Origin of the sequence: Dyadobacter chenwenxiniae, assembly GCF_022869785.1 — a bacterium.
Classification (GTDB): domain Bacteria; phylum Bacteroidota; class Bacteroidia; order Cytophagales; family Spirosomataceae; genus Dyadobacter; species Dyadobacter chenwenxiniae.
This window is the reverse complement of sequence record NZ_CP094997.1, coordinates 1,499,461-1,730,146: the sequence shown is the minus strand read 5'-3', so window position 1 is coordinate 1,730,146 and position 230,686 is coordinate 1,499,461. Positions and strand designations below refer to the sequence as shown.

Annotated in this window: 212 protein-coding genes, 2 tRNA genes and 1 pseudogene (2 of these 215 running past the window's edge); 119 read left to right on the top strand and 96 right to left on the bottom strand. The window is 45.5% G+C overall.

The window, feature by feature from the left end:
* The 7 genes from MUK70_RS07175 to MUK70_RS07145 form a co-directional block, all read left to right on the top strand.
* Positions 1 to 550 carry the 3' portion of a PSD1 and planctomycete cytochrome C domain-containing protein gene (locus MUK70_RS07175; RefSeq protein ID WP_234656205.1) on the top strand. Its footprint begins 1,754 nt before the window's first position, so 550 of the gene's 2,304 nt are visible here — the last part of the coding sequence; its start codon lies off the left edge, out of view; the stop codon is at positions 548 to 550.
* 174 nt (positions 551 to 724) lie between these two features.
* Complete coding sequence (locus MUK70_RS07170) at positions 725 to 2,152, top strand: DUF1501 domain-containing protein (RefSeq protein ID WP_234604889.1); 1,428 nt, start codon at positions 725 to 727, stop codon at positions 2,150 to 2,152.
* A gap of 344 nt (positions 2,153 to 2,496) precedes the next feature.
* Positions 2,497 to 5,700: a SusC/RagA family TonB-linked outer membrane protein gene (locus tag MUK70_RS07165; RefSeq protein ID WP_234656105.1), complete on the top strand. Its 3,204-nt coding sequence runs from the start codon at positions 2,497 to 2,499 to the stop codon at positions 5,698 to 5,700.
* A 37-nt stretch (positions 5,701 to 5,737) separates the two neighbouring features.
* A complete protein-coding gene (locus MUK70_RS07160; RefSeq protein ID WP_234656106.1) occupies positions 5,738 to 7,246 on the top strand; it encodes a RagB/SusD family nutrient uptake outer membrane protein in 1,509 nt (502 codons plus the stop codon).
* Between the two features lie 364 nt (positions 7,247 to 7,610).
* Positions 7,611 to 10,307, top strand: a complete 2,697-nt coding sequence (locus MUK70_RS07155) for a c-type cytochrome (protein ID WP_234656107.1) — start codon at positions 7,611 to 7,613, stop codon at positions 10,305 to 10,307.
* Between the two features lie 107 nt (positions 10,308 to 10,414).
* Positions 10,415 to 11,308: a hydroxypyruvate isomerase family protein gene (locus MUK70_RS07150; protein WP_234656108.1), complete on the top strand. Its 894-nt coding sequence runs from the start codon at positions 10,415 to 10,417 to the stop codon at positions 11,306 to 11,308.
* A 25-nt stretch (positions 11,309 to 11,333) separates the two neighbouring features.
* A complete protein-coding gene (locus MUK70_RS07145; protein ID WP_234656109.1) occupies positions 11,334 to 12,200 on the top strand; it encodes a hydroxypyruvate isomerase family protein in 867 nt (288 codons plus the stop codon).
* A gap of 32 nt (positions 12,201 to 12,232) precedes the next feature.
* Here MUK70_RS07145 and MUK70_RS07140 read toward each other — a convergent pair whose 3' ends face one another.
* Positions 12,233 to 13,162 (bottom strand): DKNYY domain-containing protein, encoded by a 930-nt coding sequence (locus tag MUK70_RS07140; RefSeq protein ID WP_234656110.1) that lies wholly within the window; start codon positions 13,160 to 13,162, stop codon positions 12,233 to 12,235.
* A gap of 28 nt (positions 13,163 to 13,190) precedes the next feature.
* Here MUK70_RS07140 and MUK70_RS07135 point away from each other — a divergent pair, with 28 nt between their 5' ends.
* Complete coding sequence (locus MUK70_RS07135; RefSeq protein WP_234656111.1) at positions 13,191 to 13,400, top strand: hypothetical protein; 210 nt, start codon at positions 13,191 to 13,193, stop codon at positions 13,398 to 13,400.
* A 155-nt stretch (positions 13,401 to 13,555) separates the two neighbouring features.
* Here MUK70_RS07135 and MUK70_RS07130 read toward each other — a convergent pair whose 3' ends face one another.
* A complete protein-coding gene (locus MUK70_RS07130; RefSeq protein ID WP_234656112.1) occupies positions 13,556 to 15,016 on the bottom strand; it encodes a tetratricopeptide repeat protein in 1,461 nt (486 codons plus the stop codon).
* Between the two features lie 72 nt (positions 15,017 to 15,088).
* Entirely contained in the window at positions 15,089 to 17,725 is a 2,637-nt protein-coding gene (gene gyrA / locus MUK70_RS07125) for a DNA gyrase subunit A (RefSeq protein WP_234656113.1), read from the bottom strand.
* A gap of 279 nt (positions 17,726 to 18,004) precedes the next feature.
* Here gyrA and MUK70_RS07120 point away from each other — a divergent pair, with 279 nt between their 5' ends.
* The 4 genes from MUK70_RS07120 (at position 18,005) to MUK70_RS07105 (ending at position 22,430) form a co-directional block, all read left to right on the top strand.
* On the top strand, positions 18,005 to 19,309 hold the full coding sequence (locus MUK70_RS07120) for a gluconate:H+ symporter (RefSeq protein ID WP_234656114.1): 1,305 nt from the start codon (positions 18,005 to 18,007) through the stop codon (positions 19,307 to 19,309).
* Between the two features lie 338 nt (positions 19,310 to 19,647).
* Positions 19,648 to 20,121, top strand: coding sequence for a RidA family protein (locus MUK70_RS07115; protein WP_234604879.1), 474 nt, complete (start codon positions 19,648 to 19,650; stop codon positions 20,119 to 20,121).
* A gap of 104 nt (positions 20,122 to 20,225) precedes the next feature.
* Positions 20,226 to 21,335, top strand: coding sequence for a D-TA family PLP-dependent enzyme (locus tag MUK70_RS07110; protein WP_234656115.1), 1,110 nt, complete (start codon positions 20,226 to 20,228; stop codon positions 21,333 to 21,335).
* Between the two features lie 24 nt (positions 21,336 to 21,359).
* On the top strand, positions 21,360 to 22,430 hold the full coding sequence (locus tag MUK70_RS07105) for a dipeptidase (RefSeq protein ID WP_234656116.1): 1,071 nt from the start codon (positions 21,360 to 21,362) through the stop codon (positions 22,428 to 22,430).
* Between the two features lie 488 nt (positions 22,431 to 22,918).
* Here the strand turns inward: MUK70_RS07105 and MUK70_RS07100 are convergent, their stop codons facing one another.
* The 4 genes from MUK70_RS07100 to MUK70_RS07085 form a co-directional block, all read right to left on the bottom strand.
* Positions 22,919 to 23,482: a DinB family protein gene (locus tag MUK70_RS07100; protein ID WP_244784740.1), complete on the bottom strand. Its 564-nt coding sequence runs from the start codon at positions 23,480 to 23,482 to the stop codon at positions 22,919 to 22,921.
* Positions 23,483 to 23,551: 69 nt separating this feature from the next.
* Complete coding sequence (locus MUK70_RS07095; RefSeq protein WP_234656118.1) at positions 23,552 to 24,136, bottom strand: Crp/Fnr family transcriptional regulator; 585 nt, start codon at positions 24,134 to 24,136, stop codon at positions 23,552 to 23,554.
* Between the two features lie 6 nt (positions 24,137 to 24,142).
* On the bottom strand, positions 24,143 to 26,380 hold the full coding sequence (locus MUK70_RS07090; RefSeq protein WP_234656119.1) for a bifunctional alpha,alpha-trehalose-phosphate synthase (UDP-forming)/trehalose-phosphatase: 2,238 nt from the start codon (positions 26,378 to 26,380) through the stop codon (positions 24,143 to 24,145).
* Complete coding sequence (locus MUK70_RS07085) at positions 26,368 to 26,571, bottom strand: hypothetical protein (RefSeq protein WP_234656120.1); 204 nt, start codon at positions 26,569 to 26,571, stop codon at positions 26,368 to 26,370. Before MUK70_RS07085 ends, MUK70_RS07090 begins: the two co-directional genes overlap by 13 nt.
* A gap of 161 nt (positions 26,572 to 26,732) precedes the next feature.
* Here MUK70_RS07085 and MUK70_RS07080 point away from each other — a divergent pair, with 161 nt between their 5' ends.
* Positions 26,733 to 28,445 (top strand): tetratricopeptide repeat protein, encoded by a 1,713-nt coding sequence (locus tag MUK70_RS07080; protein ID WP_234656121.1) that lies wholly within the window; start codon positions 26,733 to 26,735, stop codon positions 28,443 to 28,445.
* 392 nt (positions 28,446 to 28,837) lie between these two features.
* Here MUK70_RS07080 and MUK70_RS07075 read toward each other — a convergent pair whose 3' ends face one another.
* The 4 genes from MUK70_RS07075 to MUK70_RS07060 are packed head-to-tail and all read right to left on the bottom strand — an operon-like array spanning position 28,838 to position 35,015.
* Positions 28,838 to 31,921: an efflux RND transporter permease subunit gene (locus MUK70_RS07075; protein WP_234656122.1), complete on the bottom strand. Its 3,084-nt coding sequence runs from the start codon at positions 31,919 to 31,921 to the stop codon at positions 28,838 to 28,840.
* An 18-nt stretch (positions 31,922 to 31,939) separates the two neighbouring features.
* Positions 31,940 to 32,977 carry an efflux RND transporter periplasmic adaptor subunit gene (locus tag MUK70_RS07070; protein ID WP_234656123.1) on the bottom strand — a complete coding sequence of 346 codons (1,038 nt, stop codon included), beginning with the start codon at positions 32,975 to 32,977 and terminating at the stop codon, positions 31,940 to 31,942.
* A 7-nt stretch (positions 32,978 to 32,984) separates the two neighbouring features.
* Complete coding sequence (locus MUK70_RS07065) at positions 32,985 to 34,388, bottom strand: TolC family protein (protein ID WP_234656124.1); 1,404 nt, start codon at positions 34,386 to 34,388, stop codon at positions 32,985 to 32,987.
* Positions 34,389 to 34,400: 12 nt separating this feature from the next.
* Positions 34,401 to 35,015 carry a TetR/AcrR family transcriptional regulator gene (locus MUK70_RS07060; RefSeq protein ID WP_234604866.1) on the bottom strand — a complete coding sequence of 205 codons (615 nt, stop codon included), beginning with the start codon at positions 35,013 to 35,015 and terminating at the stop codon, positions 34,401 to 34,403.
* 161 nt (positions 35,016 to 35,176) lie between these two features.
* Between MUK70_RS07060 and MUK70_RS07055 the strand changes: the two genes are divergently transcribed.
* From MUK70_RS07055 to MUK70_RS07035, 5 genes are all read left to right on the top strand, one after another.
* A complete protein-coding gene (locus MUK70_RS07055; protein ID WP_234656125.1) occupies positions 35,177 to 35,692 on the top strand; it encodes a DinB family protein in 516 nt (171 codons plus the stop codon).
* A 128-nt stretch (positions 35,693 to 35,820) separates the two neighbouring features.
* Positions 35,821 to 36,411, top strand: coding sequence for a hypothetical protein (locus MUK70_RS07050; protein WP_234656126.1), 591 nt, complete (start codon positions 35,821 to 35,823; stop codon positions 36,409 to 36,411).
* Between the two features lie 153 nt (positions 36,412 to 36,564).
* Positions 36,565 to 37,905: an MFS transporter gene (locus tag MUK70_RS07045; RefSeq protein ID WP_234656127.1), complete on the top strand. Its 1,341-nt coding sequence runs from the start codon at positions 36,565 to 36,567 to the stop codon at positions 37,903 to 37,905.
* Positions 37,906 to 37,927: 22 nt separating this feature from the next.
* The gene (locus tag MUK70_RS07040) at positions 37,928 to 38,305 is read left to right on the top strand and encodes a VOC family protein (RefSeq protein WP_234656128.1); all 378 of its coding nucleotides are present in this window, start codon (positions 37,928 to 37,930) and stop codon (positions 38,303 to 38,305) included.
* Between the two features lie 87 nt (positions 38,306 to 38,392).
* Positions 38,393 to 38,887 carry a DinB family protein gene (locus tag MUK70_RS07035; RefSeq protein ID WP_234656129.1) on the top strand — a complete coding sequence of 165 codons (495 nt, stop codon included), beginning with the start codon at positions 38,393 to 38,395 and terminating at the stop codon, positions 38,885 to 38,887.
* A gap of 4 nt (positions 38,888 to 38,891) precedes the next feature.
* On the opposite strand, the gene MUK70_RS30960 is transcribed toward MUK70_RS07035, so the two are convergent.
* The gene (locus tag MUK70_RS30960; RefSeq protein ID WP_310590038.1) at positions 38,892 to 39,086 is read right to left on the bottom strand and encodes a helix-turn-helix domain-containing protein; all 195 of its coding nucleotides are present in this window, start codon (positions 39,084 to 39,086) and stop codon (positions 38,892 to 38,894) included.
* Complete coding sequence (locus MUK70_RS07030; protein WP_310590037.1) at positions 39,058 to 39,876, bottom strand: GlxA family transcriptional regulator; 819 nt, start codon at positions 39,874 to 39,876, stop codon at positions 39,058 to 39,060. Before MUK70_RS07030 ends, MUK70_RS30960 begins: the two co-directional genes overlap by 29 nt.
* Positions 39,877 to 39,989: 113 nt before the next feature.
* Here MUK70_RS07030 and MUK70_RS07025 point away from each other — a divergent pair, with 113 nt between their 5' ends.
* The 7 genes from MUK70_RS07025 (at position 39,990) to MUK70_RS06995 (ending at position 45,785) form a co-directional block, all read left to right on the top strand.
* On the top strand, positions 39,990 to 40,232 hold the full coding sequence (locus MUK70_RS07025; protein ID WP_234656131.1) for a hypothetical protein: 243 nt from the start codon (positions 39,990 to 39,992) through the stop codon (positions 40,230 to 40,232).
* Positions 40,233 to 40,363: 131 nt separating this feature from the next.
* On the top strand, positions 40,364 to 40,897 hold the full coding sequence (locus MUK70_RS07020) for an SRPBCC family protein (protein ID WP_234604857.1): 534 nt from the start codon (positions 40,364 to 40,366) through the stop codon (positions 40,895 to 40,897).
* A gap of 41 nt (positions 40,898 to 40,938) precedes the next feature.
* Positions 40,939 to 41,904: a DinB family protein gene (locus tag MUK70_RS07015; RefSeq protein WP_234656132.1), complete on the top strand. Its 966-nt coding sequence runs from the start codon at positions 40,939 to 40,941 to the stop codon at positions 41,902 to 41,904.
* A 55-nt stretch (positions 41,905 to 41,959) separates the two neighbouring features.
* On the top strand, positions 41,960 to 42,445 hold the full coding sequence (locus tag MUK70_RS07010) for a TlpA family protein disulfide reductase (protein ID WP_234604848.1): 486 nt from the start codon (positions 41,960 to 41,962) through the stop codon (positions 42,443 to 42,445).
* Between the two features lie 159 nt (positions 42,446 to 42,604).
* Positions 42,605 to 43,825, top strand: a complete 1,221-nt coding sequence (locus MUK70_RS07005; RefSeq protein ID WP_234656133.1) for an alpha/beta hydrolase — start codon at positions 42,605 to 42,607, stop codon at positions 43,823 to 43,825.
* A 24-nt stretch (positions 43,826 to 43,849) separates the two neighbouring features.
* The gene (locus MUK70_RS07000; RefSeq protein ID WP_234656134.1) at positions 43,850 to 45,562 is read left to right on the top strand and encodes a GMC oxidoreductase; all 1,713 of its coding nucleotides are present in this window, start codon (positions 43,850 to 43,852) and stop codon (positions 45,560 to 45,562) included.
* 34 nt (positions 45,563 to 45,596) lie between these two features.
* Complete coding sequence (locus MUK70_RS06995) at positions 45,597 to 45,785, top strand: hypothetical protein (protein WP_233846847.1); 189 nt, start codon at positions 45,597 to 45,599, stop codon at positions 45,783 to 45,785.
* A 30-nt stretch (positions 45,786 to 45,815) separates the two neighbouring features.
* Here the strand turns inward: MUK70_RS06995 and MUK70_RS06990 are convergent, their stop codons facing one another.
* Both MUK70_RS06990 and MUK70_RS06985 read right to left on the bottom strand, forming a co-directional pair.
* The gene (locus MUK70_RS06990; RefSeq protein ID WP_234604841.1) at positions 45,816 to 46,016 is read right to left on the bottom strand and encodes a KTSC domain-containing protein; all 201 of its coding nucleotides are present in this window, start codon (positions 46,014 to 46,016) and stop codon (positions 45,816 to 45,818) included.
* A gap of 12 nt (positions 46,017 to 46,028) precedes the next feature.
* Complete coding sequence (locus MUK70_RS06985; RefSeq protein ID WP_234656135.1) at positions 46,029 to 46,712, bottom strand: lipid-binding SYLF domain-containing protein; 684 nt, start codon at positions 46,710 to 46,712, stop codon at positions 46,029 to 46,031.
* 218 nt (positions 46,713 to 46,930) lie between these two features.
* On the opposite strand from MUK70_RS06985, the gene MUK70_RS06980 reads away from it, so the two are divergent.
* The 3 genes from MUK70_RS06980 (at position 46,931) to MUK70_RS06970 (ending at position 50,459) form a co-directional block, all read left to right on the top strand.
* The gene (locus MUK70_RS06980) at positions 46,931 to 47,410 is read left to right on the top strand and encodes a Dps family protein (RefSeq protein WP_234604839.1); all 480 of its coding nucleotides are present in this window, start codon (positions 46,931 to 46,933) and stop codon (positions 47,408 to 47,410) included.
* Positions 47,411 to 47,505: 95 nt separating this feature from the next.
* Positions 47,506 to 48,825: a cytochrome P450 gene (locus tag MUK70_RS06975; RefSeq protein WP_234656136.1), complete on the top strand. Its 1,320-nt coding sequence runs from the start codon at positions 47,506 to 47,508 to the stop codon at positions 48,823 to 48,825.
* Positions 48,826 to 48,845: 20 nt separating this feature from the next.
* The gene (locus tag MUK70_RS06970) at positions 48,846 to 50,459 is read left to right on the top strand and encodes a Na+/H+ antiporter (protein WP_234656137.1); all 1,614 of its coding nucleotides are present in this window, start codon (positions 48,846 to 48,848) and stop codon (positions 50,457 to 50,459) included.
* Between the two features lie 4 nt (positions 50,460 to 50,463).
* Here the strand turns inward: MUK70_RS06970 and MUK70_RS06965 are convergent, their stop codons facing one another.
* The 4 genes from MUK70_RS06965 to MUK70_RS06950 form a co-directional block, all read right to left on the bottom strand.
* Positions 50,464 to 51,414 (bottom strand): bifunctional metallophosphatase/5'-nucleotidase, encoded by a 951-nt coding sequence (locus MUK70_RS06965; RefSeq protein WP_234656138.1) that lies wholly within the window; start codon positions 51,412 to 51,414, stop codon positions 50,464 to 50,466.
* Positions 51,386 to 52,147 (bottom strand): 5'-nucleotidase C-terminal domain-containing protein, encoded by a 762-nt coding sequence (locus MUK70_RS06960; protein WP_234656139.1) that lies wholly within the window; start codon positions 52,145 to 52,147, stop codon positions 51,386 to 51,388. Before MUK70_RS06960 ends, MUK70_RS06965 begins: the two co-directional genes overlap by 29 nt.
* 74 nt (positions 52,148 to 52,221) lie before the next feature.
* Positions 52,222 to 53,811, bottom strand: a complete 1,590-nt coding sequence (locus MUK70_RS06955) for a RagB/SusD family nutrient uptake outer membrane protein (protein WP_234656140.1) — start codon at positions 53,809 to 53,811, stop codon at positions 52,222 to 52,224.
* A gap of 22 nt (positions 53,812 to 53,833) precedes the next feature.
* On the bottom strand, positions 53,834 to 57,433 hold the full coding sequence (locus tag MUK70_RS06950; RefSeq protein WP_234656141.1) for a SusC/RagA family TonB-linked outer membrane protein: 3,600 nt from the start codon (positions 57,431 to 57,433) through the stop codon (positions 53,834 to 53,836).
* Positions 57,434 to 57,755: 322 nt separating this feature from the next.
* Between MUK70_RS06950 and MUK70_RS06945 the strand changes: the two genes are divergently transcribed.
* Complete coding sequence (locus MUK70_RS06945) at positions 57,756 to 58,151, top strand: hypothetical protein (RefSeq protein ID WP_234604831.1); 396 nt, start codon at positions 57,756 to 57,758, stop codon at positions 58,149 to 58,151.
* 73 nt (positions 58,152 to 58,224) lie between these two features.
* Here the strand turns inward: MUK70_RS06945 and MUK70_RS06940 are convergent, their stop codons facing one another.
* Positions 58,225 to 60,267 (bottom strand): M43 family zinc metalloprotease, encoded by a 2,043-nt coding sequence (locus MUK70_RS06940; protein ID WP_234656142.1) that lies wholly within the window; start codon positions 60,265 to 60,267, stop codon positions 58,225 to 58,227.
* Between the two features lie 259 nt (positions 60,268 to 60,526).
* Between MUK70_RS06940 and dinB the strand changes: the two genes are divergently transcribed.
* Positions 60,527 to 61,633, top strand: a complete 1,107-nt coding sequence (gene dinB, locus MUK70_RS06935) for a DNA polymerase IV (RefSeq protein ID WP_234656143.1) — start codon at positions 60,527 to 60,529, stop codon at positions 61,631 to 61,633.
* Between the two features lie 14 nt (positions 61,634 to 61,647).
* Here dinB and MUK70_RS06930 read toward each other — a convergent pair whose 3' ends face one another.
* On the bottom strand, positions 61,648 to 62,832 hold the full coding sequence (locus MUK70_RS06930; RefSeq protein WP_310590036.1) for a putative sensor domain DACNV-containing protein: 1,185 nt from the start codon (positions 62,830 to 62,832) through the stop codon (positions 61,648 to 61,650).
* 734 nt (positions 62,833 to 63,566) lie between these two features.
* On the opposite strand from MUK70_RS06930, the gene MUK70_RS06925 reads away from it, so the two are divergent.
* The 4 genes from MUK70_RS06925 (at position 63,567) to MUK70_RS06910 (ending at position 68,313) form a co-directional block, all read left to right on the top strand.
* Positions 63,567 to 64,550: a glycosyltransferase family 2 protein gene (locus MUK70_RS06925; protein WP_234604825.1), complete on the top strand. Its 984-nt coding sequence runs from the start codon at positions 63,567 to 63,569 to the stop codon at positions 64,548 to 64,550.
* A gap of 112 nt (positions 64,551 to 64,662) precedes the next feature.
* The gene (locus MUK70_RS06920) at positions 64,663 to 66,483 is read left to right on the top strand and encodes an ABC transporter ATP-binding protein (RefSeq protein ID WP_234604823.1); all 1,821 of its coding nucleotides are present in this window, start codon (positions 64,663 to 64,665) and stop codon (positions 66,481 to 66,483) included.
* A 16-nt stretch (positions 66,484 to 66,499) separates the two neighbouring features.
* Positions 66,500 to 67,444 carry a hypothetical protein gene (locus MUK70_RS06915; protein WP_234656144.1) on the top strand — a complete coding sequence of 315 codons (945 nt, stop codon included), beginning with the start codon at positions 66,500 to 66,502 and terminating at the stop codon, positions 67,442 to 67,444.
* Between the two features lie 44 nt (positions 67,445 to 67,488).
* Positions 67,489 to 68,313 (top strand): DUF5672 family protein, encoded by an 825-nt coding sequence (locus tag MUK70_RS06910; protein ID WP_234656145.1) that lies wholly within the window; start codon positions 67,489 to 67,491, stop codon positions 68,311 to 68,313.
* Positions 68,314 to 68,326: 13 nt separating this feature from the next.
* On the opposite strand, the gene MUK70_RS06905 is transcribed toward MUK70_RS06910, so the two are convergent.
* Positions 68,327 to 69,220 carry a glycosyltransferase gene (locus MUK70_RS06905; protein WP_234656146.1) on the bottom strand — a complete coding sequence of 298 codons (894 nt, stop codon included), beginning with the start codon at positions 69,218 to 69,220 and terminating at the stop codon, positions 68,327 to 68,329.
* Positions 69,221 to 69,349: 129 nt separating this feature from the next.
* Here MUK70_RS06905 and MUK70_RS06900 point away from each other — a divergent pair, with 129 nt between their 5' ends.
* The 3 genes from MUK70_RS06900 to MUK70_RS06890 all read left to right on the top strand — a co-directional run bounded on the left by MUK70_RS06900 (position 69,350) and on the right by MUK70_RS06890 (position 74,595).
* Positions 69,350 to 71,305 (top strand): sialate O-acetylesterase, encoded by a 1,956-nt coding sequence (locus MUK70_RS06900; protein ID WP_234656147.1) that lies wholly within the window; start codon positions 69,350 to 69,352, stop codon positions 71,303 to 71,305.
* A 23-nt stretch (positions 71,306 to 71,328) separates the two neighbouring features.
* Positions 71,329 to 73,464: an outer membrane protein assembly factor BamB family protein gene (locus tag MUK70_RS06895; RefSeq protein WP_234656148.1), complete on the top strand. Its 2,136-nt coding sequence runs from the start codon at positions 71,329 to 71,331 to the stop codon at positions 73,462 to 73,464.
* 129 nt (positions 73,465 to 73,593) lie between these two features.
* The gene (locus MUK70_RS06890; protein ID WP_234656149.1) at positions 73,594 to 74,595 is read left to right on the top strand and encodes a bestrophin family protein; all 1,002 of its coding nucleotides are present in this window, start codon (positions 73,594 to 73,596) and stop codon (positions 74,593 to 74,595) included.
* Positions 74,596 to 74,620: 25 nt separating this feature from the next.
* Here the strand turns inward: MUK70_RS06890 and MUK70_RS06885 are convergent, their stop codons facing one another.
* From MUK70_RS06885 to rluF, 4 genes are all read right to left on the bottom strand, one after another.
* Complete coding sequence (locus tag MUK70_RS06885) at positions 74,621 to 75,697, bottom strand: AI-2E family transporter (protein ID WP_234656150.1); 1,077 nt, start codon at positions 75,695 to 75,697, stop codon at positions 74,621 to 74,623.
* Between the two features lie 82 nt (positions 75,698 to 75,779).
* Positions 75,780 to 76,493 carry a hypothetical protein gene (locus tag MUK70_RS06880; protein ID WP_234656151.1) on the bottom strand — a complete coding sequence of 238 codons (714 nt, stop codon included), beginning with the start codon at positions 76,491 to 76,493 and terminating at the stop codon, positions 75,780 to 75,782.
* A 27-nt stretch (positions 76,494 to 76,520) separates the two neighbouring features.
* Complete coding sequence (locus MUK70_RS06875) at positions 76,521 to 77,771, bottom strand: serine hydrolase (RefSeq protein ID WP_234656152.1); 1,251 nt, start codon at positions 77,769 to 77,771, stop codon at positions 76,521 to 76,523.
* 20 nt (positions 77,772 to 77,791) lie between these two features.
* A complete protein-coding gene (gene rluF / locus MUK70_RS06870) occupies positions 77,792 to 78,532 on the bottom strand; it encodes a 23S rRNA pseudouridine(2604) synthase RluF (protein WP_234656153.1) in 741 nt (246 codons plus the stop codon).
* A 168-nt stretch (positions 78,533 to 78,700) separates the two neighbouring features.
* Here rluF and MUK70_RS06865 point away from each other — a divergent pair, with 168 nt between their 5' ends.
* Complete coding sequence (locus tag MUK70_RS06865; RefSeq protein WP_234656154.1) at positions 78,701 to 79,999, top strand: acetylxylan esterase; 1,299 nt, start codon at positions 78,701 to 78,703, stop codon at positions 79,997 to 79,999.
* Between the two features lie 17 nt (positions 80,000 to 80,016).
* Positions 80,017 to 81,321, top strand: a complete 1,305-nt coding sequence (locus MUK70_RS06860) for a Gfo/Idh/MocA family protein (protein WP_234656155.1) — start codon at positions 80,017 to 80,019, stop codon at positions 81,319 to 81,321.
* Between the two features lie 42 nt (positions 81,322 to 81,363).
* Here MUK70_RS06860 and MUK70_RS06855 read toward each other — a convergent pair whose 3' ends face one another.
* Both MUK70_RS06855 and MUK70_RS06850 read right to left on the bottom strand, forming a co-directional pair.
* A complete protein-coding gene (locus MUK70_RS06855; RefSeq protein ID WP_026632110.1) occupies positions 81,364 to 81,720 on the bottom strand; it encodes a hypothetical protein in 357 nt (118 codons plus the stop codon).
* A 168-nt stretch (positions 81,721 to 81,888) separates the two neighbouring features.
* On the bottom strand, positions 81,889 to 82,215 hold the full coding sequence (locus MUK70_RS06850; RefSeq protein WP_234656156.1) for a tetratricopeptide repeat protein: 327 nt from the start codon (positions 82,213 to 82,215) through the stop codon (positions 81,889 to 81,891).
* Positions 82,216 to 82,310: 95 nt separating this feature from the next.
* On the opposite strand from MUK70_RS06850, the gene MUK70_RS06845 reads away from it, so the two are divergent.
* The 15 genes from MUK70_RS06845 to MUK70_RS06780 all read left to right on the top strand — a co-directional run bounded on the left by MUK70_RS06845 (position 82,311) and on the right by MUK70_RS06780 (position 96,778).
* Positions 82,311 to 83,048, top strand: coding sequence for an electron transfer flavoprotein subunit beta/FixA family protein (locus MUK70_RS06845; protein WP_234656157.1), 738 nt, complete (start codon positions 82,311 to 82,313; stop codon positions 83,046 to 83,048).
* A 38-nt stretch (positions 83,049 to 83,086) separates the two neighbouring features.
* Entirely contained in the window at positions 83,087 to 84,058 is a 972-nt protein-coding gene (locus MUK70_RS06840; RefSeq protein WP_234604792.1) for an electron transfer flavoprotein subunit alpha/FixB family protein, read from the top strand.
* Positions 84,059 to 84,299: 241 nt separating this feature from the next.
* On the top strand, positions 84,300 to 84,896 hold the full coding sequence (locus MUK70_RS06835; protein WP_234656158.1) for a bifunctional nuclease domain-containing protein: 597 nt from the start codon (positions 84,300 to 84,302) through the stop codon (positions 84,894 to 84,896).
* A 132-nt stretch (positions 84,897 to 85,028) separates the two neighbouring features.
* On the top strand, positions 85,029 to 85,907 hold the full coding sequence (locus MUK70_RS06830; RefSeq protein WP_234656159.1) for a cell division protein FtsX: 879 nt from the start codon (positions 85,029 to 85,031) through the stop codon (positions 85,905 to 85,907).
* Positions 85,908 to 85,956: 49 nt separating this feature from the next.
* On the top strand, positions 85,957 to 86,175 hold the full coding sequence (locus MUK70_RS06825; protein ID WP_229208388.1) for a DUF3098 domain-containing protein: 219 nt from the start codon (positions 85,957 to 85,959) through the stop codon (positions 86,173 to 86,175).
* A complete protein-coding gene (locus MUK70_RS06820) occupies positions 86,172 to 86,951 on the top strand; it encodes an undecaprenyl-diphosphate phosphatase (protein WP_234604777.1) in 780 nt (259 codons plus the stop codon). Before MUK70_RS06825 ends, MUK70_RS06820 begins: the two co-directional genes overlap by 4 nt.
* 28 nt (positions 86,952 to 86,979) lie before the next feature.
* Positions 86,980 to 87,681 (top strand): tRNA pseudouridine(55) synthase TruB, encoded by a 702-nt coding sequence (truB, locus tag MUK70_RS06815; protein WP_234656160.1) that lies wholly within the window; start codon positions 86,980 to 86,982, stop codon positions 87,679 to 87,681.
* A complete protein-coding gene (locus MUK70_RS06810; protein WP_234656161.1) occupies positions 87,678 to 88,604 on the top strand; it encodes a bifunctional riboflavin kinase/FAD synthetase in 927 nt (308 codons plus the stop codon). The genes truB and MUK70_RS06810 overlap by 4 nt, the downstream gene beginning before the upstream one ends.
* A 106-nt stretch (positions 88,605 to 88,710) precedes the next feature.
* A complete protein-coding gene (locus tag MUK70_RS06805) occupies positions 88,711 to 90,093 on the top strand; it encodes a mercuric reductase (RefSeq protein ID WP_234656162.1) in 1,383 nt (460 codons plus the stop codon).
* A gap of 2 nt (positions 90,094 to 90,095) precedes the next feature.
* Positions 90,096 to 91,076: an ABC transporter ATP-binding protein gene (locus MUK70_RS06800; RefSeq protein ID WP_234656163.1), complete on the top strand. Its 981-nt coding sequence runs from the start codon at positions 90,096 to 90,098 to the stop codon at positions 91,074 to 91,076.
* Complete coding sequence (locus MUK70_RS06795) at positions 91,076 to 92,653, top strand: ABC transporter permease/substrate-binding protein (RefSeq protein WP_234656164.1); 1,578 nt, start codon at positions 91,076 to 91,078, stop codon at positions 92,651 to 92,653. Before MUK70_RS06800 ends, MUK70_RS06795 begins: the two co-directional genes overlap by 1 nt.
* Entirely contained in the window at positions 92,625 to 93,383 is a 759-nt protein-coding gene (locus MUK70_RS31110) for a DinB family protein (protein WP_374760174.1), read from the top strand. Before MUK70_RS06795 ends, MUK70_RS31110 begins: the two co-directional genes overlap by 29 nt.
* Positions 93,266 to 93,811, top strand: coding sequence for an SUMF1/EgtB/PvdO family nonheme iron enzyme (locus MUK70_RS31105; protein WP_510185831.1), 546 nt, complete (start codon positions 93,266 to 93,268; stop codon positions 93,809 to 93,811). Before MUK70_RS31110 ends, MUK70_RS31105 begins: the two co-directional genes overlap by 118 nt.
* 16 nt (positions 93,812 to 93,827) lie before the next feature.
* Positions 93,828 to 94,772 (top strand): L-histidine N(alpha)-methyltransferase, encoded by a 945-nt coding sequence (locus MUK70_RS06785; protein ID WP_234656166.1) that lies wholly within the window; start codon positions 93,828 to 93,830, stop codon positions 94,770 to 94,772.
* 65 nt (positions 94,773 to 94,837) lie between these two features.
* Positions 94,838 to 96,778 (top strand): CocE/NonD family hydrolase, encoded by a 1,941-nt coding sequence (locus MUK70_RS06780; RefSeq protein WP_234656167.1) that lies wholly within the window; start codon positions 94,838 to 94,840, stop codon positions 96,776 to 96,778.
* A 19-nt stretch (positions 96,779 to 96,797) separates the two neighbouring features.
* On the opposite strand, the gene MUK70_RS06775 is transcribed toward MUK70_RS06780, so the two are convergent.
* The 8 genes from MUK70_RS06775 to MUK70_RS06740 all read right to left on the bottom strand — a co-directional run bounded on the left by MUK70_RS06775 (position 96,798) and on the right by MUK70_RS06740 (position 104,409).
* Positions 96,798 to 98,135 carry a sigma-54-dependent transcriptional regulator gene (locus tag MUK70_RS06775; RefSeq protein ID WP_234656168.1) on the bottom strand — a complete coding sequence of 446 codons (1,338 nt, stop codon included), beginning with the start codon at positions 98,133 to 98,135 and terminating at the stop codon, positions 96,798 to 96,800.
* A 3-nt stretch (positions 98,136 to 98,138) separates the two neighbouring features.
* Positions 98,139 to 98,564 carry a response regulator gene (locus tag MUK70_RS06770; protein WP_234656169.1) on the bottom strand — a complete coding sequence of 142 codons (426 nt, stop codon included), beginning with the start codon at positions 98,562 to 98,564 and terminating at the stop codon, positions 98,139 to 98,141.
* A 146-nt stretch (positions 98,565 to 98,710) separates the two neighbouring features.
* Positions 98,711 to 99,475, bottom strand: a complete 765-nt coding sequence (locus MUK70_RS06765) for an SDR family NAD(P)-dependent oxidoreductase (RefSeq protein WP_234656170.1) — start codon at positions 99,473 to 99,475, stop codon at positions 98,711 to 98,713.
* A gap of 93 nt (positions 99,476 to 99,568) precedes the next feature.
* Positions 99,569 to 100,474, bottom strand: a complete 906-nt coding sequence (locus MUK70_RS06760) for a helix-turn-helix domain-containing protein (protein ID WP_234656171.1) — start codon at positions 100,472 to 100,474, stop codon at positions 99,569 to 99,571.
* Between the two features lie 39 nt (positions 100,475 to 100,513).
* Entirely contained in the window at positions 100,514 to 100,783 is a 270-nt protein-coding gene (locus MUK70_RS06755) for a UBP-type zinc finger domain-containing protein (protein WP_234604756.1), read from the bottom strand.
* Positions 100,783 to 102,444, bottom strand: coding sequence for a response regulator (locus MUK70_RS06750; RefSeq protein ID WP_234604755.1), 1,662 nt, complete (start codon positions 102,442 to 102,444; stop codon positions 100,783 to 100,785). Before MUK70_RS06750 ends, MUK70_RS06755 begins: the two co-directional genes overlap by 1 nt.
* A 35-nt stretch (positions 102,445 to 102,479) precedes the next feature.
* A complete protein-coding gene (locus MUK70_RS06745) occupies positions 102,480 to 103,880 on the bottom strand; it encodes an ATP-binding protein (protein WP_234656172.1) in 1,401 nt (466 codons plus the stop codon).
* Between the two features lie 169 nt (positions 103,881 to 104,049).
* Positions 104,050 to 104,409, bottom strand: a complete 360-nt coding sequence (locus MUK70_RS06740) for a hypothetical protein (RefSeq protein ID WP_234656173.1) — start codon at positions 104,407 to 104,409, stop codon at positions 104,050 to 104,052.
* 109 nt (positions 104,410 to 104,518) lie between these two features.
* Here MUK70_RS06740 and MUK70_RS30810 point away from each other — a divergent pair, with 109 nt between their 5' ends.
* From MUK70_RS30810 to MUK70_RS06720, 5 genes and pseudogenes are all read left to right on the top strand, one after another.
* Positions 104,519 to 105,109, top strand: a complete 591-nt coding sequence (locus MUK70_RS30810) for a DUF72 domain-containing protein (RefSeq protein WP_256464069.1) — start codon at positions 104,519 to 104,521, stop codon at positions 105,107 to 105,109.
* Positions 105,021 to 105,272 carry a DUF72 domain-containing protein gene (locus MUK70_RS30805; protein ID WP_256464068.1) on the top strand — a complete coding sequence of 84 codons (252 nt, stop codon included), beginning with the start codon at positions 105,021 to 105,023 and terminating at the stop codon, positions 105,270 to 105,272. Before MUK70_RS30810 ends, MUK70_RS30805 begins: the two co-directional genes overlap by 89 nt.
* A 48-nt stretch (positions 105,273 to 105,320) precedes the next feature.
* Positions 105,321 to 105,779: pseudogene (locus tag MUK70_RS06730) on the top strand (DNA polymerase ligase N-terminal domain-containing protein); the annotation flags it as partial.
* Between the two features lie 288 nt (positions 105,780 to 106,067).
* Positions 106,068 to 108,038 carry a DNA ligase D gene (ligD, locus tag MUK70_RS06725; RefSeq protein WP_244784859.1) on the top strand — a complete coding sequence of 657 codons (1,971 nt, stop codon included), beginning with the start codon at positions 106,068 to 106,070 and terminating at the stop codon, positions 108,036 to 108,038.
* Between the two features lie 154 nt (positions 108,039 to 108,192).
* Positions 108,193 to 109,701, top strand: coding sequence for a PAS domain-containing protein (locus tag MUK70_RS06720; protein WP_234656176.1), 1,509 nt, complete (start codon positions 108,193 to 108,195; stop codon positions 109,699 to 109,701).
* 6 nt (positions 109,702 to 109,707) lie between these two features.
* Here the strand turns inward: MUK70_RS06720 and MUK70_RS06715 are convergent, their stop codons facing one another.
* A complete protein-coding gene (locus tag MUK70_RS06715) occupies positions 109,708 to 110,304 on the bottom strand; it encodes a hypothetical protein (protein WP_234656177.1) in 597 nt (198 codons plus the stop codon).
* A 5-nt stretch (positions 110,305 to 110,309) separates the two neighbouring features.
* Positions 110,310 to 111,116 carry a metallophosphoesterase family protein gene (locus MUK70_RS06710; protein WP_234656178.1) on the bottom strand — a complete coding sequence of 269 codons (807 nt, stop codon included), beginning with the start codon at positions 111,114 to 111,116 and terminating at the stop codon, positions 110,310 to 110,312.
* Positions 111,117 to 111,260: 144 nt separating this feature from the next.
* Between MUK70_RS06710 and MUK70_RS06705 the strand changes: the two genes are divergently transcribed.
* The 7 genes from MUK70_RS06705 (at position 111,261) to MUK70_RS06675 (ending at position 116,227) form a co-directional block, all read left to right on the top strand.
* On the top strand, positions 111,261 to 111,725 hold the full coding sequence (locus MUK70_RS06705) for a hypothetical protein (RefSeq protein WP_234604745.1): 465 nt from the start codon (positions 111,261 to 111,263) through the stop codon (positions 111,723 to 111,725).
* Positions 111,726 to 111,838: 113 nt separating this feature from the next.
* Positions 111,839 to 112,444, top strand: coding sequence for a hypothetical protein (locus tag MUK70_RS06700; protein ID WP_234656179.1), 606 nt, complete (start codon positions 111,839 to 111,841; stop codon positions 112,442 to 112,444).
* A 239-nt stretch (positions 112,445 to 112,683) separates the two neighbouring features.
* On the top strand, positions 112,684 to 113,154 hold the full coding sequence (locus tag MUK70_RS06695) for a response regulator transcription factor (protein ID WP_244784738.1): 471 nt from the start codon (positions 112,684 to 112,686) through the stop codon (positions 113,152 to 113,154).
* A 119-nt stretch (positions 113,155 to 113,273) separates the two neighbouring features.
* Entirely contained in the window at positions 113,274 to 113,810 is a 537-nt protein-coding gene (locus tag MUK70_RS06690) for a DUF4199 domain-containing protein (RefSeq protein WP_234656180.1), read from the top strand.
* Positions 113,811 to 113,850: 40 nt separating this feature from the next.
* On the top strand, positions 113,851 to 114,237 hold the full coding sequence (locus MUK70_RS06685; protein ID WP_234656181.1) for a VOC family protein: 387 nt from the start codon (positions 113,851 to 113,853) through the stop codon (positions 114,235 to 114,237).
* A 310-nt stretch (positions 114,238 to 114,547) separates the two neighbouring features.
* On the top strand, positions 114,548 to 115,348 hold the full coding sequence (locus MUK70_RS06680; protein WP_234656182.1) for a helix-turn-helix domain-containing protein: 801 nt from the start codon (positions 114,548 to 114,550) through the stop codon (positions 115,346 to 115,348).
* Between the two features lie 57 nt (positions 115,349 to 115,405).
* The gene (locus MUK70_RS06675) at positions 115,406 to 116,227 is read left to right on the top strand and encodes an NAD(P)H-binding protein (RefSeq protein WP_234656183.1); all 822 of its coding nucleotides are present in this window, start codon (positions 115,406 to 115,408) and stop codon (positions 116,225 to 116,227) included.
* A 205-nt stretch (positions 116,228 to 116,432) separates the two neighbouring features.
* On the opposite strand, the gene MUK70_RS06670 is transcribed toward MUK70_RS06675, so the two are convergent.
* Complete coding sequence (locus MUK70_RS06670) at positions 116,433 to 117,020, bottom strand: hypothetical protein (RefSeq protein ID WP_244784736.1); 588 nt, start codon at positions 117,018 to 117,020, stop codon at positions 116,433 to 116,435.
* Between the two features lie 263 nt (positions 117,021 to 117,283).
* On the bottom strand, positions 117,284 to 118,072 hold the full coding sequence (locus MUK70_RS06665) for an alpha/beta fold hydrolase (RefSeq protein ID WP_234656185.1): 789 nt from the start codon (positions 118,070 to 118,072) through the stop codon (positions 117,284 to 117,286).
* 185 nt (positions 118,073 to 118,257) lie between these two features.
* Here MUK70_RS06665 and MUK70_RS06660 point away from each other — a divergent pair, with 185 nt between their 5' ends.
* The 3 genes from MUK70_RS06660 (at position 118,258) to MUK70_RS06650 (ending at position 120,178) form a co-directional block, all read left to right on the top strand.
* Positions 118,258 to 118,608, top strand: a complete 351-nt coding sequence (locus MUK70_RS06660) for a TfoX/Sxy family protein (RefSeq protein WP_234604727.1) — start codon at positions 118,258 to 118,260, stop codon at positions 118,606 to 118,608.
* Between the two features lie 55 nt (positions 118,609 to 118,663).
* Positions 118,664 to 119,293: a hypothetical protein gene (locus MUK70_RS06655; RefSeq protein ID WP_234656186.1), complete on the top strand. Its 630-nt coding sequence runs from the start codon at positions 118,664 to 118,666 to the stop codon at positions 119,291 to 119,293.
* Between the two features lie 135 nt (positions 119,294 to 119,428).
* Positions 119,429 to 120,178, top strand: a complete 750-nt coding sequence (locus MUK70_RS06650; protein WP_244784734.1) for a GIN domain-containing protein — start codon at positions 119,429 to 119,431, stop codon at positions 120,176 to 120,178.
* A gap of 13 nt (positions 120,179 to 120,191) precedes the next feature.
* Here MUK70_RS06650 and MUK70_RS06645 read toward each other — a convergent pair whose 3' ends face one another.
* Complete coding sequence (locus MUK70_RS06645) at positions 120,192 to 121,154, bottom strand: TraB/GumN family protein (RefSeq protein WP_234656188.1); 963 nt, start codon at positions 121,152 to 121,154, stop codon at positions 120,192 to 120,194.
* Between the two features lie 17 nt (positions 121,155 to 121,171).
* Entirely contained in the window at positions 121,172 to 125,353 is a 4,182-nt protein-coding gene (locus tag MUK70_RS06640; RefSeq protein ID WP_234656189.1) for a hybrid sensor histidine kinase/response regulator, read from the bottom strand.
* A 286-nt stretch (positions 125,354 to 125,639) separates the two neighbouring features.
* Between MUK70_RS06640 and MUK70_RS06635 the strand changes: the two genes are divergently transcribed.
* The 3 genes from MUK70_RS06635 (at position 125,640) to MUK70_RS06625 (ending at position 128,272) form a co-directional block, all read left to right on the top strand.
* Positions 125,640 to 126,587 carry a helix-turn-helix domain-containing protein gene (locus MUK70_RS06635; RefSeq protein WP_234656190.1) on the top strand — a complete coding sequence of 316 codons (948 nt, stop codon included), beginning with the start codon at positions 125,640 to 125,642 and terminating at the stop codon, positions 126,585 to 126,587.
* Positions 126,553 to 127,545, top strand: coding sequence for an alpha/beta hydrolase (locus MUK70_RS06630; RefSeq protein WP_234656191.1), 993 nt, complete (start codon positions 126,553 to 126,555; stop codon positions 127,543 to 127,545). The genes MUK70_RS06635 and MUK70_RS06630 overlap by 35 nt, the downstream gene beginning before the upstream one ends.
* 154 nt (positions 127,546 to 127,699) lie before the next feature.
* Positions 127,700 to 128,272, top strand: a complete 573-nt coding sequence (locus MUK70_RS06625) for a cysteine hydrolase family protein (RefSeq protein ID WP_234656192.1) — start codon at positions 127,700 to 127,702, stop codon at positions 128,270 to 128,272.
* A 251-nt stretch (positions 128,273 to 128,523) separates the two neighbouring features.
* Here the strand turns inward: MUK70_RS06625 and MUK70_RS06620 are convergent.
* Positions 128,524 to 128,596 (bottom strand) — tRNA-Thr (locus MUK70_RS06620).
* Positions 128,597 to 128,709: 113 nt separating this feature from the next.
* Positions 128,710 to 130,614: a DUF349 domain-containing protein gene (locus MUK70_RS06615; protein ID WP_234604717.1), complete on the bottom strand. Its 1,905-nt coding sequence runs from the start codon at positions 130,612 to 130,614 to the stop codon at positions 128,710 to 128,712.
* Positions 130,615 to 130,720: 106 nt separating this feature from the next.
* On the opposite strand from MUK70_RS06615, the gene pdxH reads away from it, so the two are divergent.
* Positions 130,721 to 131,362, top strand: coding sequence for a pyridoxamine 5'-phosphate oxidase (pdxH, locus tag MUK70_RS06610; protein WP_234656193.1), 642 nt, complete (start codon positions 130,721 to 130,723; stop codon positions 131,360 to 131,362).
* 15 nt (positions 131,363 to 131,377) lie between these two features.
* Here the strand turns inward: pdxH and MUK70_RS06605 are convergent, their stop codons facing one another.
* The 7 genes from MUK70_RS06605 to MUK70_RS06575 form a co-directional block, all read right to left on the bottom strand.
* Complete coding sequence (locus tag MUK70_RS06605) at positions 131,378 to 131,956, bottom strand: ASCH domain-containing protein (RefSeq protein ID WP_234656194.1); 579 nt, start codon at positions 131,954 to 131,956, stop codon at positions 131,378 to 131,380.
* 75 nt (positions 131,957 to 132,031) lie between these two features.
* Entirely contained in the window at positions 132,032 to 133,315 is a 1,284-nt protein-coding gene (locus MUK70_RS06600; RefSeq protein ID WP_234604713.1) for a citrate synthase, read from the bottom strand.
* Positions 133,316 to 133,625: 310 nt separating this feature from the next.
* Positions 133,626 to 134,084 carry a hypothetical protein gene (locus MUK70_RS06595; protein ID WP_234656195.1) on the bottom strand — a complete coding sequence of 153 codons (459 nt, stop codon included), beginning with the start codon at positions 134,082 to 134,084 and terminating at the stop codon, positions 133,626 to 133,628.
* Positions 134,085 to 134,115: 31 nt separating this feature from the next.
* A complete protein-coding gene (miaA, locus tag MUK70_RS06590; RefSeq protein WP_234656196.1) occupies positions 134,116 to 135,069 on the bottom strand; it encodes a tRNA (adenosine(37)-N6)-dimethylallyltransferase MiaA in 954 nt (317 codons plus the stop codon).
* Positions 135,069 to 135,959 carry a PDDEXK family nuclease gene (locus MUK70_RS06585; protein ID WP_234656197.1) on the bottom strand — a complete coding sequence of 297 codons (891 nt, stop codon included), beginning with the start codon at positions 135,957 to 135,959 and terminating at the stop codon, positions 135,069 to 135,071. The genes miaA and MUK70_RS06585 overlap by 1 nt, the downstream gene beginning before the upstream one ends.
* An 87-nt stretch (positions 135,960 to 136,046) precedes the next feature.
* Positions 136,047 to 136,652, bottom strand: coding sequence for a hypothetical protein (locus MUK70_RS06580; protein WP_234656198.1), 606 nt, complete (start codon positions 136,650 to 136,652; stop codon positions 136,047 to 136,049).
* Positions 136,653 to 136,864: 212 nt separating this feature from the next.
* The gene (locus MUK70_RS06575; RefSeq protein ID WP_234604700.1) at positions 136,865 to 137,704 is read right to left on the bottom strand and encodes a methylated-DNA--[protein]-cysteine S-methyltransferase; all 840 of its coding nucleotides are present in this window, start codon (positions 137,702 to 137,704) and stop codon (positions 136,865 to 136,867) included.
* Between the two features lie 171 nt (positions 137,705 to 137,875).
* On the opposite strand from MUK70_RS06575, the gene MUK70_RS06570 reads away from it, so the two are divergent.
* The gene (locus MUK70_RS06570) at positions 137,876 to 138,178 is read left to right on the top strand and encodes a hypothetical protein (RefSeq protein ID WP_234656199.1); all 303 of its coding nucleotides are present in this window, start codon (positions 137,876 to 137,878) and stop codon (positions 138,176 to 138,178) included.
* Positions 138,179 to 138,421: 243 nt separating this feature from the next.
* Here MUK70_RS06570 and MUK70_RS06565 read toward each other — a convergent pair whose 3' ends face one another.
* Positions 138,422 to 139,402, bottom strand: coding sequence for a Gfo/Idh/MocA family protein (locus MUK70_RS06565; RefSeq protein ID WP_234656200.1), 981 nt, complete (start codon positions 139,400 to 139,402; stop codon positions 138,422 to 138,424).
* A gap of 94 nt (positions 139,403 to 139,496) precedes the next feature.
* On the opposite strand from MUK70_RS06565, the gene MUK70_RS06560 reads away from it, so the two are divergent.
* The 5 genes from MUK70_RS06560 (at position 139,497) to MUK70_RS06540 (ending at position 143,488) form a co-directional block, all read left to right on the top strand.
* Entirely contained in the window at positions 139,497 to 139,718 is a 222-nt protein-coding gene (locus MUK70_RS06560; protein ID WP_234604694.1) for a VF530 family protein, read from the top strand.
* 57 nt (positions 139,719 to 139,775) lie between these two features.
* Positions 139,776 to 140,669 carry a DnaJ C-terminal domain-containing protein gene (locus MUK70_RS06555; protein ID WP_234656201.1) on the top strand — a complete coding sequence of 298 codons (894 nt, stop codon included), beginning with the start codon at positions 139,776 to 139,778 and terminating at the stop codon, positions 140,667 to 140,669.
* Between the two features lie 151 nt (positions 140,670 to 140,820).
* A complete protein-coding gene (locus MUK70_RS06550) occupies positions 140,821 to 142,056 on the top strand; it encodes a DEAD/DEAH box helicase (protein WP_234656202.1) in 1,236 nt (411 codons plus the stop codon).
* A gap of 74 nt (positions 142,057 to 142,130) precedes the next feature.
* A complete protein-coding gene (locus MUK70_RS06545; RefSeq protein WP_234658927.1) occupies positions 142,131 to 142,649 on the top strand; it encodes a helix-turn-helix domain-containing protein in 519 nt (172 codons plus the stop codon).
* Positions 142,646 to 143,488 carry an IS3 family transposase gene (locus MUK70_RS06540; RefSeq protein ID WP_244784531.1) on the top strand — a complete coding sequence of 281 codons (843 nt, stop codon included), beginning with the start codon at positions 142,646 to 142,648 and terminating at the stop codon, positions 143,486 to 143,488. Before MUK70_RS06545 ends, MUK70_RS06540 begins: the two co-directional genes overlap by 4 nt.
* Positions 143,489 to 143,560: 72 nt before the next feature.
* On the opposite strand, the gene MUK70_RS06535 is transcribed toward MUK70_RS06540, so the two are convergent.
* Positions 143,561 to 144,019 carry a CHRD domain-containing protein gene (locus tag MUK70_RS06535; RefSeq protein WP_234604688.1) on the bottom strand — a complete coding sequence of 153 codons (459 nt, stop codon included), beginning with the start codon at positions 144,017 to 144,019 and terminating at the stop codon, positions 143,561 to 143,563.
* Between the two features lie 77 nt (positions 144,020 to 144,096).
* Positions 144,097 to 144,732 (bottom strand): SH3 domain-containing protein, encoded by a 636-nt coding sequence (locus MUK70_RS06530; protein ID WP_234658062.1) that lies wholly within the window; start codon positions 144,730 to 144,732, stop codon positions 144,097 to 144,099.
* A 180-nt stretch (positions 144,733 to 144,912) separates the two neighbouring features.
* Here MUK70_RS06530 and MUK70_RS06525 point away from each other — a divergent pair.
* The 3 genes from MUK70_RS06525 (at position 144,913) to MUK70_RS06515 (ending at position 146,506) form a co-directional block, all read left to right on the top strand.
* Positions 144,913 to 144,985, top strand: a tRNA-Lys gene (locus tag MUK70_RS06525).
* 226 nt (positions 144,986 to 145,211) lie between these two features.
* Entirely contained in the window at positions 145,212 to 145,409 is a 198-nt protein-coding gene (locus MUK70_RS06520) for an Arm DNA-binding domain-containing protein (protein WP_234658063.1), read from the top strand.
* A complete protein-coding gene (locus MUK70_RS06515) occupies positions 145,406 to 146,506 on the top strand; it encodes a site-specific integrase (protein ID WP_234658064.1) in 1,101 nt (366 codons plus the stop codon). Before MUK70_RS06520 ends, MUK70_RS06515 begins: the two co-directional genes overlap by 4 nt.
* Positions 146,507 to 146,743: 237 nt before the next feature.
* Here MUK70_RS06515 and MUK70_RS06510 read toward each other — a convergent pair whose 3' ends face one another.
* The 3 genes from MUK70_RS06510 to MUK70_RS06500 all read right to left on the bottom strand — a co-directional run bounded on the left by MUK70_RS06510 (position 146,744) and on the right by MUK70_RS06500 (position 149,732).
* Entirely contained in the window at positions 146,744 to 148,234 is a 1,491-nt protein-coding gene (locus MUK70_RS06510) for a hypothetical protein (RefSeq protein WP_234658065.1), read from the bottom strand.
* A gap of 184 nt (positions 148,235 to 148,418) precedes the next feature.
* A complete protein-coding gene (locus MUK70_RS06505; RefSeq protein WP_234658066.1) occupies positions 148,419 to 148,901 on the bottom strand; it encodes a hypothetical protein in 483 nt (160 codons plus the stop codon).
* Between the two features lie 504 nt (positions 148,902 to 149,405).
* Complete coding sequence (locus tag MUK70_RS06500) at positions 149,406 to 149,732, bottom strand: helix-turn-helix domain-containing protein (RefSeq protein ID WP_234658067.1); 327 nt, start codon at positions 149,730 to 149,732, stop codon at positions 149,406 to 149,408.
* Positions 149,733 to 149,917: 185 nt separating this feature from the next.
* Here MUK70_RS06500 and MUK70_RS06495 point away from each other — a divergent pair, with 185 nt between their 5' ends.
* A complete protein-coding gene (locus tag MUK70_RS06495) occupies positions 149,918 to 150,193 on the top strand; it encodes a hypothetical protein (RefSeq protein ID WP_234658068.1) in 276 nt (91 codons plus the stop codon).
* On the opposite strand, the gene MUK70_RS06490 is transcribed toward MUK70_RS06495, so the two are convergent.
* Both MUK70_RS06490 and MUK70_RS06485 read right to left on the bottom strand, forming a co-directional pair.
* Positions 150,188 to 150,937 carry a hypothetical protein gene (locus MUK70_RS06490; protein WP_234658069.1) on the bottom strand — a complete coding sequence of 250 codons (750 nt, stop codon included), beginning with the start codon at positions 150,935 to 150,937 and terminating at the stop codon, positions 150,188 to 150,190. The genes MUK70_RS06495 and MUK70_RS06490 overlap by 6 nt on opposite strands.
* Before the next feature lie 207 nt (positions 150,938 to 151,144).
* On the bottom strand, positions 151,145 to 152,059 hold the full coding sequence (locus MUK70_RS06485) for a hypothetical protein (RefSeq protein ID WP_234658070.1): 915 nt from the start codon (positions 152,057 to 152,059) through the stop codon (positions 151,145 to 151,147).
* Positions 152,060 to 152,199: 140 nt separating this feature from the next.
* Here MUK70_RS06485 and MUK70_RS06480 point away from each other — a divergent pair, with 140 nt between their 5' ends.
* The 4 genes from MUK70_RS06480 (at position 152,200) to MUK70_RS06465 (ending at position 156,698) form a co-directional block, all read left to right on the top strand.
* A complete protein-coding gene (locus tag MUK70_RS06480) occupies positions 152,200 to 152,628 on the top strand; it encodes a helix-turn-helix domain-containing protein (RefSeq protein WP_234658071.1) in 429 nt (142 codons plus the stop codon).
* Positions 152,629 to 153,245: 617 nt separating this feature from the next.
* Positions 153,246 to 154,217: a GTP pyrophosphokinase gene (locus tag MUK70_RS06475; protein WP_234658073.1), complete on the top strand. Its 972-nt coding sequence runs from the start codon at positions 153,246 to 153,248 to the stop codon at positions 154,215 to 154,217.
* Positions 154,218 to 154,457: 240 nt separating this feature from the next.
* Complete coding sequence (locus MUK70_RS06470) at positions 154,458 to 155,213, top strand: FRG domain-containing protein (protein WP_234658075.1); 756 nt, start codon at positions 154,458 to 154,460, stop codon at positions 155,211 to 155,213.
* 1,176 nt (positions 155,214 to 156,389) lie between these two features.
* Positions 156,390 to 156,698, top strand: coding sequence for a hypothetical protein (locus MUK70_RS06465; protein ID WP_234658076.1), 309 nt, complete (start codon positions 156,390 to 156,392; stop codon positions 156,696 to 156,698).
* Between the two features lie 4 nt (positions 156,699 to 156,702).
* Here the strand turns inward: MUK70_RS06465 and MUK70_RS06460 are convergent, their stop codons facing one another.
* Together MUK70_RS06460 and MUK70_RS06455 are read right to left on the bottom strand one after the other, a co-directional pair.
* Complete coding sequence (locus MUK70_RS06460; RefSeq protein WP_244784732.1) at positions 156,703 to 156,876, bottom strand: hypothetical protein; 174 nt, start codon at positions 156,874 to 156,876, stop codon at positions 156,703 to 156,705.
* Between the two features lie 318 nt (positions 156,877 to 157,194).
* On the bottom strand, positions 157,195 to 157,431 hold the full coding sequence (locus MUK70_RS06455) for a hypothetical protein (protein WP_234658078.1): 237 nt from the start codon (positions 157,429 to 157,431) through the stop codon (positions 157,195 to 157,197).
* Positions 157,432 to 158,065: 634 nt separating this feature from the next.
* On the opposite strand from MUK70_RS06455, the gene MUK70_RS06450 reads away from it, so the two are divergent.
* The 10 genes from MUK70_RS06450 to MUK70_RS31100 all read left to right on the top strand — a co-directional run bounded on the left by MUK70_RS06450 (position 158,066) and on the right by MUK70_RS31100 (position 171,259).
* Positions 158,066 to 159,292: an ImmA/IrrE family metallo-endopeptidase gene (locus tag MUK70_RS06450; protein WP_234658079.1), complete on the top strand. Its 1,227-nt coding sequence runs from the start codon at positions 158,066 to 158,068 to the stop codon at positions 159,290 to 159,292.
* 5 nt (positions 159,293 to 159,297) lie between these two features.
* Complete coding sequence (locus MUK70_RS06445; protein ID WP_234658080.1) at positions 159,298 to 159,909, top strand: P63C domain-containing protein; 612 nt, start codon at positions 159,298 to 159,300, stop codon at positions 159,907 to 159,909.
* A gap of 535 nt (positions 159,910 to 160,444) precedes the next feature.
* Positions 160,445 to 161,575 (top strand): hypothetical protein, encoded by a 1,131-nt coding sequence (locus tag MUK70_RS06440; RefSeq protein ID WP_234658081.1) that lies wholly within the window; start codon positions 160,445 to 160,447, stop codon positions 161,573 to 161,575.
* A 555-nt stretch (positions 161,576 to 162,130) separates the two neighbouring features.
* The gene (locus tag MUK70_RS06435) at positions 162,131 to 162,394 is read left to right on the top strand and encodes a hypothetical protein (RefSeq protein ID WP_234658082.1); all 264 of its coding nucleotides are present in this window, start codon (positions 162,131 to 162,133) and stop codon (positions 162,392 to 162,394) included.
* Between the two features lie 946 nt (positions 162,395 to 163,340).
* Positions 163,341 to 163,784: a hypothetical protein gene (locus tag MUK70_RS06430; protein ID WP_234658083.1), complete on the top strand. Its 444-nt coding sequence runs from the start codon at positions 163,341 to 163,343 to the stop codon at positions 163,782 to 163,784.
* Positions 163,785 to 163,801: 17 nt separating this feature from the next.
* Entirely contained in the window at positions 163,802 to 165,259 is a 1,458-nt protein-coding gene (locus MUK70_RS06425) for a hypothetical protein (protein ID WP_234658084.1), read from the top strand.
* A gap of 479 nt (positions 165,260 to 165,738) precedes the next feature.
* The gene (locus tag MUK70_RS06420; RefSeq protein WP_234658086.1) at positions 165,739 to 167,928 is read left to right on the top strand and encodes an ATP-dependent nuclease; all 2,190 of its coding nucleotides are present in this window, start codon (positions 165,739 to 165,741) and stop codon (positions 167,926 to 167,928) included.
* A gap of 2 nt (positions 167,929 to 167,930) precedes the next feature.
* Positions 167,931 to 169,835 carry a UvrD-helicase domain-containing protein gene (locus MUK70_RS06415; protein ID WP_234658087.1) on the top strand — a complete coding sequence of 635 codons (1,905 nt, stop codon included), beginning with the start codon at positions 167,931 to 167,933 and terminating at the stop codon, positions 169,833 to 169,835.
* 84 nt (positions 169,836 to 169,919) lie between these two features.
* Positions 169,920 to 170,543, top strand: a complete 624-nt coding sequence (locus tag MUK70_RS06410; RefSeq protein WP_234658088.1) for a hypothetical protein — start codon at positions 169,920 to 169,922, stop codon at positions 170,541 to 170,543.
* A gap of 581 nt (positions 170,544 to 171,124) precedes the next feature.
* Positions 171,125 to 171,259: a hypothetical protein gene (locus tag MUK70_RS31100; protein ID WP_374760172.1), complete on the top strand. Its 135-nt coding sequence runs from the start codon at positions 171,125 to 171,127 to the stop codon at positions 171,257 to 171,259.
* 214 nt (positions 171,260 to 171,473) lie between these two features.
* On the opposite strand, the gene MUK70_RS06405 is transcribed toward MUK70_RS31100, so the two are convergent.
* Genes MUK70_RS06405 through MUK70_RS06395 form a run of 3 tightly spaced genes read right to left on the bottom strand, consistent with a single transcriptional unit; the run spans position 171,474 to position 173,846 of the window.
* A complete protein-coding gene (locus MUK70_RS06405; protein WP_234658089.1) occupies positions 171,474 to 172,709 on the bottom strand; it encodes a hypothetical protein in 1,236 nt (411 codons plus the stop codon).
* A gap of 1 nt (position 172,710) precedes the next feature.
* A complete protein-coding gene (locus tag MUK70_RS06400; protein WP_234658090.1) occupies positions 172,711 to 173,316 on the bottom strand; it encodes an RNA polymerase sigma factor in 606 nt (201 codons plus the stop codon).
* Between the two features lie 32 nt (positions 173,317 to 173,348).
* Positions 173,349 to 173,846, bottom strand: a complete 498-nt coding sequence (locus tag MUK70_RS06395; RefSeq protein WP_234658091.1) for a hypothetical protein — start codon at positions 173,844 to 173,846, stop codon at positions 173,349 to 173,351.
* Between the two features lie 228 nt (positions 173,847 to 174,074).
* Between MUK70_RS06395 and MUK70_RS30800 the strand changes: the two genes are divergently transcribed.
* The 6 genes from MUK70_RS30800 (at position 174,075) to ahr (ending at position 180,836) form a co-directional block, all read left to right on the top strand.
* The gene (locus MUK70_RS30800) at positions 174,075 to 174,209 is read left to right on the top strand and encodes a hypothetical protein (protein ID WP_255713481.1); all 135 of its coding nucleotides are present in this window, start codon (positions 174,075 to 174,077) and stop codon (positions 174,207 to 174,209) included.
* Positions 174,210 to 174,258: 49 nt separating this feature from the next.
* Positions 174,259 to 174,720 carry a GNAT family N-acetyltransferase gene (locus tag MUK70_RS06390; protein ID WP_234658092.1) on the top strand — a complete coding sequence of 154 codons (462 nt, stop codon included), beginning with the start codon at positions 174,259 to 174,261 and terminating at the stop codon, positions 174,718 to 174,720.
* Between the two features lie 192 nt (positions 174,721 to 174,912).
* On the top strand, positions 174,913 to 176,238 hold the full coding sequence (locus MUK70_RS06385; RefSeq protein WP_234658093.1) for a rhamnogalacturonidase: 1,326 nt from the start codon (positions 174,913 to 174,915) through the stop codon (positions 176,236 to 176,238).
* 172 nt (positions 176,239 to 176,410) lie between these two features.
* Positions 176,411 to 178,807, top strand: a complete 2,397-nt coding sequence (locus MUK70_RS06380; protein ID WP_234658095.1) for an ABC transporter permease — start codon at positions 176,411 to 176,413, stop codon at positions 178,805 to 178,807.
* A gap of 31 nt (positions 178,808 to 178,838) precedes the next feature.
* Positions 178,839 to 179,726: a helix-turn-helix domain-containing protein gene (locus tag MUK70_RS06375; RefSeq protein WP_234658096.1), complete on the top strand. Its 888-nt coding sequence runs from the start codon at positions 178,839 to 178,841 to the stop codon at positions 179,724 to 179,726.
* A gap of 102 nt (positions 179,727 to 179,828) precedes the next feature.
* Positions 179,829 to 180,836 carry an NADPH-dependent aldehyde reductase Ahr gene (gene ahr / locus MUK70_RS06370; RefSeq protein WP_234658098.1) on the top strand — a complete coding sequence of 336 codons (1,008 nt, stop codon included), beginning with the start codon at positions 179,829 to 179,831 and terminating at the stop codon, positions 180,834 to 180,836.
* A 58-nt stretch (positions 180,837 to 180,894) separates the two neighbouring features.
* On the opposite strand, the gene MUK70_RS06365 is transcribed toward ahr, so the two are convergent.
* The 5 genes from MUK70_RS06365 to MUK70_RS06345 form a co-directional block, all read right to left on the bottom strand.
* Positions 180,895 to 181,455, bottom strand: coding sequence for a carboxymuconolactone decarboxylase family protein (locus MUK70_RS06365; protein WP_234658099.1), 561 nt, complete (start codon positions 181,453 to 181,455; stop codon positions 180,895 to 180,897).
* A gap of 27 nt (positions 181,456 to 181,482) precedes the next feature.
* Entirely contained in the window at positions 181,483 to 182,544 is a 1,062-nt protein-coding gene (locus MUK70_RS06360) for a cobalamin-independent methionine synthase II family protein (protein WP_234658100.1), read from the bottom strand.
* Between the two features lie 81 nt (positions 182,545 to 182,625).
* The gene (locus MUK70_RS06355; protein ID WP_234658101.1) at positions 182,626 to 183,177 is read right to left on the bottom strand and encodes a hypothetical protein; all 552 of its coding nucleotides are present in this window, start codon (positions 183,175 to 183,177) and stop codon (positions 182,626 to 182,628) included.
* 124 nt (positions 183,178 to 183,301) lie between these two features.
* A complete protein-coding gene (locus tag MUK70_RS06350) occupies positions 183,302 to 184,585 on the bottom strand; it encodes a Gfo/Idh/MocA family protein (protein WP_234658102.1) in 1,284 nt (427 codons plus the stop codon).
* An 87-nt stretch (positions 184,586 to 184,672) separates the two neighbouring features.
* Positions 184,673 to 187,108 carry a TonB-dependent receptor gene (locus MUK70_RS06345; protein ID WP_234658103.1) on the bottom strand — a complete coding sequence of 812 codons (2,436 nt, stop codon included), beginning with the start codon at positions 187,106 to 187,108 and terminating at the stop codon, positions 184,673 to 184,675.
* A gap of 183 nt (positions 187,109 to 187,291) precedes the next feature.
* On the opposite strand from MUK70_RS06345, the gene MUK70_RS06340 reads away from it, so the two are divergent.
* Positions 187,292 to 188,863, top strand: a complete 1,572-nt coding sequence (locus MUK70_RS06340; RefSeq protein WP_234658104.1) for a M81 family metallopeptidase — start codon at positions 187,292 to 187,294, stop codon at positions 188,861 to 188,863.
* A 77-nt stretch (positions 188,864 to 188,940) separates the two neighbouring features.
* Here MUK70_RS06340 and MUK70_RS06335 read toward each other — a convergent pair whose 3' ends face one another.
* From MUK70_RS06335 to MUK70_RS06310, 6 genes are all read right to left on the bottom strand, one after another.
* Complete coding sequence (locus tag MUK70_RS06335) at positions 188,941 to 189,399, bottom strand: glycine zipper family protein (protein WP_234658105.1); 459 nt, start codon at positions 189,397 to 189,399, stop codon at positions 188,941 to 188,943.
* 84 nt (positions 189,400 to 189,483) lie between these two features.
* The gene (locus MUK70_RS06330) at positions 189,484 to 190,239 is read right to left on the bottom strand and encodes an alpha/beta hydrolase (protein ID WP_234658106.1); all 756 of its coding nucleotides are present in this window, start codon (positions 190,237 to 190,239) and stop codon (positions 189,484 to 189,486) included.
* Positions 190,236 to 190,784 (bottom strand): dihydrofolate reductase family protein, encoded by a 549-nt coding sequence (locus MUK70_RS06325; RefSeq protein WP_234658107.1) that lies wholly within the window; start codon positions 190,782 to 190,784, stop codon positions 190,236 to 190,238. Before MUK70_RS06325 ends, MUK70_RS06330 begins: the two co-directional genes overlap by 4 nt.
* 71 nt (positions 190,785 to 190,855) lie before the next feature.
* A complete protein-coding gene (locus MUK70_RS06320; protein WP_234658108.1) occupies positions 190,856 to 191,281 on the bottom strand; it encodes a VOC family protein in 426 nt (141 codons plus the stop codon).
* A gap of 114 nt (positions 191,282 to 191,395) precedes the next feature.
* Positions 191,396 to 192,091 carry an aspartate/glutamate racemase family protein gene (locus MUK70_RS06315; RefSeq protein ID WP_234658109.1) on the bottom strand — a complete coding sequence of 232 codons (696 nt, stop codon included), beginning with the start codon at positions 192,089 to 192,091 and terminating at the stop codon, positions 191,396 to 191,398.
* Positions 192,092 to 192,299: 208 nt separating this feature from the next.
* Positions 192,300 to 194,531, bottom strand: a complete 2,232-nt coding sequence (locus tag MUK70_RS06310; RefSeq protein WP_244784730.1) for a M28 family metallopeptidase — start codon at positions 194,529 to 194,531, stop codon at positions 192,300 to 192,302.
* Positions 194,532 to 194,679: 148 nt separating this feature from the next.
* On the opposite strand from MUK70_RS06310, the gene MUK70_RS06305 reads away from it, so the two are divergent.
* Together MUK70_RS06305 and MUK70_RS06300 are read left to right on the top strand one after the other, a co-directional pair.
* A complete protein-coding gene (locus tag MUK70_RS06305) occupies positions 194,680 to 195,255 on the top strand; it encodes a helix-turn-helix domain-containing protein (RefSeq protein WP_234658113.1) in 576 nt (191 codons plus the stop codon).
* 86 nt (positions 195,256 to 195,341) lie between these two features.
* Positions 195,342 to 196,418 (top strand): spore photoproduct lyase family protein, encoded by a 1,077-nt coding sequence (locus MUK70_RS06300; protein WP_234658115.1) that lies wholly within the window; start codon positions 195,342 to 195,344, stop codon positions 196,416 to 196,418.
* 9 nt (positions 196,419 to 196,427) lie between these two features.
* Here the strand turns inward: MUK70_RS06300 and MUK70_RS06295 are convergent, their stop codons facing one another.
* The gene (locus MUK70_RS06295; protein WP_234658117.1) at positions 196,428 to 197,036 is read right to left on the bottom strand and encodes a dihydrofolate reductase family protein; all 609 of its coding nucleotides are present in this window, start codon (positions 197,034 to 197,036) and stop codon (positions 196,428 to 196,430) included.
* Positions 197,037 to 197,155: 119 nt separating this feature from the next.
* Positions 197,156 to 197,404, bottom strand: coding sequence for a SymE family type I addiction module toxin (locus tag MUK70_RS06290; RefSeq protein ID WP_234658119.1), 249 nt, complete (start codon positions 197,402 to 197,404; stop codon positions 197,156 to 197,158).
* A gap of 99 nt (positions 197,405 to 197,503) precedes the next feature.
* On the opposite strand from MUK70_RS06290, the gene MUK70_RS06285 reads away from it, so the two are divergent.
* The 6 genes from MUK70_RS06285 (at position 197,504) to MUK70_RS06260 (ending at position 202,829) form a co-directional block, all read left to right on the top strand.
* Positions 197,504 to 197,767, top strand: a complete 264-nt coding sequence (locus MUK70_RS06285) for a helix-turn-helix transcriptional regulator (RefSeq protein WP_234658121.1) — start codon at positions 197,504 to 197,506, stop codon at positions 197,765 to 197,767.
* 68 nt (positions 197,768 to 197,835) lie between these two features.
* Entirely contained in the window at positions 197,836 to 198,303 is a 468-nt protein-coding gene (locus tag MUK70_RS06280; RefSeq protein WP_234658122.1) for a hypothetical protein, read from the top strand.
* A gap of 12 nt (positions 198,304 to 198,315) precedes the next feature.
* Positions 198,316 to 198,822 carry a HEPN domain-containing protein gene (locus MUK70_RS06275; RefSeq protein WP_234658123.1) on the top strand — a complete coding sequence of 169 codons (507 nt, stop codon included), beginning with the start codon at positions 198,316 to 198,318 and terminating at the stop codon, positions 198,820 to 198,822.
* A 132-nt stretch (positions 198,823 to 198,954) separates the two neighbouring features.
* On the top strand, positions 198,955 to 201,600 hold the full coding sequence (locus tag MUK70_RS06270; protein ID WP_234658124.1) for an Eco57I restriction-modification methylase domain-containing protein: 2,646 nt from the start codon (positions 198,955 to 198,957) through the stop codon (positions 201,598 to 201,600).
* Positions 201,601 to 201,606: 6 nt separating this feature from the next.
* Entirely contained in the window at positions 201,607 to 202,182 is a 576-nt protein-coding gene (locus MUK70_RS06265) for a hypothetical protein (protein ID WP_234658125.1), read from the top strand.
* A 275-nt stretch (positions 202,183 to 202,457) separates the two neighbouring features.
* Entirely contained in the window at positions 202,458 to 202,829 is a 372-nt protein-coding gene (locus MUK70_RS06260) for a hypothetical protein (protein WP_234604627.1), read from the top strand.
* Positions 202,830 to 202,873: 44 nt separating this feature from the next.
* On the opposite strand, the gene MUK70_RS06255 is transcribed toward MUK70_RS06260, so the two are convergent.
* From MUK70_RS06255 to MUK70_RS06220, 8 genes are all read right to left on the bottom strand, one after another.
* Positions 202,874 to 203,134: a type II toxin-antitoxin system RelE family toxin gene (locus MUK70_RS06255; RefSeq protein WP_234658126.1), complete on the bottom strand. Its 261-nt coding sequence runs from the start codon at positions 203,132 to 203,134 to the stop codon at positions 202,874 to 202,876.
* A complete protein-coding gene (locus MUK70_RS06250; protein ID WP_234604625.1) occupies positions 203,131 to 203,346 on the bottom strand; it encodes a hypothetical protein in 216 nt (71 codons plus the stop codon). Before MUK70_RS06250 ends, MUK70_RS06255 begins: the two co-directional genes overlap by 4 nt.
* Positions 203,347 to 203,406: 60 nt before the next feature.
* Entirely contained in the window at positions 203,407 to 203,769 is a 363-nt protein-coding gene (locus MUK70_RS06245; protein ID WP_234658127.1) for a DUF1304 domain-containing protein, read from the bottom strand.
* A 73-nt stretch (positions 203,770 to 203,842) separates the two neighbouring features.
* Positions 203,843 to 204,073 carry a hypothetical protein gene (locus MUK70_RS06240; protein ID WP_234658128.1) on the bottom strand — a complete coding sequence of 77 codons (231 nt, stop codon included), beginning with the start codon at positions 204,071 to 204,073 and terminating at the stop codon, positions 203,843 to 203,845.
* A 160-nt stretch (positions 204,074 to 204,233) separates the two neighbouring features.
* Positions 204,234 to 204,980 (bottom strand): ThuA domain-containing protein, encoded by a 747-nt coding sequence (locus MUK70_RS06235; RefSeq protein ID WP_234604622.1) that lies wholly within the window; start codon positions 204,978 to 204,980, stop codon positions 204,234 to 204,236.
* 75 nt (positions 204,981 to 205,055) lie between these two features.
* Positions 205,056 to 206,372 (bottom strand): BNR-4 repeat-containing protein, encoded by a 1,317-nt coding sequence (locus MUK70_RS06230; protein ID WP_234658129.1) that lies wholly within the window; start codon positions 206,370 to 206,372, stop codon positions 205,056 to 205,058.
* Positions 206,373 to 206,385: 13 nt separating this feature from the next.
* Positions 206,386 to 207,168, bottom strand: coding sequence for a class I SAM-dependent methyltransferase (locus tag MUK70_RS06225; protein ID WP_234658130.1), 783 nt, complete (start codon positions 207,166 to 207,168; stop codon positions 206,386 to 206,388).
* 43 nt (positions 207,169 to 207,211) lie between these two features.
* Positions 207,212 to 207,577 (bottom strand): winged helix-turn-helix transcriptional regulator, encoded by a 366-nt coding sequence (locus MUK70_RS06220; protein ID WP_234604618.1) that lies wholly within the window; start codon positions 207,575 to 207,577, stop codon positions 207,212 to 207,214.
* 79 nt (positions 207,578 to 207,656) lie between these two features.
* Between MUK70_RS06220 and MUK70_RS06215 the strand changes: the two genes are divergently transcribed.
* The 3 genes from MUK70_RS06215 to MUK70_RS06205 all read left to right on the top strand — a co-directional run bounded on the left by MUK70_RS06215 (position 207,657) and on the right by MUK70_RS06205 (position 210,205).
* A complete protein-coding gene (locus tag MUK70_RS06215) occupies positions 207,657 to 208,547 on the top strand; it encodes an NAD(P)H-binding protein (RefSeq protein WP_234658132.1) in 891 nt (296 codons plus the stop codon).
* Positions 208,548 to 208,640: 93 nt separating this feature from the next.
* Positions 208,641 to 209,699: a helix-turn-helix domain-containing protein gene (locus MUK70_RS06210; RefSeq protein ID WP_234658134.1), complete on the top strand. Its 1,059-nt coding sequence runs from the start codon at positions 208,641 to 208,643 to the stop codon at positions 209,697 to 209,699.
* Positions 209,696 to 210,205, top strand: coding sequence for a PIN domain-containing protein (locus MUK70_RS06205; protein ID WP_234658135.1), 510 nt, complete (start codon positions 209,696 to 209,698; stop codon positions 210,203 to 210,205). The genes MUK70_RS06210 and MUK70_RS06205 overlap by 4 nt, the downstream gene beginning before the upstream one ends.
* Before the next feature lie 63 nt (positions 210,206 to 210,268).
* Here MUK70_RS06205 and MUK70_RS06200 read toward each other — a convergent pair whose 3' ends face one another.
* The 4 genes from MUK70_RS06200 to MUK70_RS06185 all read right to left on the bottom strand — a co-directional run bounded on the left by MUK70_RS06200 (position 210,269) and on the right by MUK70_RS06185 (position 217,157).
* Positions 210,269 to 213,727, bottom strand: coding sequence for a PVC-type heme-binding CxxCH protein (locus MUK70_RS06200; RefSeq protein WP_234658136.1), 3,459 nt, complete (start codon positions 213,725 to 213,727; stop codon positions 210,269 to 210,271).
* Between the two features lie 127 nt (positions 213,728 to 213,854).
* Positions 213,855 to 215,093 (bottom strand): GDSL-type esterase/lipase family protein, encoded by a 1,239-nt coding sequence (locus MUK70_RS06195; protein ID WP_234658137.1) that lies wholly within the window; start codon positions 215,091 to 215,093, stop codon positions 213,855 to 213,857.
* Between the two features lie 142 nt (positions 215,094 to 215,235).
* Positions 215,236 to 216,147, bottom strand: a complete 912-nt coding sequence (locus MUK70_RS06190) for a helix-turn-helix domain-containing protein (RefSeq protein WP_234658138.1) — start codon at positions 216,145 to 216,147, stop codon at positions 215,236 to 215,238.
* 2 nt (positions 216,148 to 216,149) lie between these two features.
* Positions 216,150 to 217,157 (bottom strand): aldo/keto reductase, encoded by a 1,008-nt coding sequence (locus tag MUK70_RS06185; protein ID WP_234658139.1) that lies wholly within the window; start codon positions 217,155 to 217,157, stop codon positions 216,150 to 216,152.
* A 158-nt stretch (positions 217,158 to 217,315) separates the two neighbouring features.
* On the opposite strand from MUK70_RS06185, the gene MUK70_RS06180 reads away from it, so the two are divergent.
* Positions 217,316 to 220,096, top strand: coding sequence for a vWA domain-containing protein (locus MUK70_RS06180; protein WP_234658140.1), 2,781 nt, complete (start codon positions 217,316 to 217,318; stop codon positions 220,094 to 220,096).
* Between the two features lie 59 nt (positions 220,097 to 220,155).
* On the opposite strand, the gene MUK70_RS06175 is transcribed toward MUK70_RS06180, so the two are convergent.
* Positions 220,156 to 221,568, bottom strand: a complete 1,413-nt coding sequence (locus MUK70_RS06175) for an aminotransferase-like domain-containing protein (RefSeq protein WP_234658141.1) — start codon at positions 221,566 to 221,568, stop codon at positions 220,156 to 220,158.
* Between the two features lie 107 nt (positions 221,569 to 221,675).
* On the opposite strand from MUK70_RS06175, the gene MUK70_RS06170 reads away from it, so the two are divergent.
* Positions 221,676 to 222,566 (top strand): DMT family transporter, encoded by an 891-nt coding sequence (locus tag MUK70_RS06170; RefSeq protein ID WP_234658142.1) that lies wholly within the window; start codon positions 221,676 to 221,678, stop codon positions 222,564 to 222,566.
* A 28-nt stretch (positions 222,567 to 222,594) separates the two neighbouring features.
* On the opposite strand, the gene MUK70_RS06165 is transcribed toward MUK70_RS06170, so the two are convergent.
* The 5 genes from MUK70_RS06165 to MUK70_RS06145 form a co-directional block, all read right to left on the bottom strand.
* Positions 222,595 to 223,263 (bottom strand): DNA alkylation repair protein, encoded by a 669-nt coding sequence (locus MUK70_RS06165; RefSeq protein ID WP_234658144.1) that lies wholly within the window; start codon positions 223,261 to 223,263, stop codon positions 222,595 to 222,597.
* A gap of 17 nt (positions 223,264 to 223,280) precedes the next feature.
* On the bottom strand, positions 223,281 to 223,847 hold the full coding sequence (locus MUK70_RS06160) for a DUF4256 domain-containing protein (protein ID WP_234658145.1): 567 nt from the start codon (positions 223,845 to 223,847) through the stop codon (positions 223,281 to 223,283).
* 104 nt (positions 223,848 to 223,951) lie between these two features.
* Entirely contained in the window at positions 223,952 to 224,332 is a 381-nt protein-coding gene (locus tag MUK70_RS06155) for a DoxX family protein (protein ID WP_234658317.1), read from the bottom strand.
* A gap of 7 nt (positions 224,333 to 224,339) precedes the next feature.
* Entirely contained in the window at positions 224,340 to 224,822 is a 483-nt protein-coding gene (locus MUK70_RS06150) for an SRPBCC domain-containing protein (protein ID WP_234658146.1), read from the bottom strand.
* Positions 224,822 to 225,145, bottom strand: a complete 324-nt coding sequence (locus MUK70_RS06145) for an ArsR/SmtB family transcription factor (RefSeq protein ID WP_234658147.1) — start codon at positions 225,143 to 225,145, stop codon at positions 224,822 to 224,824. Before MUK70_RS06145 ends, MUK70_RS06150 begins: the two co-directional genes overlap by 1 nt.
* 118 nt (positions 225,146 to 225,263) lie before the next feature.
* Between MUK70_RS06145 and MUK70_RS06140 the strand changes: the two genes are divergently transcribed.
* Entirely contained in the window at positions 225,264 to 227,330 is a 2,067-nt protein-coding gene (locus tag MUK70_RS06140; RefSeq protein ID WP_234658148.1) for a sensor histidine kinase, read from the top strand.
* A gap of 58 nt (positions 227,331 to 227,388) precedes the next feature.
* On the opposite strand, the gene katG is transcribed toward MUK70_RS06140, so the two are convergent.
* The gene (gene katG, locus MUK70_RS06135) at positions 227,389 to 229,662 is read right to left on the bottom strand and encodes a catalase/peroxidase HPI (RefSeq protein ID WP_275975552.1); all 2,274 of its coding nucleotides are present in this window, start codon (positions 229,660 to 229,662) and stop codon (positions 227,389 to 227,391) included.
* A gap of 545 nt (positions 229,663 to 230,207) precedes the next feature.
* Here katG and MUK70_RS06130 point away from each other — a divergent pair.
* Positions 230,208 to 230,686, top strand: the start of a protein-coding gene (locus MUK70_RS06130) for a LamG domain-containing protein (protein WP_234658149.1). Its footprint extends 829 nt past the window's final position; 479 of the gene's 1,308 nt are visible here — the first part of the coding sequence; it begins with the start codon at positions 230,208 to 230,210; the stop codon falls past the right edge of the window.

The following is a 230,686-nucleotide window of genomic DNA, read 5'->3' as shown; positions in this document are numbered from 1 at the left end:
TCAGCTGCCTTCCTCATCGGTGAAAGAAGCCAGCGACATCATGGCCAACGATTATAAGTTCACCGGCATGGTAAGAAGAAGGCTCACTGCCGAGCAATTCTCGGACGCGATCAGCACTGCCTTCAACCCGATGTATGCCGACTCTGCGGTGGTATACAAATTGCTTCCCGACGACATTAAAACGCGCCTGCCATTTCCGCGTGCAGCTTTTGTAAAAAATGATCCTTTCCTGACATCATTGGGCCGGCCAAACCGGGAGACGGTAAGCACATCGCGCACTTCACAAGCTAACCTTTTGCAAGCGCTAGAACTTACGAACGGCAGCAAATTCACCAATACATTAAAGCAGGGTTCAAAAGTTTGGAAGGCCAGATATGCGACTTCCGATTCGCTCGTAACTGCGCTTTATCAAAAAGCTTTGGGCAGGACGCCGCTTGAAAAAGAGCTTGCCGCAGCGAAACGAATTCTCGGTCCGAAGCCCAACGAAGAGAGCATTCAGGATCTGGTCTGGGCAATTGCGCTCGTTCCGGAATTTCAATTAATATATTAAGGCTTATATGATAAATATGAATGCAAAATATATAGCATTATGTATTTATAAAAAGTAAGTTATTATAAAACTTTTTATCCATTAAATACATAGTCTTAATATAAAAAGTATTGAATGGGTAAAAAGTAAATTTCACAACATGTTATTATTGAACTAATTAAAAAATATAGAAAGATGAATATTCAATGGAATAGGAGGGAGTTTCTGCAAAGAGCCAGCGCCGCAACAATGGCTGCACTGGCAGCCGGAGCACCCGTATCAAACATTCTTTCATCTTGTAAAGGAAAATCCGGATCCAATTCATCGGCTGACACCGTCATTTTGCTGTGGATGGCGGGTGGCATGGCGCACACCGAAACATTTGATCCGAAGCTTTACACGCCGTTCGAAAAGGACATGGAAGGCAACCGGGTGCTCAGCACTTTCAAGTCTGTGCCGACCGTTCTGGACGGGATCCATTTCTCGGACGGCTTGCAATCCATAGGAAAAGTGATGGACAAAGGCACATTGATCCGCTCGTATGTTGCGGCGGATATGGGACACATTCTGCATTCGAGACATCAGTATCACTGGCATACTTGCTATGAACCGCCGCAGACCGTAGCAGCGCCTCATATGGGCTCATGGATAGCAAAAGAACTGGGGCCTAAAAATCCGGTTATACCGGCATTCGTCGACATTGGCCAGCGATTCACGGTAGGCGAAGCAGAAGAATTAAAGGCTTTTCATACGGCAGGGTTCCTGGGAAATGAGTTCGGTCCGTTCTTTATTCCTGACCCGAGCCAGGGCCTGGACAGTGTGCGGCCGCCGGTGGGTATGGACGCCAAACGGTTTGAGCGCAGGAACCAGCTTTACAATGAGCTGATCAATAACAGCCCGGTGGGCGAATTTGGCAGTGATTACCAGCGCGAATCTTTGAAAAGGTCGATGGAGCAGGCATATGCATTGCTGAATTCGCCCGAATCCAAAGCATTTGACCTCAGTACTGAGCCGAAAGAAAGCTATAACATTTACAATACAGGCAAATTCGGCCTCGGTTGCCTGCTGGCCCGCCGGCTCACCGAGCAAGGTGCAAGGTTTATCAGCGTAACCACTGAATATGAACCATTTAAAGGTTGGGATACGCATGAAAATGGCCATACGCGGCTGGAAGAAATGAAAAGACAGATCGATGGACCCATAGCACAGTTGATCAAAGATCTGGACAAGCAAGGCTTGCTGGACCGTACGATGGTCGTGCTTGCGAGCGAGTTCAGTCGCGATATGATGGTGGAAGGAAAACCGGACGCCAAAGTGCTGGAACAAGTACAGCAACCGGACATTCTTTCAGATTTGAAATTCTACGGAATGCACCGCCATTTCACCGACGGAGGCTCGATGTTAATGTTCGGCGGGGGAATCAAAAAAGGGTTTGTCTATGGAAAGACAGCGGATGAACGTCCCTGCAAAACGATTGAAAATCCGATCAAGATTGACGGCGTACACCAGACCATTTACCACGCCCTCGGCATCCCGGAAGACACCCAGTACGAAGTCGAAAAACGCCCGTTCTACACAACACCGGACGGGAAAGGAAAAGCAGTGATGGATTTGTTGTCATAATAGTTAAACGTAAGCAAAAACGCCAGGCAGAATCTGCCTGGCGTTTTTTTATGGGTTATATCCAAAAAAGTCATGCTAATTAAATATTTATTAAAACCAGACAGAGCAGGATAGTCCGTTGTGTCAATCAACCTAGTATTGCAACAATATTACTATAAGGATTAATTTTTGTCCTAAACGAATACAAAAATTGGTTTCTGTCCATCCTCAATTTCGATTCCTAAACCCTTAAAAACGTTCTCAACTAACCCTGATTCCTATGAAAACATGAACCATCTGAAAGAAGCCATCACGACGAAAAAGTAGCAGCCCTGCTAATCACTAAACCGCTAAAACATCATCTTATGAATCAATCTCGACAATCATCCTATTGTGCACGGTTGAATTCCCTCATCAAGCTTTCTCTGAGCCAGGTGCTCATTGGCACGGCTTGCGGGATCTCGGCCATTGCAACTCCGATTTTTACGCCTGACCCCGTTTTCAAAAACAAGACCATTACCGTTGATAAAACCATAAAAGGAAAGGTTATTGACGAAGCCGGCGAAAAAGTGCCAGGCGTAAGCATTGTTCTCAAAGGGTCTACAACCGGTACCGTTACCGACGCTGAAGGAACCTATACAATTAATGTCCCCGACGCTGGCGGAACATTGATTTTCTCTTCGGTAGGCTTTCTGTCTCAGGAAGTTCCCATCGGAAGCAGCGCAAATATCGATGTCAAGCTTGCCACAGACTCCAAAGCACTTACCGAAGTGGTGGTTGTGGGCTATGGTAGCCAGTTGAAAAGAGAGATTACAGGCGCTGTGCAAACAGTAAGTGCAGCAGACATTAAGGATGTTCCTGTTTCACAGATCACCCAAAAACTGCAGGGACGTCTTGCGGGTGTGCAGATCAACCAGACAACGGGTAAACCAGGACAGGGAATGTCCGTTCGTGTTCGTGGCCAGGTGTCGGTTTCTGCCGGTAGCGATCCTTTGTATGTCATCGACGGTTTCCCGATCACAGGCAATATCGCTGCTTTGAACCCGGATGAGATTGAAGACATTTCCGTATTGAAAGATGCCGCGTCGACTTCCCTCTACGGTTCGCGTGCAGCCAACGGTGTTGTACTTATCACAACGAAACGTGGCAAACCGGGTGAAACCAATGTTGGGTTTACCGCATACTACGGGATTCAGAATGTTCCTGAAAAAGGCCGCGTGAAAATGTTGAATGCTCAGGAATTTGCCCAGTTTAAAAAAGAACTGTACGAGGATGAAAACAAACCAGTGCCCGTACAATTTCAAAATCCATCGGAGTATGCGGATAAAGACAATGACTGGTATGACGCCGTTTTGCGGTCCGCACCGATTCAAAGTTATAACCTGACAATCTCTTCCAATAAGGATAAGCTGAGAACATCCCTTGTGGCAGGTATTTTTAACCAAAAAGGAGTTGTAATCAATAATGACTATAAGCGTTATTCTTTGCGGATGAACTCGGAGTATGATCTGTCTGATAAAATTCAGATCGGCTTCAACATCGCTCCGCAGTACATTTATGACAACACGCCAAGAACAGATGGTGACCGCGGAACAGGCATCCTATTCAATGCATTGCACACCTGGCCTGTCATGCCGATTAGGGATGCCAATGGTGAGCTGACAAAATCTAACAAGTTTCCCGAGGGCACCGGTAATATTTTTGAATATCCAAACTGGGTCAGGGCGGCACAAGAATTAATAAACGAAAACAAAAACACCAAGCTGCTTGGCAACACATATCTGGTTTTCAGCCCGATCAAAGGATTGAAACTGAGAACAACATTGAACATAGAATATGAAAACAATAAGTTTTTCTTCTTCAATCCCTCGACGGCAACCAGTAGTATAAACGTCGCTATTCCTACCACAGCAGTCTCTACCCGTCAAAGTCTGGAAAATGTAGGCTGGTTGAATGAGAATACCGCGGTTTACAACCGCAGCTTTGGTGACCATAATTTCGAATTACTGGCAGGTTTCACCCAACAGCGCTATCGTCAGGATTTCACCAGCATAACGGCTGATACTTATACCGATGACAGACTCCCAACCGTACAGGGGGCAATCAACATCAACCGCGCCGGAACACAAACGGGTGCGAACGAATGGGCATTGACTTCTTATCTTTCCCGCCTTTCTTACAACTACAAGGGAAAATATCTTTTCACTGCGGCTGTACGCGCTGATGGTTCGTCCCGTTTTGGGTCTGACAACCTTTGGGGAACATTCCCGTCCGCTTCTGCTGGCTGGGTAATTTCCGACGAAGAATTTCTTAAAAATGTAAGACAGGTTTCCTTCGCGAAAATACGTGGTAGCTTCGGTGTAATCGGTAATAACAACATCGGTAACTACACGCAGTATGCCCTGGTAAACAACACTACCAATGCCGTCTTCGGTAGTACGGTAGCGACTGGTGCTGTTGTATCATCTTTGGCCAACAGAAATTTAGGCTGGGAAACCACGAAACAATTTGACATGGGACTTGACTTGGGATTGTTCAACGACAGGATCCAGTTTATTTACGACTACTATACCAAACGGACCACCAATTTGCTTTATGCTGTGCAGGTTCCGCAGGAATCGGGTTTTCCGTTCTACAATGACAACATTGGAGAGATTAAATTATGGGGTCATGAATTCTCTTTGACAACCAGGAACCTCGACGGAAAACTGAAATGGACAACCAACGCAAACATTTCTTTCAACAGAAATAAAGTGATGGAACTTGCACCGGGAATTGATCGCGTGTACGGAACATTCCACATTTCGCAGGTAGGCCAGCCTTTTGGGCAGTTCTATGGAATGGTAAAAGAAGGTTTTTACACAAGCGCCGAAGATCTGGCTAACTCACCTGTAATCCCCGGACGTTCGGCTATTGGAACAATCAAATTAAAAGACGTGAATGGTGACGGCAAAATTACATATGGTGGCGACGCGGATGACCGCACCATTATCGGTAACCCCTTCCCAAAATTCACTTACGGGATTGTGAATGACCTGAAATACGGCAACTGGGATTTCTCTATCGCAGGATCGGGCTCCTATGGAAACGACCTCTGGGTGCGCCACCTTTACAGTACTGCTAACCTCGACGGTGTGTTCAATATGGTTGCAGGTGTAAAAGACCGTTTCCGTGTGAAAAACACAACTGTTGATGGAATTGGTGTTGCAACGACGGTAATTAGCCAAGGCAATGGAATGTACGGGGCGACAAATAATGGCGGTAACTTCACGGGTGTTGAGCGTGACTGGAACAGCTCACATTTCGTAGCCGATGCTTCTTATTTTACAATCAAGAACATCACCATTGGTTATAACATTGGCAAAGTGAACAAATTCTTCAAGTCCGCCCGTGTTTATGGTTCTATCCAGCAGGTGTATGTATTTACCAAATACTGGGGTGGACCAAACCCTGAAACCAGTGCACAAGGTGATGGAAACGGTAATGGTGGTAACCTGAGCCAGGGTGTGGATTTCTCGAACTATCCTGTGCCGCGTACCTGGACTTTGGGTGTAAATTTCAACTTCTAAGCCAGCCAACATTCAACTCATTATTAATTATCAGAAGATGAAAAAAAGATATATAGCGACCTGGCTCCTCACATTTGCATTAGCAGGATGCCGCGAAGAATTTTTAACGGTTATCCCCGAGACTGCATTGAGTTACGGAATTTTCTTTAAAACGGAATCAGATTTTCAGCAGGCTGTGAATGCGGCTTACGTTCCCTTCCGTCAGATGTTCAACGAACGCGCCTGGGTTTTGGAAGAAATGCACTCGGATAACACGTATTACGCAAGAAACACGCTGTATGGTGCGGTGGATCCAACAGAGAACGTTGCAGATTTCGCCGTTCCTACGGCGGGTGGCGTAACTGCAAATGATAACGTTTTGGTTCAATATCGCCTTAATTACCAAATCATTGCGAGAGCCAACCAGATTCTGGCATTGATTGATGGCGTAGACTTTGCAGAAGCATCTAAGAACAACCTGAAAGGACAGGCATTGTTCCTGAGAGCTTTCGCTTACTTTGATCTGGTTCGTTTGTTTGGTAAAGTGCCGCTTCACCTTGTTCCGGTAGTTGGACGTGAAGACGCTGCATCTCCACTGGCCGCCACAGAGGAAATCTACGCCCAGATTGAAAAGGATGCGAAAGAAGCAGGCGCACTGCTTCCTAACAAAGCAAAACAGGAAGCTGGCCGTGCTACATCAGGCGCTGCAAAAACCGTTCTGGCCAACCTTTATATTACCCAAAAGAAATGGGCGTTGGCAGAACCAATCCTGAAAGACGTCATTACAAACGACGGTTACAGCCTGATGCCTGAATACGCAAATGCGTTCTCGACAACGACCGCTAACAAAAACAATGCGGAATCTGTGTTTGAGATCCAGTATATGGAAGGTTCGGCAGGATACAACGGAAATCAGATTTACCGTTTCATTCCGTCCCCGATTTCTGCGACTGAAATTGCTCCGATTACCGGAACCTCCAATCCCCAGGCCACTTCTCAGGAGAGTAACAACATTCCAACGCCTGATTTGATTGCCGCTTATGAAGCGGGTGACAAGCGTAAGGATGCTTCTATCGGTTATGTCACATTGAGTGGAAGTCTTGCAGAGAATAAGGTTTATCCTTATATCAAAAAATATGCAAAAACGCACTCGTTGCACAACAACACGGGTCAAAACTGGCCGGTATACCGTTACGCCGAAGTGTTGCTTTTCATGGCAGAAACACTTAACGAGCAAGGAAAGCCAGCAGAAGCAGCCATTTATCTGAACCAGGTTCGCACACGTGCAGGTCTCGCAGCCACCAAGGCTACGTCTCAGGCAACCATGCGCGAAGCAATTTTCAAGGAAAGACGCGTTGAGCTTGCATTCGAAAACAAACGCTGGTTTGACTTAACAAGAACGGGACGTGTGAAGGAAATCATCGGCGCTTACGGAGCAAAAGTCAAAGCAAATCCACAAGCTTACTATTTCCCAAAAGGAGCCGTTCCTCCACCAAACGCCTTCACCGTCCTAGACGACTACTATGGCCTCCCAGCCGTAGAAGCAGCCTTGACGCCGCATTTCTAGGATAGCGTTTTTCACGAATGATTGAATGAGTGAATGAGTGAATGTTGAATACGATTCAATAATTCGATCATTCGCTCATTTTTTTATTCAGTCGTTCGCCCATTCACTCAATCAATCAATCAATCAATCAATCAATCATTCACTCATTCAATCATTCAGCGCAACGGCGCCCGCTCATTCAATCATTCAATCATTTAACATTAAACTTCTCCGACACAACAGGATAGTCCAAAGGGCGTTTCCTCTTAATATTGTATGTACCAGATTATTTGAAGTTTTAATTTGCTTTATTTAAGAATGTTACCATTCCAGTTTCACCCTGAACGAATGCTTTTTTCATATTTACTTAACTCTTAGCTGTAAAATGTACACTAAAAAACAATGGTCTAAACTTCCCATGACACTCGCCGTGCTGCTTGCAGTGGGCGTTTTCTGTGGAGTTATGCTCAGTAACCGAACCGCTAAACACCGGCCGCCCGGCTCAAAAGTTGACAAGATCAAGCTGCCGGAAGGTTTCAAGGCAGAACACTTATATAGCCCTTCCGAGGAGAAAAATGGTTCATGGGTTTCTATGACATTCGATGACAAAGGCAGGATGATCACCTCCGATCAGTATGGTGGTTTATTCCGCCTGGTTCTTCCTCCGATCGGTTCCACAGAAAAACCAACTGTTGAAACATTGAAAGTAGAAGGCGATACTGCAAAAGTGGCTATGGGTTATGCGCATGGCTTGCTATATGCATTCAACAGCCTGTATGTAATGATCAACAACCGCGAAAGCGCTAAATTTCCGAAAGGAAGTGGATTTTACAGGTTGCAGGACACGGACGGCAATGATCAGTATGACAAAGTCACATTGATCAAGCCTTTGAAAGGTGAAGGAGAGCATGGTCCGCACAGCATTGTTCTTTCTCCCGACAAAAAATCACTTTACGTTGTAGCCGGTAACTTCACCGATCTTCCGAAAATGGACAGCTATCGCCTGATGCCAAACTGGAAAAACGACAACCTTTTTCCATTCATCAAAGATCCCCGCGGCCACGCTGCCGACAGACATGCGCCAGGCGGCTGGATCGCTAAAACTGATCCGGACGGAAAATCCTGGGAGCTTGTAAGTGCAGGTTATCGTAACTCATACGACATTGCATTTAACGAAGCGGGTGATCTTTTCATTTATGACTCTGATATGGAATGGGATTTTGGTACGCCCTGGTATCGTCCAACCCGAGTTTGCCATGCGACTAGCGGTGGCGATTACGGATGGAGGACCGGATCGGCCAACACATCTCCCGCGTTCGCAGACTTCCTTTCACCAATCATGAACATTGGCCAGGGATCACCTACGAACCTGATTTACCTGAGCGACGCCAGATTCCCAGCGAAATACAAGAATACATTGCTGGCATTTGACTGGAGTTTTGGTATCGTACATGGATTACACCTGAAACCAAATGGTTCTACATACTCCGCGGACCACGAAGAATTTCTTTCGGGCGCACCACTGCCATTAACGGACGGAGCAATCGGTCCTGATGGCGCCCTATATTTTTTAACAGGCGGCCGTCGCCTGGAATCTGATCTCTATCGTGTGTATTATGGTGATTATAAGAACATTCCGGCAGGTGCGAATACGGTGAAACCCGTTTTGACAACCGAGCACAAACAACGGACTGATCTCGAAAAATTCCACGCAGTGAAGGATCCGAAAGCCGTGGAAACAGCCTGGCCATACCTTAAAAGCCCTGACCGTTTCTTACGCTTTGCCGCTCGCTTAGCAATTGAGCACCAACCTGTTGCAGAATGGGAAAGCAAGGTTTACGCTGAAAAAGATCCGCAAACATTGATTTACGCATCCATTGCATTGGCACGTGAGGGCGACTCAACGAAAGTAGGAGGGCCTATTCTGAAAGGCTTGACAAACATCGATTATGCCAAGCTAAATGATCTTCAAAAGCAAGCACTTTTGCGTGCTGTGGAAGTAACGCTTTACCGAACAGGAGAGCCGGATGCTGCAACTAAACAAGCAGTTATTGCTTATCTTAATCCAAAATATCCGTCACCAAATGCCTTGCAAAACCGTTTCCTAAGCAAAATTCTGATCACGCTCGAAGCACCGAAAGCCGTTGAAAAGACGCTTGGTCTGATTGCCAAGAACGAGAAATTTGATGATAAGGACAACGAAATGGTAACTGCTTCTGCGGACCTAATTTTAAGAAACCCGCAGTATGGTCTTGACCTGGCAGGACTTTTGGAAAAAATGCCGCCTCAGCAACAGTCATTCTACGCCATCATGCTGAGCAGCGCCAAAACAGGCTGGACGCCTGCGCTGAGCGAGCAATATTTCAAATGGTTCCACAAAGCATTCAGCTACCAGGGTGGCCGCAGCTACATTGGATTTATCGACAAAGCACGTCAGCGGGCATTGAAAAATGTACCCAAAGATAAGGTTGAATACTATAACAAACTTTCTGGTGCTGAGCTACTTACGGGCAGTGGAAATGACCTCGTAAAAATGTATTCGCCAAAAGGCCCGGGACGTAGCTGGAAACTGGAAGAAGCAGTTGCATTGGTTCAGGACAGCCTTGCTAACCGTGATTTTGACAAAGGAAAAATGATTTTCTCTGCGGTGCTTTGCAACCGTTGCCACGTGATTCAAGGCGAAGGAAATGATGTTGGCCCGGATCTGACGCAATTGGGAACACGTTTCTCTGCAAAAGATATGCTTGAATCCATCATCGATCCAAACAAAGCAATCTCTGACCAGTTTGGCTCTGTGGCTTACACAATGAAAAACGGAGAGTCTATTGTAGGCCGTCAAATCAATGAAGATGCCAATTTTTATTACATTGCGCAGAATCCGTTTGATTCGAAAACCATCCGGAAGTTGAGCAAAAAAGAAGTTGCTTCCACCAAAATGTCAACCGTTTCTGTGATGCTTCCAGGCTTGATCAACAGCTTAAATCCAAATGAATTGAGAGATCTTGTTGCTTATTTAATGTCCGGTGGCAACAAGAATAACCCAATTTATAGCGAGTCTTCGGCTCCGAAAGGCGGGAAATAGATCGGTAATTTTTTGAGTAGATTATCTTTTATTAAGCTTAATATAGTGGTGCAGGGAATCCCTGCACCACTCATTTTTTATCGGTTTCCACAATTTTCAGCATACAAATGAAGCGTATCGAAAGACGTTCTGTCCTTAAAAATATGGCCGCTAGCGTGGGACTAATGACCTTGCCGGTTACATTAGCGGAAGCATTCGCCGCTTCCGAAAAGGCACTAGGCCCGAAATTGAATGGCAAAATCAGTCACTCTGTTTGTAAATGGTGTTATGGGAAAATCCCACTGGAAACCTTTGCACAGGATTGTAAAAAAATCGGGTTAACATCCATTGAACTTCTAGGGCCCGCTGAGTGGCCGGTTATAAAAAAATACGGTCTGACATGCGCCTTGCCGTGGGGCGAAGGTTTAACAAGGAATATCGAGAAAGGCTTCAATGATCCCGCCAACCACGACGAACTGGTGAAAGGTTTTGAAGATGTTATTCCAAAAGTGCAGGCTGCCGGTTATGACAAGATTATTTGTTTCTCGGGAAACAGGCGCGGAATGTCAGACACGGACGGGATGCGCAACTGTGCGGTAGGACTCAAAAGGCTTATCCCCATTGCGGAAAAGCACAATGTGACGTTGGTGATGGAATTGCTGAACAGCAAAGTAAATCACAGAGACTATATGTGTGACCGGACAGAGTGGGGGGCAGCCCTTTGCGAAATGGTCGGCTCTGAAAAGTTCAAGTTGCTTTATGACATTTACCACATGCAGATCCAGGAAGGCGACGTAATTGCGACGATCAAAAAATACCACAAGTACATTGCCCATTATCACACAGGCGGTGTCCCCGGAAGAAACGAAATTGACGAAACGCAGGAATTATATTATCCATCGATTATGAAAGCCATTGTCGAAACCGGTTACAAAGGCTTTGTGGGACAGGAGTTTATTCCAAGCCGAAAAGATGACATGGCTTCTCTTAAACAAGGCGTTACCATTTGTGACATTGCCTGATATACATTTCAAAAATACTATCCATATGTCCACAAGACGATCTGTATTAAAAAGTTTAGCGGCGGGCACCGGAGTGTTTTCGCTATCGGAAGTTTTTGCTGCCAATGAAAAAGCATTGGGTGCGAAGTTGAATGGAAAAATCAACCATTCGGTTTGCAAATGGTGTTATGGAAAAATTCCTTTGGACACTTTTGCACAGGAGTGCAAGCAGATGGGAATTACATCCATCGAACTCCTCGGTCCCGAAGACTGGCCGACACTAAAAAAATATGGACTGACTTGTGCCTTGCCGAATGGCGCCGGAATGGGAATTGAAAAGGGCTTCAATGATCTCGCGTTACATGACGAGCTTGTGAAAAGCTACGAGGACCTGTTCCCCAAATTAAAGGAAGCCGGTTACACAACCGTCATTTGCTTTTCGGGAAACAGGCGCGGGATGTCAGACATCGACGGCATGCGCAACTGCGCTATCGGACTAAGAAGATTGATGCCTTCCGCCGAAAAGTATGGAATTACAATGATCATGGAACTTCTCAACAGTAAAGTCAACCACAAGGATTACATGTGCGATCACACATCCTGGGGCGCTGGTTTGTGTGAAATGGTTGGTTCAGAGCACTTTAAGTTGCTTTATGACATTTACCACATGTCGATCATGGAAGGTGACGTGATTGCAACGATCAAAAAATATCATAAATACATCGGACATTATCACACTGGGGGAGTCCCCGGCCGAAATGAGATTGATGAAGGGCAGGAATTATATTATCCGGCCATCATGAAAGCGATTGTAGAAACAGGCTTCAAAGGTTTCGTCGCCCAGGAATTCATTCCAAAAAGAGAACCTCTGGCCTCGCTGAAACAGTGCGTTCAGATTTGTGACATCGCATAACTTAAACTCAACTTACCGACAGCGGGATTTATTTACTCAAATACAATCTCGCTGTCATTACAATATTTAAGTCGCTTGCCAACGGGAAATTTAGCCGGATCTGCGTTGGGAATGATTTTGTAGTGATGATAAACCCGCTCGTCGTCACAGCTGCAATGATGTTCTTCGCTGATTATTTTAAAAGCTCCGGCATTTACACCCGGCAATTTTTCACCACGCCAGAATACGTTCAAGGCATCCTTAGTGTAAAACTCTGACATTACCTGAAACGTCTTCGCATCGGCGTCTTTCACAATTTCCAGCTTCGTTGCTTCAATCAGAAAGACTTGTGACTGGTCAACGGAATAGCCATGTTCGAGTGGTTTGAATGTTGCAACGTCAGCAGAATCAATCCGGATCTCGCCAGCCATGATGCCCCTGGAATCACTATGATAGGAACGACCGCCAACCGTGCCGATATACTTTAAACTTTCCGGATCATCGGAAACGATCCGGTCGCCGCTGTAAACATGCTTACTGTCTTTTTGCAATCCGCCTTTTGCATCAACATAATGTTCGGCGTCGTCCGAAACAACCGAATACCACGAATAAACATTACGAGCATCTTTTCCCCAACCGAAGCCAAGCACTTCAAAGGTTTGCCCATCTGCATCGTTGATACGCCGACCATTGAAATAAACATTTTTTCCGTCACTTGCATAAGACGAAGCGAATTCGACATTTGGATATTTTTCACTTAGCGGAGCGAAAGTTGCTGCATTAGCGCTTGTCAGTTCAATCAGCTCGGCATTGCTGAACCCTCCATACCAATAAGCTTTACCATTTTTGACGTAGTAACCACTGGGAGTCAGTATCCCGGGTTTGAATTTGGATTTACCATCTGAGCAGGAAAAGAGATTCGACAAAAATCCAAGTAAGCCCATAAGCAGAAAGATTCTTTTGAAATGATGAGTAAAAGTCATATTGATATCAGGGTTTGATATATCAAATATGAAAACTTTACAAGCAAATGCGCTTTCACAACTCTTAAGTGGCAATAATGTTTACCCAAAGGCCGACGCCGCGCGGTTTGAACTCCAAAATGAAAATGTCCAATCCATTTCAAGAGCGCCTAAAATCGTCCATTTTTCACTCAATATCAACCTGATAGCATCCAACAATACCAAACTGATAGCGCTTAGAATTGCATATGCAAATTAACCAGCATCTTATACCGAAATACTTAATTCTAAGTGATACTAGCAGAGTCGAAATCACTATATGATTGTTGTATAATTTATATTATGTTAAATAGACTCTATTATAATAAAACAGGCGCCTATTAGCGCCTGTTTTACTATACATAATTGAATTTCCTACTCTTCAACACAAGCAACTCCTTTTCCAGCGAATTGTTCAAGGACTCCGTTAACAGTAGTTAAGTTTTCCTTAGCTTCCGCTTCGTCTTTTGCCTGAATTGCTTTTTCAAAGTATGGCTTTGCCTTTTTGAACTTTCCACAAACGCGACCTTCAACTTCTTTACCACGTTGCTGATATTCTGTCATGTTCATGTTATCCACTTCGCCTTTTAATTGTACGGCTTCGTTGAAATAGTAAACACCCAGGTTATACAGTGCATCGTAATTTGTCCCATCGATTTCCAAAGCTTTTTTGTAATTAGCAATTGCTTTGTCGCTCGCAGCTTTTTGCTTCGCTTTCAACTCGTTCAGTTTTTGCTCTGAACCAGATGATGCACTGCTTGCGGCTGCTTCTGTCGCGGCTTTCACTTCGCCTTCCATCGTTGCGATGGTCGCCAATGTTTCTTTCTTTTTTGTATTTACATCAGCAAGCTGGCGTTTCAGATCTGCATTTTTTGGTTGCTTTTTGATCAACGCACCGATGCGCTTCACTTCACCATCAAACACTTCGATCTTTCCTTTTTCCGCTTCCAGGTTTTTGGTAAGGCTGGCAGCAGACTTGCTTCCAGATCCCATTTTAGCACTCATTTGCTTAACACTATCCGCTGCGGTTCTTTGCATGTTGTCATATAAAATGGCAAGGTTAACCACATTTTGAATATTCTTCGGGTCAGCCTGGGCCAATGCTTCCAGCTCACTGATTGCTTTCGATTCGTTACCAGACGCTAAAAGAATATTAACAACTTCTGCTTTAAGGTCTTTGTTGTTAGGTGCCTGAGCCAAACCCTTATTCAAAGCCTCAATTGCCTTATCGAAATTCTTCTCTTCACGGTATAACTGAGCCAAGCCGTAAAACACACTTGGATCTTTACCACCATTAGCTGCATATTTCTCAAATTGCTCTTTTGCAACATCCTTTTTATCAAGCTGTTGTGCAGCAATTCCGCCGTAAAGAGAGGCAAGTGTATCTTTCTTGTTGATCTCTTGCGCTGCTGTGAACATTTCAAGTGCGCCGGCCAGGTTCTTTGCCTGATATTTCTCAGCTCCTTGCTTTACAAATGCATTAAAAAGTTGCGAACCTTCTCCTCCTGCCAGTACGTTTTCGGCTTCTTTGGCAGATTTACCTGGTTCCCCTTTCTTGGTTTTGTCTAGCTCCACAACCTTCTTGTAAGCTTCCAAAGACGTTTTGGCGGCGCTGGAATCTACTTCCGAACCTTGCAAAGCAATGTTTTCATACAATTTTGCTCTTTCCATCCAGAATGAAGCCTTTGCGCTACTCTTTGGATCACTTACGTCTTTATCGCTTTTCTCTTTATCCTTACGAAACTGATCTACCACAAGCTTATTCGCAGCATCGTCCTGCGCGAACGCAGAGATACTGAAAAAGCTAAGTGCAGAAACTAAAAACAGTTTTTTCATAAATATTTGACTTTGGTTGTGATTGATTGTTCGAATTTAAATATAAATCAATTAATATAATTTTTACAAAAATCATGCCTCTGGCTCGTCAGAAGGATCATTTTCATCATCCTCTTCGTCGTCATCTTCAATCACATCGTCTTCGTCGTCCAGCTCTTCTGCCTGTTCATCCGCCGAAACAATGATCATATCCGAGGTTCCTTCTACCACAGCAGATGGGATTATGTTGCCGTTCTCATCCAGCTCCTCCGCTTTTTCGTCCGGATCTTTCAAAATCCGCGTCACCGAAGTGATCTCATCAGAATTGTTCAGACGTATCAGCTTAACACCTTGCGTGTTACGGCCAGCTAAACGGATATCCAGCACGCTCATCCGGATCGCAATTCCATTTCTGGTAATGATCATCAGATCGTCCTGCTCCGTCACTTCGCGGATTGCAACCAATTTACCCACTTTGTCCGTAGCGTTCATGGTTGAAACTCCTTTTCCGCCACGCTTGGTAATGCGGTAACTATCTATTGCAGAACGCTTTCCAAAACCGTTTTCTGAAACGACAAGCAACTGGGCATCTTCACGGTTGATACAAACCATTCCGATTACTTTATTATCCGCATCATTCAGATTGATACCACGAACACCAGCAGCAGTTCTTCCCATCGGACGAACTCCTTTTTCGTTAAAGCGAACAGCACGCCCTGCGCTTGACGCAATAACGATGTCGTTGTCTCCATTGGTAAGCGCAACATTCAACAACCTGTCGCCTTCATTAATAGAGATCGCAATAATTCCGTTTGTTCTTGGACGGGAGTATGCTTCCAGCAAAGTTTTCTTGATGGTGCCCTGCTGGGTACACATAATGAGGTAATTGTTGTTGATATAATCCGCATCCGCCAATGTACGAACGTTGATCACTGAACGAATCGAATCTCCATTCTCCAGACTGATCAGGTTTTGGATCGGACGGCCTTTGGACTGCTTGCTTCCTTCGGGAACCTCGTAAACCTTCATCCAGAATAACTTACCGTATTCTGTGAAAATCAACAGGTAATTCAGCATGGTCGCTGAGAAAAGGTGCTCGGTAAAGTCGGTATCCTTGGTTTTTACTCCGCGGGAACCAACTCCTCCCCTTGTCTGCGTGCGATATTCTGCCAGCGGCGTTCTTTTGATATAGCCTTCATTAGAAATGGTGATAAGCATTTCGTCATCCGGGATCATATCTTCATCGCTGAACTCTTCCGCGGAAAACTCGATCTTCGTACGACGCTCGTCTCCGTAGCGGTCTTTGATCTCCCCCAATTCCGTCCTGATAATGTCAAACTTGCGTGATTCGTTTGCAAGAATATCTTTCAAGTCGGTGATCAAGACCATGATCTCTTCGTATTCCTTTACGATTTTGTCTCTTTCAAGACCCGTCAACCGTTGTAAACGAAGTTCAAGAATTGCTTTGGCCTGAATTTCGCTCAGCTCAAACGATTCCATCAGACCTGTTTTCGCTATTTCCGGATCACGTGCATTACGGATCAAGGTGATTACCGCGTCCAGATTATCGAGCGCGATCAGCAAACCCTGTAAGATGTGCGCTCTTTTTTCAGCTTCTCTCAGTTCATATTCGGTACGACGTGTGATAACAACTATCCGGTGATCAACATAATGTTTGATCAGATCTTTCAGATTTAGTGTTACCGGCCGTCCTTTTACGAGCGCCACATTGTTCACCCCGAAGCTCGATTGCAGCGGCGTATATTTGAACAAGTGATTTAATACAATATTAGGAACTGCATCTTTTTTAAGATCAAAAACGATACGCATCCCGTCACGGTCGGATTCATCACGGATATCCGAAATTCCGTCCAGTTTCTTGTCGTTAATAAGGCCAGCGATGCGTTCAATCATCGCCGCTTTATTGGTCATGTAGGGAATCTCAGTAATAATGATTTGCTCCCTACCTGTTTTTGAAACTTCAAATTGCGCTTTGGAGCGCATAATAATGCTCCCGCGGCCGGTTTCAAAAGCTGACTTTACGCCCTGGTAACCATATATAATCCCTCCTGTTGGAAAATCCGGCGCCTTTACATGCTCCATTAATTCCGGAATGGTAATTTCGTTATTGTCAATGTAGGCCAGAACGCCGTCGATCACTTCCGACAAATTGTGGGGCGCCATATTGGTGGCCATCCCCACCGCAATACCGGAGGAACCATTTACCAATAAATTCGGAAATTTCGCGGGAAGAACAGACGGTTCGGAAAGTGAATCATCGAAGTTCGGTTGAAAATCAACCGTATCTTTTCCAAGGTCACTTAATAATTCATCAGCAAGTCTTTTCAGCCTTGCCTCTGTATAACGCATTGCCGCCGGGTTGTCTCCATCCACCGAACCAAAGTTTCCCTGGCCGTCGACCAAAGGGTAACGCAAGGACCAGGGCTGGGCCATACGCACCATTGTATTATAAACAGATGAATCACCGTGCGGGTGATATTTACCTAAAACCTCCCCTACTATACGAGCCGATTTCTTGTGTGAGCGATTGTAATTAACACCCAAATCCGACATCCCGTACAACACACGCCTGTGAACCGGTTTCAAACCATCGCGAACGTCGGGTAAAGCGCGGGAAATAATGACTGACATCGAGTAATCGATGTATGCTCCACGCATTTCATCCTCAATATTAATGGGGATAATGTTTTCACCAGAAGATTCTGCCATAAAGAATTAGAAAAGAATCAAAAATTTAAACGGGCAACTGAAAAGTGCAACCACCCAATGAATTAATACAATAATATAAGTTCTAAAAAGTCAAATTTCGCTATTTTAAAGCATTCTAACAAACTATCTTTTGTGCTATTTCAGCATTCATTTCGTATATCGGTGATCCTTCGGAATTTAAGCAAGGAATGTGCTTTCAAAAGTTAATTCGCTTCTATCATTAAATTTTAGTTTCTTCCAGCTTATTACCTAAATGCTTACACTTTTCTTGATTCCATCATGCCCTTATTACTGACTTTTATTGCCATACTCACCCTGATTGCACTCATTGCGTGGCTTAAAATTGACACTTTCATTTCGTTTTTACTCGTTTCGATCGGATTGGGCCTCGCTAGCGGTCTCGATGTTGAAACTGTAAGCAAGGCCATTCAGAAAGGCGTTGGCGGAACATTGGGCGATCTCGTTTTGATCGTAGGTTTCGGCGCGATGCTCGGAAAGATGGTTGCAGACAGCGGCGCGGCGCAGCGGATCACCGATGCGCTTATAGGACTTTTCGGGAAAAAATACATTCAATGGGGAATGGCGCTGGCTGGTTTTGTGATCGGAATCCCCCTTTTTTACAATGCCGGTTTTGTGATCGTCATTCCTTTGATTTTCATGATTAGCGCCACTGCGCGTCTCCCATTATTATATGTAGGGGTTCCGATGCTGTCCGCCTTGTCGGTGGCACATGGATATCTGCCGCCTCACCCCTCGCCTGCCGCTATCGCCAGCCAGTTAAATGCAGATCTGGGAAGAACATTATTATATGGGATCATTGTTTCCATTCCCGCAATCGCCGTGGCCGGACCGCTTTTTGGCAGCACGCTCAAACGTTTTCAGCCCAAACCCGACGAAGATCTTTTCAATGTTAAACCACGTCCTACTGCTGAATTACCGGGGCTGGGAATCAGCGTTGTTACCGCATTATTGCCTGTCTTTTTATTGACATCCATGTCTGGTATAAAACGCATTTACCCTGACAATAAGATCATTGGCTTGCTGGCTGAGCCTTATTTCGGCATGCTGATCTCCGTTTTATTTGCTGCCTATGTTTTGGGAATCCGTCGCGGGATGAATATGAAAAGTGTGAGCAAATCTATGGAGGAAGCATTCAAAGGCGTTTCCGTGATTTTGCTGATCATTGCCGGAGCCGGTGTTTTCAAAGAGATCATGACCGCCAGCGGCGTGAGTACATTCATTGCCGAAAGTTTGAAAGGCGTTGACATTTCACCGCTATTATTAAGCTGGGGTATTGCTGCAATAATCCGTGTTTGTGTAGGTTCGGCAACGGTTGCAGGACTCACGACCGTAGGGATTCTCTCACCGCTTCTGGTCACTTCAAACGTCTCTCCCGAACTGCTCGTATTGTCCATAGGTTCAGGCAGTTTAATGTTCTCGCACTTAAACGACGGAGGCTTCTGGCTCTTCAAAGAATACTTCAATCTAAGCATCAAAGACACGCTCTTGACCTGGTCGGTTATGGAAACAATTGTGTCTGTAATGGGATTACTGGGCGTTTTAGTGCTAAATTTGTTCGTGTAGAAACAATTTTGAATGAGTGAATGACTGAATGAGCGGGCGCCGTTGCGCTGAATGAGCGAATGACTGAATGGTTTCATTTTGAATGAATGGGTGAATGTTAGAAGACAAATGAAACTACATTGCCTCATTATCGACAGACTTCCCCTTCAATCCTGAAAGATCAATCAATTCATTCACAATCAACATCATTCAGCGCAACGGCGCCCGCTCATTCAGCGCAACGGCGCCCGCTCATTCAATCATTCAATCATTCAATCATTCAATCATTCAATCATTCAATCATTCAGTCATTCAAAATTGGCACTCATTCACTCATTCACTCATTCACTCATTAAAAAATGAACACCCCCGAATCAAACTTCGCTGCTCTTGGTCTTAATCTTCCTCCCGCTCCAAAACCGCTTGGCGTTTACAAGCCGCTTTTGATCGTTGATAAACGCTGGGTTTATGTGTCGGGACACGGCACGGTGCAGGACGATGGAACGCTTATAAAAGGACGCATCGGAAAAGATATGGATGCGGATGCAGGCAAACTGGCAGCACGCCAAGTTGGATTAACGATCCTGTCTACATTGAAAGCAAACCTGGGAAGCCTCAACCGCATTAAGCGCGTCATAAAAGTGTTAGGCATGGTCAATTGCACGCCTGATTTTGAAAAACACCCCTTCATTATCAACGGGTGCAGCGAGCTTTTCGCCAAAATCTGGGGTGAGGAAAACGGAATCGGTGTAAGGAGCGCCGTAGGAATGGGAAGCCTGCCTGATAACATTCCTGTTGAAATTGAGGTAATGTTTGAGCTGGAAGAGAAGTAAAATAATGATTTAATGAGTGAATAATAATTCGGTCATTCAATCATTCAATCATTCAAAATTAAACATTCACTCATTCACTCATTCACTCATTCAACATCCCCCAAATGTGGTTTCAGCTAAAAAATCCCGAGCGCGTCATCTCTCCTTCCCTACTCTTTTACAAGGATCGCATAGAGAATAATATCCACGGAATGGTCAGCATTGCGGGTGATGCCGACAGACTGATTCCGCATGTGAAGACGCATAAGTGCAGCGAAATTGTAGAATTACAACTAGCGCAAGGCATCAGTAAATTCAAGTGTGCTACGATTGCAGAAGCAGAAATGTTGGCTGATGCCGGTGCAAAATGGATCTTGCTGGCTTACCAAATGGTCGGCCCTAACATTGACCGGCTTCTTGCGCTGCGCAACAAATTCCCGGACGCCACATTCTCCTCGCTGATCGACAACGAGAAATCCGCCGACGATCTGAACGAGCTGGGTATTGCCAATAATGTCATTTTCAATGTATTTATCGACGTAAACAATGGCATGAACCGCTCCGGGCATATCACGGATGTTTCGTTGCTATCCCTGTATCGTTACATTACAGGACTTTCCAACATAGCGTTTGCGGGTGTGCATGTCTATGACGGACATTTGCGCGAACCCGAATTCTCAGATAGGAAACTCGCTGTGGATGAAGCATTTGACAAAGTACTACCGCTTTTTGATCTGATCAAAAATCATACTGGAAACAGTCCGATGATTATAGCGGGCGGCTCGCCGTCGTTCACCGTTCACGCCCTGCGGCCTGAAGTGTTTCTAAGCCCCGGCACAAATGTGCTTTGGGATTGGGGCTATGGCGACCGTTTTGACGGTCAGCCTTTCCAACATGCAGCGTTAGTTCTCACGCGTGTCGTTTCCAAACCAACAGCCGGCATTGTTACGATCGATCTGGGGCATAAGGCTATTGCGCCCGAAAGTCCGATTGAAAATCGTTTCAAACTACTGAATCTGCCTAGCTATACATTGATTGGTCAAAGCGAGGAACACGGCGTTTTGCAGGTTACGCAGGACGTTTGGGACGCTACGCAGATTGGTGATGTGCTTTATGCGCTGCCTTTTCATGTTTGCCCCACTGTTGCGTTGCACGAATTTGCCTCTGTTATTGAAGACGGCGAAGTAACTGACGAGTGGAAAATCGTAGCCCGCAAACGACGCATTACAATTTAATCTTACATTCCTAAACAACAGATAATGTTACTTTTTGATGCCCATCTCGACCTTTCCATGAATGCCGTGGAATGGAACCGGGACCTTACCCAGGATTTGAATGCCATCAGACAGCGCGAAGCCAATCTAACCGACAAGCCAGATCGCGGCAAAGGCGTAGTGAGTTTTCCGGAAATGCGCAAGGGCAACATTGGCATATGCGTGGCTACACAGATCGCCCGTTTCGTGAAACCCGACAGCAAAATTCCGGGTTGGCATTCCCAGGCACAGGCATGGGCGCAAACCCAGGCACAAATTGCCTGGTATAAGGTCATGGAAGAAGCCGGGGAAATGGTGCAGATTGTGAACCTTCCTGGTTTACACTCACATTTGGAACTTTGGAAAAATGCCGTATCCACGGAAAACCTTCCTATCGGATACATTCTAAGCCTGGAAGGAGCGGATTCTTTTATTAGTCTGAAAAACCTTGAAATTGCCTACCAGTACGGCTTGCGTGCAATTGGCCCGGCACATTACGGGCCCGGCGTTTATGCTTACGGCACAGACTCCGACCAGCAATTATCTCAGCAAGGCAAAGATTTGTTGCGGGAGATGGAGAAACTGAATATGATCCTGGACGCGACGCACTTGTGCGACACGGCGTTCTGGGAAGCGCTGGACATTTTCAAAGGACCTGTTTGGGCTAGTCACAACCTGGTTAGGAAAATCACACCGCATAACCGGCAGTTTTCAGATGAAATGATCAAGGAACTGCTGGAAAGGAAGGCGGTAATAGGCATGGCATTCGATGCCTGGATGATGGTTCCCGGCTGGGTTCGCGGTAAGTCGACGCCAGAAAGCATGGGGCTGAAAATCGAACACATTGCCGAACATATAGATCATATCTGCCAGTTGGCGGGAAATGCACTGCACGTTGGCATCGGCTCCGATCTTGATGGTGCTTACGGCAAAGAACAGTCGCCTATGGACCTCGAATCCATTGCAGACCTGCAATCCATCACCGGAATCTTGTCCGCTCGTGGTTATTCGGAAACCGATATCGAACAAATTATGTGGCGTAACTGGGTTGATTTTCTGGACCGTAGCTGGAAATAGACGGCTTAGGAAAAATCTAATAAAATCTTAATATTCCAATAATATTTTTACCAAAAAAGCTTCGCACCTTGCATCATGGTTGCGAAGCTTTTTTGTTTTCCAATTTAAGATAAATTAACTTTTTTCTATTTGGAATTATTATAAATAAGCTTGATCTTTGACAAAGTAGCTGATAAATTTTCCGGCTGATACCAAACTCTATTCATGGCTGTCCTCCATAATTTTAAACCAACATGCATAACACATATAAAATTTCTTTTCGAACCAAGATTAAAAACAACAAATCCTTTCAGCGATTGCACGATTGCCTAAAACAGCTCAATGTTAAACACTGGGCATATGATTTCCAGGACTTGTTGTTGACGCTTACTTCTGAGTTATCTGACTTTTCCAAGATTCAGGCTGTGTTACGCTCAGCCGGTTACGTATGCCACTTTGTAAAGCTTGAAAACCTGAGCGAGCCAAAGGGCCTGTCGTTAAGTTAGGTGCTAGCTTGTTTTTTCGCTAACCAGATTCCGTTTAGCCTGCTGCATATGTCGTTCGTTATGTGCGATTAGGAACTGAAAAACATCTCCAAGCCGTAATCTGATCAGCTTGGAGATGGATATCGGGATTTTGATTTTGTTAAGATCCTTTTTACGCGCCGCCCTCAAATAACTCATTAAGAGCTCCTGCTGACGGAGGAATTCACCAACCACTTTCGCGGCATCCAGGTCCGATGCCGGAATGTGCCCTTTCATTGCCTTGTATTTCCTTTTACCCGGTTCCGGATCCATCATTTTTGTAAAATACGCGCCGAACCAGGAGCTGGTAAACTCGGAAACGTTCACGTCGTCTGATCCCGACAAAGATTTCCCGATATGAGGTAAATAAAAGTCGCCGTAACTATTCAAGTGGTCGAGACATTGCGCTATGCTCCACCCACCTGTGGCGGATGGGTTGTTGAGATCGGCATTGCTGCGGTTTTGGAATAGGGCGATCGTCTCCGAAATGTGCTCCTCTACCCTATCTTCTAATGTTTTGAGCAATGCTGCTTTGTTTACAGGTTTCATTTTGCTTGTGTTTTAACATTGCAAAATTGCGTACTGCGCAGCGATAATTTTTTGGTAAAAACCAACATTTCAAATTTTGATCTTATTAACCAGTTTGCTGAAATTGGTCGCGTCAATGCCAAGATAATTAGCGAGATACTTGTGTGGAACAAGCTGCAATATATGCGGACTGCGTCGGAGCAGATTGCGGAACTTATCTTCGGAGGAGAAGCATTGCACTTCCACCAGCCTTTCGAGAATGCCGGAAAGTGTCTGGGTAACACCGAGCCGGACCATATCCGCAATTCCGGGACGTTCGGCCATCAATGTCTGCAGTTCCTGAACGGGCGCCCGTAAAAATTCAGAAGGAGTAAGCGTTTCATAATAATATCGGGAAACCTGCCCCAAAAGCAGAGAATCCACGACGCCGCCAAATGAGGGCGGATACATAAACGCCAGCGTCGCCTCCCGGTTCTGATCGTCGAGATAATAAACGCGCTGAATGCCTTTTGTAACAAAATACAAATAATGCTCGGTTTCTCCCGCCGCTGTTATTACTTCCTTCCGGCCAGCCGAATACGGCTTCCAAATGCACGAAAAAACATTCCGGTCGTCCATATTCAGCGGCCTGACCGACTCGATTAGTTTTTGCAGCAGCCGCAGCTCGTCTTGCATGATCTTTTATTCCCCTATGGATGAAACCATAAAATTAAGAAAATGGAAAACTTCTTCCTGACTTCTGATGTGGTTTCTGGCGGCGGAAAGGTCATCCCCAATCTTTATTGTGTAAGCGGTTTCGGGCAATGCTTCAAACATATCCTCATCCGTTGTGTCGTCACCGATAGCGAGTACGAAATCGTAACTTCCATTTTCGACGAATGTCCGGGCTGCGGTTCCTTTGTTAAAAGCGGTTTTTTTAACTTCGACAACTTTATTACCATCGATAACCTGCAAATTAAGCTCGGGCTGAATATAATTTTTCAATTGCCAAAGCAATTCCTGTGCGCGTCTTTGCGCATACTCTTTATCATCGGCAGTCCGATAGTGCCAGGCAAGCGAAGTTTCTTTTTCTTCGACAAAAGCGCCGGGGCACCTTTTGGCATAAATATCCATAATGGGACGGATGCTTTCTTTCCAGTTTTCTTCATAACTCTCGTTCAGCACCCACTCATCGCTTCCCTTGGTGCGGGTTAGCGCCCCATGTTCGGCAATGATATGAACAGGGAGGTCACTGAAAAGGTTATCCAGAAAGTGGCGGTCTCGTCCACTAATGATAATGACGGTGTCCCTTTTGGCGATTTCAAGAATCAGTTTCTTGACATCTTCGGAGACAATGGCCTTGGCAGGATCCGGCACAATCGGTGCCAGCGTTCCGTCGTAATCAAAAAACAGGATGCGATTGTTTGCAGCTGCATAGGCATGACGGATCGCGTCAATGCCTTTATTGGTAAGGAACACCTGTCGAAGGCGTTCATGTTCTTGTTCCAGCATGGTCATTTGTGTAAAGAAATCTTCTGTCCATGCGAAAACGTCATAGTCTTTAATCCGCTCCCGCATGGCATCCATTCGTTTTGTCTGCTCGTCTTCAGGCATTTCGAAAGCATGCTTAATCGCATCCGCAATGTCCTGAACGTCTAATGGGTTGATGATCAGTGCTTCGGCCAATTCGGCAGCCGCCCCGGCCATTTCACTCAATATCAAAACTCCTTTCCGGTCTTTCCGGCTGGCTACGTATTCCTTACAAACCAGGTTCATCCCGTCCCGCACCGGCGTGATTAATGCGACATCGCTGGCGGTGTACATGCCAACCAGCTCATGGTAAGGCATGGAGCGATACTGATAGATGATCGGTTGCCAGTAAATGTTACCATAATCCGCGTTAATGCGGCCTACGGTTTGGTCAATCTCGGATTTCATCTGCTGATACTGCTCAATAGTGTCCCGCGAAGGAACCACAACCATGACAAACGAGACCTTTTCATGCCATTCCGGATATCTTTCCAGGAACCGCTGAAAGCCGCGCAAACGGTGAATAATGCCTTTGGAATAATCCAGCCGGTCCACTGAAAAAATGATTTTCTGGTTCAGCGACTGCCGCGCTTCATTGCGCGCTTCAGCCACCATGGGATCATCGTAAGCATCGTTGAATTTATCAAAATCAACACTGATCGGAAATGAATCCACTTTCACAATCCTGTTGCTCATGTTGATGTAATGCAGCTTGTTGCCGTAGCCGGAAACGAGCCGCGTGGCCTTGAGAAAATACTCAACGTAATCATTGGTATGAAATCCCACAACGTCCGCGCCGAGAATCCCGTCAACAATAGCTTTGCGCCATGTCACCGGCAGCAGGCGAAACAGCTCAAACGACGGAAACGGAATGTGAAAGAAGAAACCAATCTTGTTATCTGGGTATTTTTGCCGGATCATGTCAGGCAGCAGCATCAACTGGTAATCCTGCACCCAGATCACATCTCCTGGTTGAATGATCTCGTCGATTTTGTCAAAGAAAAGCTTGTTAGCGACCTGATAAGCATCGAAATACTCGTCGTTAAACCGAGCCAGAGAAGGAAAATAATGGCATAACGGCCAGATTAGGTTATTACAGAAGCCCTCGTAATAATTCTCATTGATATCTTCCGGAATAAAAACCGGATGCGCCTGAAAGTCTTCATTAGCAAGCGATTGACCTTCAAGTTCTTCGCGCGTGTTCTCTGAAAAACCAATCCACTGGATCTTTTCATCCGCATTAAAACCCGATCCGTTCTTGTCCTTTACCAGTGAAAGGACGGCCGAAACCAAGCCTCCTGAATTTTGGAATAATTGTGCCTGATCGTTTTCACGAACGATTTTGAATGGCAATCGATAGGCTACAATAACTAATCTTCCAGCGCTCTTTTGTTGTTTTAAATTTTCCATACTACCCCAATAAAAGTAAAAAACCTATGCCACGCATCATTTACTGCACATTGAAAATCAAAATTTGATGTCGTCAGGATTTGTATTAGCTTAGTGCCTGCAACCTCTTTCATCATTTTATCGGAACCGATTTTTCGTGGCAACGGCTGTTTACGGTTCAGTTGCAAGCAATTAGTTTTGCTGTTTTCCATGAATTAAAGTGATGGCTGAACACAAATACAGGTGTGAAAACCTTAGATTAGTCATGGACTACAATTGTGTAATCGCGGATTAATACTGTGCCACTCTTTTGTTGTGGGTTGCGGGCGGTCAGCAATGGCCGCCATTTTTTAACCTAACCTTCCTATTTTAGATGAAACGCATTTTTAGGAGATGTTTCATTGCCCTGTGTTTCATTATCTCAGCGTTTTCGGCTGAGGCCCAGTTCGATAATATTGTAAACAAGACTCCCGCGGAGCGCTACACGGCTTTACGCAAGTTTATTGACCTGTCCATCAGTAACGGCAACCGTGCAGATGGATATAAGTCGCTGGAAACGCTCAAACAGGTGGCTATCAAGCACAACGACCAGGATTTGGTCCTGGAAACGGAGCTGATGCTCATCATGCTTAACCGGGAAGCGCATAAGGATGACCATAAGCAACATATTATGGATCTCCATGCACTCATTACCAAGTCTCAGAAAGCCGGAAACAAGCAGATCCATATCCGGGCAAGGCGTTTTCTTGCGCATCTTTATTGGTACGACACGCAGAACTACGAGCGTGCCTTTGAAGAATATCTCACAATCCACCCGATGTTAAAAAAGATCTCGGAAAAGGATTTTCCCGAAAAGGCCTATTTCCTTACCCAAATCGGTGAAGCTTATTATTTTTTCGCTGATTATCGAAATGCGATCAACTTCTCGAGGGAAGCATTGACTGTGGAAGTTATAAAGGAACAACGCGGCGTACACAATCTGGCCATGAACACTATTGGCCTGAGTTATATGAAAACGGGCTTGCTTGACTCGGCCGATAGTTATTTCAAGAAGATATTACAACACGTCGGCATTGACGACTACAATGTTTGGAAAGGCATTGCGCAAGGGGCCCTGGGCCAAACGGCTTATCTGCGCGGAAAATACGACCAGGCCATTCCGCTCTTACAAGCTAATGTCAATCAGGCTCTGATCATTTCTGATTATGACCAGGCAGCGCGGTCACTCACCTTACTTTCGGATATTTATTTTCGGCAGGGCAAGATCTCTGAGGCGGAAAAAGCCATGTTACAGGCACGCGGTTGTATTGCGCATTCAGGAATGAAAAAGCCGCTTGAACAGCTCTTCCAGGTTTACGGAAAGGTTTACGCAGCAAAGGGCAACTTTGCACTAACCAATGTTTATCTGGATTCCGCAACGCACATGCGCAATCTGTTTGAAAAGGATTTCAACTCGATGCAAATGCTTCGGGCGAGTGAAAAGGCTCAATTACAAGCACATAGGGCCGATATGGAACATATTGCGGCTGAAAAACAAATCAAAACACTGGAACGCAACATCCTGCTGACGCTCGTGCTCCTGCTGCTCATGGTTGCGTTGTATTTTTATAAAACCTACTATTATAAAACGCGGGAAAAGCAGCGCATCGTGAATGACCAGCTGAAAAAAGCCGAACAGGAGCTTACTTTTGCGACCATTCAGCTCGAAGAATTTACCAAAAGCATTTCTGAGAAAAACCTGCTGGTAGAAAAACTGAGCGCAAGATACGGCATGAATGAGAGCGAGGAAACGGTTCTTGAATTGCAAAAGATCACCATTCTTACCGACGAACAGTGGGAATATTTCAGGAGCCTTTTTGAACAAATACATACGGGATATCTGTCCAGACTGAAGACCAAATTGCCCGGTCTGACGCCTGCCGAAGTCCGGTTTATGGCGCTCGCAAAACTCAATCTGACTTATAAAGAAATGGCTAGTACGCTCGGAATTTCGGTCCAAAGCGTGCGCGTGATCCGGCACAGAATCCGGAAAAAGCTCAACCTCCCGGAAGAAGCCGATTTGAAAGATGTGGTGTCTACAATCTGATGGAATATCTTCAAAATGCAGCTTGGACGTAACTATCAAATTATCAGCGCGTTTCAAATTGGAATGTTTTTGGAATGCCCCTATTCCATGACTGCGACGAGATATTTCTACATTTGAATTGTTAGACATCTTCTCTGTGAAATCCATGCGACTGGTTAAGTACAAGTATTTCTTTTTGCAATCTTTCCTACTTATTCTCTTATTGATCCTTTCTGTTTGCAGGTGGCACAGCGGACAAGTAGGAAACGCACAGAAAAAAACTCGGATGCACCAGGTGATGTCTCAACAGCTTAGCGCACGCTAAGCCCTCCTCTTCTTATTTAAAAGGCGTCGGCAATAGAACCGCGTTACTCTTGCCGACGCCTTTTTATTCCGCTCTCAAACCGGCAATATTAAAACTGGGGTTCTAAAACCGACTCTTCCCTCGCAACCTGTTCAACGGATGGCGGCAAGAGCTTGTACATAACAGGCGTTACAAGCCGCGAGAGCAATGTGGAGCTGATCAATCCGCCGATCAGGACCAACGCCAGCGGCGAGTAAAGCGCGCTGTATTCAATCACAAGCGGCAATAAGCCACCAATTGCGGTCATGGAAGTGAGTAATATGGGTACAAAACGAATCTCACCGGCTTCAATAATGGCCTCCTCGATTCCCATTCCCTGCGCACGCAGCTGATTGGTAAAATCCACGACCAGCAGCGAGTTTTTCACTTCTATCCCCACCAGAGCGATGAAACCAATGGTTGCCGTAAAAGAAAGCGTCTCGCCCGTCAGGAAAAGCATCGCCAGGCCGCCCACAATGCCAAGCGGGATCACCGAAAGCACGATCAGGATACTTTTGAATGTTTTAAATTCCAGGATCAGAACGCCCAGAAAGCCAAATATGGTCACCAAAATGATTAGTCCCAATCCGCCGAAGCTTTCTTCCTGGCTTTCCTTTTCGCCTGCAACCGTAAATGTCTGGCCTTTTTCAAACCTGAACTGGCTCAACTTGGCAGTGATATCCTCATTCATGCGCTGCACGTTATAACCGGGCTTCACAAAGGACGAAACCGTAACATAACGATCCTTGTCATAATGCCGGATCTGGTTCGGCGAACTTTCGAATTCGATGGTTGCTACGTTTTTCAATGGAATGTTGGCACCGGAGGCAGACGTCACATATAATTTATCAAAAACACTGTAATCCTGGATCGCCGCATTTCGCGAAACCGAGACATTGACACTGTAATTATCCGCCTTACCCACATCTTCCCGATAAGTGGCTACATTCAGCCCCGCAGCCCCTAATCTCACCGTGCGGTCAATGTCGGCTGACGAAATGCCAAGCGTTCCGGCTTTTTGCTTGTTAATATTCACTTTAAGATCGGTCGGCTGCACTTGCAAGGGATTATTGACATAAATCGTCCCTTCTGTTTTGCCAAGCATATCAGCCACCCGAAAAGCTGTTTTACGCAAGTCGTCCAGATTTTCGCCGTAAATGCGGTAAGCGAGCGGCGCCTCGATCAATGGTCCTTGTTCAAAATCCTTCACCTTGATCTCTGCACCCGGATAGCGTTCCAGCTTCTTCCTCAACCGCTCTATAACCGCCACCTTTTCTTCTGTTTCAAGCCCTTCCACCTGCACGAAGATCTCTGCAAAATTCTCACTTTCGTTTCGCTGGATCACGTTATAATAAACCCTCGGGTTGCCCTTTCCCACATTCGTTGCAAAAGAAGTTATGAGCGGTTCCTGTTTCAAAATCCCCTCCACGTAGCGTGTGACCTGGTTGGTCTTTTTCAGATTTGTGCCCTGCGGCGTTTCAATGTCGATCAGGAACATGGGCTTTTCGGATTTGGGGAACAGGCTGTTGCCGATCAAGGGAACGAGCGCCAGCGAGCCTGCGAAGATCAACCCAGCCAGTACCAATGTTGCGGCTGGCCACCGTAATGCTTTATCTAAAAGGCTTCCATAGGTGTTGTGAATGCCTTTTTTCATGCCGCGCAGCAAAAAGTTTCCTTCCGCGCTGGCATGTTTTTTCAAAATAATGCTGGACAAGAACGGAACGATCGTGAGCGACACAAGCATGGAAGCAAAAACCGTGGTAATGACGGAAAGCGGCAGGCTCCTGATAAAATCTCCGGCTCCCTCGGGCAGGAAAACGAGCGGCAGGAACGCAAAAATCAATAGAATGGTGCATCCCACAACGGCCATTCCAATCTGCGAAGACGCCCTGACCGCAGCCTCCACCCGGCCATACCCAAGCCTCAGATAGCGTTCAATGTTCTCCACGACCACAATGCTGTCGTCCACCAAGATCCCTAGCGCTACAATCATTCCGACAATGCTCAGCTGATTAATGTTATAACCCAGCAGATTCATCATTGTAAGTCCAATGCTCAGCGAAAGCGGAATTGAGATCATGACAACCACAGAAGCGCGTGAGCCGAGCGGCAGCAATGTGAGCAAAACAAGCAGAATAGCAATGCCAAAATCTCGCGCGAAATGCGATAAACGATGGTCAACGCTTTTGGCCTGATCAAAGACCTTAACGAGCTCAATGTTGGCAGGCAATTCCTTTTCAAATCCGGCAACAACAGGCAAAACCTTGTCCTGCACGGCAATGATGTTCTCGCCTTCCTTTTGACTCACATTCACAAAACTGCACCGGAAGCCATTCAGACGTGTAATGTGTGTTTCGTCTTCATAGCCGAGCTTCACATCGGCAACGTCTTTCAGATAAACGACCTTTCCACCGGAGGCAGACACTACTGTGTTGGCAACTTCATCTATTGTGCGGTAATTGCCGCTGGTCTTAATGTTCAGCTTTTTGGTCGCCATACTGATGCTGCCGCCGGGAATGTTCACATTCTCGCTCTGCAATGCACTGATGATCTGGTTTTGCGTGAGCTTTTGCTGCGCGATTTTTTCCAGATTCAGGCTTACATTCACCTGGCGTTCGGGAAAGCCGGCGTACTCGACCTTCTTCAGGGATTTGATCTTTTCGAGCCGTTCCTTAAAATCCTTGGAATACTTTTTCAGCTGGGCATAAGAAGCATTTTCGCTGATCAATGCATACTGATAGATACTTACATCTGACGGAATCTGTTTATTGATCCGAATGTCGTTGATGTCGTCCGGCAGGCTGTTTCTCAGGCTATTGATCTCACGGACAAGCTCCTGATACTTATCGTCCGGGTCGGAGCTGTATTTGTATTGCACTTGCATCACGGCCAGTCCGTCGCGGATATCGGTGATGACGTGCTTCATATCGTCCAGCTCGTTGATCTTCTTTTCCATCGGGTCCACGACCAGCTGTTCCATATCCTTGGGACTGGCACCGGGATAGACGATCACGACCGTAAACTGAGGCGGATGAATGTCCGGGTCTTCGCTGCGCGGCATTGTAAAGAGCGAATAAACGCCCAGTGCCAGCACAGCCATGAAAATCACCAGCGTAAACTGATAATTCTTGACGGCAAATTCAGGTAATTTCATAACGTAGTGATTGGAATGTTACTGAACAATTTTAATCGCTGAACCATCTGCCAGATATGCCGAGCCTTCACGGATAATCTTCGCCCCGGCGTCAATTCCTGAAAGAATAAATGCCTTTTCTCCTTCCAGAAAAGCAATTTTGACCTGCTTTTTCAGAGCCTTCCCACCGGACGCGACAAACACAAATGCACTATCGCTCTCACCTTCGATCAAAGCGTCCACCGGAACCGAGATCATTTCCGTTTTTTGTTTTGGATAGATGCTAACCTTGGCAAAAAGGCCATTAGCAAGCTTGGCTGGCTGCTTATTAAGCCGTATTTCTGCCTGATATAAGCCGGAACCGGCATCGCTGCCCTGTGAAAGGCTTGCTATGCTTCCTGAAAATGTCTGCGGATAAGCGTCAAAAACGATGTCCGCTTTTTCGCCTCCCTTCAACTTCGTCCAATCTTTATCGGTTAACCCGCATTTGATCACCCAATCCTTGTTGCTTGTGCTGCTGATGAACAGGACTGGCGCGCCGCCCTCCACCAACTCGCCTGCATTCTTCAATTTTTGAATCACTACACCATCCGTAGTCGCAAATATTTTAGCTTGTGAGAGGTTAAAACGCACGATTTCCAGTTGTTTCTCAGCCACATTCAATGCGGTAAGGCTGTTTTCCAGCTGCTCTTTTGTATTTACACTGTCGCGATACAGATTTTGGGTACGTTGTGCATCACGTTTTGTTTTCAGGAAATTCTCCTCCGCCTGGGCCATTTGTGCCGCAAATTCCGTCGCATTTAATGTTGCCAAAAGTTGCCCTTTGCGCACCCTATCCCCTTCTTTTACCAAAACTTCCCTGATAATTCCCCCAACTTTGAAGGAAAGATTTGCTTCGTTTTCGGATCCCAGCAAACCGGAGGTTTCCACAGGCTGTGACTGCGTTAACGCTGCTGAACTGATGATTTTGACGGGAATGGTCGAGTCAGTTTGCTCGGCTTTACGCTCTTCTTTGCAGGCAGTCATCGTCGCAGCGAGCATAAGCAGTATAATGCTTGTTTTTAATGTGTTTTTCATGGCATGTTTAGTTTGAAACTGGATAACTGGCCTGCGCACGCTCCAATTCAGCCGAGCGCGTTTGCATAATCATATAAGAAATACTTTGCTGCAACTGATCGCTTACCAGCCGGTTTTGCGCGTCAAGCAGCTCAATGTGAAGCAATTGCCCTTCGCGGTAAAGCTTCTGCTGGTCCTGATAATATTGTTGTGAAAGTGCGGTCTGGCTTTTGGACGCCTGGAACATTCTGATAGCAGCATTCAATTTGTTTGAGGCCGTTTGCGATTGCAACGCCAGTTGCTGCTCAACCTGGCTGATCTGCTCGCCGGTCACTTTACTGTCCATGAATGCCTGACTGGTTCTGTATTGTACGCGGTTACCAGCAAAAACACGCCAATCCAATGTTAATCCAAAGAGGTAATAACGCGTGTCATTGTTGAAACGAAGAAAGTCACCTTGGGAACCCAGGTCTATAAACGTTGCGAGCTTGGGTAACGACGACGCCTTAGCCAGCCGACCGGAAAGTGTGTTGACTTTGGCCAATGATTCCAGTTTCAACAATTCTTCTCTTCTGGCAAATGTATTGCCCGCTGTTGTCGGCTCAATTTGGATGGTCTCGCCCGTTTCTATTTTTGTGTCCAGGGGACTGTTTAATAGAAAATTGAAATAGGCAGCTGCGCTTTTTGATTGATATTTTGCTTCCTCCACTCTTGCTTCGAGGCCAATCAATTCGTTCTCTGATCTGCTTACCACTGTGCGGATCGCCTTGTCGTTACTCACCAGCACACGGTTGAAGCGCAGATTTTCCCGGGCCAGGCTCACGGCGCTTTCCAGGATCCGGATGGCCTCTTCCGATTGCAGATAAGCATAGTAAGCCACCTTGATTTCTTTAACCAATTCACGCTTATATACATCGTAATCAGCTTCTTGTAAGTTTATCTGCTCTTTCCTGATCTTCGTACTAATCCCTATTTCCGGATTATAAAGCGGCAGCGAAGTCCTGAATTTGGCATCGTAATAATTGTTGGGATTAAATGTCTGGTTCACGTTCTCCACCTGCGGAAAAGCCGTTGAATTGGTGAGCTGGTTTAACGACGAATAAACCGGGTTCAGCAAATCCCCGATCGGAATGCTGATCTTTCTCCCTCCTCTGGAATCCAAATAAGATGTATTGAGATTCACCTCGGGCAAGAAATAGCTTTTGGCCTCTTTCAATGCGTAAAAGCTCTTTTGGAGCAAAAAATCCTGCTGGCGTAATCCCTGATTGCTCTTTAATCCCTGGCTGATGTATGCATCCAGAATGCGGTCCTGCGCAAAAAGCGGTTTTGAAAAACTGATCAGGACAACCACAAGAAGCAGATTCCGTCGCAGGCGATCGGGCCAATTACGTGATCGTAAATGACGTTTATTTAGTAAACAGTGTTCATTCATGGCTAAATTTTTTTAAACTCTCAGATTTTCCAAAAAAAAGTTGACGGAACTCTCCATCATTGTCAGCATTACATCGTCAGGCATTTCCATTACGGATAATCTTTCACGCACATATAAAGAAACCAGTCCGTGGCCAAATGACCATACGGAAATCGCAAGGACGTATTTGTCCACCGGCTTGATCAGGTTCGCCTCGAGGCAGGCAGCGATCGTATCCAGCACGTATTCAAAGGCACATTCACCGGCATCCCATTTCTCCACGGATTTGATTTGTGAGAGCGGCGCCCGCATAATGAACATCAGGTCATAGTAGTCGGGGTTGTCCATCGCAAATTTCACATAGGTTTTACAAACGGCGATCAATCTGTCGAATGGATTTTCAATCGAATCGTGCTTGCGAAACTGCTTATCGAGAATAGCGAAGGCATTTTCGTGGATGACATAAAAAATTTCATCCTTGTCTTTAAAATAGAGATAAATGGTTGCCGGGCTGTATTCAATATCTTCCGCAATAGTCCGGATCGACGTTTTGTCATAACCCTGCTTTAAAAACAGCTGTGTGGCCGAATCAATGATCAGATTGCGCATGTCCTGCCTCTCCCGCTCTTTTCGCTCTTTGATCGCCATGTTTAAGTGTTTTCGTCGTAAATATAATAAACAGTGTTTAGTAAAAACATTTTATGCAGAAAAAATATTTTTCAGACTCGAAAACCTGCTGACATACGGCTGTCATACGCCCCTGTTTCCTTTGTATTGTTCAAACAAAAAATCACTAAAAACCTTTGACAATGGAAACTAACAACATCGCAAACGAAGCAACTTTTTCTCCATCCCTGTTAAATGCTGACGCATTGCTCGTGCACTGGCAGGGACATCGCCGATTGACACGCAAGACCATTGAAGCTTTTCCCGAAGAACATTTTTACACCTTTTCGATTGGTGGCATGCGCACTTTTGCGCAGTTGTCTATGGAAATTATCGGGCTTACTGCGCCTGGCATTCGCGGCATTGCGTTTGGCGACTGGACTTTTGGTGAGCCTGCACTCGATTATTCTACTCCTGCGCCGCCGACGAAGCCGGAAGTGCTAAACCTCTGGGACCTGGTTACTGAGTACATTGAAACATTGTGGCCGCAAATCTCCGCCGACCGCTTTCAGGAAACCGAAGCTGCCTTCGGCATGTATCCAAACACGATCCTGAATACAATTTTATACCTTATTGATAATGAAATACATCACCGTGCACAAGGATATGTGTACCTGCGCGCGCTGGGTGTAGAGCCACCAGCATTTTGGGAGCGTTAAAATATTAGTCTGTTAGCCATGAAATCGAACAGTGCTGCATTCACGTGATGCAGCGCTGTTTTTGTTGGAACGGTTTTGGTAAGGGTCTGAATAAGGCTACATTTATCATTCAATTTATCCAACACTATATGAAGATTCTGACCGTATCCATCATTGCCGCACTCATTTTCACAGAGGCAGTCTTTGTTCAATCACACGCACAGAAAATCGGTTCCCGGCCTGCACCTACGGGCAAAATTCCAAGCTCAGGAACTGGGCAGTCTGCCCGGCCGTACGGTGAATATCAGCCTAAACCCACAGGACAAATTCAGGGCGCCACCCAGGCAGCTGACCCGGGGGCAGTGAGCGATCCGGTTCCAGTTGTGCAGCAAGGACAAGTGCCTAAAGTAAATACATCACAGGATCCGATAACAATGCCCGAAAGATACTTACCTGCGGCAACTCAGCCCGTAGAACAAGTAACTGAAGTGGAACAGACTACAACACAGACACCGCAGCAGACAGGCGCAGCAACACAAACGCAGACGACCACACAGACGCAAAGCGGCACAACCGCAACTCCGACAACACCGGTTACGCAGCCTGCAGCCTCCACAACAACAACTACTACTAACAGAACGACGACAGTCCCTGCAACCAGGCAAAATGTTCCTCAGACACAACCGGTGCAACAGACGCAGCCTGTGCGGCAAACAGCACCTGTGCAAACCGTTCCCTGAGAGGCTAGCTACCACACTTTGCATGCAAAGTATGGCACAATTGCACCCGTAAGTTGTCCTGTAACACCACCTTGCGTGATGGTTTGATGTAGTAATTTTGTATTGTCGGAGATGAATCTGCTTCATATTTGACACATCAACTTACTATTAGCCATGAAAACGTTTTATTCCATTTTAGCTAATTCCCTTGCCGCGACCCTGACGAACACATTCGTTTGGTTCGCGGTAACTTTTTGGGTATATCTCGAAACCAAATCCGTCATAGCCACCTCGGTTATGGCTGGGATATACTTTGCAACTGTTGCTTTGTCCGGCTTCTTTCTCGGCTCTATTGTAGACCGTTACAAGAAAAAGACATCCATGATGCTTTCCGGGATTATCACGCTTGTCCTGTATCTGGCCGCGCTCATCACCTACATCATCACACCCGAAGCCGATTTCAAGAACCCGGCTAACATTGCTTTGTGGATACTCATCGTCTTTTGCCTTATGGGCGCACTGGTGGGAAATATCAGGGCAATCGCCATTTCAACGGTGGTTACGATTTTGATTGAAGAAGACAAGCGGGACAAGGCAAACGGGCTGGTAGGAACCGTCAACGGTGTTTCGTTCCTTGTCGCTTCTATTTTCAGCGGACTTGTGATCGGTTTCCTGGGTATGACCTGGATGCTGGCTCTGGCCGTGGGGTTGACGGTTGTGGTGTTGCTGCATTTGATCACGATCGATATTCCGGAAAAGGAAGTTGTACAAACCGGCACGCATATGGAGAACATTGACATCAAAGGGACTATTGCGGTGGTTGGGCTTGTGCCGGGTCTTTTTGGCCTTATTTTTTTCAACACATTCAATAATTTCCTGGGCGGCGTATTCATGTCGTTGATGGACGCTTATGGACTTTCACTTGTTACTGTGCAGGTGTGGGGCATTTTGTGGGGCGTATTGAGCCTTGGGTTTATTGTTGGCGGATTGGTTGTTGCCAAAAAAGGACTTGGAAAGCAACCATTGAAAACGCTTTTCGTGTCCAACATCATTATGTGGACGATCTGTATTTTCTTCACCATCCAGGCATCCATAGTGCTTCTGGGAGTCGGTATGTTCATTTACCTCTGCCTCATTCCCGTCGTTGAAGCAACTGAACAGACGATCCTGCAAAAGGTTATTCCCCACGAAAGACAAGGCCGCGTGTTTGGCTTTGCCCAAAGCATTGAGCAAGCTGCATCGCCCATTACGGCATTTATGATAGGTCCGATTGCCAAATTCATTTTTATTCCATTTATGACAACAGGCGCTGGCGTGGAACTGATCGGCCCATGGTTCGGAACGGGAACAGCACGCGGACTGGCGCTTTTATTTACATTCACAGGAATCATTGGTCTCATAGTAACATTGATCGCTATGCAGTCAAAAGCATATCAAAAGCTCTCCCGGATCTACAAAAAACCGGACCCTGCTTTTACAGAAGCCGACGCCATTGCTGCGGAAGGGGATATTTAATCATCAACAAAAACCAACCATTATGTTCAAAGAAACGAAAGCATTCAGTGGATTTTCGGTGGATAATCTGCAAAAAGCCAGAGAATTTTACGGAGACATCCTTAAAATAGATATCTCTGAAATGAAGGAAATGGGTTTGCTGCAACTGCACATCGCAGGAAGCAACGACCTCATCATTTATGAAAAGCCAAATCATACACCTGCTACATTCACGGTACTCAACTTCCCCGTTCCCGACATTGACCAGGCCGTAAAGGACCTTAAAGCATTGGGCGTTGCATTCGAAAGTTATGATTTCCCTGAATTGAAAACCGATGGAAACAACATTTCGCGTGGAAATCCGTCCGTTGCGTGGTTTACCGACCCGGCCGGGAACATTCTTTCCGTGATTCAGGAGTAACTTATTCAAATATCAGGTCCTTTTCATGCCGGCTGCAAGAGCCGGTGTGAGATGTAATGCATTCTAAATCAAACTTCAACCATCATCATGGCAACAGCAAGCGAAAGCAAAATATACGAACTGATCGAACTGTATGATATGCAAACCACATTCTTCAAAAGCGCACTGGATGGCATCTCGGACGGAGATCGCCACAACCGCCTTAATTCCAAAGCCAACCACATTGCATGGCTGGCTGGAAGCGCCGTTGAGCAGCGGTTCGAAATGGCCAGACAATTCGGTCACGACGAAAAACAACACGGTCATGATCTTTTCTCAGACAACAAAGGCATTCAGGAAGGGGCGACTTATCCTACGCTGGAAACTTACCGCCAGGACTGGGACCGCATTTCGCCCGTATTGCGCGACGCCCTTGTGAACGCAACGGACGCGCAGCTTGCCGTGAAGATTCAAATGGGTCCGGATGTTGCGTACACCGTAAAGGAAATGATCGCGTTCAGCTCTTATCGCGAGGCGAATATCATCGGACAAATCGCATTATGGCGCAGATTGCTGGGGTATGATGGAATGAAATATATGTAAAGGATTATGCGCTGATCTGGCTTTTGTTATACTTATTTCTGTATTCATTGGGCGACAGACCGGTAATTTTCTTGAACGTGCTGCGAAATGCTTTGGTATCCGTGTATCCGACCTCGTACATAAGTTCTGTCACATTTTTCCGGCTTACCTCGAAACTCTTCTTAGCAGCCTCAATTTTCACCCGCTGAATGTATTCCACAACAGAATTGGAAGTGGCCTTCTTGAATCTGCGTTCGAAACTCCGGGCGCCCGATCGCAAACATTTCCGAAAGCTGATCCACCGTAATCTTATCCTGAAAACTTCTTTCTATGAATTCCTGCGCCTTTCTTACTTCCTCATCTTCGTGCTCCTTCTGGCCCGTGAACATAATAAAAGGCGATTGTGTGTTGCGGTCGATTTCAATCATGAAAAATTTCGTCGTGTAAATGGCCATCTGGCGGTCAATGTATTTTTCGACCAGATAAACCAGCAGATTCCAGAAAGTATTCGCACCGCCACTGGTATACACGCCGTTTTCGTCTGTAATGATGCGATTGTCCATTAAATTCACTTCCGGGAACATGTTCTTAAAATCAGGAGCTGACATCCAGTGCGTTGTACAGCTTTTGCCGTTCAACATGCCGGTGGCCGCCAGGAGAAATGCACCTACGCACAAGCTCGCGACTTCCGCGCCTTTCTCGTGCTGTTCGATGATCCAGGGGAAAAAGCTTTTATTCATTTCAATAACGCTGTCCCGGTCACCATTAACGGCCGGAATGATAACCAGGTCCGTCTTTTTCAGATCCTGGATCGTCACATCCGGCACAACCGTAAAAACTCCGCTATATTTCTGAGGATCAGCGGTCATACCCACCAGCTGCACATCAAAAGCAGGAGCCCTGCCCATTGCCGCCAGGAAGTCATTGACAAACAAAAAAAATTTGAAAGGCCCCTCGATAGTCCCAAGCGCCGCATCGCCTCTTGGAACAAGAACTGATATATGCTTCATAGTTCAAAAATAAGTAAATAGACCATCGCATTCAAGATGTATTCATCCTCGTGTCAGTAGTCTAGCCATTAAAGCAACTTATGGTATTATCTTAATCATCAAACCCATTTTCAATGCCAACTATCATTTACGACGACAAGCAGAAAAAGGCCATCAACCTCGATAACGTTGACACGATCAAGCTGGACCGCAGCGGCGCCGGGTTTCATATTGTATTTCAAAAACAGATCACAGTCAAAGACAGCTATATGTCCACGACCCTCGACAGATGGGTTTACAGCAGCGAAGATGAGCGTGACAAAGTGTTCCGCACAATTATAGATAGTTACGGATATCGGGTAGGTGGCTGGATGTAATACAACCCCGCCACCCGCTTTTCTGTCGCATTCTACCCCCAAAGTTGACATATTCGCCCCCCAGGCGTCTCCCAAAAGACTTGTAGGTTTGTAACATCCAATTGCATTTTGGCAACCTAACCTATCATCTGATGAAAATCGTCCTTACAATTCTTGCAGTTATTGCCTGTATCATTGTCGTTTTGCTGATCGTGGCGGTTTTCGTCAAAAAAGAATATGAGGTAAAACGTGAAATCACGATTAACAGACCCAGAGCAACAGTCTTTGACTACATCAAATTCTTAAAAAATCAGGACCATTACAGCAAGTGGGTGATGGCTGATCCAACCATGAAGAAAACCTTCTCAGGAATCGACGGAACAGTCGGCTTTAAATACGCGTGGGACAGCAAGGATAAAAATGTAGGACAGGGTGAGCAGGAGATTACCGACATGAAAGAAGGTGAGAAGTTAAACATTGAAGTACGTTTTATCCGTCCTTTTGAAGGAGTCGGGATCGCTGAAATGACGACTACCACTGCTGGAAATGACCAGACGCGTATGACCTGGGGAATGAGGGGCGTCAGTAAATATCCAATGAACATTACCAACCTTTTCATTGACGGAATATTGGGTAAGGATCTGGAAGCCAGTCTGTCCAACCTCAAACGCAATCTTGAAAAATAATATTAACAGTTCATCAATCAACATAATAAACGACAGAAACCATGGAAACGAAGCTGATTAAGAAATCAATCGCTATTCTGGCGCCGAAAGAGAACGTTTGGGAAACCATTATTTCAAATGACAAAAACAAAATCTGGTTCAATGCATTCAGCGAAGGAACGCAGGCGGAAACGGATTGGCAAATTGGCAGCAAAGCCGTTTTTACAGATGATTCTAAAAATGGCATTATAGGCAAAATTGCGGTTAAAAAACCGGCAGAAGAACTGATTATTGAATATACGGGTGTTCTAAACAACGGCGTAGAAAGCTACGACAACGAAGAAGCGCAAAGCGTAAAAGGTTTTGAAGAAATATACCGGCTTCACGAAGAAAACGGCGCAACGCAGCTGGATGTACAGTGCGATATGGGAATTGAATATTATGAAATGATGTCTGATGCCTGGGATCATGCACTTTTGATCATGAAGGAACTGGCCGAAACGTCCATCAGCCCGAGTGCCCTGATAGACCAGCTTGATAGTACAACCCAGAACTTCCTGGAAGCAATCAACGCATTTGATGAAGAGGAAATCAACGAAGTTCCATTCGAAGGAAGCTGGACAGCCGGGCAGGTGGTTGAGCATATTCTCAAATCAGAGAGTGGGCTGCCGGATATGCTCCTGGGCGATTCTTCCGGCACCAAAAGGCCCGTAGATGCCAACATTGCTGAAATCGAGCAGATCTTCCTGGACTTTTCAACCAAATTAAAAGCGCCCCATTTCAATATCCCGTCCAACGGACCACATAACAAAGCGGAACTTATCGCTGCGTTTACAAAAGAGCGGGAAGAAAACAGGAAGGTGGCGGCAGGGCATGACCTGACCTTAACGGCCACCGCGTTTGCATTCCCCGGCATGGGCGAACTGACGCGCTGGGAATGGCTTAACTTCGTAGTTTGCCACTCTAAGCGACACATTAACCAATTGAAAAATATTCGTAAAAAACTAAGCGAAAAGGTAGCTGGATAAAACTTCAAAGATTAATAACTTGCGCACTCTAAATTTTCAAAAGAGTGTTATCAATATGTTCCGAAAAATAATCCCTGCCCTGCTTTTCGTTTTTGCAAGCAGTTTTGCCTTTTCTCAGTCTACGTTGCTGGACAAGAAAATTGCGCCATTTCAGATAAAGCTCGTCAACGGACAGCAGTACACTTCGTCGCAACTGGCAGCCGGGCCAGTGGTTTTAATTTACTTCTCGCCCGATTGCGAGCATTGTCAGAATTTCACAAAAGACATGCTCAAAAATTACAGTGTGATCGCTAACAAGCAGGTTGTGATGGTAACTTTCCAGTCGATGGAAATGCTGAAACCCTTTGCTAGTCTGTATAAATTGAGCACCTATCCCAACATTAAAGTAGGGACAGAGGGTTACTCCTACACAGTTCAGCGCTATTACGGGATCAAATCTTTCCCTTACATTGCGATCTACAACAAAGCGGGAAAGCTGGTGAACACATTTGAAGGCGAGCAACCCCATCAGACAATTTTCAATGCATTAAAAAAAATCTGACAGTTGCGCTTTTTCCGTTTAACTTAACATTAAACACTGAACCGGCTCCCGGAAACGGGGACCGGTTATTTTTTTAATCACTATCACAGTGGGTAATCTTGCTAAAACGCCGTCTTTATTCAGGAAAGCAGCATGTGCTTCGGACGAAATAAATTCAGTATGAAAAAGGATTACCAAATCACCTGGCACAATGCATGTTGCCTGGTAACACTCATGTTCCTTATGCCCTTTGTGGGCGCATATGCGCAGCAAGCCAATGTGAACCTCGACTGGAATCCACAAAAGAATACAGAAAAACTGAACCCTTACGGCGGCAATGTAATTTCCCCCGAAGTGGCAGACGACCATACCATTACATTTCGCGTAAAAGCACCGGATGCGCACAAAGTGGAGCTGACGGGCGGGCCCATTCTGCTTGCTTTGAATACAAAAGATCCCATTCCGTTCGTGAAGGGTGCCGACAGCACCTGGATGCTGAAAGTTGGGCCCGTAAAGCCCAATATTTACGTTTACCGACTGCTGATCGACGGCGTTCCGGTTGCCGATCCCAACAATACATTTACAGGCACATCCAATCAGCCTGGTTACAGCAATGTAATCGTCCATGATAGCGGCCCTGCTTATTATGATGCCAAAAATGTTCCTCATGGCAGCATTACACGCCACATTTACCATTCCGATGTCCTGAAAGGCGAGCGGGAAATGTATGTATACACGCCCCCGGGCTACGATCCAAGGAAAAAATACCCTGTCCTTTATTTAATGGGCGGCAGCGGCGAACTTGCGTCCGGCTGGATGTTCGACGGCCGTGCCAATTTCATTGCGGACAATTTGCTTTCGGAGGGAAAAATTATGCCTATGATCATTGCTATGCCTAATAATCAGGTAATTCACCGCAGCGATCCGAAACATCTCGAAAAAACATATGTGCTTTTTGAAGAAGAATTAAGAAAGCATATCGTTCCCTATGTTGACAAAGCTTACAGCACCATTGCCGACCGGAAATCGCGGGCTATTTCGGGCTTATCCATGGGTGGCCGTCACACGGAGGCAGTGGGTTTCAATGCTTTGGATTTGTTCAGTTCGTTTGGTATTCTGAGTGCGGGCGATCTGGACCCTGAAAAATTGAACCCTACGTTTTTCAATGACCCGAAAGTGAAAGAAAAGGTGGACTATTTGCTGGTGGGCTTGGGCAGCGGTGAGCTCGATTTCGTTGGAAAACGCTCGGAAGCAACGCATAAGGCGTTGGAGAAACAGGGAATCAAACACGATTACTACATTGGCGGCGACGGTGCGCATGATTGGGGAACATGGCGGATGTTGCTACACGACAAGCTGCTGCCCAATCTTTGGCAAAAAACACCTTCTAAAACAAAATAAAGCGTCCTGACTTTTATAATTAATATGTCATATTTCAATATAGATTCCGAAAAGCAGCAGACTTTTGATGCCATTGTAGTGGGCACCGGCATTAGTGGCGGATGGGCTGCCAAGGAACTCACGGAGAGAGGTTTAAAGACATTAATCCTGGAACGCGGCAGGGATGTAAAACACATTGTGGACTACCCTACCGCTCATATGCAGCCCTGGGAATTTGAACATCGCGGTCAGCCTTCGTTGGCGATCCGGGAGGCGAATCCTATGGCAAGCAAGCATTACATTTTCAAGGAAGACGCCATGCATTTCGTGGTGAAAGACGCGGACCATCCGTATGTTCAGGACAAACCGTTTGACTGGATGCGTGGTTATCAGGTCGGTGGCAGGTCACTTTTATGGGCGAGACAAACGCAACGCTGGTCGGATTTTGACTTTGAGGGCCCTGCCCGCGATGGTTTTGGCATTGACTGGCCGATCCGTTATGCGGACATGGCACCCTGGTACAGTTACGTGGAGAAGTTTGCGGGGATTTCGGGAAATAAAGATGGGTTGCCTCAATTGCCTGACGGTGAATTTCTTAAACCACATGAAATGTCTTGCGTTGAAAAGCATTTCAGCGACCTCACAGCAAAAAATTACAACAATACGCGCCCGATCATTATCGGTCGCGTTGCGCATATCAGCGATCCGCAGCCTATTCACACGGAGCAGGGACGCGCTAAGTGCCAGCACAGGACCATGTGTCAGCGTGGCTGTCCGTTTGGCGGATATTTCAGTTCCAATTCATCCACATTACCCTGGGCAGAAAAAACCGGAAACCTCACATTGCAGCCACATTCCGTTGTGCATTCCATTATTTATGATGAGAAAAAAAAGCGCGCGACCGGCGTTCGCGTGGTAGATGCGCTGACCAGGGAAATGAAGGAATATTATGCCAAAATCATTTTCGTCAATGCGTCGGCGATTAACTCCAATCTCATTTTACTCAATTCAACTTCCAGCCGTTTCCCGAATGGACTCGGCAATGACAACGGATTAATGGGTAAGTTCATTGGCTTTCACAATTACAGAGGCCGTGTGAGTGCAGAATTCGACGGTTACCACGATCGCACCGTTGAAGGCAGAAGACCCAATGGCGCCTACATTCCCCGTTTCAGAAATGTTTTCAAGCAGGAAACCGATTTTTTAAGGGGTTATGCGACTTCTTTTTCCGCATCCAAAATGGGTAACCCCACAAACGATCTGGGCGACTCGTTAAAAGAAAGCCTTTTCAAACCGGATAGCAGCGGATGGAGCCTGGGTGCACAAATGATGGGTGAAACTTTGCCTAAGGAAACAAATTTTGTGAGCCTTCACAAAACACTGAAAGACGACTGGGGCATTCCGCAACTGCGTATGCATGTGGAATTTGATGATAACGATATGAAAATGGTAAAGGATTTTTACACCGAACTCAGCGAAATGCTCTCCAAATCGGGTTTCTCAAACATTAAAACTTCGGACACAAAACGCAATCCTGGCAGCGAAAACCACGAAATGGGCGGCGTAAGGATGGGGACCGATCCGAAAACTTCCCTGCTCAATAAATGGAACCAGATGCACGCCTGCCCCAATGTGATCGTGACCGACGGCGCTTGCATGACGTCCACTTCCACGCAAAATCCATCGCTGACTTACATGGCTTTAACGGCAAGAGCTGTTGACCATGCGGTGAGCGAAATGAAAAAGGGAAATATTTGATGCATATCTTTGTGCCCTGAACATAAATTAAGCGATGGCGGTACAAAAATTTTTTGATGGCACGCGTGTCAAAATCAAGGGAAGCAAGGACATCTGGGTGATCATCAATCACGAATCGATACAAAAAGGCGCAATGGTGAAAGTCACCGGAAAGGTGAAATGCAGGAATGAAAAGACGGGAGAAGTGAAGTTTTGCAATGAAAAGAATTGCGAGATCCCATAAAAACAAATGACTGATAATCAACCATTGATCTCAGTCATTTACTTTTTCAAATTCGAAATTGTCTTTGATATGCTTATTTAAAAATGTCCCTTTGGATCCTGAGCTTTTCATTGCTTGGTACACCTCCAAAGGGACATTTTTATAATCATAAACCATCCCCGAAACGTAAACAATACGCAACGTTTCAGAATCTCCGTCATATATCATTTTGGCGACAACAGAAGATGGCATAACAAGTCGGTTTTAGTTCAAATCTTCCAGCTTATCCCTCAGTTCCTCAACAGATTTGGAAGAGATTTTTGAAGCAGTGAAAATTGTGTTTGCGCTGTCATTATTTCCGTAAAATGCATTGTTCGCCTTGGCATCCACCGATAACGCTGCGCCATTAATGGTAACGCCTGCAAACAGACCTTTGCTCCTGGAATAAGAATAAACCTCGGCTTCCAGCTTGTAATCCGTGCTCGCAGATGAGCTTCTGCCCAATGGCCCGGCCGCAACAGACAAGTCGCCACCCAGAGTAAAGCTGCCTTTACCGATTTCCGTCAAAGTTTTGCTGCTCTTGAAAATAAGGACGAGGTCAACGGCCTGCACGCCAATCTGCGCTCCAACGCTGCCGCCTGTGATCGTAACAAACACAGGATCACTCCATTCCCCTTTTTCATTTTTCACCAAAGCAATTCCCTTACCATGTTTTCCGCCAACCATTAACCCTGCATTGATCAGTTTGGGGACAATGATGATGCCTTTTGAAATGTCGAGCAGTTGAGAAGGAATGCTTTCCTCCATGCTGCTGAAATCATTCAAAACCGAGACCGCCGCCCTGATTTTGTCTTCTTCTTTTCCCTGTGCGCGAACGCCGGAAAAACTTCCGGTCAACATAAAAATGACAACCAGCACGCTGAGTAATCTGAGATTTTTCGTAATCATATCTTTAATTAAATTGTGGATCGCCCGATGGTCAGTTCCCGCCGGACGCGTAATAAACGTGTAACACGCAACTATCGTGCCTGTTCCGTAAAAAACATCGTTGTACACCCATCCTGCTCTTTTTTTGACCCGAATCCTTCTTTTACGTATATATGTGAAACTAAATGTTCGTGGTATGGTTTTGTTAGTAAATGAAGATAAACATTAATCCAAAAATCATGAATGCCGAAGCAATAAGCCTGAATGAAAAAGAGGTGAAACCGGTGGTTGACCTTTTGAACGATTACCTGGCCAACTACCACATCCATTATCAAAAATTGAGAGGGTGCCATTGGAATATCAAAGGCCAAAACTTCTTCACCCTTCATGTGAAATTTGAAGAACTTTACACGAACGCGCAACTGACCATCGACGAGATCGCAGAACGTGTGCTAACTTTGGGTAAGCCCCCACACAGCCGTTTTGCAGACTATATCAGTGAATCTTCCATTCAGGAAATCAACACCATCGGCCTGAATGATCTGGCAATGGTCGATGCGATCCTGGATGACATGGCTAAACTTATCGAATTGGAACGTGAACTGCTGACTGCCAGTGACGAAGCCAGCGACGACGGCACAAATGACATGGTGAACCGTTTCATGCAGTTTAAGGAGAAAAATACCTGGATGCTCCGCTCATTTGCAGGCAAAAAATAAGATAATTGCTTATAAAATAAAGAACCATCCCTCGTCCGGATGGTTTTTTTATGCCTTAATGACTTATTTGCATAAATTCTCTATTCATACTGCCGATGCGTGACATTCCCTTTTACAAGTTGGGGGGCATGATGGCTCCTTTTAAATTCGCCAGAAACCCTTTGCATTTCCTCCATCAGGGATTCGAGATTTGTGGGGATACATTTCGGATGAAGCTTTTTCGGGAATTTGTGGTTAGCCGTGATCCTGGTTTTTTCCGACATGTTCTGCAGCAACATAATCGTAATTTTAAAAAAGGAAGTTCGTCCAAAATGCTCCGTCCGGTGCTTGGAAACGGCCTGGTCACGAGCGATGGTGATTTTTGGCTGAGGCAGAGAAGACTGGTGCAACCTGCATTTCACCGCGAAAGGTTACAGGAACTATTTCTGGCAATGGGCATTCTGACTGCCTCTTTTCTGGACGAAATGGAGACTTTCCGGGGGAAAGATGCCGTTGATATTGATGCCAAAATGATGAGCATCACATCCGATATAGCGCTGAAAACGCTGTTTGGGAACATGACCACGGAAGATAAGGCACGCATTTATCAACAAGTGAGCCGTACTCAAAAATATTTGGTAACCAGGGTTCGCAAACCTTACCGCCTGCCCATTATGGCCATTAATGGTGAAAACCGTCGCTTTGAAACGGATCTGGAGTATTTCAACAAACTGGTCTTTGAATTCATCCACCAAAGACGCATCCCCGGCGAAAAGCCGAATGATCTGCTGCAACTTTTACTCGACAGCATTGACGAAGAAACCGGTGAGCAGATGAATGATCAGCAAATCAGGGACGAGGCGATCACCATGTTTGCAGCGGGTCACGAAACATCGGCCACCGGACTTAGCTGGCTGCTGCTGGAATTGTCCAGGCAACCCGAAATTGTGGCGAAGATGCGGCAAGAGAGCGCCATTTTTGAAAACGTGCCCACATTCGGGCAGCTGATGCAAATGCCTTACACGCGGCAAGTTGTGGAGGAAGGGCTCCGGCTTTACCCGCCTGCCTGGACAATGACGCGCGAAGCAATTGCAGATCAGGAAATCGAAGGTTTCAATGTGAGGTCCGGGACTTCTGTGTTTCTTTCGGTCTTCGAACTTCACAGAAACCCGAATCTCTGGAAAGATCCGCTCACGTTTAATCCGGAAAACTTTAATCCCGAAGTTGTGAAAGAACGGCCGAAATATAACTATCTGCCATTTGGCGCGGGCCCGCGGATCTGCATCGGGCAGCAGTTTGCCATGATGGAAATGCAGCTGATCCTGGCCGCATTAATAAAAAGGTTCGATTTCGAGGCCGACCCTCGACACACGGTCGGCATGCACCCGCAAATCGTTTTGAAATCCACAAATGGAATTAAGTTATACGTAAGATAAAAATCAGCATCTCACCTTCTATGTCTGAACAAATTATACTGTACATTTCGCTGATCGTCGTCATTTTGTTCCTCGTTATGCTGGCGCAGCGCATCAAAATTTCCTACCCGATTGTCTTGGTGCTTGGCGGACTGGCCATCAGCTTCATTCCAGGCTTGCCGACCATTTCCATTGACCCTCAGCTCATTTTCCTGATATTTCTGCCACCGTTGCTTTACGACGCAGCCTGGCAAACCTCCTGGAAAGATTTCTACAAATGGCGGCGCGTGATCGGTTCCTTTGCATTCATTGTCGTGATCCTTACGTCGTGTGTGATTGCCTACGTCTCTCGTTCAATCATTCCAGGCTTTACATTGCCCCTGGGTTTCCTGCTGGGCGGCATCATATCACCGCCCGATGCCGTCGCTGCTACATCTGTTTTGAAAGATGTAAAAGTGACCAAACGCCTGGTAACCATTTTGGAGGGCGAAAGCTTGTTGAACGATGCTTCCAGTTTGATCGTTTTCAGATTTGCACTCTCGGCCATTCTTTCCGGCACATTTGTGCTTCAGGAAGCCGTCAGCAGCTTTTTTATTGTCATTATCATGGGCTTTGTAATCGGAATGGCCATTGCATTGATCTTTTATGCCATTCACCGCTGGCTTCCTACTACACCAAGCATTGACACTATTTTAACTTTCGTGGCGCCATATGCCATGTACATTGCGGCTGAGGAATTCCATTATTCCGGGGTCATCGCGGTCGTGACAGGCGGATTACTCCTCTCCTATCACAGTCACAGCATTATGGGGCATCTGAGCCGGATACAAGGCGTAAATGTCTGGTCCACAGTAGGTTTTGTTCTAAATGGGATCGTATTTATGCTCATCGGCCTCGAACTTCCCGTGATTGTAAATGAAATTGGCCCCGGTGCATTGCCGGACGCCATTAAATACGGACTGATCATTTCACTGGTCGTAATCGTAACGCGTCTGGCTTCGGCCATTGGCGCTTCCGTGTTTACGGTCATGATCAGTCGTTACATCCGGACGGCGGATAGCCGGCCTGGTTTCCGTGCACCGTTTATGTTCGGCTGGGCGGGGATGCGGGGTGTGGTTTCGCTCGCATCGGCATTATCCATCCCGTTGTTATTGACGGACGGTGAGCCATTTCCTCAACGGAGCATGATCCTTTTTATCACATTCGTAGTGATCCTGGTGACACTTGTGCTACAAGGCCTCAGCTTACCTTTTGTAATCAAATGGATGAATGTCGGAGAAATGGATTACGAAATCAGCGCGCAGGAGCAGGACATCAAAATCAGACGGAAACTGGCTGAGGAATCGCTGCAACTGATCCATGAGAGGCACGCCGATGAGCTGCCCAAAAATGAACTGTTACAAAGTCTGAAATCAAAACTGGAAAGTGACATTGGTTTCCTGGAACACGCGTTTCACCCCGACAGGACAACTGATGGCTACGACTCTATCAAGGAATTTCAGCACATTACCAAAGAACTGTTGGACCACAAACGCGCCGTTCTTAACAAATTCAATAAAAAGGCGACCTTCGAGGAAGAGGTAATCCGCCAGCACCTCGCTCAGCTCGATCTGGAAGAAGAGAAGATCCGCCAGCAGTTCCTGCACATGGAATGATCGCTTATACCAACCCATGCTGGTGCACCGGATAAACGGCTGCAACCATTTTTTTATGTTTTGATTCCCTGTCAAAAAAATAATCCAGCCGGCCCAGATTAATCCCGGCAAAACCTACCTGATTAATCGTAGTAACCTTGCCATCCAGGTTTATCACGCTTTCGGGCAGCTTCATAAATGTATGCGTATGGCCGCCAATGATGAGGTCAATGTTTCGGGTGGATTTGGCCAGTATCTGGTCGGAAACTTTCTGTTCTTTGTATTTATAGCCAAGATGCGACAGGCAAATAACCAGTTCACAATGTTTGTCGTTTTTGAGAAAAGAGGCTGTTTCATTAGCCTTTGCAATCGGTTCCTGGTATTCTGTTTCTCCGTAGTTCTTTTTATTGACCAAACCGTTCAATTCAATCCCAAGACCGAAAACACCTATTTTTAATCCTTGTTTTTCAAAGATCTTGTACGGTTGTGTTTTGCCTTTCAGCTCGGTGTTATCAAAATTATAATTGCTCACCAGGATAGGAAACTTAGCATGCGGAAGCTGTTTGGCAAAACCAGCCACACCATTGTCAAAATCGTGGTTTCCCATAGTTGCAGCATCGTAACCCATATCGCTCATGATTTGTAGTTCCAGCTCGCCTCCGTACAAGTTGAAATATGGCGTCCCCTGAAAAATATCACCGGCATCCAGCAGAAGCACGTTTTTTTGTTCCTGCCTGATCGTTTTTATCAACGCCGCCCTGCGTGCCACCCCACCCATTCCCTGGTTTCTGGAACCATCCATAGGAAACGGCTCAATGCGGCTATGCACATCATTCGTATGCAAAATGGTGAGCTGGACCGCCGCACCACCGGCGAGCGCTTCGTATGGAAAACCTCCCATTGCGAGCAATGCAGTGCCCGCACTCTTTTTCAAAAAATCCCTGCGACTAGTCCTTAACAATGACAATTCTTCCATCGAGCTGAGCGGTTATTTTTTTTCCCTGACGGGTCAGATCATTAATGTTATCCAAAAGCGCTTCACGCACTTTTTTGTTAATTTCCTTTCTTTCAATGGGATTACGGAGGCATTCCAGGTCATCTCCACCATCTGCCAGGTAATCGTAAGTCAACAGATTGTAAGTTTTTGTTTTATCAAACGGCTGGCCGGCAATGGTCACTTCGTAAGCAACGCCATTCCTGATTTTCATACGCATCCCTGAAATGGGCTCACCTTCTTTTTTGACAATAAAATCAATGAGCTCCTGAACATTCTCACCGGACAATTTCAATGTAACCATTTCATTTTCAAACGGCATCAGCTCAAAAACATTTGAAACCGAGATGTCACCTGCCGGAAACGTGGTGCGTAACCCTCCTTTTGTGGATAATGTAAACTGGATAGTCGGGTCTTTTTTCAAACCTTCGGTAAGCATGGCATCCGCAAAATAGTTGCCCATTAAAGTTTCAGGAAGAGCAGGCTTCGTAAGTTCCTGTTCGGTCTGGCCGATCACTTTACTCATTTCGGCCTGCATTTTCTCTTTATAGGGAAGATAATATTTGACGATGGAAGAATCCTCGCCACCCTGAGCATCAATCCCGTACTGCTTGTATTCATTTTTACTAACGGCCAGCTGTCGTTGGCAGGAAGCGAAGAATGCAATGGCAGCGATCCATGCCAGGTAACGAAATTGTCGGAGAGACAGGGTCATAATGCTATTTTGTTAAACACAAAAATAGCGAAAGACTTTCCAGGTCTGCAAGACCTGGAAAGTTTAAGGCCCTCTTACCAGCCGTCATTTTGTCTCAGATTCGGGTTTGCGTCAATTTGCGATTGCGGGATCGGATATAATTCGAGTCTTGGAGAATATGGAATCAGCACATTATCCACGATCTGATCTTCGGACATCGCCGCAATTTCCTGCTGCAACGTGCCCCAGCGCCGGATGTCAAAAACGGTTGTCATCTCCCCAGTGAGTTCCAGCCGTCGCTCGGCGCGGATTGCAGTGCGCAACGCTGCCGCAGCCGTTGCTTTCGAAGGCAATGCTTTGGCCCGTGCCCGAACGCGGTTCAGTATGGGTAATGCCTGCGCCGTTTTTCCGGTTTCAACCAGTGCCTCTGCATAACTCAGCAGCACATCAGAAAAGCGCATTTCGATCAGATCCGCACTGTATCCCTGCACCGCGGCGCCCGCGGGACGTGGCACGCGCGCCAGTTTACCGTATGCTATCCCATATTTAAAATCGTCATGCGCCAGAGATGCATTCGTGCGCTTGATGATGTAGTTACCGATTGTTGGATTGTAAATGATGCTGTCACCCTCCTGCGCTCCCGCCCTGGAACCACCGGTAAAGACGTATCTGTCCACCAATGTGAATGGACGGCGGGTGTCGGATTTTTCAAAAAGTTTGTAAAAATCGTAGGTCAACCCATAATTTGTCTGCTCGTCGCCATTCACCAGCCCGGCGGGGAAAAGGTTGAAAGGAAGAATGTTTCCGTTCGGGTTCGATGAATTGACGAAATATCCGAATGACAGGACAATTTCGCGGTTGCGCTCATTTTCCAGCGAAAACACGTCTGCGAAGTTTGGGATTAGTTCAAAATCATATTTTTCTTCATTCTCCGGCCCTACTATCTCGCTGAATTTATCGACTGCTTTTTGAAAATTCTCTGTTCTGCTCAACGGCTTTCCAGCCATTGTCAGATAAACCTTTCCCAACATGGCCTTTGCAGATCCTGCGGACACACGGCCCAGCTCAGCGCCTCCGCGAGAGTCTGGCAGGTTTGCTTCTGCAAAGTTCAGATCGGCGATAATGGCATCATATACAGCCACATCCGTCTCCCTTGGCGCGAAAATCAAATCTTCATCAGACAGCGATGTTACTTCGTTCAGGATGAGTGGAACGCCGCCGAATAAACGTACGAGATTAAAATACGCATAACCTCTCAAAAAACGCGCCTCTGCAATGTATGGGTCTGCTTCCTCTTCTTCGCCAGGAACAGCCCGTTTGGCATTGTCTATCACCGTATTGGCACGGAAAATAATTTTGTAAAACCGTGACCAGACCGCCTCGAACGCACCGGAAGTAGACACGTGGCCGAAACGATAATAAGGATCTGCGCCAGAGCCGAGAATGCCAGCCGTCGCATAACGGTGTCCCGATTCTGTTAAAATAAACCGGCTCGATATGTCCGTAAAATCCGGCGCCGTCCAGGCCTGATATACCCCGATCGTTGCCTGATTCAGGCCGTCTTCATCTTTGAATACAACTTCTTTGCTAAGTGATGAATATGGGGACTCTTCCAGATTGTCCTTGCAGGAAACAATGCCTAACGCCAGGATAAGCATTGCTGAAAATTTTATATGGTATTTCATATTTGTAATGCGTTGGTCTGAATTAGAAATTGCAGGAAATGCCGATGGTGTACGAACGTTGCGACGGATATGCCCCGTAATCAATGCCTTGCTGCAGAAGCGATTGCGCGTAAGAACTTACCTCGGGATCGAAACCTGTATATTTGGTCAAAGTCCATAAATTGGTTCCGGTTACAAACAGTCTTGGATTTTGAACCGGTCCCAGCCTTGGGAATGTATACGAGAGGCTCAACATTTTCAGGCGCATAAAACTGCCGTCTTCAAGCATTGTGGAGTTGATGTCACCCGAAGCAATGCCTCGCTGGATTCCCGGATATTTCGGATTGTTATGCGGCCTTGACTCGGTGTAACGGTTGTTATACCAATCCTCGGATTGATTAAAACCAACCCCGCCGTAATCCACGACACCATTATTAATGTAGAAATTAGTCAGATTAAGCACGTCATTCCCTACCGAACCGGTAAAAAGCGCATTCACTGAGAAGTTCCTCCATGTGAGATCATTACTCCATCCGAATGTGAAATCGGGTGTTGATTTACCTAAAACAACGCGATCATCGGCGGTGATAATGTCGTCACCATTCGTATCCTCATAGATCCAGGCTCCGTATAGTGGCGTGCCCTTCGAGCCCGGCGGCCTTGGGCCTTCAAACGTTGCGAACAGGGGGTTACCATTGCTGTCAAACGACGTAGTCTGCGTCAACCCCGAAACGCGGTAACCGAAGAATCGCCCTACTTCTTCACCCGGTGTCAGGATTCCCGAAACGCCGCCCAGCAGGTTACCATTGATGCTTACATAATCAGATTGTGTCCGGTCGCCCAGGTCCACCAATGTGTTTATATTGCGGGAAAGGTTGATTCTGGAAGAGAATGTTACGTTCTTTTTCTGAATAATGTTGGCCTGAATGCTCAGCTCAATCCCGCGGTTGCGCATCGTTCCGTAGTTGTCAATAATGGTCCCTACACCCGACTGAGTCGGCACTTTTCTGGGCTGCAGCAGATCTGAGGTTACTTTGTTGTAATAATCAAAACTGAAAACCAGCCTATCCTGCGCTGCATTGAAATCTGCTCCGATATTGAACTGACGTGTCCGCTCCCACGAAAGGTTCGGGTTCGCAACAGAGTTCGGGAAGATGCCCGTGTTGATCACACTTCCGTCTCCGCCAGGCCCCATTTCATAAAACCCGCTCGTGTATTGCGATAACGACGAATAAGGTCCGATCGCCTGGCTTCCTGTTTCACCATAGGATGCGCGAAGTTTCGTATTGGAAATGAAGGTTAACCCTTTCATAAATTCCTCCTGTTCGAGATTCCAGGCAAGCGCCACGGATGGGAATATGCCGTATTTGTTATTCGCAGCAAACGCCGAAGCGCCGTCAATCCGGACGGAAGTATTCAGCACATACTTTCCTTTGAAAGAATAGTTGGCCCTGAGAAATGCCGATTGCAGGATCCGTTGTTCCTTGAAAGAACCAATCGCCTGGGACTGGGCGCTCCCAATGTTGTCTACGCCAAAAAACGGAACGTCGAAACCCGTATAGTTGGTGCTGACGAATTCAACAATCTGGTCGTTATATTCCACACCCAGTGTTGAGTTCAGGTAGTGGTCTTTCTTGAACGTCTTCTCATACTGGAAGTAAGCATTCACATTATAACTGTATGTATTGGAAGTGTTATTGCTTCCACGTCCCTTCACCTGGCTTCCTTCTGCCGTGGATGGCGGCAGAAAAACATTTCGTCTTGTCAGGTTCTGGTTTCCGCCCAAGCTAACGACAAGCTGTAAACCGTTCACCAGTTTGAAGTAATTTTCAATGTTCAGGACCGAGTAATCACTCTGGGTGACGTCTGTCTTTGCCATCAACTCATTGACCGGATTCGCAAAATAGTAACCCTGGTAATTGGGAATACCCAAACTGTTATTGCCTAAATAATCAACTGCCAGCGTTGGTGCGGCACGAAGTCCGTCCATCAGACCGCCGGAGTTTGGCCACGCACGGGAAGCCGTTACGGCACGATTGGACTTTTGCCTTGTAAAGGCGACTTGTCCTTTCACATTATACCAGTCATTGACCTCGTTATTGAGGTTAATGCGCAAACTAGCCCTCTGGTTATTGGAATTAATGATCGTTCCCTTTTCTTTCAGATAATTGCCTGAGATATAATACGACGATTTGGGACTGCCGCCCGAAAGGCTTAATGTAACGTCTTCCCGGAAACTTTGTTGGGTTACGGCATCCACCCAGTCTGTATTTGTGAGTGCGCTATCCAGGTTTTCGAATGGCGCATTCCGGCCGGATATCAAATAACTTTCGTTAATCGTCTCCGCATATTGCCGAGAGTTCATCATTCTGATCGGATTGGAAATGGTTCCGAAAGAGGATTTATTCACCAATTCCACTCTTCCCTCCCCGCGCTTACCCGATTTAGTTGTAATCAAAACAACCCCGTTAGCACCTCTGGAACCGTAAATGGCTGTTGCTGAGGCATCTTTCAGGATCTCCATGCTCTCAATGTCGTTGGGATTGATCCCGTACAAACCGTTCTGTGAATATGCCCCTGTAAAGTTGGCACCGGCCTCCCGATAGGGTGGCATCGGGAATCCGTCGATCACATAAAGCGGCTCGTTGTTCCCGCTCAATGAGTTGTTTCCCCTGATCCTTACCACCGATGAAGCACCCGGCTCACCCGACGATTCCACCACTGAAACCCCGGTTGTCCGGCCCTGTAACGCCTGGTCCACCGTATTTACAACCGCAGATTTGTATTCCTGCGATGAAACCCTGGACGTGGAACTGGCCAGGTCGCGCTTGCTTTGCGCACCATAGCCTACGACGACAACTTCATTTAAAGCTTTTGCTTCCGGCACAAGCTGAACATTGAACTTCGCCTGGTTACCAACCGGCATTTCCCTGGCAGCAAAACCCACCGAGGTGAAGACCAGAATTGATCCTTTTGCAGGAACTTTCATTTCAAATGTGCCTTCGGTAGTGGTTTCCGATACGATTTCGGTGCCTTTTACCAATACTCTCACACCCGGTAAGCCGAGCCCTTTTTCATCCACAACCTTTCCCGAAACCGTTTTCTCGTCTGCGCCTGATTGCCGACCTGCCTGCTGGCTCGTGTTAAGATTTAGGGAATCAGATTGCGCCGGTGCTGCGGCAGCCGGTGCCGCGGCACCCGGTGTAGTTGCCGCTGGTGTTGCGGCTTGTGCGGCCGACTGTTGTGCAGGCACATTACCGGTTGGCACCTGCTGTGGTTTCGTGCTGTCTGGCTTTGCAGCGCCTGCCGGCGCAGTTGTTTGGGGCTGGGCCGCGGAATCCGGCTTTGGAGCGGGTTTTACCAACGGGTCGAAATCCTGGCTCCGCTTGGCCGGTCTGACAGCATTTGTATCAGTAGATGTTTTTTGCTTGGGGAGGGTATCATTTACGGGCTTTTGGGCAGCCGGTGCGGGCTGAGTGGCCGGCGTGGGCAATGTGTCTTTTTTGGTGGAATCGGGTGTTGTTTGCTGCGCATAAGTGCGTGTAAAAGCGAGCAAGCAGAACAAAAGCAAGATCCGACCCCTCTGAAAAATGAGATCGCCCATACAAGGCCCCACCTCACATAATCGTTGAGTTGTTTGCATATTTTTCGTTTGGCTAGGTGATAGGACTATGTCCAGAAAAAATAAGTACGTATAGTGCATGACAAAAATCATACCGCTATGTTTCCGGCGGTGATATATTGGCGACAAAAGGCGCTAACCTATGCTGGTATATGTTAGCCCCGGTTACAAAATTCTATCCGGATTTTCAGCTTTGATAATTTTTTATTTTCCAAATTAATCCTCAATCAGAAGTGATTATTTTTGGAAACAAGCGGAGTAAGATTACATTTGTCAAAATGCCCATAACTCCTGGGATTGAGATTTGCTTTGTTAAGAGGAGTGCAAGAAACTAAATACTACCATGAGCCAGGAACAACTGCTGACCGCCGATTATATTGATTCTCAGATAGGCAATGTAATCGAATATTATATCCGCTGGGATTTTGAAGAGGATCCCTTTTTTGGAAAAGCGAGGATTAAAGGCTTGGTAGATGATGACTTTGGCAAACTGAAAATCATCTGTGATGTGATAGAGGGAAGCGACCTGGAACTGGCGTATGAGGAAGAAGAAGTATTTATGTATTCCGATAATCACCCGATCTACGCCGGCACATTGCCCGAAATATATTCCGCCAACTGGGTGAGCACCGATGGCAAGAAGAAAAAACAGATTTTCATCTCCCCGCCTAACGAGAATGCCAAAGAATTTGCTATTACGCAAACAAACAGCAAAGTCGTCGTTAAAAGGATTTACTAATTATTTAAGGATAAAAAACCGGCTTAAATGCTAACAACGAGCAGATTAAGCCGGTTTTTTTGATGTCTTTGTGTCAATTCTTGACAATTTTTTTGGTCAGCACGCGGTCTTCAAATTCCGCTTTCACAATGTATAACCCGCTGGCAAAATTCGTCAGATCAAAGTCGTATACATTGGTGCTTACTTCCCCAACGACTTTCCGTTCCGCCAATTTCTGTCCCGACACGTTGTAAACAGAGACGGATCGTAGTCCTTCCGGATGCGGGTAAAATTGTACGGAAATTTGTCCGCTCGTAGGATTCGGCGTTACCAGGAACCCGGCTTCTTTCAGATTAGGGTTGATTGTCACCGTCCGGATGTTAATGTCATCCAGGAAGATGTCATTTTCATTCCCGTTTGTATTCAAAAATGCAATCAGCACTTCGCCCTGGTTGATATAGCTGCTGATATTGATCTGCTCAATTCTCCATTCGTTCGCATTGGGTGTGAAGGCGGTGCGCGTAGCGGCGGTGCGTGTGATCAGCGAAGGTCCCCATTTCTTGTAAATGCTGGTGTAAGTCTGCCCGCAATCGGTGCTGATCATGACCTGTAATGTATCCCATACGTTTCCTTCAACATTTGCGTTGGTATAAGTGGCGGCAGCGAGCTGAAATGACACAAACGCGGAGTCAGTCCCTGCAATGTTTACCGTCGGTGCCCGCAAGTAATCCCGCTCGCCTATTGCTTCGTTGCCAAAGTTGGCAATCTTCACCGACGCGGTGCCGGTTTTAGCAGCCGATGTCGTTTTCTCCCAGGTCGTGCCTGCGTCTTCATTCACAATGTCCCAGCCCAGCGGCGGGAAGAGGCTTTCGAAGCTTTCAGTAACTGGTGCCGCGAAAGGTTCATAATATATAAAGGAGATTTTCAATGTATCATTCCCGGTGTTCTCGTCTGCGGCTCCGTTTGGATTGGATGTGTAAATGCTTAGAACGTGGTTTCCTTCCACGGTCGTGAGCGCAGGTAGGTTAACCGTTGTTTCCGCAAAAGTGGCCAGTGAGCCCGTCCAACGATATGTCTGCACAGTGCCATCATCAATGACAGCATGAATGGTCACAGATGTCAGCGTCTCATTTCCACGGTTTACCAGCACAACCTGCGGCGTAAGCGTATTGGCACATATCCGCTGATCCGGGCGCGTGATGGCTTTGAGCGAGGCGTCCTTATTTTTCAGGTTCAATGGCGTGCACGCATCCGAACTGGCAAGAGCCAGTCTGGATAACTGAAAAGAAGCATCCATCCGCTCAACCTGGCCCGTCGTAAACATAATAAGACAGTTATCCGCAGTATAATCCATGTAATTTTGGTACATGACCCCTGGCGCTGTTGGCGTACAGTTATCCGTTTTAATGCCTGATGGACAGGTGCTTGTGCTGTTAGTCTGGTTAGGCGTATCCGCTACTTCGTCACTTCCATTGCATCCGCCATTGTCGTCTCCCCAAATGTGATACAGATTAAAATAATGTCCCAGTTCATGCGTGAGTGTCTTTCCTGCATTATACCCTGCCACACTTCCTCCCGGCAGGCTTCCAAAGTCAATGACAACACCCTGTTCATCGGGAACACCGTCGTCCGGAAATGTTGCATAGCCCAATGTTCCCCCGGATAAATCGCAAATCCAGATGTTAAGATACCGGTTCGGGTCCCAGGCATCGGCGCCACCTGTTTCGGAATGTTTGACCAGGTTGGTAGTATAATCGAAATTGGCGCGGGAAGTGTTATATCGCTCAATCCCTGTCGTGGGTGTCTCTGCGGGTGTGCGCTGGGCGAGGCAAAACTGAATGCCTGATTGTCCGAATAGTGACCTGAAATGAGCAGGCACCCGGTTTGCGCTGGCATTGGTTCCTGCATAATCCCGGTTGATCGTGTCGAGCTGCGCCAGGATTTGCGCGTCGGTAATGAGCGCCTGGCGGTTGGAAACCACATGAAAAACAACAGGAATCGTGACATCCACATTGGTTTTCAAGGATTTGCCTGAAATTTTTCTCGCCTGGATTGCTTGTTTGAGCCGTAATTCGCGCTGATCGAACATGATTTTTAGCGTCGGCTGCCTTGTAAATCTGAGGCTAAGCAAATCCATAGTTCCGCATTTTTCCTGCGCGCGTACATGAGGGCTTTGCGCGAGAGAGAGCAGGATCAGAAGGCTGGCAAGAAGATATTTTAAGTTTGGTAAAGCGTATCGCATTATAGGAATTCCGGAAACAAATGGTGGTAAAAAACGAATGTATGCTGACAGCACTGCCGGTTTTATGTGTACTTACGTAAAAAAACCACCAAGTGATGCGAATTCTTAATTATTTAATTTGTTTATCTTAAAATCATACCTACATTTTTCGGTCATGAGCGAACCTTCTGTTTCTCCTACGCGCAAAATAATCCATATTGATATGGATGCTTTTTACGCGTCCGTAGAACAGCGCGATTTCCCGGAATACCGTGGCAGACCGCTTGCAGTCGGCGGCTCTCCTACCGGCCGGGGCGTGGTGGCGACGGCGAGCTATGAGGCGCGAAAATTCGGGGTACGTTCTGCCATGTCTTCCCGCAGAGCGATCCAGTTATGCCCGCACATTATTTTCGTTCGGCCCCGTTTTGAAGTTTATAAGGCTGTTTCCACGCACATCAGAGAGATTTTCTCCCGCTATACTGATCTGATCGAACCGCTTTCACTCGACGAAGCATTTCTGGATGTGACGGAAGATAAACTGGGGGTCGGCTCGGCACTGGAAATTGCCGGACAGATTAAAAATGCCATAAAAACTGAGTTGAACCTGACAGCTTCGGCAGGCATTTCGGTGAATAAATTTGTAGCAAAAATCGCATCAGACATTAACAAACCGGATGGTTTAACCTTCATAGGACCGTCGAAAGTAGAAGCATTTATCAATGCTTTGCCCGTTGAGAAATTCTTTGGTGTGGGAAAAGTTACTGCCGATAAAATGAAGCGCATGCAGCTCTTTACCGGCGCAGATCTGAAAAAACTTTCCGAAAATGATCTGGTCAAGCATTTTGGAAAAACGGGGCATTTCTTTTATAAGATAGTCAGAGGAATTGATAACCGCGAAGTGCAAACAGAAAGGGAAACCAAATCGTTGGGTGCGGAGGACACGTTTATGTACGACCTGGCGACCATCGAGGAAATGCACAAAGAACTGGATAAGATTGGCGTGACTGTTTTTAACCGTTTACAGAAAAAACAGCTTAAAGGCCGTACCATCACATTGAAAATTAAATACAGTGATTTTACCCAGATCACCAGGAACCACTCCTTCGGTTCACCAGTGGGTGACCTGGACATTATCCTGGATACGGCAAAAAATTTGCTCGGAAAGGTAGATATGGAAGAAAAAACCGTGCGTCTGCTGGGCATTTCGTTGTCGAATTTCGGGGAGTTGGAAATCCGTTCGAGAAGGGCAAAAGATTCGGGTCAGCTGGAACTGTTCAGCTAACCCGAACCCGAAATTTATAATAACAAGGCGTCCACCCGGTGCGCCTGGACTTTTCCCTCGCATGGTGCCCATGAAAAAATCGTAAACCGGCCATCCTGGGAAGCGACGAGTGCAATAGCATCGCGCTGATCGAACACAAACTGCGCAGCCGACAAATGCCTTGTGCCGCCTTGCTGTACCGGATGCATCACCACACCCACGTTTCCTATAACCGGCTCCGTTACCAGCATTTCCTCCACCGGATGCCCTTCCGCTGCCCGCCCGATTTTCGCCCCGAATGCGAGCAGTTCATATTTATCGTTAATGATGGTCGCCCCATCCACGGCAGTCAATCCGGCAAGGCCGTTGATAGCGGAGCTTAGCTGCGACTGCCACCCGATGAGATTAGGGTCTTCCATGTATCTCCGGTTCAGTTCCGCCAGCTCAGAAAATGCAGGCTGGACATCGTATGTGATCGGATGAATGATGGATTTGCGCCAGTCATTTTTTCCATTTGGCACCACGAGCAAAATGCCGCCCCGCTCATGGGCACGCATTGAAACGGCAAGCTGCACAAGCAGGTTTAATGAATCGCTCCACAACCGGGAAGACGTAAAGCCGATCATGGAATTGATCACAGAAGGACAATCGCGGGCCTTACCGCTATTTTCGTCCACAATCTTAACCTGATCACCCTTTAAAACGGCGACATTGACAAACTTGCCGAAGCCGTCCACACGCCGGTGCTTGATCACCAGCATACCCGGCTCAACCACTTCGAGCACAAAACACAATCCTGGTATAACCCGCGTTGTTCCCCAGATCCGCAGCTCGTTTCCTTCCAGCCACACACCCAGATGAATTCCCGAACGCTCCACAGCTGGTGCCAGCTTGGTCAGGATATTCGCGGTCAGCGACAGCTTTTCGCTGAAAATGAGCGGGTTTTCCGCACATTCGGGTGGCAGGAATGCTATGGAGACTTTTGGCGAACGCCCTTCCTCACGGCGAAGGCTTGCCCAGAAAGTGGTGTCAATGATGGTTTCAATCGTTCTGGCGTCGGGTTTGGGTGCCAGTTCCTGGTCATAATGGCTTTGCACGGACAGGTGGTGGCGCTCAAAATGGCTTTCGATAATCTCCGCAACGACCCGCGCAGCTTTGTATGTGGTGACGGAAACAGGATCACCGGCCAGCGTGTCAGTTCCCAAGTTATTAATCATCATGCGGTCACTTAAAATTTTTTACTGTTACTGACGTTCTCTTCGCAGTTGCCCGCAGACAACGAAACGCTGAGTTAAGATAGCAACAAAGAGAAGTTATAAAAAGTTGGAACATCAGGAAGTGCGTATATTTTTTCACACAACTTAATTTTTTTTGACCCGAACTCGATACAGTTAAAGGTGAGTATGAGGCGATTTCGACCGTTTGCTAAATCGAGAATATCTTTTTTTGACAAATTCTTCAACATTGTTTCCAACCATTTTTAAACTTGTAACGTCGTATAAAACAAAGCTTAAAACGAAGCTGGCCATATTTCTGCCATGAAAATAAAACAACGGAATCGATGAATGATCTTGGAAAAAACATATCTTGCCTGCATCAAACTGAGAAAAATGCGTGTATAGACGCACGAGATGGTAATAATCACATTAACTATTTGCATAATGCCGGAAAAAGCTAAGTGAAATCGCTTTTTGTCATTCGCAACTGCATACTATTCCCTCTTCGCCCTTATAAAATTCAAAAACGCAAACGAACAGGACCAAAGTCCTCAGATGGATCTTTGTGTTAAATAAAACAGGACAGCTTTCCGCAGGTAAAACGGGAGCCCTGGTAAAAACAGATTACTGGTTCAATAATTGAAGGTCAGTGCCGGGAAATCTGAATATTAAGGATGTTAAATTAAATAGACAACTATCGGGTACACCATATACTCTACACTTAAATTGTAAGATTGATGAAAAGCATCTCGGTAGTAATTCCGAATTACAACGGAAGGCATTTATTCGAAAAATATTTTGAGAACAATTATAAGATTCTCAACGCATTAGGGACAAAAATCCAGATCATTATCGTTGACGACGCGTCCAGTGACGATTCAGTAGCTTATCTGGAAGAGCATTACGGAAATAATGTGACGATCATCCGAAAGGAAAAAAACTCCGGTTTTTCCCATACTTGTAACCTGGGCATCCAGAAAGCGTCTAATGACCTCATTTTTCTGCTGAATACGGATGTTACACTGGAAGAGGGGTATTTTGAAAAGCTTTACAAATATTTCGAGCTGGAAGATACGTTTGGTGTAATGGGACGCATCATTGGCATGGAGGACGACAACATTCTTGATGCAGCGCGTTCACCGAGGATTCTCGGACGAAAAATAAAGCCGAGCAATTTCTTTTACCTGAAAGATTCTGACACGCTCACGCCTACATTCTATCTGTCCGGCGCCATTGCGTTGATGGACACCAGAAAGCTGAAAGCGATTAACGGTTTCAACGAAATGTTCAATCCTTACTATGGGGAAGATCAGGAAATGTCGATCCGTGCGTGGAGACTAGGCTGGAAGTGTTACTATGAGCACAATGCGGTTTGCCGCCACGAAGTTTCGGCCAGCACGAAAGGACATAAAGACAATTATTCTGTAAAAAGGATCTATTTCAGGAACCGTTACTACATGCATCATCTGCATTTGCACGGCATCGACCTGAACCTGTATCACATGCAGGTGATATTAAGCGACGTGCTCCCCAGCATCATCACGCTGCAATTCTACAAAGCGCAGGCCTATCTGGACTTTCTGCGAAACATGAACGAACTTTCCGTGAAGAAATCGGCGTTCAAAACCCAGATGAAAAATCATAAATCCAATATCGGCATTAATGATGTCATCGAGAACATTAAAATGATGCTGAAATACAAGCAGGTCGTAAAATTATAGTTATTGTCTGCGATTTAGCGCGATATGCATTAATTTGCATCCTCAACCGGAAATTTCACAATTTCCGGCTGTTTTACTTTCAGGCATATTCTAAATATGCCATTTCCATCTAATGAAAACATACTTCCGATTATTATCATTTGCTCAGCCCATTGCCCGATTTGCAGTCCCCTACATCATTTTCACAGTCCTGGGGGTCATTTTCAACACGCTTAATTTAGCTCTGCTCGCTCCTTTGATGAGCACCCTGTTCAACAACAATAAAGATGGGGCCGAAGTAATCCAAAGACCTGACAACTGGGACGTAACCGGTCTCCTCAACTACTACGCGCAGCAAGCGAACGACACATACGGGCCGCACGGTGCTTTGCAGATTGTATGCGGTGTAATCGTAACGTCGATCCTGCTATCCAACATTTTCAAATATTTCTCGCAACGGGTCATGGAAAACCTCCGGATCCACACATTGCTCAATCTGCGTAAAACAGTTTTTAACAATGTAATGAACCTGCACACCGGCTATTTCAGCAACCAGCGCAAAGGGGATATTATTTCAAAGATCGCTTCCGACGTGCAGGTCGTTCAGTTTTCAGTAACCGGAACATTACAGGTCGTTTTTAAGGAACCGTTGCAATTGCTGGCTTACGTTTTCATGCTTTTTGCTACGTCTGCCAAGCTTACATTTTTCGCCATTTTAGTTATTCCAATTTCCGCATTCATTATTTCCAAAATTGTAAAAAGACTAAAAGAGCAAGCGACAATGGCGCAGCATCTTTTCGGTTTGATGATCAGTTATCTGGACGAAGCGCTTTCAGGAATCAAGATCATCAAAGCGTTCAATGCGACAGAGGACATTAAGGAAAAATTTCACCAGGAAAATATCCGGTATTCCGAGCTGGGACGAAAAATGGCACGCCGCCAGCAGTTAAGCGGTCCTGTTTCGGAGTTTTTGGGCGTAACCATGGTCGCTATTATTGTGCTTTATGGCGGTTCGCTGATCCTGGATAATCAATCTGACCTGAGCGTTTCGAAATTTGTTGCCTACATTGCATTATTCTCGCAGGTCATGCGTCCGGCCAAGGCCTTAACGGATTCATTCAGCACCATTCATGCGGGAATTGCAGCCGGGGAAAGGGTTTTAGACCTGGTTGATGAAAAACCCGAGATCCAGGACGCCCCCGATGCCATTGATCTGAAAGAATTCAATCATTCGCTGACACTGCAGAACGTTTCCTTCGCCTACCAGGCAAAGCCGGTCCTTAAATCCATCAATCTCACCATTCCGAAAGGCAAAACGGTAGCGCTTGTAGGCCCTTCCGGCGGCGGCAAATCGACGCTAATGGACCTGCTCCCCCGCTTTATTGACGCACAGGAAGGCAGCGTTTCCATCGACAATCTGAATGTGAAGCAGGTGAAAATGGAATCATTGTGGTCGCTGTTCGGGGTAGTAAACCAGGAATCGATGCTTTTCAATGACACGATCTACAACAACATTGCCTTCGGTAATCATTCGGCTACGCCTGAAAAAGTAGAAGCAGCAGCACGCGTTGCCAATGCGCACGACTTTATTATGGGCACGGAAAAAGGTTACGATAGCAACATCGGCGATCGCGGAATGAAATTGTCGGGTGGGCAAAAACAACGTATCTGCATTGCCAGGGCCGTTTTGAAGAACCCTCCGATTATGCTGTTGGATGAAGCGACCTCTGCACTGGACACAGAGTCGGAAAAACTGGTGCAGGAAGCATTGAATAATTTGATGCAAAACAGGACTTCGCTCGTGATCGCGCACAGGCTGAGCACCATCCAGAAAGCCGATTCGATCGTGGTTCTGGAAGATGGTCAAATTGTAGAACAAGGCAATCATTCAGAGCTCATCGCACGCGACGGGCTGTACAAGCGGCTGATTGACATGCAAACCTTCAACGATTAGTTTAATTAAAGTTCTTATGTTCAAAAAGAGAAATCTGGTTTCGAGACTCTGGCTTAAACACACGGATAAAATACGTTACAAGCAGTACAAGTGGGAGTTAAAAAATCAGAAACAACTTGCGTTTGCCAATTTTATCAATGACGCCGATAAACTGACAAGTCCGGCGAAAATAAAAGAATATGCGGCGCAGAAAGGATGCATCCGCCTGAGCCACAGTGGCAATGCAGGTGATATTATTTACGCATTACCAACCATTGAAGCCATGCGTCGGATGACCAACGCGCGCATTGAATTGTATTTAAGGCTTGGCCAGCCATTGATCCTTTCGGGTTATAACACGCATCCTTTGGGAAATGTAATGTTAAACGAAAGGATGGCCGAAATGCTGATCGCGCTTTTGGAACCGCAGCCTTACATTGATTTCATTGGAATCCACACCGACCAGATTATTGACATTGATCTGGATTATTTCCGTGCAGGAGGAATTCCCCTGGACAAAGGCAACATTGCGCGCTGGTGCAGCTATCTCACAGGCGTAAATCCGATTCTTTACAAATCCTGGCTTACCGTTGAACCTGATCTAGCATACGCAGATACGATCGTGATGGCGAGAAGCGAGCGTTACCGGAATTACACGATCAACTACAAGTTTCTCAATAAATATCCCAACATCGTTTTCATAGGCGTCGAAAGCGAGTATAATGACATCAGGAAGATTATTCCGAACATTAAATGGGTTCAGGTGGGTGATTTCATGCAAATGGCGCGGATCATTAAGGGAGCAAAATTTTTTATTGGTAACCAATCGTTCCCATTCTCTATTGCCGAGGGTCTGAAAGTTCCGCGCATTTTGGAAACTTCATTTGATGTGATCAATGTGGTGCCGGAAGGTGGAGAAGGCTATGATTTCTTCTTTCAGGAACACCTCGAATCGCTGGTTGAAATGCTTAATAACCGCTAAAAAGCGGCTTTTTATACTCAATGTTCATTTAGATATTACTTAAAATGACTAGCAACAAACAAGTTGCTGTTGTCGTTCCTATTTATAAAACTCAACTTTCTGAATTCGAGAAAATATCCATTCAGCAGTGCAGGAAAGTGCTTTCCAACCACCCGATCATTGCGCTGAAACCGGATATACTTGATCTTGACGAATTGGGCAGCGACAACATTTTCACCGGTTCGGTCAGTTTTGATCCTGCTTTTTTTGAGCATGTTCAGGGTTACAACAGGCTCATGCTCAGCCCCGCATTCTACCAGCAATTTCTTGGTTATGAATTCATTCTGATTCACCAATTAGATGCTTTTGTTTTCAAAGACGAACTTCTGAAATGGTGCCGAAGCGGTTACGATTACATCGGTGCGCCATGGCCAAAGCGACTGGAAGAGCCGGACATTGTGAAAGCATTCAAAACCAGGGCCATCACATTGTATCACATTTGGAAAAATACATTTGAAGGCGGCCTGCCCATTCAGCGGCAATTTGATAATGTGGTGGGCAATGGTGGCTTTTCGCTCAGAAGGGTTAAAAAGTTTTTCGATCTGGCAACCAGGATGCAGGACAAGGCGAATGAATATCACCAGCGGCACGAACACCAGTTTCACGAGGATGTTTTTTGGAGCATTGAAGTCAACAGAAAATGGCACAATTTGCGCATTCCCCCATTTAAAACCGCTTACAAATTCTCCATAGAAAACAACCCCGAACGCGGCGTCCGCTTCAATAAAGGACTACCCTTCGGCTGCCACGCCTGGGACGCCCCGGATAATTTTCAATATTGGAAGCCGATACTGATGGAGCTGGGCTATAAGGTAATTTTGAATGAGTGAATCATTCAATCATTCAATCATTCCCCTTCCTCCAAACCCTCCAAAGATCCACATACATCTTATACCATTTCAGGCCTTTAAAGATCCTCGAATGGCGTGCATTCCAGCAAACCTGCATTAATTCTTTATAGGTTTTTCCCTGATCCAGTTTCCTTTCAAAATATAATCTGAAAGCCCGGCGCTCATACCTAAGCAAGCTTTTTTCATCCAGCCCATCGGCATTGACTGGCAATACTGCACTCCACTTTTTGTGGACCTTTGATATTTCATTTTCCCAAACCTGACTAAAATTCCCCTCTGAAAAGTGGCTTAAAAGCACCTCGTAAGTGACGGCCACATCATATTGCCTTCCTACTGCCAGCGAAAAATCAATGTCGTAGGCGTGAAAATGTTTCAGGAGGTGTTGGTCAAAAGGATGCGTAAGCGCAACTTCTTTTCTTGTCGCCATCCAACATCCGTCAATGCTCGCCACTTTGGTCAGTTTTTCGTTCTTCGCGTTGCGGTAATCCAAAAACGCTTCTCTCCCCGAATGTTTGAAGCCCTGAATGAGGTTACAATAAAACCCGCCGTTCATTTCCAGATCGGCATTGTACCAGCTCGACGGCACCAGCGATTTATATCCACCACCGGCAACGCCAACCAGTCCGAGTTTTGGGTTACCAGCAAATATTTCCAAAACCCTGGCCCCCCAGTGCACGGTTTTCATTTCAATATCTTCATGCATAAACACCAGGATATCGTATTTCGCCTGCTTCGTCCCTTCATTATAAAGTTCACAGATGCCCTTTTCAGCATTCGCATTGGCAAAAGCGATAATTTCATGATCCGTGCCGATTGTCTCGGCAACATTCTCCTTAACCAGCTGCAGCGCTGCGGGATCGGCCGAACAGATGATTACTGATATCATTATTAATGGGTCAATACGGCTAAAACTAATCGCTCCAAATGCATGGGAGCTGCCTGTAAAGTTAGCGCTTTAAGTAGAAAGTGCACCCCGGTGGCATTTTAAAGGGGTTACAAACTTTTATCAATATCAATGAAACGCACCTCGCTTTTCCTTTTCCTGCTCCTGAACACCTCTGTTTTCGCGCAGGTAAAACTCGCCCGACTATTTTCCGATCATGTTGTTTTACAAAGACAAAAACCCATTCCGGTCTGGGGCTGGGCGAAAGCGGGTGAAAAAGTGAAAGTGACGCTTGCTCAGCAAGCATTGCAAACAAAAGCGGATGCTTCCGGTAAGTGGATGGTAAGCTTCAATCCGCTGGAAGCCGGTGGACCGCATACATTGAATGTGTCGGCAAAATCGGGGCAGGCGTCTGTTAATGACATCCTTATCGGTGAAGTCTGGCTGTGTTCAGGGCAATCGAATATGGAATGGCCTGTGTCGGCCGCCAAGGATTTTGAAATAGAGAAACAGAACGCGAATTTTCCCCAAATCCGTCATTTCAGGGTCGAACACAATGTAACATTACAGCCCGAAATGGATTTAAAGGCCGGTGAATGGCAAATCGCATCCTCGGAAACAGTAGGAGCTTTTACAGCCGTCGGGTTCTTTTTCGCCCGCGAATTGTATCAAAAATTAAACATTCCGATTGGCCTCCTGCATTCCTCCTGGGGCGGATCGCAAGTGGAAGGCTGGATCAGTAAAGAAGGAATGCAAAGCGACGATGAACTGAAAACTTATGCGCAAAACCTTCCTAAAACATGGCAGGAAGCAGATATCGTCATGGACGCCAAACTCAGGAAAACACTTTTTAAAAGTGATTCGTACACGCCAACGGCAGAAGATGAAAAGAAATATGTGGGCGAAAACATTGATTTTTCCACATGGCTGAAAACGGCTGATCCGGTTGGACAATGGGATTGGAAGGGCCTAATGGGTTATCGGGGAAAGGGTTATATGGCCAAAGAAGTGACCATTCCTGCTGATCTGACCGCGAAAGAGACTATTTTATCATTGGCCGAAAACGATAGTCCGAACAAAATTTATATCAATGGAAAACTAATTGGCGAAACTGCTGAGAAAGGCGTTCGCAAAATAAAAATCCCTGCCAACTCCTGGAAAGAAGGTAAGAACCAACTGGTTATTGCGCTGGGAAACATGGTTGGCACCCCCTGGTTCGGGCGGGGAATGATGGGCAATGCGAGTGACATGTATGTAGAAGACGGCGCGTTAAAGATTAGCCTGGCGAAAAATTGGCTGCTTATGCCGGCATTTGCCGAAAAGCACGAGTATGCGCACCTGATGAACAATGTTGGCACAAGCATTTACAACGCCATGATCGTTCCGCTGCTTCCGTTCGCGATCCGCGGGTCGCTTTGGTACCAGGGCGAGGCCAACACAGGAAGGGCTTACCAATATCGTAAGTCGTTCCCGCTGTTGATCAATGACTGGCGCAGGCTTTGGAATGATGAGTTTTCATTTTACTGGGTGCAGCTTTCGAGTTTCGGAAAAGATGAGGACAGCAATAAAGGAAGTAATTGGGCCGAATTGCGTGAGGCGCAAAATATGACATTAAGCCTGCCAAAAACCGGAATGGCCGTAACCACTGACGTAGGTAATCCCGATAACATTCACCCGACCAATAAACAGGATGTGGCCCACCGCCTGGCAACCCAGGCCCTGAAAAATGATTACGGTCAAAACATCCCGTATGCTTCGCCGCTTTACGACAAAGTGCAATTCGTTGATGGAAAAGCAGTTGTATCATTCAAGCACGCAGAAAACGGCTTGATGGTAAAGGATCGCTACGGCTATCTGAAGGGATTTGAAATAGCAGGCGAAGACAAGGTCTTTTATTATGCCAAAGCAGAGATCAAGGGAAATACAGTAGAAGTTTCACATCCGAAGGTTACCAAACCAGTGTCCGTAAGATATGCATGGTCGGATGCGCCCGAAGAAGCTAATCTATTCAGCACAGATGGCTTTCCCGCCAGTAGTTTCAGGACGGACGACTGGCCTGGCCGTTCAATTAACGGCAAATTTCAGTAAACAGCATCTCATTGATCCCTTATATGTTAAAACCTCTTTCCGTTTGCATTGCTGCGTCAGCGCTTTTCCTGGTTGCCATTCAGCAAAAAGAATTTGAAATAAAACCAGCAGAAGACACCGAATGGACGGAATATCTCGGCGGCCCCGACCGTAACCACTATTCACCGCTGACGCAAATCAACCGGGAGAATGTAAACAAGCTGAAAGTGGCCTGGACATACGCTATGCCCGATTCCGGCCAGACGCAGGTAAATCCCATTATTGTCAATGGCATTCTGTATGGTGTGACGAACACCGTGCAAGCTTTTGCATTGGACGCCGCAACGGGTAAGCAAATCTGGCTTTTTGGTGATAAATCAAAAAACGGGTCTAACACAAGCCGCGGCCTCACATACTGGGCGGATGGCGAAGACAAGCGCATTATGCACGCAATGGGCTCGTTCCTGTATGCACTGGATGCCAAAACAGGCAAGCCTGTCGAGGGTTTCGGTGATCACGGAAAAATTGACCTTCGCACTGGCTTACCTGATGTGGCGAAAGACAAATACATGGTTTCCAACACGCCGGGGACGATATTTGAGGATCTGATCGTGATGCCAATCAGGCTTTCTGAGGACTCGGATGCAGCGCCCGGCGACTTGCGTGCATTCAATGTGCGAACCGGGAAACTTGTATGGACATTCCACACGATCCCCTATCCGGGCGAATTCGGATATGAGACATTCCCAAAGGACGCTTATAAGAATACCTTCACAGGTGCCGCAAACAACTGGGCAGGGACGGCAATAGACCGGAAACGCGGCATCTTATATGTTCCCACCGGATCTGCGGGTTATGATTTTTATGGGGGAAAAAGAAAAGGCTCCAACCTTTTTGCCAACTGCCTCATTGCCCTCGACGCGAGGACCGGCAAGCGGTTGTGGCATTATCAGACCATGCACCACGATATGTGGGACCGCGATCTGCCCGCGCCGCCCAACCTGATTACAGTAACGCAAAAAGGACCGGATGGCCAGCCGCAGCGAATTGACGCCGTAGCGCAGGTTAGCAAGCAAGGTTACGTCTTTGTTTTCGACCGGGTTACGGGCAAGCCATTGTTTCCCATCAAAGAAGTTACGGCCCCGAAAGATGCATTACCAGGAGAATTTCCATGGCCCACACAGCCCGTCCCAACCAAACCTGCCCCCTATGCCAGGCAAGCTTACACATTGACGGATAAAGATATAAGCCGTCATGCACCAGACCACGATTCACTCGTGATCAAGTTCAGAAGTTATAAAAAAGCATTGTTTGCAGCGCCGAGCAAGGAGGGAACGGTGATTATGCCGGGCTTTGACGGCGGTGCAGAATGGGGAGGCGCGGCGGCCGATCCGGAAGATGGCATTCTGTATGTCAACAGCAACGAAATGGCATGGATACTCACCATGAAAGACACGCCGAAAGCCAGCGAAATGTCCGCTCTGAGCCCGGGAGAAAGAGTTTATACCAATTATTGCGTAACCTGTCACGGCCCGCAGCGGAAAGGGAATGCCAAAAGCGGTTATCCTTCGCTCGTTGACATAGGCGCCCGCCGCGACCGCGCTTTCGTGAGCCAAATCATCACTTCGGGCAAAGGCATGATGCCGGGCTTTACCATGCTCACGGCCGACGAAAAGCAGGCCCTGGTTTCATTTTTATTCGGGGATGAAAAAGTTGAGGCTGCTTCCGGTGCAACGGCCTCAAATAAAACCTATTTGCCATATCAAAGCACTGGCTACAACAAATTTCTCGACGCAAATGGTCTTCCTGCCATTGCGCCGCCGTGGGGAACATTGAACGCCATTAATCTTAATACAGGCGATTTTCTATGGAGAATCCCTTTTGGCGAAGTGGAATCTTTGAAAAAGCAGGGCGTCCCTACTACGGGAACAGAAAACTATGGCGGACCTGTGGTGACTGCCAGCGGCTTACTCTTCATCGCGGCGACCAAGGACGGGAAATTCAGGGTTTATGATAAGAAAAACGGAAAGCTGCTTTGGGAGACAATGCTTCCGGCTGCCGGATTCGCGACGCCTGCCACTTACGCCGTGAACGGAAAGCAATATGTTGTCATTGCGTGCGGCGGCACCAAGCTCGGAACGAAGAAGGGGAATCAGTATGTGGCTTTTGCATTGGAATGATGAAAATTTCCAAGTTCCGTTTTGGCCGCTTAATCGTTGAAATTTTCCGCTTCACGGGAACGCGTGCATTTAATTTGGTACAAAATTAAAATCTTAGCAGTCATCCAACTCACCTTTCCTCTAAACTGAATGTATACCGCCCGTGAAATAAAATTGGGGATCATCTTGTCCTTTGCATGGAAACCGATCCTCATTTTCTTTATTTATGCCCTTGCATTATGTCTGATAAGCGCTGCAACCGGCATAATCCTCGGAATTTCATTTGTTCCCATTGGGCTTATAGGCACTGCCGTTGCTTTTTATGTGGGTTTTAAAAACAATTCTTCCTACGAACGCCTCTGGGAAGCACGGCGCATATGGGGTGCGATCGTGAACGCCAGCAGAACCTGGGGCACCCTCTCCGCCACCTATATCCAGCCATTGCCCGATGAAGCTGGCTACGACGAAAAGCAGGTTCGTAAACAGCTTATTCACAGGCACATTGCATATATTAACGCCGTTCGTATCCAGCTTCGGGCAAAAAGCGTCTGGGATGATAAAGACTCGGTTGCGCGCCACATTGTCCGGGAGCAGGCTGGTAACGATGATGCGACGTTGCAGCAATCTCTGAACAACTTTTTACCTGCAGGAGAGGTGCAATATTTTTTATCTAAAAAGAACCCAGCGACGCATATCATGAAGGCGCAAGCCGCACAACTGGATGAAGTCTTTCGCAGAGGCGCGATTAACGAACTGTTCTATTTCCATATGATGAATCTGGTTCAGGAATTTTACACCCAGCAGGGCGCGGCAGACCGGATCAAAAATTTTCCATTTCCGCGTCAGTATGCGTATTTCAGCAAGCTTTTCGTCTGGCTTTTTATTGCTATCCTGCCATTTGGGCTTATCAATGAGTTTGCCAAATTAGGTCCTGGCCTGCTGTGGCTCGCTATTCCAAGTTACATGATCATTGCATGGGTATTTTATACCATGGAAGTGGTAGGCGACACGAGCGAAAATCCGTTTGAAAATGCAATCAACGACATTCCGATGACGGCCATTTGCCGCACCATTGAAATTGACCTCCGCGAAATGCTGGACGAAACAAACATTCCGGCGCCTTTAACGGCAGTCAACAATATTTTAATGTAAGGCGAAAAAGTGTGCAATGTGTTAGTTAAGCACTGTTTCTCTCGTCAACTTTTTCCTTAACCCCTTCCAGATCCATCACTGGCTTTTCGTTCCCCATCACGAAAGCCAGTGATTTGGTGTTGGGTAAATATTGGAATGTCACCCGAATGATGCCGGTGATCGGAATGGCAATGATGGCGCCGGCAATGCCCCATAGCACACCAAAAGCGACAACTGATGTGATGGTCATAAATGGGTTTAGGTCAACTTCTTTACCTACAACGTAAGGCTGGGTAATGTAATTATCGATCATTTGCGCGGCAAACATCACGATCAATACCACCAGTACACTCGAAGGTCCGCCCGAAACCAATGCCAGCAGGGCAGCCAAACTGCCACCAATCGCGTTGCCAACGTAAGGAATGAATGAAAATACCGCGGCAATCAACGCAAGTAAAAAAGCATATTTAACACCACCGATCATAAAACCCGTCCCATAAAGGATGGCCAGAATGATCATGGCTTTTAGCATTCCATAAAAATAACCGCCCGATGTTTTTCGGATTTCTTTTAGTGCTTTCCGGACGCGGATATGGTCCTGCTTTGGAAAATTAAGCAATATAAACTCCTTGAAGCGCGCTCTTTGAGACAGCAACAAAACCACGTAAACGATAATGAGGATAACATTCGCCACAGCCCCTCCTACCGACCCTAACGCCGCCGGGCTGCCGCTGCCGAGTTTGGACAACATTGTCTTCGCCTGTGCCAGCTGCTCGTCCGGATCCAGACCTGATTTCTCTTCTATGAATTTCTGTCCCTGGTCCAGATATTGAACAGACTTCTTTTCGATTTCAGGCCAGTCCCGGGAAATCATCTTCACCTGAATGGTGATCAGCGAGCCCAGAAAAACCAGGAACATCAGCAATGTTACCGTGCTTCCCGCAACGGCCCAGCCTTTTGAGAGTCCTTTGGACATGAGCCAATCCATCACCGGAATAAGCATCATGGACAATACGGCACCGATCGCAAGTGGCGCCAGAAATGTTTTGCCGAAGTACAAACCGGCCGGAATTGCAATGATTAATAAAATCCAAATTAGGATCTTGGAGACGCTTTCCTTCATGGAGAATATGTTTCCGGGGAATTCTAAAAAATCGTTCCAAGAAGCCGATCCACATTATACGTTCCTCTGCAATCCAGCCACATTATTCCAAACGGCTGGCAAATTCCAGCACATTTTTTAGATCTTCTTCCTTTTCAAAGTTTATTTGATTCGCTTTCAAATACTCGTTAACCTTCCGCTTGTTTTTAGGATAGACCTTCATAAGATTGGGGCGTGTGGCGAACATAACCCTCTCGTTTTGATCAATCAGGAAAAAAATCGACCTACGCTTCAAGATCACTTTCACGTTGCTTTCTAAATCCTGAAAGTTTCCGTTCTGATTTACAAAGGATGAATAGCTTGAAATGGCCGAAGTAGCTGAATACTGCTCATAAGAAGCATATTTCTCATTTCCCATCCGCACTAGAAACTGTTTCTTGCCCAACCTGATGCCGCCAAAATCGGCTATCGCATGCACGTGACCATGACCTTTGGTATAAAAATACAGATTTTCACCCACCAGGATCTTGCGGATCAGGTCGTTGTCATTGAAAAGTAATGTGTCTTTTTTGGCATCCACGAACAGCACTTCGCCGTGCACAAGGCTGTAATTCATCTTCGCCTTAGACATTTTGCCATTCCGGAATAACACCTGTCCGTCTAAAAATCTGGTAAACTGGAACCGCTCTTCAAATGGGATCACTTTCGTTAAGTCAGAGCCGTTCTTAACCCGGTAAATGTCGTTCGCACTTTTGATCTGGCCACGGACAACACTAACTGAAACCATTGCAGAAAAGATTAGAAACCAAGTCTTCATGGCTGAACGGGTTAGGGATAAGTTATTTTAATATTCCATTATAAATTTAGACAAATCAGGTAAATATTCCTTTTTTCTCTTTAATTCAAATTCATAAATCGTCCGCCCCAGGTTTTTCATGAAGGGATAACAAACTTCTTCGTACTCATACTTATCATCGTTATATACGCCATCCTCATTCGACTGCACAACGGCCGTCAGCATAAATTCAACGTTATTTTCAAAATCCACGATGTAAGCATTGTCTATTATAAAGCCGTACGAATCGCCGTATTTATTGAAGATCCGGATAGTAGGGTTTGGAGTTGTCTTCTTATCTGCACCATAGAAGAGAAATTTGGCATATACATTCCAGAAATCCTTCGGATCGTATTGGGGATATTTGCTTTCCGCAGGATACTTGCTCATGAAAGTGTATATCAATTCGTAGTCCTGCCGGGTGAGGTCAAACCGCTCGTTTTCGGGAAACACCTCGGGAAACAGGAGCTTCTTCATCACCGCTTGCTGGTCCGTAATGCTAAATGCATTCTTATTGGCCATATTAAAAGGCTTGGCTACAAAGCGGTCGGAACTGTCCATATATGCCTTGCCCATGCTCGTATTGGACAATGCAAGCGGATAATCCAGCGGATCAAATTTGCCATGCTGATAATAAACGAGGCTGTCCCGGTTGTAAAAGGAAACGGGATTGGTGTGTCGCGAAGTAATTTCCGTGTCCTTCACCGCATAACGATTGAGAATGCGGCTTGTGGTCAGGTTATGTTTTTTTAGTTTCTGATTAATTTCCGCCCTTCCGATAAATTCGTAAAGCCGGTTATAAGCATCATTATCGCTCACCAGCAGGATTTTCTTGATGTAATGTTCCAAAGAGGGAAGGCCGTTTTCCGAAGAACTATCCTTTTCAACGGCCGTTTGTTTCGCAAATGCAGCGCCCGTCAGCATGGTGCTTCTGGCGGTAAGTCCGCGCACGTTCAGCTCATTGATTTTTTCCAGTGCAAAGATCACCGTCGGCAACTTAACGGTGCTGGCAGGAAAGAAATAATGCAAGTCGTTGAGATGATAGCTGTAACTCTTGAAGTGCGGGACATTGTTTTTGTCCCGATCGATCTGCGTATACAGGATCTGCACTTCGTTTTTTCGAGGGTGGTTCAAGATCTTTGAAAACAATTCGGGCTTACTCCTGAGCAGCTTTTCCAGAAATAATGTGTCTGGCTTCTGCCCTTTACACCAAAAGGAAAGGCAACTCAGGAAAACGAAAGCCGTAAATGATCGGATCATATTTAATGTTTTTAAACACACTACTCTTCCCATCCCGGCAAATACGAACCTTCCTCCGTCTTGACAGAAGTTTCTACTGCCGCATTGATCGTCTGCATTTCCTCGCGGGTCAGGTTTCGCCATTGTCCCGTGGGTAAATTTTCCAATGTCACATTCATGATCCTCACGCGTTTCAGTTTTGTGACATGATAGCCCAGATACTCACACATCCGCCGGATTTGCCGGTTAAGCCCCTGGGTAAGGACAATCGTAAATACATGGCTGCCTTCTTTTTTCACGAAACACTTCTTGGTAATGGTGCCCAAAACAGGTACGCCGGAAGCCATTTTGTTTATAAAATCAGGCGTGATTTGCTTGTCAACGGTCACCAAATATTCCTTTTCATGGTTGTTTCCCGCCCTGAGGATCTTGTTTACAATGTCGCCGTCGCTGGTTAGGAATATAAGCCCTTCGGAGGGCTTGTCCAGCCGGCCAATCGGAAAGATGCGCTCGGGGTGGCGGATAAAATCAATGATGTTACCTTTCACCTCGCGTTCCGTCGTACAGGTTATCCCAACCGGTTTGTTAAATGCAATGTAGACCGCCGCCTTCCTCGTTTTCAATAATTTACCATCGATTTTCACCTCGTCGGCAGCAGTGGCTTTGTCGCCCAGAACCGCCGTCCTGCCATTCAGCATTACCCTGCCCTGCTCCACCAGCCTGTCCGCTTCACGCCGCGAGCAAAATCCTGTCTCGCTGATATACTTATTGATCCTGATCAAAATCCCGCTTTTTTTAATTCTCTATTAAACCCAAAAGGCTGCCGTTTATGCAAGCAAATTACTGCAATTCGCAAAAAATATCCCGTTTTTGTTAAAGATTCCGGCGTGTTGTCACTTTTACTTGACAAGCTAAGTATTTTCAATCCAATTCATGAAATCTAACCCCTTATGAGAAATCGTTTTTTACCACTGGCCGTTCTGTTCTGGCTCTCTTTATTAACTGTTGTTGCACAGCCGGCAAGGCGGCCTGTTGAAATTGTCGTTACCGCGGACCGGGACGACTGGACCTATAAAACGGGCGATAAGGTGCAGTTCCTGGTAACGGTTACGAGGAATGGGAATCCGGTAAAAAATGCTTCCATACGCTACGAAATCGGCCTCGAAAAGCTCGATCCGACTGTTAAGGAAACGAAAACCGCTGCTGACGGGAAACTGACCATTGACGGAGGAACGCTCAAAACGCCCGGTTTTTTGAGATGTATTGCCTGGGTTACCGTGGATGGCAATGAATATCGCGGCCTGGCCACCGCCGGTTTTGATCCGCAAAAAATAGAACCGACTGTGGCTAATCCCCAGGATTTCGACACATTCTGGGCTGCGGCCAAGAAAGAACTAGCCGAAGTCCCCATGGATACGAAAATGACGCTCCTGCCCGAACGCTGCACGGAAAAAGTAAATGTGTACCATCTGAACCTGCAAAACAACCGGAAAGGCGTACGCGTTTATGGGATTCTCAGCATTCCAAAGAAAGAAGGGAAATATCCTGCATTACTCCGTGTTCCCGGGGCTGGCGTACGCCCCTACTATGGCGATGTGGTGACTGCCGAAAAAGACATCATCACCCTGGAAATTGGGATTCACGGCATTTCAGTTATTATGGACCCTGCCGTTTATACAGATATGGGCCAGGGCCTTCTGAACGGTTATCCGGCATACAATATGGATGACCGCGATAAATTTTATTACAAAAGAGTTTATCTCGGCTGCGTACGTGCCAATGATTTCCTGACCAGCCTGCCTCAGTACGACGGGACGAACCTGGCGGTAACCGGCGGAAGCCAGGGAGGCGCATTGTCCATCATTACAGCCGGACTGGATCCCCGCGTTAAGTGGCTGGGCGCATTTTACCCGGCATTAAGCGATGTAACGGGTTACCTGCACGGACGAGCGGGCGGATGGCCGCATTACTTTGATAAAAACGGTGTAAAATGGAACAACACCAAGGAAAAAGTAGCCACTGTTGCTTATTACGACGTGGTTAATTTCGCCAGAAGGGTCAAAGTGCCTGGTTGTTACATTTGGGGATATAATGATGAAACCTGCCCTCCAACTTCCATGTATGCGGCTTATAATGTGACCACGGCTCCCAAAGAGCTGAAACTTTACCAGGATACGGGCCACTGGACTTACCAGGAAGAAAAGGATTTGATGAACAACTGGCTGATCGAAAAACTCACTAAAAAATAGTTTTTAAAATATCTGGAATGGATCGTAGAACCTTTATCGAAAAGTCGGCGCTTGCGGGTGCCGCCTTTTCATCGCTGCCACTACTAAGCGCCATTAGCCGGGCCGCTCCTTACCGCACGGCATTGATCGGAACGGGTTGGTGGGGAACCAATATACTGCGCTGCGCGCTGCAGTCGGGCGAGAACAAGCTTGTCGCGCTTTGTGATGTGGACGACAACCAGCTTAAAGTTTGTGCTGCGGAAATGGCCAAGCTCACGCCGGATAAACCGAAGATTTACAAAGATTACCGCGAGCTTCTGGCCAAAGAAAAACCGGAAGTCGTGATCGTGGCAACGCCGGATCACTGGCATGCGTTGTGCTGCATTGCGGCCATCGAATCAGGCGCGCACGTATATGTCGAAAAACCCATTTCGCACACGATCAAGGAAGGCCGCGCGATGGTCAACGCGACGCGTAAACATGGAAAAATCGCGCAGGTAGGCACGCACAGGCGCGTTTCTCCACATAATGTTTCGGGAATGGAATTCCTGAAATCGGGAAAGGCCGGAAAAATAGGCATGGCACGCGCCTTTGTACATTACGGAGGCGGGCCCGGCCAAAAGACACCCGATTCTGAGCCGCCACAAGGATTGGACTGGGATTTCTACTGCGGACCAGCGCAGTTGATGCCTTATAACAAAACCATGCATCCCAGGGGATTCCGGGGTTATCTCAACTTCGCAAACGGGACATTGGGAGACTGGGGCATTCACTGGCTTGACCAGGTTTTATGGTGGTCGGAACAAAAATATCCGAAGAAAATTTATTCAACCGGCGGTCGTGCAATCAGGCAGGACAACACCGATGCGCCGGACCACCAGGTAGCCGTTTATGATTTTGACGGATTTACGTTGGAATGGGAGCACCGGAATTTTGCAGCCAACAATGCGGAGAAAACGCATCCACAGCAAGCAGTAGGTGTTTATTTCTACGGAACGGAGGGCACATTCCACATGGGCTGGCTCGATGGCTGGACATTTTACCCAACAGACCCAAAAAAGCCGGTCATTCATCAGGACGCACAGCTGAACAAGCCCGACGACCAGAATATCAAGGAACTTTGGGCAAACTTCATCGAATCGATTAAAACGAACAAACCGCCGATCTCTGAAATAGAAATTGGACAGCGCTCCACCAATGTGGCGTTGCTGGGAATGCTCTCTTATAAATTAGGCAGAAGCATAGTTTGGGACGGCGAAAAAGAAACGATCCAGGGCGATGCCGAGGCAAACAATCTTTTGAGCAGGGAATATCGGGGAGAATGGAAATATCCGCAGGCATAGAAACGAAAAAGGGATTGTTAAAGCTAACAATCCCTTTTCGTTTTAGTCGATCTTCACAACTTCCGCTGGAATGTTGTACTGATCTATGATTTCGCGTGTGAACCTGACATGCCCCCTTGGCGCCATCAGATATAATTTAGCACCTTTCATGCCGGCAAGCTCGCTTAGCAACTTCCATTTAGAAATGCTTCCACGAAGCTGGTCGGTTTTCATTGAAACTTCCAGATAGTGCCTGTTGAACATATTTACGCCTGTTACATCCGGGGTAAATTTGGCATTATCGGCGGCCCGTTCGTAGGACTTCGGTGTTTCAAATCCTTCCATATTGGCCTGGATATCCTTAAACCCATGCGCCTGTGCCCACTTTACCACAAGTGGAATAAATAATTCCTTTTCCATAATATTAAATGAATAATTTTTTCTCTCCCGTCAACCAGGGAACTCCATAAATCAAACTAAACTGAGCAGAGGACGTATTTTACCGAAAGCAGTCTGGAATGTAGTATTCTTACTAATCATGAAAGGTACAGGTTTTTGCCTTAAACAGCAAATTTTTGGCCCAATCAGTTAGTCGTCCATTTCGTCCAGAAAGCTGTTAAAGGCTCTTTGCAGCTCCTGATGCGCTTTGTTATTTTTTTGTAAAAGCGCCAGTGCCACCCCTTTGCGGTAAATTTCCTCAGCCTTTTCCATTTCTTCTTTTGCAGCAAAAAATGAACCAGCGTGATAATAAGTGGGCAGATAATCGGGATGTTCGGTCAGAAGAATATCAAAAAACCGCGCAGCTTTTTCCGGATCCGACTTGGTATACTCAATGGCTAGGGCATAAACATTGAAAGGATCGTCCGGATCCTCTTCATAAAAACGGAGGAGATTGCTGAGTAAGGTGCTGTTCATTGTATATTATTATGCTTGCATACTATTTAAGATTTCCCTTAATTTGCCCGGACAAAGTTATTCTCATTACAGACAATATTCATAAATATAAGCTCATGAAAATACTCGTTTGTATATCCAATGTGCCCGATACAACCGCTAAGATAACATTTACGGACAACGACACCAGACTTAATAAAAATGGCGTCCAGTACATTATCGGCCCCTACGACGATTACGCACTGGCAAGAGGTGTTGAACTAAAAGAACAGTCAGGCGGAACATTAACTGTGCTGCATGTGGGAGAAGCCGACGCTGATCCGCAGATCCGCAAGGCACTGGCCATTGGCGCGGACGATGCAATCCGCATCAATGCCGATCCGCTCGATTCGTATTTTGTAGCCGTTCAGATCGCCCATGTTGCGCAGCAAAACAATTACGATCTCATTCTGATGGGACGCGAATCCATCGATTATAACAGCGGCGTCGTGCATGGTCTGGTTGGAGAAATGCTCGGAATTGCCTCCTATTCTCCTGTTATGAAACTGGATATCGAAGGCGGCTCTGCTACCATCAGCCGGGAAATTGACGGCGGAAAAGAAATCCTGAAAGCACCTTTGCCGCTTGTGTTAGGCTGCCAGGAACCGATTGCGGAGTGGAAAATACCCAACATGCGTGGCATTATGACCGCACGGACAAAGCCACTGAATGTGGTAGAGCCGGTTTCGCTGGACGAAATGACCGTGCCGGAAAAGTACTTCCTGCCCGCACCGAAAGGTGCATGCAAAATGATCCCCGCCGCAGAGGCAGGAACATTGATCCGCCTTTTGCGAACAGAAGCAAAAGTGCTGTAAACCTTTTGAATCAACTTACAAATTAAAACTGAGCGCAAATGTCAGTCCTTATATATGTAGAACTGGACAACGGTTCGATAAAAAAAACATCGCTGGAAGCAGTGGCTTACGGCGCAAAAGTGGCAGAGAACACGGGTGACAAAGCGGTTGTTCTGGCTATTGGCCAAGCTGCTTCATCCGAACTTGAAATAGCGGGAAAATACGGCGCTTCCAAAGTGCTCCATGCATCAGATGAAAAACTGTCGCATGAGAACAGTCTCGCATATGCAGACGTGTTAGCGCAGGCAGCCGGGCAGGAAGGCAGCAAGATCATTATCCTATCCAAATCCGGCCTGGGCGATGCAATGGCCGCGAGGGCGGCTGCAAAATTGAAAGCAGGCGTTGTTTCCGGCGTCACCGCACTGCCAGAGATCAATGGTTCATTCAAAGTGACCCGGGGCATTTTTACAGGAAAGGCCTTTGCCACCACTGAAATGAAATCGGATATAAAAATCCTGGTCGTGAAAAAGAACGTGATCGAAATTGATGAAAATGACGTGGCTTCTGCGAGTGCGGTTATCGAAACATTTTCGCCGCAACTGCGTGACGCTGATTTCCAGGCTTCTGTTGTGAATGTGGAGAAAGCAAGCTCTGAGCTTTCACTGACCGAGGCGCAAGTGATTGTTTCCGGCGGGCGCGGAATGAAAGGGCCTGAACACTGGCAGCCGCTCCTGGACCTGGCCAGGGCGCTGGGAGCTGCGACAGGCTGTTCCAAACCGGTTTCCGACCTGGACTGGCGTCCGCACCACGAACACATTGGTCAAACCGGGATTAAGGTGGCTCCGAACTTGTACATTGCCTGCGGAATCTCCGGTGCGATCCAGCACCTTGCGGGGGTGAACGGTTCCAAATGCATTGTGGTCATTAACAAAGATCCCGAAGCACCGTTTTTCAAGGCAGCAGACTACGGAATTGTTGGTGATGTTTTTGAAATTTTGCCCAAACTCACAGAGGCGGCTAAAAATATGTAAAAACGCGTTTTTAGGCAGTATTTAAATTAATTGTAATAAATCGTCCCGGTACGGATATGAAAAATAGCTTAAAAATCAGATAATTAAGCGGCTTTATTTCCATCCGGCTGTCAATGAGGCTCTTCTTAACCCGTACTTCATTTTTTTATGCAGTACGGGTTAATTATTTTTGCAACTTCGATTACATATATCCAAGAAATTCACAACAACTGTTAACCAAACTTGCGCATTTAGTTTAAACGTGAAAAAAATCAAGTTAGAAATTCTCGGGCTGTCTCCAAGCCAATCACAGGCTGGTTCCTTCGCACTGGTTCTTGGCGAAGAGCTGGGTAACCGCCGCCTGCCCATAATTATTGGTGTGTTCGAAGCGCAGGCCATCGCAGTACAAATTGAAAACATTGTCCCCAACCGTCCGATGACCCACGATCTGTTCAAGTCGTTTGCGGATGGGATGAATTATACATTAAAAGAAATCGTTATTTCCGATCTGAAAGAGGGTATCTTCTATGCTAAGATCGTCTGCACGGACAATCTCCGGGAAGTTGAAATCGACGCCCGCCCTTCGGACGCAATTGCTATTGGTTTACGTTTCGATATTCCCATTTTCACTTATGAGGCCATTCTCTCGGAAGCAGGGATTGTTTCCAGCTCGCTGACAGAGGATGAGGAGGACGATGAAGATGCAGTGAAAGAAACGCTGAAAGCCACAGGTTCAACCAAAGATCAGCTGCGCGACCTCACGTTCGACGAATTGCAACGCATGCTGGACGATGCACTTTCAAAAGAAGATTACGAAAAAGCCGCAAGCATCCGGGACGAGATGGGCAGAAGAAACTGATCCGACAGGCCTGGGTACGTTAAAAATAGTTAACAAACCGGCCTTTTTCGCCTACATGACTTTATAATTCTTATTTTTGCCATCGCTCATTCACCGGTTTGAGCCAACCGCTAAGCGAAACCTTACGCTATTATGCCTAAAAAAAAGAAGATTGGAAGTTATCCCAATGCAATGATTGTAATGAGCCTCACGGCTGCATTGTTCCTGATCGGTTTTTGCGGGCTGCTTGTGATCCAATCCAAAAAACTGGTTTCCATTATCCGCCAGAACATTGAAGTCCGCGTTTTTTTAGATAAAGAAGAAACAAAAGCCGGACAGGATTCCATATTAGGCGTTATTCAAGCGAAACCTTACGTGCTTATCTCCACTGAGGTCAAACCTATCACATTCGTTTCAAAAGAAGAAGCAGCCAAAGAATTTATCGAAGGCACGAAAGAGGATTTTGTGACTTTCCTGGGGGAAAACCCACTGCGCGATAGTTATCGTGTCAAAATTCAGGAAGATTATTTTGAGGAAGCCAAATTACAGTTGATTAAAAAAGACCTGGAAAAAATCAAAGGCGTTTACGAGGTTGTTTATCAGGAAGATCTGGCAGATAACATTAACCGGAATGTGACCAAAATTTACGTTGTGCTGGCCAGCTTCGCGTTGATCATGCTTATTATCATTGTGTTACTGGTCAACAACACCATTAAGCTCGCTATTTATTCGCAGCGTTTCCTCATTCGCAGTATGCAGCTCGTGGGCGCTACAAACGGGTTTATCCAACGTCCTTACGTGATGCGCGGAGCCATTCAGGGCTTGATCGGCGGCGTTCTGGCGGGAGCGTTACTGATCGGATTACAGCAATTAGCGGTTCGTAACGTGGAAGGTTTGGGCATGTTGCAGGAGTATGATAAGATCATTATTCTGGTTGCTTCGGTACTTGCACTTGGCGTGCTGATCGGCGTTTCCAGCACTTACCAGTCACTGGCACGTTATCTCAGAATGGCGTTGGACGATCTTTATTGAAGCCATTTTTAGGCAGAACCAAAATATTAGAAAACAGAAAATCTCAGAAATGATGAGCAACACAAAAAACGAACTTCCATTTTCCACATCGAATTACACGACGATGCTGATCGGTATCGCGGTGATCCTTGCCGGCTTCCTCATTATGACATTTGACAGCACCGAATTCGGTTTTGGATTTCTGGGGTTAACATTAGGCCCGCTGGTTACTATTACCGGCTTTATCATTGAGTTCTGGGCTATTTTACGTAAACCCCGCAATTCATGAGTATCTGGCAAGCCATTATTTTAGCAATAGTTGAAGGGATTACCGAATTTTTGCCCGTTTCGTCTACCGGACACATGATCATCGCTTCCTCTTTCATGGGGATCAGTCATCTGGAATTTACTAAAATGTTCACGGTTAATATTCAGTTTGGTGCCATATTATCCGTCCTGGTTCTCTATTGGAAGCGTTTTTTTCAAACGACTGACTTCTATTTCAAGCTTTTCGTTGCGTTTCTTCCAGCCGCAATCATCGGTTTCCTGCTGAATGATTTTATTGATGCCATGCTGGAAAATGTGGTTGTAGTTGCGGTTTCCCTGCTCGTAGGCGGGATTATCCTGATCTTCATTGACCGGATCGCCAATGATAACACCCGTGAAAGAGAGATTTCTTATTTTGATGCGCTCAAAATCGGCTTTTTTCAATGCATAGCCATGATTCCGGGTGTTTCCAGATCGGCTTCAACCATTATCGGCGGCATGCTGCAGGGACTTTCCCGCAAGCAGGCGGCGGAATTCAGCTTCTTCCTCGCCGTGCCGACTATGGCAGCGGCAGGCGGCTATAAGTTGTTGAAAACCTACGATACGATTCAGGCCGAAGACATTAAGGTGCTCCTGATCGGAAACCTGGTTGCCTTCGTAGTGGCTATGCTCGCTATCAAGTTTTTTATTAGCTTTTTGACCAAATACGGTTTCAAAGTTTTCGGTTATTACCGCATCATTCTGGGCCTGATCCTTTTAGGATTGCTTGCCTCGGGCTACAAGCTTGACGTTGTCTGAGCACTTCATTTAATACGCATACCGCAATTTGAATAACGAAAATAACATACCGGACGAAGGCGAAGTCATCCTGATCGACAAGCCTTTGACCTGGACTTCATTTGACGTGGCCAACAAGCTGAAAAGAGCTTGCAAATTTAAGAAAATCGGCCATGCAGGCACATTAGACCCACTTGCTACGGGCTTGCTTATATTGTGCACAGGAAAGAAAACCAAGCAGATCGACACCTATCAGGCTCAGGAAAAGGAATACACGGGCACATTGGTGCTAGGCAAAACAACGCCTTCCATTGACCTGGAAACAGAATTTGATGCCGAATATCCAACGGACCACATTACGGCAGAAATCATGGAAAGTGCAAGGCGCGCATTAACCGGCAGCATTACGCAAATTCCGCCCATTTACTCTGCGTTACGCGTTGATGGCGAGCGGCTTTACAAGAAAGCCCGTCGTGGTGAAGTAGTTGAAATCAAGAAACGCCACGTAGAAATTTCCCTTTTTGAATTTGATGCCACCCATTTTCCGTCGGTCGATTTTAGGATCATTTGTTCAAAAGGTACTTATATTCGCAGTATGGTTCGTGATTTTGGCCAGTTGGCTGGCAGCGGTGCCTATTTGAGCGCGCTGTGCAGGACCAGGATCGGAGCGTTTGAATTGAAGGATGCGTGGAATCTCACAGATTTCATTCAGCAAAAAAGAATTGAATTGAAGTTAGAAGTGGAAGAATGAATATTTATCACAGCCTGGATTCCTTTCAAAAACTGGAATATGGCGTCGTAACAAGTGGCACATTCGACGGGGTGCATCTTGGGCATAAAAAAATACTTTCCCGGCTTCGGGAAATCAGTGAACAGTCTGGCGGAGAAACTGTTGTGCTAACCTTCTGGCCACATCCGCGTACGGTCGTTTCTGAGGATAGCCAGGGTTTGCAACTTCTCTCGACCATTGACGAAAAGATTGAGCTGTTTTCGCAACTGGGCATTCATCACTTGCTGATCGTTCCATTTACGCGCGCTTTTTCTGAGTTGTCTTCCCACGAATATATCAAAGAGATCCTGGTCGACAAGATAGGCACAAAAAAACTGGTGATCGGCTACGACCACCGTTTCGGAAGAAATCGGGAAGGAAGTTTTGGATTTCTGCAAGACAACTGCGCTTCCTATGGCTTTGAGGTTGAAGAAATTTCACGTGAGGATATCGAAAACATGGCCGTCAGCTCTTCCAGGATTCGTAAAGCATTGGTTACCGGGCATGTCGAGGAAGCCAATGAGTTGCTAGGCAGGCCTTACACGCTTTCGGGCACTGTTGTAAAAGGCAAGCAACTCGGTCGCACTATCGGCTTTCCGACTGCGAACGTCCATTTGCACGAATCGTACAAACTGATCCCAATGAACGGAGTTTATGTTATCCACGCGACTTATAACGGCGAGCAGTTTAAGGGTATGCTCAATATTGGCGTCAGGCCAACCGTGGATGGCTCCATGCGGACGATCGAAGCGAATTTATTTGATTTTGATAAAGAAATTTACGGGGAAGACCTGAAACTGGAACTCCTGCATTACCTGCGTCCCGAACAGAAGTTCGAAAGCCTGGATATGCTGGTTAGGCAGATCAACATTGATAAGGAGAATTCTTTGGCTCACTTTTCTTAAAGTCTCCCGGCGTATATTGCAAAAAGCGTGTCCTGACCGGCACGCTTTTATTGTTATTTGGTGTAATTGCAATTTCAAACTTCCAACCCGTTAACATACCGCCTCTATGCAACATTACGATGCCATTGTGATCGGCTCTGGCCAAGCCGGAACGCCCCTTTCAAAAAAATTAGCCGGATCTGGCCTGAAAACAGCATTGATAGAGAAAAGATGGATTGGTGGCACTTGCGTGAACGACGGCTGCTCCCCTACCAAAGCGATGATCGCTTCTGCAAAAGCAGCCTGGTCGGTTTACCACAATAAAAACCTCGGCGTGATTACGGATCACTTTTATGTCGATTTCTCGGCCATTATCAAGCGTAAGGATGATATTGTAAGACGCATGCGAGGCAGCTCCGAAAAAGGCATTGAGGATACCGAAAATCTGGATTTGCATTATGGAACCGCAACGTTTTCAGGCAATAAGGAAATTACGGTAACATTAAATGATGGTGGAACAATTGTCCTAACCGCAGATAAATTTTTCATCAACACAGGAGAAAAGCCATCCGTCCCGAAGATTGAAGGCATTGAAAATATTGATTATCTTACTTCCACGAGCATTTTGGAGCTGGAAAGCATTCCGGAGCATTTGCTCGTGCTAGGCAGCGGTTATATCGGACTGGAATTCGGGCAAATGTTCAAGCGGTTTGGAAGCAAAGTCACTATTATGGAGCGGTCGGAACGCATTCTTAAAAAAGAAGATGAAGACATTGCTGAGGAAGTGGTTAAGATTTTGATGGAAGAGCAAATCGATATTCTGACTAACACGAAAGCAATTTCAGTTGCAAAAAGCGGCGATGGCATTATAGTTACCGTTGAAAATGATGGTAAACAAAACCAGATTGAATGCTCCCATATACTCATTGCAACAGGCAGAAAGCCACAGACCAAGGAATTATCGCTGGAAAAAACCGGTGTGGAAACGGACGGGAAAGGCTATATCAAAGTAAACAACAAGCTTGAAACAACTGCTGCCGACATTTATGCCCTGGGCGACGTAAAAGGCGGTCCTGCTTTCACGCACATTTCCTACGACGATTACCGCATTATCAGTGAAAATGTTATTGATAAAGGCAACGCATCCATAGCAGGCAGGCTTGTTCCCTACTGCATATTTATTGACCCACAGCTTGGACGCATCGGCATGACAGAACAGGAAGCACGTGAACAGGGACTGGACATTCTGGTAGCAACCATAAAAAACGACAGCGTTGCGCGATCCATTGAAACCGGCGATACGCGCGGTATGATGAAAGCAGTAATCGATGCCAAAACCAGGCAGATCCTGGGTGCGTCGGTGCTCGCTGAGCAGGGCGGTGAAATTATGACTGTTTTGCAAATGGCAATGATGGGTAATGTAACTTACGACCGCATTATGAACGGCGTATTCGCCCACCCGACTTATTCAGAATCGCTGAATAACCTTTTCATGTCTCTGGAACAGTAATCATGATCATTGCCGAACACATCAGCAAAATTTTTAATGATATAAGGGCAGTTGACGACATTTCTTTTAAAGTAAATGAAGGCGAGACGATGGTTTTGCTTGGCACCAGTGGCTGCGGTAAAACGACAACGCTCAAAATGCTGAACCGCCTGATCGACGCATCAAGCGGTTATATTTCCATCGATGGCAAAAATATTTTTGATCAGCAGCCGGAAATCCTCAGACGTACAATCGGTTACGTTTCCCAAAGCAGTGGTCTTTTTCCGCATTACTCTGTGGAGGAAAATGTTTCCGTTGTTCCCAAATTATTGAAATGGGAAAAAACTAAAATCCGCAACAGAGCGCAGGAATTGCTGGAACAGCTCAAACTTCCGCTGGAAGAATACGGCCACAAATATCCCGACGAGTTAAGCGGCGGCCAGCAGCAACGCGTCGCTATTGCACGCGCGCTCATTTCCAATCCGCCCGTTCTGTTAATGGACGAACCTTTTGGCGCGCTGGACCCGATCACGCGCGCGGGCGTGCGACAGGAGTTTTTGAATTTACCAGAATTAAAAAAGAAGACCATCGTGCTCGTAACGCACGATGTGCAGGAAGCATTTGAACTGGGCGATCACATTTGTTTGATGGATAAAGGGAAAATTATCCAGGCTGGCAGTGCGAAAGAACTTGTGCTGAAACCCACCAATGCCTTCGTCCGAAATTTCTTCGATCACCAACGCCTTTTCCTTGAATTAAGCGCGGTCACTTTTGGGGACATTTGGAGCATTACCAATCCCGGGAATTTTGATTTTCAAGATAACATTCAAACTGCCTCCCATGCCGAAATTAATGCATCTACGAGCTTATGGGCAGGACTGGAAATCCTTTCAAATCCAGGTAAAGAAAAATTGACCGTGCGCAATGAGGAAGCCAATGCATTGAAAATCTTCACAACACCCGGCATTCAGGAAGCATACAAAACCCTAAAACAGCAGATCTGATGGACGTCCAGCAAAGTTTGTGGGAATTTATGGTGCAACAATCCGATAAGTTATGGAGCCAGACACTGGCGCATATTGGCCTGACCTGCATCTCGCTGCTCATCGCTGTCGTCATCGGTCTACCGCTCGGGATCTGGATCGCGCAACGGAATAAGGTCGCCTGGCTCGTGCTCGGCGTTGCGGGCGTGCTGCAAACGATTCCGAGCATTGCATTGCTCGGCTTTATGATCCCGTTGCTGGGCATAGGTGCGCTTCCGGCTATTACTGCGTTGTTTTTGTATGCATTGCTGCCGATTATCAGGAACACTTATACCGGAATCCGCGGGGTAAATCCTGCGGTTACGGAATCGGCACGGGGTATGGGAATGAGCCGCTGGCAGGTTTTGTTTCATGTAGAACTTCCGCTTGCAATGCCCGTTATCTTAGCTGGAATCCGCACGGCAACGGTCATCAATGTGGGTGTTGCAACGTTGGCGGCTTACATTGCGGCGGGTGGTTTGGGTGAGTTTATTTTTGGCGGCATTGCTTTGAATAATACCAATATGATCCTCGCAGGCGCAATCCCGGCGGCCCTGCTGGCTGTTTTTCTTGATCTGCTTCTTGCGTTAGCTCAAAAAGCGAATATCAGGAAAATGCGGAAAGTGTCGGTGGTGTTGCCTGTTCTGCTGCTTTTGCTATCCTCATTCTATATTTTCCCATATGCCGATGCCAAAATGCTCGGGGGCTTTACGCCTGAGTTCATGGGCCGGGAAGATGGCTATCTGGGCTTAAAATCAAAATACAAGCTGGATATGACGACTGTCGTCATCAGCGATGCGGTGATGTACAAAGCGGCCTATGAGAAGAAAATTGATGTTATCAGTGGTTACAGCACCGACGGACGGCTCAAAGCTTATGATTTGATCACATTGCAAGATGACAAAAGCATTTTTCCGCCTTATTATGCTTCTCCATTGGTCAGAAAAGATGTTTTGAAAAAATTTCCTGAACTGGAAAGCGCATTAAATCTCTTGTCGGGAAAGATCAATGATTCGATCATGACGGATTTGAATTACCGGGTCGATTATCTCAAACAAAGCCCGGAAAAGGTGGCGCAAGATTTTATTGTGGCTAATAAGCTTTACAAAAAACCAAAAAACGGAAATAAGGGCGTTATCCGGCTTGGTTCCAAGATTTTTGCGGAACAATACATTCTGATCAACATTTACAAAACACTGATTGAAGGAAACACGGATTTGAAAGTTGAAACAAAAACAGGACTTGGCGGAACGAAGATTTGTTTTGATGCATTAACCAATAATGAGATCGATATGTATCCTGAATACACGGGAACAGGCCTTTTGGTGATTTTGAAGCCTTCGAAAAAGGATCTGGCGACGCTTTCAGGGAGTCGTGAAAAGGTTTTTGATTATGTTCAAAAAGGTTTTGCTAAACAGTTTGACCTGCAATGGCTCAAACCCATCGGCTTTAATAATGCTTATGCCCTGATGATGCGTAAGGAGCAGGCACAATCATTGAATATTAAAACTATTACAGATTTAAAAGAATATGTATCCACTGACAACCACCGCCATTAGTGAAGCATATAATCGGGTCAGGCAACATTCAGAAACGATATGTGAACCGCTTGAAACCGAAGACTATGTGCCGCAGCCCGTTCCGTTTGTAAGCCCGCCAAAGTGGCACCTGGCGCATTCAACGTGGTTTTTTGAAACATTCATCCTCAAACCGTTCATGCCCGGCTACCAGGTTTTTGACACTGATTATAACTATCTCTTTAACAGTTATTACAATAATGTCGGCGAGCGCACGCTGCGCACCGACAGGGGAAATGTTACGCGGCCGACGACCAGAAATGTGTATGCTTACCGGCAACATGTGGATCGTCATATGTCCGAACTGCTCGAAACATTAACCGATCCGGAAGCACTGGCGCTGGTAGAACTTGGCCTGCACCACGAGCAGCAGCACCAGGAATTGCTCGTTACCGACATTAAGTACATTCTGGGCCACAACCCGCTGTTTCCGGTTTACAAATCGGGCCATAACCTGGTTGATGATACAAATGGAGAAGGAGGTTTTGCCACAATTTCAGAGGGCGTTTATGAAATAGGGTTCAATAGTGACGAGTTAGTGACGAGTTCTGTTTCGACAATGAGCTCAATGAGCTGGGCAGACACAAAGTGTATCTGCACGAATTTGAAATTTCCAAAGCTTTGGTTACCAATGCAGAATTCATCGCATTCATGGAAGCGGGCGGTTATCAGGACTTTAACCTGTGGCTGGACGAAGGCTGGTCGTGGGTGAATGATAACAGCATCAATGCGCCCATGTATTGGCATAAAATAAATGGCGAGTGGCATTATTATACGTTGGATGGATTGCAAAAAGTGAATCCGGACGCTATTTTAAGCCACATCAACTTTTACGAGGCGTCGGCATTTGCACAATGGAAAGGCATGCGGTTGCCGACCGAATTCGAATGGGAAATTGCTTCCGATCATGTCAATTGGGGCAAGCGTTGGGAGTGGACAAACAGCGCCTATCTCCCCTATCCGGGCTTTTCAAAGGCTCCGGGCGCGGTTGGCGAGTATAATGGTAAGTTCATGATCAACCAAATGGTGCTCCGCGGCGCGTCTGTTGCAACCTCTCCCGGGCATAGCCGAAAAACTTACCGCAACTTTTTTCACGCACACGAGCGCTGGCAATATACAGGCATAAGGCTGGTGAAGTAATTGATTAACAAATATTATGTCAGATAATACATTTGCAAAAGATATACACAAAGGGCTTTCCGCTCCATTAAAATATATATCCTCAAAATATTTTTACGACGACATTGGCAGCGGCATTTTTCAGGACATTATGAATATGCCGGAATATTATCCGACGGCCTGTGAATTCGAGATTTTATCATTGCAAGGGCAGCAAATCATCGACAAACTGGATTTCGCGCAACCTTTCAACATTGTCGAATTTGGAGCTGGTGACGGCATTAAGACGCGCCAGTTGCTCAGAACACTTGTGGAAAGCGGTGTAGAATTCTCTTATGTGCCCATTGATATATCCAAAAAGGCGATTGAAGAGCTGGAAGCCAATATGCTCGATCATTTACCCGATTTACAGATCAAGCCAATGATCGGCAATTATTTCTCCATGATTGAAGAACTGGCCTCATCAGAAACGCCCAGTCTTTTTTTGTTTCTTGGCGGGAATATCGGAAATTATGAAAAGGACGAAGTCAATGATCTGTTAAAGAGCTTTAACAGCAGCATGAAACCAGGCGATAAGTTACTCACAGGCTTTGACTTACAGAAGAATCCAGCCACTATCCGCTTCGCATATGACGACCCGAAAGGCATTACCAAGGCATTCAATATGAACCTTTTGCACCGGATCAACCGCGAGTTGGGCGGAAATATCCTGACAAACCAATTCGACTTTTATTCACATTATAATCCAATGAATGGTGAAGTAAGGAGCTATCTGGTTAGTCTGGTCGCACAGAAAATTCATCTTCAGCGGATGGACAAATGTTATTATTTTGAGCAAAACGAACTCATCCGCACGGAGTTATCCAGAAAATATACATTAAAAGAAATCGAAGAAGCCGCCAAGATAAACGGATACAAAGTCCTTGAACACTTCCTGGATTGCAAGCATTATTTTACGGATAGTCTTTGGGTGAAGGAATAAAAGGTGCGCGGATTTGTGTTGAAATTGCTATTTTAGCTAAATACAACTCCTAAACGCCGATCAACGTGAACAGTTCTACCCGCGCCGTAAGATGGCAGCTATCTCTTTTCCTTAGCTTTTCCGCCGTCAATGCGATGCTGCTTTGCGGGGCGGTGGCAAGTCTGGCGCAGTCGAAAGTGAATGAGGATTCGCTTTACATCCGGCAAAACTATACCAAGATCGAACGGATGATTCCGATGCGGGATGGCGTTAAGCTGTTCACTTCCATTTATTTACCCAAAGACATTTCGGCTTCTAAAAAGTATCCTGTTCTCTTAAACCGCACACCTTACTCAGTAGCACCTTACGGTGAAACATTATTCAAAACCGCCCTCGGCCCAAGCATGCACTTTGCGCGCGATGGCTACATTGTTGTGTATCAAGACGTTCGAGGCAAGTATATGTCGGAGGGTGAATTTGAAGCTTACAGGCCATTTATCCCTCATAAGAAAAATAAAACCGACACGGACGAAAGTTCCGATACTTATGACACCATCGAATGGTTAATCAGCAACATTGACGGGAACAATGGCAAAGTTGGAAGTTGGGGCATATCGGCTCCCGGATATTACACAACCATGACCGCTGTCGAAGCCCATTCTGCATTAAAAGTTGCGTCTCCGCAAGCGCCTGTCGCGGATTGGTTCATGGGCGACGATCGCCACCATAATGGTGCATTTTTTCTGATGGGCACCTTCGCTTTCCTGTCTTCATATGGAGCGCCGCGGCCGGAGCCGACATCTAAGGGAACGCCGCAATTCTCTGCATACGGAACGCCTGATTCTTATGAGTTTTATAAAAATCTGGGGCCATTGAAAAATGTTAATGAGAAGATCTTCAAAAACCAAAACCGCATCTGGAACCAGATGATGGAGAATGAGACCTACAACGACTTTTGGAAAGCGCGGACGCCTGTGCCGCATTTGAAAAACATCAAACCGGCGGTCATGGTGGTTGGAGGCTGGTTTGATCAGGAAGATCTTTACGGGCCGCTAAAAACATATCAGGGCATAGAAAATAATAAACCAAAGTCCCCTAACCTGCTCGTAATGGGCCCCTGGATTCATGGCGGCTGGGCGCGCGGAACGGGAGAATCCCTGGGGAATATTCGTTTCGGTTCCCAGACAAGCGCTTTTTATCAGAAAGAAATTGAGTTTCCGTTTTTTAGCCATTATCTCAAAGATCAGCCGCAGCCGTCACTTCCCAAAGCTTATATCTTCGAAACCGGAGCTAATGAATGGAGAAAGTATGACCAGTGGCCTCCGAAAAATGCTGTTTTGAAAAAACTTTATCTGCATCCCGACGGAACATTATCGTTCTCGCCCACGATGACCACCATGCAGGTTGGCGCTAAGCCCGCATTTGATGAGTATGAGAGTGACCCGAACAAGCCTGTTCCCTACACATCCGAGATCCGCATTATCCGGGGAAGCGACTTTATGTATGAAGATCAGCGCTTTGCAGCATTACGCCCCGATGTGCTCGTCTATCAGTCCGAGGTGCTGAAAGAAGATGTCACCATCTCCGGCAATGTAGTTGCGGATTTATTCATTTCGTCAACCGGCACCGACGCCGACTTCGTAGTTAAGCTGATCGACGTTTACCCGGGCGATGCGCCAAATGACAGTCCTATTAATCCGAACATGAAAATGGGCGGTTTTCAGCTCCTGGTACGCGGGGAAGTGATGCGTGCGAAGTTTCGCAACAGCTTTTCCAACCCTGTCCCTTTAACTCCGGATAAGATCGAGGAAGTAAAATTTGATATGCAGGATGCCGCGCACCGTTTTAAAAAGGGTCACAAAATTATGATCCAGGTCCAGAGTTCATGGTTTCCGTTGGTTGACCGCAATCCGCAGAAATTTGTCAACATTTACAAAGCCGACGAGCAGGATTTCCAAAAAGCGAAGCACAAGGTCTATTTGTCAGGAGAGCATTCTTCCTACGTTGGGGTAAGTGTGGTTGAGTAATGCTTGTAAGATTCAGCTTTTACAACTTATATTCCTCAATTTTTCTGTAAAGCGTAGCGATTCCAACTTCCAGTAACCGCGCAGCTTCCGCCTTGTTGCCATTGGTATAATTCAGCACTTTCTGAACGTGCAGCTTTTCGGCACTGGCGAGAGAGAATGCAGAAAGATTCTTATTCCCGTCATTCCGGGCCAATAGCAATTCAAAGGGCAGGCTCTCAATGTCCAGCACAGGACCGTCTGTGAGTATGACGCTTCTTTCGATCACATTTTTCAGTTCGCGGATATTGCCATTCCAGGAATTATTTTCCAGTGCATTAACATATTCCGGCGACAGAGATTTGATCTTTTTATTGACTTTCAAGGCATATTGAGCGGCAAAACTTTTTGCAAGTGATTCAATGTCGCCTGCCCGCTCGCGTAATGCGGGAATGGTGATCTGAAAGGCAGATATCCGATAAAAAAGGTCGCTTCTGAAATCGCCGGAGGCTATTTCTTTTTGTAAGTCGCGGTTAGTTGCCGCAATAATGCGCACGTTCACCTTGGTTGGTTGCGTGTCGCCTATCTTTATAAATTCCCCCGATTCCAGCACCCGCAGCAACTTGGCTTGCAAGTCCGGCGCGAGCTCTCCAATTTCGTCCAGAAAAATAGTGCCGTTGTGCGCCTCATCAAAGAGCCCTTTCTTATCTTTTGTCGCGCCTGTAAATGCGCCTGCTTTATGTCCAAACATCTCGCTTTCAAGCAGATCCTTCCCAAAGGCAGAACAGTTTATCGCAACAAATGTCTTTTTGGAACGTGCGCTGGCCTGGTGGATGGACTGCGCAAAAACTTCTTTTCCAGTCCCGGTTTCACCCAAAAGCAACACGGTCGTGTCCGTAGGCGCCACGCGGCGGGCGAGGTCAATGCAGGCAAGCAGTTTTTTGGATTTGCCGATAATAGCGTCGAAGGAGTGTTTTTCGCCTAGCTGTTTTTCCAGCGAAACAACCCTTTTATTAAGATCGGCTTTTTCCAAAGCCCTGTAAATAAGAGGAATGATCTTATTATTATCGTCGCCTTTGGTGATATAGTCAAAAGCGCCGTTTTTGATGGCCTGCACACCGTCGGGAATGTTGCCGTAGGCTGTGAGCAGGATCGTTTCCAGCAAAGGATATTTTTCGCGGATCGTTGTGAGAAAATCTACACCGTTACCGTCCGGCAATTTTACGTCGCACAATACAACATCTATATCGCTGTGGTCCAGCTTTTTGACGGCCGATTTCAGATCTCCGGCTTCCAGAACTTCAAATCCTTCGAGTGTTATCACCCTGGCAATCAGACTTCTCAGCTTCTCCTCGTCGTCAATGATCAGTATTTTCTTCACAAACTACGCGTAATTATTCGGGTGCAGACAGCTTTGCCAATATTCGAAAATGATCTTGATCCTCTTTTTCAGATCTTCGAAGCTGTTCTCTTTCTTAAAAAATCCCTGAATTGTTGCATCATAGGCCGCTGAAATGATGTGCGGGTTGTCAGCAGTGCTTAAAAAAATGAAAGGAATGGATTTTTTTTTCAAATATTCATTTTGCTCGATTCGCAGACGCAGCTCCAATCCATTCATGACCGGCATATTAATGTCGCACAAAATGACGAAGGGCTGTTGCTCAGTCGTTTCCAGAAAAAGCAAAGCATCCAGCCCGTTCGAGAAAAAAATCAGCTGATTTGGAATCTCTAATTCTTCCAGGACGCTTCTAATCAAGAACTGATCATCAGAATCGTCTTCAATGGAGATGATTGGCCCTTTTACTGACATTTTAAGATTTTTCGGTTTTTACTTCCCCTGTAAATATCACATTTATTCAAACGAATACCAATTCCAAGGGTAATTCAGAATGATCCCATTGGAATTGGTTTTCATCCGTTTCTTGTGGAAGCGAAACCAAAAAATAAATTACAACATTAAAGATTCATCCCACCCGAAGCCTCGATCCGCTGGGCGTTGATCCAACGGGCGCCTTCGGTGCACAGGAACGCAACAACCGCCCCTATATCCTGAGGTTCACCTGCTCTTCCCAACGCAGTGATGGAATTGATATGGTCTTCCATTCCCGGATGCGCTGCAAATGCCCGCTTGGTAAAATCCGTGTGAATGATACCCGGAGCTACAACATTAACTGTGATGCCGCGAGGGCCCAATTCTTTCGCCAGATATCTGGTGAGCACCTCAATGGCTCCTTTCATCGACGCATAAGCCGCATAACCCGGCGTAACGAAACGGGCCAATCCGGTAGAAAGGTTAATGATCCGGCCATGATCGGCTATGTAGGGCAATGCTTTTTGGGTCAGGAAATAAACGCCTTTGAAATGCACATTCATCAATGCGTCAAAGTCCTCTTCCGTAGTATCCGCAAACATGGAATTGGCATCAATTCCTGCATTATTGATCAAAAAATCGAATGTTTTACGATTCCACGTGTTCTGTAACACTGTTTGAAGTGCACCAAAAAAAGCATCGAATGTCTTGGTGTTTGCCGTATCCAACTGCATCGCAACGGCTTTTCTACCCATTCCCTCTATGGCCGCAACCACTTCACGGGCTTCATCTTCCTTGGTGCGGAATATGACAACAATGTCCGTCCCCTGTTCCGCCAGATTCAGCGCCATATTCTTTCCCAGCCCTCTGCTGGCGCCGGTAATCAATGCTATTTTATTTCCCTGTTCCATCTTCTTGTTTTTTATAATTTGATGAAACAAAGGTATGCCAGTCAGCGAAGGGAAATTTGCAGGTTTCAAATCAAAACTTACAAATTTCAAATCTTACAACCTGAAAGCGCGTGGCGTTAATGCAGTGTGTTTTTTGAACAGGTTGTTAAAATGGGAAGGTTCTTCAAATCCCAAGCTGTATGCGATTTCCGAAACATTCCAGTCCGTGTGTTTCAAAAGGATTTTGGATTCCTTGATAACGCGCTCAATGATCAGTTCGGTGGTGGTTTTTCCCGTGACGAGCTTTAAAACTTTATTGAGATAGTTAACGTGGATTGCCAGCTGGTCCGCGTAATCCTTTGCGGAACGGAATGCGAGTTTTTGGTGCGGAGGCTCAATGGGAAACTGACGTTCCAGCAATTCGATAAAAAGGGAGGAAACGCGCTTATATGCGTTGGTTTCATTAAAAAGTGCTGATGCGGGCTGCAATTTTTGGCCGCTATGGATCAGTTCGAGCACATAATTTCGAAGGAGATCGTATTTAAAGGCATAATCGGAGGAAATTTCTTTGAACATTTTATTGAAAATGTGCTTGATATCCTCAATCTGCTCTTCATCCAGAAAAAAGATCGGAACATTGCCCGGCTTGAAAACCGGCAGATCCTTCAATAATGTCCCGCTGTTATTCTGTGTAAGGAAGTCTTCCGAAAAAATACAGAACATCCCGGACTGTTTGTCATCCAGCGGCTCCCAGTTATAAGGAATCTGCGGCGTGGCAAATAGCAGCGCATTATGTTCAATATGAATGACCTTATCGGCATATTCAGCGCGGTTTTTACCAATGATCAGGCTGATCTTATAATAAGCCCGCCGGTTATAGGGCACTGCTTTGGCCTTGGAATCCCTGAAAAGATCCTCCGTCCTGAAAATGTTAAAATGGCCGATCTCTTTCTTGACCGGCTCGGGGATCAGCTGTGAGGTATCTTTGTAAAATTCCGGGATTGAAGTCGGTTTCTCCATAAAACAAAGTTACAAAATTCAATCCAGGAATTTCCAGGCTTAGTTGTACTCAACAAATGATTCATCCTGATAACACCAAAGCCATTGTTCTCCCGGTTCGGCAGAACTGGCGACGGGATGGCCGGTTTGGTGGTAATGCTGGGTCATGTGCTTTGCGGGAGAACTATCGCAGCATAAAGTTGCGCCGCACGTCTGGCACGTGCGCAGGTGCAGCCAGCGGCCGTCCGCCTTTACACATTCTTCGCATACATAAGCAGCCGCCTTTTTGACCTCCGTAATTTCACTGATGTGCTGACAAACCTGATCCATTATACTTCACTTAAATATTGATGAACAAAACTGATTGACATAGAACCTTCTCCAACAGCCGATGTTACGCGGTTCATGGCACCGGCGCGGACATCCCCCGCAGCAAAAATCCCGGGAGAGCTGGTTTCCAGCAAATAAGGGTCACGCTGCATTTTCCAGACCTGGCGGAAATTCTCATGACTTTTCATATCCCGGCCCGTCTCGATAAATCCTTTGTTATTCTTAATGATCTGCAATCCTACCCAATCTGTGTAAGGCCTGGCACCAATGAAGATGAAAAGTGCGTCTGCGGGCACGTCACGTTCTTCTGAAGAATTAAGGTCAACGAGCCTTAACCCTTCCAGATGTTCGTTCCCTGTGGCCTCGACAATCTCTGTACAGCCTAAAATTGACACATTCTCCGTGTTTTTAATCTGGTCAATGAGATAGGACGACATGGAGGAAGTCAGGTCAGTTTTGCGGACAATAATGTATACGTTCCTTGCAAATTTGGACAAATACATCGCTGCCTGACCAGCTGAATTGCCGCCGCCAAGCACATAAACGTCCTTATTTCCGCAAGAACTGGCCTCTGTGCTGGCCGCTCCGTAATAAATCCCTTTGCCTGTAAAATCGGCAATTCCTTTCGTTTCCAGCTTACGGTAATCCACCCCGGTTGTGATCACCACTGCCCGCGCATTGATTTCCGTTTCGTCCTCAAGTACAATGGTTTTATACTGGTCCTTTAATTTGATCTCCTTCACCGATTGCGGCGACAGGAATTCTGTTCCGAAACGCGTGGCCTGCGTAATGGCCCTTCTCGTCAATTCCGAACCGCTCAAACCAGCCGGAAAACCAAGATAATTCTCAATCCGGGAACTCGTACCAGCCTGGCCACCAGGTGCTTTACGCTCGATCAATAAAGTACTTAAACCTTCTGAAGCGCCATAAACCGAAGCAGCCAGCCCAGCAGGGCCAGCCCCGATGATGACTACATCGTAAACCTGCAACTTCACCTTGGCATTCAACCCGATATGAGACGCCACATCCAGTAAGGACGGAGTTTTCAGGATTGTCCCATCTTCCAAAATAACGGTTGGAAAATCCGTCGGGCATAGTCCATTGTTTTTGATAATTTGTTTACCCAAATCACTCGAATTGGCGTCCATCCATTGGTAAGGAACGAGATTTCCAGCCAGAAAGTCTTTGATTTCGTGAGACTTAGGTGAGAATTGATAACCTATCACTTTAATGCCCTTAAAATCCGGCCGGTAATTTGCCTGCCAGTCATGCAGCAACTCGTCAATGGCGGGAAACAGTTTTTCTTCCGGCGGGTCCCACGGTTTCATTAAATAATAATCCAGCTGCACATCATTGATCGCCTTAATAGCCGCGTCTGTGTCTGAGTAAGCGGTTAACAAAACCCTTTTAGCGAAAGGAAAAATGGCCATAGCCTTTTCCAGAAAATCCACGCCCTGCATTTCAGGCATTCGTTGGTCGGAAACAAAAATCGCCACTTCCTCTCCTTTATTTTGAAGTTCTACCAAACTGGTCATGGCTTCGCTGACGGAGGAAGTGCTGAGCACCCGATATCTATCCCTGTATTGTGATTTCAGGTCGCGGCTGATAGCCCTGAGCACCTGCGGATCGTCGTCAATTGAAAATATAATGGGCAAACCCATAGTAATGATAATGTTAAAGGGTAAAAGATCTCAAATTAACCATTGATTGGAAAACAAACCAAAAACTCTGTCTTGCCGGGGGCTGTGTGCAGCGTTACCGATCCATGATGCTGCTTGATAATACGCATAACCACATCCAGACCAAGGCCCGTGCCTTTTCCAATGGACTTGGTGGTAAAAAACGGATCGAAAATTTTGTTTTTGATCTCCGCTGGGATACCCGGGCCATTGTCGCACACAGACACTTTTATAAACTCTTTATCTTTGTGTGTGATGATCCGCAACTCCGGATCGGGCTGATTTTCCAGCGCGTCTATCGCATTGTCTATCAGGTTTGTCCAGACCTGATTGAGCTCGCCGACCATTACTTTTACGTGCGGCAGCGCCAGGTCAAATTCTTCCGTAACCTTAATATTAGCTTTTTTCAGCTTATAATTCAGCATGGTGAGCGTATTTTTGATACCGGTGTGGATATCGATCACTTCCTTCTCCCCGCCCCTGTCCATGTGCGTGAACGTCTTTACAGAGCCCACCAGATCGGCTATTCTTTTGGAAGCTTCCTGAATGTCGGCCACCATGCGCTCGGTGGTGAGGTTGTTATTGATCCAAAGCAAAATGGGTGAAAAGTCGTCTTTGTTGATCTTGCTTTTCAACTCTTCAAGATCGGCCTCGGTGATGCCAAATTCTACAATATTTTCGGCAATATCATCACATTCCCCAATGCTGTTCACATCCAGCCAGTCGAGGATTTCGTCTTCCCGCTCCGACCGCTGCATCATACTGAGCACAGGACGCTCTGTGTTAGCCATGATTTGGGTCATCTTTGCATTAATCAGCTCGATCTCATCCGGTGAAAGGTGAATGGAGATGAGTTTTTTGAATGCGCCTGGCTGTAACAAAAGGTGTTTTTTCAAAGAGACCGAACCCCGGACAATGGCCGCCGCCGGGTTATTCAACTCGTGTGCCAGCCCGGCCGACAACTTTCCAAGCGCCATCATTTTCTCATTTTGCTGTTCCAGTTCTGTGAATTCCCGCACACGGGAAGTCATTACAATCACCAGCGCCTGCGTAAGCTCGTAATGCGAAACGATTAATTCGCGCATAAGCTCGACAGGAAAGGTCATGATTTGGGTGAGTTCCGTACATTGCCCGTAGGCAACGCCGACTTTCCCTCTGGAAAATGGCAAAACCCCGGTAACCGTCCCAGGAAGCAATTCTGCGATAAATAACTTTGCATTGTTTTGAATGCGGTATAGTTCAATGCGACCGGAAATGATTACATGGGTGCCGTTCAGCGGCTCACCAGGCGAAGTCATCATTTCTCCCTCAGGCAATTCGTAATGTCTGCTCCGGTCGATCATCCATTGCAACTGGTCGTCAGGCACATCCTGAAAAACCTTGATCGCTTTCAAATCCGCCGTTGATATGTCTTTCATGAAATAAGTGCTTGCTGTTAGTCAATGCCCCAATTTCGAAATATTTGATCACATGGCAGAAAATTTTTTGCCCAAACCTGCTGAATTTGACGGTGAAGTTTTAATGTCAGGATCTGCGCGGCCCGACCTGGGCGGCCCCATCTGCGCGGCCCAACCTGGGCGGCCACACCTAAGCGGCGCCTCCCGTGACAATGCGGTTGTATATTTTATATTCCGGAAATCCGCTGATGTGCTCGGCGAGGCTGATCTCAACCCAATCCCGATTGGCCTGATGCACGAAAACGCCGTTGCAAGCCGGGAAAAGGGCCTGCAATATGCGCATGGATTCCTCTTCCATATTGATCTCCTCATGTCCAAGCTCGCCCGAGTGATAGTAACCGCGGCACAATCCCATTGAAGTCTCGAACTCGATTTTAACCAAACTCCCGGAAAGTTCTTCCTGCGTGCTTTCCACAATGATCTCTTCGCGAAGGTCTTCCGCTGTTCCCAAAGTTTCTTCCTGTTCCCCCAGAATATCAATAATACTCATTATAAAGTGTGATTGGTAAGCCATCAGCAGTCAAAAAACCATTCCCGCCAGCTGCCCATTATCGATGCGGTATGATTATTTTATCCATCCGTTGCCTTAAATAAGCACTATGGAAGCAACGGATCGCATACATATTGGAACATCCGGATGGAGCTACAAGCACTGGAAAGGGATCTTCTATCCGGCCAAAATGAAGCCGGCCGATTACATAACGTTCTATGCGGACCATTTCTCGGTTTCGGAACTGAACGGGAGTTTTTACAAATTACCAACGCAAGAAACCGTGCAAAAATGGGTAACAATGGTGCCGGAAAATTTCATATTCTGCCCGAAAATGAGCCGTTACCTGAGTCACATGAAGAAACTGCACGATCCGGAAGAACCGTTGCAGCGGTTCTTTAACATATTTGAACAGATCAAAGAGCATCTCGGCCCCGTGCTTATTCAGCTGCCCGACAATGTTAAATTCAATGAAGCAGTTGTAAGGCCATTTTACGAATTGCTGCAAAGTGACTATGCGGCATATCGCTTCGCGATGGAAGTCCGTGATGAATCCTGGTTTTCCGATGAAAGCCTCAAATTGATGAGAAAACACAAGGTAAGCCTCGTTTTTGCTCAATCTGACCATTTTCCCTACTACGAAGAAATTACCGCAAAAAGACATCTTCCTCCGCTTTCACGGGCCCGGTTCGCTTTATAGTTCACCCTATTCTGATGAGGTTTTAAAAGAATATGCCTTCAAATTCGGCGAATGGGTTAAGCAAGGCCATCATGTGTGGGCTTTCTTTAATAATGACGTCGGTGGCCATGCACTTCACAACGGCGCAACCTTGAAAAAATACGTTGCCGAACTTACAGATTAACACATTTTCAAAACATCAAAATCATGAGCCTGACCAAAATACAACGAGAAACGTTCCTTTGAAAAAACACCCGAACCAAAAGGTGGAAAAGCGGATTCGGAAGAACTTATTTTTGTAATCCAGAAACATCACGCTTCGCGGCTGCATTACGATTTCAGGTTGGAAATGGATGGCGTTTTGAAAAGCTGGGCAGTTCCCAAAGGCCCGTCGCTGGATCCCGCTACCAAGCGGCTTGCCATGATGGTCGAAGATCATCCTTATGATTATAAAGATTTTGAAGGAATTATACCGAAAGGCAACTATGGTGCTGGAACTGTAATGGTCTGGGACGAAGGCACATATGAACCTCTCGAAGAAGCGAAAACAAAAAAAGAGAAAGAAAAAATACTGCTGAAAGAGTTGGCATCCGGCTCCGTGAAGATCCGCATGAAAGGCAAAAAGCTGAAAGGCGAATTTGCCCTGGTTAAAACAAAGGGTATGTCTGAAAATTCCTGGCTGCTCATCAAGCACCGCGATAAATTCGCTTCTGAGACGGACATTACAAAAAAAGACAAGTCTGTGATTTCCAACAAGACTTTGGATGGCATCAAAGCCACCACAGACAACATTTACGGGGAATCGAAAAAGGATGAAGAAAAAGAGGCAAAAACAGGAAAAAAGAAGAAAAGCGAGGATGAAGAAGCCCCTATCGACGAGTATATTGAAAAAGAAAAAGACGATAAATCCGATCTGGAAAGTGCTGCAGCCCTGTTAAAAAAGGGAAAGAAAGCAAGATTCCCCGAAGACATTGTGCCCATGCTCGCCACGCTCGTGGACGAACCATTTGACGATCCGGGCTGGGAATATGAGGTCAAATGGGATGGTTACCGTGCCATTGCTTACATTAATAACGGTACGACCGAGCTGAAATCGCGTAATAACAAGTTATTCAATGACAAATTTTACCCCATTTACGAGGGCTTGTGCGACTGGAAAATCAATGCGGTGCTGGACGGCGAGGTTGTTGTGATCAATGATAAAGGCCATTCGGATTTTGGCGCACTGCAAAACTGGCGCAGCGAGGCTGACGGCGAGCTTGTTTATTATGTTTTTGATATTCTTTGGTATGAAGGAAAAAGTTTGCTCGACCTTCCGCTAACCGAGCGTAAAGCCATTTTGCAAAGCATTGTTAATGAGGACAGCCCGGTCAGGATCGGTTACAGCATTGCCGCTGAGGGAACCGCATTTTTCACAGCGGCCGGCGAAATGGGCTTAGAAGGGATCATAGCCAAGCGATCCGATAGCACATATCGGGCAGGTTTACGTACGAACGACTGGTTGAAGATCAAAATCCATAAGCGCCAGGAGGTTATCATTGCAGGTTACACGCGGAACGCAGGCACTTCCAAGCGTTTCAGCGCGCTGCTGCTGGCTGCGTACGAACAGGGCGTGCTGCAATATGTGGGCAAAGTAGGGACGGGTTTTAAGGATAAACAGCAAAAGGAAATGCTGGAACTATTTAAGCCGCTGGAAACAGAAAGCAGCCCGTTTAAAGAGACACCGGATTACAACAAGCCTTCGCGGTTCCGCCCTAACCCACCCAAAGCCAATGCGACCTGGCTCAAACCGGAGCTCGTGTGCGAAGTAAGCTTTACGGAGGTGACTTCCGATGGCGTTTTCCGCCATCCGTCATTCGAAGGAATGCGTGAGGACAAAAAAGCCACGGATGTAGTTCGCGAAATAGAGCAGCCGACAGAAAAAGTAGTTGAAGCGGAGACTCCTGAAAAGACAGGGAAGAAAGCTGAGAAGCAGGAAGAGATCATTGAAAAACCCGCCAAGTCCAAGCGCAAAACACTACTCAACCCGACAGAAGAAACGCAGGTCAGAAAAATCAATGGTAACGAGGTGAAATTCTCTAATCTAAGCAAAATATTCTGGCACCAGGAAAAAATCACGAAACGCGATGTTATCAATTATTACTATCAGGTCGCTCCGTTTATTTTGCCTTATCTCGAAAGAAGGCCGCTGTCCCTGAACCGTTTCCCGAATGGCATAGATGGAAAGAGTTTTTATCAAAAAGACGTAACCGGCAAAGTGCCTTCCTGGGTTGAAACATTTCCTTACACTTCCAATGATGAAGATCAAGAGAAAAACTTCATGGTTTGTAATGACGAGGCAGCATTGTTATACATGGCCAATCTGGGCTGCATAGACATGAATCCATGGAACAGCCGCACGAACAAACCGGATAATCCCGACTGGTGCCTGCTTGATCTGGATCCTGACACAACCAACACTTTTGAGCAAGTTATTGAAACGGCGTTGGCCATTAAACAGTTACTCGAGTCGTTAAATATTGAAAGTTATTGTAAAACTTCCGGCTCCACGGGTCTGCACATTTACATTCCGCTTGGCGCAAAATACAGTTACGATCAATGTCAGCTTTTTGCACAGTGGATCGCAAGCCAGGTGCAGCAAGAGTTGCCCGGGTTCACGAGCATTGAGCGCATGACAAAGAACCGCAAAGGGAAATTATACATTGATTATCTGCAAAACCGCCCGAAAGCAACATTGGCAGCTCCTTACTCTATCCGGCCCAAACCGGGTGCAACGGTCTCTATGCCATTACATTGGGAGGAAGTTAAAATCGGTTTGCAGCTACGCGACTTTACTATACTGAATGCGATGGATAGGCTGCAACAGGAAGGCGATCTGTTTAAACCCGTGCTGGGCCAAGGGATCGACCTTGAAGCAGTCATTGGAAAAATCGAGGCAAAAGCGAAGTAACTCTTAAATCGTGCTTACGATCACATCAAACATTCCAAAAATTTTCTTCTAAACACCTTGCTCAAATATGAAAAATTGACATTTATAGTATAAATTGTCGCTATACTCTGCGTTTATCTCCATTACGAACCCATGCAACTAAAAATTCACATACATGGATTTGAGCCTTGTTAATGGTATGGTCGGCGATAAGACCATGTGCGAGACACAACGCATAGCACGAGTAGGAAGTTGGGAATCAGATTTGCTTACCAATTCCGTCATGTGGTCCGATTTAGTCAAAGAAATTCATGAAGTGAGTCCCGACTATCAGCCGGAGTACACCGCTGCCATGAACTTCTACAAACAGGAATACCGCGAGTTGGTTGCGCAGGCTGTGCAAAAAACCATTAGCGACGGGTCCCTTTTTGATATCGAGGCGATCATTGAAACAGCAAAAGGAAATGCCCGCTGGATCAGGGTAAGCGGCAAATCAGAATTGCGGGACGGGCAATGCGTCCGGATCTATGGAGCAATCCAGGATATTCATGACCGCAAAGTGGCTGAACTGGGGTTGCTGGAATCCCGAAACCGGTTCGAATCACTTTTACAGACCGTGGACGGCATAGTTTGGGAAGCCGATGTGTCTACATTGGCATTTACATTTGTGAGCGACCAATCGATGCGTATTCTGGGTTACGCACCAGAAGAATGGATCAACAAAAAAAATTTCTGGCAGAGCCGCATTCACCCCGACGACCGCGACCAGGCAGTCGGCTACTGCCACCGGCAAGCGCAGGAAGGAAGAAACCATATTTTCGATTACCGGATTATTTCGGCCGATGGTAAAATCGTCTGGCTGAAAGATATTGTGTCTGTGATTAAAACGGACGGAGTGCCTACGCTGTTACGGGGCGTGATGGTGGATATTACCGAAACAAAACGCTTCGAAATCCTCGAAAGCTTAGAAAAAACCGTCCTCGATCAGAACGCTACGACGGAACATTCACTGAAAAAATTGCTGTCGCAATATTTGCTGGGCATCGAGCAGATATATCCGCTCATGAAATGTTCCATAGTGGGCATCGTCGACGGAAGATTAAGCAACTGGTGCTCTCCCAGCCTGCCAGCGCCTTACATCCGGGCCATTGAAGGGCTACTAATTGGGCCTGACAGCGGATCTTGCGGCACTGCTGCATATTTAAAGGAAAAAGTCATCGTCAGCGACATTGCGAACGATCCACGGTGGGCCAGATACGCACATTTGGCAATCCCACACCAGCTTTATTCGTGCTGGTCACACCCTATAATGGATTCTGATGGTAATGTGACGGCCACATTTGCCATTTACTATGACCACATTAAAACGCCCGATGAGAACGAGATGAAGGTGATAGATCGCGCGGTTGCGATTTTGAAAATGATTTTGGAAAACAAGAAAAAATCTGAAATCATTATTTCAAGCAGGTCACGGCAGCAACGGGAGGAGCTTAAACTACAAGAGATCGCCTATATGCAATCGCACGTGGTCCGGGCACCGCTCGCGCGCCTCATGGGCATAATTGATCTGATCAAAAATTATCCCCATACCGATATCGAGAAGAATGAGCTGCTGGATCATTTGCTGTTATCGGCAAAAGAACTGGACGAAGTCATTCGTGACATATCGGAGAAAACGGAGTGAGCAGGATCACAAACCGAACCGCAACCCGATCGCCAGATTCACAATGTCCGAAGGTTTCAGATAGCCCGTGTTCTGTACATAGCTGATCAGCAAAAGATCATAAGTGCCGAGCTCGTAATACATTTCTATCGACCTCTGCCTTTTATTTACAACCAAATCCTTTCCCAACTTTCCTCCTATATAAGCGCCGGGCCTGAATGAGGTGGCCCACCAGTAATAGCCGACTGGATAATGTGACGGAAGTTTGGTATCAAACTGCGTCCCGAAAGTGTAGCTCAGATAAAATCCGATCGAAAATGGTTTGATATAATAACTATTCTTTAAAGGAATGCTCCAAGGAGAATAAGTGGTTTTTAAAGTGGTAGTGATCAGCTGGTCGCCGCCAAACTTTTGAGGCAAAAAGCCAAAAAGCAGATCCGTTTCTAATGTCTTATTATTGGAAATGTAACCAGGACCTCCTGACAAAAAGCCGATGTTACCCGCAAACTGCAATTTCAAATGATCCGGCAAAAACCACTTCCGCGTTGAATCCAGCTCATCCTCGATTTGAGCGGCTGAAAAAAGGGGCATTATGAGGAACAGGAGTAAAGATAATTTTTTCATGGCAATCAGTATGTCATCTTTTCTGCTTTGTAACCACCCTTCCAGGTTGTAAAAAGCCAGTAGCCACGTTCACCGGTGCTGGTTGTAAGGTAATAGTGAACGCCGTCCCCATAGAAATCTCCGTCCCTGAATGTATGCTGATGACCGTAAAGCGTGAATTTTACATTGGGATCGTTGGCCAAAAGCCCGGCGTAACCCTCTTGTAACTTGGGATCAAAATCGCCGTCGAAAGGCGGAATGTGCGCAACGACGATTGCATTTTTGTTATCGTGATTATCGGCTAGCTGAGATTTCAGCCAGTTCAAATCCGGAACCGCACCATTGAAGATGTACTCACGCGAATTTGTATTAATAAAGATGAATTTGTTATCGCCGTACTCAAACGAGTAATCCATCGGCCCGTAAATCTTCCGGTAGGCTGCCGGACCGTTAGCAACGAGGTCATGATTGCCAATGACGGTCAGGTAAGGGCATTTCAGTTTGATCATGATCTCATTCACCCACTTAAACTCCTGCGAAAGGCCGAAGTCGGAGATGTCGCCTGCATGCAGCACAAATGCAATGTCTTTCTGGCTGTTGGCGCTTTTTATAAACGCGTCCGTTTCGTCATACCAGCGCTGCGTATCGCCCATAAGGATAAACCGAACCGTGTCTTTCAACGGAATGGCTTTGATACGCTCAATATTTTTCTGATTTAGATTGGTCTCGCTATCCTTAAAGATTACTTGATTGGGATTGTACTGAAATACGCCCTCGCAGGCTGTCAGAGTCATTCCCAAAGCGAGCAATAATGCTTTTAGAGAATTTTTCAATGTATGGCTAATTTTTAGTAGCAATAACCTGTCAACCATAAACGCAAAGTTATAATTCCTAAAAAAAGCCTTTTCAGCCAGCTTAAAAACAATATTTTTGGGCACGATTATTGCAATGTGCTGGTAATCTTACTCTAAAATGTTATGAAAATAAAAACCATCGGAATACTCACAATGCTGGGGCTCCTCTCTATTACCCTGCCGCTAGCTGCCCAGGTTGTTTCCAAGGATTCTCTAAATATGCTCAAAGAGCAAAAAGAGAACATTGAGATTAGCAAAAAATTGAATGAACGCAAATTGGAACTGGCAAAGCTCGAAAATGAGCTGGAAAGCGCAACACGCGAGGTCGAAAAAACAGCCGAACAAGCGCAGCGTTCAGCCGATGACAACCAGAAGAATGCTGAAAGATTAGGCAGCGATCCGCAGGACAAAAAATTAGCCAGGCGAGCCGGGAACAGCGCAAGCGGTGCCAGAAAAGATGCAAAACGCGCCAGAAAGGCCTCAGACCATCTCGACGACCTGAAAAAAGATATTGAGTCACTAAGAAGAAGAATTGCTGACGATGAAGCGAAATTAGCCAATATGCAAGGCGGGGCTTCTTCAAACTAATCACATGACCCCCTTCTTTCACGGGTGTATCCATTCAGTTGGATGCACCTTTTTTTGTCATTGCTCGGCATGCTTTTTTATATAATATATACATCAACAAATTAGAAAAAACCATGGCTACTGCAACAGCAAAAACCAATACAAAGAAAACCGCACCAAAGGGGGCAACCAAAACAGCGTCCAAATCGACCGCTGCAAAAGGCGAGACAAAAACAGCTCCAAAGAAAGCGTCCGCAGATAAATCTGCAACGAAAACAGCTGAAACGAAAACAGCTCCAAAGAAAGCAACTGCCGATAAGGCAGAAACAAAAACGGCTGCAAAGAAGGCAGACACGGAGAAAGGAGCCACAAAAAGCGCCGATAAACCTGCGGCAAAAACGGCCGCCAAGTCAGCGCCGAAAAGCACTTCTAAAAGTAGTGGTAAAAAGGCCAGCGACTCGGATTCCAAATCCAATACAACGACCAATCACGATGAGATCCGTGCCTGGGTAGAACAGCGCGGCGGAAAGCCGGCAACTGTTAAAGGCACCAATAAAAAGAAATCCGATGCCGGAATACTCCGAATTGACTTCCCTGGATATTCAGGAGATGACACGCTAGAGGAAATCAGCTGGGACGAATTCTTCCAGAAATTTGACGAGGGAAATCTTCAATTCCTGCATCAAACAGAGACGGCAGACGGGAAGGAAAGCCGTTTTAACAAATTTATCTCGAAATAGATTGAGGAAGCAGTAAAGGGGCCGTGCATAAATGCACGGCTTTTTTTATGATACATAAAATACTTTTTATATTTATATTATTAATAATAAGTATGATATGTGGGAAGCTTATTATTAGGGTATGAAAGGCGCTGTTACTAACCTATACTTAACCGTGTTCAAGACTTTGAAATAGGTGTCCTCCTGAATAAGCATAAATAGTATTTTTGAAGTGCTTACAACGGAAAAACTATTCATTGATGAACCGGGCGCTTTTTAACAAACACAAACCGACCATTCTATACGGCATTTCACTGGCCTTGTTGTTGTTCTTGTTGAAGTGGCTGGAACTTCGCTTCATTATTATTAACCACATTTTCGAGATCTATGCGGGCGCCATAGCACTCCTTTTTACTGGTCTGGGCATTTGGCTCGCACTCAAACTGATGAAACCGGAAGTCGAGACCGTTATCGTCGAAAAGGAAGTTTTTATTAAAGCGGAAGATTTCCAATTCAATGCGCGGGAACAAGCGCGGCTGGGTTTGAGCAAAAGAGAGCTCGAAGTCCTCGGCCTTATTGCGGAAGGATTGAGCAATCAGGAAATAGCTGGTGCGCTTTTCGTTTCACTCAACACCATAAAAACACATTCCTCCAAACTATTTGAAAAGCTGGAAGTGAAAAGTCGCACGCAAGCTGTCGAAAAAGCCAAAAGGCTGAGCCTCATCCCATAAGCGAAGTCATACTTTTGTATGAATTATCGAATCCATTCTAAAAATCACCCGAAAGTATGAGTTAAATTGGCGGTCAGGTCTTCTATTTTGCAGCACAACCTAATTAAACGATCGCTTTTATGAAAAAGATTATTGTAGTCTGCGGCCTGATATCCGGGATCATTGTATCCACATTCATGGTTTCGTCCGTTGCCGTATGCTATTCAACGAGTGATTTTGAAGGCAATATGCTGCTAGGCTATGCGGCTATGCTCCTTTCTTTTTCCTTGATTTTTGTGGGTATAAAAAATTTCAGGGACAAATTCAATGGCGGCTTTGTCACATTTGGAAAGGCCCTGCAGATTGGCTTACTCATTACATTAATTGCTTCCACTGTCTACGTAATCGTCTGGCTAATCGATTATTATTTGTTCGTCCCGGAATTTATGGAACGCTACACAACACACGTCATGCGCGAATTGCAACGTGAAGGAGCGACCGCGCAGGAATTACAGGAAAAGTCCGTTGAAATGGACGGCTACCGTGAAATGTACAAGAGCCCGCTGATGGTCATTCTTTTTACCTATGCTGAAATCTTGCCGATCGGTCTTATTGTCTCACTACTTAGCGCATTGATTCTCAAAAAGAAACCATCGCAATCGCTTCCCATCATCTGATCCGTCTCACTTTCTAATTTGAACCAAACATATAATTAAAATGAAAATTATTGTAACAAGCGTTATGGTCGATGACCAGGAAAAAGCTAGAAATTTTTACACGGAAAAATTAGGCTTCCGGGTGAAATCGGATATCCCCGTTGGAGAATATAATTGGCTGACTGTGGTGTCACCGGAAGACGAGCACAGCGTCGAGCTGTTGCTTGAACCGATGGCTTTTGGCCCGGCCAGGGTTTATCAGAAAGAACTATTTGATGCCAACATTCCAGCAACCATGTTTGGCGTGGATGATATTCAGGAAACCTACGACAAGCTTTTGGAGCTCGGCGTGAAATTCAAAGGTGAGCCGGTAAAAATGGGCAATGTCACCATTGCTATATTTGAAGACACCTGTGGAAACCTGATTCAAATTGCCGAGCAACATTAATGTATGTTACACCCGGCGCTTTGGGCAAAATCGGGAACTTGTATGACTGTGATATCCAAAAAAAGTATAGTGTATGCATAGTGAAATATAGTGTGTGTACCAGAACTTTATTAAGCCGTTACAAATAAACGCTAATAGCAATTTGTTGTCAAAGCCGTTGATTGACTGGCGGGGCTCAGTTAGTAATCGGTAAATAGCCGCCGATTTGTCGGTTTTGTTCAATTTGCGAGAGCAGCCGGTTCTTATATTTACCAGGATAAAAACCTGAACGGACATTATTGCTTACACTTTAAAACTATACAGCCCAGCCATGAAGCCAATTATCAGAAGATCAGCACTAAGCAAGTACATTAAGAACATTTGGATCCTGGAAAACCAGGACATTGACAAAACAGATCATTCACTCAAATTTTTTGCAGACGGCTGTTCCGGCCTGATGTTTCAGCAAACAGAATCCGGGGTCTTCATCGGGGACAAAGCATTATCCAGCTTCCTTTTGTATGGTCAAACGGTAAAGCCGATTGAAATGAAATGTTCGGGCAGTTACAAAATGATCGTATTTGTGTTGTATCCGTACGCGATTCATGCATTGTTTGGCCTTAACGCCAGTGAATTAACCGACACTTGCCTAGATATGCGCACTTATTCGGCCTGCTCCAAAGAAGTTGAAAGCGAACTGGCCCAGGCTGTTTCTACGGAAGAACAGGTCCGGATCATGGAGACATTCCTCACAAAACAAGCCTCTTCTGCTAATACGGACCTGCAAATTCAGCATATGACGACTTTTATTATGAGTTCCAACGGCACCTATACGATTAAAGACTTGCAGGAAACCACGGAAATGTCGGAGCGTACATTCGAACGGAAATTTTCCAGGCAAGTTGGTGTTCCGCCCAAATTATTTTCAAAGATCATCCGCTTTCATTCGTCCATCCGACAAATGGACAAGGGCGCTTACGAGAAATTATCCGATGTTGCTTACGAGAATGGATATTCGGATCAATCTCATTTCGTACGAAACTTCAAGGAATTCACCAGCATTACACCACGCGCTTACAAATCGAAAAAAATTTCAGAAAACAAATCATCTGACGGTTTTATCCAAGTTTAGGGTTTTCCCCGGCAGTAGTTTTGATCAAAATTAATATTGAATCAAAACAATTAGCTCATGAAAACTCTGGTATTAGGAGGAAACGGAAAAACAGGCCGGAAGGTCGCAGAAAGATTACAAAGCCACAATGCGGATATAAGAATCGGCTCGCGCTCAGCTTCGCCGGCGTTCGATTGGGAAGACACATCAACCTGGAACGCCGCACTCGAAGGCGTTGACCAGGTCTACGTTTCATATCAACCCGACCTTGCCGCGCCTGGCGCAACAGCGCGAATAGGCTCTTTCACAAAAGCAGCAGCAGATGCTGGCGTTACAAAGCTGGTTTTACTTTCGGGACGCGGCGAAGAAGAAGCGCAGGAATGTGAGCAGATCGTAATGGCCTCCGGCCTGGACTGGACCATTGTGCGCGCCAGTTTTTTCAACCAGAATTTCAGTGAAAGCTTTTTGGTCGACGCGGTTGCCGCTGGCTACGTTATGTTGCCCGTGGGCGGTATGCGCGAGCCTTTTATTGATACGGATGATATAGCAGATGTGGCAGTTGCCGCCCTTACCGATGGTAAACACAGCCGCAAAGTGTACGAAGTCACCGGTCCAAGGCTCATGACTTTCGGTGAAGCGGTTCAGGAAATAGCCAAAGCAACGGATCGGAACATTGTATATCAGGAAATCACACCAGAGGAATATGTTGCAGTGCTCAAAAAATATCACGTTCCGGCAGACATCATCTCGCTGTTAAAATACTTATTTACCGAAGTGCTGGACGGACGTAACGAATATTTATCCGGAGGTGTGGAAGATGCATTAGGAAGAAAGCCGACGGATTTCTCTGAATTTGTCAGGAAGACAGCCTTAACTGGCATTTGGAGCCAGCCGGCATAGTAAGTAATTAACGACATAGTGGCAAAGCCAGGCCAAACTGCCTGGCTTTGCCGCCATTTTGCCGCGTTACACCATTTGAATTCTATACAACTCCGCCCACTGATTCACAAAATCCAGGACTTCTTCCACATCTGTCTAGCCGCAGATATCATGTGAGTGGCCTTCAAAACCACGCGATTACTGCTTAACAGAATAAAATCATCGCTCAATAAATCGTGTAGTAATGCTCGAAGTAGATTTCCAGAACAAGCGGATACGTGCTTTTGATCTTTACTAGCGCGAACTTCCCTTTGCTATCCTTGAATGCTAATACGGCGCCATCAGGCATTTCATTCTCCCAGAATGTTGAATTGGCCGGTGCCGTGGATATCCATCCTTTATAATAGGTTTTTGGTTTGAGTGACTCTGTCGTAACGGTTTTTACGTCAACAACACCTAATTCAGCAAAAGGCATCGTCAAGGCCTTTAACTCATCGTAACAGCCGTAATACCTACCCCAGCTAATGTCCCCGGCATCTTCGTTGACCACGGCAAACGGGGCAGTGAGTTTTAATCCTTTTTTGTAGGGCAGCGTTGCCGTGGTCATAAGCTTCCACTCGAATTTACTTCGCAGTGGCGGGCGGTCAGTTGTGGGATCTCCGCCAATCTGCATAGCAGCAGTAACTGGCACGGACTGCGCCTCAGCCATATACTCAGCGCCCTGAGCGGATGATGGCTGCGGATCAGGTTCATTGCAGCAGAAAAGAAAAAAGGATAGAATAACGTAAGCGGCAGTAAGGATAAAATTTTTCATGGCATTTAGATTTTTTGCTTTTAAAAAATTATGGTTTGCAAATGCCTAACCCGATTTCTGCTCTTGGTTAAGACAATGCAAACTTAGCGGTCACGTGCTGCCGCGCCTATTTTCAGGGGTGCATAAAAGGTGAACAGGCGCAATCGGGCAGGTATACATAAAGTATACAGGTGCTCTGAGAGGGCCTGAGAGCACTTTTTAAGCCAGCAGATCATTTAAATGTTCTTACGGCAATTCCGAAGGCGCGTGTAAAATTGTGTAGGTTAATCTGTCAAAAACCGCTCGATCAGCCCTGTAACATGGCTGTATGCAGTGGGACCGTTGCCGAGTGTGGTGATTTCGCCGATGTAGTCGCCGTGGCCGCCGGGGATGATCATCAGTTCGGAGCCTGCGATCAGGCGGTGCATTTCCAGTGCGTGTTCAGGCTTTGTGACGTCGTTATCGCCCACCAGGATCAATGTTTTGGCTTTGATACCGGCAATCAAATGTTCGGAAATGTCCTTAAATGTGTTCATCCGCTCCTGATCGCGTGTGAACATTGTGTGGAGGGCCTGCGCATTTTGATTAACTTCCTTGAATCCGTCTTTCAATTGTTGCGGCATACTATCCAGGCTCCCGTTCCGTATGAAATCCCAGATCACTTCCGGCGCTCCGCCCTTTTTGAAAATGGCCGAAGCGACGATGAGTTTGTTTACAATTTCGGGATGGCGTATGGCAATTTGAAAGCCGGTTGTGCCTCCGTTGCTGAATCCAAAAATATCCGCCTTTTGAATATTCAGATTTTTAAGCAAACCAGCCACGTCGTCCGCGTCCTGCTCAAAACTGAGCGGCACTCCCCTATCGCCGGTCCTTCCATGTGCTTCCAGTTCAACAGCGATCACCTGGTAATTTTTAGCGAGTTCGTCCAGCACCCGGCCAAACGTTGTTTCAATTGTAGATCCGCCACCGTGAATCAACACAAGCGGTTTCCCTTCGCCGTGGATTTCGTAATACATTTTAAGGCCATTGACTGGCGAACAACCCTTAAAGGGCGTTGGGATCTCCGTTTTCATATTTCTGAATGCTTTCGTCAGACTTAATTAAATCAGGATATTCTGGTGGCAATGCGCAAGCTAATATATAAATTTAGCAATCAATCTTCTTAAACATAAGCTGTTAATTAGCAGCGTCCCAGGTTTTAGCGCTATCCCAAAAATCAATAAACAGACAAACTTCTCATTCAAAAAACGGAAATTATATGGCATATGATTACAGCCTGGCTAACCGTGTTCGTGAATATCTTAGTGAGGTAACTGGTATTCACATTGAAGAAAAGAGCATGTTCGGCGGGCTGGCATTTATGGTCAATGGCAAAATGTGTATTAACGTGAGTGGCAATCAGCTCATGTGCCGCTATGACCCTCAACTCATCGAACAGCTTTCTGAAAAAACCGGTTTTCAGCCCATGATCATGAACGGCAAAATGTTAAATGGATATTGCTATGTCGATAAAATCGGTTATGAAAGTAACAGGAATTTCGAATTCTGGATAAAACTCTGTCTTGACTATAACGACAAGGCCGTTTCCTCGAAGAAGAAATCGTCATGAGTATTTTGGATCAACGGAAAGATTAAGTAGTAAAGACAAGCTTAAAATACTTGATATGAAAAAAATACTTTTAGTGATTGTTGGCTCTATTATACATATATGTGTGCTTGGGCAAGGTCTTCGCGAGTTGCCCGGGCAAATGATCAGCGCTCAACTTGGAGCCGGGAAAAACGGCACCGGCGATTTATATGGGTTAATGGTTGGCTTTGAATATGAAAAGCTATTTCGCCCAAAGCTGTCATGGTCTACTGAACTGGCGATGACCATTCATGATGGCGAAGATCAATTGCTGGTACAGCTGGATAATTTCCCCCAGGAAGACATGTCTTACAGATTTACAACAGCGGGAATGCAACTGGCGGGAAAAATCGGCTATCATGCAGCCCGGACAAAAAACGCTGATTACGGAATCAAGCTAGGCGTTGGTGCCCGGTATCAATCAACTTCGTTGGCTGATGACAGAGAGATTCTTTTTCCTGCCCTTACCGGTTATCCTATACCACTCAGGATTCTTCGGAACACTGAACCTCAACGTACAATTGCCGCTGTTGCACTAACACAGTTATTTGCCAGATATACATTCAAGAGAAATATTATAGCTGGCGCGCTGGCGGGCCTGCAATTGGATACGAACGGAGACGTCATATTTCCGCAATTTTCTTTTTCAATTGGGAAACGATTTTAGCGAAAGACACACCTTCAATGATCCCGGGCTTTGTTAGGTGCGCATAGCTTGGAAAACACAATACGAATATCAAATTTCAATTTGACTAATTTTATAAAAAGTTGTATTATTGAAGTACATCTAAATAATCAAACTGTGAAAAATCTATTTTATGTGTCCTTATTCGCACTAATGTGTAGCAGCGTGGCTGGTCAAGGTTTGAAAACAGAAATTATAGGCAATAAGCAGCTGATAAATCTGAGTCGCGAGGTTCCAAGTTTTAATCATTTGAGAATTGTCGCCCTGGACGTGGATTTACAAAGAGGCAAAATGCATTCAGTTTCTTTAACCGCGGAATCAAACATTATCGAGCATATCATAAGCAAAGTTGAAGGAGACACACTTGTTATCCAATTTGATAGGAAACAGGCATTAAGAAACATTGAAAATCCTAAAATTACACTGACTTTCAGCAATTTGAATAGTATACTGGGTAGCGCTTCCAACATAAGATTGCTTTCTCCACTGGAAAATGATTCGCTGCTTATAAAGCTTCAAACTAAATCATCCATTGAGGGTACGGTTAAACTGAATTTCCTGGATTTAAGGATGGCAACATCCTGTAACGCAAAGCTTAGCGGATCAACCAACATTGCGCACGCACAATTATTCACAAAGAGCACTTTAAATGCTAAGAAACTGCTGGTGAATGATTTGACCTTGATTGAAGAAACGCATTGCAGGGCAGAATTAAATGTTTCAGAGCAACTTACAGCCAAATTATTTGCTGAAAGCACATTGGAAAATATAGGAAATGCGAAGCCAAATATTATTTACCCGTCAATAGATCAAATGACATCCTTGAAATTCTTTAATCAAAACGTTGATCTCTATAACTTTAATTAAACAAGAAAATACCCTATAACTCAACCTCTCTAACAACAAATCCCTTCTCCCGAAGTAACTGAATTAAGCCTGTTTTGTATTTCAAATGTGCGAGGCCGACAGTGACCAAACATGAACCTTCGCGCATTTTCGGTAGAATTTTGGGCAGCCACAATGCATGTCTTTCCATGGTATTATCTTTGAGATATGCAGTTGCTTCCTGGTCAAGCATCAAATCGTTCCTCAACGATTCGTTATAAGTTTTCGGATCATATAAGTCCGGGGTGGTAATCTCTTCTTCTTTAAGATCATTTTTAATCAGAACGACAATTACCTCGGCAACTTTCCGATGATCCGCCTTTGCTTCCTGGCGCGCCATTTGACCGGTTTCATCAAGCTGAAAAGTCGGTTTATTCAAACGCTGCATTTCGAAGTGAAGGAAGTCGTCGAATGTCATATCCTGATCTTTTGTTTCCTCTTTTTTGATCATCATCACCGCCTGCGCCATCCCGACTAATGATGCACTATTGTTGTGTGGCTTGATGCTGCCATACGACGAAGCGGTGAAAAAACTGTCAACAAGGGCATACTCGCTTTTTGTAAAAATGGAATCCAGCGGCGGCGAATAAATATCCGCATCCTGAACATTACCGATCACGTTCCCACCTTTTTCAAACAATCCAAAATCAGACGACTTTGCAATATTCATAACCTTCGGAAAGCGTTGCAGCAATTTTGCCGAAGCAATATGAACCGTACCAAACAAATAAGAACTTTTAGATAATCCATTACCCGATACTTCCCACACTACAGACTCGTTTTTCTGACCTAAAACGACTATTGGCAGAAGGAAGATGGCAAAATAGCCAGTCATCAAAAGTTGTTTCATCTTTAAGCAACTAATATTTAACCCAAGTAAAGTATTTCTCATTACAACCAAAAGAGTAAGAGGCACATGACAAGATAAATGCTGAGTGCTCGACGCGTCGAACCGCATTTGGGAAGAGGTCCTGATTATCTGAAACTTTCGACCTTAACCTTATTGGCGTAAGCCTTGCTTAATGCGTTCTTGACCTCCTCGATACGCAACGGCTTGGATATGTAATGATCCATACCGGCTTGGATACAAGCCTCCTGGTCCTCGCGCATGGCGTTTGCTGTCATGGCCACGATGAAAGGCTGATCAACCGCTTTCTCCCGGATTAGACGGGTAGCTTCAAAGCCGTCCATTTCAGGCATTTGAACATCCATGAACACGGCGTCAAACCGTTCGGCCATGACCATGTCGAATGCCTCTTTGCCATCTCTGCTGATCAACGGGGCATATCCGAGCTTTTTCAAAATATTGGCAAACAGTTTTTCGTTGACCAGATTGTCCTCAGCCATCAGAATGTGCAACGGATAAAGTGCCGCGAAGTCTGTTGAAAGCACCGGAGACAATCGTTCATTTTCGAGCATGATCGGTTCACGCTGCGGTTTGAGTTCCATCTGAATCATGCGGCCCAGATCATGATGTCTCACAGGCTTGGTCAATACAGCTGCGAACAGATCCTTGCGGTTCCGGCCCGTATCATCGCCCACCGAGCTGAGCAGGAATATAGGCAGAGACGGATACTTCCGCTTAATATTTGAGGCAAGATCAATACCATCCATTTCAGGCATTTGCTGATCGGTAATTACAAGGTTGAATTTTGATCCGCTTTCAAGAATTTTCAATGCCTGCTCCCCTGATGAAGCCAGGCTGGGCACCAGTTTCCATTCTTCCATCTGCGATTTTAAGATGCGCAGATTAGTACTATTGTCATCCACCAGCAAAACGGATTTCCCCCCATTTCCTGATGAATTTAACAGCACATATTGTCTTGTCGTTTGCGTACTCGCTTTTGCAATAATCGTAAAATAGAAACAAGTGCCTTTGTTGACGGTGCTTTGCACGCCTATCTCTCCACCCATCAGGTTCACAAGCCGCTTGCTGATGATCAATCCCAGACCTGTGCCGCCGTACTTTCTTGTATGCGAGGAATCTACCTGCGAAAACGCCACGAACAGTTTGTGAAGCTTATCCTCGGGAATGCCAATACCCGTGTCCTGGATCTCAAAACGGAGCTCTATGTCCTGGTCATTCAATGTTCTCGAAAGCCGCACGCTGATAAAGATCTCTCCCTGATATGTAAATTTAATAGCATTGCCAACCAGGTTGAGCAGGATTTGCCTCAATCTTTGACTGTCCCCGATAATCTGGCTTGGGACCTGTAAATCAATTTCATAAACCAGATCGAGCCCAATAGCAGCTGCCTTAGCAGAAAAAAGGTCTAGTACTGCCTCTATGCATTCCCTCAGGTCAAAACTGATCATTTCCAGCTCCATATTGCCGGACTCTATTTTCGAAAAGTCCAGAATGTCGTTGATCACCGTGAGTAAACTGTCGCCACTGCTTATGATTGTCTCGGTATATTCTGCTTGCTCCCGGGTCTGCTCAGTTTGGGACAGCAGCATGGCCATTCCTATAACGCCGTTCATCGGGGTGCGGATCTCGTGGCTCATGGTAGCCAGAAACACGCTTTTGGTCATATTTGCTTTTTCGGCTTCCTGCCTTGCCAGTTGTTCCTGCTTATTTTGGATCTGTAACTTGTCGTTCAGTTCTAGCAGCCGGTCAGACTGCATCAGCAATTCCTGTTTTTGTTTGATGACCTCCCTTGTCCTTTCTTCAACTTGCCTGACCAGCAACTTTTTCTGCTCTTTGACTACCCGCATACGCAGCCAGTACAAAAAATACATTAATCCTATGGCCAAAACACCTCCCAGAATGCGAAACCAGAGTGTTTGCCAGAACGGCGGCGCAACGTGAATGCTTACCTGCACCCCTTCATTATTCCATAATCCATCATTATTCGCTGCCTTCACCTGAAAAACGTAATCACCTGGGTCCAGATTTGTGTAAGTGGCTTTCCTCGTTGTTCCGCTGTAAATCCAGTCAGCGTCAAAGCCCTTTAACTGATAGGCGTACTGGTTTTTTTCAGGCATAGTATAATTTAATCCTGCAAACTCAAATGATATAACCGAATGCTTATAGCTCAGATTAATCTCTTTCACCTCGGCGATATGGGACGTCAGGGGCGAGTTTGGAGCAATGGAAGCCTGCTTGTTAAAAAGCAAAAAATCGGTCAGATACACGGGGGGCACATAAGTGTTATCGACCAGCTTATCCGGGTAAAATGTGGTAAACCCTCTTACGCCTCCAAAAAACATTTCCCCGTCAGCAGTTTTATAAAAAGAATTGCTTTTAAACTCATTACCCTGCAAACCATCCGCTATCCCAAATTTCCTGAATGTATTGTTTCTCGGGTCAAATTCGGATATTCCGTTGTTTGTACTGAGCCACAGGTGACCCTTTTTGTCTTCCATGATGGCATGGATCACGTTACTGGAGAGTCCGTGCCTTTCGGTGTAGGCAGTGAAGGATTTTGTTACAGGGTTAAAACGATTCAGACCGCCCCCTAATGTGCCGATCCATAAAGTGCCATCACCGGACTGCTGGATAGTCTGGATTTTATTATGGGAAATTGAATTTATGTCTTTAATATTATTCTGAAACCTTGTGAAGGTCTTTTTTACCGGATCAAAAAGGTTCAACCCTTCAAACGTACCAACCCAGATTTTCCCTGCCCGGTCCTGAAAAACTTTGGTAACAATGTTTCCGCTAATGCTCGTACTATCCAACGGACTATGTTGATAGTGCCTTATTTTACCCGTATTCACATCGTAATAATCCAGTCCGCCTTTCCAGGTCCCCAACCAGATCCCGCCATCGCGATCTTTAAAAATGTTGTTTACATCCGCAGTCGAAAGACTTGAAGAATCGTTCGGATCTGGCATGTGATGCTCGAATGTTCCGGTACGCGTATTGAAAACATCAAAGCCTCCCATATGGTAAGCTATCCCAAGGACATCTTTCGAAATATTGATAATGGATATCACAAAATCATTGCTGGGAGAGTTGGGATTGTTGTCGCTGTGCCGGTAAGAAGTAAACTTCCGGGTTTTTCTATCAAACAAATTCAACCCGCCCCCGTCCGTACCAATCCAGATCTTGTCAGCGTTGGAATCTCCGCTGATAGCGAGCACCAAATTGTTACTCAGGCTGTTGCTGCTAAAATTATTTTTCCTGAATGAAGTGAATTTTTTACCAAACCGGGGAAGAAAATTGACCCCGCCTGCATAAGTTCCGATCCATAGATTGTCAATCCGGTCGCGGTAAATGCAATAGACTGAATTGTCGCTGATGGATGTATTGTCCCCATCAATATGCCGGATCGTCGTAAAGTTGCCTTTGGATGTATCAAAGATGCTGATCCCTCCATTCTCGGTGCCGATCCAGAGCCTGCCGTCCCGGTTCTGGGTAATCGAAAGGATGTCGTTGTGTCCAAGGCTCAGCGAATCGGAAGGATTGTGCAGGAATGTCTGGAAAGCATTGCTCCCCGGTTTCAACACCGACAAGCCACCACCATGCGTACCGATCCAGATGTTACCGGCAGTATCCTTGAAAAGGGCCTTTATATAACTGGAATGAAGGTTTTTATCATCATTTCCTTTAAAATAGCCCGAGTATTTAAATGTTTCCGGATCAAATCGGTATAGTCCCTGCTCGGTTCCTATCCATAGCACACCGCCATCATCCTCTATAATCCTGGAAATATGGGCAGGTGGCTTGTACAAATGCTTGTCTTTATCGACGCGCAGGAAAATTCTGGAAGTACGTTTTTCAGGGTTAAGTAGCAGCAACCCATTGTTTGTGCCCAGCCAGATCCTGCCTTTACGATCCTGAAAAATATCATTAACACTGTGCCTGTCGGACGGATCGAAATAATGATGAAAGCTCGCCTTGGCCCTGTCAAAGCGGTTAAGTCCGTTTGACGTCGCTATCCACAAATTACCCTTGGCATCTTCCAGAATATCCTGAATGTAACTGTCGTCAATGCTGGTGCTATCGGTTTTATCATGCTTGTAATGTTTGAAAGTATACCCGTCATACATATTCAGCCCATCATCGCTGCCGAACCACATGAAGCCCTTTTTATCCATTAAAATTGAGCCGATGTGGTTTTGGGAAAGCCCGCTGTTGGTTGTCAGTTGTCGAAAGCCAGAACTCTGCCCACTCACTAGCAATGGTAGAAAAAGCAATAGTAGGAGCTTCATGAATTGGATTAGCTGGGATCTCAAAGTGGAGAAGGTTAAACGAACCAGTCCTGTCCACATACTTGGTTCATTAGTATAGTATTACTTCGTAAGCTAGTTAATTTTGAGCAATAAAACGAATCACAGGCGAATAATGGAACTTTGCACGAAACAGAAGCAAACACCTTCCATACATTATTGTTGACCAATTATGCCAGCTTTTTAACAAATTGTAAAAATTGTTACCTTCACTATTCTCGCATTTGGAATTACACGCTGCCGCTCGGTTATCCACTAGGTTGAAGTTATGGTGATCTGTCAAGAATTTGTTCCGCAACCACAGTTACGACGCTTCGTGCAAAGCTATCAACTACGTCACTTTACATTTGCTGACGGCAGTTCAATTCCCTTCAAACCTTACGCTCCACGCCCCGAACAGACCCTGGCGTTTTTCCCCAGAGGCAGTGAATCGGTGGAGAACCTGATTACCAATACGATGATAAAGCGCCCACGCTCGGTCGTCATCGGACAATATTCGCAGCGCACCAACCGTCACCTGAACGGCCCGGAATTCTGTGTGTTGTTGGTTAATCTAAGGCCGGGAGTGCTTTATCGGTTGCTAGGTGTGCCATTCACTGAGCTGACCAATACATTTATAGACGCAGAGGATATTCTACCAAAAGAAATAACGCGCGTCAACGAAAGACTTAATGGTGCGGAGACTCCCGAGGAAATGATCGGCATTATTGAAAAACTTTTATTGGAACTGACAACAAAAATTACACGAAATGACCATCCTATCGATGCTGTTACTAATCTCTTAATCCAGCGCCCGGAAGATTCCTCTGTGCTCACATTAGCCGAATCCAGCTGCTTTAGTCCCCGGCAGTTCGAACGTTTGTTCAAGGAGAGAATGGGGATTAGCCCCAAGCTCTTCACACGCATCGCCAGGATGACGAAGGCATTCAGTATTAAATATAATCACGCTGAGCTTGATTGGTTGAGCATCGCGATTTATTGCAACTACCATGATTACCAGCATTTGGCCAGGGACTTCAAAGATTTGGCGGGAGTGACGCCAACGACCTATTTAAGAGAAGAAAAAGACGCTCCTGAACGTCAATTTGGGTTACAGGATTCGTCATTGACCGCCGAACTTGTCGCGTTTTTACCACCAGCCAAGCTTGTAAATGGTCCACATTTACAAAAAAACTGGAAAGATGAAAAAGTTTATCCCCCTAATCCTGGCATTTAGTGCCACTTTTTGTGCTGTTCATGCCCAACCCTGCAGCACAGGAAAGTTGGATCCCCGAGTAGCCCTCGCCTTGAAAACGGTCCTACGCGACTTGCCCGGCTCTCCCACAACCTCCGTCGAGAAAGTACGCGACATACGTATTCCTGTGACGCCATTTCCGCAAGCGGACAGGCAAATTCTGAAAGTAACCGCTGACAGTATTCCAATCCACATCTTTAACCCGTTGCATACGACCGGTTTGCCAATCATTATTTACTACCATCCAGGCGGTTTCGTAACGCCTTTGTTGCCCTTTATGCAATTTGAATGCTGGAGACAGGCGAAAACTTTCGGGGCTATCGTTGTGGCTGTCGATTACAGGATTGCCCCGGAGCATCCGTTCCCTGCTGCGGTTAATGATTCTTATAGAGCATTCCAATGGATAAGCGCTAATGGCCAGATATTTGGTGGCGATACGGCGAAGGTTATTGTGGAAGGACTAAGTGCCGGGGGAAACCTGGCAGCCGTGGTTTGCCAGAAAGCGCTGATAGACGGTATTTCCGGACATATAAAACTGCAAGTGCTGAATTGCCCTTCCACTGACAATGCGAGAAACAATGCCCGCTACAAATCATTCCAGCAATATGCTTCCGGATATTTCCAGACAAAAGCGTTTAGTGAATACACAATCCAGGCTTATGCTCCGAACGAAGACTTAAATAATCCGGAAATCGGCCCCATCAACCGGCAAGATTTGCGCGGCTTACCACCCGCATTAGTACTCACGGCCGAGTTTGACCCGCTTCGCGATGAAGGTCAAAGATATGCGGAGCGATTACGAAGCGCCGGAGTACAGGTCGGGAGCCATTGTTTTCCAGGTCAGATCCATTGTCTATTAGGATTACCGCCCGACTCCGCTGAACTGAAACTTGCTGATGAACTATTGCTGAACACAATGCGAAATGTGCTGAACCGGTAAGCTTTTACCGCAAGATTTTTTGCTACTTATTAGATGTTGCCAAAGTTTCGAATTCAAGCCACATTTATCGCTAACAAATGTAAATTCGCAAGAAATCATACATCAATGAAAACGACACCGCTAGCGTAAATGTGTCAGATTAAAATCCAATAACATGAAACTAAAAAAAGAACTGCTGCCCGCCTTAATCTTAATTGATATTCAAAAAGGTTTTGAGGATGAAGCATATTGGGGTGGGTCCAGAAACAACCCGGATGCAGAAGAAAATGCGAAACGCTTGCTGGACTACTGGCGAGCCAATCAGCTTCCGTTATTCCATATACAACATATTTCAGCCAACCCCGACTCGAAACTCAGCATAAATAGTCCCGGACATGATTTTAAAGATATCGTCAAACCTTTGCCGGGTGAAATCATTATCCAAAAGTCGGTTAATAGCGCCTTCATTGGCACTGATCTGAAAGAACAACTGGATGAGCTAGGGGTTAAGACACTGGTCATTGCAGGGTTAACAACAGATCACTGCGTGTCGACAACCACGCGAATGGCTGGCAACTATGGCTACCAAACATATGTAGTAGCAGATGCAACCGCAACTTTTGCAAAAAAAGGCATAAATGGCCAGCATTACGATGGCGAAACGATGCACCAGACCGCATTAGCACAATTAAAAGACGAGTTTGCCACGGTTATTCATACTCAAGAAATAATTAATTCTCAAGTATGATGAAAAAACCAAGAGTGAAAACTTGTTGTCTAAGAAACACTTTAAAATACAAAGGTTTGATTAAGAACACAAACCTAGAAAATACAACGCACTCCACAAGTTTCGTACTTGATCCTAGAGAAGTCCTATACGCTCTACAAGTTTCTGATTTGACTCAAAAAGACTATTACAACTTTTATTGCAAGTAAAGCAAAAAAGCACCTAGCAAATTAATGCTAAGTGCTTTCGGAGCGGCGGACCGCATTTTCAAGAGCCCCCAGTCGGGATCGAACCAACGACCTACTGATTACAAGTCAGTTGCTCTACCAGCTGAGCTATGGAGGCCTCTTTTTACTTTCTGATACCGTTTGTTATTCCGTTATCATGGTGCAAAAGTAGTAGGAAAGGCTATACAGCGCAACATTTGACGCTAATATTTTAAAACTTTTTTTTATAAATTATATAGCCTCCTGAATAATAGATAGTTGGTGTTTCAAGTCATTTAACTGACTTAACGCACTATTTATCTTCCTTTCAAATTCTGCTTTCAAGCGATCCGAAGTTTTAGATTTAGCAAAAAACTCAATGTTGTTTTGCCAAAGCGCAATGTCGTTTTCCAACTGCGTGATCTTGCGGCGAATGTCGCTTTCTTTTCTGAACAGGTTACGGCTGCTTTCGCCATCGCGAACGAGTTCTACTTCGCTTTCCAAAACGGCCTGCTCCTTCTCCTTGCTCGAAAGTTGACCGATTGCGCTCACGTAGGTGTTAATCGCAGCAATATAGCGCTTCTGAACGGCCTGCATGTCCTTTTTGGGGACAAAACCAATAGACGACCACTCGCTTTTAAATGCGCTCAACAGATTCAATGTTGACTCGTCCTTATTGTTTGCGGAAGCTTCTATCCTCTCGATCAGGTCTGTTTTCTTTTTCAGGTTGTTTTCAAACTCTTCCTCAACCTCTTTATTTTTGGCGCGTTTCTGGTCAAAATATGCGTCGCAGGCCTTTTTGAAACGATCGTAGATTGTGTCCTTGAACTTTTCAGGAACCTGGCCTATCCCTTTCCATCGTTTCTGAAGCTCAATGATCTTTTGCGTAGTCGCAGGATTGTCCTCTCCTGTTTCCAGAATCGCTTCTGCTTCCGCGCAAAGCTGGTTTTTTAATTCCAGGTTTTGCTCTCGTTTGGATTCCAGCTGGCGGAAAAACTCTCCTTTATTATTGAAGAATGTTTTTAACGCTGCCCAGAACTTCTTACTCAGGTCTTTGCCCTCCTCACGCGGCATAATGCCTTTCAGCGCAACCCATTGGTCCTGGAACGCCATGATTTCCTTCGTCTTGGCATTCCACTCCTTAATGCTACCCGAATTGTAAGTTGTGAAAGGCGTTATCGCTTCGTAGATTTTAAGCTTCTGCTCGTAATTTTCCTGCATCGACTTCTTCTGCTCGGCAAACTGACCGCGTTGTGCGTTATAGAGCACATCTAATGCTTCCTTAAACCGTTGCCACAACTTTTCCTGATCCTCTTTTGGCGCAGGACCAAGGTGCTTATAATCCTCAAAAATATGGTTAGCCTCATTCAGAATTTCACGCGTCATCGGGCGATTTTCCAACGACTTACCCAATTCCTCAACCTTTTCACAGAGCTCAGCTTTCAGTTCAGCATTGCGGCGGCGATCCAGCTCTTTTAACTCAAAATAAATATTACGGTTGCTGAAATAGCGGTCGATCAATGCATTATATGTAGCCCAAAGCGTTCCGTTATGCGGGGATGCAATGTTACCGGCCTGTTTCCACTCTTCCTGGATCTTCTTGAATTCCTCCCAGCTCGATTTTAGCCCGGAAGCATCCGTTTCTTTGCTGCCTTCATCTTCCAGTAATGTGCGCAAGCGCTGCAGGAGAGCCGTTTTTACATTGAAATTCTTTTCTTTTTCCTTCTCCTGACCCTGATAATAGCTATTCTTCAAGCCGCGGATCTCCCGGCTTAACGCATCGATTTTCTGGGTATCGGCATCATATTTATATTCAAATCCTTCTTCACCACCATTTTCAGCAACAAATGCCGCCAGGGCAGTTTCTTTCTCCTTATGTTTGATCGAATCAAGGACCGGACGGATTTCTCTCGCAACGGATTCCGCTTTTTTCAATGCAGCCGGTTTTGAACCTTCCGCAGTGATAGACGCCAACTCATTTTCCAAAATATTGACAAGCTGCTCCTTAGACAGCTGGCTGTAATCCACGTCTGGCACTTCCTCCTCATGTTCTTCCGTCAACTCATTGTTAAGATCAATTTCAAGGGTGTCGATAGTCTTTTGTGTCAGGTCTTCCTGCTCCTCGCTTTTGACCCCTTCTTGTTGTTCTTGTGCCATCGTGATTCTGGTTTCGTACGTACGTCTCTTATGGATTACAAATCTAATAATCTTTCCTCTGAAATGGCTACTTTTGGTTTCTTAACATTGAACATATTAGCATCCAATGGACCATAATATTGCCAAATTGCGACAGGACTATAATTTGAAAGGATTAGACGAGCAGGATTTACATCCTAATCCCTTCACACAGTTTAGATTATGGTTTGAAGAAGCGATTTCCGCAGCCGTGATTGAACCCAATGCAATGCTGTTAAGCACGGTTTCAAATGGCCGCCCTTCGGCCCGCGTTGTGCTGCTGAAAAGCCTCGATCAGGCTGGTTTTACGTTCTTTACAAATTACGAAAGCAAAAAAGCCAAAGAAATGGAATCGGATCCTTTCGTGGCAATTACATTTTTCTGGAAAGAGCTCGAAAGGCAAGTCCGGATAGAGGGGAAAATTGAGAAAACGACGGATCAGGAATCCTCCGAATATTTCGCCGTCCGACCGCGTGGCAGCCAGATCAGCGCGTGGGCCTCGGCGCAGAGCCAACAACTTGGAAACCGGGCCGAACTGGAAGAAAGAACCAGGCTTTTGGAAGAGAAATTCGAAGGTGCCGAGGTGCCGCGTCCGCCTCATTGGGGCGGTTACCGCGTGATCCCGCATTACTTTGAATTCTGGCAAGGAAGACGAAGCCGCCTTCATGACCGGCTTGTATATGCAAAAACGGATGAAGGCAGCTGGGAGATTGAAAGATTATATCCCTGATCCTTTCTGAGGCTCTTAGGAAAGCGACTTCAAAACATACTCGCCGAGCGGCGACAGCGTATAACCCGGTTCATGACTGATCGTCAAACCCAGGTTTTTTAGTTTCCTGACATTCAATTTCAACCATTCTTTTTCCTTATTAACCTTGGTAGCTAGCTCCACAGCTGGCATTTTAGGATTTTCCTGAATGGCTTTCAGGACCTTCAGAGTCCATTTTCCCTGGTTGCTGTATTTATCCAGATTAAGCAGTTTTTCTTTCAACGCTTCGAGTTCTTCGTCCGCAATCTGGCTTTTTTGTCTCAGGTCAATGCGCGGGTCGGGGCTGTGGTAACTGAGCTGGATCTTGTAGATCACACCATTCACGGTCTTTTCCAATTCGCTGATCAAGGCATTAACATTGTCATAGCCGGCTTGTTTTGCTTCATCTTCTGTGATTTGTGCCAATTCCGTTTCTGTAATGTCCGTAATCTTCACCAATCCAATGCTGGTTTTCAGCACGCTGTCTTTCTTTACAGACAAATTTTTCCACTTCCGAAAAGCCAGGGAAATGTTTCCCGACATGATGCCGTCAAGATGTTTTTGTTTTATTAGCATTGTGTTTGTTTAACAAAAAAGAGACTGCTATTTACAAGCAATCTCTTGATATTGAAAGTGTTATTTCTAAATTGATTAACGCTCGCTCATCGGAACAAAGTCTCTTTTAGGAGCGCCTGTATAGATCTGACGCGGACGGCCGATCGGCTCTTTGTTCAAACGCATTTCCTTCCATTGCGCGATCCATCCCGGAAGACGGCCAATCGCGAACATTACCGTGAACATATTGGTAGGAATACCCAGCGCACGGTAAATAATGCCGGAGTAAAAATCCACATTGGGATACAGCTTTCTCGACACGAAATATTCGTCTTCGAGGGCCGCTTTTTCCAATTTCTGGGCTATCTCCAAAACAGGATCATTGATGCCTAATTTGTTTAAAACATCGTCTGCTGCCTTTTTAATGATGCGGGCACGCGGATCGAAGTTTTTGTAAACGCGGTGACCGAAGCCAAACAAACGGAAGCCGCTCGATTTGTCTTTGGCCATATCAATGTATTTCTGCACATCACCACCGTCATTTTTAATGGCTTCCAGCATTTCAATCACCTCCTGATTTGCACCACCGTGAAGCGGGCCCCAGAGTGCGCTGATACCGGAAGAAATGGACGAGTAAATGTTTGCGTGAGAAGATCCAACCAGCCTCACCGTTGACGTGGAACAATTTTGCTCGTGGTCTGCATGCAGGATCAGCAATTTGTTCAGTGCGGCAGAAACAACCGGATCAACATTGTATTTCGCTACGGGCAGCGAAAACATCATATTCAGGAAATTGGAACAGTAATCCAGATCATTCTGCGGATAGTTGACCGGATGCCCCTGTGATTTCTTGTAAGACCAGGTTGCAATGGTCGGCAATTTTGACAGCAAACGAATAATGTGCAACTCCGTAATCTCCTCCGTATTTGTATCAAAGGTTTCAGGATAAAAAGCACTCATTGCGCTCACCAGTGACGAAAGCACGCCCATAGGGTGCGCATTCACCGGAAAACCCTCAAATATCTTACGCATATCCTCATTCACAAGGGTGTGCGTCCTGATCGCATGCTCGAAATCTGCAAATTGCTTTTCAGTAGGAAGCTCGCCGTAGATAAGGAGGTAAGCCACTTCCAGAAATGATGACTTTTCGGCCAGATCTTCAATCGAATAACCTCTGTAATTCAGTATCCCTTCCTCTCCATCCAGAAATGTTATAGCGCTTTTGGTCGCGCCTGTATTTTTATAACCTGCATCAATTGTAATATACCCTGTCTGGTCACGTAACTTGGCAATATCTATCGCTTTCTCCTGTTCACTTCCTTCAATAATGGGGAACTCGTACTTTTTACCTTCAAGGGTTAATTCAGCTATTTGGGACATATTTATGAGAATAAAATTAAAAAGGTTAATGACAAGATATAGACAAATCAGGTCAATTCAATCCAAAGATTTTTCGTGCTCCTGATTTACTTATCCAACAAATTAATTTTGTGTTAATTGAATGCAAGAGTAACCATTTCCTGATCCGACACAAGCCGCAATATCCTAAAAAACCGTGTACTTTCTATTATTATCCATGTTTTATTTGTGAAAAATCGTGACTCAGGCAATAATATTTCACAATTTGAAGTAATTATAATAATATTCTATTGAGCGCGAAAAATGTAAAAACAATCGGGTTAAGTGCCTCTCAAAGCGGCGGATCCTTTGGCAAATTCTCTTTTAAGTCCACCTCCACATATCGCGGTTTACTGAGTATCTGCCTGATTAAATAGCGACCAAATAACCCTGCCAGAATCACCGGCAACAAATGCGCCCCATAGATAAATGCCTTTCCCGTAATGCGATAGGAAAAGGTTGAGAATGTGAGATAAACGTAGCCAAACCAGAACACTGCAATACCTAATAACCAGCTGTAAAATATAGTTGCCGGTTTCCGGTCCGCGAAACGCCTGATCAGTTCGCAGATCGCCAGCGAAATTCCTACCACAAGCAAAACGGTCAGCAATGCTCTCGGAAAATTACGGATGTACACATGCTTGTAAACCATTACCCCAAGCTTTCCGATCAAATTAGGATGCGCAAGCAGGTATGCATCGGTTACGCTCAGGACTAAAAGCAGCAAAAGGCTGCTCACTTTCTTATTCATTTTGTATGACGTAATTTAAAGTACAGTACTCTTACTTATTTGTTAAATATTGCTGATAATGAGCCGAAATCACCTGTGCATGTTCTTCTGCACTGCATTCATTATCAAGCCAGTGAATCCTAATTCCATCTTTTTCCATTTTCCTGAAAAAGGTCATCTGCCTTTTCGCAAACCGATGAATTTCCGTTTCCAGGCGGGTCACCATCTCATCATACGACAACTCGCCTGTGAGATAAAGTGTGATCCATTTGTATTCCAAACCGTAATAAATCAATTGCTCGGCCCTAAGCCCGCGTGAAAGCAAACGCTTAACTTCGTCAATCAAACCTTCTTCCAACCTCGCCCTCAGCCTGTTACTTATCCGTTCGCGACGGATTTCAACCGAGGGATTCAGGCCAAAAGCAATATAGTCATAAGCTTGCTTGTCCGGGAATGTTTCCGCGTCCGCGTTGTTCATAAGAAATTCGGATATTTCAATGGCACGAATCAATCTTTTCCGGGTCGAAGTGTCCGCAATGTGCTGGTATGCTGTGTTATAACTCTCGAATCGGGTTAGCAACGATTCCTTTGAAATGTTTTCCAGTTCGGCACGAAGCGGCTCATTTACCGGAATAGCAGCATAGGCATGCCCTTTCAGTAAAGACAGCATGTAAAAACCCGTTCCTCCGCACAGGATCGGCACATGACCGTTGGCCGCGATTGCGTTGTAAGCATTTTCAAAATCCCTTTGAAACTCATTCACATTATATTGCTCCCCAGCTTCCCGGATGTCGATCAGATAATGTGGTATTTTCTTGCCATCCAATTCATATTCAGCAAGATCCTTTCCGGTTCCGATGTCCATATCGCGGTAAATCTGCCGGGAATCCGCACTGATAATTTCGCCACCTAGCATTGCCGCCAGTTTTACAGCTAAGTGGGTTTTACCGGAAGCAGTCGGCCCCAGTATCAAGATCAGCGGCATCGGTGGTTTACTGTGGGACATCAATTCTGGGTTTTTATGGTCTTGACAAACTTGATACTGCCCGCATTGTAGATCACAACCGAGTCGGGAGCGGGAGTGGAAGTCCGTTCCGGATTTTTTGCCGAAAGATAAAACTCCATTGGCAGTGTTTCTGAGATTCTCTTAAAGCCAATTTTCACATAACCAGCACCTTCCGACCATTCACGATCGGCGTAGGTCATGATATCATCCGGACTTTTCGCTCTTGCAAAGGCAGTAAGCAGCTTATCCATTCCGCCGGAAACATTTGTGTTGATTAAACTGGCGAAACGCAGCATTTCAAAAGACCTGAATGGTCCATCCTCGCGCGCGAAAACCCGCGGCGCGCTGAATGTTGCAACCGCCACGAGCAGTTCATCCGCTTCCCGATCCCATTCAAAATCAGGGTCCAAAACGCGGAAATATTGTTTTGGTAAAAATAAACCAAATCTGGTTTTCGAGCTTACGGAAGCATTAAGGTGGTTCTTTGCTAAAAATTGAGACGCAGTTTCCTGGTCGATCCTTCGCACCTGGGTGAGTCTGGCAGCAATTTTCTGAGAGATCCCGAGCATTGCGCTCAACCTGGATTTTACAATTTCCGGCTTTTTAATCCAATAATCTTCCCAGATCATCACCCATGTCTCACCATTGTTGCGCCGATGCAACAGGTCATTTATCACGGTATGCCAACTTTCGGAGGAGCCATTTTGTAGCCAGTTTTCAAGGTCAATAAGCACGATGTTTAGTGACCGGCCATTGTTGTTCTCAATTTCAATATGTGCTGTAAATGCGCCGTTAAGTTTTACCCCAAACTGCAAATGCATTTCGCTCAGCCATTTACAGACTTGTTCGCGAAAAGATAGCGCAATGATCGGTGGCGGAAGGGTTGGCATAGGTCAGCAAGTTAGCCGCAGATTTAGTCAGTAACAAAAAAAAACGCGCTCAATGAGCGCGTCGCAATTGTTCGATTGATCAGGAATTTACTCTCCGCCCAACCCGAAGATCACCCCAACATTAACCCCACCGAAATTCGAGGTGGATTCAAAATCAATGTTATTGGCGGATCCCGTGGTTGCTCCATGATTTTTATTTCCAAAAACGAAATGGTAAATCCCTTCAACCTGAATACCCACATTACCAAAAGCGAATATCATACCCGCCCGGGGCGCCGCACCGAAATTGCTGTGTTTTGATGATTCAACGATCGTATTCCCGTTAAACTTCGCATCATATTTGGAAAAGTAAATCCCAGCATCACCACCGACATATGGACGGATAACGCCTTGTGTGAAAAAATAATCAATTGTTCCCGTAACAGGCATCAACCGGCCAGTCGAGCTGAGCGTTTGTCCGGCAACCGTATAATCGCTTCCGTCCGCGTAGATCTTACCTGCAACACCAAAGGCAAAATTAGGTGAAGTAAAAACTCTCAAATTCACCCCGCCACCCGCAACGGTTTTGGAATCTTCAACATTGGATTTGGCGATTCCACCTTGCAGCCCAAGCGAGAACTGTGCATAACCCACTGTGCTGATGGTCAGGAAAAATGCCGCCACAGCCAAAGAACGAATTAATTGATTTTTCATAACTGAGTTGATTACTGATTAATAATGCGACCTGCATTGCCAATATCAGTCCATACCAGAAAAATCTCATTATAAATATCCCGTTTTAACTGAAAAGCAGGTGATTACAACTTCCCATCATCACAATTATGCTATTTAAAATATTGCAATTGTTGTGCAAATTATTCCTCAAACGGATTGTTTTCCGGGAATTTACAGGGCAAATCGGCCTGTTATGCAGAGCGTGCCGCCTCCCACCCTATCAATGCTTTTTTGCGCAAACTTCCCCAGCGATATTCACCCAGCATCCCTTCTTTGCGAATTACGCGATGGCAGGGAATGAGGTAAGCGATCGGGTTGTCGCCTACCGCGCTTCCAACCGCCCGAACTGCAGCAGGATGCCCGATACTCCTGGCAATTTGCTGGTAAGTGGTCACCGCGCCTGTCGGAATGCTGAGCAGTGCTTCCCACACTTTGAGCTGAAAATTGGTTCCCTGAACGAGAATGGGTAACTTTTCCAGTGATCCGGACGCAGGTTGAAAAATACGGTGGACAAAACTTTCGGTCAACATTTGATCGTGCCGGATGCTGGCATAATGCCACTTTTTAGCCAATGCGATTAATTCCGCCTCACGACTTGCCTCATCGATGAACGCCATAGCACAAATGCCGCGATCCGTAACGGCGATGAAACAGTCTCCGAACGGTGTGGGATGAATCCCATAGCTGATATCCAGCCCTTTCCCGGAACTTTTAAACTCCTGCGGCGTCACTGCCTCAATGCTGATAAAATGATCATAAACCCTGCTTTGGCTGGAAAGTCCGGCGAGTTCTGCCAGTTCAACGAGGTTTGACGACTCCCTGATCTTTTCTTTCAGATAACCCGCTGTAATAAATTGAAGAAATTTTTTAGGGCTTACTCCCGCCCATTCCGTAAATACACGCTGAAAATGAAACTGGCTAATGCTCACTTCTTCGGCTACCTCGAATAGCGAAGGCTGGTCCTTTGCGTTGGCAACGATAAATTCGATGGCCTTTGCAATTTTGTCGTAATTATAAGTTTCCTGGTTCATAGGATTGATAATTTGTTATACAAAATTGGCTTCCCAAACGCAGTTACCCAACCTGAAACTTGCTCAAATCCGCAGCCATTTACACATTGATATTTTTACTTTCCTTTCCCATGCGCTTATATTCACAAGGAAATTGAACGCAACTATTCTATTATTTTACAAACAAACCCGATGAAATATTTCCTTATCGCCACGCTCTTTTTCTTTGTAAGCGCACATAAAGTGCATGCGCAAAACTTCAAATCCGAGCTAAAAAAGCTTAATTCGGAAGTTAAAGCAGCCTATAGAAACAAGAAACTGACGGAACTGGAATACGCCAAATTGCAACGTGAGCAGGATGTGATCCAGGCAACCATAGAAAAAGCCCAGGCCGACGACTTGATGACGCCGGATGAGAAGAATAAGATACATTCAAAAATCGTCCGGGCAAAGAAGAAGCTCGCTAAATACAAGACAAACCGGGAGATCTATTAAGACTTTGTCAGCCTGAGCGGACCGGGTCGCCGGGCGGCCCGGTCCGCTCAGGCTGACAACTAATTTAGCAATTTATTAATACTCTTTCTTACTATCTTTTTTCGCCTTTTTTTCAGCACGTTTCTCTTTCAGGTTCTTCTCAGGCTCCTTTTTAGTGCTACCCTTGTCAAGATTTTTACCTTTGGCCATGACTATTGAATTTTGAGTTTAAGATGATAGAATAACTGTAAAACTATAAAAAAATTACTTCCCTGTAATCCAATCCATGATATGGTTCGCCCTCGCGCCTGTTTCCCCGTTGCTCGGGCATTTCCCTTCACCGCGTAACTCCCTCACAATCGAATCAATCAAAGGCTGTTGCACGTGCTGCGGATACGGAATGTTAATAATCTCAGTCCCGGATTCCGTTTCCACCTTAATGTCAAATTTTTCAAAAAACGAAAAAGTGATCCTGCCCTTTGAGCCAATAATCTGAGCTTCGTCCTCGCGCTGCTCTTTATTAATGGTATAACACCAGCTTCCGTTACCCAGAACGCCCGACTCAAACTCGTAATTGGCTACCACAATGTCGTCCGCGTCATACAATCCCGCCTGGTTCCGTGCAATGCCGGATGCATGTTTAACAGGCCCGAACATGAATTCAAGGAAATCAAACTGATGCGATGCCAGGTCATGAAAATGCCCGCCACCCGAAATTTTAGGGTCCACCCTCCAGCGCGGCTTCGGATTCGGACCTGTCTCCTCTTCGTAGGGCTGCCACTGCAGGCAAATGTTCACAAACCGCACGTCACCGATCACTTTGCTATCCACGAGTTCTTTTACTTTGAGAAAATAATCGAGCGCCCGGCGGTAAAATGCCACGAAAACGGGCACGCCGCTCTCCCTGCTAAATGCATTGATACGCTCACATTCGGCCCCGTCACGCGCCATGGGCTTTTCAATGTAGACAGGCTTGCCTACCTTCATGGCCTTAATCGCCAGTTCTTCGTGCGCATCGGGGGGCGTTGCAATGTATATCGCGTTAACATCGGGGTCGTTAATGAGCTCGTCCGCATCGGCATACCATTTGGGAACATTGTGACGCTGAGCGTAATCCGCCGCTTTTTCGGCATCACGGCGCATAACCGCAACCAGCGTTGAATTGGCAACCTTATTGAAAGCCGGGCCGCTTTTGACTTCGGTAACATTACCGCAGCCAATGATGCCCCATTTAATCTGATCCATAAGCAGGATTTAATGTTTGAACTAATCGTCAAGCATAATAATTATTTAATTGGATAAATCTACTTTAAAACAAAGGCAACATTCTTTTTAAAACATGGAAGGACAACCCAATAATCCGCTTCACGGCAAAACCCTGGAAGCGATTCTGAACGAGCTGGTGGAATATTACGGTTGGGAACAAATGGGTTATCACATTAATATTAACAGCTTTCAGTTTGAACCAAGTGTGAAATCCAGTTTGAAGTTTTTAAGGAAAACGCCTTGGGCAAGGAAAAAAGTAGAAGACTTGTATCTGAAAATGCTCGATCGCAAATAACGTGAGTGCGATCGTGAATGAATGATTCATTAACCTAAATCGACCAAATTTTAAATTATGCCATTCGTAGATTATTACCAGATCCTTGGCGTAGATAAAAGTGCGCAGGACAAAGACATAAAAAACGCTTACCGCAAACTGGCCAGGAAATATCATCCCGACGTGAACCCGAACGACAAGGAGGCCGAGAAAAAATTTCAGGAACTGAATGAGGCTAACGAAGTGCTCAGCGACCCGGAGAAACGGAAAAAATACGACAAGTACGGGAAGGACTGGCAATATAGCGAAGAGTTTGAGAAAGCACGCCAGTCCCGTGCCAGTTCCACGCGCCAGCAAGGGCAATGGCAAACAGGCGGCGGGGATTTTTCCGATTTCTTTGAATCCATGTTCGGCTCCTCGAGCGGCTTCGGCGGCGGCCGGCAACGCACATTGCGCGGGCAGGATTACCAGGCAGAATTGCATCTGACATTGCAGGAAGCCTACCAAACACAGAAGAAAACCATCACCGTAAACGGCAAAAACATTCGCATAACCGTTCCGGCAGGCATTCAGAACGGACAGACGATCAAGATTGCGGGACACGGCGGCCCGGGTGCGAGCGGAGGTCAGAACGGTGACCTTTTTATCACATTCAACATCGCTCCCGACGACAAACTTCGCCGCGACGGCAACAATATTCACCAGAAAGCAGAACTGGATCTTCGTACTGCACTACTTGGCGGTGAGCTCGTTATTGAGACACTGAGCGGGAAAGTGAAGCTTCCTATCAAACCGGAGACGCAAAATGGAAGTGTTGTAAGGTTAAAGGGCAAAGGTTTTCCCGTTTATAAAAAAGCAGAAAGCTTTGGTGATCTGTATGTTACGTTTGATGTAAAAATTCCTGTAAATCTGTCGGAGCGGCAGAAAGAGCTGATCGAGGAAGCTTTTAAACAGGAGGAAGCGGAATCTTGATGTGTTCCCCTCAGATGCCGCGCAAAAGACGCGGAGCAGCTTGTGTGCGCAGGATGGCAATAATTAATCGGGAGGTCTTGGATAACAGCGTATCTTTGGACAGTTTTAAGAAGGCGGCGTGCTCGTCAGCCGCCTTACCAATCCATTTTTTATGAAATTCGAAGATTACCACATTGCCCCTGAGATCAAAAGAAGCCTGGACGCGGCCGGATTAAAAAAGCCGACTGACATTCAGTTCAAAGCTATTCCTGCGATCATGAAGGGTGAAGATGTGCTGGCTATTGCACAAACGGGCACGGGAAAGACCGCCGCTTTTGCCATTCCGGTCATTGATAAGTTGCACAAACAAAAGGTTTCCAGCCGCGCAGAGGACATTAAATGTGTAGTAATGGTCCCCACCAGGGAGCTGGCGATTCAGATCACGGAGGTTTTTACCAAACTCGCGCAGTATACCAGGGTAAAAGCATTCAGTGTTTTTGGCGGCGTAGAACAAGGTCCTCAGATTGCGCAGTTGGAAAAGGGCATTGACGTGCTCGTTTCCACGCCGGGCAGAATGTTCGACCTGGTAAGTCAGGGTTATATTAAGCTCGACCGTATTGAAATCCTGATCCTGGACGAGGCTGATCACATGCTGGATCTCGGTTTTATCAAAGACATTCAGGACCTGATCAAATTCCTTCCCAAAAGCAGACAAACCCTGTTCTTTTCTGCCACGATTAATGAAAAGATAAAGAAACTGGCTTATTCGCTCGTAAAAAACGCCATACGCATTCAAATTTCACCCAATGACCGGGTTGCTAAAAATATCACGCATTCCGTGGCGTTTGTGGCCATGGACGACAAACGGTTCTTTTTAGAGCGGGTCATTAAAGAAAATCCAGATAGCAAGATCCTCGTTTTTGTGCGCACCAAAGTTCGCGCCGAAAGGGTTTTCAATGCTTTGGAAAGAATGGAAATACAAAGCCTGACCATTCACGGAGATAAAGAACAAGCCGACCGACTTACTGCTCTCAATGAATTCAAAAAAGGCAATGTAAAAGTCCTGATCGCCACCGACGTCAGCGCAAGGGGAATTGATATTGCCAATGTGGATTATGTGGTAAATTACGATCTTCCCGAACAAGCTGAAAATTACGTCCACCGCGTGGGGCGGACAGGACGCGGAACGCAAAAAGGACGCGCTGTGTCCTTTTGCAGTCCGGACGAAAAACCCATGCTCGAAGAAATCCAAACGTACCTGGACAAACCCATCGACGTTCTGAACATCAGCACAACCGACTACTCGCAAACGATTGATTTCACTGCCGACACCACCGACGACCTCAAATCGTTAATGAAGGAAGTGGAAGATTACGAAACTGCCAAACGGAAAAAGAAGAAAAAATAAGTGCCTTCAGCATAAAAAAGGCTTGCAACGTTGCACTGCCCCCAAAAAGTTAGACACTTCTTGGGGGCTTTTTTATGGGCAAAAACAGAAAACACAGTGTAGCTTTCAGGCTAAAGGTCGTTAAAGCCTATCTAGCCGGTGATGGTATCAATGAATTATCCAGACGCTTTAAGATTGCTAAATCCAGTGTGCAAAAATGGATTGGACATTATAAGCAAGGCGGGGGTTCAAGCCTTTTGCCGCAATACGGGCACAATTACACAAAAGAATTTAAGCAACAAGTCGTGCATGCTTATCAGAACCAGGGCTTATCTTTGAATGAGTGCTGCTTCAAATTTAAAATACCCAGCATGAGTACTTTACATGTCTGGATCAGGCAGTATGAGCAGTTTGGTATAGATGGTTTTATCACGGCCCGTGGCAGGCCCAGGTCTATGAAAAACAAACCCAAGATCATTAAAACATACGGTCCATTGACCCGATTGGAGGAGCTCGAAAACGAGAACCTGCGCCTGAGGGCAGAGAATGACTTGCTAAAAAAGCTGGATGCCTTAATCCGCGAGAAGGAAGCTGCGCAAAAGAAAAAGCGTTGACAATCCATGGGTTAAGGCAGAAATACCCGCTTGAATTGCTTTTGGACCTCTTTGAAATACCCAGAAGTAATTTCTACTACCATATTAAAAATAGCGCTGCCGACAGCAAGTATAAAGACGCGCGAAGGCAGATCAGGCAAGTTTATGATCGGCATAAGGGAAGGTTCGGCTACCGTCGCATTACAATGACTATCCGTAAGATGGGCAGCAACATCAACCATAAAACGGTCTTAAAGCTGATGAAGGCCATGGACCTTAAATCGCTGGTCCGCGCCAAAAAGTACCGCTCTTACAAAGGTCAGACAGGCAAGGTAGCGCCCAACATCCTCAACAGGGATTTTAAATCTATAAAGCCATCACAGAAATGGGCAACGGATGTCTCTGAGTTCAGGGTGAAAGACAAAAAACTTTTTCTATCTCCTATTATTGATCTCTTTAATGGAGAAATCATCAGTTATAGCCTATCTGAATCGGCTAATTTCAAACAAGTCACACAAATGCTCAAAACCGCATTTAAAAAGATAAATAAGCCAGAAAGCCTGGTGCTACATTCGGATCAGGGATGGCAATACCAAATGAGTGAATATCAAAAAATGCTCAAATCAAAAGGCATTACCCAAAGTATGTCCAGAAAAGGCAATTGCCTGGACAACGCTATTATTGAAAACTTTTTTGGAACAATTAAATCGGAATTGTTCTACCTGAACAAATATCAAAGCATTGATGAGCTCAAAAAAGACATCAAAGATTACATTCACTATTACAACAAAGATAGGATCAGGCTTAATTTAAATGGAATGAGCCCGGCTCAATACCGGGCTCATCACACTAATCGTTAAATCTTAACTCGTCCAACTTTTGGGGTTCAGTCCACGTTCGCTGCAAGCCTTTTTTATTGGTATGTTGAAATCTTATTCTTCGAATTTGTCGGCCACGATTTGTCCGCGAATTTCACCAAAAATATTTTCCTTGGTAGGAATGTTCACGTAAAGCATTCCAAGGATCAACATGGTTTGTTGTTCCACGTTCAATTTTTGCGTTCCCTGAACCTGGTTACCACTTGCAGCGTAAGTGAACAACAGCGGGCCTGCTTCCCAAGCTGGGTTCGCGCTGTGAATATTCACAGACGTGGGCGTAACATTTTGATAATTAATGTTGTATTTCAATTCCATGGTATTTTTGTTGTATTCAAAAACACCTGTGCCTTGACCAGCAGAAGTAGCTTTCGGAACAGTAGCACTACTATTTATTACTGCGGAGAACTTCACAATGTCATCTTTGTGAGGACCTTCCTCTTTGCAAGATGACACAAAACCTAACATTACAACTCCTGCGATCAATAGTAAAAAACGTTTCATTGGCTTTTTCATACATCATTAATTTAAAAAAATTTAACCGTTAAATATATAAACTTATCTCGTAACAAAAATGATACCCGGACCGCCCTCTAAATATTCCACAGGTCACTTTTGCGTATGTACACAATCTGATTGTTCCAGATAACCCGGTTCCAATGGTCCACAGAGCCGACGATCGTCAGCTTATGCCCCTTCCCCACCCGATCAATCACCGCCGCCGCCGACGACGGTTCGTCTCTAAGAAAGGTGTTTTCATTCACAATAATGCATGTCCGGTATAGGGACGGAACATTCAGAATACCCAGTAATACAAGCAGATATACTACAATTGATACTTTATGGATCTGCAAGATCGGCTCCCCTCTCCGAACTTTTGTCACCATAATGACGACAATGTACGTCCCCAAAGTTAGAAGCAATATTGGAATGTAATCACCATATCTTCTATAAAAAATTATAAAATAGTTGTAATCGTCGAATTCATAGCCGGTTAGATTTTGTTCAGCAGCCAATTTGTCCATTTTTTCAAAAAGTCGGCGGGAAGGGTTTGTGAGGGCAACTTTGCTGAGATAAAAGAGGCAATCCGTATAGTTATTGGTCTTCTCGGCCAAGAAAGCCAGTTTCAATAACAGGCTTTGGTTATTTTTTTCATCCTCGCTAAAATTTTTTTTGTAAAGCACCAGCGATTCAGGGTACCGTGCCATAGCGAACAGAGAATCAGCCATTTTTAACTCTTTTTTATTGGCAGATAAAGCCGTTCCGGCAGGCAGGAAGGTTCCCAAAAAAATCCAAAATAACAGGTATTTCTTACTCAGGGCTTGCATTATACTTTTTAGAATTCTACTTTTGCATCGCAATTACGGAAACGCCTCGTGCAAATCCAATTTATAAAAAAGTTGCAAAGCGATTCCGTAGCTCAGCTGGTAGAGCAATACACTTTTAATGTATGGGTCCTGGGTTCGAATCCCAGCGGGATCACAGAAGGCACACGAAAGTGTGCCTTTCTTGTTTAAAATGCATTGATAATCAGCACATTTTGCAAAAAGGTAGGTCAGTCTGAATCATAATGATCCAATCCATTCGGTCACCTATTCGGTCACCTGTTGGATTCGGTAAATTAGGTGACCGAATCAGATGTTTGATTGAGGCGGTTTTGATTTAAGGTTCTCCACGGACACAATTACCAACCTTAAAATGTGCGAGCATGAAGTTCAAACAAAATCTGTCATTGCTTTTCTGGCTATATCGGGGCAAGGCCTCCAAGGACGGAAAAGCACCCATCTATGTCAGGATTACCATCGACGGAACCGACACTGACATTTCCCTTGGCAAAAAAATCCATCCCGACTTCTGGAACAGCGATGCCAAACAGGTGACCGCCACTACGGCGGAGGCCAAATGATCAACCTGAAAATCGTCCAGGCGCAGGCCGAGATCGAAAAGCACTTTCTGGTGCTACAATCCCAATTCGACCACATCACTCCTGTGATGGTGAAAAATGCCTATCTGGGCTTGCCGTTGTTGCATTCCAAATCAAAGCCTGAAAAGGCTGCAAGGCCAAGCCAAACGCTTCTGGATGCCTTCGATGAATTCATTGCACTTTTCGAAAAGAAGGCCAAGAAAGGAATCCGGTCGGAAGGCACACTCCGGCACTGGCGATCCACTAAGCGGAAGGTAGAAGCATTCATTCGGTTCCGTTATCAGCGGAAGGATATCGAAATGACCGAAATCGACCAGTGTTTCGCCGAAGAGTTTTACGACTACCTGACCCTTCACTTGGATGAGCCACTTTCGGAGGTCACTGCCAAAAAGCTGGTCAAATGGACAAGGCAAATCGTCAAAATAGGTGTAAAGAAGAAAGTTATCACAGCCAATCCACTGGAAGGGTTTGTTTGCTCGGGTGGCAATAAAGAAGTAATGCCTTTGGAGCTATTTGAAGTGGAGGCCATTCACAAAAAACAGATCGACATCGACCGGATTGGTGAAGTGCGTGACGCCTTCATTTTCCAATGCTTTACTGGCTTCGCTTATCAAGACATGTATAACCTTTCGCCTGAAAACATTGTGAAGGTTGGCCGTTCAGGTGAGAAGTGGCTGATTAAAGACCGTGGCAAGACCGAAGTTACGGAAATGGTGCCGATCCTTCCGGTCGTACAGGAACTGATCGATAAATACAAAAATCATCCTTATTGCAAGGTCAATAACCGCCTGATCCCTGTCAACAGCAATTTTCGGTACAATGTCTACCTGAAAGAGCTTGCGGTGATCTGCGGGATCAAAAGACCACTCAACACGCACCTTGCTCGACATACGTTTGCGGACATGATGCTCAACAATGGCGTGCCGCTGGAAGACGTTGGTAAAATGCTTGGGCATCGTAACATCCGCACGACTCAACGCTACGCCAGAGTTAGGAAACAGCGAATCAGCGACCATATGGCGTTGGTAAGGCAGAAGCTATTTACAAATTCGGGGAAGCTTAGGCCCATAGTGGCCTAACGATAAAGCCGCTGGTAAAGACGCCAGCGGCTTTATTTTTTTTTAAAATTGCATGTTTTCTTTTAAGATTGCTACGCTCTTTATCAAACAGTTATTTCGATTATTAATACGAGTTCACTGAAAACCCGCGAATATTAATGTTGGTCGATTTACTGTTTTATTTCCAGTATTTCTGCTTCCTTACAGCGCATAGCACATTGTCTTGTGTACTGATCTCATCGAGCGGCTGCCTAAAAATCATATTTTCCCCAACATTTCCTTTGCTTCTTTATTGTCAGCATTAAATACTAGTACTTTTTTTAGATATAGTTTTGCATTTTCAAAATCTTTCAAGGCATAATACCCCTTGGCGAGTATCAGATAGATCCGCTCGTAACTCCAATGAATCTCGTCAATAGTTTCAGTGCGTAGACTAGCGTAATGAAGCAGGAAATCGATACCATCCTTAATTTTGTAATTGTTGTCGATGGCGTATTTTCCAGCACGAAAATAAGCATCGATATTTCGCGCTCCCGACTCTCCTTTAACTTCGGCTAGTTTGAGTCCTTTTAGCAAGTAAATCCAGCCTTCTTTGGGCTCCTTTTCAAATATTTTTGTAGCTATATTCAGATAACAATCCCCCAATACAAAAATCTGCCAGTCTGCCTTGTCGGTAGACGTTTCGATTGATTTGATTGCTCGCTCGTAATATTCCATCGCTTTCCCTTTAAGGCCTGAAGAAGCCAGATGGTCGCCGAGATTGCGGATATCCGAAGCTCTTGCTTTTTCGGAACCGAAGTATTCCGCAATTTTTAAAAGTGCGGTTGTGTCCTTGTCCCGAAGTGCCATCTGCGCAGACGGACCATACCAGCGATTTCCTTTTTCTGCTAGAATACCATACGTTTTTTCAATGTACTTCTGATTTTCTGTGAAATTCGTCCAAGCATCATTGGACACGCCTGCCCTCATGCCAGGATTGTACCGGAGATAAATATGTTCCAGAGCTGGTTGAATGGCAAGCGTCAGAATGTTGGTGTGATCGCCTCCTGGAATACTGTCGTATTTGAAAAAGAAGTGATTACTGTCAAGCACGCTTACCTTCTTTTCTATCTCCCTTACATATGTGTGGCGTCTTTGCAAATCATGTTCGCCGACAGCTGCGTAATAAAAAGTGTTCCGATGGTCGTAAAATCCAACCAGTTTCTTATCAATTACAAAAGGCGACGGTTCACTATAATCTGCCCCTGTTTTCTCCGCGGCAAGCAGAATATATCCGTTAAAAATATCTGGCTCATTTTGAAAGAGGTAGTTGGCGTAACTGGCACCATAGGAATGCCCAAGATAGGTTTTGAAAAAGGAGGTATGGTATTTTTCCTTAACGTTCGGAATGATCTCGTTTCTTAAACAAGACGTTAAGTTTTTTCCTGTATTGGTCAAAAGTCCAGTTTCATAAATTAGCCCGATCCTGTCCATGTCGGCCAGAATGGTCACGACGATCGTATTGGGTATAAAATAGTTGGCTGTTTTAAAATAACGCAATTGTGATGCAATGTAAGGGCCATCGACCATACCATATTTGAAGGAATACAATACGGGGCAACTCTGACTTTTGTCCCAGTTCTCGGGGACTGTTACATGATAGCGGACTGTATCGTTCAAAAATTTTGAGTATACTTTTTCCTGGATATCACGCTGCGCTATGCAAGATATTGGAAAGGCCAATGCAAGCAGAAAAACGGAAAACTTCATTTTGAGCACATCACTGTTTAATGTCTGAAAATCTACTGCGAAAAGTTGGAAATCTACTGATACCGATAAAGAGGTTCACATACAACCGCACGAAAATTACGGTTTTAACCGAGCGGTCGCCGCTAGTAGCTTATTTAGGCGATAGTTTGAGTTTTTTGTAATCTTGGGAGGCCTTTGACAAGAATTACTCCGCCTGCGACAAAATAAGGATGTAGTTGATTTTTCCCTCGCTACCAAAGGCAGAAATCGAACGGTATCCGTGATATTGTTCCCAGCGTTTGGTGCCACTCTTGCTGTCAAATGTCGGAGTTGCAACTGGTAGGTCTAAAAGCCCTAATATTACCTCATCATTGAAATCGTAGTTCTGAAGATGATTTAGTGTTATGCGATCAGACTTTCCATTGATGAATATAACTTCCACACTGTCTGATTTATAGCTCATTTTTGGACAGTCTACACACCCTGCTCGCGCATCTTTCCAGATACCCATTTTTGTTCCCGCGCCATAGATCTTTGAAACCTCCTTTTCTTTCTTGCCAGATAGTTCAGACAATTTATACGCAGCCTTGATATTGTTGGTAGCAGTATCCTGCTGTTTCTCACCAGAACACGCGGTAAGTATACCGAAGGAAAGACCTATTTGTAATACTCTAAGTGGTATTGTCATTGAATATATGTGGGAAAAATTGTACGATACTCAAACTAATTACGTCCCCAACCTAAGAACTCTCGTGGAAGCTAATTTTTGAAGCACATAGGATGTAAAAGTGCTCGAGCGCAACATTGCCAGCGTCGCTAGTCAAGAGCTGATGTCGAAATTACAAAATCCACGTACGGACACAAAGCAATATTCATTGATAATCCGGCAAAATGGCCTAGCAAAATTGCGATGATCATAATTGATTGAAAATCAACAGCGATCACTGTCAGACAAAACCTGCGAAAAACTAACACGGACTCTATCCTCTTTTATTCCAAATCCATTGCCATGCCAGGCGCTTCCAATCCCGAATGACTTTTCCGCTCGGAGAGCGCCAATACCGCATTGAATAATGTCGATGGAATTCACGCGCCGCTTCTTTAGTCCTCTGACATTGAAGGAAATAAATCTCCACATATTCCGGCCGGGGAGGGACATCACATCCTCGACCGGATGTTTGGTATGCGGTCTTCATGCCTTGCCGATCAAGGTTGGTACTTTAGCTTTTTGGATCATCGCCTCAATGTCGTCCCTGTCGTAGTAGATTACTCCACCCAGTCTCACAAATGCGAGCTGGCGATTAGCTTTGAGGGCTAACAACTTGCCCGGTGAAATGTTTAGGAGCTTTCTAACCTCAGACGATTTTAGCCATTTCTTCACGGTGTCTGGCGAAGATCCCCTCGTCCTCGCAATTGCTGCCAAAAGCTCGTCCCGAACATTTTTCAAGTCTGCAAGCGTAACCAACTGATCTAGCGACAGGCCGGCTTTGGCCTCATCCGTTCCCCTCATCCTTTCCATCACGTTTTCTGTTTTAGTATTGCCAAGAAAACAAAGCTAAAATTCGCAATGTGGAAATCCTAGACCCTTTCGATTTTCAAATAGGTGAAACTGATGTGGAGCAGATATTCAGCTGTTTACCTATGTTTGCAGCCAAAGAAGCGTTTTGTGCTAACTCACTATGTTTTTACCCTAACTTCAAATTTATGGAAACCATCCTGCTGCACTCTTTAACAGTCGAAGAGTTTATGGACCGCGTCCGCGCAATTGTCAGAGAGGAATTGAAAAGCGTGTTGCAACAAGATCAATTGCTTACCAAAGAAGGTGCATTGAAGCTAACCGGAGCCAGCAACGCAGCCTTCCTGAAAGCAGTAAACGCGGGCATCGTAAAACCACAACTGGTCAAAGGAAGAACAAAGGCGATGTACCTCGAATCGGAGGTGCTCAAAATTGTAGTCAGTAGGAAGAGAAAGCCGTCATAATTCATAAGCATTAGGGTCTTCCGGTGGGGTAAATTTCTTCTCTTTTCCACTCAACTTCGAAAGAGCATCGCAGGCCATATTGTATTGGTCGCACCAGCGCCTGCATTTGGATTTTATCTCCTTTTCGGCAAACCCTGAAAATGGATAGCGGAATTTCATCATTGCATGACCACCGTAGACATCTATATATTTTGAAAGATTTTCTTTGGTAAACTGTTCACGCAGCTTGCTTAGTTCGGCTTCAACAATTTCAACTGCTGGATGAAAGTCTTCGGTCGTAATGTCTTTTAGGGAATCAGGTAACTGAAATGGAGGCTTCTTTTTTTTTTGCTTTTTGTTTGCGGCAGCGACCGCGGAGACTTTTTCCTCGAATTTTGCCTCACTCTCTTTAAGCTCCATGTATCGAGCCAAGTCGACATTTCGGGATTTCAATTCCTGGGATAAACGAATAATGCTGGATTTCCGGTAATAGTATGATTTCCCCTTCTTGAAAAAATCATTAAATCCGAATGTTTCCCGGATGAACCTTCCCCCATTGTAGACACCTTTGAAATATCTGCTCAGATCCCCATCATCGATCCATTCACCTCTTTTGATGGAAAGCTTCTTTAATTCCAGGGCAACTTTATCCAGTGAGGCTTCAGAGAATTGCTCTTCTGGCGGAAGTGCTGGTGTACCTGCGATTCTGACAATAGCTTGCCTGATTTCCGACAACTCTTTGAGTATCTGCTCTTGGGGTTTCATTTGGATATGTGCGAAAAATGTAGCCTGAACGCGTTTGTTACTTGGTTGCAATCAACTATGCAACACACCTTAGCGATCAAAGTCGTGTAATTCGACAACAGCTACTTTGTAGGATCATAAACAAGGCAGGACGGGCTTCGCAACAATCCACCAAGACGAAACAGAATCACCGCCCTACCAAAGCCCCAAGATACTTTCTTTCAGTCGTCAAGGCAACGCTGATCTATTTTTTCGAAGATCAAATGCTGTTTCCGCTAAGCTGCATATGAGCTTGTATAGTGTAAGTGAGTCAATCCAAACTCCCCACTCCTGGGCGGACTGACTGCTTAGGGAATAAAGACAGATTCTATTCAGTTCCTGTTTCCACTTCTTTAAGCTCCTATATTCGAAGAATTCTTTCAAGCATTGAATAATGACCGCAGGCGGTTCAATTTCGCATTCCGGTTCACCGTTGCTACTGGCGATGCATTCCATCGCAGTTTTTGACTTATCCAGCCATTTCGCTTCTTCACTGATAAGGATCGAATAGGCCGCATTGATGATGGATTCAACCTTTTCCAAAAAGTAAAGAACATCCGCGGGGCAGCCTTTGTCATAGTACTTTTCCTGGCAACACACCTGAAGGATATCGTATAATCTCGCCTTGAAGCTCGGCAGGTCATATGCATCGAAGAAGGAATCGAGAATCACGTACGGGTCATCGAATCCGTCACGATGCCAGATCGAAAGGCGTTTAAGCCGCTTATGAAGCTTTCTATGGGGGTTATCACCTTTTGGCGGCTTTTCTCCCGGCTTGATATCCATGGACGATTCACCGGTTTCATACTGTTCTGATTCACCCCGTTTTGCTTTTGAGAGAGGTCCGCGATTATCCACAATAGAAGATGCTTCCAGGTATACCACTAGATTTTCAAAAAAGCTGATTTGCTCACCGGGACTAGCATCGGCATCTTGATTCTCAGTTGATATTGAGGCTGAAAGCATTTGCCACAGAAAAAACCTGCAATCAGCAATGGTATAATGTTTCCAGAATCCCGGAAGCAGTTTTTCCGGGCACTCGGTCTCTTGACTCGACATCCAGGCCGGTTTCAGATCATTGGCGTCATCCGAAATAAATCTCATCGTCATCCGTGTTTGAGTAAAACAAATGCTGAAAATCAGGACTAATGCGCTTCTAAAAAATTCCAAAACTTGGTTTCTTAGCCTCAAAACAGCTATTTTAGGCTTTTGATCGGAATTAGAGAAACCTTATCTTTTGAAAAATGAACACTTCGCCAGAAATGACTAAACACATTCACCACGGCCGGAACATCCGCCGTTTTAGGGAAATGCTGGGTATTAAGCAGGAAGGATTGGCCTTTCAGCTTGGCGAGGAATGGTCGCAAAAAAGGGTCTCGCTACTGGAACAGAAGGAAATCGTCGAACAGGATATCCTAGATCAGGTTGCCAAAATACTCAAAGTCCCGGCAGACGCAATTAGGAATTTTAGCGAAGAAGCTGCAATAAACATTATCGCCAGCACCTTGAATGACAATGCAGGATCGATAAATAACAACTGCACCATCAACTTTAATCCTATCGAAAAGTGGGTCGAAGCTCTGGATGAAAACAAAAAGTTGTATGAGCGTTTATTGAAATCTGAGCAGGAAAAGGTATTCTTGCTACAGCAAATTCTTGAAAGCAAGACTTAATTTTAACAAGATTATTCGTTTCACACTCCGAAGACTTTTCCTACTACACTTCTACACAACTGAGAAGCGCCTGCAAGAAAATATCCATCTAACTTCAAAGCACGATGACTTTGGTCGATGAACGGGCCAAGACTTCCAATTCAACTCATTCATCAGCTTCGCATCTACGCTCGCTTAGAATCCCCATGATGGAAATTTGAAAGAATAAGTCAGTATTTGTACTAGGTTGAGCCAATTAATAGACCTCAATCCACCCAGTGTGGCTTGTAAATCCCAGCTCATAAATCCCCAGCTTTCCTAAAGAGGTATGTCCCCTCACGATGTCATCCGATATCATCTCCGACATCTCTTCATAAATTATGCTTGTGGCTATTCCTTCTCCCGTCAACTCCTCCCCTCGCTTCAAAAGGTAACTTCATCGCGTCATACTTAATGAGGTGGATAGGAAAGTAATAAGGAGATTTGACGGAAAATAGGCTTACTATTCAAGATAGCTTTCCAGATAAAGTTCGCTCAATGGCGCCATAAAATAAGCAAATGTCTTTTTGCGGGCTCGTCTTTTGGCCTATACTTGACAGCTGTTGCCGTAATAACCTCTTAGCCCCTCACTTGAAACTATGAATGTTGCAGAATATCTAGCGGCACATGAGCGAAATACAAATTCATATAAGGACTTTGTGGATGAGGTAATTTTCACAATCAAGGAGGAATGTGAAGCAAAAGGCCTCAAAATAGCAGATATAAAAGGCAGAGTTAAGACAAGACAAAGCCTCGCCGATAAGATAGAACGGCACCGTATCGAAAACCCCGAACAGCATGTTTTTGACTATGCTGGGGTCAGAATTGTGTGCCTTTTTGAAGAAGAAAAAAGAGTGTTTTCAAATTTACTTAACGAACTTTTCGATGTCAGCTGGCAAAGTGATAAAAAAGAAAGCTTAGGAGTAGCCCACATGGGCTATCAAAGTATTCATACCTGTGTGGCATTTGGAGATAGCTATTCGGGGACGAGATATCGTAAATTCAAAGGTTATGTTTGTGAAGTTCAAGTAACGACTGTTTTGTTAGAAGCCTGGGCCCTTATCAATCATACTATCGTGTACAAAAATGAAAATTCGGTTCCGATTTCCCTACAGAGAGAATTAAACAATGTTTCATCTCTGTTGGAGGTTGCTCAGAATATATTTGATGAAGCATTTAAGAAAAGAACCGCGTATTTGGTCAAACTGGGAACTCTGTCTAACAATAGTCTACTAATTCAACTAATAGACTATGATTCACTCACCGTCTATTCGGAAAATAAATACCCAGAATTAAAAATATCTGAATTCTGGCAAAATAGCCTGATAGTTGATTTAAATAAAAATAAATACAAGAATTTGAGTGATATAGACAATGTCGTGAATAAAGCCAAGGAGTTCATCGAATACTATATGGATAAACGTCCAGATCTATTCCAATTCAGTACCGACATTTTAACAAAATCCTTGGGCTATATAGATTTCGAATTTAGAAGCCGACACGATTTCGCGGAATCTACATTAAGAGCATTTGAACACTTCGAGAATCACCGTATAGGAAAAAGAATATAAATCGAAAATTTATATTCTTTTTCCTATGTATATAACTATCACAGAGCTGATTGATACATACCATTTTCGATGTTGCTATGTACTTCATATAGTAATTTTAGAGCTAGCCCTGTTTTTACAGTCGCTAATTATTGGAAATCATATCAATTACTCGCAACTTAATTCAGTTTTATATTTCGGCAAATAGTTAAACATAAAAAATTTAAATAATACTTGGATGTACTAACCTAATTCTCTAAAATGACTTATCTTACTTCTCAATCTTGGCTGGAATTTATTCAAAACATCGAGCAGGCGAAATTAGACCTAGGCAACCCAGCAAATTTATGGTATCGAGGCCAAGGTCATTCGGAGCACTATCTTTTACCCAGTTTACTCAGATATGAAAATGGCCTTGAAAAAGAAGAATTTCTTTTCAACCGATTCAAGAGATTTGCCGATAAAATATTTCTAAGTAAGGAGAGTGAATGGGAAACGTTGTTTGACATGCAACATTACGGAATACCGACCAGGCTGCTCGACTGGACCGAATCATTCGGAATAGCTTTATTTTTTGCTGCCTTTAACAAGAAAACTTCCTCATCCAGCGGAAGCGCTGCAATCTACTTACTTGATCCGATTGCCCTAAACCGACGGATTGGGCACAATAAAATTATCCAAATCCCTAGAGAGGAGCATTCGTTTCCATATTCAAGCGCCTATTGGAATCAAAATCACCGAGTCATAACAGCACCCGCTGCAATAGAACCTATTTTCAGAAATGATAGAATATCAGCCCAAGTTGGAATGTTTACGGTCCATCATAATAATATTGAGCCGATAGAGGCCAAGTTCCCGGAAGCTATAAAAAAGATCGTCCTAGAAGAAGACGCTTTGCCAGGTGCCCAAGAGTTTTTAAAACTTGCAAATATTAATGAGTACTCTATCTATCCAGACTTAGCCGGAATCGCAAACTTCCTGAAAAACTCAGCAGGTCTTACTTTCAGGAATAGCTAGAAATGTTCCACCAATAGCCGCGCACGGTCGCCGCGATTTTCTGTCTCGCACTGGAATGTAGGTTCAAATTATCTCAATTTTATACTAGTATGCGATTTCCCCTACTTTCAACCGCGATAGGATATCGAATGATTAAGGAATTTCCTAACATGAACTCGACAAGGCAGCGATATAATCGTTAGATTATTGTAAACCCCAATTTTGGCAGACTTCATATTTTTTCTTACAATCCCTCCGTAATTGTGAGAGGGATTGTAAGAAAAAAAATGATCGACATTCATGAATGACGATTGAATGGATGTGAGGTGGAAAATCTGACTGTAAATTTGGTCGCTAACTAGTTAATCCACGGTGAAACGGTCGCTTTTTGAGGTAAAAGCGTCGCAATAAAATAAAAACAGTCCAGAGAGCGTCACTAAGAAGCTTTTTTGCGCTCAAACAATCCCGAAGGAGCATTTATGACTAAATTTTCTTCTTCTTACCGAATTTGGAGCAATAGTGATGTTTTGAAGCTGAAGCGGACACCTCGGGTATAAAATTGTAGTCACACAGACTCGTAAAATTAGATGCTACCACCTGTCTATCCGTGGTCAGCCAGATGTACAAATGTATCACGCGGCTACCGCCACGCGCTTCATTTGAATCTGGCTCTGCGAGGCCGGTCTCACTCGGAACTCGTTCGACTAAGACTCCTAGGCGCTGAAAATTGTGGGTGGAACCAAGGCACATGGTATCTGCTGGTTTACATCTAGCAGCGTTGGGTTGTAAAAGTTCATAAAAGTTTACTTCAAGGTAAGCAACCGCGTGTGGCCTAAGTTAAAATCGCTATTTGTTTAGTATGCCCTTAGAGACAAAAAATACAGGATCCTTACGCAGAATAATGACACTCGGTGCTAAGGACGGCAGGACTATTTAGTCAGATACAATTTGTTGAGGACGAGGAAAAGCCGCTTTGGCTAGTTGATGAGTCCATCGGATTTTCAGAGCCACTCATGCAAAAGGTAAAGGCCCTCAATCGTCTTTTTATGACGGAACTATACGTGTCGAACTGTAAACGATCAATAGAGCAGCAGGATTCAGTTATGCCGATCGATAAGTTTATTGAGATTTGATACGCTTCGTCATAGGGCACTCCTACTATTTCTGTATGTTGCTCATCAACAAAACCGCAAAAAGATGAGAGAAACTATTTTGGAGTTCCCAGACCAGGATCTTACAGACGAACAGATCAGGGAATTGCTTTATGATTTGACAGGCGAAACATACCGAGTACTCCGTACGGACGAAATGTACTGGGGAGAGGGTGGAACAACAAAAAAGGGACAGTTCTACCACCTAATGCCAGTTCTAGGTGATAATGGCTTTTACGCCTGGTATTCATTATACCGGCAACATAATCAGCGATTTGAAAGCAAAGCAAATGCCGTTCTCCACTTTACCCATTATTGGACTGAATGGAGAGCTCGGATCAAAGCGAAACAATAGCAGATTAAGCGACCTCAGAGAGCGGCGGGCCATCGAGAGAAATGGCCTCCTGCTCTTCTTCAAACGTCCGGTCGTCATTAATCCACTCGCTGAAAGTTTCTTTAGAAATTTCACCCGACTGACGCGCCGCCACCATGCAGACAAACCGGTACCGGTAAAGTTTGGTGGGAAGAGTCACGGTTAAGTTCAACGGAAATGCCAACTTCGATACCCTGCCAATCGGCGGCAAACCGGGAGGCTTTTTTAATCTGACACTCAATCACGCCACGGGCCGCAGACAGTACGCTGCCCTCGCCGCTACGTCAATCTTGTGCATTCGGGCTGCCTCCGCGCTATTCTTTTCAGGGCAAAGCATTCTGGCACCAAGGGAAGGCCATCTGCTTTTCATTAGGGTCGAGCGGCTTTTCGAGCGTTCCGCCCCCCTGTCTTTCTTCCCATGGCTATTCCTACCGCATTCTATTTTAAATGATTATGGCTAAGGCTGTACAGCCGCCCATCAGCGTTTCAGGTAATGACCCTGATTGATCTCATAGACTGAAAATGGGTAAATAACCCATGAAATGCCGTAAGTGCAACAGGCCAGAATCGCCGACAGCAGGAAGTGTTTGAAATTTCCCTTCATCAGGAAATACAACGGCCCGAATATAATGCACAGAAGGAATGAGAATGGTGTGGTGACTGTCGCAACGTATCCGTTGAACGGGTTCTCGAACATATCAATGTACTTACTCACGTTGCGCCCCTTGGATTAAACGGTTGGAGCCTTGCCTCATTGTATCGATTGTAACTCAATTGTAGCTATCGGTCAACAAACATTCTTACTTATGGAACTTAACCCGATTATTACTGCGTTATTACGTATACACATGCGCGGCCATTTAAGAATCGGGCGCCCTGGTGAATATCCTCACTCAAATAGATTGGAAAGATGTCTTTAAAGATGTCCTCGTTGAAGTAATCAGTTTTGTTGTAATCTTCAAACTTAAATTGTCAAACATGAAGGAAACAGTATTAAAGATAGGCGTTCACTTTGTAGTAGGTTTCATAATGGCATTATTTCCATCCTACTTCTGGTCGTTAAATGTTGGGGTCGCCTCACAAGCTCGCAGGGAGTGGCGCAGGCATTTTTTATCAATCTAGGGGATTTCATCAGCACCGGGGTTTGTGTGGGTTCGACTCCGACCCCTGCGGCAACAAATGGGCCAGCTTCAGGGGTGGCCTTTGTCATTTCTAACAATCGATCATCCGGCTTACAAGCAAGAGTAAAAAAATATCATCATGTATCCTTACATCTTTTTAGTACAAATGATTGTTTTGTAACTAAAATATCATAATTTTTCTGATGTAAGCGTACATTAATCCATAAAATGAAGAAAGAAGCAGATTCCTTAGACCCGGAAGAGGTTCTGAAAAGCCTCTTAGGCTCGATACCCCCTAAGCCGAAAAAGAGTTTGAGGGCATTATTTGAATTGAGAATTCACGAATTAAACATCTCAACGAACGTCGCCCTTGATATTCTGGGCATGCAGATAAGGACACTAAACGGCATTTTAAGCGGCTCTCAGAAAACAGTTGATTTCACGAATCTGATTAAGTTGGCGAGCTTTCTGCAGGTCCCGAAAGAGAGGGTTATGGTGCTCTATTTGGAAGAACTCGAAAAGAATTTCCCTGACACGACATATGCGACGCCGGAGAAAATAGACTTCATCAAAAAGAACTTCGACGTTTCCGCTTTGAAAAAAGCTGGTCTGATAGACAGTATCACCGATTATGAAGCAATAGAAACAAAGCTTGTCAATTATCTAGGTCTATCGTCAATCTTCGATTACGTCAGACCTAATGGTCATGTGGCCTTTAGTGCAGGAGTAATCGAACCAGCCAATAATCTGACCCGATCATTTTGGATCACCTCTGCAAGTAAGATTTTCACAGAACTTAACAATCCGTATAGGTACGACCGTCAGGCGCTGATTGATTATTTCCCAGAAATCCGATGGCATTCAACCAAAGTTAAGACGGGGCTTCTAAATGTTGTGCGTAACTTATATAAAATGGGCGTCACGATCATATACCTTGAATCTCTCCCCTCAATACATCTGCGTGGAGCAACATTTTCAGCGAATAACAAGCCCTGCATAGTAATAACTAATTATAGGGGATTTTATCCCACCTTATGGTTCGCCCTAATCCACGAGCTCTATCACGTAATTTTTGACTGGGAGGAAATCCGAAATAATAAATACCACCTTTCAGATAAAGATCCTGATCAGTTAGCGGTCAAAGCTAAGGAAGAAGACGCCAATAATTTTGCACGCGAATACCTTTTCTCTCGTGAAAAAACGGATGAAGCAAGGGCATTTATGTACAGTCCAGAATTAGTCAATGAGTTCGCAAAAGACAATCATGTTCACCCCAGTTTCTTTTATGTCTTTAATGCGTTCGATGTGGGCAAAACTAATAAAGTTGCCTGGGCGAGAGCATTGAAGGAAAATCCTCCTATTAGCGATGTAATCGCCCCTTTCGGAAACCCGTGGAAAAACCCCGCTCCAATATCTGATTTTGTTAAGTCACTAAAATCCAATATATTTAACTAGAAATCATGGCAAAAGGAAAGAATCGTATTGCTCCCATGGGAAAACAGAAAGAAGACACACAGTCGTTATCAGAGAAGAGTCAACTAAGGCTGCAATTATTGACAGGTCCTGACTTAAAAATAAGTAAGGAGACTGAAACCGAGAAAGATGTTATCGAACTTTTGAGTGGCAGTAAAATTGATCTCAAAAAACGTGCAGAAGAGCTTAGGAAATTTCTCGCGAAGAGCAAACAACGGTACGAAAAAGCCTTTACCAAGGACTTCTATAAACAGATAAATCGATTGAATGGCTGGGCAATTTCAGAAGACAAGACTTATCAAAAACCACCAATTGTCGCACGATTTACAATCGAAATAATATACCGACGATTTCCTAAGGACATTTTACCGGCTCTTCAACACCTAAACCCCTATGTAGTATTCGGTCTGAGGAAATTCAAGCATTTCCAATGGCTAAACGATGAGGGCAGAATCTTACTTGAAGGTTATATTGAAGAAGCGACAACAATGATGGAAACTTGCAAAACATGGTATGAATTTAGAGTGAAATACTCTCAGACCTACAATGTACCTTTCCAGCTAAATTTCATCGATGATCAAATAAATTTCATCAAGTGATATGTTATGAGCAGGGACAAAACAGGCATCCACTTGGTGGTTTTTGTTGTTAGTCACCACCATCCTTGTTAGTGATATGCCTTTTGAGGGCTGATTGATGGCTTTAATGCCAGCTAAATACGTGCCTGGCGGCTCTTCTGTTGTTATCCATGTATAACCGTTTCTCCTGCTTTAAAAAGAATGTGGCCTGCAGCAACCTTCAAAGCCTTGGCGAGGTCGTTGTTATCGTGATGCTGTACTATGGCTCGGACATTTACATCGCCCCCTCAATCGCAATGATTTCGCGCCGTGTGTACTCAACTATGGTGTATCCCCTGAAATTGGACATATACCATGAATAAGTCCTACGCCATTGATTAAACATTTTGACTGTATGACACAGGCGTGTATCACGGGCGGTATGCCGTATTTGTCAGAGGGCACTCAGGCCTCTCTTTTTTCTAAAAACGAACCACGTGATGATGCGCCTGTCAAGCTAGTAATCTCGGCTTGTACACAATAGTCAAATGCTTAAATTTGACCAAACTCTACTCGCATGAAAGAATCTCTGGAATCAACGCGTAACATCCACCAAATTTTAATCGTAACCTCAGTAATCATAATTTCTTTTTCCGTTTCGCTCCTGCTCAAAGAAACTGTGTTTGAGCGAGCAAAGAAACGGCTCGAAAGTTGCGCAATAAGCCTTAGGGATGATATAAACAGCGACTATGTTCGCCTTACTACGGATTCGATTCCTCGTGTCATTAACCATGAGGAAGTGGAGAGATTTAAATCCGATTCTTTTAGTGCTTCACTGGGACGCGGCCGAAATCGAGCTGACGACTTTCAATTAAGAATGGCAAGAATGGATCTTAAGTTCTCGAACGACCGAATTGCTGAACTTAAAGCGGAAATTGATAGTGCTGGTGATGATCTATTTTACTACAAAGAGAATAACGAGGAACTAAGCGAATTATATGTCGAACGTGCAGGTTTCCGCAATAAGCTTAGTCGACTCGAGAAAGCATACGCTGACGATGTGGAGAAAATCAAAAATAATGAGACCATTCCGCTGCCAACAATGCCGCATGGAAAATATGACGGCCAAAAAGTCGCAGTGGGTGATTTGAGTAAATATTGGGCAAAACGAACGGGTTCGGATATGTTTGTTGAAGAAATTGCTGAATCCGAGAGATTTCGGCTATTACTTTCTGCGAACATAAGAATGTCAGTCACGGATTTTGGAAAATTTCTTGAAACGGAAATGAAATCTCAAAAGAACAATCCAGACAGCGAAATTGACCTAATTGGAGTTAAAGTCGCTGCAAAGACAATCGTCATTCTCGCGCCATTTATTGTAATTGCGATAATGATCTATCTATTAATGCTAATAAATCATCTCAATGATACTGCCACACTTCGAGAAGATACTGACGAGATTGCGAACTTTCCGTGGATCGGGGTCTTTCGAGGTCGAATAACTGCATTCGGCTTTTTTCTAGCTACAACGGTTATACCGTTTCTGGGAGCTTTCTCGCCTCACTATGCAAGCCGTGGGATCGACGGCCTGTCTACCTGGTCGTTTTGGGCTTTTTTCATCGTTTTCGGTATATTTTCCCTGCTTATTCATGCTTCAATTGCTAGCCTTCATAAGGTGATTAATCTGAAATCCAAAATCAAAATTTAATCTGGTGAGCAGTGTCAATTACAAGCATAATAATTACCCAATTACCTCTTGACCATCCGCGCGACCACTACATTTCCGGAAGCCGCGTTCTTCTGGCATTGCCGCTATTACTTGTTATTTCATCGCCAAGTTGAAAGGTACAGTTGGAACCGAACGGGTTGGACTGGTAATAACATCTCACGATTCTTGGCTTCGGTGCACATCCTTATCCAGTATTGTCGTTTTACCTGTCCATGTACGGGGAGTTGTTCTTTTATGACCTGGCACGACCTTAATACCAATTTCCCCATACAAAGAAAGGTGCTGTCTTTCGAAGCCGTCACAGTTTTGATTGGTTGGGCGTCTCTCGGATCCAGTCGGTGACATTCCCTGCAGCGACTGTACACCAATTCAAAATCTTTTAAAGGCTCCGGTCATTAAGCTGGCGGAAGGCGTTGTGTATTCTTGAAAGAAGGAGGCTCCCTTACTCTCGGTCAGGATTTCATTTTATTCACTTCCCTCGTCACCGTCAATTGTTTTTTCATGGCGAGTTTTTACCTTAGAAAACCCGACCTCATGACAGAAAAACAGCGCAAACAAGCCTGGGAGAAGATGGAGCGATGTATGACAGTGTCCCATCCCCAAGTTGAAACATCAGCTGAGCCATCTACTGATCGTTCAGCAGTGCAGGAGAGAATGGAACAGGTGCACCAAAAAAAGGAAACACCGCAACCAGTGCGCGAAATTCATGCGCCTGCGGCTATCCGAGAAGTATCAATCGAGCAATTACGTGCAGCATTAGAAGAGCGACAATCACCGTTACACTTTGATAACATCTAATTTCCTGTTGTGCAGCCTATAACCGAATAACCAATCTCGTATCCTCTCCTCCCGTAAAGCTCGATCCACCCGCAGCAAAACCAGATCCTCTCATCGAGAAAGAACCCGCCCCATATCTTCAACGGACTGGGAAGAAGCCTGTGAATTGGGAAGCTTGGGCAATGGGACTGTTTCGGGTGGCTGTGATCGCAGAGATGATTTGGCTCTATTGTCTGCCTTTTTGTTTCTGATTTTCCATGTGTCTCTTTTGACTAGCTATGAGCCGGAGGCGAATAGCAGGGTCCAGGGGTTTTCCCATGGCCAGCTCCCGCCGGGGAGTCGCATTTTGCGACGTACCGGCGATAGCTGGCTGTGGAGGAAACCACCGCTCATGTTTGAAACTGTTCGCTTCCGTTCAAAAAAATTCGGGATTGTTCGACTGTGTTTGAATTCGTTCGAAAGTGTTTGAAATTGTTCGGTAAATTGATTCCCTCAATTTCCATTTCTTCCCTTCCTTTTAATCTGTATGATTCAGGTAAAAGTACGAAACACACACCCCAGGCCTCCGAAATTCGCCTCTGGATCAACACTCGAAGCACTTCATTTCTAGTATTGCCTTTTCTCCCACTTACGAACTTCGCTATTGCTTTTAAAATTAAATTTTCTCAACATCGTCGACCATTGTGATCGCAATGAAAAAGATATTGGCAGTAGCCCAATTAATGTAACTAGAAGATCTCGTCTTCAAGGATATCATTTGAAGATCCTTTCTATTTACCGATAAATAAGAAGTCTGAAACTTAGGTTGATGCCCACAATATTATAGGTACATTGATCAACGAACATATACACCTGATTAGATGTTCTAACAAGATTGCCATTGATCTGACGATTCACGCGTTAGAGATTTCGATTTCAGTTTCGAAAGCCAAAATACACCCATTCTCTCAATCAAACTGTCCGAAACATGCCTATCTCAAAAACGAAATCTATACCGTCTGGTCGGCGAAGAAAACTCTCATTGTACACCAAACACCCATTTGGGCTTACCGAAAGCCATTATAAGGCATTCTTACGATCGATGGAAGATCTTAGATTTGTCGATATTAAGTACAAGCTAACATTAGACAGGATTGATATTCAGAGACTTGAATTCGGCGGAAAAGAGGCGGATCTGGATGCTGATCAGGGGGATGACGATGATGTATTTGAAAACGAGGATGCCATTGAAGCACCAGTAACTGATGGAATGCTTTGGGTAGTGGTAAGAGCAAGGAAGCGAAGCGGCACGGTCGGCGGCAGTTGGAGTTTGGAAGTGAAGGTAAATGGACAAAATCTCTCCGATTTCCCCATTGAGGAAGATGTAGCCGAGAACAACAGAGCCGATCACGATGAATTGCATGATCTATAATACAAAACTTGATATCGATGAAGATAATAAGCTACTTATTCCTGATTCTTGCAATGCACTCCCAACATAGCATCGCCCAATTGCTTTCAGGTGACGCTCAAGGAAAATCAGCAATCCTGTTTGATGCAAATGCCATCAATTTTGATATCGGAGAAACCGCTCTCTCTTTTAATATCAACAATTTCCGAAAACAGAAAATTGTAAAGCGATATCAGGCAGTATGGGGCGTCTCCGCGAAAGGGCAAAATAACGAGGGCATTGCCAATTTGCTTAGCGAGGGGAAATTTCTTCCTAGCGGCCAACTTGGCATGTTTTTGGGTTTAGCCATTCGTGGCCCGAAATCGGACTTTACCATGGAAGCAAAAATTCGAAACCTTCGCAAGTCAGAAAATTTGAAGAACTACGAGGCTCTGATGAACTTTAAAAAGACAACTGATACCGTCTGGAAAGCTCATCGAACCGGGATTATAGCCCATCGTCGAAAGAAATTGGGAGCAGACTTAGAAAAAGCTGTGGATCAGGAGCGATTTCAAGACGTTATCAACCAGCTGGAGAAGCTGCATAAAGACGTTGAAACCTGGAAAGACACTTTGAACGCAACTCCGCTAGCCAAGCAAATTGCCGATGCCAAAGCACTAATTGATTTGTTGAAAAGCAAGCTGGAAGACAACTACAAACGAACAAAGAATCCGTTGTCTGCCAAAGACACAAGGACGTTGGAAGATGTTTATGAAGAAGAATCGGACGCGCTGTTTTTCCTAGTTCGTCAAGAATCTAAAATGCTCGACGAATCGAATCCATCCAAGATTGTGCCGTATGTATCTTTTGGACTAACTGGCTCACAGGTAAAACTGTATGACAAAACTATTATTGAACCCATCAGCAAACGATTTGTAAAAACGCCATTCACAGGTGTGTATACTGACTTGGGGATAAATCTCGATCTGGGCAAAAGATCCCTTTTGGGAATTTCTGCTGGGTTTGAGCGAGTGAAGACAATCGACAGTTTGACCTCAACTGACTACACCATAAGAGAGACTGAAAAAATCGGCAACACTGAATTGATCTTAGAAAAAAAGGAAAAGGGCTATACTGGGATCTACGAAACTTTCACAAGACTTAATCTTCGCTTAGACTGGCTTCACCCTATTGAACTCGGCGAAAAAGGTCAATTGTTATGGAATATCCCCTATGTTAGATACGCCATATCTGACAAAAAACGTGCGGCAGTCAATCTGCTCAATGCGGGAACATCCGCCAATTTTTTCAAAGAAGAAGGCAAATTTGCCGGAGGCATTTATCTTGAATTCGGAGATATATTAAACAGGCAATATGAATATCAACTTGAACTTGCTCCAAATGACGAAGCCAGGCTTGAGGTGGAGAAAAATAAAGGAAATTTTTGGAAGCGCATAACGTTTGGCGTCGTCGCAAAATTTGCGATTCAAAGTATCATGAACCCAACTAACTGGTAGTAGGAAACTCCCTACTTAACTTTTGACTGCGTGCGAAGATGTTAAGTGCCACTGTCTAAACTTTCTCCTGAAATAAATGGGAAAGCAAAAGTTATTCTCTGCTATGCGACATACCGATTTATCTGTCGACACGCTTAACTTCCTCGAATCTTCACAGGTCCCCTGTTCTTAAAGACAGAGAAACTGCTAGTTCGCCCGACGGTTACCAAAATTCTACCAGTAAACAAAAAATAAGATCACGACTTAGTAATTAGTGGGTCCAATTTCTTTAAAGTTAGGTGTGAGTTGGGAAACTGCTGACTTGAACTTGCACAGCGCAATAGAAAATTGTTCGACAGCATACAGAGATGCTTGTCAATTTTCGCTCATAAATCTGGCAACTACTTGTTACGACATTCCGACCCAGACATTCAAAACCAACCTACTACTAGCGTGAACCCTATTCCCCTCCTCGCAACAGATTAATAAAAAGGAATTATATGAACATAAACTTTATACATATTCAGAATTTTCGAAAACTCAAAGATTGTCGCATCGACTTTTCGGATAGCGAGACTGTTTTCGTCGGTGCAAATAATAGCGGAAAAACCACTGCGATTGATGCCCTGATTCAGTTCTTGAAGTTGTCGAATAACTTTAGCACAAGGGACCTCACCCTGTCAAATTGGAAGGAAATAAATGCCATTGGTGAGGATTGGCTGAAAGAAGCTGATTTTTCAAAGATCGATCTCACATTAAATCGCTGGGAAAGCAATTTGCCTGCCTTGGATATTTGGCTCAAGGTAGAAAACTATGAATTGCACTATATCAACCGCTTAATACCAAGCCTGGACTGGGAAGGTGGACTATTAGGTATGAGATTAAGATTTGAACCCAAAAACATTGAGGAGTTGTACAGGGAGTTTTGCGACGGATGCAATAGCTCGAGGGCACTTAATGGACTGGAACCAAAAAAGAAGAAGGATACCTTTAGCTTATGGCCCAAGGACATGTGGGATTTCCTGGACAAAAAGCTCAGTAGTTACTTTACTGTCAGGACATATCTGTTAGATCCAAACTTCGCGGAGACCCCTCAAAAACTCTCATCCTTCGATGTTCCCATAGAAGGCGACGCGCTAAACGGATTAATAAAGATTGACATTATAAACGCCCAGAGAGGTTTCTCAGATGTCAACGCTGACTTGGGAGAGGCAGTAAATACTACAAAGACACTATCGAGTCAGCTAAGAAGCTACTATGACAGGCACTTGAATCCTGCCGTAAATCCGACCAAAGATGATATCACTGCTCTGAGGGCCATTCACGCAGCCAAAGAACTGTTTGACGCTAATCTTAAAGGAAGCTTTCAGCCATCCTTACAAGAATTAGAGCTATTAAATTATCCCGGTCTGGGAAGCGCCCGAATAAACCTATCGAGCAAGTTCAATACTGTCGACAGCTTAAATCATGATTCATCCGTTCAGTACTTTCTCGAAGACGGAATCTCGGAACTGACACTACCTGAGAAATACAACGGCCTGGGATATCAGAACCTGATATCTATTATTTTCAAGCTGATTCGGTTTCGGGATGAATGGATGCAGGTCGGGAAAATAGCAAAATCCGCAAAGCAAGACGTAGAATTTGAGCCGTTACACCTGGTTCTTATTGAGGAACCGGAAGCCCATTTACATGCCCAGGTACAACAGGTATTTGTCAAAGAGGCTTATAAAGTTTTAAGGCGTCATCCTCATCTCGGTGAAAACAAGAAATTTTCAACCCAACTGGTGATCAGTACACATTCTAACCATGTCGCCCACGAGGTCAACTTTACCGCGCTGAGATATTTTAGACGCAATTTAGATTCGACCGGGAAAATAGGTACTTCCCAAGTCGTAAACTTATCAAAGACCTTCGGAAAGGATGACGATACCACCAAGTTTGCAATACGTTACCTAAAAACCACACATTGCGACCTTTTTTTTGCTGACGCAGTGATCATGGTAGAGGGACCTGCGGAAAGGATGCTACTCCCATACTTTATAAAACATCATTCAAAGCTCAGCAATTGTTATATTTCCATTCTGGAAATTGGCGGCAGTCATGCACATCGCCTACGCCCGCTTATCGAAAACTTAGGGGTTATCACACTTGTTGTCACAGATATCGACTCGGTAGATGGTCAGGCGAAGGCCAGGCCGGAGAAGGGCAAAAAATACAATACCGGAAACGATACCTTGAAGTCCTGGATTCCAAATGAAACAGCGCTAGACAAACTTTTGCTGCTGAAGGAGACGGACAAAGAAGATAAGAAGCTACCGATAAAAATAGCCTTCCAGATTCCCCTTACGATCACCAATGGACAGGGCGCCGTTAAGGTCAACCCCTATACGTTCGAAGACTCCTTGGTGATGGAAAACAAGGATTTGTTCGGAAAGCTTACAGAGGGAACTGGTCTTTTAAAGCAAATGATCAATGCTTCTAAAGAGACTGATCCAGAAAAATCTGCCCAGGCTATGTATGACGCGATCACACAACCGTGGGTCAAGAAGGCGGAATTTGCTCTGGAGCTCTTTTATTTTGAAGAGCCCAACAAATTAGCCACGCCAAAGTACATAAAGCAGGGTCTAGACTGGCTGGAAACAAAACTGATTGCTCAGAAAAAGGGCTTAAACAATCTCACCAAATAGTTATGAGCGAGATTTATTCAAGCAACAATATCGACGATGGTGTTGATCAAGAGATATATGACTGTTTTAACCCAGCACAGCCTAGAAGCTTTTTCTTGTTTGCCGGAGCTGGTTCGGGAAAAACACGTTCGCTGGTGAATGTACTGGCAAGGTTCAAGACAGAACATGGGGCAGACTTCAGGTTATACCGGCAAAAAATAGCCATAATCACTTACACCAATGCGGCGGCAGACGAGATCAGCGATAGATTAGGACACGATCCTATCTGTAAGGTCAGAACGATTCATAGTTTTTCCTGGGATTTAATAAGCAATCTCACCAAGGACATCAAAAAATGGGTGATGGCGAATTTGCAGTTTGAAATATTAAAGCTCCAAGACGAGCAATCCAGAAGCAGGGATTTAAATAACAAGACCTCGATAGACCGCGCAAGAAAAATTGGGTCGAAGACAAATAGGATTCGATTACTCGACACCATTACAAAATTCACTTACAATCCCAATGGAGATAATATCTCGAAAGATTCCCTGAACCATATTGAAGTAATTAGTATAGCGGCTGAATTCATCAGGACTAAGGATTTGATGCAGAATATTGTGATTTCGATGTTTCCGATAATCCTTGTGGATGAAAGCCAAGACACCAAGAAAGAGATGGTTGATGCGCTGTTTCAGTTACAGGAGAACAAAAAGAACAAATTCTCCCTGGGGCTATTCGGGGACATGATGCAAAGAATTTATGGTGATGGGAAGGATGATTTGGGGAAAAATCTTCCTGACGATTGGACACAGCCCTCGAAAGTGATGAACCATAGGTCCACTAAACGCATCGTTGAACTAATTAATAATATTAGAAAGGATGTCGATAAACAAAGGCAAATTCCACGGGTTGAAAGAGAAAGGGGCGTGGTGCGGTTGTTCGTCTGCGATAGGGCATCAAGCAAGATCGTTCTCGAAAAACTGATTGCAAAAAAGATGACTGCGATAACTCGTGACACATTATGGAATTTCGAGGATGGCGATATAATGACCTTGATTTTAGAACACCATATGGCCGCTAACCGTATGGGATTCTTCGAGCTTTTCGAGCCGCTTTATAAAATAGATAAATTAAAAACCGGGCTACTGGACGGCACCCTTCCTGGTTTGAATCTGTTCACTAAGATCTTGCTGCCATTAGTACAGGCTTACAAAAAGAACGACAAATTCTCAGTAGCGAAAATCGTGAAGAAGCACTCAAAGCTGTTGGAACGCGAATATTTGGTCAGTAGCGATGAACAGATAAAGAATCTGAAGGAAATAAATAAAGCTACTTACGATTTGCTCTCACTATGGGAAAGCGGAAAAGACCCAAAGTTGATAGAAGTATTAAAAATAGTTAGGGCGGCTTCGCTTTTTCCGATAACAGGCACAATGAATATTATCGTTTCAAGGACCGAGCAAGAAATAGAGCTGATCGAAAACAAATCAGACAATCAGGACGAAGAGGACGATAACGATGCAGATGAAATAATTGAAGCGTGGGATAAGGTCTTACAAACTCCATTTTCGCAAGTGGAAAAATATGACCATTATTTTTCAGAAAACTCAAAATTCGGTACCCACCAAGGCGTGAAAGGCCTACAATATTCCAGGGTAATGGTAATCGCCGATGATGAGGAAGCCCGTGGATTTATGTTTAGTTATGATAAGCTTTTTGGGGCAAAGGAACTCAGCAACACTGACCAAAAAAATATAAATGAAGGAAAGGAAACCGGCATTGAAAAGACCAGAAGGCTTTTTTATGTTGCCTGTAGCAGGGCGATAGAGAGCCTGGCAATCGTTGCCTATACCAATAACCAGGCTCTTGTCAAAGAGAATGCGATAAAATACGGGTGGTTTAGGGAAGACGAAATCGAGTTATTATAGGCTGAACGGGAGTGCCAACTGCTATAATTGCTGATCGACTGCTGAGGCCGACCAAACTGGTGATACACAAACAATAAAAAAACAATGAAACGAAAGACTATCCTGTTCGCAGGTTTACTCGCTATTCCTGGGCTGTTCTTTCTTGGCCTGTATCTGCAATATAATCGCAGCTCCGACCCACTGAAAGAAATTGAGCAGCTCTTCAAAGTATTAGCGCTGTATGCAGCGTTCTGTTTTTTTGTATACAAGCTGATAACTGGGTGGCTGATAATTAATCTCAAAATCAAGCTTGATCAAAACCGGACCCACATTGATAAATCATTTGACTATTTGGCCATTTCTCTGAACATTGAAAAAGGCCCAACTGACAGCGTTTGGCTAAAAGACATCCAACTAAAAGTCAGAAGCTTTGATCAACAAGGCAGCGAGTTGGAGTCCAAGATCATCCGGCCGATAGGATTTCAACGATCCGAAATTAATCTATCTGATCAAAATGCCATTTGGACAGAGCAAAAAGAAAACCGGCTTATGACTATTTCGCCTGGTGAAGCAACGAGTTTCTCTGCATTCACCACGGTGGCCAGGGAGTGTGTCATTTCTGTTGAGGTACTAATTTTAGGTACGAGACCATTTTATGGTCTTGAAAAGGCGGGTGATGAGTATATTCAATGGAAAGCATCCATGATAGTACTTCCAAATAGTGACTAATGTAAGTTTGATAATGTCCACTCTACGCTCGTTTCTTGAATGCTAATTATCGAGCAGAAATCTTTGTCCACGAGTGGATTAATGGTCGGCAGTAAACATGTTATTGTTAGCGATGGCAGATGAAGTCGGTCCACTCAGTCTCTAGCTGCCAATTGCGGGAACAATTCCTATGAGTTACTCATGTTTTCTACCTACAACTTGAAAGAGCGGACGAAAATCGATAAATTTGCTTCAGGGAATTTCAAAACGAATCCAAATCGAGCTAATTCATTCGATCCCCGATTCAGTCACCTAGTCTATTGTCGAGACTAAGCGATCTGATAATCAACTACTTTCGTCAATATTTTGCGATCCCAGCGGGATCACTTGAAGCGCCTCAAAGGGCGCTTTTTTCGTTTAAAAACCTCATTTTTTCACTGTTTTCGGAAATAAGCACATCATTCTGATTCAATCCAGATCAAAGCATTCGGTAACCTGCTTTGCTAACTAAATTAGGTTACCGAATGGACATGTTTGACGAGGCGATTTTGAGCAAGGTTTCGTAAACATCAATGCTTTTCTAACCTTAAACTGTGAGGGTGATGAAGATGAAACAGAACCTACCTGTACTCTTTTGGCTGTACAGACAAAAAGCGAAAGCAGACGGCAAAGCCCACATCTACGCCAGGATTACAATTGACGGTAAGTACACCGAAATCTCAACAGGAAGAAAGTAAGCCCGCATCTTGCGACTCGGATGCCAAAGTCGTAGTCACCAGTATGGAGGTCAAGCTGTTCAGCAGAAACTGGCTCAGCTTCAAACCGATGTAGAGCGGATCTTCAACGTCTGCAAATGCAGTTCCCAGTTGTAACTCCTGCCATGGTCAAAAACCATTATTTCCAATCCGGAACATTAAATCTCATCCTAATGATAAAGCTTTTTGTTTCATTTTACCTTGGTTTACTAATCAATCCTGTCAATCTCAATTGAACGCCCAGGGAAGTGAGCTGCAACTTTTCGGCGGTTACGGGGCCGATCGGATATTTCACATATGGTTCGATTCCCAGACCGTAATCTTTCATTTGATAGTTGAATCCAAGCCCGAAATAAAGAGCGCCGCCAAAAACCCAGCTGGCCTTCTTATTATCTTCCGTTACGGAGCTAAAATCTTCAACAGTTTGAGTCGAGACCACAACCGGCCCGCCTGCGGTTTCGGTCACCGTTGTAATGGTGCGGCTGGTTTTATACAGGTAATCCGAAATCTGCCCGACGCTGCCCACCACTGAAAAGCCGCCCACAGCGGTGATTGCTGCCTTTTTGAAAGTTCTAAGGCTGTATTGCATGTGCATGGGCACTTCCACATTGAACCATTGATAACGGGCGCGTTCTAGCTGGGGAAGCCCATTTAAAGGCGTTGATGCAACGATATCTTTTTCTACATGCAAGGACTGCTTACTTGCAGATGTGCCTGTGACAAAAACCATCTTCTGTGTAACGGGAAAATACAAAGCACCGCCAATGCCATAATTCAACTCCGGACGCGTGCCGGCGGCCTGATTTGATTGCTGTGAAACGGTAAGGCCGAAACGAATATGATTAGGCAGACGAGTGGCTGACTCTGAGTGCTGCTGCCTTATTGGAATGTACAATTTACTAAAATGAACGTTTTGAACCCGAAAAAGTCGGGATTGCAGGAAATTTGGGCTAGCTATTTCCTGTTTCGTTGTCTGATCCGTCATAGCGATTTCATTTGCCGGCTGGTATTCCGACATTGTGATTAAGGATGCCTTCTTGAAACTCTGCCGACTGTGTGTTCCAGCTGCTATTCTTTCTTTTTTTCTATTCACCTGACCCAAATCCAGGCTGGATATCACGCTGCCAGTATTTGCAGAAGACGACAATTTTTCCAGGTTTTCTTTGCCAGGAACCCTGTCGTTTCTGACCTGATTTACAGCAATTGCGTTCTCCGCTGTTTTCCCCCGGTGCATTAGTTGGTATACCAAAATTGCTGTCCCGAAAAAGACAAGCACAGCAGCTGCATTCAGCCAAAAAGTGACAACCCTCCTTTTACGCTTCTGCTTGTCCCGCAATCGTTCAAAATGCTCCCAGGCGCCGGGCCTGTAGGGCTCGGTGTACTCCCAGAGCTGGTCGATCATCCGCTTGCTTTCGGGTTCCTGGTCTGACATCTCAATTGCTTCCGTTTTGTATTGCGATCATTTTCCGCAGGCTCTGCTTACCTTTTGCAAGATAAACCCTTGACGATGAGGCTGTGATAGATAGCATTTTACCAATTTCTTCATGGCTGTAACCTTCCACTTCATACAAGTTGAACACCACTTTCCAAACGGGCGGAAGCTTATCAAGCAGTTGTAAAATCTCCGCTACCGACTGTTTTGAAGTCACTTGCTCATCTATTTCAGCATGCCCGTCAACTGCATCCAAACTTGTTACAGCAAAGTTTTTCTTCTCCTTTCGAAAATAGTCGATGGCTGTGCGAACAACCATGGCACGCATCCAGGCCCTGAAAGACCGTATTTCTGAAAGTTGCCTGGGGAGCTGATCAAATATCTTGAGGAAAGAATCACTGACCGCTTCCTGGGCGAGATCGTAAACAGACAGGTATCGCACGCAGATGCCCATCGCTAAACCAAAAAAGTGCTTAAAAACCCATTGCTGTGCTTTGGGATCTTTTTTCGCACAGCGTTCAATCCATTGTTTTTCATCGGTAGTACAATCAGATAGCCATTCCACAGGAAGATATAGCGCTATTGCCCCCGGCGTAACCGGGGGCAATAAATGATAAGGTGATTGAATAGAACGCTGTGTTACTTCGGACTGGATGTGCTTCCGTCGGGATCAATTACCGTATCTTGTTTTTTGGAGCCGTTGGACACTTGCACAGTCACGTCCGAAGCATTTGCTGTGCTGCCAAACAGCTTTTGAAGATCCACTTCCAGCGTGTAATCATGCAACATGGCATCCTGGACCCCATCCGGCACATCGTATCCCACCACCAGCTTGGCCTGCATTGGGAAAGATTCGAGCAGCAGGCCATCCCAAACCACTTTGTAGTTCTCAATGCCGCTGGCGCCCATCAACCGTATCTTCAATGTGTTACCCGTTCTGTCAACGTTTTTGATTTCAAATGGCGTCCCGTCAAAGGTCTCGCGTGCTGCCATGAGCTTGTGATACTCTTCACGGTTTGTCTGGACGAATAAGCCATTATCCGGGTCAGGAGCAATGTTGTTTTCCTTGTTACACGCAAAGGAAATTGACAGGATGAAGAGCAAAAGCGTCATACGCATCAAGAATTGTGTTTTCATTTTGCTAATAGATTAATTGGTTCATAATGATGTCGTAAAAGGACATTGAAACGCTACTTAAAATGACAAGAAATTTCATCTTACTGGATTAGAATTGCGTTGAATTGGTTGGATAACCTCTTTAAAAATCAGCAAGATGGCGCTTCACTTCCTCCCGCTCGTGTGTAGAAAAGTGGAGCTCAATGAGCCTGAGGCTTTCATATTATTTATTTATCTGACATTGACCTCATGGAAGCATATGGAGAAAATGTGCTTATTTTCAACGGAAAGGAAAAGATTATGACGCTGGGCCAGTTTGGGAAAAAGGAATGTTACCAAAAAGCATTCATGGAGCTGGTTCAAAATGGCAGGCTTTTTTCCTAGATAATATAAATCCGCTAGGCTATTTCAAACGTTTAATCATTTTCAATACATGTCAGAAATTCTTGTCAGAACAGCTCAGTTATCCGATTTACCCACTTTAAGATCCTTTGAGCAAGGTGTCATTCTTGCCGAACGTCCTTTCAATCCTTTGATCAAAAACGATCCCGTCCATTATTATAACATAGAAGAAATGATTGCGTCGTCCCACATCGAGATCGTCGTTGCAGAACTGGATGGCGAGCTGGTAGGCTCAGGTTATGCGAGGATCGAAAACGCCAGGCATTATTTGATGCACCAGCAACATGCGTATCTGGGTTTTATGTACGTCAAGCCGGAACACCGGGGAAAAGGAATAAACCAGAAAGTTATTGAAACATTAAAGCAATGGGCTATTTCACAAAACATTACGGAGCTGCGGCTGGACGTATATGACGAAAATATCCCGGCCATCAAGGCCTATGAAAAAGTAGGTTTTAAAAAGCACTTGATCGCAATGCGGCTTGGTGTGTAAAGGTTTTTTCATTGCGTGTTTTGGGCCTTACTGGCGGTTTCAACTCATCTTACTGGTTTCGTCAAGAATGTTCTAATGCATTACTATCAACAAAAAAACAAAGATTAATATGCTGGCAGGTGCTGCGAACGGAGTGAAAATAATAAGCAAGAAAATCCTAAATTGTCATTACATTAACCCCTGACCTTTGTTATGGCAAAATTTTGTCTGCTGTTTTTCGCCCTTCTTATCTCTTTTGTCTCAATTTCACAATCTGAAAAATCGACGGAATTCCCCGACGGGACGAAAATATCCGATTGGTTTTCAAACAGTTCAAGGATCAAACCGGAAAACTTAGGTAAACAATTTGTCATTACAAAACATGGTGCATCAGCGGATAGCAATGTGGTGCAAACTGCGGCTATTCAGAAAATCATTGATCTGGCGCACAAGCAGGGCGGCGGTGTAATAGTTATCCCGAAAGGCACATTCCTGAGCGGCGCTTTATTTTTTAAGCCAAAAACCCATTTACATGTGTCGGAAGGCGCTACATTGAAAGGGTCTGATAAAATAGCCGACTACCCAATAATGCCTTCGCGTATGGAAGGACAAACTTTGGATTATTTTCCTGCGCTCGTTAATGCGTACGGTGTCAACGGTTTCACCATCACGGGAAAGGGCATCATTGACGGGAACGGGCTGAATTACTGGAAGGCGTTCTGGCAAAGAAGAAAAGAAAACCCGAATTGCACCAATCTGGAAGTTTCGCGTCCGCGGCTGGTCTTTATCTGGAAAAGTAATGATGTGCAAGTGCAGGATGTCCGGCTGCAAAATTCGGGTTTTTGGACGAGTCATTATTATCAATGCAACAACATTAAGATCCTGAACGTCCGCATTACCGCGCCGCACGAACCCATTAAAGCACCCAGCACAGATGCAATCGACCTCGATGTTTGTAATAATGTGTTAATCAAAAATTGCTATCTCGCTGTAAATGACGATGCTATTGCCCTGAAAGGCGGAAAAGGTCCTTATGCAGATACGGACAAGGGCAATGGTGCAAACACAAATGTAATCATCGAAGATTGTGAATTCGGGTTTTGCCATGCAGCACTTACCTGTGGCAGCGAAGCCATTCACAACAAAAACATCGTCATGCGCAACTGCCACATTACCAACGCGATGCGTGTGCTATGGCTTAAAATGAGACCCGACACGCCGCAAAAATATGAGTTTGTCAGCGTCGAGAACATTACGGGTTATGCATATAGTTTGATCTATGTGAAACCCTGGAAGCAGTTTTTCGACCTGAAGGGAAGAAAAGACGTTCCCCTATCCTATTGTGACAACATTAGTTTAAAAAACATTGATATGAAATGCGAGGTGTTTTTCGACGTAAGTCCGGGTGACTATGATAAATTGTCAAGATTCCGGTTTGAGGATTTGAACATTACTGCGAAAAACGCTGCCTTTGATAAAAGTGTCGTGCAGGATTTTAAGCTGACCAATGTAAAAGTCAATGCAAAAACAATCGATTAACCAAAGCCGCCATTTGACTGCTTGCTCACAAGCCGCGCATCGCTGAATGCCAGCAGCAATGCTGGGTCACACGCACCAAGCGTTTTTTATATATAAATTTCTTGTATATACGGCAATTATTTACATACTTACGCATTCTTATGTGCTACAAAAAATCGTAAATATTAAAGATATGCTGAACCCCTACATGCTTCTGAATTATAACAAAACCGCATGGCGTTATTTGTTGAAGAACAAGCAGTTTACATTGCTAAACCTGCTCGGGTTATCGACTGGGCTGGTATGCGCATTGCTTATCTGTTTTTGGGTTTCGGATGAAGTGGGTTTTGATAAATTTCATGAAAAAGACAACCGCCTTTATGAAGTAATGATCCATGAGCAGGCTGGTAACCAAATCGCCACTTCCAATGCAACAGGCGATCATATGATGGAAACCTTATTGAAAGACCTGCCCGAGGTGGAAGCAGCTGTCATGACTACGCCGGCCAGCTGGTTTCAGAAATTCAGCCTTACCGCCGGGAATAAAACCATGAGCGCAGGCGGGAATTTTGTTAGCCAGGACTATTTCAATGCGTTCTCTTTTGCGCTCATTCATGGCCAGAAAGACCAGGTGCTGCGGGACAAAAATTCCATTGCGATCTCGAGAAAACTGGCCGTTCAGTTTTTCCGCAAGCCGGAGCTCGCTGTCGGGAAAATCCTTGAATGGAAATGGCAGGCCTTTTCAGGAAAATGTATGGTAACCGGTGTTTTTGAGGATTTCCCAGCTAACTCATCGCAGCAGCACGACTTTCTCTTGTCTATGGACGCCTGGAACCAGATTGTGCCTAAAGGCGATGTCCGCACCAGCAGCGGGCCATTCGACAATTTTGTCGTTTTGAAAGAAGGTGCGGACATTGACCGGGTGAACCAAAAGATGGCCGGCCTCGCTAAAACTGCTTTCAACGATTCAACATCCACATTGTTCCTGCGCAAATACTCGGATGCTTATCTGTACGGAAACTATGAAAATGGCGTACAAGTGGGCGGTAAAATCACCTATGTCAGGCTTTTCGCCGGAATAGCCGTGCTGATCCTGGTCATTGCCTGCATTAATTTCATGAATCTCTCCACCGCCAAAGCCTCCATGCGTGTGAAGGAAGTGGGTGTAAAAAAGGCGCTCGGTGCAAGCAGATCTACATTGGTATTCCAGTTTCTGAGCGAATCGCTGCTGATGAGCTTTTTAGCATTGCTGGTCGCCATCCTGTTAACATGGATGCTGCTCCCGCAGTTTAATGCGATCACCGGCAAATCCCTTTCGCTGCATTCTGATTTAAAAATTGCCCTGCTTACGCTCACCGCTTCGATCATCACCGGATTGCTGGCAGGCAGTTATCCGGCATTTCACCTTTCCCGTTTCAAACCGGCAATAACGCTGAAAGGCCGTTTGGCAAGTTCGTTCGGCGATTTGATGATCAGAAAGGGATTGGTTATTTTCCAATTTACAGTTTCCGTTGTCTTCATCGTTTCGGTGATGGTTGTTTATCGTCAGATCAGTTATTTACAGGAAAAAAACCTGGGTTACGACAAGGACAATGTGGTTTATTTTGAAATGAATGGTCGTGTTGCTGAGCAGCGTGAATCGTTTCTCTCGCAGCTGAAATCGGTTTCCGGCGTTGTGAATGCTTCCAGTATCCAGCAAAAAATAATCCTGCCCGCCATGATGCCCGGTAATGGCGGCGGCGTCCGGTGGGATGGCAAAAATGCAGACGATAAAATCCGATTCTTCCGAATGCCTGTCAACTACGACCTGATCGAAACGATGGACATTAAAATTTTGGAAGGGCGCAGTTTTTCAAAAAGTTACGGCAACGAAGCGGCCAGCATTATCCTCAATGAAGCTGCGGTCAAGGCGATGGAACTTTCCGATCCGATTGGCAAGACAGTCATGATCGGTGGCCAGGAACGGCACATTGTGGGAGTCAGCAAAAATTTTCACTTCAATTCCCTGCACGAAGCCATACGACCGTTTATCCTTTACATTTCACCGGCGGAAACGATGCTGGTGATGGCTAAACTGGCGGCCAGCCAGGAAAAAGAAACGATTGAAAACATCCGGAATTTTCACAAGCAATTCAATCCCGGCTACTCATTCGATTACCGGTTCCTCGACCATGATTACCAGGCACAATACGCATCTGAGCAGCTTGTAGGGCAGCTGGCCAGGTATTTCGCCATTCTCACGATCATTATTTCTTGCCTCGGTCTGTTTGGGTTGGCGGCATTCACAGCGGACCGGAGGAGACAAGAAATTGGTATCCGAAAAGTGCTGGGCGCCACAGTTCACAATGTAGTAGCCATGCTGACGAAAGATTTTCTTCTGCTCGTCTTGATCGCAACCGCCATTGCTTTTCCGCTGGCGTGGTGGTTAATGGATCAATGGCTCCAAAATTTCGCCTATCATATCCCGATGACATTTAGCGTCTTCGCTATCACCGGTCTACTAATGATCCTGATCACCTTCGCAACCATTGGCTACCAATCCCTGAAAGCTGCGTTGATGAACCCTACTGATTCGCTGAAAGGACATTGAAAAAATCATTTGATTAATTTAACTTCATTTTATGAAAAGGCAGGGAACGGTTGAAGATTTTTATGCGGAAAAAGGAATCATTTCAGACGAGAACAGTCATTTTAATGTATTTCAAAACGGTGATTATTGCCGAGCACCCCATGTCTATAACCGAAGGGATTTTTACAAAATATCCCTGATTCTTAGTAAAAGCAAACTAAGCTGGCATCACTTTGAAACTGAAATTGACCGGCCCGCACTGGTCTTCTATAACCCGCTAACGCCGTTTTCGTGGGAACCGCTTGCTGCGGAACAACTGGGTTATTTCTGTTTATTCAAAAAAGAGTTCGTGCAAAAAAAAGAGCGGAGTGAGAGCCTGCTTAACACTGCCCTGCTGGAAACAGGAAGCAATCCGGTCTTCTTTCTTACGGATGCGCAGGTGACATACATCAGCGGAATATTCCAGAATATGCTTTCAGAGATCCAGTCAGACTATATTTACAAATACAACCTTCTGAAAAGCCACCTCGATCTGATCATTCATGAAGCATTAAAAATGAAGCCCGATTCTGGCGGTCTTAAAAATAAGAATGCTTCAGAGCGCATCACTTTTCTCTTCCTGGAACTGCTCGAAAGGCAATTTCCGATCGATGACCCGCAACGTTCGCTGAAACTCAAGACGGCGAGCGATTATGCGGACGCGCTGGCTATCCACGTCAATCATTTGAACCATGCTGTTATGGAAGTTACCGGGAAACCCACTTCCGTCCATATTTCCGACCGGGTAATGGGTGAGGCCAAAGCTTTGCTGAAACATACAGACTGGCCCATCTCCGAAATCGCATACAGCCTTGGCTTTGAATACGCCAATTACTTTAACAATTCTTTCAAAAAGAAGACCGGACAAACGCCCGGGACGATACGAAAAAGCATTATTTGATTTTTATACTTTTCCCTTTGATCCTCTTACCTGCGTCCGGCATTGGGCCGGGTAACTTTGCAGAAGAGATCTTGTGATTTTAAAAGTATAAAACCGGTGAATATGATCAAGGTGAATGGTTTTGCAGCGCACGAGCCAAAGGGCAGACTGCAAAAGTTTCAATACGAACTACCCGAAATTGGGCTGGAAGAGGTCGACATCAAAGTCGCATATTGCGGCTTGTGCCACTCTGACCTCAGCATGCTCAACAATGATTGGGATATGACGCAATTCCCGTTTGTCCCGGGACACGAAATTGTGGGTGAAGTAGTTAACGCAGGCAGCCGGGTCAAGGGCATAAAAGTAGGTGACAAGGTTGGGCTGAGCTGGTTTTCGCAATCGTGTATGCATTGTGAGCAATGTATGAGTGGGAGCCAGCAACTTTGCGCCAGCTCGGAACAAACATTAGTCGGTCGTCACGGTGGCTTTGCGGACACTGTGCGGGGGCATTGGTCGTGGGTGATCAGTCTTCCCGGAAACATGGATCTGGCAAAAGCCGGACCGCTTCTCTGCGCCGGAATGACCGTTTTTCATCCCATCATTTTGGAGAATGTCAGGGCCATTGACAAGGTTGGCGTTATCGGCATTGGCGGTTTAGGTCACCTGGCGATCAAATTTCTGAAACACTGGGGATGCGAAGTGGTGGCATTCAGCTCAAACAAATCGAAACATGACGAGATCAAAAGCATGGGCGCAAGCCGGGTAGTTGACTCAACGAATATCGAAGAATTGCAAACCGTCTCCGGCCAGCTCAACTTTATTCTCAACACGGCCCATGTTTCGCTTGATTGGGACACTTATATAAGCTGTCTCGCTCCAAAAGGCAAGCTCCACACGGTTGGCATCATTCCGGAACCGATGTCCATTCCGTCATTCAGCCTGATCAACGGGCAAAAATCCGTTGCCGGAAGTCCCGGCGGAGGGCCTGCATTAATTAAAACCATGCTCGATTTCTGCGTCCGTCATAACATTTACCCGATCACGGAAGAGTTCGCGATAGAAAATGTAAACGAGGCAATCAAGCATCTTGAAGACGGAAAAGCGCGCTACCGGATAGTTTTGAAGGTTTAGACGAAGCCCGGCGACACATTGCATTGTCTCCGGGCTTTCTTGTTCACTCAATTGGATTTTACTCGTAAGGCTCGTAGGGTGAATCGCCGGAGTAACCTTTTCTGACAATGTTCTCTGCACGCGCTTTATAGATCGCCGGATTCGTTGGCGCGGTGGTTGCTAATCCGTCTACATAGCGGTTGAACATGCAAAAAGCGGCGGCGATGAGCACCGTGTCATGAATGTCGCGATCGTCCGCGCCCGCTTCTCTCGCGGCTAAGATTTGTGCTTCTGTTACATGCTTGCCGCCTTTTTGGACGCTGCCGGCGATGTTTAGCAGTGCTTTCATTTTGTCGGGCAATGCGCTTTCGCGGTAGTTGGTCTTCACACGCTGCATAAATGACCAATCCTCGTCATCATAGTAAGCACTGGCCACAGCGCCGTGGATCGTCTGGCAGAAAAAGCAATCATTTTGGGAGGAAACGTATGCACCAATCAGTTCACGTTCTCCGCGGCTTAGCCCTTCGTCTGCAAGCAAAAGCGCATTTGCCAGCGCATTAAGCGGCTCAGCCGTTTTCGGACTAAATTTCATGGGCCCAAGAATGCCAGGAACGCCATCTTCTAATTGTATATGAGGCATCGGTTTTAGAGTTGTTTTATAAATGAATCAGATTTTCTGCCCGGCGAGTTTCGTCCCGTCGACCCGGGCTTTGATCTTCGCAAATGCGATTTCACGTGCCGTGGAGATGTCATCCGCAAATGGTGAGAATCCGCAATCATCCGTAGAACCGAGTTGCGCGACGGGAATGTATTCGGATGCTTCCACCAGCAAATCGCAAATCTCCTGCGGCGTTTCAATGCGCGGGTTCAGCACGTCGGTTACACCCAGGAACACACGCTGATTTGGACTGATATGCTCCTTAATGGATTGCAAAACCGACTTTTTATCTTTCTCAGCCGCATATTCGAGATAGAAATTGCCGGCATTCAATTTGAACAAGAGCGGAAGCAATTCACTGTATGGTATGTCTGCGCTATGCGTTGAGTCATGGTCGCCACCGGGGCAAGTATGCACGCCTATCTGGCTTCGCTCCTCTGGCGTAAATCGCGCAAGCACTTGATTGTTAAGGTCTATGAAAGAAGAAAGCATACCTTTACTGGGATCAAGCTTCAATGCAAGTCTTGCTTCGGTGAAGTCGATCTGTACGTTATATGCGCCTGCATCCAGGCAGCGCCTGATATCCGCTTCGGCTTCCCGGATGAGATCAGCAATAAATTGTTCGTGCGAATAACCATCAATGCCTTCCTGAGGATATAACAAACTGATGGCAGAAGCAGATATAACAGCCTGCTTAACAGGAAGTTTCGTAAATCTCTTCGCTGTTTTGAGATATTCACTCGCAAAATTCTGATAATGGAACGGGCCGGAGGTCAACTTTGGAAGTTGCCTGGTGTGGCCGTCTGCAAATGGAATGACCACGCCGTCACCAGACAAGTTGTCAAGTCCATGGATCGGGTAAGTTGCAAAGCTCGGTTTGGACTGTTCGCCGTCCGATATGACAGGCGAGCCGCTGGCTTCCAGCGCTTCAATGGTTTCCTTAGTTGCTTTTTCAAACAAATCTGACATTTCATCCGCCTGAATGTCTCCTTTGTCAAACGCCTGCATGGCTTTTTGTAAATATGCCGGGCGCGGAATGCTGCCAATAGGCTCGGTTGCTATTGTGCTCATATCTTTTTTTGGTTTTGGATAAATAAAATACACACATACGCACGGCTAACAACCGTGTCGTGCTAAAAAATCAATGACGATTTATGCAGTTTCCGGGGGAGAAAACGGAGGCGCAGGAAATGAAGAAAGTAGTTTAAAACTCAGCGCAGGATATGGATTTTCAATGCATAATGATGCAAAATGCTCCGGACTGCGCACCAACTCAGCATTTGCGGGCAGATATATTTTGATCAGATCGTTCAGCAGCTTAATGGTTTTACTGCGTGGGGACTCTGCTGCCCCCGCCGGAAACGCATGCGCCTGCTTAACCATGTGCGACAGCTCGGCAAAACGCTGGTGCGCGGATGCATTAGGCGTTAGTGTCACATATAATGTGTCATTTTCGTGTGCGTATTTGGTTACGCTATAAAATCCGTCCGAAATCCGCAGCAAATGGTTCTCAACGTCATCCAGTTCTAACGGAGCTGCATATGGGACCGATGGCAATGGGATTTTAACGGTCTGCGTTTCTGCACGCTGAATGTCGATAGAGGCGTTTTTATAGCCGCTATCAAAGCATAACACAGTCAATGAAAGCCCCAGCATGTTGCAGAGCAGCAATACAAGCAAAATGATGCAGGCAGCAGTTTTCATCGAAACAGGTTAAGATCTTAAACATACTGCAAAAAATTCAAAATAAAATGGGTTTCGTGATGAAAACGCAGACGTGCCAATCTCCTCATTTACGGCCGAGTCGCTTTTGATTTAAACCCAATTTTTAAACCAAATCCCACTCCTTCCGCGGCTTTCTGGAAAGTAACTTATTGGCTTCCTTATCGCCTACAAATTTTTCTTTATTTGCATTCCAGGTCAGTTCTCTTTTGAGGCGGTAGGAAATGAGGCCCAGGTGCATGGGCATGGTGAGTTCACGGGCATAGGCAAGGTTGGATTCGGGTTGCGTTCGCGCTTTGACGGCGTCGACGAAGTTTTGCTGATGGCCCGGGCTTCTTGGATTGGTAATAGGAACGGTTGCAATGTCAGTCATTGTTTCACCGTTAATGTTGATCTTGCGGGTGTTGTAATCGCACATCAGCGTTCCCTTATCTCCTTCGAAAAACGCCCCGATTCCCTGGTCGGCAGCGCCGGGAATATCAGGAGGGAGCGAGGTCCAGAAGATTTTCAAGCCGTCAAATTCGTAATCCACGTCCAATGTTTTCGGCGCATCGGCAATGCCGGCATAGGCCTGGCCGCGCGCATTGATCTTTTTCAAACCTTTTGGCTGGATCGAAGAATAGACCACATCGGCAATGTGGCACCAGAAATCAGCGAATTCACCTCCCGAATAGTCAAGGAAATAGCGATAAGTAAAATGGCACTTCTCGGGAATGTATTCCGTAAAAGGCGCCGGACCCAGCCACATATCCCAATTCAGCGTTTTGGGAACGGCCTGAACCGTGGGCGAGCCCAGTTCCTTGGTCGTTGACTGCTTCCATAGCCGCACCGTATGCACATTCCCGATCGCACCTGACTTAATGATCTCAACCACCCGGTGAAAGTTATCTCCGGCATGGATCTGGTTGCCCATCTGGAAAATGCGGTTGTTCTTTTCCATATGTTTCAGCATCATCTTCCCTTCTCTCTGACAATAGGAAAGCGGCTTTTCACCATACACATCTTTCCCAGCCTGAAAAGCTAGTGCCGCAATTTGCGCGTGCCAGTGATCCGGCGTCGCCACGGTTATGGCGTCAATGTCTTTGCGGTCAAGGACTTTCCGAAAATCCCCGTAAGTGTCCACCTTAGTGCCCGGCTTCATGCCTTCCAGCTTGGTTTTCGTTTCGCCCAGATGCAGCTCATCTACGTCACAAAGTGCTACGATTTCCACTTCCGGCAAGTCCGCAAACCACTTCATGTGATTATTTCCCATACCACCCAGTCCGATGTGCGCTATACGCAGCCTGTCGCTGGCCGCAGCTTTACCGTAAAGTGACGGCAAAATCGTAAATCCAAGTGCGCCGAGTCCGGCCATTTTAACAAAATCTCTCCTGCTGGTATGCACACTCATGGTTGTCGGGTTAAGGTTTCAGGTGGTTCTTATTTGAATTAAAGACCACCAGGAGGCAAAAATTACTCTACCTTTTAAACTCCTCACCTACAACTTGTATGCAAAGCTGGCAACGAAATTTCTCGGTTTCTGTGGATTCACCGACCAGTAGCCGATGTAATATTCCTTATTTGTAAGGTTGTTAACATTTAAACTGATCCGGAATTTATCTGCGTTGTAGAACAGGCTTCCATTCAGTAATGTGTAGGACGGAAGATAAAAATCCCCCGTTTTCGTGTTGTCGATCACTTTGTATTCGCTGGCGTAATTGCCTCCAAATCCTATCCCGTAGTCTTTCAGCTTGCCTTGGGTGAATTTGTAATTTGCCCAGAAATTAGCAAGGTCCTGTGGTCCCTGGCCGCCCGGGCTTCTGCCTGGCTCTGAATAAAAATCCTCTTTATCCCCAACAACGGTTTTGGTTTCATTGTGACTGTAACCCGCGATCAGACTCAGTCCTTTTGTCGGATAAGCCGCCAGATCTATCTCAAAACCTCTGCTACCGACTTTTCCACCTTGCTGATAATCAAAGCGGTTGCTGGGATCAACCGTTACGCGATTGCCCACTTTAATGTCATAAGCTGAAATCGTGGCAGCCAGTTTGTCAGAAAACAAATTGGTTTTGATCCCGTATTCAAGCTGGTTTGCATGCTCCGGCTTGAACGATTTGATCCGCACATTGCTGCCGTCCGCATCGGATATCTGCCTGGGCTCCACATTGACGAAACCATTCATATAGTTTACAAAAAGCGAAACTTTGTCGCGAATGGGCTGATATAGCAAGCCTAGTTTCGGTGAGAGCGCCCACTGATCGAAGTCGTCCTCGTCCGTGCTTTTTTCTCCTTTGGAATCAAAATAATCCACGCGCAAGCTGGCCATAGCCATCAAACCGGGCGTAATGTTGATCACATCGGAAACGTATGCACTGTACGAACTGTTGCTAATGTTGCTGTTGCTAACCCCTGAACTGGCCAGCAGGTTATCGATGGACGCCTGGGTAAGATACACTGGTGCAAGCGAATCGCCGGAGAACGGGTCCACATAATTTACATCGCCCTGCGGCGTCACATTCCGTCCCCGGGCCCAACCGGAACCATTTTCAATCACATTGCGGTGAAAATAATCCAAACCGATCAGCACGCGGTTCCGCATGTTACCGATCTTGAAATCACCATTGAAATTCTGCTGAATATCGGTCGTGTTCGTCGTTTGCTGCTCTTTGTGAAAATATTGGCTGAATTCGTTGTCACCGGCAACGTCATCCCATATATAAGTGTAAATGCCGTTGGAACGCACGGCGCCTCTGGAAAAAACCGTCTGCGACGTCCATTGGCCGGAAATCTTATACAGCATTTGCCCCTGAATGTTGTAACGCGGGTTTTTGATGGTCAGGTCATTGCTCGTAAAAGAAAGGGCTCTGTCCAGGTTCAATGCTTCCACCGTTTTGAAATCCAGTGGGCTCAGGCGGTCGGAGTGGAAAAATACAGGTGGAACGGCCCTTTCCTCTTCCAGAATTTCGGTGTTGAACAAAAATGAAAGCTTATCATTGACCTCATAAGAAAGCGAAGGCGCTATAAAGAACGACTTTTTGAACCCCGCATCCTGAAAGCTGTTCTCCGAATGATAGGCCAAATTTGTACGCAGCGATATTTTTTCCGTTTTGCTTAATGGTGTGTTGATGTCTGCCATAACGCGGTTGAGGCCGAAACTGCCGAAGTTATACGCCAGCTCGCCGCCGAATTCTGCGTACGGCTTTTTTGTAATCGTGTTGATCATTCCGCCGTAACTATATGCCGCACCGCCAAAAAGTGTTCCGGACGGTCCTTTAATTACCTGAATTTCAGCTATATTGGCGGGGTCCAGATTACCGCTGGTGACGCCAGGCAGTCCGTTATACAAGGAAGGTTGGGCATCGAATCCGCGTAATGCAAAGTACGATGCGCCGTCTCCTGCCCTGCCTGTCGATTCCCAGGTCCTGCTTATGCCCGGCACATTACGGAATGCGTCGTCGTAGTTTGTAATGCCTTGCTGTTTCATGATTTCGGAAGAAACCGTGCTGTAAACCTGAGGATTTTCGAGGTTTTTCAAGGGGATTTTGGCAACAATGCGGTCCTCTTTATTCAAATTTTTACCTGAAACAACCACTTCGTGTAACTGCTCCGCGCTAATTGCCAATACAAAGTCAACATTGTAAATATCTGCCGCACTGACGATTAAATCGTGCTCGCTCGGTTTCAAACCCACTGCCGAAGCAATCACCGTGTAATTCCCGTTTCTGACGTTTTTTATCTGATACGCGCCATCCACATTGGTCACAGCGCCTTGGCCGGTGTTGCGAATGCTGATGCTGACACCAAATGCCGGCTGGTTGTCGGATGTCATCACCTTTCCTCTTACCGTGGAGTTGGTGGATTGTTGCGCTAATATGGGTTGCAAAGCGGCCATCAGGATAAGGCAAGCGCTGAATAATGTAGAATTAAGATTCATTTGTTCGGTGTTAATGCAGATTTCAGGCAAATAAAATCCTTATTTATATTAAAACCAAATAACAATAATGAAGACAAAATGTATAACCCAGTGATGTGCCCGCAGCAACCATAATTTCTCCCTTTTTTTGACTATTTTTCAATGCAAAGCATTCCTAACCTTACATTTTGTAACATATCGCATATGAAACATTCTTTTCTTTTGATTTTAAGTTTTTGTCTCACCATTAATCAGATGAACGCAACTGCAATGCGTGGAAATCCTGAAAAAGCGCTTCCGCGCATTGCAATCGCGGGGTTAGGGATCGAGTCCAGCACATTTTCGCCTGCACTCACCACCGAGGAAGCGTTTAAGGCCAAGTATGGCAATGATATTTTTACTTCTTACCCTTTCTTAGCAAAAGATTCGCTGGATCGCGGCCGTGCAAACTGGATTCCGGCTTTGATGGGGAAATCGCTTCCGGGCGGTGCTGTCACACGCGAAGCTTACGAATCGCTTGTAAAGCAAACATTGGCTTTACTGAAAAAAAACGGCCCTTACGATGGCCTTTTCTTCGACATTCACGGCGCAATGAGCGTTGTGGGACTGGATGACCCGGAAGGCGATTTTATCGTCAGGATCAGGGAAGTGATTGGCACCAAAACCATTATTTCCACTTCCATGGACTTGCATGGCAATGTTTCCTGGCGACTCGCCCAAAACACTGATTTGATCACCTGCTACCGGATGGCACCACACGAAGATGCGATGCAGTCGAAGAAACGGGCCGTTGACAATCTGTTGGCCAGACTGGAAAGCGGTAAAGGAAAACCTGCGTACAAGGCCTGGATTCCCGTCCCTATCCTGCTTCCGGGCGAAAAAACGAGCACCAGAATTGAACCCGGAAAGACCTTATATTCCAAAGTTGCACCTGCTGCGGCGCAACCGGGCGTGATTGATGCGGCGATATGGATTGGTTACGCCTGGGCTGATGAGCCCCGAAATCATGCAGTTGTAATGGTAACCGGTGATGATAAGGATGTTGTTTCAAAAACGGCGGAGCAACTGGCTGCGAGCTTTTGGAAAGTAAGGTCTGATTTTGAGTTTGTTGCGCCGACCGGCACATTGAAAGAAGCATTGGACAAAGCCGTAAAAAGCCAGAAACACCCATTTTTTATCAGCGACTCGGGTGACAACCCTACGGCAGGCGGCGCAGGTGATGTAACCTGGACATTGCAGGAGATTCTGGCCCGGCCTGAGTTTAAAAATGATAATGGACCAGCATTGATCTACGCTTCCATCCCCGGCCCTGACCTTGTAAAAGCGGCCATTGCAGCCGGTGTAGGCAATAAAGTGGATGGTTATGCAGGTGCAAAAGTAGATTTTCGCCTAGCACCGCCGCTCCATCTTGTGGGCACTGTGGAAGCCATCGAGCATGGCGACCGCAATGCAGAAACCGAAGTGGTCGTAAAAGTGGGCAGTGTACACATTATCGTTACCGCGAAACGCAAACCTTATCACAAAGAAGCAGATTTTACAAGATTGGGCCTCAACCCAAGAAAAGCCGACATTGTGGTTGTGAAAATCGGTTATCTGGAACCTGAACTTTACAATATGCGTGCCGACTGGATCCTGGCATTAACGCCTGGCGGCGTGGATCAAAACCTGGAAACGCTGGGCTACAAACGCATTAAAAGACCCATGTTCCCACTGGACAAGGATATGAAAGAGCCCGATTTGAAAGCACAACTCGTGCCCTCGTCGGACACCAAATAATCATAAAAAAGCGATCTCACAAGTTTGTGAGATCGCTGCCTGTTGGTGTGTGTTTCCTCTTTGAATGTGTGTGTCCCTTAGTTATTGTTTCTTCTTTTCTTTTTTTGAGAATTGTCAACGATCGCACCGGTTCCGGCTCCTACGCCAGCGCCGATCAAGCTTCCGATCAACGCGCCTTCGCCCCGTTTTTTATTAACGATTGCCCCTGTTATTGCGCCTGTTCCGGCACCAACGACTGCTCCTTTTGCAGTGTGGTTCCATCCTTTTTTACGCGCCGCGGGTGCAGTTGTACTGCTGGCAACAGCCTGTTCGCTTCTTTCCTCCGCAACTTTTGTTTCCTCAGCTTTCTTTTCAGCTTCGCGATTGGCCATTACCGTGTTCATCGAGTCTACAATCGCTTTCTTCTCCATCACATGCTTCATAGAATCGATTGCAACCTGTTTTTCTTTCAATAATGCAGCCTCTTTATTGGCACTGCTGTTACACGATGCCATGAAGATTGCTGCACTGACTATTGAAATGGGTAACTTGTTCATTTTGATGTTAGGTTGGTTAACATCATGGATTAGTCCTAAAATCGTGCCAGGCTAAATCGGGCGATGCAGCCAAACCGAATTAACCTATTGCTTGATAAACGTCAGGATGTAGTCGTTGATCTCCTTCTGCTGCGCAGGTGTTCCCATGTCATTCATGTCGTTATGAATGGTGTTTTGGAGCTTTATAACCGTTATTTCGAACTTTTTCTGTTCCTCTATATTGGGTAAAACGCCTTCGTCCGCAGGCTGGTCACTGGACCGAAGCGTGTATATTTTGGGATGCCTGGTGCGGGGAAGCGCCATCCTCCGATTGTCCAAAGTGATGACCTTGTCTACAATTCCGGGATATTTTTGCGGGAATAAAGCACTCATATCACCGCCATTCGAGTGGCCGATCAATGTAATGTGCTCGTAATCCAGCTCAGGATGCGACTTTTTGAACTCCTTAATCACAAAAAGTATATTATCTGCTCCCCTATCCCAAAATGGCATTCTTACAACCTGAGGAATCCCGGCTGTCGGCAATAAACTGTCCGAAGGCAGCTCATGCTGAATGCTCACCACAACAAACCCGTTGGAAGCCAGCATATTGGATATGGCAGAATAAGCAAGTAAGGCTCCGCCTGTATTCTGCCCATATCCGTGGCTCACAATAGCCAATCGCTTATTTGCCTTTGCATTCGACTTATCCGTGTAAACAGCCACCGGGATCTTTCGATTTCTTGCCTTATCAAAAAGCGCAAATGTGTCTGGCTTGGACGAATTGCCGCCCTGTTGCGCCAGGGACTTTGAAAAAATACAGAATCTCAAAATGAACAGGAAAATTAGGCACTTTTTCATCGGGTATAAGTCATTAACGCAACACCTGACTTAGCCGTCTTCACATCTTCCAATTTCAAAGCCACGCGATCCTGAATGTTGGAAAACAGCGGCTTGCCATCCCCGAGAATAACGGGATGCACTGCCAGCCGGAAAATATCGACAAGGCCCAGGTTAATAAATGTTGTGATCAGATTTGCCCCTCCGTAAAGCCATAAGTTTTTACCAGGCGCTGCCTTTAACCTTTCAATTTCCCCGGCAATGTCCGACTGAATGTAAGTGGCTTTGCCATCCGGCGTCGCAGTTTTTGAAAATACATATTTTGCTTTGGAATGAACCGTTTCCCAAAGCTTTTTATCTGCCGGACCGGCGTCTGCCGCGGGCTGATATTGTCCCCACATGTCATAGCTGATGCGTCCGTAAAGAATGGTGTCAATGCTGTCCAGAAAGTCGGTAAAACTAGTATCCTGCACATCTTCATCCATGATACACCAGTCAATTTCACCATTCGGACCTTCAATAAAGCCATCTAATGTGACGGCAAGGTCAAGCACTACTTCCCTCATTTTATTTCTTGGCTAATGTGAATTCCAAAATTACAAATCTTACCATTGTTTGCAATCGGAAAATCATTGTATCAAGCCTCTATAAGCGTTTTGAGGTCCAGCTTTTTCATTTTCATCACAGCGGCCATTACCCGATCGGAACGTTCGGGAGCCTTCAAAAGGTCAACGATCACGGACGGAACGATTTGCCACGAGAAGCCGAATTTGTCCCTGATCCACCCGCACATACTTTCAGCCCCGCCGTCGGCCGTCAGCGTATCCCAGTAATAATCAATTTCTTCCTGCGTATTGCAATCGATCACTAGCGAAACTGCCTCGGTCGGTTTAAACTGCGGGCCGCCGTTCAAACCCATCATTTTACTTCCATTTATCTCGAATGTCACTGCCAAAGGGGTGTCGTCAATGATCCTGGAATTTTTAAAAACGGAACAGTAAAACTCGGCGGCTGCCTTGGCGTTGTTATCAAACCATAGGCAAGGGAAGATCGGATTATTCATTTTTGGTTGGTTTAGAATGTGTTACTAAATTTGACAATGCAAGTTTAGACAGTTCTAACCACACACAGGGGGTGCGAAAACGACTTTTTGCAGGGGTGATTATGACGAAATGAATTATCGCGCCAATGCGAAATCCACAGCAGCCTGCGCATGGATTTTTGTTGTATCAAAAACCGGAACTGAAACATCGTTCTGGCTGAGAAGCAATGGTATTTCGGTGCATCCGAGGATGATCCCTTCCGCGCCGTTGTTTATCAATTTATCTATTATAGCGATATATCGGCGTTTAGTTTCTTCCTTGATTATGCCTTTGCCTAATTCATCTTTCAATGTTTGCTGAATAAATTCCCGAGCCTCCTGACTGGCCGGAATAATAGCTTCCACGCCATGAGCCGCCATTTTATCAACATAAAAATCCATTTCCATTGTAAATTTTGTCCCCAGCAGCCCAACCCTCGACATTCCAAGCTTTTTAATCTCGTTCGCAGTTTCTGTAATGACATGAATCAGAGGCAAGTCCAAGTTTTCTTCCAAACGATCGGCGACTGCATGCGCTGTATTGGCGCACAAAACAATGCATTCCGCACCCGCGCTTTTTAGTTTTTCACAAGCCGCTGCAATAATTTTGTAAGTTCCGTCCCAATTCCCGGCGACATTGTTCCCAACGAAATCATTGAAATTAACAGAATAAATGATGCATTCGGCAAAGTGCAATCCGCCTAATCTGTGATTAATTCCCTCATTAATGAACCGATAGTAATCAATGGTCGAAACCCAACTCATGCCACCTATAAGGCCGATTTTTTTCATATAACTAGCGTTTTTAGTTGCCTGCTTCTCTTTCAAAAAACCATGGTGCATTTCAAAATCTACAGAGCCCGAGGCTCGACCGACATTTTAACAAGGGATTTCAACCCGTTGATCTCGCAACCGAGCTGCCTACCTTCAAACACGCACACTTTCCTGCATCACGCCCGGTTGAAACCCTGCGTTCGCATATCGGCTTTCCCCTGTTAACCTACTTCACAACCCCAGCCGCCTTATCAATCTCCCCTGCAAAATTTTTCAAAACCTCGGAAATCTTCGCTATTCCCTGCTCGGCTTCTGCCCAGTTATTTTGCTCGATCGCTTCCCGGATCATGGGCAATGTTTTAACGCCGTAACCCGTATAAAATCCCGGGGCGTAGATCTGGTGTTTGTACCAGGGACGCTTTGGTAAGCCCTCCTGATTGATGAGATAACGTTCCGTTTTATAAAGGATCTGGTTTAACTGATCGAGCTTTTCGGCGCTCAGCTTTTCATTTTTAGCTGTGGCGGCGGCGAACGCATTGGCGCTTTCCTGCAACCGGGTCAGCGCATTGTCCAGCGGCGCAAAATTGAGGTAAGGCGCGACTGGTTTGGCTGTGATATTCTGTTTAGGTTCTTTTGGGTCGGCTACTGCTTCGAAACGGCCTTCGGACAGTAACTTATTATGTTCTTCGGCTGCTGCGCGGGCGGTTTCAAGTTGCTTTTTTACGTCTGTTGCATACATCTGAACGGTGTTAGAAAAGTTACCAAACTCAAATGGCAAAATTTCAGCATTCGCAAAACGCAGCACGGAGCGACCAGCCGTTTTGGCCAAAGCCACGCCGTAAGCAAAATCGCCGTCTTTGAAACGGATATAATCATCATACGAATCAAAAATAGAATGGTAATCGCCGCCACTGTCTTCCCCGCCATAACCCAGATTCAGCGAGGCAATGCCCAAATGTTGGATAAATGGCGTATAGTCTGAACCGGAACCCAATGCACTGATGCGAAGATCAGAACGGCTGCGGGCTTCCTGTTTAGCAACGGGGTTGCCACTTACAATGGTACGTGAACGCAGGCGATCGAGGACACTGGTGCCTTTTTCGGGATCAACCACATCGCGACCAACCTGATTGATGAATTTTTCCAATGTATGCGAGCCGCCCATGCCCAGATAACCACGGCCATTTCCATCGGAATTGATATAAACAACCGCTTTTTCATTGAGCAAAGTCTTGTATTTTTCAACCCATTCCGTTGAACCCAGCAAGCCCGGCTCCTCGCCATCCCACCAGCAATAAACGATGGATCTCTTTGGTTTCCAGCCTGTTTTGACCAGTTCACCCAAAGCCCGCGCTTCTTCCAACTCTGCCACAGCCCCGCTCACTGGATCCGCCGCCCCGAAAACCCACGCGTCGTGGTGGTTCCCGCGGATGATCCATTGATCCGGGAATTCGCTTCCTTTCAATATTGCGATCACATTGTAGCAAGGGACAATGTCGAAATTGAATTCCAGCTTCAAATGTACCTTCGCCGGGCCGGGTCCAATGTGGTAAGTGATCGGCAATGCGCCGCGCCATGCGGCAGGCGCAACTTGTCCGCCTAATGCTTTTAACAATGGTAATGCATCCGCATAGGAAATTGGTAAAACCGGGATTTTCATCATGGCAGGCGCTTTCTCAACAGTCAGCCGTTTGTTTTCAGCACTGGCGTAAAACCCGTTGGTCAAAGGATCGCCGGGCGCCTGAGGGAGATCCACCACTGAGCCGCGTTGTGCGCCGGTTTCATTTTTGTATGGGCCTTTGGGATACACATCTCCCTGAAAATAACCGTCTTCCTTCGGATCAGAGTAAATGATGCAACCAATTGCGCCATGCTCGTAAGCGACTTTGGGCTTAATCCCCCGCCAGGAATTGCCATATTTGGCAATCACGATTTTGCCTTTTACATCAATCCCCATCCTCCCAAGCTCCTCATAATCATCGGGAATGCCATAATTCACAAACACCAGTTCGGCCGTAACATCGCCATTGGCCGAATAAGCATGATAGGGCGGCAACACATCCTTCGTCTGCGCCGAAGTCGCATCTTCTTTGAACGGTTTTTCCATTAAGGAAGCCTTAAATTTCGTGGGTTCGGTCAGCTCTACAACCCTCACTTTTGGTGTCGGGAACAGGACCTGGACTGTATCGATTTTTGTATCAAAACCCCAGGAAGTCAGTTTGTCTTTCAAAAAAAGTGCATTTTTCAACCCATAAGCCGAGCCCACCTGATGCGGATAGGCGGTCATCAGCTTCATCCATTCTTTCATATTATTCGCTTGAAGCTGTTTGTCAAATGCTGCTTCGAGATCTATTTCTTTTTTGGCCGCATCAGCCCCGAAGCCCAAGAGTTGCTGGGCTTGCAGATTGCTCGCTAATGCCAGGGTTAGCAGGAAAATGTGGATGAAGGCTTTTTTCAAAATGTGTTGCATCGGGTGGAGTGAATGGTTGTTGCTTAATGAGATAGCCTAATATAGCGATTTGTTCAATTTGCCGCCAAAACGCCGCAATAAAACCGCAACAAAGCATTACATTGAACCATTAACTTTGCTTCAAAACAACTTCACTATGAGCAAACTAGCGATATCTGAACAAATCCGTTCGTTACGGAAAAGCAAAGGCCTTTCACAGGAAGCATTGGCGGAAATTGCGGGCATTAACCTCCGCACCTTGCAGCGCATTGAAACCGGAAGCGCTATTCCCCGTGGGGAGACTTTGCGCTTGCTTGCGCGGGCACTGGATGTGTCTCTACAGGAACTTTCAGTTTCCGTTGACGAGTCGCCGGTTGTCATGGACGAAGATCCCGGCTTTTTAAAATTAATGAACCTTTCGGCACTGACAATGTGGTTTGTTCCTTTTGGGAATATCCTGGTTCCACTAGCTTTTTGGATTTTGAAGAGAAACAGAATTAACGGCGTCGCTGAACTTGGCAAACGTATTATAAATACGCAGATCATCTGGTCTGTCTTCACATATGGTAGTGCAGCACTAATTATCTTCCCATTATTTTTCGACCAGACTTTTATTGATCCGTTTTTCATGATGCCGGTAATGCTACTGTTTTTTGTGGCAAACTCCATTTACATCATAGTTACCACCAGAAAAATAGCAAGAGGCGAGCGCCAGGAATTTGCGCGAGTTTAGATGTGCAGCATTTTGCATGAATACAGGTTTCTACACGAGCGCGCTTCTGGCAGGCTTTTTGTCTGTCGGCGGGAAACTTCATTGCTATGCTTCATCAAAAAACGATTGACGACCTTTTAACCATTCACCAGATCTACATGGAGCCCGACGTCGTGCAATACGAACGTGGTCGGGAGATTCTGGCCAAATATCCTGATGCAGAACGCATTGAAGTAGAATCGCACTGGAAAATTCCGGAGCTTTTTGGCTTCGAAGGCTCGGTGGATGACTGGCTTTGGAACAAAAAGAATGTGCTGATCCTTGGCACGAAAAAAGGCCTTACTTGCCGCGCCAACACGCGCAGCTCGCATTGGGTTGCGCCATCGCAGTCCAACGGATGTGCCATGTCGTGCTCCTATTGCTATGTGCCGCGCCGGAAAGGTTACGCCAATCCGATTTCTATCTTTGTGAACATTGAGCAGATTATGAAATACCTGCGCGGACACGCCGGCCGGCAGGGAATTAAGACGGAGCCGGACGATATTGACCCAGAATATTGGCTTTATGAAATCGGCGAAAACGGCGATTGTTCCGCCGATGCGGCCATTTGTGATAATGTCAAAAACATGATTGATCTTTATAAAGAGCTGCCGAATGCGAAGCTCACATTCGCGACGAAATTTGTAAACCGCGAAATGCTCAGCTACGATCCGCAACGCAAAACGCGCATCCGTTTCAGCCTCATGCCGCATCAAATGTCCAAGCTCGTCGACGTCCGCACAACGCCCATCAGCGAGCGCATCGCCGTCATGAACGACTTTCGTGAGGCAGGTTATGAAGTGAATGTTAGCTTCGCGCCCGTGATTTACTACGAAGGCTGGCTGGACGACTGGTATGCACTATTTGAGGAAATGAACCAGGTTCTGGACGAGCAAACGAAAGCGCAGCTCGCCACCGAAATCATTTTCCTGACCCACAACGACCGCCTCCACGAAGTGAACCTGGGCTGGCATCCCAAAGCCGAAGAAGTGCTCTGGAAGCCGGATATTCAGCAAGTGAAATACAGCCAGACCGGCCAGAAAAACGTGCGTTACAAGAACAACATTAAGCGCGAGATTGTGGGCGAACTTGTGAATGCAGTAAAAGAGCAATTGCCTTATTGCCAGATCCGTTACGCATTTTGAGCCAACCGCTTAGTCCTCCGCAGCATTGCCAGTGGGCACTTTGCCATTCAGTTCAAATGACGCGCAGATCACGCCGGTGGTAGAGACCGCGTGCTTGGTTAATTTGAGGCCGCTCGGAAGTGCCCCTCCGGCAAAAAGCTTTTTCCCTTTACCCAACACCACCGGATAAATCCACACATTAATCTGGTCGATCAGCCCATTTTGAAACAATGATTGAATCAGATCAGCGCTGCCCCACATGTGCAAACTGGGTCCGTCGCTGGCTTTCAGCTCCTTAACCTGTCCTATGGTGTCGCCGTTGAGCAACACAGTGCCATCCCAGCTGGCTTCCGTAAGCGTGTGCGTGGCAACATATTTTTTAATTTTATTAAATTTCTCCGCAATCGGCCCCGACTGCTTCGGCCAATATGGCTCCCAGATATCAAATGTAAAACGCCCCAAAAGCAGATCGTAATCCTCATTCAGGGCAGCAAAAAGCGACTCCCTCGTAATGTCATCCGCATAAGTCGCAGACCACCCGCCCAGCTGAAAACCGCCCGTCGTGTCCTCATCCGGCCCACCCGGCCCCTGAATAACCCCGTCCAAACTCAAATGTTCATTGATGATGATCCTTCTCATGCCGTTTCAAGATTAAATGTGGAAGATGTAATTGACAGGTGCAAGTTCAACAAACGCATTGCAACAAACGCGGTGTGAATCCGTCGATTGCGAGGGGGGAATGCGACAGGAGGACATCGTTATCTTTTCCGCCTTCCAACCAGCGCTGGCTTGACTTCGGCAGCCGGATTTAGAGTGATCTCCAATTTATTCTCAAAATACTTTACCGTCACCTCTTCCCCGCATGCAAAGCCTAAGTCATGCAGCCACTTTCCGCAGAGGCGGATTTCGGGCAGGAAAACGTCAGGTGTGTTTTCGCGGCGCTGGTATTTTTGGTAGATTTTTAGTTGGCGTTGGTTTGTCTGTAATGGTTGTTTTTTGTGTGTCATAGTTGTAAATGTTGCTTTGCAATATTAGCACGAAAAGGCTTTAAAACAAAATAAAAAAGCATCAAACGCTCATTTATATGCATTATAAAGCTAAATTGATTGGGACAAAATAAATGGAGATATTTGCATCAAAAAGCAAACAATAAGCTTCTCGTGCCAAAAATTCGTTTAAACAGAGTCAAGGTTTTACTGGTTGAAAGAAATCTTTCAAGTAAAGATTTAGCCAAACATTTAAATAAAACGGAATCAACCGTTTCTCGCTGGTGTAGAAATGAAGTGCAACCTTCTGTCGAGACGCTTTATGAGATTTCCGTTTGGTTGAAGGTTGATATAAGGGAACTGTTGGTTAGTACGGCTGAATGACAGAAACCTAACAGCATTTTCCTATATTCGCAAAGCCTTTTAATCCAAGAGCCAAAACACAATTACACATGCACAACCTAACAGAAGAAAAAAACAAAACTGACCTTTGGTTCGACGATTTCGTTTCATCGATCCGCGTCGACCAGCTTGCATTGGAAACCGGCGTTGCCAGTGAAGAACAGAAGCATCTTTACGAAACCCTCATTAACGGCAACATTCAGGATATGATGGATTCTGGTATGAAAACCGCGCAGCAATATTACATTCAAAATATGCTCGTGGATTACATTCATCTGTTGAAGAAATTTGAAGAAGCTCCATTTTTAAAACTTGCAGTAAGTTTTCATAATTCCGAGCTATTAGTCTGGGCTGAAATCGAAGATGACGCCGAAGACGTTGAAGGAAAGTTAATTATGGCAGAAGCAAAGATCAATGCAAAGTACCACAGACATGGTTTCGATATGGCGACAACCATTGTTGAGAAATGCGACATGCTTCCGGTCCCAAGCCATTATAACTTTTTGTTCGGCAAATAATAAAACACACTATTGGCACATACCGAAGACCACCTCCGTCAGGCAACCAGAAATCTAAAATTTCTAGAAAACATCAATCAGCTCGTCACAGATTCACTCGACTGGCAGGTTACCACATGTTTTTACACCGCACTCCATCTCATCAATGCGCATTTGGCCAATTTTGGGATGCAATACAAAACGCACCACGACGTCGACGACGCCATAAATCCCGCACATCGCCTTTCGCCCTGCAAAATCAGCGAGGACACCTATAAAGCTTACAAAATGCTTTACAATCTTTCCCGGCGGTCACGATATTTGGTAATGGTAACCAATAATCGAGTTGTCGACACCGGCAAAGCCGAACTTACTTATTGCAAACACCAAGCCCGGGCGCTACGGCATTTGAATACGGTTCTGGAATTCTATTGTGGGCAGTATGATGCGAAGATTTCTTTGGTAAAGATTATGTGTGGGGGGGGTGATTGGGGCTGCAAATCTTCAACATTACTTACTCTTGTAGTTCTAAAAAAGTAACCTTTGACAGCAACTCATCGTCAATCAGTTGCAAAAAACATGATCGGAATGGCCCAGATTTGCAATTGATCATAGCAGATTATAAACTATCTTGCTATTCTTAAATGACATCTGAAAACCCGCAAGTGACCAATGTATAGCCTTTATGACATTATAAATGGACTAACAACTGATTCTCCAACGATGGTAGATAAACCGACCTTATTAAGTCGATTTGCCAACTTATTAGGTTGGACGCCCAGTTATCATCTGTTTCCCGGCAAAGAAGTAGATTTTGCTAATATACATTTAGTAGTGGAGCACGGATTAGAAAACACCGCAATTCTTACATTTCTAAAAACTCCATATTCGCTATTAACAAATGAGAATAGAAATTTCCTGTTAAATATCTCATATAATAACCTAGTTGACTGGCATATTCATGTTGAAAAGGACAAGATCACTTATGTTTACAACCGTTTAAACTCATCTAAAAACGTTATCGACGAGTTTTATTTCAAACGAGATGACTATGACCAACTTAGAAGTGAAGCATTTGACAAAATAATTGGCAGAAAACCGAACCCTAACATACCCGCTCTTGACGATGCGCTAATTAATACAGTTTCATACTGGAAACGCTCCATTTCTTCTGAGCTAGAAAAGGAAGATATCAATGAACCATTATCAAGCTTGTTCAATTCGATAATGTTTGTTCGAGCTGTTGAAGATAATTTACGAAGGTATAATAAAGAGGAGTCGGTTAGCAGGATTCTTTCCTGGGCCTGGAACGAATTGAAAACGAATGCAGATGTAGGAATATCTGAAATTATTGAGCTAGCTTTAAACACACTAGGATCATATGACTTCCCTGACTACCTAGTGGACTTTGATCAATTGCGTAAACTCAAATCGTTAAGTAAGCAATCAATTTCATATCTTATTGGAGATTTTTATGATAATAAGCACGCAAGTCTCTATCATTACGATTTTTCCATCATCTCAATGCATGCTTTGAGTAGGATTTACGAAAGATATGTTTCACTTTTGAAAGTCGAAGCCGATTATCAACTATTCTTATTCCCTTCATTTAAAAACTTAGCAAAAGAGGAAATAAACAAGGCATTTGGATCGATATATACTCCTCAATACATAGCAAGATTTTTTGCTCAATATCTTAAACAACATCTTACTCCAACCGAATTTAAGCGCATAAAAATCGCCGAGCCTGCGGTTGGATCTGGAATTTTTCTTCGATCACTTCTAGAAATTAAGTGCGATCCTCGACAGGAAGGGATAACAGATGAAGAAATTGTAAACGCTTTTGAAGACCTATTAGGTATTGACGTTGATCCGAATGCTACCAAAGCGACAGAATTATCGCTTGCATTGTTGCAACTTGTGTTGGTCAATACATTTCCGAAAACTTTGAATATTCAGACAAAAGAAAGCATAGAATATTTTAGTGAAAATCAGGAGCTAAATGGCACCTTCGATGTGGTTATATCCAATCCGCCCTTTATCCCCATATCCTCGCAGAGTGAGGCGATGAAAGAAAGGATAAATAAATTAATGGATGACCTTGGAGTTGGTAGAACCGACACCTATATCGCCTTTTTAAAGATTAGCATTGACCTTTTAAAACCAGGTGGGTACGGATTGTTCGTTTTACCGCATAGCTTCCTAGCTTCATCAAGTGGCGCTAAACTAAGGCAATTTATAACCGAGAACTGCTCAATTAAATGCTTAGTTGACCTTTCTGCTATTGAAGTATTTGAAAATACTGGGATTTACGTAATACTTTTGATAATTCAAAAAAACTCAAAACAGCATTTTCTATCTCAATACACCACAGTGGTTAAATGTAGAGATTTCGTCGGAAAAGCTCTAGTATCAGCTATAAATGAAAGGGAAGAGGAAACTGATTTTTACAGTGTATATAACGTTGACAGTGAACATTTCCATTCAAAGCAATGGTTTATATTACCTTCAAGTGAGATAAAGATTCAGCAGAAACTAAAAAAATTTCCTGAGCTAAAGGAGTTCGTGGAGATTACTCAGGGATTTGTTACAGGTAATGATGAAGTATTTTTATTCGCAAAGGCGGAAATACCGCCAGGAGAGGAAGCAATATTTGTTCCATATTTAAGAGATAAAGAAATTAACTCCTTCAATTTTGATAAGGAGATTAGCATATATTTATTTTATCCTTTTTTGGGAAATAAAAAAATTGAAGAATCTGAGATGTCTCAATTGTTTCCGAAGACTTGGGATTATTTGAACAAATACAAAGAGAAATTATCTTCTAACAAATCTCTAAGAGGAGGGACTTGGTGGAAACCGCTGTGGCCACGATCACCTGAAAAAATGATGAGGAGCAAAATTGTCACGCCACATTTGACAATAACGCCAAAATTTGCGATTGATTTGGAAGGAAAATTTGCAGTTTCCCATTCACCTTTTTTGATTCCTAAATCTAAAAATGTTTCGGGAGACGATTTGCTACTTTACTTAGTTGGTATTCTGAATTCCGCTCCATGCTATTGGTACATTTCAAACCACTCTCATAAATATAATCACGGTTATAATCGACTAGAGGTCAGCACGCTAAAAAGTACTCCGATACCAGATCCGTCCCTAGTGCCTTCATCCTTAATGAATAAGTTGCTCAACCTGGTTAAAGAGCGCTCTCAAACTTCAACATTTCAGGGTAGAGAATTGGAAAGAAAAATCAATTCAATAGTTGCCGAATTATATGGACTTAATCAAGAAGATCAATCTGTCTTAGGCATTCAATAAATGTAAATGAATGGTCAGCCTCGAATACAGGTTTCATTAGACGAACTCAAAAGGGATAGAGTTCGCAACATAAATGCTTTATTTAAAACCTTGGCTAAACGTCAAGGTAAAATTGTTGTGAACTTAACTTCTTCGAATAATACATTAATTTTTGGAGTTTCAGATAATAATGAAAATGGGTCTGATTTTTTGAATTGGAGATTTAAAACTAAGACTGAAAATTATTCAGCACTTTATTACGAACGCTGGATTCCATACGAGGCTAACATTTATTATCTGGATCGTATGTATTTTCATATTTACAAGACTGAAGTAAGCGAAACGAGGGCTATTGAATACGTTTGCTTGCATTGTGATGCGAATGAACCTGACGATACACAGCATGCTCGTTTCAAGCAAAGCCCTCATCTCCATTTCTCAACTGCGGAGCAGCCGCTACCGCATTCACATATTGCCTTAAATAATGGCAATCTTAATCAAATTTTAAGCTCTCTCGCCTCACTTCACCAGGCTATTAAGCAAGCAGTTGATATGTTGTATTGGCAAATACTTATACCAATAAAAGATCTACAACAAAAATAATATGCGGTTGAGTTACGTACACTACTTAACGGTTTATAATCACCCGATGCCCCTATACAATAATTGCACTATTCCCATAAACACCTTCCCTATCAGAAGAACTTCACCCGACCTCCCCTTCCAAGTAAACTATTGACAACCAATCTACGTTTAACAAATTGAGGGCAATAAAACACATTATGAAAACAGTACTCATTCCCCTCATTTCATAACTATTTTAATACCACAAAAAAAGCCCCTAACAGAAACCCGGGGCGATTGAAACAGACATTATCATGATACGATTACAAAAACACACGAAACAGAATAAGACAAAGGAGCAGCGCCAGGAGTCTTCGGCTAACCGTTACTCTGTACTTTATACGCTTAAAGGACAGTATCAGCATGTGGGATGTTCGACGGAGGAAGAGGCGCAGTATGTGCTGGGCATGCTGATGACGGATGGCAACCGCATACCGGTTGGGATTTATGATTCTAACACAGATTCTTTTGAATGGGAGATCATTGGTCAGTATTTTCATAGCCAGGATCCGCTAAGTGACCAACAGGCGCGTCTGCATGAAGTGCTTACCATATCCCGCACATTGCGTCGCCGCGATGCCAGCTGGCAGCCAGGTTACTTGCAGAAACCTAGCTTTTTTGCTTAGAAACAGATTTTAGAATGCGGGCGTGCTTGGTTGCGCCCGCTTTGTTATTGATCATAAACGTCCTTTCGATCCCCAACCACAACGATCATGATTAGCAGCTTACCGTCATTTACTTCATAGAGTATCCGGTAATTTCCTGCCCTGGCTCGAAAAACATTTTCAAAACCTTTCAGCTTTTTGATCCCGGTTTGATACGGATCGGTTGACAAAGAATCAATTTTTGTGAGAATCTGCCGCACGGCAGTGGCGGGGAGTTTGGAAAGTTCTTTTAGTGCACGCTTCTCATACTGAACCGTATAACTCATTTAATCTTGCCATTTTTTCGCAAGAACTCCATAGCCTCGCTTTCTGACACAAACTCTCCGTCTTTACGCTCTTCATAGAGTATTGTGTCAACCAAATCTTCAACGAGGTCGCTTTTGACGTTGGCATTGATTGTTATGCGTTTTACTTTTCCTTTGAGTGTGTATTCGGTTTTGATGCCTGCCAGTTTCATGAGATAGTGTTTTGCTTTCAAACAAATTTAAGATTTTCGATAGAATTAAAAAATCGATCTTGTTCCATAAACAGGTTATCCCTACCGAATATGCAAAACTATCAAAGCCACAATCGCGGGTAACGCCTGCACGTAAAATATCTTTTTGCTGGCTGTGACGGCTCCGTAAATTCCGGCGATAATTACGCAAGTCAGGAAGAAAATGGCGATATGAAATGCCCAGTGACCTTCGAGAAAAAAGTACCAGATCAGGCCGGCTGCCAGGAATCCGTTGTACAGTCCCTGATTGGCTGCTAATGTCTTTGTGGGCGTAAACAGTTCAGGGGCCAGTGATCCTTTGAATGTCTCCTTCCCCTTGGTTTCCCAGGCAAACATTTCAATGTACATGATGTAAAGGTGTTCCAGCGCAACGAGGCCAACGAGAATTTTGCCGAGGATTTCCATGGGTTGATTGGGTTAGCTTAATTTACTACTGCTTAGATCTGTAAACGGAAAAGTAATTAATACAATGTCACCCTTAGCCATTGTATACTTCTTTCAAATCAGCAACTGAATAAAGATCTTCCTCTTTATCCAAAAATTCAAATGATGAGCCGCCTGCAATCAAGCTTTGAATTTCATTCGTAAGCTGATGTTCTTCGTACCGCTTTCTTACGGAGTCAGCAAACTCAAAAATTGCCTCTGCTTTTTCCTCCGGCAGTTGATTGATCGCTTCTATTGTCCGCTCGATGATAGCTTGTTTTGTCATGATCTTATAGTTTGTGTATCTCAAATATAGACATTGTATGTACGGCTTCAAAGGAACGTATTTTTCGAGATGAAATTCAAAGCAAACGGCTGCATTATTGGAATCTAAAGACCAATAATGCAGCCGCCTGAACGTCCTGCTTTAAACTTTCAACTCAATTTTACTTCAAACCCTTCCCCGTAGCGGCCCAGTAAATGCCTCCGTACAAATGATCCAGGAACGATTGATCCGAATAAACCAACCCAATGTGGCCCAGACCGGTGTAGAATGCGCGGCCGCCGTCGTAGTTGTGATACCAGGCCATAGGGTGTTCTGCGCCCATTCCGGTGCCCTGGTTGGTTTTTGGATCGTAGGATTTTTCGTCGAGTGTGATCAGGATTTTAAGGTCGTCTGCGTTGTATGGTTTTTTGTATTCGTACCATTCGTCGGTCCAAAGCAGGCGTTTAGGAAAACGTTCCAAGCCTGGGAAGTTGCTGTCTTTTACGTCCAGAAATGCCGTTTGCTGTGCCGGGTGGGTCTTGAAATACATTCCTACCAACTTGCCATACCATGCCCAATCGTATTCCGTATCGGCCGCAGAGTGGATCCCTACGAAGCCTTTTCCGCTTTTAATGTATTTTTCAAATGCTGCCTGTTGCGCATCATTCAGGATGTCGCCGGTGGTGTTCAGGAAAATAACGGCTGCGTAGTTGGCCAGACTTTTATCATTGAAAACATCCGCATTCTCCTGCCAGTCGACTGAAAAATTGTGCCTGGAAGCGAGGTTACGGATTCCCGCAACGCCTTCATGGATCGAAACGTGGTGAAAACCTGCTGTTTTGGTAAATAATAAAATTTTAAACTGCTGCGCCTGGGCGTATGCCGCGCTCACGATAACAAGAAGCAGTGGCAGTAATTTTTTGAACATAATGTTTTGGGATTCGGTGTTTAAACGGGGGAATTTATTATTACTATTAAAACAGAAATGACGTGGAATATACTTTTAGCGCGACGTCAATTCTTTCCAGACAATGCGCGTATCGTAATCCGTATAATGCACATACTTCCGGTTTTGCATCCATAATAAAACGGTTTTGTCGCCCTTCTTTTTATAGCGCGGGACTACGGGGCGAACATTATCCAGCTTCGAATTTCTGGTGACAGGCGTTATTTTCCAGGTTTTGCCCAAATCTTTCGTCTCACCTTTTGAGATCTCGAAGACACTATCAACCTCATGTGAAAAATAAACGATGGAAGGATCTAGCGGATCAATTGTCAGACCGCCGGAGTAATTTTCTTCGCGCTCTCTCTTGCCTTCCGGCGTTTGCGGAAACCATTTGCCGGAGTCGATCAAATGATGATCATGCCATTTTTTACCATCAAAAACGGTGTAGTAATATTGATGATTTTCGTTGGTGGGGTAACGCGTGTAAGCTACGACCGGCCTACCTTTCTGGTCAATGACAATGTCAAAAATCCAGGCTTTCCCGGTTTCAGGAGTGGCTTTGTAAACGATCGTCGCGTCGGACGGATTGAATGGTAACTGATCAATGTTCGCGATTTTTGTGCCGTCCGCGCGCCAGAATGCACCTTTATCATAATAGCAATAATAAACAGAATTCAGCGGCTCGGAATTGGGATGTCCGTCTGTAAAAATGAGGTGGATCTTTGATTTGCCGTCGGAATAATACTTCACGTAAGGCCGGTTATTGGTGTCCAATGCCTTCGATGTGATGACGACCACTGGATCAGACCAGGTTTTGCCGTTGTCTGTGGATGTGATGAAATTGGGCTTAAAACCCACCCAACGGCCAAAACTGTAAACCTTATTATTTTCCGCACTTAATATAAATGGATTGGCATAAGTGTAAGTTTCGCGCTTAAACTTGGTCAGCAATGCTGCTGTTTGTGGTTTGAAAACGATTGAATCAGAGAATGTTGCAACGTCAAGTGGTTCCAATGTTGTGTTTTGAATCACACCCATGCCGTCTTTACTTCCGCCGTGCCAGGTGTATTGGGTCAAAATGGTTTTATCGGGCAGTTGCAAAAACGCCGGATTATCATGATCGTCGATTTCGAGTTTGGTATAGAGCGTTTTCCGGGCTGTTTTTCCTGATTCAAGATCCAATGACGCCGCAACAATGTCACCTGATTTCGTAACCCAGCCAGTTACAACCTGGCCATTTTTATCATTTGTATAAATGGCCCGCGGATCGCTGAACCAGCACCAGGCACCATCTTCGGTCAGTGCCGATACATTCTGAGCATGGAGTCTGCCGGTTAAGCACACGAATGCCAGCAACAGGAGGCGGATTTTCATAATTTTAATTTGATTATAATTCTGTGATTCCACCATCATTCGCAGCAAAAGGATGCTCTTCCTTTTTCTTAAAACGGGACAAGAAAGACTCCATCCAGGTTTGTTTTTTCAACTCCGTCGGCTCGTATGGTTTGATTGTCTTTTTGCCGATTTGTTTGTGAAATGGCTTTTTTCGCAACTGCTTTTCAAAAACGACAATAGAATCGTAGAATGCAATGCTGTTGATATGATTGGTTATTTCATTGATAGTCACCTTACTCTTATCGATCACGTGACTGTCATACAAGGAGTCCACAAGGTGTTTGGATTGCTCAATAAAGGAATTCGGATTTTTTAGTCCGCCGTGAAATTCAGCCCAGTAAGAAGTATGCGTATCTTCAACGAGATACAAACCGCCTTCTTTTACCTTCATATAAAGGGTTTCAAACGACACGCGCTGCTGGTCCATCGTATGCCCGCCATCGTCAATTATGAAGTCCAGTTCGGGCAATTGGCCCGCAACACTTTCCAGAAATGCCTTATCACTCTGAGAACCTATGAAAATGGTTGTATTTTCTTCTTCAAGCTTCTTACAGTCAGGATTAATGTCGATAGCGTAAACATGCACATGGGCACCAAAATATTTTTCCCAAAGCTGCATCGATCCGCCATGCGAAATGCCAATTTCAAGCATATTGACCTTCTGACCGCGATATTTGGCAAAATATTTTTCGTAAATGTCAAAATAATGGTCCCACTTATGGATCAGATTTCCACGGTGGCTGTAAAAAAGATCTCTTAAAGATTCATTATGCATGGCGAAGTTGAGTGGTTTTTACAAATGTAACCGCTTCCCGACTTTAAACAAATGCATGCCTTTTCATATCCTTACAAGCCCATTCGGCCATCGCATTAATCACTGATTCAAGATCCCGGCCAGAATCCGTAAGCGTGTAAGTGACGTAGGGCGGCACAACGGGCTTGGCTTCGCGGATCAATAACTTGTCGCTTTCGAGCTGTTTTAAATGCTGGATGAGCATTTTCTCCGTTATGTGCGGCATCGCTTTCCTGATCTCGGAGTAACGTTTGCTGCCCGACAGGAGGTGATACAAAATAATGGGTTTCCAATGTCCGCCGATCTTGTTCATCACATAAGTGACCGGGCATTCCTGCAACACGATCTCCCGGTTGGCATTGTACGTGGAGCTTTCTTTAACCTTTGTCATGGATACATACTTTGGGGTAAGTACTTGTCTAAAAGTAAGTACAAATATAGCTTTGCATCATCATTAAACAATAAAGAACATGAAATATATCATCACAGGATCATTAGGAAACATTAGCAGACCCGTTACAAAGAACTTAGTAGCAGCCGGACACGACGTAACTGTTATCAGCAGCAGCGCCGATAAAAAATCAGAAATCGAATCCCTTGGCGCAACACCAGCCATCGGCTCTTTGACCGACACCGAATTTTTAAAAACCACATTTCAAAACGCAGAAGTGGCTTATTTGATGATCCCAAGCAGCTTCTCCCTTCCCGACTATGCCGGATTTCAGCTCGAAGTGGCAGACAAGTATTTGGAAGCACTTAAAGGCAGCAATATTAAACACGTTGTGCTCCTAAGCAGCCTGGGCGCACACATGCGGAAGGGCGCCGGGCCGATCGATGCATTGGGTTATCTGGAAGAAAAGTTGCTAGAAATACCTGATCTGAATGTAAATTTCCTGCGCCCCTCCTACTTCTTCTCAAACCTATTCAGCCTCGCCGGAATGATCAAGCACGCAGGCATTGCTGGAAACAATTATGGTGACACCGATGAAAAACTGGTGCTAACGCATACGGACCACATTGCCGAGGTTGCGACTGAGGCTTTGCTGAATCTTTTCACTGGAAAAAGTATCACAAACATTGCTAACGACGAGCGCCACCCGAGCGAAATCGCGGCAGTATTAGGCAAAGCGGTTGGAAAAGAAAACACGCCTTGGATTACATTTTCAGACGAAGACGCGTACAAAGGAATGCTGGGCGCTGGCCTAAACGAAAGCTTCGCGCAGCTTTACAAAGAGATGGGACAAGCCGTCAGGAGCGGCGAAATGCAAGCAGAGTATTGGAAAAACAGGCCTCAGAAGCTGGGAGATTACAAGCTGGAAGATTTCGCCAAGGAGTTTGCAGGGGCATATGCAGGAGCGTAGGGCGCTGAAAAAAACTTATTTTTTGGTTGACAAACATTAATAATTTTATATATTTGTCAACCAAAAGAGACGTTTATTTTAATAGATGCTGCCATGAACCAGATATTTGCTGACCGTTTCAAATCTGCAAGGTTAAGGAGTGGGTTATCACTGCAAGACCTTGCAAACAGGCTCAATAATCAGATTAGTAAACAAGCATTGCACAAATATGAGAAGGGCGCTGTTGTTCCGGACAGCGAGCGCCTGGGACTTTTGAGCACTGTAATGAATGTTCGTCCTGATTATTTTTTCAGAGAAACCAGCATTCAGATCGGGGATCTGGCATATCGTAGCCTGAAAAGCATCCCTGCGAAAGAGGAGTATAAAGTTGTTGAGCAAACCAGAGAGTATCTTTCCCGCTATCTTGAACTGGAAGAAATATTAGGGTTGGAAAACAAATTTGAAAATCCGTTAGCAGATTTCGGATTGGTATCTGAATATCAACAGGTTAGTCAGGCCGCGAATCTTTTGAGAAAAACATGGGAGATCGGTAAAGATCCCATATACAATGTCGCTGAACTACTGGAAGATAAGTTTATCAAGGTTGTTGAGATCGACGCGGATACCAATTTCAATGGTATGCAAACCTGGGTTAATGGCTCGATTCCTGTCGTTGCATTTAATAAAAACCTGGAAGGCAAACCTGACAGGATCCGATTCACTTTATTGCATGAACTTGGGCATTTGCTTCTGAATTTTGGAAATGTTACCGAGAATCAGAAAGAGATCTTATGCCATCAGTTTGCAGGAGCGATACTTATGCCGGAAGAAACTTTGAAACAGGAATTGGGAGCGCATCGGAACAAGCTCTCCCTTCAAGAGCTTGGTAATATCAAAAAACATTATGGCATTTCCATGCAGGCGATCGTTAAGAGAGCTCTCGAATGCGGGATCGTCAATGATCATTTTGCCAAACAATTCCTTGGCATGATGAAGGAAATGGGTTGGAGAACGCTGGAACCTGTTGCTTACGAGGGCGTTGAAAAATCTAACCGGTTCGATCAGCTGATATTTCGGGGAATTGCAGAGGAACAAATATCAATGACCAAGGCAGCGGCTTTAAAAAATATGAGACTGGCAGAATTTCATATTCTGAGCTTGACACTTGCATGAATGCGGCTGTAACGGACGCCTGCATATTCATTGACTTGCGAAACTTGAATCTGATCCACCATTTCTTCGAATTGGACTATATGTTCCATAGTTCGGTCGATGTTATTAATGAGTTGTATGAAGAAGATAAACTGGTGCTTCAACCCTATGTTGATTCAGGAAGACTTACAATCCATTCAATAGATGAGTTTGAACGGCTTTGCATTCAAAAGACGCAATTTCCGGCAGCATTGTCGGAAGCGGATAAGACAGTTTTGTTTTTAGCCCAAAAGCTTAACGCCATTGTAGTAAGCAGCGACAAGGTCGTTCGGAAATATGCCAGTAAAAACGGTGTCACTTATCATGGAATGCTGTGGATTTTGGATCAATTATTGGATGTGCAGGTGATTTCCGGTCTGGAAGCTTCACAGAAGCTGGAAATGCTAATCAGAAATAATATCGTATATCAAAACAATGCGGAATTGGTTTCTGAAATGCAAAAGCGGCTTAAAATGTGGAAGAAGTAATAACAAAAGCGACCCAGGGATTACCAGGGTCGCTTTTGCTTTAACCATAGGTCAACTACTCTCTCACTTCCCCATCCGCAACCTCGTCTGCGCTCCGCCATCGGCATCCTTTAACTCTATCTTCAAACCTCCGTCCTTCACCACGCTCCTATCAATCACCAGCGTAATTTGCTGGATTCCCGGGGTTAGTGATGCTTTGATGTCGTTGCCGGACATTTTTACGGGTTTGCCGGCAATGTAGGCGCTGATCCCGTTTGACATGTTTGACGATAATGTTACGTTACCTTTGGTGAGCACTTCGATGTCGAAGCGGACAATGCTGAACGATTTGCCGGCTGTGGTTTCTATGGCAGGCACTTCGTCCAGTGGTAAGTCACCTGAGACTTTGCTGTAAACTGGTGAGTAAGTGACTTTTGAATTTTTGGTCACGGTGAATGCACCTTCGCTCATCCTGCTGGCTGTCTGCTTATCGGCACTGACACTTTCCCAACGTCTTACGAACCTGGTGTTGGGGACGCGGAAGTCGCCAGATTCTCCCATTTTTGTCAGGAAACCAATCAGGTTGATAAATTCGGTTTGATCCAGACTGGCTGTGAGGCCGGGAGGCATTAAGGAGCCCGGGACTTTTTCCATGACTTGCAACTGGCTTTTGGCAATGGAAACTTCCTTGCCCGTCACGTCACGTATAATCACTTCCGACGCACCGTCGCTGGCCAGATAGCCCAGCATTTCAGAGCCATCTTTCTTTACAACACGTTTCAGATCGTATCCTTCTTTAATCGATAAATTGGGATACAAAATAGAACGGATAATCGTCTCAGGTGGTGAACTCGTGCCCAGGCTGCTCAGGTCCGGCCCTATCAAACCACCTGCGCCGCCAATGGCGTGACAAGTTGTACAGCTTGCTTCGACCCTGCGGAAAATCTGCTCACCTTTTGCAGGATCTGCTTTTTCTCTAACCAGTTTTGCGAGACCGGCAATTTGATCATCATTAAGATCCTGCGGCATTTTTTGCGTTGGCATGGAACCGCCTGAGGCTTCGAGTGCTTTTTTGAGTGCGAGCATTTCGTCAATGTTCTGACGCGTCCAGCCTGCACGGGTTTGCACAAGTCTGCGACCAGCTTTTGCGGTTGCTTCCGGGATTTTCCTGGCTGCTATGGCGTCCGCTAATGCAGCAGCACCGGGATTCGTTGAAATAAACGCTATGAAAAGGTCGCTTACGTCCGTGTCCGCAGGCAATGTTCGCATAAGTTCAGTGGCTATGCGTGCCGCTTCTTTCGGGTCCAGTTTAGCCAATTGCGCAGCGGCGATCATTCGCACTTCCGGGGAATTTTTTGGCCCGGTCATGTCAACAGTTAATTTTGTTGCTTTTTCCTTATCTATGGCCGTTAAAGAAGCCAATGCTGCCCTTTTCGTACTCGGTGTTCCTGTTTGGATTAAGCCGGTAAGGCGATCATTCAGCTGGGTCAGTTTCCAAAGCCCGATCAACCGGATCGCGCTAAGGCTTACAGCTTCATCTTCATTCCCTATAAAATTCGCAATGCGCTCCGGCGATTTGTCCGGCTTCACATTCCGCTGGCCAGCAGCGTCTTCCAAGGCGGCTAGCTGGGCTGAAACATTCTTATCTTTACTTGCTATGGCCAGATCCAGCAGCATATTCAAGTCGGAGGGCTGCCCTAATCTGGCAATGCTCGTCAACACATCTTTTTGGTAATCCTCAGGCACTTCGCCTTTCTGGTAAAGCTGAACGAGCATTGTCGCAGCCTCAGGACTTGTTGCCGATTTCAATGCATAAGCGGTCTTTTTGGCATCACCCAATAAGTTTGGTTCCGTTTTAAGTTTCGCCAGCCACACCAGTTCCAATTCCCGCACCGTTTGCCACAATGCAAAATCAAGAAATTCATCCATTTGACCGTCCAGGACCGACAATGCATTCTTCGCAGCATCAGCCGTTTTGGTTTTGCGCAATGCTATCACCGCTTCCATTCTCACTTGTGCGTGTTCATCTTTGACAGCCTTAGCAAGCAATGCAGGCACATTCTGCACTTTTGGAAACCATAATTCCAGCGCTCGCAATGCTGCCGCGCGTGCATTATGACTCTTTGCATTTAATAATTCCAGCAAAACAGGCTGGTTAAATGTTTCAAGTGTTTGATAAACCCAAAGTGCTTCCAGCAAATTATGCTCGTAATTCGCATCGTTTTTATCCAAACCCTGCACCCATTTTTCCAAAGCAGGAACCACTTCTTTTGCACCTTTCGCTTTTAAAACCTGCTTGGCCTGCAAGCGTGTCCACTCTTCGGGTAATTTCAATGATTCCAGAAGCTCGGCTGTGCTCGCCTTTACTAATTGTGGTTTTTTAACAAGCGGACGGTTTTTTGCCACGATCCGCCAGATGCGACCGTGCTGCTGGTCGCGGCGTGGGTCGTGGAAATCCACTTCTCCGTGCTGAATGATCGGGTTATACCAGTCGGCCACGTATATTGCGCCATCGGGACCCACATTGATATCCACCGGCCGGAACGCAACATTATCCGTCCACATCAGGTCGTCGACTTGCTTGGAGGCATAACCTGCACCTTGTTCTTCTAATTTAAAACTATTAATCCTGTTGGCCCGGAAGTCGTTAGTGATCATTCTGCCTTGCCATGCGTCGGGCAAGTGCGTTCCGGAAACGACGTCCAAACCACTGTGTTTTGGCTGGCCCGGATTGAGGCCGCGCATAATGCGTGCTGCACCTGGCGCGGTTACGAATGTTGCTCCGGGAAATCCGTAGTTAATGCCCTCTCCCCCTGCTCCGTCCGTCAGGAAAGATTGTCCCCAGCGGTCAAATTGCAGCCCCCAGGGATTTACAAGGCCTCTTGCATAAACTTCCATGTCCAGATTACGCGTGTTAAGCGCCCACACACCGCCACCTTCGAGACGTTTTATGCCAAAAGGCGTTTCCACGTGGCTGTAAATGTAAATCGACTGGTTGAAATACATTCTTCCTTCCGGCCCCCAGCGAAATGTGTGGATCAAATGGTGCGTATCACCCGTTCCGAAACCGTTCAGCACGCGGCGTTTTTTGTCCGCTTTGCCATCGCCGTCCGTATCCGAGAAATGCAGGATTTCGGTAGAATTGGCTACATAAACGCCTCCGTCACCCGGCAAAATGCCGGTGGGCTGAATAAGACCTTCGGCGAAGACGGTTGACTTGTCAGCTTTACCGTCGCCATCCGTATCTTCCAATACAAAAATCTTATCATTCGCCGATTCACCCGTTTTCAAATGCGGGTAAACTGTGCTGCTCACCACCCACAATCGCCCTTCCGCGTCCCAGTTCATCTGAATGGGCTTGGCAACCATCGGGTCGGAAGCAAATAATGTCACCTCAAATCCCTCGGCAACCTTGAAGGAAGCGAGTTCTTTCTGAACATCCGGGTCGGGATCTTCTTTAATGTTCTGAACCTTATTGGAAGAGGTTGTAAGCAGGATCGTCGCCATAAGCGTCGCTCCGTATAGTAGCTTGGTTGTGTTCATGGTTTTGTATAGCAATAGGCCGTAGGCATTAGGCTCTAGGCTTTAAGCGATGATTTATAGATAGCATTATTTTTTATAGGAATGAGTAAAGCCTATCACTAACAGCATACAGCTTATAGCATACAGCCTACAGTTTATCGCCCGTTACTCTCAACTCATAAACCACTTCCTTCGGCTCGCTGTTGAGGATGATCTGGCCTTCGAGCCATTTGATCAGGATGTTTTGTTCTTCGAGACCCTTTACGTGACGGCCTTGCTCGTATCTGCGGAAGCCAATGATGTAAGTTTGGTTTAAAGGACGATATTGAAAGAAGTGTAACTCATTCTTTTTCAATATCATATTACGGATTTCAGCAACTTGCGCAAATTGCGGGCCTTGTTTTATTTCAACGCCTTTTTCCCAATCCTTCGCAGAAGCCGACGCCACCTGGTTGTTTTCTGAAACCAATGTGTAATAACCCTTTTTAAGACCGGATATCTTTACAACATGCGCATTGTCGGTAATCCAGCCAGCAGATTTCGGTGAAGGCAATGGCAGATATTTATTATCGACTGCAAATTTGGCCAAGACACCCTCTTTATCAGGGGTTAGGGAGCGACCATTGGAAACTTCGGCTATGTTGTTAGTGATCGTGATGCCCGTTGTTGCTTTTGCTGCATTCAGGCCCAATGCTTTTTCAAGCGTCGTTGCCAGGTAATAATAACCCAGCTCGTTCAAATGCACCGTATTTTCTATAATCGAATCCTTTTTGCTGACGCTTAAAATAGGATTATAAATGTCGATAAACTGTTTTTTGCGCTGCGTTGCAACTTCCGAAATGGCTTTGGAATACAATTCAAGATCCGCATTGCGCTGGGCAATGCGCTGTGCAGTGTCGCTGGAAACGACGGGGATGGTGGACAGCAAAATGGCTTTTGCGCCCAGTTCATCGATTTTATCTAGAAGTTTGTTTAAACCTTCTTTAAAATGCGGCAAGCCAGCTTGTCCGTCCTGCGCTTCTACGCCGCCATAACCCAGAAAAACAACCGTTGGCTGCGTTTTGGTAATATCTTCCATCAAATGCTCATAAGGCGTCGGCGGGTTGGTGTAAGTGCTTCTTGCCTCACCCCATACATTATCGCCCGTCCAACCCAGGTTCCTGAAAGTCACGCCTTTATCCGCAAAACGGGTGGTGAGGGCAAGTTCCAGATAACCATATTGGAAATCATTCTCAAAAATGGAATTGCCCAGAAATACAACGCGGTCGCCGTCTTTCAATGTGAAGGCTTCGGCGGAATTTGTTTGAGCTGAAACAGAAGGGGTTGGTAATGTGCTGAATAAGAATAAAATATAGCCAAATACAGCGGCTATTCGGGTCTTTCTCATGCATGATGGGTTTAGGATTATAATTGCATAATCTATAAAGGAGAATGCAGAGAGAAATTAACCGTTCAATAACATAAATAAATGCCCGCACAGCATGTCTCAGACCGGTTAGGGTCAGGCTGCACGGGCATTGAATTGAGAATCAGTTAAATGACTGCCTGAATTCCAGCGGGGAAAGTGCCGTTTTGCGTTTGAAGATCTTGTTGAAAGATTGGGGATGCTCAAACCCCAGCTGATAGGCAATCTCGGCAATTGACAGATTTGTTGTGCTCAAAATGCCTTTTGCTTTCTCGATGAGCTTATTATGAATATGCTGCTGGGTGTTCAGACCTGTGTAGGTGCGCAACATGTCGCTCAGGTAATCGGGCGAAACATTCAATTTTAATGCAACATCTTTAACCGTTGGCAATGCTAAATTTGCATTGTTGCTGAAATGATCATCCAGCAGTTCTTCAAGCTTGACAAGCACGTCGTTATGTGCAGCTTTGCGGGTGATAAACTGCCTGTGATAGAAGCGATCGGCATAGTTAAGCAGTACTTCTATTTGCGAAATAATGACACGCTGACTGAAATTATCAATGTTCGCTTTGTATTCCTGCTCAATGTTTTCCAGAATGTTGTAAATCACATTCTCTTCTTTTTTGGATAAATAAAGTGCCTCATTAACGGCATAAGAGAAGTATTTGTAATTCTTAATCTCCTTCGCGAGCGGATAACCCAGCAGAAAGTCCGCATGGAACATCAGCATAAATCCCGAGCAAGGCCTGTCGTTTCGCTCCTCCCAGCACAATTGGCCGGGAGAAATGAAAGACAAAACACCCTCGTCAAAATCATAATAACTCTGCCCATAGCGGACTTTGCCCTGAAAATCCCTCTTGACGGCGATCATGTAGAAATCGAGCACACAGCCGTCGCTGAGGTCGATGGGCGAATTGTAAATCTCATCGAACCGCACAACGCTCACCATCGGATGCTCTATCTCCTGGATTCCATACATGCGGTGCATTTCACCAATAGAACTGATTACCAGCGGATTACCCCTTTGCTTTTTCATATTTATTCATCAATCCAGCCCATGCCCGCTTCGTCGTATCGCGCGCCTGTAATGCCCAGCGGCACAATGCTTTCCAGACTGGCTACTTCTGTTTCATTTAATACAATGTTTGCGGCTGCAATGTTCTCCTCAATGTATTTTACCCGCTTCGTTCCCGGGATCGGAAGATGTCCTTTTGCAATGATCCATGCAATGGCAAGCTGCGAGGCGGTCACTCCCTTTTCCGAAGCCAGATTTTCGATTGCATCGGCAAGTTCGAGGTTTTTGTAAAACTGCTCGCCCTGGAAACGCGGGATGGAACGCCTGAAATCATCGGCGGGAAAATCATCCGGGCTTTTGATCCTTTCACCGGAAATAAATCCTCGTCCCAGCGGGGAGTAAGCAACAAACCCAATGCCCAATTCCTGTAATGTATCCAAAACCCCTGCCTCTTCCACGGTCCTTTCAAACAAAGAATATTCTGTCTGCAATGCTGTGATCGGATGCGTCGCGTGGGCTTTTCGAAGCGTTTGGGAAGAAACTTCCGAAAGTCCAAGATAACCCACTTTTCCTTCTTTTACAAGCGCTGCCATAGAGCCTACCGTGTCTTCAATGGGCACTTCGGGATCCAGGCGATGCAGATAATACAGATCAATGTAATCCGTTCCCAAATTTTTCAAAGACCGCTCCACAGCTTTTCTGACATAATCCGGATTGCCATTGAATTTCCAGGTAAGCTGCTCATTATCATCAATTTCAAAACCAAATTTTGTGGCGATAATGTAACGGTCACGGTTGCCATCAATGGCTTTTGCAATAAGCCGTTCGTTTAATAACGGGCCGTAAAGGTCGGCTGTATCCAGAAAATTGCCACCCAGTTCCAAGGAACGGTGGATGCTCCTGATCGCCTCGCCCTCGTCTGCTTTTCCGTAAATATCTGCACCTGCAATCTGCGTCATGCCCATGCAACCCAGTCCTATATTGGGCACTGTCAAGCCCTGGTTTCCTAAATTAACTTTTCTAATGCTCATCTTTTTGTGTTTTTAGTACATGACAAAACTACCGTATACTAAAAATGTGGGTGTATCCAAATCAGGGAAGGTTGTATCCAAAAGCCGGGACGAAATTTTTACATGAATTTTCCGACATTCGTGCATCGTGAATCTATACACCGCATACATTATACAGCATGAAATTCTGTTATGTTTCCCTGCTCCTTTTCCTTCTGAAATGCACCGCAATCCTGGCGCAAACGGAAGCTCCCACGCAGTCGCTGAACCATTATGTGACGTTTTTGGACAAATCATCCGAAGTGCTGATCGCGCGTTTCAAAATGCTGGCGAGTTATCAGGAGGCAGTAAGTCGATACAGGAAAAAGCCGGTTTCTGACCTCAGGTTACCGTCTTCCGGGCCATTGGAAGAATATTATTTCAAAAAAGCAATGACTGTAAATGGCTTACCGGCTGCCGAAATGGACCGTCTGAACAAAAATGCAAGGGCGATCTGGGAAACGCTGAATGACATTGATGTCGTTTGCAAGCAATTGGAAACGCATGTGCGCCTGAAAGCATATCAAAAAGATGACCTGAAACAATCAGAAGAATATGTATCCAAAATTCAGGGAATGTTCGACCGTTTCAGCCATGAAAAAGATGCATTCTACGAGCAAGTGCAGCAGGTTTACCGAAAGCATCAACCCTATTCCGCCGCTGATCCATATTTACTTACAGAAAAAGCGATGGAGCACGTGATCGTCAGCCAGCGCGCGTTACTCGATTCATTGCCTTATTATTTAAATGAAGAAACCCGGGCTGACTGGCCGGTTGAAACCGTTCGGCGAAGCATGCTGGCCGACGAAAAATTTCTCGCAACCATTGATAACACCAAGGCCAGACTCGAATATCCGGCTGACGATATGTTAAGTTCTTTCAAATCGGCTCTAAGCTCGATGCAATCATTAAAAGGCAGGGCCATAGACGATTACACATTCGAAGCAAAACAGTCGGCTGTGCATGGAAATGAATATTATGTGCTGCTAATGAACCAGTTTAATCAGGATCTGCTGGCATTTCAGAACTCTTTTGTCAATTACAGTCAAACCAAACGCAGGTTGCTTTATTATCCGGCATTTAGTCCGGTGTTTGCGAAAGAGAAGACTTTGAAGGCAGATAAAAACGCGGCGGGAACGGTTCCGTTTGAAGACAAACCGCTATTGTCTTTTGACACAAAAAGGGCGAGCGCCCCCGCTTCTCCTGCGTTGCTTCGGACATTGAACGATTACATTGAATTTGTAAATGAATCACTGCGGCAAATGCATTCGTTGCAATCGACACTCCGCAATTATCAGTCTTCCGCTGAATATTACCGAGATCCGGTCCGAAGCAGTTCGCGCGCTAGCCTGGAATATTCACATGAAAAATTTAAAATTCCGTCATCGGCATATGCACTCCTTATGACTGCCAGCGCAGCCGTTCCGGAGCCATATCGGGCATCCGTTAACAGGCAAACCGAAGTGCTGATGAATGTGCTGAAAGAAATGGATAACCTGAGCATCGAGCTCATTGCTTATACCAATGACAAGCGCTATCTCAAAGACCAATTGCAACGGTCGGACGCCATTCTGGATCGTTATCTGACACTTTTTGACACATTTGACAAAAAGAAAGAACAGCTTTACAATGACGTTCGCCGCATTTACGAAACTTTTCCGCCAACGGACTCGAAAAGCTCCTGGATCATTGCCGGCAAGGCATTACAGAGCGCAATGGACGACAACCGGGATGTACTTTTTGGCGTGAAAGCATTATTGAGACGCGAAAGCCCTGAAATTCCGGCGATCGCAAAAATCGAAGGCGATGCACAGGAATTGATTGCCGACGAGTATCAGAATTTGAAAGGATTACAACGATACGGCCGCAGCAACGGCCTTTGCCCTTACTCTCCTTATGAAGATCTGGCGGGAAATTCGGCCAGGTTTGCTGACCTGACGAAGAAGGTGAAAAACCTTTCGCCAGGTTCCCCGCGCCATCCATTTGAGTCTTTTTACTATTTCTATAACAATGAGCTCGTTTATCAATACAACAAGTTTGTAGAATTGGCAAAAGGAAGTTTGCTCAAAGTCGTTAACCAGCCTGACCTGTTTGTTTTCGCAAAATCCGGTGAATCAAAAACCGCAAATCCTGCCAAATCACCGCAGCCGGAACCCGTCCGGAAAGACGCCGTTAAGGAACCTGATCCGGAAATAACCGCCTTAGAAAAATCTAAAACTGCCGCTGCCCTGACCGAAAATCCGGCAGTTCCCCTTGCCACGCAGGTTTTGCAGTCAAAAACCGACACGGTTTATGTGGAACGTATCCGTGTTGACACGGTTTTTGTAGATAGAAACGCGGCAAATCAGCAGGTTACCCGTTCATTGGACGGATTTGCGGCTAATAATATGGTGCTTTTGCTGGATGTGTCGTCCTCCATGAACTCCCCTTACAAAATGCCGCTCCTGAAACGTTCCATCAAATCAATGTTGACACTATTGCGGCCAGAAGATCAAATATCAATTGTTTTATACTCCGGCAAAGCACGCGTTGTTTTGAAACCGACATCAGGATCCAAGTCTGCCGAGATCGCCCGCATGATCGATTTGCTGCAATCGGATGGGGATACGGATGGCAATGAGGGCATCCGTCTTGCCTATAAAACGGCTAACAAACAATACATCCGCGGCGGGAACAACCGGATCATTCTGGCCACAGACGGAGAATTTCCGGTCAGTGATGAAGTGATGCAAATGATTGGTCAGAATGCACGTCAGGACCTTTACCTGAGCATTTTCACATTTGGCAGAAATCCACACATAGGCCAAAAGCTCAAAAAGTTAAGTAAGATCGGGAAGGGCACTTATGTCCATGTATCCGAAGAAAATGCCGATTTGCAGCTCATTTTGGAAGCACAAGGCAAGAAGCTGGCAGCCGATTAAATTACAATTGATAATCCCCCGGATTAAATTGACCGCCCACCCGGAAACAATTTTATTTTCTAAATCATCTTCGCCAAATCCCCCAACTGTTTAAGCCGGGCTTCGATTTCCCCGGACCACGGCAGGCCAACGCAGAGTCTCATACAATTTTCGAATTGGTTCTGAAGGGTGAACATGCGTCCGGGAGCAATGCTGATCTGCTGTTTGATAGCCAGGTCATAAAGTTTAGCGGTGTCGGTTCGTTTATCCAATTCCACCCAAATCGAGAGCCCGCCTTGTGGTCGGCTCGTCTTTGTTTCCTCTGGAAAATGCCGTGCTATGGCGTGGATGTACTTTTGGGTATTATCATGCAATGTGCGCCGAAGTTGCCTGAGATGGCTCTCGTATTTACCCGAGTTCAGGAAATTGGCGACGGCTTCCTGGGCAATCGCTGGAGAGGAAATGGAATGTACCAATTTTAGTTTCAACAGTTTTTCCTTGTATTTTCCCGGCGCCACCCACCCTACCCGATAACCGGGAGCCAGGGTTTTCGACACGGAACCGCACCAAAGCACATTTCCCTCCTTATCGAATGATTTGCAGCATTTGGGGCGTTGCGTACCGAAGTAAAGATCGCCGTAAATGTCATCCTCAATGAGCGGGATCTGGTGTTTGGAGAGTAGCGCAACTATTTCTTTCTTGTTTGCCTCCGGCATACAGCTTCCCAGTGGCGTATTGAAATTCGGCACCAAAAGACAAAGATCGATTTTTGGAATTGCTTCCTTCAGTGCTTCAATTTCCAAACCTGTCACAGGGTGTGTGGGCAGTTCCAGCACCTTAAATCCCAGACTGATAGCCAGTTGCAGCGTGCCGGGAAAGCACGGGCTTTCCATGGCTACGGTGTCACCCTGCTTGCCCAGTGCCATCAGACAAAAAGCCAGCGCATTCATAGCGCCACTAGTGGTTATCAGATCATTTTCATGCAAATTTCCTCCCCAGCCCAGAGATCGGATGGCAATCATTCTTCGCAGTTTCAAATTACCCTGCAATGACTCATAAGCCATTCCGCCGCCTTTCAGCTCACGCGTCGCCGTAATTATCTCCTTTCTTAATTTTGCCAGTGGAAGCAAGTCGGTGGAAGGAACGCCAATGGAAAAAAGAGTGAAATCTGCGCTTCCCATGTTGGCATACACCTTATTGATGAGCTCGTCCGGCTCCTGGTGACTGGCAACCAATGATGGCTGGCTCACCTCAGGGAGACGCAGCTTCGTATGTGGTCCCCAGCTTACGAAGTAGCCGGACTGTGGTTTTGAATCAACCAGAGATTTTGCTTCCAGTTCCAGGAAAACGCGCTTCGCAGTGTTCATGCTAATGTTGTGTTCCCTGCACAGCGTCCTTACGGAAGGCAATTTGTCCCCCTTTTTCAGAACGCCGGTCGTGATCTGGCCGGCAATTGCATTGGCTATTTCGTTATAAAGAAAATCTCTGTTCATGTGCAAATGTAACTGTGCCCATTAAAATACACAAAATTGTTACTGTATCCACAAATATAGCGGTTGTAATTTTGCTTAAAATAGAAAGCGACCGGCATAAAGACAGCATGAACAAACTAATTCTCTACAATTCAAAAGAAAGCATTTCCAGCGGCTGGATCAACGGTTTCCTGGGCGTACTGATATTTAGCGGCTCGCTCCCGGCAACAAAAGTGGCCATTCTGGATTTCGATCCTGTGTTTCTAACCGTGGCGCGCGCAATGATTGCCGGCCTGCTGGGCCTTTCCATGCTGCTGGTCTTCCGCGAAAAGCGACCTTCCAAATCACAAATTATTCCGCTGGCTATCGTTTCGCTCGGCGTCGTAGTCGGCTACCCGCTCTTGTCTGCGCTGGCGCTGCAGTATGTTTCTTCGGCACATTCAATTGTTTTTGTGGGTATGCTGCCGCTTGCAACGGCAATATTCGGCGTCATTCGCGGCAGCGAGCGCCCGCGTCCGGCTTTTTGGCTATTTTCGGTCCTGGGAAGCCTGCTGGTTACAGGCTACGCCTTTGCACAAGGGATCTCCGCAGCGCCCGTTGGCGATCTGCTGATGTTATTAGCCATTATTCTGTGTGGACTTGGCTATGCTGAAGGTGCAAAGCTTTCCAAAACGCTGGGTGGATGGCAGGTGATTTGTTGGGCCTTGGTGATTTCGCTGCCATTTATGACGCCTGCGCTAATCTTTCTGATGCCGGCGTCACTTTCCACAATCGGCACACCCGCGTGGATCGGGCTTGCATATGTTTCGCTGTTCAGCATGCTGATCGGCTTTGTATTCTGGTATCGCGGGCTTGCGCAGGGGGGCATTGCTGCGGTAGGACAGCTCCAATTGCTGCAGCCGTTCTTTGGACTGGCATTGGCAGCGACATTGCTTCACGAACCCGTGAACGCGGGCATGCTAGCTATCACCGCAGGCGTCATACTTTGCGTTGCAGGATCAAGAAAGTTTGCAAAATAATGCGCTGAAATCAGACTTTCCGAACACGTCAACCTTGTCTTCGGACAATTTCCCTGATCCAGATGGGGGCGAATGGTGAAGTACAGCCTTTGGAAACGGGATAATCTTTAAAAACGCCGAGCCGCTCGCCTATTGCGATTGCACGTTCGCGGTGTTCGGGAAATTTTATTCCAATATTCGCGAGCGTTGAATTCATGGTCCATTGCACTTCCGGGGCCGCGCCTGGCATTTCCGCTTCGATGCGGTCGAGGGTTGCGGGCAGGTCGAGTGCGTCCGGGTTACGTGCCACGCAGCCGCTTGTGAGGCTCCATCCTGCCCTGGCTGCCATTGTATCATCGGAGTTCACCCACCCGGTCCGCAGCGATTCAGCCAGCGGGTGATCTTTGATGACGTTGGAATAAAGCCAATCCGCGACTTGCGTGTATCTCTCGGATCTAACCATCTTGTCGAGCTCTTCTGCTGATAGTTTTTTGGAATTGATAATCAATGTAGCCAGAAGCCGGGCCTCGATATTTCCCGTATCCCATAGCGCTAAGGCCAGCTCATGATCGGCTTTGATTTTGTTTGCCACAGTCCGGATATCTCCCAGTTTTATACCGAACTGATGCTCGCCCGCACCACGTTTCGTATTGAACTCCCGCATCTTTTCCGTCCCGAGTGATTCGAGCTGATCTAGTGTCTCTTTGAGCGTCATCATGTTGTGTTTTTTGTAAATTAAACCCTGAGTGAGCCGCGGAAGCCTCTGGCGGCATAGTAAGAATCCGCTCCGTTGTGATAAATAAAAACCCTGTCGAAACGGCGGTCACCGAATATTGCGCCACCCAGCTTTCTTACATCCGCACTCGTTTTCAGCCAGCTGGACGTTTTCAAATCAAATTTCCCAAGTGTCTGCAATTCCTGATATTCCTCTTCCGTCAAAAGTTCAATGCCCATTTCGGCCGCCTTGTCCATCGCCGTTCCCTCGGGTCTGTTGGCCTTCCGGGATTCCCAGGCTGCCCGATCATAACAAAGGCTTCTGCGGTCCTTCGGCGTTTCCGGGGAGCAATCAAAAAAGATATACGCATCTGATTCTTTATCATAAGCCACCACATCCGGTTCGCCGCCCGTTACTTCCATTTCGTCCAGCACCCATAGCTTTTCCGGATCTGCTTCCAGTCTGGCCTGTATCTTACTCCACTCCAGACCCTTGTGACGATCCTGGTTTTTTTCAAAACGGGCCTTCAATGTGTTCAGAAGCTCATTTGTCTGGTCCTGTGACAGCTGTTTGTTGTTGTTTTTCATATTGGATTGGATGGGTGTATCGTCACAAGAAGCCACGAATACACGGATTTACACGAATGTTAAAGTAGGAAATGGCTATATTCTAATTTTCGCGCGGCAGCGTTTTACGCTTCACTGCGCAATCTGCGCGACTCCGGCCTGAAATACCACGACACGATTGTCAGGACGATCAATAATACGGGCCCGAAAAATTCTTTCGCGCCGTCGCCGGCAGCAATGTGCGAAAAAACGGCTCCTGACATGGCAATGAAAAAACCGGCATATGCCCATTCCTTAACCAGGGGAAATTTGGGGACCAGTATAGCAATCACCCCCAGCATTTTCCAGACGCCGATAATGGTCAGGAAATAGAGCGGATAGCCCAAATGCGTCATCATATCCACTTCTTCCTTCAGTTTGATCAGCTGCACTGCGCCGCTGGACACCATTCCCAATGAAAGCCAGAGGGTTGCAACCCAGTAAATGATTTTGTTTCGCTTTGTCATCATCCGGTTATTTTAAATTGTTTACAATTTCCTGCAATCTGTTATGCGCCATGTTAATGCCCTGGGCAAAAGGCATTTTCAACATTTGATCCCTGAGTTCCACCGTTTTATAAACAATCTGCATAGTGAGTTTACTGGTATTCATGGTAAGCTCTTCAAATTCAAGGAATTCCAGCTGTACCGCGAAGGTGACTGGCGAAGCGAAAATGCTTTCCATTTCAAACGTCCGCGTGATCCGCTGCCCGGGTATAAATTCCGGATATACGCCATTGATCCGAACCACCACATTTCCCTGCGGGTCTGACGTTTCGAACTCATAGGCTCCGTGTTTCCTGTTTTCGAGTTTCAGCACATTTGTCCCCATCCATTGGGCTACGATCTCAGGCTCCATATAGGCCTTAAAAAGTAAATCGAGTGGCAGATCAAACTCTCTCGTAATGACGATTTCCTGTTTGCCTTCTTCGGCATGCACTTTGGTTTTGCGCTCCATTATTTTTCGGGTTTGTAGTTTTTCATGATCGCTTCGAGCTTGTTGAACCTGTCGTCCCACATATTGCGGAAGGGTTCTATAAAATCGGCCACCTCTTTCATTTTCTTCGCATTGATCTGATAGTAAACCTCCCTGCCGTGCTGGTGTTGTTCCAGCAACTCACATTCGGTGAGTATCGACAAATGTTTTGAAACAGTCGGGCGTGCCGTGTCAAAGTTCGCGGCTATTGCGCCCGCTGTCATGGTCTGTGTGGCAACCAGCAAAAGTATCGCCCTCCTCGTCGGGTCCGCTATGGCCTGAAATACGTCTCGTCTTAAATTCATTGCGTAGTTATTTGGCTACGAATATACGTGTAGTCATTTAACTACGCAAATTTTTCAGTAAATTTTTTTAAAGCTTGCTTTGTTGGTAGCATCCAATCGCTTCAAACATATTCTACTAATGAAGAATTACTTCTACAAGTCAACACATACACACAACCCGATGCTACTGTGGTTTATGCTGCTGATGGTTATCCCGGCATGCGAAAAATCCACTAATGCGGATCACGAAAAGCAGATGGATACGTGGATTGACAAGTTGGACCGGGAATCGAGAAAAATGGGCATTAAAAGGTCTGTTCAAACATTCGATTCGCTTATGGCTACACTTGAAGAGGTTGGCCTGGGTGATAAAATGCGCTATTACAAGTTCATGAAAGTCCTCGCTCACCGGGATTCGACATTGAGTGGGCAGGCGCTGATGTACACGGATAGCCTGTTGCAATTATTTCCTACCGTTCAGATCCGGAAAAAATATCCTATCGAATATTCAAAAGCGCTGCTCCTGAAGGGTGATGACTTTTTTAAACAAAAACAATATTACCAGGCCTACCGTAATTATTATCATGGCAAATCCTTCCTGACCGGCATGGGCGAAATTTGTGAATGCGCGCGATACAGCAGCAGGATTGCCAACATTTCGTTTCAGGAAGAAAATTATCATCAGGCGATCGAATACTGGAAACATGAGCTTAAAGAACTGTCGCATTGTACTCAATCGGGCAACTTCCAACTTGAATTTATTGAGATGCAAGGCAGCTTGAGAAACATCGGCATCGCTCATCTATTACGCAATGAGCCTGACATTGCGCTACGTTACTTTCGGGAAGCGAAGGAATTTATTGATAAACATGCCGCCGACTTTCCACGCGAAAAGAACTTTATCAAATTTGCCCGGATTGTCATTTTACGAAATCAGGCGGAAGCCTATGCATTAAAAGGTGATACAAAGATGGCAGAGAAACTGATCGCACGTTGCCTTCAGCACGACCCGGATATTGAATGGTCTTACGAAGTGGAGCAGGAATCGCGGCAGATTTTGGCCAATATATACATTGATACCAGGCAATTTACCAAAGCATGGGAACAGCTCTTGATATTAAAAAAAATGGCTGCTGCATCAAAAAATACTGCGCATGTTGCTTCCTACCAGAAAATGCAGGCGAACATCTTGTTCGGGCAGGGCAAGTTTGAGGAGGCTGGCAAGTTACTGATTTCCAGCCTGGAAGCTGACCGCATAGAAAAATTGAGGAAAAATGCAGCGAACAAAAGCGACGTAGGCCAGCTGTTGCAGCAGATTCAGCTCGAACGCGAGCGGGAACTGGTCGCCGAAAAAGATGCCCGGGAAAGCTTGTTGTTAAAATCTGCCATTTTGTTGCTGATCGCCCTGAGCATCATTGCCTATCTGATCTGGCGAAACGCACGAAAAAGTATGATCAATTTAAAGGCTGTTACGGCGCTGAATAAGGTGATTACGCAGAGTAACATTGTGTTACAGGATACAGTGAATGCTTTGGAACAGGCAGAAATAGAGAATGAGCACGTTTTAAAGATCGTCGCGCACGATCTGCGCAATCCGCTTGCCGCCATCATTTCGGCGTCCCACATGCTTTTTTGGGATGAAACCCCTTCGGAAGAACAAGGCGAGCTTATATCCGGCATTCAGCTCTCCGCCGGGAAGGCGAATACGCTGATCAGTCAGATACTGGAATCAACGTCGGACCGCGAGCGCATTGTTAAAAATGACGTCTCGTTGCAAGAGATTGTGCAATCATGCATTGATATGCTCAGCCACAAAGCAAGTGAGAAGCAGCAGAAGCTTCAATATCGCTACGAGTCTGTTACAGTGCCCGTTGACAGGGAAAAAATATGGCGGGTTTTCTGTAATTTATTAAGCAATGCTATCAAATTTTCACAGCCCGGCGGCTCGGTCCGGATCAACCTGCAACGACAAAACGACACGGTTTTGCTGTCCATCGAAGACAATGGGATTGGAATTCCTGAGAATTTAAAAGATCAGATCTTTCTTCCTTTAAACAATGCGAAAAGATCGGGAACCGCTGGGGAGCAGTCCTATGGAATAGGCCTTTCCATCTGCAAACAGATTGTGGAATCCCACGGCGGAAGGATCTGGTTTGAATCGGTCAATGACGCCGGGACGACGTTTTTTGTAGAGTTGCCCGTGTAGAACAAAGGGGCGCCCCTGATGTGAGACGCCCCTTTTATCAAACTATAATATTACCTGATCAAGCCAGATCAAATCTGTCAAGATTCATGACTTTCGTCCATGCTGCGACAAAATCTTTCACGAATTTGCCTTGCGCGTCCGCACTCGCGTAAACCTCCGCAATGACGCGCAATTCTGAGTTTGAGCCAAAAACGAGATCAGCGCGTGTGGCAGTCCATTTAGGCTGCCCTGATGTACGGTCGCTGCCCAGGTAAAGCTCTTTATCTTCACCCATAGCTTTCCAGGACGTATTCATATCCAGCAAGTTAACAAAGAAATCATTGCTAAGCTGACCGGGACGTGTCGTGAAAACACCATTTTTGGATCCATCGAAGTTTGTGCTCAATGCACGCATTCCGCCTACCAAAACGGTTAGTTCCGGTGCAGTCAGCGTCAGCAATTGTGCTTTATCGATCAATAATTCCTCAGTAGAAACAGCGTAAGTGTTGCCCCGGTAATTCCGGAAGCCGTCAGCAGCAGGTTCAAGGTAACTTACTGATTCAATGTCAGTCTGCGCCGCGGAAGCGTCTGTACGCCCGGGTGTAAACGGAACGCTGACCGAATGTCCGGCATCGCTTGCTGCCTTCTCGATGGCAGCGCAACCGGCGAGGACGATCAGGTCGGCCAATGAAACTTTCTTGCCAAACGATTGTGTGCTGTTAAACTCACTTTGAATGCTTTCCAGCGTGCTTAGCACTTTTTGCAGCTGCGCAGGATTGTTTACTTTCCAGTCTCTCTGAGGAGCCAGACGAACGCGTGCACCATTTGCGCCGCCGCGCTTATCCGAACCACGGAATGTCGAAGCCGAAGCCCATGCGGCCGAGACAAGTTCCGAAACACTCAAACCAGACGCCAGAATGTTTGATTTCAATGCAGAAATATCACCTTCGTCAATCAACGCATGATCGACAGCCGGGACAGGATCTTGCCAGATCAGCACTTCCTCAGGCACTTCCGGGCCCAGGTAACGCGAACGGGGACCCATGTCACGGTGTGTCAGTTTAAACCAAGCGCGGGCAAATGCGTCGGCAAAAGCATCCGGGTTTTCCAGGAAATGCCTTGATATTTTTTCATACGCAGGATCAAGCCTTAATGCCAGATCCGTCGTTAACATCGTCGGGGCATGCTTTTTTGTGCTGTCGTATGCATCCGGGATAATATTGTCCGCATTTCTGGCAACCCACTGATGCGCTCCGCCAGGGCTTTTGGTCAGTTCCCACTCAAAACCAAAAAGGTTCTCGAAGAAATTGTTGCTCCATTGTGTGGGCGTTGTAGTCCAGATCACTTCCAATCCGCTCGTGATCGTATCCGGACCACGTCCCGAACCAAAACTGTTGCTCCATCCCAAACCCTGCGATTCAACGTCTGCGCCCTCTGGCTCATTACCAACATGGTCCGAAGGCGCGGCACCGTGCGTTTTACCAAAACTATGTCCGCCAGCGATCAGGGCAACGGTTTCTTCATCGTTCATGGCCATGCGGCCGAATGTATCGCGTATATCTTTTGCAGCGGCAACCGGGTCAGGGTTTCCGTCCGGACCTTCCGGGTTTACATAAATAAGCCCCATATGAGCCGCGCCAAGAGGTTTTTCGAGCGTGCGCGAATGAATGCCCTCTCCCGGATCTTCATCCGATGAAACTACACCAGGGCCTGTAACACCCGCTACACCTTTTGCATAACGCCGGTCATTGCCAAGCCAGGTCGTTTCCGCTCCCCAGTAAACGTCTTCGTCCGGCTCCCAAACATCTGCACGTCCGCCGGCAAAACCAAATGTCTTAAAGCCCATCGATTCCAGCGCCACATTTCCCGTAAGGATCATCAAATCAGCCCAGGAAAGTTTTTGTCCGTATTTTTGTTTGATTGGCCAAAGCAAGCGCCGGGCCTTATCAAGACTCACATTGTCCGGCCAGCTATTCAGCGGCGCAAAACGCTGCTGCCCTGAGCCACCGCCTCCGCGACCGTCAAATACCCGGTAAGTTCCTGCGCTATGCCACGCCATACGAATGAAAAGTGGGCCATAATGTCCAAAATCAGCTGGCCACCAATCCTGTGAATCGGTCATGAGCGCATGCAGATCAGCTTTTACGGCTTGCAAATCCAGACTTTTAAATGCTTCGGCATAATTAAAGTCCGGTTCCAGCGGGTTCGTCTTAGACGAATGCTGGCGCAGAATGCTAAGCTTTAACTGGTTGGGCCACCAATCGCGGTTCCTGGTGCCGCCACCGCCCACATTATGGCTCATGGTGCCATTGAGATAAGGGCATTTGCCGATGTCATTTGAGTCTTTTTCCATTTTCAAAAGTTCATGATTTTACAAACAATGTCTGCGATCGATTCTTTGCAGATTAGCAAGTTATGACTTTGAAAAGGATAATCACAATCGATTAATTCTATATTTTAATAGTTAAAATCTATTCCTTAACTAAATCATTGCTGATTACTGCGAGTACGATGGTTTGCCGAAGGACTATACATAAACCCAATCGTCATTCTATGCTCGTGTCTATACGTCAGCGCAGCTCTTTGTGATGAACCGGCCATTACTTTTCCGCCATGGATTTGGACCGCAGCAGGAGCAGCACCGGCCTCAATGACCGGATCACTCTGAGAAGGCGCAACAAGAGACGCAGGCATAACAACATCAGGCAGAGCACGCAATGATTTTTCATGGTCTTGATATGCATCAAAACTAAGAACTGCCAAGTACAATCGTACTGTGTAAAGGAGACAATCATGAGGGCCGTTTACGCCATAAGATATCATAATATTGTAAAACAACTGGCCGGGTTCAATAGATTTGCCTGATAAGCGCCTTGTGTTGATGTAATTCAATGAGCCATGTCAAATACGTCTGAAACGGATCTTATCAAAGCCTGTCTGAAAGAGATAGAAGGAATGCTGGCCTGGGGTGACAGCAAGGATTGGTCTAACTACGATTTTGAAAAATTGAGTGAGGCGATCTTTGAAAAAACGAAGGTCCGGCTCAGCACGACTACATTAAAAAGGGTTTGGGGACGAATCAAATATGATCATGCGCCCAACACGGCTACACTCAACACGCTGGCCCAGTTTGCAGGATTCGACGACTGGCGGAATTTTATCCAGAACAATGACAAACCAGACATTAGCAATCATGCACCAGCGGAGAACTTACCCCCTGAAATACAGCACATTGAAATAACAAAACCCAAACACAAACGCCGACTGCCGCTTCCCTGGACGTTCGGATTAGTGTTTTTGATAGCCGTTGCGAGTTATTTTGTATTTCAAAATGTCCTTGGCTCCGGGCGGGTTGACCCGGCGCACTTTTCATTTAA

Coding starts and splice junctions, on each gene's coding strand:
- MUK70_RS07170 (WP_234604889.1), top strand. CDS start 725: ATGAATATTCAATGGAATAGGAGGGAGTTTCTGCAAAGAGCCAGCGCC.
- MUK70_RS07165 (WP_234656105.1), top strand. CDS start 2,497: ATGAATCAATCTCGACAATCATCCTATTGTGCACGGTTGAATTCCCTC.
- MUK70_RS07160 (WP_234656106.1), top strand. CDS start 5,738: ATGAAAAAAAGATATATAGCGACCTGGCTCCTCACATTTGCATTAGCA.
- MUK70_RS07155 (WP_234656107.1), top strand. CDS start 7,611: ATGTACACTAAAAAACAATGGTCTAAACTTCCCATGACACTCGCCGTG.
- MUK70_RS07150 (WP_234656108.1), top strand. CDS start 10,415: ATGAAGCGTATCGAAAGACGTTCTGTCCTTAAAAATATGGCCGCTAGC.
- MUK70_RS07145 (WP_234656109.1), top strand. CDS start 11,334: ATGTCCACAAGACGATCTGTATTAAAAAGTTTAGCGGCGGGCACCGGA.
- MUK70_RS07140 (WP_234656110.1), bottom strand. CDS start 13,162: ATGACTTTTACTCATCATTTCAAAAGAATCTTTCTGCTTATGGGCTTA.
- MUK70_RS07135 (WP_234656111.1), top strand. CDS start 13,191: ATGAAAACTTTACAAGCAAATGCGCTTTCACAACTCTTAAGTGGCAAT.
- MUK70_RS07130 (WP_234656112.1), bottom strand. CDS start 15,016: ATGAAAAAACTGTTTTTAGTTTCTGCACTTAGCTTTTTCAGTATCTCT.
- gyrA (WP_234656113.1), bottom strand. CDS start 17,725: ATGGCAGAATCTTCTGGTGAAAACATTATCCCCATTAATATTGAGGAT.
- MUK70_RS07120 (WP_234656114.1), top strand. CDS start 18,005: ATGCCCTTATTACTGACTTTTATTGCCATACTCACCCTGATTGCACTC.
- MUK70_RS07115 (WP_234604879.1), top strand. CDS start 19,648: ATGAACACCCCCGAATCAAACTTCGCTGCTCTTGGTCTTAATCTTCCT.
- MUK70_RS07110 (WP_234656115.1), top strand. CDS start 20,226: ATGTGGTTTCAGCTAAAAAATCCCGAGCGCGTCATCTCTCCTTCCCTA.
- MUK70_RS07105 (WP_234656116.1), top strand. CDS start 21,360: ATGTTACTTTTTGATGCCCATCTCGACCTTTCCATGAATGCCGTGGAA.
- MUK70_RS07100 (WP_244784740.1), bottom strand. CDS start 23,482: ATGAAACCTGTAAACAAAGCAGCATTGCTCAAAACATTAGAAGATAGG.
- MUK70_RS07095 (WP_234656118.1), bottom strand. CDS start 24,136: ATGCAAGACGAGCTGCGGCTGCTGCAAAAACTAATCGAGTCGGTCAGG.
- MUK70_RS07090 (WP_234656119.1), bottom strand. CDS start 26,380: ATGGAAAATTTAAAACAACAAAAGAGCGCTGGAAGATTAGTTATTGTA.
- MUK70_RS07085 (WP_234656120.1), bottom strand. CDS start 26,571: ATGGAAAACAGCAAAACTAATTGCTTGCAACTGAACCGTAAACAGCCG.
- MUK70_RS07080 (WP_234656121.1), top strand. CDS start 26,733: ATGAAACGCATTTTTAGGAGATGTTTCATTGCCCTGTGTTTCATTATC.
- MUK70_RS07075 (WP_234656122.1), bottom strand. CDS start 31,921: ATGAAATTACCTGAATTTGCCGTCAAGAATTATCAGTTTACGCTGGTG.
- MUK70_RS07070 (WP_234656123.1), bottom strand. CDS start 32,977: ATGAAAAACACATTAAAAACAAGCATTATACTGCTTATGCTCGCTGCG.
- MUK70_RS07065 (WP_234656124.1), bottom strand. CDS start 34,388: ATGAATGAACACTGTTTACTAAATAAACGTCATTTACGATCACGTAAT.
- MUK70_RS07060 (WP_234604866.1), bottom strand. CDS start 35,015: ATGGCGATCAAAGAGCGAAAAGAGCGGGAGAGGCAGGACATGCGCAAT.
- MUK70_RS07055 (WP_234656125.1), top strand. CDS start 35,177: ATGGAAACTAACAACATCGCAAACGAAGCAACTTTTTCTCCATCCCTG.
- MUK70_RS07050 (WP_234656126.1), top strand. CDS start 35,821: ATGAAGATTCTGACCGTATCCATCATTGCCGCACTCATTTTCACAGAG.
- MUK70_RS07045 (WP_234656127.1), top strand. CDS start 36,565: ATGAAAACGTTTTATTCCATTTTAGCTAATTCCCTTGCCGCGACCCTG.
- MUK70_RS07040 (WP_234656128.1), top strand. CDS start 37,928: ATGTTCAAAGAAACGAAAGCATTCAGTGGATTTTCGGTGGATAATCTG.
- MUK70_RS07035 (WP_234656129.1), top strand. CDS start 38,393: ATGGCAACAGCAAGCGAAAGCAAAATATACGAACTGATCGAACTGTAT.
- MUK70_RS07030 (WP_310590037.1), bottom strand. CDS start 39,876: ATGAAGCATATATCAGTTCTTGTTCCAAGAGGCGATGCGGCGCTTGGG.
- MUK70_RS07025 (WP_234656131.1), top strand. CDS start 39,990: ATGCCAACTATCATTTACGACGACAAGCAGAAAAAGGCCATCAACCTC.
- MUK70_RS07020 (WP_234604857.1), top strand. CDS start 40,364: ATGAAAATCGTCCTTACAATTCTTGCAGTTATTGCCTGTATCATTGTC.
- MUK70_RS07015 (WP_234656132.1), top strand. CDS start 40,939: ATGGAAACGAAGCTGATTAAGAAATCAATCGCTATTCTGGCGCCGAAA.
- MUK70_RS07010 (WP_234604848.1), top strand. CDS start 41,960: ATGTTCCGAAAAATAATCCCTGCCCTGCTTTTCGTTTTTGCAAGCAGT.
- MUK70_RS07005 (WP_234656133.1), top strand. CDS start 42,605: ATGAAAAAGGATTACCAAATCACCTGGCACAATGCATGTTGCCTGGTA.
- MUK70_RS07000 (WP_234656134.1), top strand. CDS start 43,850: ATGTCATATTTCAATATAGATTCCGAAAAGCAGCAGACTTTTGATGCC.
- MUK70_RS06995 (WP_233846847.1), top strand. CDS start 45,597: ATGGCGGTACAAAAATTTTTTGATGGCACGCGTGTCAAAATCAAGGGA.
- MUK70_RS06990 (WP_234604841.1), bottom strand. CDS start 46,016: ATGCCATCTTCTGTTGTCGCCAAAATGATATATGACGGAGATTCTGAA.
- MUK70_RS06985 (WP_234656135.1), bottom strand. CDS start 46,712: ATGATTACGAAAAATCTCAGATTACTCAGCGTGCTGGTTGTCATTTTT.
- MUK70_RS06980 (WP_234604839.1), top strand. CDS start 46,931: ATGAATGCCGAAGCAATAAGCCTGAATGAAAAAGAGGTGAAACCGGTG.
- MUK70_RS06975 (WP_234656136.1), top strand. CDS start 47,506: ATGCGTGACATTCCCTTTTACAAGTTGGGGGGCATGATGGCTCCTTTT.
- MUK70_RS06970 (WP_234656137.1), top strand. CDS start 48,846: ATGTCTGAACAAATTATACTGTACATTTCGCTGATCGTCGTCATTTTG.
- MUK70_RS06965 (WP_234656138.1), bottom strand. CDS start 51,414: ATGGAAGAATTGTCATTGTTAAGGACTAGTCGCAGGGATTTTTTGAAA.
- MUK70_RS06960 (WP_234656139.1), bottom strand. CDS start 52,147: ATGACCCTGTCTCTCCGACAATTTCGTTACCTGGCATGGATCGCTGCC.
- MUK70_RS06955 (WP_234656140.1), bottom strand. CDS start 53,811: ATGAAATACCATATAAAATTTTCAGCAATGCTTATCCTGGCGTTAGGC.
- MUK70_RS06950 (WP_234656141.1), bottom strand. CDS start 57,433: ATGCAAACAACTCAACGATTATGTGAGGTGGGGCCTTGTATGGGCGAT.
- MUK70_RS06945 (WP_234604831.1), top strand. CDS start 57,756: ATGAGCCAGGAACAACTGCTGACCGCCGATTATATTGATTCTCAGATA.
- MUK70_RS06940 (WP_234656142.1), bottom strand. CDS start 60,267: ATGGATTTGCTTAGCCTCAGATTTACAAGGCAGCCGACGCTAAAAATC.
- dinB (WP_234656143.1), top strand. CDS start 60,527: ATGAGCGAACCTTCTGTTTCTCCTACGCGCAAAATAATCCATATTGAT.
- MUK70_RS06930 (WP_310590036.1), bottom strand. CDS start 62,832: ATGATGATTAATAACTTGGGAACTGACACGCTGGCCGGTGATCCTGTT.
- MUK70_RS06925 (WP_234604825.1), top strand. CDS start 63,567: ATGAAAAGCATCTCGGTAGTAATTCCGAATTACAACGGAAGGCATTTA.
- MUK70_RS06920 (WP_234604823.1), top strand. CDS start 64,663: ATGAAAACATACTTCCGATTATTATCATTTGCTCAGCCCATTGCCCGA.
- MUK70_RS06915 (WP_234656144.1), top strand. CDS start 66,500: ATGTTCAAAAAGAGAAATCTGGTTTCGAGACTCTGGCTTAAACACACG.
- MUK70_RS06910 (WP_234656145.1), top strand. CDS start 67,489: ATGACTAGCAACAAACAAGTTGCTGTTGTCGTTCCTATTTATAAAACT.
- MUK70_RS06905 (WP_234656146.1), bottom strand. CDS start 69,220: ATGATATCAGTAATCATCTGTTCGGCCGATCCCGCAGCGCTGCAGCTG.
- MUK70_RS06900 (WP_234656147.1), top strand. CDS start 69,350: ATGAAACGCACCTCGCTTTTCCTTTTCCTGCTCCTGAACACCTCTGTT.
- MUK70_RS06895 (WP_234656148.1), top strand. CDS start 71,329: ATGTTAAAACCTCTTTCCGTTTGCATTGCTGCGTCAGCGCTTTTCCTG.
- MUK70_RS06890 (WP_234656149.1), top strand. CDS start 73,594: ATGTATACCGCCCGTGAAATAAAATTGGGGATCATCTTGTCCTTTGCA.
- MUK70_RS06885 (WP_234656150.1), bottom strand. CDS start 75,697: ATGAAGGAAAGCGTCTCCAAGATCCTAATTTGGATTTTATTAATCATT.
- MUK70_RS06880 (WP_234656151.1), bottom strand. CDS start 76,493: ATGAAGACTTGGTTTCTAATCTTTTCTGCAATGGTTTCAGTTAGTGTT.
- MUK70_RS06875 (WP_234656152.1), bottom strand. CDS start 77,771: ATGATCCGATCATTTACGGCTTTCGTTTTCCTGAGTTGCCTTTCCTTT.
- MUK70_RS06865 (WP_234656154.1), top strand. CDS start 78,701: ATGAGAAATCGTTTTTTACCACTGGCCGTTCTGTTCTGGCTCTCTTTA.
- MUK70_RS06860 (WP_234656155.1), top strand. CDS start 80,017: ATGGATCGTAGAACCTTTATCGAAAAGTCGGCGCTTGCGGGTGCCGCC.
- MUK70_RS06855 (WP_026632110.1), bottom strand. CDS start 81,720: ATGGAAAAGGAATTATTTATTCCACTTGTGGTAAAGTGGGCACAGGCG.
- MUK70_RS06850 (WP_234656156.1), bottom strand. CDS start 82,215: ATGAACAGCACCTTACTCAGCAATCTCCTCCGTTTTTATGAAGAGGAT.
- MUK70_RS06845 (WP_234656157.1), top strand. CDS start 82,311: ATGAAAATACTCGTTTGTATATCCAATGTGCCCGATACAACCGCTAAG.
- MUK70_RS06840 (WP_234604792.1), top strand. CDS start 83,087: ATGTCAGTCCTTATATATGTAGAACTGGACAACGGTTCGATAAAAAAA.
- MUK70_RS06830 (WP_234656159.1), top strand. CDS start 85,029: ATGCCTAAAAAAAAGAAGATTGGAAGTTATCCCAATGCAATGATTGTA.
- MUK70_RS06825 (WP_229208388.1), top strand. CDS start 85,957: ATGATGAGCAACACAAAAAACGAACTTCCATTTTCCACATCGAATTAC.
- MUK70_RS06820 (WP_234604777.1), top strand. CDS start 86,172: ATGAGTATCTGGCAAGCCATTATTTTAGCAATAGTTGAAGGGATTACC.
- MUK70_RS06810 (WP_234656161.1), top strand. CDS start 87,678: ATGAATATTTATCACAGCCTGGATTCCTTTCAAAAACTGGAATATGGC.
- MUK70_RS06805 (WP_234656162.1), top strand. CDS start 88,711: ATGCAACATTACGATGCCATTGTGATCGGCTCTGGCCAAGCCGGAACG.
- MUK70_RS06800 (WP_234656163.1), top strand. CDS start 90,096: ATGATCATTGCCGAACACATCAGCAAAATTTTTAATGATATAAGGGCA.
- MUK70_RS06795 (WP_234656164.1), top strand. CDS start 91,076: ATGGACGTCCAGCAAAGTTTGTGGGAATTTATGGTGCAACAATCCGAT.
- MUK70_RS31110 (WP_374760174.1), top strand. CDS start 92,625: ATGTATCCACTGACAACCACCGCCATTAGTGAAGCATATAATCGGGTC.
- MUK70_RS06785 (WP_234656166.1), top strand. CDS start 93,828: ATGTCAGATAATACATTTGCAAAAGATATACACAAAGGGCTTTCCGCT.
- MUK70_RS06770 (WP_234656169.1), bottom strand. CDS start 98,564: ATGTCAGTAAAAGGGCCAATCATCTCCATTGAAGACGATTCTGATGAT.
- MUK70_RS06765 (WP_234656170.1), bottom strand. CDS start 99,475: ATGGAACAGGGAAATAAAATAGCATTGATTACCGGCGCCAGCAGAGGG.
- MUK70_RS06760 (WP_234656171.1), bottom strand. CDS start 100,474: ATGGAGAAACCGACTTCAATCCCGGAATTTTACAAAGATACCTCACAG.
- MUK70_RS06755 (WP_234604756.1), bottom strand. CDS start 100,783: ATGGATCAGGTTTGTCAGCACATCAGTGAAATTACGGAGGTCAAAAAG.
- MUK70_RS06750 (WP_234604755.1), bottom strand. CDS start 102,444: ATGGGTTTGCCCATTATATTTTCAATTGACGACGATCCGCAGGTGCTC.
- MUK70_RS06745 (WP_234656172.1), bottom strand. CDS start 103,880: ATGAAAGACATATCAACGGCGGATTTGAAAGCGATCAAGGTTTTTCAG.
- MUK70_RS06740 (WP_234656173.1), bottom strand. CDS start 104,409: ATGAGTATTATTGATATTCTGGGGGAACAGGAAGAAACTTTGGGAACA.
- MUK70_RS30810 (WP_256464069.1), top strand. CDS start 104,519: ATGGAAGCAACGGATCGCATACATATTGGAACATCCGGATGGAGCTAC.
- ligD (WP_244784859.1), top strand. CDS start 106,068: ATGCTCGCCACGCTCGTGGACGAACCATTTGACGATCCGGGCTGGGAA.
- MUK70_RS06720 (WP_234656176.1), top strand. CDS start 108,193: ATGGATTTGAGCCTTGTTAATGGTATGGTCGGCGATAAGACCATGTGC.
- MUK70_RS06715 (WP_234656177.1), bottom strand. CDS start 110,304: ATGAAAAAATTATCTTTACTCCTGTTCCTCATAATGCCCCTTTTTTCA.
- MUK70_RS06705 (WP_234604745.1), top strand. CDS start 111,261: ATGAAAATAAAAACCATCGGAATACTCACAATGCTGGGGCTCCTCTCT.
- MUK70_RS06700 (WP_234656179.1), top strand. CDS start 111,839: ATGGCTACTGCAACAGCAAAAACCAATACAAAGAAAACCGCACCAAAG.
- MUK70_RS06695 (WP_244784738.1), top strand. CDS start 112,684: ATGAACCGGGCGCTTTTTAACAAACACAAACCGACCATTCTATACGGC.
- MUK70_RS06690 (WP_234656180.1), top strand. CDS start 113,274: ATGAAAAAGATTATTGTAGTCTGCGGCCTGATATCCGGGATCATTGTA.
- MUK70_RS06685 (WP_234656181.1), top strand. CDS start 113,851: ATGAAAATTATTGTAACAAGCGTTATGGTCGATGACCAGGAAAAAGCT.
- MUK70_RS06680 (WP_234656182.1), top strand. CDS start 114,548: ATGAAGCCAATTATCAGAAGATCAGCACTAAGCAAGTACATTAAGAAC.
- MUK70_RS06675 (WP_234656183.1), top strand. CDS start 115,406: ATGAAAACTCTGGTATTAGGAGGAAACGGAAAAACAGGCCGGAAGGTC.
- MUK70_RS06670 (WP_244784736.1), bottom strand. CDS start 117,020: ATGAAAAATTTTATCCTTACTGCCGCTTACGTTATTCTATCCTTTTTT.
- MUK70_RS06665 (WP_234656185.1), bottom strand. CDS start 118,072: ATGAAAACGGAGATCCCAACGCCCTTTAAGGGTTGTTCGCCAGTCAAT.
- MUK70_RS06660 (WP_234604727.1), top strand. CDS start 118,258: ATGGCATATGATTACAGCCTGGCTAACCGTGTTCGTGAATATCTTAGT.
- MUK70_RS06655 (WP_234656186.1), top strand. CDS start 118,664: ATGAAAAAAATACTTTTAGTGATTGTTGGCTCTATTATACATATATGT.
- MUK70_RS06645 (WP_234656188.1), bottom strand. CDS start 121,154: ATGCGGTTCGACGCGTCGAGCACTCAGCATTTATCTTGTCATGTGCCT.
- MUK70_RS06640 (WP_234656189.1), bottom strand. CDS start 125,353: ATGAAGCTCCTACTATTGCTTTTTCTACCATTGCTAGTGAGTGGGCAG.
- MUK70_RS06635 (WP_234656190.1), top strand. CDS start 125,640: ATGGTGATCTGTCAAGAATTTGTTCCGCAACCACAGTTACGACGCTTC.
- MUK70_RS06630 (WP_234656191.1), top strand. CDS start 126,553: ATGAAAAAGTTTATCCCCCTAATCCTGGCATTTAGTGCCACTTTTTGT.
- MUK70_RS06625 (WP_234656192.1), top strand. CDS start 127,700: ATGAAACTAAAAAAAGAACTGCTGCCCGCCTTAATCTTAATTGATATT.
- MUK70_RS06615 (WP_234604717.1), bottom strand. CDS start 130,614: ATGGCACAAGAACAACAAGAAGGGGTCAAAAGCGAGGAGCAGGAAGAC.
- pdxH (WP_234656193.1), top strand. CDS start 130,721: ATGGACCATAATATTGCCAAATTGCGACAGGACTATAATTTGAAAGGA.
- MUK70_RS06605 (WP_234656194.1), bottom strand. CDS start 131,956: ATGCTAATAAAACAAAAACATCTTGACGGCATCATGTCGGGAAACATT.
- MUK70_RS06600 (WP_234604713.1), bottom strand. CDS start 133,315: ATGTCCCAAATAGCTGAATTAACCCTTGAAGGTAAAAAGTACGAGTTC.
- MUK70_RS06595 (WP_234656195.1), bottom strand. CDS start 134,084: ATGAATAAGAAAGTGAGCAGCCTTTTGCTGCTTTTAGTCCTGAGCGTA.
- miaA (WP_234656196.1), bottom strand. CDS start 135,069: ATGTCCCACAGTAAACCACCGATGCCGCTGATCTTGATACTGGGGCCG.
- MUK70_RS06585 (WP_234656197.1), bottom strand. CDS start 135,959: ATGCCAACCCTTCCGCCACCGATCATTGCGCTATCTTTTCGCGAACAA.
- MUK70_RS06580 (WP_234656198.1), bottom strand. CDS start 136,652: ATGAAAAATCAATTAATTCGTTCTTTGGCTGTGGCGGCATTTTTCCTG.
- MUK70_RS06575 (WP_234604700.1), bottom strand. CDS start 137,704: ATGAACCAGGAAACTTATAATTACGACAAAATTGCAAAGGCCATCGAA.
- MUK70_RS06570 (WP_234656199.1), top strand. CDS start 137,876: ATGAAATATTTCCTTATCGCCACGCTCTTTTTCTTTGTAAGCGCACAT.
- MUK70_RS06565 (WP_234656200.1), bottom strand. CDS start 139,402: ATGGATCAGATTAAATGGGGCATCATTGGCTGCGGTAATGTTACCGAA.
- MUK70_RS06560 (WP_234604694.1), top strand. CDS start 139,497: ATGGAAGGACAACCCAATAATCCGCTTCACGGCAAAACCCTGGAAGCG.
- MUK70_RS06555 (WP_234656201.1), top strand. CDS start 139,776: ATGCCATTCGTAGATTATTACCAGATCCTTGGCGTAGATAAAAGTGCG.
- MUK70_RS06550 (WP_234656202.1), top strand. CDS start 140,821: ATGAAATTCGAAGATTACCACATTGCCCCTGAGATCAAAAGAAGCCTG.
- MUK70_RS06545 (WP_234658927.1), top strand. CDS start 142,131: ATGGGCAAAAACAGAAAACACAGTGTAGCTTTCAGGCTAAAGGTCGTT.
- MUK70_RS06535 (WP_234604688.1), bottom strand. CDS start 144,019: ATGAAAAAGCCAATGAAACGTTTTTTACTATTGATCGCAGGAGTTGTA.
- MUK70_RS06530 (WP_234658062.1), bottom strand. CDS start 144,732: ATGGCTGATTCTCTGTTCGCTATGGCACGGTACCCTGAATCGCTGGTG.
- MUK70_RS06520 (WP_234658063.1), top strand. CDS start 145,212: ATGAAGTTCAAACAAAATCTGTCATTGCTTTTCTGGCTATATCGGGGC.
- MUK70_RS06515 (WP_234658064.1), top strand. CDS start 145,406: ATGATCAACCTGAAAATCGTCCAGGCGCAGGCCGAGATCGAAAAGCAC.
- MUK70_RS06510 (WP_234658065.1), bottom strand. CDS start 148,234: ATGAAGTTTTCCGTTTTTCTGCTTGCATTGGCCTTTCCAATATCTTGC.
- MUK70_RS06505 (WP_234658066.1), bottom strand. CDS start 148,901: ATGACAATACCACTTAGAGTATTACAAATAGGTCTTTCCTTCGGTATA.
- MUK70_RS06500 (WP_234658067.1), bottom strand. CDS start 149,732: ATGGAAAGGATGAGGGGAACGGATGAGGCCAAAGCCGGCCTGTCGCTA.
- MUK70_RS06495 (WP_234658068.1), top strand. CDS start 149,918: ATGGAAACCATCCTGCTGCACTCTTTAACAGTCGAAGAGTTTATGGAC.
- MUK70_RS06490 (WP_234658069.1), bottom strand. CDS start 150,937: ATGAAACCCCAAGAGCAGATACTCAAAGAGTTGTCGGAAATCAGGCAA.
- MUK70_RS06485 (WP_234658070.1), bottom strand. CDS start 152,059: ATGAGATTTATTTCGGATGACGCCAATGATCTGAAACCGGCCTGGATG.
- MUK70_RS06480 (WP_234658071.1), top strand. CDS start 152,200: ATGAACACTTCGCCAGAAATGACTAAACACATTCACCACGGCCGGAAC.
- MUK70_RS06475 (WP_234658073.1), top strand. CDS start 153,246: ATGAATGTTGCAGAATATCTAGCGGCACATGAGCGAAATACAAATTCA.
- MUK70_RS06470 (WP_234658075.1), top strand. CDS start 154,458: ATGACTTATCTTACTTCTCAATCTTGGCTGGAATTTATTCAAAACATC.
- MUK70_RS06465 (WP_234658076.1), top strand. CDS start 156,390: ATGAGAGAAACTATTTTGGAGTTCCCAGACCAGGATCTTACAGACGAA.
- MUK70_RS06450 (WP_234658079.1), top strand. CDS start 158,066: ATGAAGAAAGAAGCAGATTCCTTAGACCCGGAAGAGGTTCTGAAAAGC.
- MUK70_RS06445 (WP_234658080.1), top strand. CDS start 159,298: ATGGCAAAAGGAAAGAATCGTATTGCTCCCATGGGAAAACAGAAAGAA.
- MUK70_RS06440 (WP_234658081.1), top strand. CDS start 160,445: ATGAAAGAATCTCTGGAATCAACGCGTAACATCCACCAAATTTTAATC.
- MUK70_RS06435 (WP_234658082.1), top strand. CDS start 162,131: ATGACAGAAAAACAGCGCAAACAAGCCTGGGAGAAGATGGAGCGATGT.
- MUK70_RS06430 (WP_234658083.1), top strand. CDS start 163,341: ATGCCTATCTCAAAAACGAAATCTATACCGTCTGGTCGGCGAAGAAAA.
- MUK70_RS06425 (WP_234658084.1), top strand. CDS start 163,802: ATGAAGATAATAAGCTACTTATTCCTGATTCTTGCAATGCACTCCCAA.
- MUK70_RS06420 (WP_234658086.1), top strand. CDS start 165,739: ATGAACATAAACTTTATACATATTCAGAATTTTCGAAAACTCAAAGAT.
- MUK70_RS06415 (WP_234658087.1), top strand. CDS start 167,931: ATGAGCGAGATTTATTCAAGCAACAATATCGACGATGGTGTTGATCAA.
- MUK70_RS06410 (WP_234658088.1), top strand. CDS start 169,920: ATGAAACGAAAGACTATCCTGTTCGCAGGTTTACTCGCTATTCCTGGG.
- MUK70_RS31100 (WP_374760172.1), top strand. CDS start 171,125: ATGAAGATGAAACAGAACCTACCTGTACTCTTTTGGCTGTACAGACAA.
- MUK70_RS06405 (WP_234658089.1), bottom strand. CDS start 172,709: ATGTCAGACCAGGAACCCGAAAGCAAGCGGATGATCGACCAGCTCTGG.
- MUK70_RS06395 (WP_234658091.1), bottom strand. CDS start 173,846: ATGAAAACACAATTCTTGATGCGTATGACGCTTTTGCTCTTCATCCTG.
- MUK70_RS30800 (WP_255713481.1), top strand. CDS start 174,075: ATGGAAGCATATGGAGAAAATGTGCTTATTTTCAACGGAAAGGAAAAG.
- MUK70_RS06390 (WP_234658092.1), top strand. CDS start 174,259: ATGTCAGAAATTCTTGTCAGAACAGCTCAGTTATCCGATTTACCCACT.
- MUK70_RS06385 (WP_234658093.1), top strand. CDS start 174,913: ATGGCAAAATTTTGTCTGCTGTTTTTCGCCCTTCTTATCTCTTTTGTC.
- MUK70_RS06380 (WP_234658095.1), top strand. CDS start 176,411: ATGCTGAACCCCTACATGCTTCTGAATTATAACAAAACCGCATGGCGT.
- MUK70_RS06375 (WP_234658096.1), top strand. CDS start 178,839: ATGAAAAGGCAGGGAACGGTTGAAGATTTTTATGCGGAAAAAGGAATC.
- ahr (WP_234658098.1), top strand. CDS start 179,829: ATGATCAAGGTGAATGGTTTTGCAGCGCACGAGCCAAAGGGCAGACTG.
- MUK70_RS06365 (WP_234658099.1), bottom strand. CDS start 181,455: ATGCCTCATATACAATTAGAAGATGGCGTTCCTGGCATTCTTGGGCCC.
- MUK70_RS06360 (WP_234658100.1), bottom strand. CDS start 182,544: ATGAGCACAATAGCAACCGAGCCTATTGGCAGCATTCCGCGCCCGGCA.
- MUK70_RS06355 (WP_234658101.1), bottom strand. CDS start 183,177: ATGAAAACTGCTGCCTGCATCATTTTGCTTGTATTGCTGCTCTGCAAC.
- MUK70_RS06350 (WP_234658102.1), bottom strand. CDS start 184,585: ATGAGTGTGCATACCAGCAGGAGAGATTTTGTTAAAATGGCCGGACTC.
- MUK70_RS06345 (WP_234658103.1), bottom strand. CDS start 187,108: ATGAATCTTAATTCTACATTATTCAGCGCTTGCCTTATCCTGATGGCC.
- MUK70_RS06340 (WP_234658104.1), top strand. CDS start 187,292: ATGAAACATTCTTTTCTTTTGATTTTAAGTTTTTGTCTCACCATTAAT.
- MUK70_RS06335 (WP_234658105.1), bottom strand. CDS start 189,399: ATGAACAAGTTACCCATTTCAATAGTCAGTGCAGCAATCTTCATGGCA.
- MUK70_RS06330 (WP_234658106.1), bottom strand. CDS start 190,239: ATGAAAAAGTGCCTAATTTTCCTGTTCATTTTGAGATTCTGTATTTTT.
- MUK70_RS06325 (WP_234658107.1), bottom strand. CDS start 190,784: ATGAGGGAAGTAGTGCTTGACCTTGCCGTCACATTAGATGGCTTTATT.
- MUK70_RS06320 (WP_234658108.1), bottom strand. CDS start 191,281: ATGAATAATCCGATCTTCCCTTGCCTATGGTTTGATAACAACGCCAAG.
- MUK70_RS06315 (WP_234658109.1), bottom strand. CDS start 192,091: ATGAAAAAAATCGGCCTTATAGGTGGCATGAGTTGGGTTTCGACCATT.
- MUK70_RS06305 (WP_234658113.1), top strand. CDS start 194,680: ATGAGCAAACTAGCGATATCTGAACAAATCCGTTCGTTACGGAAAAGC.
- MUK70_RS06300 (WP_234658115.1), top strand. CDS start 195,342: ATGCTTCATCAAAAAACGATTGACGACCTTTTAACCATTCACCAGATC.
- MUK70_RS06295 (WP_234658117.1), bottom strand. CDS start 197,036: ATGAGAAGGATCATCATCAATGAACATTTGAGTTTGGACGGGGTTATT.
- MUK70_RS06290 (WP_234658119.1), bottom strand. CDS start 197,404: ATGACACACAAAAAACAACCATTACAGACAAACCAACGCCAACTAAAA.
- MUK70_RS06280 (WP_234658122.1), top strand. CDS start 197,836: ATGCACAACCTAACAGAAGAAAAAAACAAAACTGACCTTTGGTTCGAC.
- MUK70_RS06270 (WP_234658124.1), top strand. CDS start 198,955: ATGTATAGCCTTTATGACATTATAAATGGACTAACAACTGATTCTCCA.
- MUK70_RS06265 (WP_234658125.1), top strand. CDS start 201,607: ATGAATGGTCAGCCTCGAATACAGGTTTCATTAGACGAACTCAAAAGG.
- MUK70_RS06260 (WP_234604627.1), top strand. CDS start 202,458: ATGATACGATTACAAAAACACACGAAACAGAATAAGACAAAGGAGCAG.
- MUK70_RS06255 (WP_234658126.1), bottom strand. CDS start 203,134: ATGAGTTATACGGTTCAGTATGAGAAGCGTGCACTAAAAGAACTTTCC.
- MUK70_RS06245 (WP_234658127.1), bottom strand. CDS start 203,769: ATGGAAATCCTCGGCAAAATTCTCGTTGGCCTCGTTGCGCTGGAACAC.
- MUK70_RS06240 (WP_234658128.1), bottom strand. CDS start 204,073: ATGACAAAACAAGCTATCATCGAGCGGACAATAGAAGCGATCAATCAA.
- MUK70_RS06235 (WP_234604622.1), bottom strand. CDS start 204,980: ATGTTCAAAAAATTACTGCCACTGCTTCTTGTTATCGTGAGCGCGGCA.
- MUK70_RS06230 (WP_234658129.1), bottom strand. CDS start 206,372: ATGAAAATCCGCCTCCTGTTGCTGGCATTCGTGTGCTTAACCGGCAGA.
- MUK70_RS06225 (WP_234658130.1), bottom strand. CDS start 207,168: ATGCATAATGAATCTTTAAGAGATCTTTTTTACAGCCACCGTGGAAAT.
- MUK70_RS06220 (WP_234604618.1), bottom strand. CDS start 207,577: ATGACAAAGGTTAAAGAAAGCTCCACGTACAATGCCAACCGGGAGATC.
- MUK70_RS06215 (WP_234658132.1), top strand. CDS start 207,657: ATGAAATATATCATCACAGGATCATTAGGAAACATTAGCAGACCCGTT.
- MUK70_RS06210 (WP_234658134.1), top strand. CDS start 208,641: ATGAACCAGATATTTGCTGACCGTTTCAAATCTGCAAGGTTAAGGAGT.
- MUK70_RS06205 (WP_234658135.1), top strand. CDS start 209,696: ATGAATGCGGCTGTAACGGACGCCTGCATATTCATTGACTTGCGAAAC.
- MUK70_RS06200 (WP_234658136.1), bottom strand. CDS start 213,727: ATGAACACAACCAAGCTACTATACGGAGCGACGCTTATGGCGACGATC.
- MUK70_RS06195 (WP_234658137.1), bottom strand. CDS start 215,093: ATGAGAAAGACCCGAATAGCCGCTGTATTTGGCTATATTTTATTCTTA.
- MUK70_RS06190 (WP_234658138.1), bottom strand. CDS start 216,147: ATGAAAAAGCAAAGGGGTAATCCGCTGGTAATCAGTTCTATTGGTGAA.
- MUK70_RS06185 (WP_234658139.1), bottom strand. CDS start 217,157: ATGAGCATTAGAAAAGTTAATTTAGGAAACCAGGGCTTGACAGTGCCC.
- MUK70_RS06180 (WP_234658140.1), top strand. CDS start 217,316: ATGAAATTCTGTTATGTTTCCCTGCTCCTTTTCCTTCTGAAATGCACC.
- MUK70_RS06175 (WP_234658141.1), bottom strand. CDS start 221,568: ATGAACAGAGATTTTCTTTATAACGAAATAGCCAATGCAATTGCCGGC.
- MUK70_RS06170 (WP_234658142.1), top strand. CDS start 221,676: ATGAACAAACTAATTCTCTACAATTCAAAAGAAAGCATTTCCAGCGGC.
- MUK70_RS06165 (WP_234658144.1), bottom strand. CDS start 223,263: ATGATGACGCTCAAAGAGACACTAGATCAGCTCGAATCACTCGGGACG.
- MUK70_RS06160 (WP_234658145.1), bottom strand. CDS start 223,847: ATGAAAAACAACAACAAACAGCTGTCACAGGACCAGACAAATGAGCTT.
- MUK70_RS06155 (WP_234658317.1), bottom strand. CDS start 224,332: ATGACAAAGCGAAACAAAATCATTTACTGGGTTGCAACCCTCTGGCTT.
- MUK70_RS06150 (WP_234658146.1), bottom strand. CDS start 224,822: ATGGAGCGCAAAACCAAAGTGCATGCCGAAGAAGGCAAACAGGAAATC.
- MUK70_RS06145 (WP_234658147.1), bottom strand. CDS start 225,145: ATGAATTTAAGACGAGACGTATTTCAGGCCATAGCGGACCCGACGAGG.
- MUK70_RS06140 (WP_234658148.1), top strand. CDS start 225,264: ATGAAGAATTACTTCTACAAGTCAACACATACACACAACCCGATGCTA.
- katG (WP_275975552.1), bottom strand. CDS start 229,662: ATGGAAAAAGACTCAAATGACATCGGCAAATGCCCTTATCTCAATGGC.